Source organism: Streptomyces ferrugineus (genome assembly GCF_015160855.1).
In the GTDB taxonomy this organism is placed as follows: Bacteria; Actinomycetota; Actinomycetes; order Streptomycetales; family Streptomycetaceae; genus Streptomyces; species Streptomyces ferrugineus.
Map to the genome: position 1 here is coordinate 4956967 of NZ_CP063373.1, position 230686 is coordinate 5187652.

Consider the following 230686-nt stretch of genomic DNA (forward strand, 5'->3'; position numbering starts at 1 on the left):
CGGTGGCGGCTTCGAGCTGCTGCTTCAGGCGCTGGTTGTCCAGGGCGATCTGCTGGATGCGGGCGGCGGCCGGCGAGAGGTGGGCGGTCAGCTCCTTGTTCCGCCGCTTCAGCTTGGCATTGCGAGCAACAAGCTGGTCGTAGTGGCTGGTTGGAGTGTCGGCTTCGGGTGCGCTGGTGCGGGCGGCTTCGGCGATGTCCCGGGCAATGTCGGGGAAGGTGGCGGCGGAAGGTGGTGTTGCTCAGCCCGAACTCGCTGGCCAGGGCGAGGACAGTGGGGCGCTTGCCGGTGTCGGTGGCCGTTTGACGGAGCCGGGTCAGGGCCGCGCGGACCCGCGCTTTGGATGGGAGGTCGGTGCGGCGGGTCACGAGGGCTCCTGAGTGGTGGCGAGGAGGTCTTCGATCTGGTGCTTGCGCCGGAGCAGTCGGTTCTGCAGGAAAGGCGGCAGCGGTGGGCGTCGGGTCAGCTGCTGGTCGACCAGTTCGATCTCTCCTCGCCAGGCGTCGGTGTTCTCCCGGGTGAGGGCGACGTTGCGGCAGGCCAGTGGCTGGCACTGGGGGTGGTCGCCGAGTCCTTCGAAGGCTCCTTGGCGGGCCCGTTCACAAAGGGCCTTGGCCGGGTCGTGGACGCAGGAGATGTAGGTGCCGGGATAGACCGCGGGGTCGTCCCGGTTCATGATCCATCGGAGTCTGCGGTCGTCGAGGACGACGGTGCCCTGGAAGCGGGTCCGCTGTCCGAACTCCTCCAGGCGGCGGGCGACCTCGGCGGCTGCCGGTCCGGCCAGGCGGGTGTGTCCGTGGGCGTCGATCACGGTGAGAAGGTGTTCGCCGCGGGCCAGGGCTTGTTCGCTTTCGACCTCGGCCCGGAAGCCGGAGTCGCTGGTGCCGGCGTATCCCTCGAAGACCTGGATGCTGTGGTGGCGGTATTGGAGGGCTCCGGCGATGGTCCCGCCGGGGCGGCAGGCGATGAACCAGGCCAGGGTGCGGCGGAACCGGGCCGTGTGCAGCTTGAAGGGGCGGCCGTTGACCGCGGGGATGGCGTCGTGGCGTCCGTGGCTGTCGCAGTAGCGGTTCACCCAGGCGCCGAAGTGATTGAGGTTGTCGTTCGTCTGGCCGGTGGTCATGGCGGCATGGCGGCGTCCCTTGTGGCCGCCTGCGCCGTGGTGGAGACGGTTGAACAGGTGGTCGACGTCGGGTGGCTGGAGCATCTCGAGCACGGTGATCGCGCGGGCGACGGGTTCGCCGACGTTCCAGATCGCCGTCACTCCGCGGGGATCGGCCTCGCCCTTGAACGACAGGCTGGTCACCTTCCACCGGTAGGGGCTTCCGGCGCTGTCCGTCTCGGTGCGCAGGCAGCCCCTGGCGAGGGCTTTGACCTCGTTGTCGCGCATGCCGCTCAGGTAGGCGATGACGATGTAGGCCGCGGTCTGCAGCATCCGGGCGAGCATGGCCAGGCCGTGGTCGTGGAAGTGGCGGGTGACGATCTGGCCGATCCAGGGTGGATCGACAGCTCCTCCGTACGCGAGTCCCGGCGGATCGCCGCGAAAAGCTCGACCTTGGATCTCGGGCCGTCCATCCGGGCCCCCTGCCTGTCGGAAGCACATCAATGCTCCCACCGCAAGACTGCCCCTGGGGCCACTTCTGACGAACACTCATCTACCGATCAAGCTCCTGGGGCCACAGGATTCGTTCCGATGGGGCCAGAGAGGCCGTTCAGAGCCAATGTTGGTCGGCGTGTCGTCTTGGTCCTGGTGTGTCGTGGACAGCCTGCGTGCGGTTGAAGGTCGGCCTGTTCGGGGGCCTGGATGCTCACGCTGGAGGAGGAGGTGGACGCTCACGCTCTGCGTCGGCAGGGGTGGACGATCTCGGCGATCGGCCGGGCCGTGACCGCAAGACAATTCGCGCTTATCTGAACGGGGAGATCACTCCTGGGCAGCGGCGGCAGCCGCCGGATGCGTTCGCGCCGTTTGTGGAGTACTGCCGGCAGCGGCTGGCCGATGATCCGCATCTGTGGGCGACGACGCTGTTCGACGAGGTGCGGGAACTCGGCTATGAGGGTGCGTACTCGACGTTCACCCGGGCTATGCGCCGATATGAAGTGCGCCCACATTGCGACCCGTGCCACGGGGCGAAGGGCCGCGACACGGCCGTGATCGCCCACCCGCCGGGCGAGGAGATCCAGTTCGACTGGCTGGAACTGCCAACTCCACCGGGTGAGTGGGGTGTTGGAGAGCACGCGCATTTGCTGGTCGGGGCCCTGTCGCATTCGGGACGTTGGCGGGCTCAGCTGGCCGAGTGCGAGGACTTCCCGCACTTGGTCCAGGCCCTGGTTGCCGTGCTGCGCAAGCTGGGCGGGACAGCCCGGCGGTGGCGGTTCGACCGCATGTCGACGGTCTGTTACGCCTCCAGCGGGCAGCTCACCGCGGCATTCGCCGGTGTCGCGAAGTACTACGGCGTCGGCGTCGACATCTGCCCGCCACGACGCGGCAACCGCAAGGGGGTTGTGGAAAAGATGGACCATGCTGCCGCCCAGCGGTGATGGCGCACGGTCCCCGACCACCTCACCGTCGAGCAGGCCCAGTCCGGCGTCGACGAGCTCGCTGTGAGGATGGACGAGCGCCGCCGCACCGCCGGCGGAGGCCGGACGACGGTGGGTGAACTGGCCGCGGCGGAGCCGCTGCTGGAGGTTCCGGCCCTGCCGTTCCCGGCCGAGCTGGCGGTCGAGCGGACCGTGACTGCGCAGGGCCTGGTGCAGTTCGAGGGCAACTTCTACTCCGTCCCGCCCGGCCTGCCCGGGGCAAGGCTCCTTGTCGTCCACCGCTTGGGCGAAGACGTGGTCAGCATCGCCACCGCTGGCAGGGCGGTAATCGCCCGTCACCGGCGGGCGCCGCGCGGGGCCGGGCAGACCGTCCGCGACGCCGGGCATGTGATCGCGCTGGAGCGCAGGGTGCTGGAGTCCTTCTCGGATCGGGCGCCCTGCAAGAACAAGGTCCGGCGCCCGCCGTCGGAGGCCGCGCTAGTGCTGTGACCGCATGGGTTCACCGAGTTGAGTGCGCTCAGTCGAGCAGTGCCGCCTTCCACACCCACGACGTCCGGCGGGGCAGACCGTCCAGGTCCCCGCGTCCGGTGCACCACAGCAGCACTCGGACGGGCTCGCCGGGCGGGGCGTCGGGGAACAGTCGGTCGAGCACGGCCGCGCATAGCGGTGCCGGCGGCAGCCAGTCCACGCCCAATCCGCGGGTGATGTCGTTGGTGTGCAGCAGGATCTCGGCGACGCCCATCGCCGCGAACCCTGTAGGGTCGCACGGGCCCCAGTGCCAGGCACGCAGGGACCGGTCGGCGGTGGCCAGCGCGCTGCCGAGTAGCCCGCCGCAGGCGGCGGCCACCTGCAGCACCTCGGCAGGCGAGGCGGTGGGTCGCACGCGCAGGTCGAAGGGGAGGTAGGCGTCGGCCGGGCTCGCGGCGAGCTGGCCCGCGTAGGCCAGCAGGTCGTGGCCGATGTGTGCGGCCGTCTGCTGGCAGCTCCACTCCAGCGGGCCGGCCGGAACCGTCCAGTCCTCGCCCGTGCGAGGCCCCAGTACCTCCAGCATCTCCGCCACGGCGGCCTGAACGTCTTGGTGGTCCATGCGGTGCTCCTCGCAAGGCAGGTTGTGGTGCGGCTGTGCTGTTCGTTCGTTCAGGCCGCGGCGGTGATGGGTCTGCCGCCCCAGCGGATGCCCTTCTCGCTGCGGATCCGGGCACGTTCCTTGCGCTGGGCCGCGAGGAGGTCCGGGTGGCGGGCGTTGGTGTTGCGCCAGCGCAGGTAGGCATGCAGGGCCCGAGTCTGGATGGTGTGGTTGGGGTGGTGGGAGTTGGCGACGGTGAATTGCCGGAGCGGTCCGAAGTGGGCCTCGATCGGGTTGGCCCAGGACGCATAGGTCGGGGTGAAGCACAGCTCGACCCGGTTCTTCTTCGCCCAACGCCGGATCTGCTCGCCCTTGTGGGCGGACAGGTTGTCCAGGATGACGTAGATCGGGGCGCCGTCCGGGCGGGCCGCGCGGATTGATCTGAGCGCGGCCAGGGTGTTCGCAGCGCCCTTCTTGCGGCGGTTGACGCCCCACAGGGTGTCGTCACCGACCGAGTAGCAGCCGTGGAAATAGCGAACTCCGTGGGTGCGGTGGTAGGTCGCGGGGTGCCGCTCTGGCCGGCCCTGCTCAGCCCAGCACGACCCGGCGGTGGGCCGGATGCCGAGCGGGCCGAACTCATCAAATGCCAACACGCGGTCCGGGAAGCGCTCCAGCACCTCCTCGATGCGGTCGAGCTTGGCGTCACGCTCGGGGTCGGGCGACTCTTTCCACGTCTTGGTGCGCTGGAAGGTGACGCCGGTGCCGGGCGAGCATGCACCGTAACGCCTCCCGGCCGATCCGGATCACGCGGCCGTGCACCTTCCGCAGGTAAGCGGCGAGTTTGCGGATCGACCAGCGGGTAAAGGGCTGGCCGAGCTTGGTCGGGCGAGTGGTGGCCGTCTGGACGACGAAGTCCTCGTCGTCAGGACTGAGCAGGCGGGGACGGCCTCCCGCCCACCGAGGGTCCAGGCAGGCCAGGCCGATCTCGTTGAACCGGTGGATCACATCGCGGACGGTGTCCTCATCGGCCTGTACCAGCTTCGCGATCACCGGCACCCGGTTCCCGCCCGCAGAAGCCAGCAGCATCATCGCGCGCCGAAACCGCACCGAACTGGTGCTTCCCCGGCGCACGATCTGCTGCAGCTTCCGCCCCCTGGTCGGTCAACCTGCGCACACGGACAGGCTCAGCCACCACACCCCCAGCAGTCGGATCGAACTCACCGCACATCCAACCGCCCGGACCACCGACCCGGCGAACCTAATCCGTAGTTAAGGGCGTTCCGATGGAGCGGAAGCTTCTCGGCATGTTCGAGTAGGGGGCTGCGATGCCTGCGGCGAACCGGGTCTACTGAGGCCTCCGCATAGAGCGGCACGCGGTCCTGGTACGTGGTGGCAGTTGCGCGGGCGCCGGACGTATGCCTCGTTGCCTACAGGTCTCCGAGACCTTGGTAGAGATCGGCAGCGTCCGGCGCCTGCGAATCCGTCAACACTGCCGCTGTGACCACTCGTTGGTGTTGGTGGTGCGAGCCCTCCACACGGTGACCCCTTGCAATGCCCGAGCCGTTCGAGCTCCCGCAAAGACCGGGGCCCGTGGGACGAGCTGGTGCCACGAACGGCTACTGAGGTGGCGGACCGGCCACAGTGCTGAGTCCTGGGATTAGGTCGCTGCGTGGCCTGTATGAGCTCGTGACCAGCACGAACAGCAAGCTGGAGGGGAAAGACTTGATCTATTGCGGCATCGACTGGGCGGAACGCACGCACGACGTCGCCCTGGTCGACGACAGTGGCCAGTTACTGGCCAAGCGGCACATCACCGACGACGCGGCAGGCTACAAGATCCTGCTGGACCTCCTTGCCGAATACGGCGACACCGAGGAGACCCCGATCCCAGTCGCGATCGAGACCTCCCGAGGCCTGGTCGTCGCCGTGCTGCGGACAGGTAAGAGGCAGGTGTTCGCGATCAACCCGATGGCCGCTGCACGCTACCGCGATCGGCACTCCGTCTCCCGCAAGAAGTCCGACCCCGGAGACGCCCTCGTCCTGGCCAACATCCTGCGCACCGACATGCACGCCCACCGGCCGCTGTCTCAGGACAGCGACTTGGCCCGTGCCGTTGCGGTCCTTGCCAGGGCTCAGCAGGACGCGACGTGGAACCGGCAGCAGATCTCCAACCAGCTCCGGTCGCTGCTACGCGAGTACTACCCGTCCGCGCTGGCGGCCTTCGAGCCCTGGAAGAACGGTCTGTGCCGCCGGGAGGCGCACGAACTCCTCAAGGCGGCTCCGACACCAACGCGGGCCTCGCGGCTAACGCGCACCCAGTTGCAGGCCGCACTCAAGCGCGCCGGCCGACAACGGGGCATCGAGGCCGAGGCCGACCGGCTCCGGGAGATCTTCCGCGCCGACTGGGCACACCAGCCATCCCTGGTGGAGGACGCACTCGGCACACAGATGCTTGCGCTCGTGGTCCAGCTGGAGGCCGCCTGCACCGCCGCCGACAATCTGGCCAAGGCGGTGGAGGAGACTTTCCCTCAGCACCCGCACGCTGAGATCATCCTCAGCTTCCCCGGACTCGGCATCCAGCTCGGTGCCCGGCTGTTCGCCGAGATCGGAGACGACCGCACCAGGTTCGCCGACGCCCGCGGCCTGAAGGCGTAGGCCGGCGCCTCACCCATCACCCGGGCCTCCGGCAAGAAGTCGAGCATCACCCGCCGATGGGTGAAAAACGACCGTCTCAACCACGCCGGCTACCTCTGGGCCTTCTCCGCCATCACCGCCTCACCGGGCGCCAAAGCCCACTACCGCAGGCGCCGCGACGGCCACGGAGACTGGCACGCTGCCGCACAGAGGAACCTCTTCAACCGCATGCTTGGCCAGCTCTACCACTGCCTTCAGCACGGACGGCTTTTCGAGGAGGCCGTCGCCTTCCCCATCGCAACCGAGGCTCTCGCAGCATGAGATCCCTCAGCCACCGGTCGCGAGGGACCAGCGCTCTTGGATGACGGCCTGTTTCCGCTCAAGTTCCGCATCCATCACGCGATTGGTGAGGGTCCCCGGAATCGTGAGCGAGCGCCCATGGGCCCTGATGACACGAAGGTCCGACCAGGTTCCGCTCCGTGACACCCGCTGCCGCTTCTCGATGCGCGCGACCTCGCTCCAGGGAACCACTCGCCTGCTGACGAAGGTGCGGAATTCCAGCCCCGTCATGGTCAGGAGTACCTGGCCATAGATCGAGTTGATCGTGCTCAACAGCACAACTACGGAGAAGGCCCCTACGCCACCGATCCACCACCATTTGCCCGGTTCATGCGTGGTCAAGCTCATCGCCAACATCACACCAACGAGCGCCAGCGTCAGGATGCCGGTCCGCCACCAGTATCGCTGCCGATCACGAGAGTTGAAGCCGATCCACGCCTCGGGCATGTCCATAACACTACCGACGCACACTCGAACAACGACCATCCCGGCTTGACGAGTTACGTGCCTGAGGTGTCTATGCGGTCAGAGCACTAGCTGAAGCCGACAAGCTACGGAACCGGCAGGCCACCGGGTCGACCGGTCACGTCCGCTGGAGTGGTGTATCGACGGCCACTCGGTGATCTCGTTTTGAAGCTATGCGGTGAGTTCGGTCGGGAGGACGGTCTCGTCGGTTTCTGACTCGATCGGGTGGAGGCGGGCCTTGGCCAGCAGGTCAAGTCCCATGTAGCGGCGGGCTTCGGTCCACTCGTCGTTCTGCTCGGCCAGCACGGCGCCGACCAGGCGGATGACGGCGCTGCGGTCAGGGAAGATGCCGACCACGTCGGTGCGGCGGCGGATCTCCTTGTTCAGCCGTTCCTGCGGGTTGTTCGACCAGATCTGCCGCCAGATCTCCCGCGGGAACGCGGTGAAGGCCAGCAGGTCGTGCTGGGCGGTGTCCAAGTGGGCTGCGGTCTTGGGGAACTTGGCCTCCAGCGCATCCAGGACGTGCTGCATCTGGGCCTTCACGGCGTCGGTGTCGGGTTGTTCGAAGACGGTCCGCAGCAGCGTGGCCACCCAGGGCTGGGCCGATTTCGGGACCTGGCTGAGCAGGTTGCGGGCGTAATGCGTGCGGCATCGCTGCCACGATGAGCCGGGCAGGACCGCGCCGATGGCGTCGACCAGGCCGGCGTGGGCGTCGGAGATGACCAGCTGGACGCCGGACAGGCCGCGAGCGATCAGCGAGCGCAGGAAGGCCAGCCAGCCGGCGCCGTCCTCGGCGGTGGCGACATCGATGCCGAGGATCTCGCGGTGACCGTCCGCGTTGACGCCGACAGCGATCAGGGCGTGGACGCTGATGATCCGGCCGCCCTCGCGGACCTTCTGGGTCAGCGCATCGACCCAGACGAACGCGTAAGGGCCCTGGTCCAGGGTCCGGTTGCGGAAGGCGGCGACCTGCTCGTCGAGGTGCCGGGCCATCGCTGAGACCTGCGACTTGGACAGCTGGGTGACGCCGAGCGACTCGGCGAGCTTCTCGACACGGCGGGTGGACACCCCCAGCAGGTAGGCGGTGGCGACCACCGAGATGAGGGCCTGTTCGGCCCGGCGACGTCGTTCGAGAAGCCAGTGCGGGAAGTAACTCCCGCTCCTGAGCTTGGGGATGGCGAGTTCCACGGTGCCGGCCCTCGTGTCCCACTCACGCGAGCGATATCCGTTGCGGTGATTGACTCTCTCGTCGCTGACCTGCCCGTATTCGGCATTGCAGAGCGCGTCTGCCTCCGCGGACATGAGCGCGTCGGCGAATGTCTTGATCATCGCGCGCAGCAGATCGGGACTCGCCGCGGCGAGGTTGTCCTCGGCAAGGGCGTGCAGGGGCAGACTGTCAGGTGCGGTCATCGTGCTGATCTCCTTCGGGCTTCGACACCTCGAAGATCAGCCGGTGGCCGTTCATCTATGCGGGCATCATCCCGACGCCGGAGCAAACCCCCGGATCAGGTCGAACCCGTACACCATCTCCATGGACGCAACCGCCGCCGGAAGCACTCGACTTCGGTCGTCAGACCGTGACGCTGCTGGTCGGCCGGGAGGCCAGACCGCTGATGGGGTGGCGTGCCTGCCCTCGTGGCGTGAGCACTGGATCCATTAGGCCGCGCGCCGCCTTCCGCGGTCCCCGTGGCACGTTCGCCAGTAGTGGGCGCCACCGCTCTGGCCGGGACCGTCCCCGGCCAAGGCGTGATTCCCTGAGCGGGCGGCCGGAGCCCTATTACGGCGTAATAGCGTGCCGGGAGCCTGCCTCGACCTCGTCGAAGACGGCCGGGGAAGTCTGCTGCCGTCCAATCGAGGCGTTTGACCCTGAACCCAGTGAGCTGGAACGCAGTGAGGGGTGATGGGTGGCTGTACCGGCCTGGTGCAGAACCGCACAGTGAGGTCGCGTAGGTCGATGCTGTACGTGAGCGACGGAGGTGTCCGCTGCTGGGCTGCGTCACGATCCGATTCGAGGACATGCGCCGGTGCGGACATTCCGGTGATCGTGGAGTGAGCGTCACTTTTTGGCAGGACGATGGGTGGGAGCGTCGGCGCGTCTGGACTACTTCGTTCGCCGCGTGGACGGCTCGGTGAACTCCTCGACCGAAGCCGCCATCCGAACGTCCCGCGGGGACTCGGCAGGGTCTTGTCCATTCTCATCCAACCCAGTCCGATCCCCGGCTGTTGACCAGGGACGACTGACTTCGGTGAGACGCCTGCGCCCTGAGGAGGCCGCAGCCCCCGCCTCTCTGGGCCTGCGGCGACTGGATTCGATGAGACGAATACGCAGTCGACTCTGTTGGGTGAGACGGGACAGGACAACAACCAGGTGCCCGGCGCCACGCCCACCATCAGGCGATGAGACGGCTGGGGGGAACTTCGGCCGCCTACGCTGGAATCAGCGGCCGTGGTTGGGCCGTGTTCCCCTGGATGCTCTCGGCCCATTGAGTCTCCTGCCGTGGGGAGCGAAGGAGTCCAGCTTCACGCCGCGTCATTGCACGCTGCAGACACTCGGGAACGGCTCGATCGCCGTACCGGCGGGCCGAACGGTACGGGGAACAGGACCTCCCGATGCGTCGTGACCGGATCAGCCGCCTTGCCGACCGTCGCCGCCTCTACACGCACGAGACCTACGACCAAGCCCGCTCACAACTACGCGCCGACCAGCCACCGATCCCCGCGGCCACAGGAGAGCAGCTCCGCTTCGAGGCGGACCTCTTCCACGAGATCCTCAACTCCCGCAGCGACTTCACCGCCTACCCCTTCGGGATCTCCCGAGTACGCCCCAGCGTCGACAGCATCGAACTCGAGGTGGAGAGCGAGCGACGGGCGCACGAGATCCTCCGCACGATCCTTCCCTCGCACGAGCCCGGCTGCGACGTGCACGGCATGCCCGGCATCAGGATCCGGCAGCGCACGAAGAACGGCATCGAGATCCACCAGGCCGGCCGGGCGACATCGGCATGGCTGACCGGTCTGCCCGCCAGCGCATGGAAGAGGGCGGAGGTCGAAGGACTCGACACCATCCTCGCCGAACTCGCCTGGCAGCCGGTGTGGAAGGGCCCCGACCACTGGACCGAGGAAGAACTCGCCTTCGAGCAGCGCTGGAACACGGGGGAGTGGTCGCGCCACTTCCAGGCCGGAGCATGGTGCAGCAGCGGCTTGCTGCGCCGCCTCGCCCTCTTCCACACGGTCGTGCCCGCCGACCACGTCAGCGGCTACCGAGGCCTCGGGATTCGCGGATACGAAAAATCGGATCCGGTGCGCTGGTGCCTGGACCTCGATCACAGGACCGGCGTGCGCTATCGGAAGCAGGAGCTCGTCGACGCGCTGACCGACCCAGAGTTCGGCTTGCCCGTCGCACGGGCCCACCACCTCGATGCGATCTACCCGCCCCACGAGATGAAGAACTGGATCAGGCTGGACGACGAAGCCCGCACCGGCCTGATCGAGCTACGGTTCACCACCTTCAACTACCCCTCCCTACAGAAAAGACCGACCCCAGGTACCGGGCGATCGTGGAAACCATCCGAGCCCGCGTGGACGCGGTGCTGGCCGCCAGCTGACCGACGGGAGGCACAGTGGACAGCGGCTGAAGCGGGGAGCGTCGTCGGTGCAGCGGTACCCCGTGATCCAGGTGCAACCCCGAGCGGTCCCACCCCGGCGACCGCCCGCCCTCCACCGCGCGATGCGCGACGCGTTCGAGGTCTTGGAAGAGGAATCGGCGGCCGGGTACGGGGTCGCCACCTGGGCGGGCCTGGAAGAGGAGGCCTTCACTGTCGGGGAGCTGCTCGCCCTGGCCGCCGAAGCCGCCGGCGGACAGCACCACCTGGGCGCGGTCCAACTGCCCGTCAGCCTGGTGATGATGACGCCGATCGCGCAGGCACTGAGCGGCCAGGGCCCCGCTCCCGGCCGCCGCCGGTGCCGGGCTGCGGATGATGGCCTCCGCGCCGCTGCACGGCGGTGAACTCCCCGGCATCGTCGACCAGGAGCTCGCCGACCTCATCCAGCCGGGCCTGACCCCCGCACAGGCGTGCGTACTCGCGGTCGCGTCATGCCCAGGAGTGACGGACGTCCTTCGGCCGCCTCCGGTGCGCCACACTGGAGGGGAAGCGGCCGACGCCGTCGTCCAACCCTCCCTGACCGCCGCCAAGTTGCGGAGATCACCGGTGTACTCACCTCCCCCTGACCCGGAAACCGAGCGCCGCATGCGCGCCCACCACGCCGGCGCCGCCAAGGCCTTGGACGTGCAGACGGAGCCTGGCGGGGAGTTCTGGGGTTGGGCCGGGCGCACCCTGGGTGCGCCCGGCCCGCACCGCCACCGACGGCCGACCGGTCTGGCTGCGACTGGTGTCCGCCCCGGAGGACAAGGCGTCAGGGAAGCTCTGGGACGGTGCCCTGGACGCACAACACGCCTTCGGTGACCTCGACGGGCACGGCCCGCGCTCCTGGGCGTGCACGACATGTTCGACGACGGCACCGCCTACCGGGCAGAGCTGTCGGCCCGCGTCGACCAGCCGGTCCTGTCCGCCGACCCGATCCTCCAGCACGACCTCCAGCTGCCGGACTCCTGGTGGGCCGACCTGGCAGGGACGCTTGAGAAGGTGTCGGCCGCCGACACCGACCCCATCGCCGTACGCCAGCAGTACATGGACCGGGCGATCCCCGAGTTCGTCGGCATCCCGGCACCCGCCGTGACACGCTTGAGCACCGCCCACTCCGACGTGCACTGGGCGAACCTCACCGCGTCGCCTCTGCGGCTGCTCGACTGGGAGGGATGGGGCCTGGCTCGAGGGCTTCGACGCCGCCACGCTCTACGCCTACACGCTGCTCCAGCCGGACACCGCCGCCCGTCCGCGACACCTTCCCCATCCTGGGCAGTCCAGCCGGCCGCGCCGCCGAAGCGACCGTGTGCGCCATGCTCCTGCAGACCGTGGCCCGCGGAGACAACCTCACCCTCGAGGACCCGCTCCGGAACTGGTCCGAAGAACTCCGCCGCCGTTGCCGGCGCGTCAAAACCGGGGTTTTGAATACGCGCTGACGGCCGTGGAAGGGGGAAGCGGCCAGAACCCGGTTCTGAGGTGTCGGGGCGTTGGCCAAGCTGGATGTGGTGTTCTCGACAAGCAGTTGGTGCCAGGCACTCTGCTGCTGGTGGGGAAGTGGTCCGACGACGTGCGCTGGTTGACGCTGGTGTGGGTTGTGGTGGAGGCGTAGGTGTTCCTGGGCGCGGCACCACAAGCAGGTCCGCGCCCAGGAACACCCGCACCCGGTCCCGCCGCTGCCCCTCGAACGACGCCTCCCCTACGGCGAACCGCGCCTACTGGCGGTCCGTGACCTCCCGCCAACGCACCGGGGCCCGCTCCACGGACTCGCCTCCGCCGAGCAGGCACTCAGTCACCAGGTGCGCGCGTATTCCGGCGCGGCCGGCCGCGGTGCAGTCGAAGAGAGTGTCGTCGACGTCCCACACCACGGCCCGAATGCTCATGATCCGACGGTAACCCGGTGCCGGGCGGCCCGTACGGGGAACGCGTCAGCTGTGCGCGCCCCACCACCTGAAGCGGGTGGATTCAATCCCGTACTTGTCCACCACAGTGATCGGGCTGGTGTAGACGGCGTCACCGTTGGCGGAGGTGCGGAGCATCGGCCCGAGCCAGTTCGTGAGCCTGTTGCTGTCGCCGCTCCAGATCTGCCCCCAGCCGCCGTTGCCGCAGTTGCTCGTCCAGACGACGTTCGTCTCGGTCTTGTAGTCCGAGGTGAGGCAGTCTCCGTTGGCGCTGCTCACCAGCCGGCCCCACCGGTGCCCCCCGTACTCGAAGTCGTTCGTCCAGTACCACCTCCGGGTGGCGAGCGAATCGTTGCAGGTGGCCGACCAGACGTTGCCCGTCGTGGTCGACGAGGTGAGACAGGTGCCCTCGTGATCGTTTCTGAAGGTCCAGTAGGTCTCGGCCGACGCAGTGGAGAGGGAGCCCGCGACGGCCAGCAGCAAGGCGCTGAGGGCGGGGGGCAGAGTCAGCCTGAGTACCGTTCTCGGTGAGGTCATGAACGTGAGGATCGGGTGAAGAAGAGTTATCCATCTGAATTCGCCATGAACACTTCACGCTCGGTCGGCGGGCCGGAACGACTCGGGGCGGGGGCCGCAGCCTCCGCCCCGCACGTCTGGTCGGATCTCTGCGCCGCCAGCCTCGCCAGCGCCGCGTCGATCCTCGCCAGCGTCTTCTCCTTGCCCAGGATCTCCAGGGGTTCGAAGAGCGGGAGGCCGACCGTGCGGCCGGTGACGGCGACACGGATCGGGGCCTGGGCCTAGCCGAGCTTGAGGCCGTGGGTCTCGCCGGCGGCCAGGACGGCTTCCTTCAACGCCTCAGCCGTGTTCCAGTCCGCCCACTCCAGCTTCTCGCGGGCCGTACGCAGAAGGGCGTCGCTGCCCTCCTTCATCGCCTTGGTCCAGGACGCCTCGTCCTCGACCGGCTCCGCCAGGAACAGGAAGCCGACATTGTCCGTGATCTCCGACAGCACACCGGAGGCCAAGGCGTCGGGGAAGCTGTGGGACGGCGCCACGGACGCACAGCACGCCTTCGGCGACCTCGATGGGCACCGGCCCGAGCTCCTGGGCGTGCATGACGCCTTTGACGACGGCACTGCCTACCGGGTGGAGCTGTCGGCCCGCGTCGACCAGCCGGTCCTGTCCGCCGGCCCGATCCTCCAGCACGACCTCCAACTGCCGGACCCCTGGTTGTCCTGTGCCGACGAACCTTGATCGCGTGCCATCGAACTTTGATCGGCATAACCCGGCACGCACTCGTGACAGACAGGACACCTGTTCGCCTGACCTTGTCGTGGCGGCCCTCTCGCGGGGTGACCGGCGAGGGGGTCGCCTCCACTAAAGCGTGTTGCAGAACGCTGTGATCAGGGCATTTCCCTTGCATGGGTGGGGTGTTGAGGGCTGAGCCGGTCTGGGTGGAGACGTTCACCGGTCTGCGGGCTGAGCAGTTCGGGCGGCTGCTAAGGGCGGTTCGGGAACGTGGTGGTGAGGGGTGCGGGTGGGGTCGTCCGTGGCGGCTTCCGCTGGCCGAGCGGGTGCTGCTGGTGGCTGTCTACTACCGCACGAACCTCACGATGCGGCAGCTCGCCCCGCTGTTCGGCATCTCCCCGGCGACCGTGTGCCGGGTGATCCAGCGGCTGGGGCCGCTGCTCGCGCTCGAGCCGGTACGTGCCCCGCAGGAGGCAGTCGAGCGGTTGTGGATCGTGGACGGCACCCTCATCCCGGTCCGTGACCGAGGTGTGGGTGCCTCCTCGCGTAACTACCGTTTCTCAGCAAACGTGCAGGTCATCGTGGACGCAGACACCCGGCTCGTGGTGGCCGCGGCCCGTCCGCTGCCGGGCACCACCGCGGACGCGCACGCCTGGCGGCGCTCCGGACTGGCCGAGCACTGCGAAGGCGTGACGGTGCTCGGCGACGGCGCTTATCTCAACACCGGCCTGATCGTCCCGCACCGCAAACGCCCCGGACGGCCGCTACTCAAGGGCGAAGAGGAGGACAACGCGGAGCACCGCAAGGTCCGCGCCCGTGTGGAGCATGTGATCGGACGGATGAAGAATTACAAGATCCTGCGTGACTGCCGGCAGCGCGGCGACGGCCTCCATCACGCCGTTCAGGCCGTCGCCCGCATGCACAACCTCGCCCTCACCGCGTGACCAGACGCGACAAACGCCCAGTTCAGCCTGCCTGATCACAGCGTTCTGCAACACGCTTTAGGGTCCGTCTTCAAAGATCGTCAGATGGTGGATCATGGTGGGGTGGTATGTCGTCATGAACTCAGCGATCAGGAGTGGGAGTTACTCGCTCCGCTGATACCGCGGGCTGCCACAGGGCGGCCGCGTGTGGAAGACCGGCAGGTCGTCAACGGGATGGTCTACAAGATCCGGACGGGGATCTCCTGGCGTGACCTGCCGGAACGCTATGGGCCGTGGCAGACGGTGTACACCCGCTTCCGCCGCTACGCTCTGGACGGTGTGTTCACCCGGGCCCTGCAGCAGATCCAGGCCCGGGCTGACGCGGCCGGTGACATCGACTGGCTGGTGCAGATCGACTCGACCATCGTCCGTGCCCACCAGCACGCTGCCGCTACCGGCCGAAAAGGGGGCAGCACCGGCCGGACGAACCGGACGATCACGCCCTCGGCCGATCCCGAGGAGGCCTGACCACCAGAATCCACCTGGCCTGCGACGGCCAAGGCCGCCCTCTCGCCGTGCTGGTGACCCCGGGCCAGCGGCACGACAGCATCTGCGCACGCCCTCTTCTCGAACGGATCCGTGTCCCTCGCCACGGCCTGGGCCGACCGCGCTGTCGGCCCGACCATGTCATCGCGGACAAGGCCTACAGCTCCCGCGCCTTCCGCGTCTACCTGCGCAAGCGCGGCATCGCGCACACCATCCCGGAGAAGAACGACCAGCGAGGGCACCGGCACAATCGCGGTCACCGCGGCGGCAGGCCACCTGGGTTCGACCGGGAGATCTACCGCCAGCGCAACATCATCGAGCGCTGCTTCAACCGGCTCAAAGGCTTCCGCGGCATCGCCACCAGATACGAGAAGACCGCCACCTCCTACGAAGCGGCGGTCACACTTGCGTCGTTCCTGCTCTGGGCAAGATCCGTTTGAAGACGGACCCTAGTGTTGAGTGACGCGCCGTCAGCTGCCGAGCACAGGATGGGTCACGTCATGCAACGCGGGCGGCCTGGCTGAAGTGGGGGTTGTCAGTCGCCCCACGTGATATAGGCCTTGTCCGAGCACTTGTCCGGTCGGTTGTTGATCCGCTCGCAGACCCTGAACCAGTGTGCGGCGCTGATTGCATCGGTGGCGTCGCCGGAGCCGCAGACGCCGTCGGCCCCTCCCGAGTCCGTCCAGCTGCGCGTGTCGCCTTCTTCGTTCCTGTACTGGAGGTAGACGCCGTGCCCATCTGCTTCTTCGTCGCAGATCAGGAATTCGCCGTCGTCGTAGAACTGTCCCCAGTCAGCGCCCTGCTTGGTGACGATGTAGCTTCTGTCAGCAGCCGCACCCGGAGCGGCTGAAGCTCCTATGGCCAGCCCCGCGGCCATCGCCGCAGTCGCCGCAGTCCGGATCAGATTCCCGCGTCTCATTGGTCCCCCTCGCTATTGCGTCCTGACAGGAGTGGTCAGACTGCCTGACGGCCGTCTACAGCGGAACCTGAAACCTTATAGGAGCCCCCGCGCCACATGCTCGAGCTTCGATGGCACGAGCTCAAGGATCGCTGGCACAGGACGCTGGTGGGCCGACCTGACGAAGGCCCTGGAGAAAGTGTCGGCAACTGTCACTGACCGTGTCGCCGTACGTCAGCAGTACATGACCCGGGCCATCCCCGAGTTCGTGGGCATCCCGGCCCAGGCCCTGACCTCCGTGGCCACAGCCCACGCGGACCTGCACTGGGCGAACGTCACGTCGCCTCTCCGGGTGCTCGATTGGGAGGGATGGGGGCAAACCCTCAGGGCTTCGATGCCGCCACGCTCTACGCCTACTCGCCGCTCCAGCCGAACATGGCCGTCCGCCTCCGCGACGCCTTCCCCGTCTGGGGCAGCCCGGCCGGCCTTGCCGCTGAGGCCGCCGTGTGCGCCATGCTCCTGCAGACCGTGGCCCGCGGCGACAACCTCACCCTCGAGGACCCGCTCCGGAACTGGTCCGAGGAACTCCGCCGCCGTTGACCAGGCATGTCCCTGCACTGCGTCGTCTGCAGGGACCTGTTGTTCGTGCGTCCGGGGATCATCCGTGCCGGTCGACCCGGCCCGACTCAGGCGGCCATGCCGCCCAGGGCCACCTCTGCGATGGGCTCCCAGGTGATGTGCAGCCGGTCATGCTGCTGTGCGACCAGGTGCAGCCGCTCTGCTCGCAGGGTCACCGGCTGGCCGGGATGGTCGGAGAGCCAGACCTTCATATCGCGGCGGTCGGCACGCTGCGGGCCGGCGATCCCATAGGCGCCGGTCATGTGCGGGTAGTAGGCGGCGGGGATGAGAGGGAAAACGACCGCCGGCGACCTCGGCGTCGACGCGGGTGGTTATCTCCCACAGCCGACGCGCCGAAGCACCTGGGCGGGCGAGGAACTCCACGGCCACGGTGCCGATCGAGGGCCGGTCGACGACCAGGTCGAAGGGGGCGATGCCCGCGCACTTCGGATCGGAGGGCGACTTCTGTAGCCGCCTCAAGCCCAGACCGTAGCCGTTCTGGGTAGCCTGACTCTCTGCCAGCAGGCCGTAGGGGCTCACGGCCGCTTCTCGCTCAACATCGCCGACAGGCACCACGAGGTAGTCGAAGCCTCGACGTGCCATGCACTTCTGCACCTCTTGCTCTTCCGCGCGGTGCAACACAGCGGACTCGGCTGCCGTGAAGTGGAGCACGCCGTTCAAGGGCCGGGGGTCGGGCCGATTCTCCGCCGTGGCCTCACGGCCGGATGCCGTGGAGCACCCGGCCGCGAGAAGGGCTGCAGCGGCCAGCCACAGCATTCTGTGCATGGGGTCAGCAGACCCAGTAGTTGGATGCGATGTCGTCCGCCCAGGCGCCGCCCGACTCCCGATCGAGGTCGTGTATGGCGTACCCGCGTTTGAGGAGACCGACGGTGCCACCGTAGTTCTGTTGGTTGTAGATATGGACATCGCAGGAGTTGCCGTTGTTGTAGACCGATTCAGCGTTGTTGAACTTGTCGTACTGCTCCAGGTTGGTGTTGTTCCCGAACACCTGGCCGGGTGTCCCCACGCCGCTGTCGTAGAGGTACGCACACAGCGCGCCGGAATCGCACTGGCTATACGACGCACTTGCCGACGTGGCCGTGGCGGCGACGCCCAGCCCCGCGAGAACGGCGGCGCCGAAGGCTGCGGCGATCCTGGTTCTGATCATGTGAGGTCCTCCCCTGGTGGACGCCGCCTTCACTGGCGGCTCAGGTTTCACCCTGGCGGCGGAGACGGGGTTGGGGTACCTGAAAGGTTCGAGGTACCCCGTGGCGGCTCGGGCGTGGGCACGGTGTGCGGATCAGCTCGCTTAAGTTCAGAGAATGCACCGACCACGACCACCCGGGCCCGACGCCGGGACGCAGCTACGCCGAACTGGTGGGCGGGCCGCTGGACGGATTGCTGCTCGACATCACCGGCTGGAGGCCGGAGGAGATCGACGACGGTGTCTCCCTCCTCACCGAGCTCGGGCAGTTCGGGCCCGGGGGCCGGGCGCTGTACGACCCGCGCCCCGGCGACCCGACCCGCTGGGACTGGGGCGGCGACAGCCCCTGATCACCCACAACTGACAGCCCGGTGTCCTTTGGGGGGAGATGCGGTTACGCGGCCGTCGTATAGCCCGCAGAGGTGCCAGCGCTTCCGAGGCGGAATTCCTCCACGACGTCCCAGGTGTAGTAGCCGGCCACCGAGTCCTGGTACTCGTTGACGAGCGCGATCCGGTCGATGGTGAGGGTGACCCGGTCCGGCCGCAGCGCACGCAACTCACGGTTGAGGCGCCGGTCGTCGAAGTCGTCCAGCGCGTAGGCGAGGGTGCTGTGTCCCCAAAACCTCGGCTCGGGCGGGCGCAGGGTGATGCCGGGCACGCTTTCGGCAGCGGCGCGGGCACGGGCGTTGAGCGCGGCCAGCCCGTCCTCGGGATACACGGCAGCGGTTATGGCGGTGACGCCGGGCCACACCGGTCCCAGCTGGACCTCACACGGCCCAACCGCCGACAGCTCGGTGCGGGCGGCACGGCGCAGGATGCTCCAGGCTCAGGAACAGGGGGTGTTGGAGGAGTGGGATGCGCGGTGCGTGCCGTCGATTCCGACGCTGCACCGCGTGATCAAGCGGGACCTGGGGGCGGGCCGGGTACTGGAGGTGGCCCGCCCGGCAGGAGCCCGTGCTGGGGTGGAGCCGAGTCCGTATGACCGGGCGCTGGCGGAGTTGGGGCTCACAGACGGGGTGGGCGGACCGCTGGTGGTTGAGGAGCCGGCCGGCGATACGTCTGCGGCGCAGGGCCGGCCAGATGCCGCAGACGCCGCGGGTGCGGGGCGCGGGCCAGTGGTGTGCGGTTGTACGTGCCGAGGGCGCGGCTGGTGTCGACGCAGCAGGTGGCCGGGGTGGTGGAGGCGGTAGGGCATACGGTCGCGGCCCGCGGGATGTGCTGTGTGTTCCGGGATCCGGGCTTTGGCAAGTCGGTCGCGGTGGAGCAGGCGGTGCGGCTTCTGCCGGGCCGGGTGCCGGTGTGGCGGGCGGTGGCCGGGGTGGCGCCCGGGCTGCCGCAGCTGCGGGCTGTGCTGTGTGAGGCGCTCGGGTTGCCGTTGGGGGCGCTGACGCACCGGGCTGGGCCGGCCGGTCATGCGCTGGCGGGGGCGTTGGCGGAGCCGGGGGTGCTGGTGGTCGATGACGCCCAGCGGCTGACGCCGTCGTTGCTGGATTATCTGCGGCAGTTGTGGGATGCGCCGGGCTGTGCGGCGGCGCTGGTGCTGTGTGGGGCGGGAAGCGAACGTGCGGTGGCGCGGGCGTCGGCGTTGCGTTCGCGGGTGCTGACCTGGCATCAGGTCGGACGGCTCGAGCCGTCGCAACTGCAGCAGACGCTGAGCCTGTTTCATCCGGTGTGGGCGCAGGCTGACCCGGAGGACATGGCGCGGGTGGATGAGCAGATGGCGCGCGGCAATTTCCGTACCTGGGCGAAGATCACGTCGCATGTGTACGCGGCCTGCGAGCGCGACTCCGCGCGGCAGGTGGAGCGGGAACTCATTGAGGAGGCCTGCGCGCGTCTTGGCCCTTACCCGTGACTCCGGCTGCACGGAGCGCTCGTGGACGGGGCCTGCTCCTGTTGGTGACGAGGTGACGAGGCCGGGGTGGAAGAAGACGCGCCCCACGCAAGCGGATGAGGACGAAGGGGGCATGGGGTGGACGGGCAGCTGCTGGCGCCGCCGGGGGATCCTGCCGGTGTGCTGGGCAAGGAGTCGTTGAGGGCGTTGCGGGCGCCAGCGGTGCGACGGCTGCTGGCGCTGCGCGGCGAGCGGCGGTTGTCGCGGGAGCATGTGCGGCTGGCCGGGGAGTGTTTGGGGGTGTCGGAGCGGACAGTGTGGCGGTGGCTGGCGGAGGCTTCCCGCTCGCCGCGGGCTGCGCTGCGTCCCGGTGAGCGTGGCGGTGGCCGGTTCGAGATCACGGGGGAGATCCGGGTGCTGCTGGCGTACTGGCACGGCAACGCCTCCGCGTGCACCGCCAGTTGGTGGCCCGGGCCGAGAACAGCAGCCATGACGGGCCGGCAACACCACCTGGATCCGCGGCTCCTCCTGGGGGCGCGCCGCCGGCGGTGGTGCCATTGCTGGAGCCGGTGCCGTCGCTGTCGACGTTCTTGCGTGCGGTGCGCCGTGATCTCACCGCGGGGGAGCGGGCCGGTCTTGCCGCAGGGGCGGGCGCGGCCCGCGCGCACGACGTCTTCGCCAAAGGGCGCTTGCCTGGCGCAATCACGTGTGGGAGGCCGACCATGTGCAGGCGCCGCTGCTGGTGGATGCCGACGCCGACCTGGTGCGCCCGTGGGTGACCTGGTTCGTCGACACCGCCACCAAAGTCATCACCGGCACCGCCGTCACCCCCGGTACTCCGTCCCGCGCCTCGGTGCTGGCCGCGCTGCGCGCCGCCGTGCTGCGGGAAGACCCGTATGGGCCGGCGGGATGGACCCCGGTGCAGGTGCGGGTGGACCGGGGAAAAGACTTCCTGTCGGCCACCGTGACCGCGGCGTTCGGCACGATGGGCGTGACGGTGAAGGACCTTCCCGCCTACAGCCCTCATCTCAAGGGCACGGTGGAAAACCTCAACCGGGCCGTTGACCGGATGCTGTTCGCGGCCCTGCCCGGTTACACCCTCACCCCCGCCCAGCTCCGTACCAGCCGGCGACGTAAAGGCACAGGGCCCAGGCCGGAGACGTCCGGTGCCCTGTCGTTTGAGGACTTCACCGCGGAGGTGCTGGCCTGGACGTGCTGGTGGAACACCGAGCACCGGCCCCGGGCACTGTCCGGCCGTACGCCGCTCGAGGCGTGGCAGGCCGATCCGACCCCTGTCACGGACGTTCCCGCCGCCGATCTGTGGACGTTCACGCTGGAGGAAGACGGCCGGACGCGGAAGCTGTCGAGCCATGGTGTGCGGTGGCGCGGGCGCACCTACATCGCGCCCTGGATGACCGGCCAGGCCGGCCGTACCGTCACCGTGCGCTACATGCCGCACCACGACCACGAGATCGACGTCTGCGACGCCCAGGGCGCGTATCTCGGGCCCGCGCACCTCGCGGACGCGGCCACTCCCGAACAACTGGCGGCCGTGCGCACGGCCCGTGCGCAGCGGGCCCGACGCCTGCGCGCGGAGGTGAAGGCCGCCGAGACGCTGCGCCGACAACGGTTCGCCCCCGCCACCACAGCCGGACCGGCCCAGCGGCTGGGAGCGCTCACCTCCGTCCAGGCCGAGCACGAACTGGCCGCCGCCGAGCACATCGACGCCTCGAAGCTGGCCCTGCCGGACCTCATCCCGCACGCCGCACCCCCGGCCGACTGGCGCACCCCGCCCTCCCTCACCCCCCGGACCACACCCAGCCAGCCCCGGCCCTGTGCGAACCCGCCCCCGACAACACGTCCCCTCGGGTGCTGGCTCATGACGCACGCGACGACGGAGACGCCTTGTGTGTGACCTTGCGGCTTGGGGTCGGTAGTGGTGAGAGTCGGTGGTGCTGGTCTGGTGGTGTGCTGTGTCGGCGCTGGTCAGTGGGGTGTTGGGGCGGGATCGGCACTGTCATGAGGCGAGAGCCTGATGGGCGGGGTCGCTGTCGTGAGGCTTTATCTGATGGTGGGTGATGCTGTCTCAGGTTCGTGAGTTCTGATGCGGTGGGGCGGGCTGGGCAGGTGTGATCGGGGGGTGGATCAAGGTAGAGGGGCCGGCCGGGGGGCTGTGCTGCCGAGGGCGTTGGTGGTGCGTCGTCTGCTGGAGCGGCAGCAGGCTGGGGAGTTGTCGACGCGGCATGTGCGGGCGGTTGCTGAGACGGTGGGTGTTTCGGAGCGTACGGTCTGGCGCTGGCTGGAGCAGGCGAAGGCGACGGGGCGGGCGGAGGCGCCGGTCCGGCAGGGATACGTGGTGTCGGACGAGGTGTGGGAGCTGCTGGGTGAGGCGGGGGGCAATGTCTCGGAGCTGAGGCGTCGGCTGGTGGCTGCCGGCGGTGAGGTGCCAGTTCCGTCGATGTCGACGTTGAGCCGGGTGATCCGCAGGGACCGACGGGCGGGGCGGGCTTTGCTGACCGGGCGGGAGCCTGAGGTGGCCGGGCCGCGCCGGGCGGATCCCCTCAGCGAGCTGGGCCTGAACGTGGTGGCCGAGAAAGGCGTCGGTGGGCAGGTGTTTCTGCGGGAGCAGAAGCACCTGGCGCAGGTCCCGGTCCTGGTCCCGGATGCCCAGGTGGTGCACACGCCTGCTGTGCGGTCGGTGCTGCGGACGGTCGCGCACGCGGCCGCGGTCGGGGCGGTGGTGTGTCTGTACGGCGACGCTGGCCAGGGTAAGACCGTCGCGTTGCAGTACGCCCTTTCCCAGTTGCCGCACCCGGCCCGGGTCCGTCGGGTCCATGTCGGTGTGCACCCGACGGTTCCCGAACTGCGCCGGGTGCTCGCAGACGCCCTCGAGCTGGGCAGGCGTCTGCCGCGCGGGGCGGGGGAGGCCGACCTGATGCTGGTGAACGCGCTACGGCAGCCCCGCGTGCTGGTACTGGACGAGGCACAGCGCCTTCCGGGGCCGGCGCTGGAGTTTCTGCGCGGGCTATGGGACCACCCGGACACGGACACGGCACTCGTGCTGGCGGGCGCGGGCAGCGAACGGGCGCTGCGCCGGGTGCCCGCGCTGGCCTCTCGGGTGCTGACCTGGGAGTTGGTGCCGCGCCTCAGCGCGCGTTGCGCGGGAGTTGACGAAGTGACACCTCCCCGCTGCGCGGGGAGGTCCGGCTCTGCGCTGCGCTTCGAGCCGTGTGTCCCTTCCGCTGCGCTTCAGGGACTTGTGAGCCTGCTGACGCAGTCTCACGCGGCCCCGGGAACCGGGGCCTTGAAGGTCCATCCGCTGCGCTCCCGGACCTAGCCCGCTTTGCGGGCAGCTGGCTACGAGGGCCGGGGTGGGTGTTTCCTTCGCGGAGAACTTTCCGGGAATCCGGATTCTGGGGTGGTGCCTCCCAGGCTGGAGATCACGGTGGTTGTGGTGCGGGGTGTCCGGGCGGGTGTGGTGATGTCAGTTCCTCTTGGGTCGGGTGAGTTCCTTGCAGTTGGCGGTTGGTCGGTGGTGCTGGTGACCAGTGAGCCAGAGGCGGATTTCCGCCGGAGAGAGCGCTTCTCGGGGTTGTAAATGGTGGGCATGGTATGAGGAGCGCCGAGTCCGGCTGACCTGCAGGTGATCTGTGAACTCGCCGGGCGGGGCGTGGTGGTGACGGTGAGCCAGTTGGAGAGCTGGCGGCGGGGGCTCGGGCGGGGTCGGGGGTCGGTGGTGGTGGAGAGCGCGGCATCTTCGGCAGGGGCGGGATCGTCGGTTGGCGGTGCTGGAGTGGTTCGCCGAGGCCAGTATGCCCGTACAGCCGGGAGTGGTTGAGGTGCCGGAGCCCCCGATCGGCGCCGTGCGTCAGGCTCTTGTGTGGGTGCTGGAGAGGTCGGTGTCGCAGCGGCTGGTGGAGTGTGCTCGAAGCGTGGCTGGGTCGGGTGAGGAGGCTGGGGAAGGGTGTGGTGCACCTGGTGGCCGCGATCGGTCTGGGGGCGCAGGAGGTTGGGGCGGATGCGCTGGCCGAGGCGTTCGCCGCGTTCGGCATGTTCGGGCTGACGGTGGAGGGCTGGGCGCAGATGGCTGGGTGCGGCCGAACGCGGCGAGAGGCCACCGGTGGACTGGGGGCTGCTTGAGCGGCATGCGGACGTGGTGGGGCCGGTTGAGCGGGCCAGTGATGAGGAGTTGGTGCAGGCACGGACGGTGCTGGTCGGCCTGCGCGGCTTCTACGGGCTGTACGTGCTGCTCATGCCGGACACGCCAGCGCTGGCCGCGCTGCGGCAACGGATCGACGACTTCGGCATGTTCCTGTTCCTGGACCACCTCATCGCTGTGATCCCCTCCCCCACACAGTTCGCCGAGGCCCTGGCGGTCTGCCTGGAGCCGTTCTTCGGCAACCTGTACGAGGCGCTGATGGAGCAGCTCGCGGCCGACCCCAACCTCTTCCGTATTCCCGGCGACGACACCGGCGCCGCCGGCTTCGGAGAGACCTGGATCCGCACCGTACGCGAGCTGGCGAGCGCTGCGCGGCAGGAAGGCGGAGGGGCGTGGAACACCGTCTGATGCTGGTACGGCGCCAGATAGGACTCAACAGGCAGTGGCGGTAGTCAGCCCTGGACAACCGGCGCCGCAAGGCTCGTACCGCGGGCGATGGCGTTGAACAGGTCCGGGAACGGACGGAGCTCCTCCAGATGGGCCTTCCAGATCTCGTCCCGCGCCTCGCCAAGGTGCGCGGTGGTGAAATACAGCGCAACGAGGTAGCCGGGCATAGCACGGCCCCAGGTCTGGCCGTTTTCGTTGTCCCACCATGCTCTGAGGACTGCCTTCGTGTCCTCCAGGCTCATCAGGCTGGCGCTGGGGAGGATGGCGGTGCGGGCGACCAATTCGCCCTCGTCAAAGCTGCGCACCTCCGTGAGCAGGCCGGGCAGATAGGGGAGAAAGTAGGGGGCAGGTCGGGCGCCGATCACCCGGGACCGCTCGGCTACCGGAAGCACCGCGAATGTGCTCGTCAGGGCGGGCAGACTCGTGCGCACATCGGGGTAGGCCACCAGAGCGAGGGCCCTGGTCTCATCGGGCCGGAGATAGCCAATCGCTGGGACCTGGGTGGCAATGCTGGTGATCTTGGTGTTGTAGAGCGTACGCATGGGGTCGGGCAGGGCTTTCCAGAACGCAGGCAGGTCGCCGAGGCGACCGAGGGCCGCGAGCTGGACCGCAGGCTCAGCGTTTTCGAGCCTGGGCATGTGCCGGGCCAGGCACTCCTCGGCCAAGGGCTGGTCGCGATCGGCGAACAGGCGCAGGCACTGAGCCATCCGATCGGCGAACATCGGTGCTGCGAGAGGCATGTTGTCGTCCTCGATCTGCAGCAGGGCGAACTTGGCGGCGAAGTCGACCAGCTTCGCGCGGGAGGTGCGGCGAACACGGTCGAAGAAGGTGTGGCCGAGGTAGCCGGCCTCGAACGTGAACGCGGGATCTGCAACGTGGGCGATGAAGCTGTCCCGCACCTTGCGGCCCTGGCTCGGCTGGTGCACCAGAACTGCGTCGAGAGCCGCCGCGAGATGGGCGCGGGCGTACTCGGATGTCGGGACGTACAGCTCCCCCATGGGGCGCAGGGAGGGGTGGGCGCACAGGTGCCGGTCCTCGCGCAGCCGCTCAAGCTGTGTCTTTTGCGTGCTGTCGATCAGTTCCAGCTTCTCCGCAATGTCCAAGATGGTCTTCTCGACGTTGAGCATGAGGGGAACCGCGTCGGCCTGGCCGGGCTGCTGGGCGCGCTCGACGGTTTCGGCCAGTGGGCGGGCGTCGGGCTCGCCTTCCTCCTTGAGGACCTCGATCTTGTGAATCAGGTCCGCGCACACCGCTGTCCAGGTCAGCACGATGGCAGCCCGGGCGGCGCCGATGGCGTAGCAACGGTGTGCTTCCTTCACCAGCGGCCGTACGTCCGGGTTGACCACCCGGTTCACCAGGTCGTCCAAGTCGAGCATGTGTTCCCCGTCCCCTTCGTGCTGTACGGCGATCGGCAGCCTCTGCCTGTCGGGAAGAGACTACGAGGCGAGCTACGCAGTCAGGGCAGGCTTCTGCCCTGACTGCGTAGGGCCGGCGCTGACACGAGCCCCGCCGGATGAGGTATGGAAGGCTGCGCCGGTTCGTGTGGACCCGGCCGCCCAGCCGCTGCACGGAGCGGTACGGCTCGTCCTGCCACCCGCTGTTCACGACACAGCGAGCCCGCGCTTCGCTGTGCAGCCCGACGAGCTGCCTGCGCCGGGCTGAGCAACCGCCCCTGGCCGTTTTCCGGTGGGTGAGATAGGGCCCCGGGGCGGCGGCCTCGTCCGTCCAATCGCCGTCGAACAGGACGGCGACCAGGTTCACGTGCGTGTCGGGGAGTTGGCCGGCGGGGTGCTTGGTTCGGGCCTTGGCCAGCCATGCTCCGACGGCTCGTCCGGCTCCAGGCCGCGGGTGTTGGGCTGCGGGTCGGTCTCGGACATCGTCAGATTTTGGTCGAAGGCGAGGGTGGCGCAGTCGGGGCACAGCAGTTCTTCAGAGTCGGCCGGCACGCACCGCCCGCAGCCACCCCCGCACAGGGTCAAGGCGGTGCCGGCGAAGTCAGTCGCGCAGGAGAAGCACAGCTTGCGCGGGGTGTCCGGGGCGTCCGCGGTCACAGCAGTGACCAGTGCCTCGGCTTCGCAGGCGGGGCAGACCCAGAGGTCGCGCTCGTCATGGCCCGGCATGCCGTAGAGCTGGAAGGTGTACTCGTCGGCGACCGTTAATGTGCTGTCCCATGCCTTGAGACAGAAGCGGCACTTGGGTAGATCCCCTCCCAACACCAGGGTCATCTGCTCGCATTCGGGACACGTCACCGTGCGGTTGGCCACGTCCTTGAGTTCGGTGCGCAGCTCGTTGCGGCGTTTCTTGAGGTATGCCTCGATGCGCGCGAGCTTTCCGCGGACGGCCGCGAGCATCAGGTCGGCGTCGTCGCGCTGCTCTGTGTCGAGGCGGGGCAGCAGGTGGTCGGCGATGAAGGGCAGCAGGAAGTTCAGCACGTCGGCGGCGCGTGCCTCGACCGCACCAGCCGGGGCGGTGAAGGCGTAGTGCTGCAGGGCGTTGCGGTCGCGGGCAAGTTTCTTCACCGCGGCGAGGGCCTTGTCCGGCAGGTCGAGGCCGGTGATCTGCGTCAGCCGGGTGAAGGCCTCGTCGGTGGTGCAGCTCTCGAAGTCCGCGTTGTCGAAGGCGGTGCGGGTGGCGGTCTCCGGCTTCTTGAAGACCAGGGTCCAGTGCTCGTCCTGGAGGCGGGCCTTGAGCAGGACCTCGGTGGCGGCCTGAAGGTGCAGGACGGCGTACTTCAGGGCGCGGGCATCGGGCAGCCCGGCCGGGTCGGCGGTCAGCCGGTCGGCCACGTCAATGAGGTAGTCCAGGCCGTTGGTGATCAGCGGGTAGTGCACGTCCGGACGCTGGCTTGTGCCTTTCACCGGCTGAGACCAGCGGGCCATCGCCTCTCCCCCTTGCCCGGGCGTCGGATGCCCGATCCCTACGCGCGCGGGCTGTACACGCACCGCTTGTCGTTGTCCCGGTCGGTTCTGATTCCGGGTACGGAGAGCCTATTCGGCGCCTGGACCTCGCCGTACAGACATTTGCGGGTTGCGGGTCCTTCCCGCCTGGGGCGGTCAGCTCCGTGGGGTGTACCAGGGTCGGACCGTGCAGCGAGGCTGTGGGGGGGCCACCCGGCTTGGGAAAAGGCAGGTGTCTTTCCAACGTACGTGTCATCCTGGCCGGTTGGCTTGCGAGGTGAAGCGGAGAAGACGTGGCAGCACACAAGCACATGCCCTGGCCTGCGCCGGTCGTCACGGCGGTGTCCGGTGTCCTCGGCGACACCGACCAGGGACTGACCAGGACGGAGATCGGGCAGCTGCTGGCGGCCGTGCGGGTGCCGGAGGTTGAGGGCGGCAACAAGCGGGAGCGGCTGGCCGGGGCGCTGTTGGCGCAGCAGGCACGCCAGCAGGCGTCGAACTGTGTGATCGCGTTCATCACCGCGGCGATGGCTCCGGTGCGCTACGCGCGGCAGCCGCACACGTTCTCGCGCCGGCAGGACGACCTCAACGAGGTCCTCGTCCACGTCGGGCTGCGGGTCAACGACGAGGGCAAGCTCGCCAAGGGCCCGGCGGCGGCCACCCTGAGCGAGGCGGCGCGGCATGCCAGTTCGCTGCGGGCCGAGCTGCGCCGCCGCTGTACGCATCCGGAGGTCTTGCGCTACTGCACGCTGGAGATCCTCGCCAAGAACCCTTTCCACGCGAGCCTGGAGGCGGTCAAGTCGGTGGCCGACCGGCTGCGGACCCTCACCGGCGAGGGCCTGGACGGGGCTCGCCTGGTCGACACGGTGCTCATGCCCGGCCGGGGCACCGCCCGGGTGGCCATCAACGCGAACGCCACCGGGCCGGAACTGGATGAGCAGAAGGGGCTGGCGAACCTGGTCAAGGGCTTGTTCAGCATGTATCGCAACCCGGCCGCGCACGAGCCGCGGCTTCACCGCACGGTCACCGACGAGGAGTTGCTGGAGCTGCTGACCACGCTGTCGATGGTGCACCGGCGCCTTGATGGCGCGTACGTCACGCCCTGAGGTATTAGCTGCAGAGACCACCAGGCCCACCAGACCAGATGCGCCGTGTGCCCGCAGTCGTCCCGTCCCCCCTGGCTGAAGGCATGACCGGTGAACGGCTTGCGACACCGACCTGACCGGGCAGCCTGTGTCCGGGCCCGGCGGGGCACTACCCTCCGTCAGACCGGCTCGCTGACACCGCAGCCTGCACGGCGCCGCGGATTTCCATGTCGACGCTCCGCTCGTTCTCCAATTCCCAGAAGTGGCGCGCGCTGCCGGGGAACTCCCGCAGCACGGAGGCGACGACCTGCGCGCCGTGTCCGGACAGGGAGCGCAGCCACTTCTTGATGGAATCCTGCGGTTTCCACTGGTCGAAGCGGTAGTCCCAGGTGCACATGCCCCGCGCGGCCGCCTCCAGCAGATCCCACTGCTCTTCGCGAGCTGCGATGCGGCTTGCCCGCAGCAGCCAGTAGATGGCCCGGTCGGCCTCGGTGAAGGCTGGCCACTGGCCGCGGTCACCGTCGACCTGAGCCGCCATGGCCTCCACCAGGGTGATGGCCTGGGCCGGATTGGCCAGGAGCACAGATTCGGCGGCTTCCGGGTCGAGGCGGGCGACGGCATCGAGGTACAGCTCGTAGTTGTCGGGCTGGTCGACGGCGAGCTGGACCAGCTGCCTGGCTGCGTCCTCGTCCCCTTCGGTGCTGGCTTCGAGCAGCCGCTGGGCCCGGGTGATGGGCAGTTGGGTGTGCGGGCTGGTCTCGCGCTCGACGAGCGCGATGAAGGCTGCCATGTCCTGGGGACGGGCGGCCGGATCCGGGTAGGTGGCCTGGCGCACCACGCCGCGCCACGGCCCGGGCGGGGGCAGCAGCGGGATGTTCGGCTGAGGCCAGGTGCCGGTGAGGATCCATCCGATGACCTGCCCCAGACCATAGATGTCGCTCGCCGGGCAGGAGCCGTCGTGCGGATCGGTCGAGAACTCCGGTGCGGCCCAGCCCAGCGATCCGATCGGCGCGTTCGTCAACGGCTTGTCGATGCTCGTCTCGCCACGCGGGCGCCGCGCGATACCCCAGTCGGCCACGGTCCAGCGGCCGTTCAGGAGCAGGATGTTCGACGGCTTGATGTCCCGGTGGACCCACCCCTGTTCATGGGCCTCGGCCAGCGCGGCGGCCACGGCGTCGACGAGTTCGCGCAGTGCCTCGTCGCTTGCCAGCTCGGTTCGCATCTCCTCGACGGTCGCGTCCGCCATCGGCATGACGAACCAGTCGTAGGCGGGGCTGAAGTCGAGGACGGGCATCACATGGGGATGTCCCCCCAGCCGCTGGGCGACCGTCACCTCGCGCACCATCCGCCGCCGGGCCCCGGAGTCCTGCCGTCGCCGCCGCTTGAAGGCCACGGCCGTGCCCGTGGCCTTGTGCTCGGCCTGGAACACGTCGGCCTGGCCCTCGCGGGCCATCGGCAGCCGTTGCAGGGCGTAGTCCTTCTTCACGCCCCGAGCGGACTGCTGCACCAGGGCGTAACCGGTGGGCCGGGGTTCGGCGCCGGCGGGCAACTGGTCGGCCCCCGGGGAGGGGCGGTACCCGATGATGCGGGTGAGGACCGGCCTCAGGAGGACGGGGTCGTTGTCGGGCACTGACGCCAGGAGGTAGGCCGGTCCGTCTTGCGGGGCCTGTGTCAGGCCCATGACGCGATCGAGCCGGTACTCGACGAGCGGCTCGCTGGAACCATCGCTCACCGAGGTGCGGTGGAGGGTCATGCGGTTGCCGGACCCGTCGGGCGAGGCAGTCAGTACGGTGTCCGGGCCGGTGACGAGCAGGTGCCCGGGGTAGTGGCCGGGGGTGCGGATCCACTCCTGCTGCCGTCCCAGGCCCGTGGTGCGGCTGAGATCTGCGACAGCGCTGTGCCCGCTGGCGGCCAGGAAGAACCGGCGGCCGTCCAGCCAGGCCGCCGAGCGCACCGCGGCCTCGAACGAGACCGGGTAGCGCAGCTGAGCGCCCACAGTGTCGCCAAGGCGGGTCAGCGCCAACGTCCCCTCGCCCGCTCCGTAGGTGACTCCCGAGCCCGACAGCACCCACGGCTCGCCGCCAGGACCAGCTAGCAGCTCCGCGCCGGGCTCGAAGCCGCCCGCGACGGCCGTCAGGGTGCCCTCGTGCCAGCGGATCACCGCAGGCCCGGCCATGACCGTCACCGCGCCGTCGGGGCCGACGAGCGGCGCACCATGGCAGCCGTCAACGGTCAGGAACCACCGTGTGCGGCCCCGCACCGGGTCGAGGTCCACCAGGCCGTCCTCGTACGTGACCAGCAGCGAGTCACCGGCCCGCCAGGCCATGCCCGACGGCTGCACTGCGGTCGCCTCACCGACGAGAGCCACGTGCGAGGTGGCGCCGCACCAGGTCTGCGTCGGCACGTGGAGCGGTGTGGTCAGCCGGTCGGCCGCGGTCATCGTCAGCGGTAGTAGGTCCTGCGGCGTGCGGGAGACCACCAGTTCGGCTAGCGGCAGATGGGGCTCGCGTCGGCGGAAGACGTTCTGGATGAGATCGGCGAGCGACAGCAGGCCGGCCACCGCGGCATCCAGGTGCGTGCGGTCGAGGACCACGCCGAAGCCGCGTACGCCGCCGATCAGCTGGTCGAGCTGCCGTGCTTCGTGAGTCCAGGACAGCAGCGCCCACCGGGTATCACCGGGCCGGCCGCTCAGTCCGGCGTCCCTCACGATGCGCGAGATCGTCCCGTCCGCGACCGCGCTCTCGTCGACGGTGCAGCTGACGAGGTAGTCGCGGCCCTCGAAGTCGAAGAAGACTGCCGGTACTGCGCCGCTCTCCGACACGTGCACTGCCGCTGCAGGCACCGTGCGCCGCAGCAGGTCGGCAACCACGCCCGCGAGCTGCTGCGCCCGGTCCCGAACCGACGCCGTGTCGTCCGCGGCCCACTGGCCGTACTCGGCCAGCAGCTCTTGTACCTCGTCCACGCTGTGCCTTCTCCGCTCTCGACCTGGCGGTCATCTTCCGGCGCCGGCCGGGCACGATTGTGTCGCACCAACGGTGAGCCGGAAGGGCTTTACAGCAGATACGGCACCGGTCGAGTTGGGCGAACGTGCCTGCAGCATCGCCGGTGGCCAGCAGCGCGGGGCGGTGTCGGCGGCCGCGCGAGCGCGGCGCTCTGACGTGGGCAGCTCGGCGGTGTTCAGGCGGCGGGCGCGGGTCAGGGCGGTGTCCGGGTCGCCGAGTTCACGGTGCACACCGATGCGGAACAGCGTGCACTGCCAGACGGACAGCTCCCACGGGCTCTGCCCTGTCGGGGCATGGGCAAGGCGGGCGAGGCGGTGACGATGGCGCGGCGAGTCTGCCGGGGATTGGGGCCCCGCTGCGAGGTGGTGTTGCGCTTGCGGGCGGAGGCTGCCGGAATCTGCTGCCGCACAGCCCTTTCCTCTACTTGCAGTAGAGGGGCGGAGTAGAGTCGGGGTATGGCAGCAGACGAGACGAGCATCAAGGTGAGCACGGCTGCACGGGACCGGCTCGCCCAGCTGGCGGCCGAGCACGGCACGACCATCCGCAGCCTGGTGGAGGACCTCGCGCAGGGCACTCCGACCCAGGCCGAGTACGCCGAGCGGGCCGAGCTGGCCCGCGCCGAGCTCGCTTCCGCCCTCGGCCACGTGCCGAGTCCGGAGGCCGAGGCGAAGGCCCGAGCTCTGCTGGAGCGCCTGGGCGGTGCCGCGCACGGTCCGCAGGCGGCTGCGTAGTGGCGGCGATCTCGGTCGTCCTGGACCACACGACCGCCGCCGCGTTGTACGACCCGAAGGATCCGTTCAATGAAGCGGTCGCCGCGTTCTACGTCCAGACCTCCGGCGGACTCGGTGACCTGTATGCGCCGGTGCTGTCACTGACAGCTGGCGACGCCGAGCGGCCGGGGCTGCTGGGCTACATCAAGGGGCTGCGGTTCATCCGGATCGAGGCGTTCGACACCAACGCTGCGGTCACCGCCACCGAGCTGCTGCGCTTCGGTCACTCGTGGGCTGCCGTCCACGCCGTCCACGCCGCCCGTCCCTCCGCCGCCCACCCCAGCGGACGGTTTCTGCTCACCCTGACGCCGAAGGTGTACGCGGGCACCGGCGTTCAGGTTGTCCACCCGGCCCAGTAGCCGTCATCGGCTCTGGTCCTTCGCCGCCCGACACTGGCAGCGCCCGCTGCCGCTTCGGTGGAAGCAACGGCGCTCGCGCAGAGCGGCCTTCGTTGTCTGCTGTGACGTGCCCGGCCGCCGGCCGAGGTGTTCTTTCGGAGGAACCGTGCAGTTCACTGTCCTGCCCGTCCGCGGGCAGCCCGTCTCCCCCGTGCCGGGACAGGCATTCCTGGTTCGAGACAACTGGGATGACTACAGCTTCAAGACGACCTTCCAGCTGCTCTGCGTCGATCAAGACGGCGAGATCAGGGAGATCGGCGCGGTCAAGGTCGGCCGGTTCGGCATGGCTGCGCCAGCCAGGACGCCGCTGCCGGGCGACTTCGAAACCCTGGGCGGAGACTTCTTCTCGCTCGGGCTGAGGGACGCCTACTACGAACGGCTGCGCGAGCTGGGTGGCGAGCTGCAGCGCACCGTGCTGCAGGCTCTCAACGACGTCTCCTTCGATCTGGACCTCTTCGCCCGTGCCCGCACCGAGAACGTGACGGTCACCTCCCTGCTCCGTACCGTTTCCGCCCACACCGTCGCGGGCCGCTTTAGGGGCAGCGGCATACCTGCAGGTTCGTCGGCGGCCGTAACCGAGGTCACCCGGCGGCGTCTGTTCGACGCGCTGCGCCGCACCGGGGCGAGCTGGTCGGGCAGCCTGGACGAGGTCGCCTTCCTGCGCAGGCTGTACGACCTGGACGGTCTGAAGAGTCATGATCCGCGGTTTGCCACGGCCGAGGGCGACATCGTCCAGCACTGCTACAACAACCCCGGGGACTGGGACGACGATTGGGTCTTTGGGGACGACCGTTTCGGGCTCTGCGACGGCTCCGACGAGGTCCTGCTCCGCTTCCTGGCGGAAATGATCCACCCCGCCGTGCGGACGGACTCCGGCGAGGTCCAGCGGCTGCTGGCACTGGTCAACGACCACCTGGCCGCCGACGGCTACGAGCTCGCCGAGGCCCGCACAGTCAGCGGCTACCCGGTCTACGAGGCCCGCCGGATCCCGGCCGGCCGCCGCACCGCACACCCCGCTCCCCCGGTCGCCACTGCGCCCGTACCACCCGGTGGGGACGACTACGCAGCGGTCCGGCGCGCCGCCCGCGGCGAGCGCAAGGACTACGCCTGCCCTCGTGAGCCGGTCCCGGACGGGGGCCAGGCGGACGTGTTCGAGGCGATACACAAGCCCACCGGCACGAAGGTGGCGCTGAAGAAACTGCACAGCAAGTACCCGCCGGAGCGGCAAGTGGCCCGCATGCGGCGGGAGATCGAGATCGGCCAGCTGCTGAACGGCCATCCCCACGCCATGCCGATCCTCGACGTCGGCGCCAGCCACACCTGGTTCGTGATGCCCTGGGCCCAGGGGACCGCCGCACAACGCCAAGAACAGCTGCGGGAGCCGGCCGAACTGCGCGCCTTGGTCGACGCTCTGGCCTCGGTGCTGGCCACCGCACACGACCACGGCTGGCTGCACCGCGACATCAAACCGTCGAACATCCTCCACTTCGACGGCCGCTGGACCCTGGCCGACTGGGGCATCGTCCGCCGGCCGCGAGGCCAGACCACCAAAGCAGGCCGCACCGGCCTCTACATCGGCACCGAGGGCTTCGCCGCCCCGGAGCTGTCCGGAACACCACACGAGGCCACGGCCTCCAGCGACATCTACAGCATCGGCAGGGTCATCGCCTGGGCCCTCACCGGCAAGATGCCGGAGACCAACCTGCCGCTGCAGCCCCCTCCCGGACCCTGGCGCCCCGTCGTCCGCGCCGCCACCCACCAGGACCCGAAACGCCGCCCCCAGACCGTCCACGACCTGCTCGCCCTGATCGACCGCGAACACGCGGACGTCCCGGAAGACCCCTTCCCCAGGGCCCAGACACTGCTCGAAGCCGCCGGCACCGGCGACGCGGCCGCCGCGGACACCCTGCTGGCCCTGGTCGGCGACCACCCAGAGGACTACGAACTCCACATCGGCGTGCTCACCCGCCTGGACACCCAGCAGGCGGGAGCCGCCCTGGAACGAGAAGCCGCGCAGTCTCAGCGTCTCCTGCGTGCCCTGGCAGAGCACGTACACGGAGACGACACGCACATCGTGCAGTTCGGCGAGGCGGCAGCGGTCGTCATCTGGCTGCAGGGCATCTGCGCGCACGCCGCCGCCCACCGCGACTGGGACGTGCTGGAAGAGGCCGCCCGCACCATGTGTACCTGGGACGGCGCCTGGGACCAGTGGAACGCCCAGGACAAGATCACCCCCTGGCTGCGCACTCTGACCGATGAGGCCGCATCCGTCATCGCCGCCGTCCTGCGCGACCACCCGGAATCCGCCCAGCACTTCAGCCACATCGCCGACGACCGCACCGCCGCCCCCCGTATACGCCAGGCAGTACGCACCAGCGCGGTCACCTGAAGCGGCCGGTGAGGTGTCTCGCGAGTCGAGCGGGATCGGCGGCCGGTCTCAAGGTTCCGGCCGCCCGTCCGATGCCGTTGCGGACACCTGGGGTGTCAGGCGTGACGCGCCTGGGAACACGGAGGGCTGTGCCGAGGGCCTTCATACGGACGGCGGCGTGATGGCCAGCGTTGCTCTCCGGCGCTGCTCTCGGGCCGGCTCCGCTCGCCAGTACAGTCGTGAAGGGCGCCAAGCCACTGGGATTGGACGGGCGCCCCTCGCGATCGGTGAAGGACCTCAGCCCTCCGGCTCGCGCGGGACGACACGGGAGAAGAACTCCTTCGCGGCCTGCCCGTCGAGTTCCCCGTTCGTGGTCGCGGACCGCCGCAGCGCCTCGCCCGTCACCTGGGCAGGGATGCCGAGCTGCTTGTCTGCCTCGCCCATGATCTCGCCGACGTACCACTGGGCCGAGGTCGGGAAGTGCTGGATGAACCAGCTGAGCATCTTCGCCAGGGGCACGGACAGGATGAGGTCGAAGGCCTTGAGCTGGCCGCCCCGGCGTTCGCTGACGCCCAGCGAGGTGGCGAAGTCCTCCAGGACGGCGTGACGGATGGTGGGACCGAGGGCGTCGGTCGGGATGATCCGCCTGAGGCTGTCGGCGACCTCGAAGGCCAGTTGGTCGGCCACCTCCCGCACGGTCGGCTCGTTGCGATGGCGCAGGACCCAGCGCTTTCGTATGTCGGGCCGCTTCCACAGGAAGCTGAAGAAGGTCTCGCTGAAGCGGTCGCGGATCTGAGCCGCTCCCGGGGCGAGACGGTGCCGGTCGCCGGCCGACATGGCGTCCTTCAGTCCCTCGGAGGAGCGGCGCCGGGCTTCCGCCCAGTCCTCGGCGACCGGGCGTGACCACTGGGCCCGTCCGCCGACGGTCGCCTGGGGAAGCGGCACGTCGTTCTCGCCTCGGGAGATGTAACCCCGCAGTGTGGAGGCCGTGATGCCGCCCAGTTCGGCCATCTCGGGCACGCCGACCAGCCGGTCCCCGGCGAGTTCGGGGCTGGCCAGGTCGACGACGCACTTCTGCAGTGGCAGGGGGTCGTCCTGCTTCTGGTGGTGCTGCGCCCACAGGGTCAGGTGGTCGAGCCAGTTCTTTGGCTCCGCGGTGGCCGGGTCGAAGGTGGCGGCCTTGTGCACGTGTGCGCGGTCAGGGTGGGCGCGGCCGTCAAGCATGTCGTTGGCGTGGACGGTGGCCGTGGCGCGTGCCTTGTGGCGTGCGTAGTTCTCGGTGACAGGGTCCCAGATCTGGCCGGGCCGGTACCAGGCTTCGCCGTCCCACCAGTAGCCGCCGGCCCGGAACAGCAGCGGTGCCCCGGTCCAGTAGGTGTGCAGGCTGGCGGTGTTTTCGTCGCGCAGCAGGAGCACGGTGCGCCCGTGCTCGGGGTGGTAGCGGACGGCCCAGCCCAGGTGATGGGCGATCGGGTCGGTGGTGAAGGCCAGCCATCCTCCCTCGCGGGAGTTGTCGCAACGGCCCCACATGCCTTCGCCCTTGTTGCGGCCGACGGCCTCGATGGCGTCGGGGCCGTCGTCGAGCGGCAGGTGTGAGTCGTCGACGAACGGCAGACCGGGGACCGGGTGGTCCGTGCGCAGCCCGTTGGCGAGCGGACGTATGTGGTAGACCAACGTGCTCTCCTTCTCAACTCAAGTGCTGTGTTTGGCTACAACACTATTGATGCCCAGTAGTACACGACTGGAAAGCAGGTCGGTACAGCGTTTTCGAGACAAGGTGGCACGAGGCCACGCCAAGTCGCCGCTGTGGCTGCGGGCGCTGTGGCGTGCCATGGCTGTCGTACGGACCGAGGGCCCGAAGTCCCACGTCGCGGCCGTCGCCTGCAAGGCAGTGAACGCCAGCCCTCGGTCATCACTTGGCGGCAGGCCGGGCGCTCGCCGGTGAGTTGATCGTCCCTGCCGGGCCCCGGTGGGTCGGGGCCCGGCAGGGATGACGCCGACGTGGCCCCGCCCACGCTCCCGGCCCGGGTGATCGGCGAGAGGCTCAACTGGTCAGCCGCGGTTGGCGAGCTCGGTATGGCCGAGGCCGGGACACCCGGGGCCGATGTGGGGTTGGATGACCAACGCGGACCGCGACGGCGCGGTCCACGTCGCCGCGTCGTTCTGGAGCAGCGTGAACCGCCGCGACTTCCTCACCGGATCCGGCATCGCCGTGTCCGCCACCGCCCCGGTGGCCCGCCGGCTTGGCCGTCTCCGCCGATCATCGGGGCCGGCGGCAGGTCGGCCGCACCGACCTGGACGAGCTGCGGGAGGCTGCCGACGAGGCCCGCCGCTGGGACTCCCGGTACGGCGGCGGGACTACGAAGGCCAACGTGGTCACCGCCTGCCTGACCGGGCGTGCGGCCCCACTGCTGCGCGGCTCATTTCGCGGGGACGTCGGCCGTGAGCTGTTCTCTGTCACCGCGGAACTGTCCCGTCTCGCCGGGTGGACCGCGTTCGATGTCGGCCACCACGACGCCGCCCAGTGCCACTTCGTCCAGGCCCTGCGTCTTGCGCGGGCCGGGCGGGATGTCCAGCTCGGCTGCTACGTCCTGACCACCATGGCCATGCAGACGCTGCTGCGTGGCTTCGCTTCGGAGGCCGTCGGCATGACTCAGGGCGCCTTCGAACGTGCCAAGGGCCGGGCGGCACCGAGGGTGCTGGCGTTCGCCAAGCTCATCGAGGCCCGCGCGCACGCCCGCAACCACACCCCCCAGGCCGCCGCCCGGACGCTGGCCGCCTCGGAGAACCTGCTCGCACTGGCTGAGGCTCGGGGGCATGACGAGCCGTCGTGGATCGACTTCTACGACCACGCCCGCCTGTCCGCCGACGCCGTCGAGATCTTCCGCGACCTGAACAATCCCAAGGCCGCCCTCGCCTTCAACCAGCAGGCCGCCGCCATGGCGCCGGGGGTGTTCACGCGCTCCGTCGGCATGCGCCTGGCGATCGTCGGCACCGCGCACCTCCAGGCCCGCAACCTCGACCACGGCCTCGAACTCGGTCACCGCTGCGTCGACATCCTCGCCCGCGTCAAGTCCGCCCGAGCCAGGGACTATGTCTGCGAGTTCAACACCGCCCTCGCGCCATGGCGGCGCGAACCGGCCGTCCGCGATTTCCTCCACCGCACCCGCACCGAGCTGGGCATCACCGCCTGGCGCACTCTCCCGGCTTTCCGTCCCCGCGGGTTCTCGTGAGGCAGACGCAAGAGCCTGTGTTTCTTCCTCTGTGCGAAGGGCCTCGCCGCCAACGGCCTGCCTGCCACGGAGGTCTGCGTGCCCTGGGAGGAGCTCCGAGAAGCTCACGCAGCTGCACTCCCGGCCCTGGCCAGGCGGTTCAGGTGGTCGCGCCAGGCGGGATTTCAACCCTGGGCCCGCACATGGGCGCTGTACGTCAGCAGCCCGACCTAGACGGCCGAGACGGCGGCAGTCATGGTCGCCCCAGGGCGTGGTGGCGAGGGAGGGGCCGGTCAGCAGCTGGTAGGTCGTCATGCCGGCGAAGGCGATGGCCAGCAGGAAGGCTGCGGGGCGGGCCAACCGCAGCCACATCGGAAGGCGGACCGCGGACGACGAAGCGGGCATGGCGAACTTCTCCTTCAGGCAGGTGAGTTGGTGCAAGACCGGCGTTGCCGACCGGTGCTTGGACCGTATGCCGCGCGCTAGTGCGCCGACCATCTCCCATTTCGGCCCTAATTACCCAAGGATGGACATCGCAGGGAAGGAGGGACCCATGCGGGTGTCGGTGACCCGGTACGGCGAGGCGAGCGCTTCCGAGCAGCCGGGAGCGGAAGCCGGGCACGCAGAGATCAGCGGGCTGGGCAGAGCCCGCAAAGCCGTCTTCACCGTGGGGCTGCGCCGCACCGAGCACGGCATCCACCGGCCTGCAGCCGTGCGCCTGCACGTTCCTGGCGCCGGCCCGGGCACCGTCACGCCGAGGTCCCTGCGGGCCGTCGACTGGGAGCGCGTGCTGGCCATCGCCACCACCGCGGCAACCCTCTCCACACACGCCGCCGAGGAACTCGATGCCGGCTGGATGCGGCGCCCCCGGGGCGGCAGCCGCGACTTCTGCCTGCTCGTTGCCTCGGTCTACGCGCACGCGGTCGCACACCGTCTCCCGCCGCGCCACGTGATCGCCGCTGTCTGGGGCAGGGGCGTGGACACCGTGGACAACTGGCTGGCCCAGGCCCGCCGACGCCAGGTCCTGGGACACGATCCGCTCTCCAGCCGCCACAGCCCCCGTACCGCCCCGGACCGGCGTGGTGTGGCCCCGCCGCCGCGCTCGCCGCACCGACCGGCCTCCTCGCAGACCACCGTGGGGACCGACGGAGCCGCACTGCGCGACCTGCCCGGCTGTCCCGACTGGTCCTTCCTCGTCGAACCCGGCTTCCGCGAGGGCAGCCTGTTCGTCCGTGCGTGGTCGATCGAGCCCGACATCACGCATGCCGACGGCTGGAGAACTCATCTGACGGCGAAGGCCCTTGCCGCCGCGCCGTTCGACGACGTCTTCGCCCGCGCTCTCGCGGCCCTGCAGGGCAACCTCTACCTCACCACGGCCAGAGGCGTGGTGGGCGAACCTGTCCGGACCCGGGGGCCCACCCATCTGCGGCAGGTCACCGACACCTACCTCTTCGCCCTGGCGCAGGAACAGCCGCCGCTGCCGCTGATCTGCGCGCTGTGGAACGTCAGCTACAAGACGGCGGCGAGCTGGACCAGCAAAGCCCGCAGAGCGGGCGTACTGACGGCCCGGTACAAGCCCCTGCCCCGCAACCGCAGGGGCGGCGCGGGACCGGACCGGTCCCGGCGGCCATGAGGGGCTGCCGTGATGTCTGCAGGGCGGCGGTTACACAAGGACAGCCGGGGTGGCGGCCTCGTCCGTCCAGTCCCCGTCGAACAGGGCGGCGACCAGACGCACGTGCGCGTCGGGGAGTTGGCCGGCGCGGTGCTTGGTGCGGGCCTTGGCGAGCCAGGCTCCGATCCTGACCGTGTCGCCGTCGACGCGGACGTCTTCGCGCGCGGTAGGGGCGCGGCCTTGGCGGTGCAGGAAGAGTTCCAGGAGCTGGACGGTCTGCTCGAAGGTGCGGCGGGTGCGGCGGGCAGGGGCGAGCAGATTGGTCTCGGGGGTGAGGCCGAGGGCGGTCATCAGCTGCCGCTGGCCGGGGTCAAGGGCGGGCCAGGTGGTGAGCTGGCGGTGCAGCCAGGAGCCGATCTTCACCCCGGCCAGGAGGGTGCCCGGGGTGAGCGTGGCCGGGTCGGCGCCGTCGGCGAGGTGGGTGCGCAGCAGGTGGTACTTGCGGTGCCAGTCCGCGCCGTGGGGCAGGCGCCAGTCGGGGGCGAGCGCGGTGAGGGCGTCGGTGCGGGCCTGATCGAGCGTGTTCTTGGTTGCGAGGTGGCGTTGTTCGGCGAGCCAGGCGCCGACAGGGGTGGTGGCGGGGGCGGCGAGGTGGCCGTTGGTGCGCAGGTAGTCAGCGGCTGCGGCCAGGTGGGCGCGCCAGGCGGCGTCGTGCTTGTCCCAGATCATGCCCAGCGCGTCGAGTTCGGCGATCCAGTCGGCTTCCAGGCGGCTGGCCTTCGCGGCGTCGCGCATGGTGGTGATGAAGGTGCCCAGCGCGTAGCCGGTGGGGTCGGTGTAGTCGGCGGGGACGTCGAGGTGGCCCATTTCGTCGCGGTAGGACTGGGCGGCGGCGAGCCCCAGGCGGCGGGAGCGGGAGACGGCCGCCTCGCGGGGGTCGAAGGAGGCCAGGTCCATCGCTTGGGCGATCCGTTCGGGGTGGACGGTGAAGTCGAAGTGCCAGCGGCGTTCGATGACGTCGCTGGTCTCTTTCGGGAGGCGGTTGGCCTTGTCGGGCAGGCGCTCAAGGATGCGGTGGTCGTGGCTGGCCAGCGCACACGCGATCGCCCAGACGGGTTCGTAGGCGGTGCCGAGGATGTTCTCGCCGCTGGCGCCGGGAGGCACATAGACGGGGACGATCAGTGAGGCGGTCTTGCCGCTCACGTCGAGGCGCAGGGCGCGGCCGAGGGCCTGGACGCAGCGGATGACGCTGCGGGTGGGGTCGGCGAAGACGATGGCGTCGACGCTGGGGATGTCGACGCCTTCGGCGATCAGGCGGGAGTTGGCCATGATCGCGCAGTCGGCGGCCGCGAAGTCGGCGAAGATGTCGGCGCGTTGGGCCGGGGTGTGCTCGCCGTGGGCGAAGAACAGCCGCGGGGTGATGCCGGGGCACAGGCCGGGGTCGGTCTTGGCCAGCAGGCGCAGCGTGTGGGGCAGTTCGCGGGCGAAGCGGCGGGCGTCGGAGACGAGGTTGAAGTAGACCAGCACCTTCTTCAGGTTGTGCTCGGTCATGGCGCGCAGGACAGCCAGGTGCAGGGCGGTGGTGCGCAGAGCGCTGTCCGCCTCCTCGCCGCTGCCGTCGCCGGGGGTGGTGGCGGGTGCGGGGGCGGGCATGTTCAGGCGGCGGCGCAGGTCGGCGTCGGTGAGGGTGGGCACCACGATCCGGTAGTCCGCCGCCCGGCCGTCTTCCACCGCCTGCGCGAGCGGGTACTCGAAGACCTTCCTTCCGTACACCCGTTCGTTGTCCATGGAGTTGGCGAACGCCTCCGCCTCCGCACCTCCGCGGTGCCGGCGACGCGGGCGGGTGGTGTCGGCGGACTCCGCCAGCTCGGGGGCGCCGAAGATGCGGGGGGTGGCAGTCATGTAGAGGCGGCGGTCCGCGTGGATCCGCTTCGCGTCGTTGACGAGGGCCCACTTCTTGTCGGCGCGGCCCGCGATCCGGTGTGCCTCGTCCATGACCGCCAGGTCGAACGGCGGCACGGCATACCCCGTGCTCTGGGTCTGTTCGATCTTGTTCAGGGAGTCGTAGGTGCAGATCACCGTCAGCGCCGGGATCCGGTCCTCCCCCTCCCCCACCACCGACATCAGCCCGCCCAGCGCGTGCGGGTCGGTGGTTGACATGACACGCGCGGCGACCAGCTCGTCATGGCCAGCGGCATCCAAGGAGGAGACGATCACCATGTGCTCACCGTGTCCGTCCCGGCGCCACGCCAGTGCGGTCTGCACCGCCAGGTCCAGAGTGGGCACCACGAACAGCACCAGTCGCGCGCCGAGTTCGTCCGCCACCCGGATCGACACCAGCGTCTTTCCGGTCCCCGTCGCCGATACGTACAGCGCCCGTGTGCCCGCGCGCCGCAGGTGCAGCACCAGACGGGAGACGGCCTCGGCCTGGTCGGGGAACAGCGGCCGTTCCTCGGACCGGCCAGGTACAGGGGAAGCGGCCACAGTCATACAGCTCTTCCTCGGTCGGAAAGCGGACGGCCTCCGGCCGACCCAGGCCGGGCCGGGGAGGCGGTGAGCCACCCACCGAGCCCACCGATCCAGCACCCTACCACCCACGAACGATGCACGTACGCTATAGGGACGCGATCCGTACGCGAAATGTACGCTTCGTGGGGTAGAGTGAGAGCGGAGGTGTTCCATGTCCGAGTTGTTCGACGCGGTCGACGCACTGGTCGCGTCCCGGTCCCCGCTGCCGCCGCCGGCGGAGCGCAAGCGCCTGCGCCAGGCCCATGCCCTCACCCTGGACGAGGTGGCCGCCGCCCTGGATGTACGGCGGGCCACGGTCAGCGGCTGGGAGTCGGGCAAGGCCGAGCCGCGGCCGCCGGAGCGAGAGGCCTACGCCCGTCTGCTGACACAGCTCGCAACTCTCTACCCCGCCACCGAAAGCACCGCCGCACCACAGCAGGACGCCCCGGCACCAGCGACGACGTCCACCGGCACGCCATCCACGGCGCCCGCGGGTGCGACATCCGGCGCGGCGGCAGTGACCGCGTCCCATACCGCCCTGTCCGCTGCCCCCGCGGCCGCTCCGGTGGCCGCATCGCGTCCGGCGCGGGCCGCCCGGCCGTCGCCCGCCTCGCGCCGTCGGGGCACGCAGAAGGCCGCCCCGGCGAACACGCCCGCGCCCGGCGGGGTGTACGCGCACGGTCCGCTGCTCGTCCTCGACGCCGACGCCGAGCGCAACGTCACCGGCTACGGCACCGGCGGGCTGATCCTGGACGTGCCCGCCAAGTCACTACCCGCGCTGGTGGAGTGGACGCTCACCGAGGCACATCTGGGAGCGGAGAAGCTGCACGGCTCGGGCAAGGACGGCGACCCGCTGCTGGTGCTCACCGAGGCGGCGTGCGAGCGCTACGGCCTGCCCGCCGCACTGTCCGAGGCCGAGCGCCTCGCCGGGCGGCTGCCGGAGGGGCACAAGGCCATCAAGCAGCTCCAGCGCGCCGACTGGCAGCTGACCAAGCGGGGGCTGGGGCCGTGGGCGCGGATCTACCGCTCCGCCCAGGGCAGCCGACGGCAGTGCGTACAGCTGTGCATCCCCTCCTGGCGCGCCCTCGACGACCGCGCCTGGGGCCACGCCGCCCGGCTGGAGCCTGCGGAACTGGCCCGGGTGCTGGGCGTGTATGCGGCCCGGGTGATGACTCCGGTCGGCTCCACGGCCGTCACCGGTCTTGAGCTGATGACCGCGCTGAACCCGCCGACCCGCGCGAGCGAGCCCGACGCCACCGGCAAGCGGCATACCGAGCACCGGCCCGGCTCGCTGGGCACGCAGCCGATGGACCCGGCGCCCTGCGAGGCGACCGACGGGCACCCCGTCCTGGCCCACCTGCCCCGCTTCCACGTGCGCGGCCCCGACAAGCGGCTGTTCGAGGAGGCCTACGACTGGGCGCGAGACCTGACCGACGCCGAGTGCATGCAGCGGCACCTGGTCGGCATCGACGTCAACCTGGCGTTCGGTGCTGCCGCCAACGGCGCCGTCGTCGGTCTGGCGTCGCCGCCCGTGCACGTCACCAACCCGGTCTTCGATGCGGCGCTGCCCGGATCCTGGCTGGTCGACCTCTCCCACGTCGACCTGTCCCGGGTGAAGGTCGGCAAGCAGTGGCGCGAACTCCAAGGAAAGCTACTGCCGAGCCCGTTCACGCCGACCGGCGAACGCCCCGAGGGCCCGGCCTGGTACGCCACCCCGACGGTCGCCTACGCCGTCGAGCTCGGCTACGACGTCGCCCCCATCGAGGCCTGGGTGCGCCGCGATAGCGCCCGGTTCCTGGACGGCTGGTACAAGAGGCTGCGCAACGCCTACATCGACACCATGGCAGACCTCGGTGTGGGCGAGAAGCTGTCCCCGCAGGAGTTCCTGACCGCGATGGACGGCTACAAACAGCGTGATGCGGAACTGGCGATCGTCGTGGACGCCGTCAAGATGACCGTCAAGGGCGGCATCGGCAAGCTGCAGGAGAAGGCCCGCGGCGGCGGCTGGAAGCCGGGGCAGGCCTGGCCCGCCCTCGCCCGGCCGACCTGGCGCCCGGACATCCGCGCCACCGTCATCTCCCGGGCCCGCACCAACATGCACCGCAAGATGGTCGCCCTCGCCGCGGCCACCGGCCGCTATCCGGTCGCGGTCCTCTCCGACTGCGCCGTGTACACCGCCGACGGCCCCAGCCCGCTGGACGTCCTGCCCTACGACGCCAACGGCAAGACCGTGCCCGGCAGCTTCCGGCTCGGCGTCTCGCCGGGCATGGTCAAGCACGAGGGCACCCAGAGCCTGCTGTGGGGCGCGGACGTGCTCGAGCAGCTCGGCGCCGACGGCCATGTCGCCAACCTCGCCCGCTACATCAAGACCGGCGAGGTCACCGCCAAGGACACCGGAGAATAGGGGGCGTTACGGCGATGGTCACGGTCGGGGAGGAACTCGACAAGGTGGTGCAGGGGGCGTTCACGCGGCCCGTCCCCAAGTCGGCCGGGGCACAGATGCGTTACCTGGTCAAACAGCACCAGCGCAGCACCCGGCGCGTGGCCGAGTTGCTCGGCATCAGCCAGCGCACCGTCGAGCGGTACGTCAAGAACCAGCTCAAGCATCCCCGGCCGGAACTCGCCGACCGGCTGGAAAACGAGGTCCGCGCACGCTGGCAGCCACAGATCAGGGCCAGGGCCAGGCAGGCTGCCGCTACGACCGGCGGCATCATGATCGACACACGGGCCCGGTTCGGCTTCACCGCCGCCCCCGGCAGCACCGACGACGCACGGCTGCGCCACCTCACCCTCGCCCTGCCGCCCCACCACACCGCCCGACTCTTCGACGCGCAGGAACAGGGCGCGACCGAGGACGAGCTGAGGCAGATCGCTGCGGAAGCCCTGGGCGAGGTGTACTTCCGCGACAACGGCCGCCGCGCCCACGGCCTCGAAGTGGAACTCACCGACCTCGAACACCTTCAGTTCGAGCTGTAGCCGGTCAGTGCGCTGGACAGGAAGCAGGAAAGGGCGTCGGGGAGAGCTGTGGCAGCAGGAGCGTTACGGACCGTGCCCATGACGGGGGAGCTGACCGCGTCACTGATCAACCGGGTCGCAACACCGCTACGGTCTGGCGGACGCCAGCGTGCTGCGCCTGTGGACGTCCCGCAACTCTTCCACCCGCCACGACGGCGGCGTGCGAGCCGATGCAGAGATGTGTTCTCCCAGCTGCCGGCCGTGGCGTGGGCCTTGTCCACGGTCATGTCCCGCTGGGTGGTGTAGTCACGGCAGTTGTTTCGGTTCCGGTTGTGGGGTGATCTGCGGTTCGGGTTCGGTTCGTTTGGTGGCGAAGAGCTCGGCCATGGAGGCTTCGGAGAGGTAGCGGCGGTCGAAGACCTGCCATTCGTCGTGGAGTTCGGCCAGGACCGCGGCGGCGAGTCGGTCCAGGGCGGCGGGGTTGGGGAAGACCTGGACGACGTCGGCCCGTCGTTTGATCTCCCGGTTCAGCCGCTCCAGCGGGTTGGTCGACCAGATCTTCTTCCAGTGCGCCGGCGGGAAGTCCGCGAACGCGGTGATGTCCGTCGCCGCATCCAGCAGCATCTTCTTGACCTGCGGGAACTGCCGTCCGAGCATGTCGGCCACCACGTCCAGCTGGGTGCGCACCTGCTCGCCGGTGGTCTGCGCGAAGATGGTGCGGATGGTGGCAGCGACCATCTCCCCTGAGCCCTTCTCGATCACGCTGAAGACGTCGCGGACGAAGTGAACTCGGCACCTTTGCCAGGCCGCGCCGAGGAAGACCGTGCGGATCGCGGCCACCAGACCGCTGTGGCTGTCGGAGATCACCAGCTGGACGTTCTCCAGGCCACGGGCGCGTAAGGACCGCAGGAACTTCGTCCAGAACGGCTTCGACTCGCTGTCGCCGACCATCAGGCCGAGAATCTCGCGGTGCCCGGTGGCGGAGATCCCGGTCGCGATGACCACGGCCTGCGAGGCGATCCGATGGTTGACCCTCGCCTTGCAGTAGGTCGCGTCCAGGAAGACGTAGGGGAAGACGGTGTGATCCAGTGGCCGTTCCTTGAACGCGGTCAGTTCCTCGTCGAGTTCGCCGCAGATCCGGGAGACCTCGGACTTGGAGATCCCGCTGTCCGCACCGAGTGCTTTGACCAGGTCGTCGACCGAGCGGGTCGAGACCCCGTGCACGTATGCCTCCATCACCACGGCGAACAGCGCCCGGTCAATGCGCCGGCGCCGCTCCAGCAGCGAGGGGAAGAACGACCCGGTCCGCACCTTGGGAATCTTCAGATCCAGATCGCCGGCCTGCGTAGTCAGCAGCCTCTCGCGGTGTCCGTTGCGCCATGTAGTGCGCGTCTGCGAGTGCTCACGCGGGGCAGCCCCAATGGCCTCAGTCGCCTCGGCCTCGATGAGTTCCTGCAGGATGCGCTCACACACCACCCTGATTGCTTCAACTCCGTCGGCCCGACGTAGTGACTCCAGCAGCCGCATCAGCTCAGACTGGGACAAGGCCATCGCGTGCTCCTCCGGTTGAACTGCCCGTTCACCAGGGAGACTTGCGCGATGGCCTGCCCTTGCTCAGGGAGCATGCACGGTCGACGGATGCACGCCCCGGGCAGACACCCGCGCGTTCCGGGACCACACCCGGCTACACCACTTCATGGGACGCGATCTTGTCCACCACGAGCAGGTCGAAGACCGGCACGAGGAAAAGCGAGGAGTGCTGGACCTCCTCAATCCTGGTCGAGGCAACCTTGGCCTCGGCAAGCAACAGGTGGGTCTCAGCACGCGGCGGACAGACGGTGATCATCGGCTCGCGGCGCTGATCGGCGCGGGCGGCCGCCGCGCACTGTGCACCAGGTCCAGGCTCGGCACGGCCACAGCCAGGTGGCGCACGCCGAGTTTCCCGGCGCACGCAGCGCGATGAGGGTCTTGCCGGTGCCGCAGGTGGAAACGGTGTGCCGCGAGAGCGTGGAGGGGCGCAGGTGGCGTACTGCGCTGTCGACGCCCCTTTTGCTGGTCGTGGCGCAGGACCAGACGCGCGGTGTGCTCTGCGGTGGTGAGGCTGGAGGTCATCGCGCGGTTCCTCGGCATGCGTGAGGGGCCGACTGTGTTCAGTCTCGCCCATAGCTGGGGGTGCGGTGGATCCGTAGCGAGCGGAGCCCAGGGGTGTTGGCGTCATGCGTTCCGGCGAGCCGTGTTCGGGTCCTCATCTGTCCGGCAAGAGACCGCAGTTGCCGCAGCCCCGGGGGCCTGCAAGGGGCGTATGGTGATCACACAAGGGGGTTTTAGTGGGGAATGACAGCGCCTACTGGGACTGGCGGGACGAACAGCTGAAAGCCGAAACCCGTGCCACGGGCGGAGAACCCTGCCGGGTCTGCGGAGAGCCGGTTTCAGCCCGGGCGCACTGGAAACACCGTGACCGGCACGTGTGCTCGCCGCGCTGCAATCTGACCCTCAATCGGCGGCTCACCCGGCGCATCGAGCGCGGGGAGATCACCCGGCCGCCCGTCTTCTCCCCCGATCCTCAACCGCTGCGGCCCGCCAGGGCTTTCCGGACCCGGCCGGCCGGAGCTCCCTTCCCTTATGAGGTTCAGGGTTACTCCCCCAAGCCGGGCGACATGGTCGAGCGGCACGGTTTTGTGGTCACCGTCCACCGGGCCGTGGACTTGCCGGAGCACGTCATCCCCCGGCAGGTGAAGCCTCATTCGGGCGGCAGCTGGGAGCTGGAGCGGGTGGCGCTGTCGTTGCACATGCAGACCGGCTCGGCGTTCTACTACCTCACCGATGACACGTGGACCCCCACGTCCTTGGTGTTCGGGGCCTTTCTGGGGCTGAAGCAACTGCCGGACACCTTCGCCTCCTTCGAGGCCGAGGGCGAAACCTGGCGCTGGTACACGGAGATCGTCCGTGATGTGGACGAGACGGGCCACGAGTACACGTGGACGGCGTTCGTGTGCGGGAAGCAGTCCGTGCCGCGGATGTGGACACCGGCCTACGCGGCCCGTTCCGAGCGTCTGAAACGCGAATCGCGTGCCGCCGGCAGCTACGCCGCCAGGATGCGCAGGCTCGGGCTCGAGGCCGCCGTCGAGCGCATCGACCCCCTCGCCGTCTACGAACGGGACGGGTGGATCTGCCAGATCTGCACCAGCGCCGTCGACCGGGAACGCGACTGGCCCGACATGTGGTGCCCGACGCTGGATCACCGCGTCCCGCTGACTGCGGGCGGCGCACACACGGCGGACAACGTGCGGCTCGCGCACTGGATCTGCAACCTGCACAAGGGCGACTACTTCCCGGTCGAAGCGTGAAGACAACGGCCCGAGGGCGACTTCGGTCGCGGATCAGCATCCGGGTGCTCCTTGGCCGACCGTTGAGGTCCGCGGCGGTGCGGGTCAGGGCACCAGCGGATTGTCCCGGGTGAGCTCGATGGTGTGCATCTGGCGGCGCAGATGCGGAGGCAGGGAGGGCAGGTCGTTGTCGACGATGATGACCTGGTGCGGGCGTGCGTGCGGTGTGTGGCTGCGAGCACCGGCGATGTGATCGAGGAAGTGCGCGTAAAGGCGTGCGATCAGCTGCTGGTCCTCGTCGCCGTACCCGACGTTCTTGCGCGGCGAGTCGATGATCAGTAGGGAGGGAAGATCGGTGGCTCCGGTGACCAGCGCGTGGCTGAGGAACGTCATCCGGTAGGCCACGTTGATCGCGGTGCGGACGCCGTGGCCGACCTTGGTGAGTTTGCCCGCCCTGACCTTCGGCAGGAGCGAGTTGTGATCGATCCGTGCGCCGGGCTCGTTGGGCAGCGACAGCCCGTCGATGATGGCTGAGAACTGCTCCTCGATCTCGGCCAGGGTGGTCTGGCGTCCGGACAGGAGGTTCTTGCGCGTCTTGATGTCCTCGCGCACGCCGCGCAGTTCTTCTTCGGCCGTGCGCAGCGCCCGCTGCAGTTCGAGCAGCCGCCGATGCGGGTCGAGCTGCCGCTCAAGCATGCCGGTCCGGGTGCGGGCGCCGGCATGGGCGGCCGAGAGTTGTTCGATCTGTCCGGCCAGAGGCCCGATCTCCAGGCGGGTTCGCTCCTCCAGCTCCGCTCGTGCCTGGGCGAGAGCATCCTGGGCCTCACCGGCCGTCTTGGCCGCCTCGATTGCCCGCTGCTGGGCCGTGGCCAGCGCGGCTTCGGCTGCCTGCACCACTGCGTCCCGCACACCGGGATCCAGTTCAGACAGGCACAGAGCACAGGCCCCCTCGGGGACGACCCGGCCGGTCAGCGCCTGCCTGCAGGAGGGACAGTGCAGCACGGGGTCGGTGCCCGGCTGCTGCGCACGCTGGATGGCCCGCTGGGCCAAGGAGAGGGCGGCCTGGGCCGCTTTCTCCTCTTCCCGGGCCCGGGAGTGCGTTCCTTCCAGGGCGGCGACGCGCTGGCGCAGCGGATCGGCGAAGGTGGTCACGGCCCGCATGCGTCCCTTGAGTTCCTCCAGGGCCGTCAGCGTGTCCCGTTCTTCGCTCCGGGAGCGAGTCAGCTCCTCCTCCAGTTCCGCCGCGCTCCCGGTCAGGAATTCGCTGATCGTCTCGGTGCGGCGTTTGAACTGGCTCACGGTCTGGCCCAGGTCGTCGCGGCGGGCGGTGAGCACCCGCATCTCCGCGTCGATGAGCCCGAGCACGAGCTCGACGATCGTCTTGTAGGACTGTGCGGTGTTGGCCTGTCCGCGGACGGACTCCGTACCATCGACCATGTCCTGGGAAAGATAGTTCAAGGCGTAGAGCTGGGCGAAGGTAAGGCGGGCGCCGTTGCCGAGCAGTGCGACGGCGGTGGGTGGGGCAAACAGCTCGGACAGGCCCAGCAGGTCCAGCAGCGCCTCGCCCACGACGCGCCGGTCGCTGTCCGGCTGCGGAGTGACGTCGAGAAGTTCTTCGGCTTTTCCGTCGTAGGGGCTGATCAGTTCGACGGTTCCGGTGTCGGCGATCGTGGAGCGTCGCAAGGCGATGTCCATGCCTTCGATCCGCAGGTGCACCGTGACGGACGTCAGCCGCTCCGAGGGCACCTGCCGCCAGTCCACTGGAAGACCCAGCGGGTACTTGATGCAGTCGACCAGTGTGGTCTTGCCTGTGTCGATGGGGCCATAGACACACACCACCGGATGGGCGAAGTCGAGGGTGCGTACCCCGCCAGTGGAGTTGATGACCACTTGCTTGACGAACAGATCCCGCGACATGGGCTTCCTCCCACAGTTCACCGACACCGGAACAACGCAACGGCGCGCTGAAGGAACCGAGCACGACGGCCAGATCGCCAGAAGGGGTGAGCCAAGCCCGGCAGGCACCGGCCGGCGTTTCGCTCAGCCTCTCCCCTGCCACCTGAGCTCAGCCCCTGGGGTGCCGCAGACAGAGAGCCGTCTCAGGTGGGGCGGCCGGTGCGGGTGAACGGGCCGTAGGTGGGGCGTGCGGCGCGCTGTTCGGTGCTGGTCATCCAGGCTCGGCACAGGGCTGGGCCCGGGATGCGGCAGAAGTGGCTGGTGCTCGGTCCACCGCCGGGGTGGGGTGGGCATTCTGCTCGGTATGCACGGGCGTGCCGGGGGATCCATCGGGATGGTCGTGGATCCAGGACAGGCCGCCGATATCGAGTCGGTGGCGAGCGCGGGTGACGGCGACGTAGGCGAGGCGGGCCTCGCTGTCGTCGATGGGGCCGGGTACTGGGCGGCCGGTGTCGTCGCGCTGATCGCTGTCCTTGGGCGGGGTGAAGTCGTCGGCGATCTTCACATGGGCCCATTCCCGGCCCTTGGCCTTGTGGGCGGTCGAGACGGTCACCTCGGCCTGACGTTCGGGGGCGAGTCGAGCGACGGCGGCCAGGATGGCGTCCGTACCGTGGGTGTCGACCAGGTCGACGAAGGGCCGCAGGTCGCGCCCGGCCGGGTCGTGGGCGGCATAGTCCTGCAGTTCGCCCCAGGAGGGGAACAGGACCAGTTCGGGGTGGGTGGTGCGGCGTCCTTCCTTGAGGTCCTGGGCGGCCAAAGCCAGAGCGCGCAGGCTGTCTCCTCCCCCGACCAGCCCGACCCGGTGTCCGGCGGCCATCAGTTCCATGGCCTGGGCCATGGCGCCGACGTTGGTGCGGCACAGCACCGCGTCGGGCCGGAGGACCGGGCCGAGTTCGGTGGGTACCGCTGGGGTGCCGGTCAGCCGGATCGGGGCATCGGCGATGGCCAGCCAGCGGTTGGCCTCGTCGGCGAGCCGCGGGCCGAAGCGGAAGGACTGCGACAGGGCCAGCCGGGTGCCGTCGAAGCCCGTCATGACGTCTCTGGCACCGCGCCAGTGGTAGATGGCCTGGGCGGAGTCGCCCACCATCACCAGCTGGGCGTGGCCGCGCTGGGCGAGGAAGACCTGTTCGACGACGGGGTTGGTGTCCTGGGCCTCGTCCAGCAGGAGGAAGTCGGTATCGATCGTCGGCCTCGTGAGGGCCCAGAGCTTGAGGTAGTGGTCGTGGTCGAAGCGGACCGAGCCGTCGTCCGGGTGCTGCAAGTCGGCCCAGGCCTTGTGGGCGAACGGCACGATATGGGCGGCGAGTTGGGTGTGCAGGTCGCCGTCCTCCAGGCCGCGCAGGCGGGGGACGTGGTGGCGGGTGATGGCCTCGTCCGCGGTGTGGCAGAAGCGGGCCACGGTGCGCAGGGTCGCGTAGGAGAGGGCCTTCGGGGAGAGGTCGCGTTCGCCGATACGGACTGTTTTGGTGATGCCGAGGGCCTGTCCGGACTGCCAGGCCGGACGGCGCGGCGCATTCAGGCGGGCCGTGTAGCGGTGGCCGACGGCGGCGTAGGCCAGGGCATGGGCGGTCTTGCACCGGACGCTTTTCGGGAAACGGACGGTGGCGTCCTGCGCGATGGCCCGGTTGTAGGCGAGGTAGCGGCCCCGGCGTGTGGTGCTGTGAGCGAGCAGGGCCAGGGTGGTGGTCTTGCCGGTCCCGGCACCGGCCTGCAGGGATACATGGTCACCTGTGTGGAAGGCGTCGGCTGCGGCGGTCTGTTCGTCGGTCGCTTTCACGGCTGTGACGCTCCGGGGTGGCGGCTGAGGGCACGTCCGACGGCCGTCAGCAGGTGAACGGATGTGGTGTGGGCCAGGAGTTCGCGTACGGCCCGGTCGAGGCGGTCGGCCTCGTCGCTGGTGTGGCGGGCCAGGGCGCGGTGCACGGCCAGTTGCAGGAAGCGTTCCGGAGATTGTCCCGTCTGGCCGGCGGAGTGACGGATGACAGCATGGAGGGCGGGCGGGAAGGCGACATTGAGCAGGACCTGACCGTCCGCGTCCGGGTAATGCGTGGTGATCACGTCGACGGGGAGCCGCGCACTGAGCCGGTGGCGCAGGCGGTGAGCGGCCCGGTGGGAGGTTCGGGCACGCACGAGGGTCATCAGGCGGGTGGCGTCATGGTTGGCCGCGAGCGGCAGCACGCAGGCGGCGGTGTGGAGTTCGGCTGGGGTGAGGGGCCGGGTGAGGGTGATTTCCAGTGCGTGGTGGGGCATCGTCATGCCTCCCGCTGGCAGCTTGCCGCGGCGTGCGGGAGGCGGGTGTGGATGTGTTCTGCGTGCCGGAGGGGATCGAAGACCTGCCATCCGGCCAGTGCGAGATCGGCCGCACCGGGAGCCGTGGCATGGACGGGGCAGCGCTGAGTGCGCCAGCGCAATTGTTCGGGGTAGGGCAGGCGGCTGAGGTCGTAGACCGCCATCAGCATGCCGGGCAGGGCAAGCTGGCCGCGTTGCGGGCTGGCGGGCAGCAGCCTCCAGCGGCCTGCGGCGGTGCGGGAGGTGAGCAGGCGCTGGGAGCAGCGGCGGCGCTTGCGGGTCTGGGCCACGCACCGGATCTCCTCGAGCGGCCGGTCGGCGAGGTAGCGGCCCAGCAGCAACTGCACGACGGGCAGAGCGGGGTTTCCCTTCTCGGTGGAGCGTTCGCAGGTGGACACGGGCGGGGGCGGCGGGGTAAAGGCGCCGGTGTCGACAAGCCGGCGGGAGCGCACGGCGAGTTGGCGGCGCAGTTCCTCGATGTGCGAGCTCAGCTGGGCGGGGGCGGTGCGGTGCGGACACAGGACGGCGTGCGGGATGCGGCACCATGCGCTGCCGTCACTGTGTGGGTGGGCGATCCCGCAGCTCAGGTGCCAGCGGCAGGGGGCGGGGATGTGGGCGACGGGCAGTTCGGTGGGGTGCAGGGCGATGGGCCGCTGATCGGTGCGCTGGTAAAGGTCGATGCGGTTGCCGCACATGCGGCAGCGGCTGCAGTGGCCGGTGCGCAGCAGTCGGCTGGGGCTGGTTGCGGCCACTTGCAGCGGGCGGCGAATGTGTGGGGTGCGGGGGCTGCCGTCCCAGTGGTGGCCGGAAGCGGCGGAGTTGGGGCGCATGCCGGGACCGTGCCAGGCCGCGTGCCCTGAGGGTGGGTGGCGGCGGGTGGGGTCCCACGAGTGGCCGAACCGCGCCGAACACATGCGCGCACATTCGCTTGCGTGTTTGATGGCTGCTCGCCGGTTCGGGTGATTCGCGTGCGGCGTGCGCCCGAGTCAGGAGTCCTTCGACCCGGCCGGGGTGTGGTCCTCACAGAGAGTTCCCAGCAGGTCTTCGATCGGGACGTCGAAGATGTGGGCGAGAGTGTGCCAGGTGGTGATGGTGCCGGTGGTGCGGCCGTGTTCGAGGTCGATGAGGGTGCGCCGGGCCAGGCCGCTGCGCTCGGCGAGTTCATCGAAGGTCCACCCGCGCTCGCGCCTCAGCCGTGCGAGCGTGACGCGCAGCGCGGTGAGGTCGGGGTCGGGCGGCAAGATCGTCACCCCACCATCCGACGGTGCAGGACCCTGCCCTGTCAGTGCAGACTTCTGCACTATCTGCCGGAAGGTGAGTGACATTCGCGGTGCAGAAATCTGCACTACCGTGCGGGCGTCCCACACACCTGTGGCTGGGGCATGCGCACCGACAGACGGGAGGGCACGGGCCGATGAGGCTGGCCAGCGCGCACGCCGCGGTGCGGCGCATCTGGACGGTGGAACTGCGACCGCAGGCAGGCGGGCCGTCTCTGCTGTGTCCTCACTGCACCGCCCGAACGCCGTCCCTGCAGGCTTCTTCGGCTCGCTCGGCCGCCCTGACCCATCTGGCCCACCACGCCCGCACCGATGCACTGCCCCCGCACCTGCGCACCTGCCAGTGCCGGGAACGCGGCTGCTGCTGGCACCCACGCCACCGCGGCTGCGCCGGACCCGTCCTGCTCGCCCTCACCCGTGATCGCAGCGGCCGCACCTGGCGGCTGGCCGACACATGCGCGGCCTGCGCGGCGGCGACCAGCAACACCGCTGTCGTGCCGGACACCCTGCACAACCCGCACCCGGCAGACACGCCCGCCCGCACCCGCCGGCCGCAAGCCGACGACGAGCACAGGCAACGGGTCCGGGAGATGCTCACCTACCTGGCCTCCACCCTCCCCTGCATCACCTCTCCCGCTGCCCGGCTGCTTGCCGTGCAGTGCGTCCTGCGCGCCGACAGACACGGACACGTCCGGCTGCCTGCCGGCCTGCTGCGCGGCATGCGCCTGCACCGGCGCCCGGAGCTGTGGCGGGAACTCGCACACGGCGGCTGGCTCGACCTGCCCGACCTTCGGGCGACGGGCCTGCGGGTGCGGCTGCTCGACAACGCGGTGCTGGACCAGGCCCCGAGTCTGTGTGCCCGCAGGCGCGCTGCCCACTGGGCTCTGCAGCCCAGTCCGTTTGCCACGACTGCGGCGGAGCCAGCGGAACGGTTGGCCACCCTGGCGCTGGCGGTCTACACCGCCCGGGCCATTCCTGCTCCTGACCTGGCCACCATTGCCCGCTTGTGCGGGCACTCGCCCCAGCAGACCGGAGAACTTCTCGACCGGCTGGTGGCCCGAGGTTCTCTGTCAGCGTGGAGCCACCAGCGCGACACCGACGAGGTGCGCTGGCAGTTGGCCTCGTCTCCGCCTGGCATCCCCGGCGCTGCACACAGGTCTGCCCACTGACCGCGGCCGGGCTTCGTGTCTGCTGGATTCGGGTGCGGCTCTCCTGAAGGGACCTCGTGAACAATGAGTTCGGCATTTCTGTCGCCGTTGCCCTCGCGACAACACCGCGCCTTGAGCCGCCGGGTGTCTTCCTACTCCTGGACGGCAGTCAGCAGGTCCGCTGTCGTCACGACCTTCGCAAAGCCGCCCCCGTGCAGGGAGGTCGCGGACGCCGTGGCCAGTTCGTCGGCCGACTGCCGCCAGCCGAACGGGCCCGTCAGGTCGAAGGTGTGCGTGGCGTCGAGCGGGAACAGCACCTGGTAGCCGAGGTTGCCACCCATCCGGGCCGTGGTCTCCGCGCACATGTTGGTCTGGATCCCGGCCACCACGAACTGGGTGATCCCCGCCTCCTTGAACCAGGCGTCCAGGTCGGGAGTTCCATAGAACGCCGAGTTCACGGTCTTCGTGACGAGCAGTTCCGGCCCGCTGCCGAGGCCGCGCCGTGCCTGCACGTACTCCTTGAAGTCGTTGCCCTCGTAGCCGGGCCGCAGCGGTGATTCGAGCTTGAGTGAGTCATGGCGTACGAAGACGACGGGCCGGTCCGTCTCCTGCCAGGCGGCGATCAGCACAGCGATGTTCTCATCGGCGGCCAGGTTGTTGCGCGGCCCCCAGAACGCCTCCTCATCGAAGCCCTTCTGGACGTCGACGACGACCAGTGCCGCGTTCCGCGCAATGCCCGTCTGCATGTCCGTAGGCATGTCCAGGTCCCTTTCACCGGGCCTGCGGACCCGGCCCAACGGCTCCTCGCCGGCCTCCAACTCGTCCACGCCCTTGCGGACCGTCGTTTCGCTGACCTGGGCCGCCCGTGCGACCGCCCGAATACCACTGTGCCCCAGGATCCGGGCCTCGGCCCCCATCAACAGCCGCCGCTGCCGCTCGTCCAGATGCGGGAACAACACCCCGAACTTCACAGCGAGTTGCCCACGAACCTCATCGGAGACGCCCATAGCAGACCAACGAGCCGAAGCACGCGAAGCAACACCTTGATTCTCTGCGAGCCCTTAGGCGCAGCCCGCGGCTCGCGCCCGGTGCCTGCGGACGGCGTCGCGATTGGCGCAGCGTTGGGAGCAGTAGCGCTGCCGTCCGGTGCGTGAGGTGTCGGCGAGGGCCTTGTCGCACTCGATCACCTCGCAGCGGCGCAGTCGGTGCATGCCCCGGCCCGCCAGATGTAGTGCGGTACCGACCGCGAACAGCGTGAACAGGACGGAACCGAGCGGCTGTTCCGCGTCCCGGTAATGCAGATGCCAGCCGGTACCGGGGTGGGAGGTCAGCCGCGGGTAGGCGGCAGCCTCGGCCAGCATCCGGTTCAGCAGATCGGCGCGCTCCTGCTCCCCGGCGGCGTCGACGATCCTCTCCCAGGCGTCCAGTGCGGCCTCGGCGCGGCCGAGATCGTCCGCTGTCACCGGGCGCTCCAGCATGAGCCCGGCGGCGCGGCAGCGGTCTGCCAGCTCACCCGCGCTCTCAGGCCGGCGGTTGGCCAAGTCCGCGGCCAGGTTCACCGCATCCTCGCCGTAAGGGTTGAGATGCATAAGACCATTACAACAGTGTGGTCGGCATGACACAACAAACCGCCGGACGCACCGGAGCCCCGGCCCGCGACCCGTGGCGCTATCGCTGGATCGTGCTAGGCATTGCCACCTTCACCCAAGCCGCGTCCGGGTTCTTCGTCGGCGGCATCGGAGCGCTCGGCGTCCACCTGCAAAGCGCCCTGGACCTGAGCACGGCGCAGCTGGGTCTGCTGATCTCGGCGGCCCAGCTCATGCCACTGGCCGGGCTGCTGGTGGCCGGCGAGCTACTGGACCGCTACAGCGAGCGCTGGGTGGTCGGGGTCGGGGCCGGCGTGGTGGCGCTGGCTCTGGGCGCCGGGAGCCTGGCGTCGGGATACACCGCCCTGCTGGTCGCACTGCTGGTGGTCGGCACGGGATACAGCAGCGTCCAGCCGGGCGGGAGCAAGTCGGTGGCCTCCTGGTTCGACGCGTCACAGCGCGGTTTCGCGATGGGTATCCGGCAGGCCGGGCTGCCGCTGGGGGCGGCGCTCGCCTCGGCCGTGCTCCCGCTCGTCGCCGAGGAGTTCGGCTGGCGGGCGACACTGCTGACCGGCGCCCTGGTCGCGCTGCTGGGAGCCGGTCTCTTCACGGCCTGCTACCGTCGGCCGCCCGCACTGCCCGCCCCGCAGGACAAGGAACCGTCGGACCCACTCGCGGCACAGCTGCGCGCCCGGCTACGAATGCTCCGTGAACCGTCCACGGTGAAGATCATGCTGTCGGGGACCAGCCTGATCTCGGTGCAGTACGGCGTGGGCATCCTGACAGTGCTCCACCTCCACCGGGTGTCGTCGGTCGGCGCCGGGCAGGCGGCCCTGATCCTGGTGGCATCCCAGGGTGCGGGCGTTGCGGGCCGGATATGCCTGGCGGCCTGGAGCGACCGGAGCAGTTCGGGGCGCTATGCCATCGTGCTGGTCTGCATGGTCGCCGTGATCGCCGGGCTGGCCGTGCTGATGACACCGGCCGGGCGGGCACCGGTCGTCGCTTCCGGCGTCTTCGTCTGGCTCGGCTTCTTCGGATTCGGCTGGTACGGCCCGTGGGTCGCCTACGTCACCGAAGCGGCCCCACCGGGCAAGACCGGCTTCGCCCTGGGGCTGGCCATGTCCGTCAACCAGATCGCCATCGTCACGGTGCCGCCCGTGCTCGGCCTGCTGGTCGACCTCAACAGCAGCTTCACCCCAGCCTGGGCACTGCTGTTCCTGCTGACCGCCGTCGCCCTGGCGGTCACAGCCGTCGCGGAACGCCGCACATGCTGACGTCTGCACTTCCGTGCGCGGCACAACAGGCGTGGCACGGCCCTGGCCGAGGCGTTCGACTGCGGCTGCCACCGCGTGTCGGGCCTGTTCCATGCTCCCTGACTGGCTTCGTCAGATTGAAGCAGCTCAGCCTGGCGAGTCTGTCGTCGTAACCCGCCGCGGACGGCGACGCCGCGCGGGAGAGCGCGGTCAGGGCCATCAGCGCGTTCACCAGGTCAGGGGCGACTTCTTCGGCCGGCTTTCGCCCTCCGCCTTCGGCCCGGAGGCGGAGCAGCCGTTCGAGGGGAGGTTGTCTCACTCAGGGCTTCAACGCCGGAAACCTGCTCGCACCAGCCACCCACCGCCGCTGCGTGGCCCGGTGTGCAGTTCTCCGCCCAGTGCGGTGACCCGTTCTTTGAGACCAACGAGGCCGAAGCCGCCGCCGTGGGCGGCCGCCGGGAGTTGGGTGCCGCCGCGGCCGTCGTCGGCCACGGTCACCTCCAGGCGGCCGGCGTCGTCGCGCAGGGAGACCTCGATGCGGGTGGCGTCGGCCGCGTGCCGACGGACGTTGGTCAGGGCCTCCTGGACGACCCGGAAGGCCGCGGCCTGCACCTCGTGGGGGAGGTCGTCGGACACGGCGGGGTCCCGGCGCAGGACGACGTGCTGGCCCGGCAGCGCGAAGCCCTCGATCAGTTCGGCGATGCCCGCGAGGTCGCCGACCGGGCGGTGGCCGGCCGCCTCGGGGCCGGTGTTCCGCAGTACGCCGACCGTGCGGCGCATCGAGGCCAGCGCCTCGGTCGCGGCCCGCTCGATGCCGGCCAGGACGGGGTCCAGTTCCTGTGGCCGGGAGTCGGCCATCATGCGGGCCACCTGCGTCTGCACGAGGATGCCGGTCACGTGGTGGGCGACGAAGTCGTGCAGGTCGGCGGCGATGGCCAGACGTTCGCCGCGGCGGGTCTCGCTGACGGCGACGGTGCGCCGGTAGTCCATCGAGCGCAGATATCCCGCGAGCCCGGCGACGAGGCCGACCAGCAGCAGACCGATCAGCTCCAGGCCCATCACGTCACTGCTCAGCGTCACATCGCCGCGCACCGGCAGTGTGAGCAGCGCGCACGCGTCGAGGGCGCCGCATGCCAGGGCCCAGCGCGGCGGGCAGTGCCGTACGGCGATGAACAGCAGGCTCAGCAGGATCATGATCTCGCCCGGGCCGAACACGACCGGCCCTTGGACCAGCAGTGACGCGGCTGTGAGGAGGAGCGAGGCGAGAGCGGGCACGGTGGTGCGTGCCTGCGGTGTGAGCCACTCGGGCCGCCGCCCGGCCGGCCACAGCAATGCGGCCAGGCCGACGAGCACCACGGCCAGGGTCTGCCAGACGGGACTTGCCATCGGCAGCACGCGGGCTCCGTCGGAGCCCGCGTAGAGAACAACGTCGACGACGGCAGCGGCCAGCAGGAGGCCGAAGGCGACGCCACGGGCGCAGCCCCTGGCGGAAACAGACTTCATGCCGGTCACCGTAGGCGAGGCAGTGCACGGCCGGATCGGCCGATCGGCCGATGGGCCTGTGAGAAGGCCGACCTTACGGCCGAGGCGCGCGCCCGGGCCCGCAGGCGAGTGTGGAGCCGCATCCTCACCACGGACACCAGGAGAACGCGATGCAGCGCAACAAGTTCGCCGTCGGCGTCATCGGCGGGGCGACCGCCGTGGTCGCGCTCGGCGGCCTCGGCACCTATCTGCTCTCCGGCACCGAGTCGACCAGCCGCCTGGACGAGCACAGCACGGCGTCGGTGAACGGCCACAAGGCCCTCGCGTCGAGGATCGTCGAGGGCCGCACCGAGAGCAAGTACCACCCGCTGCCCTGGGTCGGCAGCAAGGTCACCGGCGTCACCTGCCCGACCGGTCTCAAGGCCGTGACCGGCGCGACCATCACCTGCACCGGCAAGAGGAACGACAGCGAGGTCGTCCGCATCCCCGTCCGGGTGACCAGGGCCGACGCCAAGAGCGTCACCTGGAAGTTCGAGCGCTGAGAGGGGCCACGCCACACCATGAGCACCGTCCTGGCCGGATACGGCTTGATCAAGAAGTACGGCTCCACCATGCCGGGGGTCGCGGAGCAGGCGTCCTTGCCGTCGTTCCCGGCGGCAGCCGTGTAGGCGAGGCCCTTCTGCGTCATGGCGTAGAGCTGCGCGTCGAGGATGGTGGCGAGCTTCCCCGAGAGGCCGAAGGCGACGACGGAGGGCTTCTCGGCGTGCGCGGTGATCCAGTCCACGGCGGTGGCGAGGCGCCAGGGTGGCCTCGCCCCTTCCCTGCTGCGACCGAGGCCGAATTCACCAACGATGTCCTTCATGGGACGCGATCCCCCAGTGAACCGCTCCCCCGCTCCGGCCGTCTTCCGGCACGGGCCCCGAGTCCCGCTCAACAAGTGATCATCCAGCACTCCTGCGATTCCGGACCGTGGCCTCATGCACCCCATACGTCCTCACGCCCCCCGCAGCGCACGCGCCCCGCAAGTCGATGTCATCGTCGTCGGTTACAACAACGCCGCCCATGTGACGACCGCCGTCCGCTCGGCGCTGGCGCAGGGCCCAGTCGTCCGTGAGGTCGTCGCCGTGGACGACTGCTCGACGGACGCCAGCGTGGACCTGCTCGCCCGCCTCGCCACGACCGAGCCGCGCCTGAAGGTGGTCCGGCGCCGGGTCAACAGCGGCGGCTGCGGCAGTCCGCGCAACACCGGGCTCGACCGGGTGACCGCGCCGTATGTGATGTTCCTCGACAGCGACGACGTACTGCCGCCGGGCGCGGTGGACGCGCTGCTCACGGCGGCGACGGGGGCGGACGCGCAGGTGGCGGGCGGGCTGTGCGTACGGCGGGAGCTGCCCGGTCGGCGCGAAGTGCCCTGGCAGGCGCCCCTCTACGCCACGCACGCCGTCTTCGAGCACCCCGCTCAGCGCCCGCGCCTGGTCCACGACACCCTCTGTGTGAACAAGCTCTACCGCACGGACTTCCTGCGCGAGCACGGCATCCGCTTCCCCGAAGGCCGCTTCCCCTACGAGGACTTCGTCTTCACCGCGCGCGTGCTCGCCGCCCGGCCGCGCATGGCCCTCGTCCCCGACCGGGTGTACGTCTGGCACGTGCGCCGCTCGGCCGACCGGCTGTCGATCTCCCTGGACCGCGCCGACATCGCCAACTGGCGGGCGCGCACGGAGGCGACCCGGCTGGCGTACGAGATCCTGTTGGGCGCGGGGCAGAAGGAGCTGGCGCGGGCGGCACGCGCCAAGTTCCTCGACCACGAGCTGCGGATATACGCCCGTGAGCTGGGGTTGCACGATCAGCGGTACCAGCGCGCGTGGTGGGCGCACACGCGGGCGTGTCTCGCGGAGTTCGACGCGTCCGACTGGGCCCACAACCCCACCGCGCCCGGCCGCCTCATCGGCCGCGTCGTCCTGGCCTCCCCCGAGCCCCGCGACCTCCCCCGCCTGCGGGACCTGGCCTCCCGCCCGGCCCGCCTCCTCCCGCCGTACGCCCACTCCCCAGACGGCACCCCCGTCTGGTCGGCCGACCTGCCCGAGGTCACCCTCGAGCCGCTCCTGACCCGCCCCGTCCACGTCCTCCCGCTCGCCGTCGACGCGGAACTGCGCCCACGCGCGCGTACCGCCCTGCTGCGGCTGCGCCTGCACGAGCTGTACGGCAGGGTCGCGCAGGCGGGGCCGGAGGCGCTGGAGGTGGTATGGCGGTGCCGGGAGACGGGAGTCGCGGCGGGGCCGAGCACGAGGGTGGCGCTCGGGCCGTGCCCTGCCAACGGGGGTGGTGTCTGGGCGGCCGAGGTGAGGGTGGAGTGGTCAGCGTTCGGGGGGTCCGGCAGGCGGAGTGTGCCGGGAGCGTCCATGTCCAGGGCATCGCGGGCGTTCACGAACGCATGGGATCTCCACCTGCGCGTGTGCTTCCGGGACGGCGCCTACCACGAGGTCACGGCGCATGCGGTGGCGGGCACCGGTCTGCTGCGCCGGCGCGCCGGGATCAGTGCCCGTCACGGCGTCGTACTCGTCCGGCCGTACGCCACACACTCCGGTGCGCTGGCCCTGCGCGTCGCCCTGGGTTTACGCGGAAGCATGTCCGTGGTCCGCGGCGGACTCCACCGCCTGCTTCGCTGACTCACTTGTCACGAGGGGACGGCCGTACATGACCTGGCTGATCACCGGTGACGCTGGGTGAAGTCGAAGCGCTGCGGGTGCAGTTGGCCGATCTGCAGCAGGACCACACCGTCCTGGTGGATATCCGACAGGCCCTCGGCTCCCGGCGGCCCCTCCCCCGGCTCGCTTCTGAGGCCGTCGCGGCAGTGCCTGCTCCCTGCATAAGGCTTCGGCCGTACCGGTTGTGGGCAAGCAGGCGCGGGCCAGGAGTCTGCTGTCTCGACGCCCGGAATCAACCCGTCAAGCAGAGCGCCGCTGCATCATCGGCAGTGCAGTCCGCCCTGCCCACGCTCGTCCACCTCGTCCGCGAGCCCCTGGCCGGCCGGCACGAGCCCGCTCCGCCGCTGAAGTCGCCGCCACACTGGAACAACAGCATCCCCAGCGCGAGATCAAGACCAAGATCACGCGACTCACACGCGAAGGACTCGTGGCCAAGAACCAAGCCCAGCGCACCAAGCAGGCCAGGTCCGTCTACTACACCTCCCCCGAGGCCTCCGAGTCTGCCTCCCAGGACGAGCCGACAGCCGAGCAGTCCGCCTGACAACCTCTCGGTGCCCTGGTGCCGTTGGGCCACGCCAGGTACAGTCCCGGCCGCGATCCTCGCGACCGTCTCCCTTGCGACCCGGCCAACCTCGCCTCGGCGCGGGGCGTCTGTGTCCAGCACCTCGCCCGACTGCATCCGCTGCCCGCCGGCCCTCCCGCCGAGCTCACGCCGAGGTCACCCTCGGTCTGCTGCCGGGCCGCCGTGGCCGCACTGCTGGCCGCTCGGCGGGAACAAGGGCCCCACGATCGGCGTACCCTGACAGGCCCACTCCCCGCAGGCCACGGGACACTCACAGGCGCCCGTCCGGCACGCGGTCCCCGTCGAAGTGATGAGAAGGATTCCGCTCATCCGGCCGAGGTACGCGGTGAGTTCACCGCCCTAGCATCGCGGAATGTCAAACTCACTTAGCATCAAGCGCGTTCCATCGCTTGATGTGTTACGCGGCATCGCGATCGTCGGAACGTTGCTGTCCAACATCTGGATCTTCACCAGTGCAGTGGGGGACGATTGGACCGGCAGGATCGGCGGGGCGTGGGACGAGGACGTCTCACTCGTTTCCTCTTTGCTGTCGAACGGCAAGTTCCTCGGGTTGCTGTCCATATTGTTCGGCGTGGGTATGGCCATCCAGTTCGAGTCGGCACTTCGGCACGGACACCGCTGGCCCTGGCGATACGAGTGGCGTTCGTTGCTGCTGATGGCGGACGGCTTCATCCACTTTGCGCTCGTTGTCGAGTTCGACATTCTCATGGGATACGCGTTGGTGGCGATCATCATCGCCCCCCTGCTCCGGCTGCGGACCAAGTGGCTGGTCGTGGCCACCGCACTCGCCGGCGCACTGCACTTGTACATGCAGTTCCGCACCATGATGTGGACAGCCCCCGCAGAAGAGCCACTGCCCGAGGATTACCGAGATGATCCGGCGAGCGCACAGGACACATCGAGCTATCCCACCCCCACATACTTCGAGGAGGTGGCCGGGCGAATAGAGTATTTCTGGGATGGCAGGCAAGAGGCCTTCATCATTGCTCCTCCCCTGTCGGCCTTCCTGTTCCTCTGCGGGGCTCTGCTGTGGCGGGCGGGGCTGTTCAGGGGGGATGAGAAGGCGCGGAGGTTGAGCCGTCGGCTCGCCATCGGAGGCCTGGGCCTCGGGGTGCCGTTGTCTGTGTGGGAGTACCTGCCCTTGCCGGGCAGCGACATCTCCGGTGGGCTTTCGCGGTACACCATCGCTCCGATCGTGGCCTTCGGCTACCTGGGGCTGATACTCATCCTGCTGCGGAGCCGTGGTGGCTCCGGGTTCCTCGCCCGGCGGTTCGCTGACGTCGGCAAGACCGCGCTGTCGTGCTACATGCTGCAGAACGTCGTCGCCCTGGTGATCTTCAGCTCATGGGGCCTTGGCCTGGGGCCGTTGGGCAGTGTCGGTACGATTCTCGCCTGGGCCGGGATCAGCGCTCTGCTGATGCTCGCCGCATACCTGTGGCTGCGGCGCTTTCGGCAGGGGCCGTTCGAGCTGGTTTGGCGGGCGGCCGTGGACGCGCCCTTCCGGCATGTTGACCGCGCGCGTGAACGCCAGCGGCGCGAGAAGGACGCCCCTGTGAGTGTCTCGTAGCGGAGATATAGCGGCCGGAATATGGGCGTTGGGTGTTCTGTCGTCAGCTGAGCGTGAGGCAGGACGGTATCCGGGCCGGTCAGCGGCCGTGGGCATGCAGGGCTGGTTGCTGTGAGCGAGCGCAAGCACTACAAGACCGCCCCTGTCCGACGAGCAGTGGTCGCTGGTCGGGCCGACGATTCAGGCTCTGGCCTCTGCTGCTGGCACCGTCCAGGCCGGTCGAGGACTTCCCGCGTACGCACCGGCCTCGGCGCAGGTTCGTCAAAGGCGTTACCGCCCACGGACACCTGACCGCAATCGCGGAACCACCGGCCTGGAGGGCCGAGTTCTACGTCACCGGCGCGTCAACGGTCTGCTCCTGTCCCGCGACGGTCAGGGCCTGTTCTGAGTTCCCGTCGTCCGCAGGAGGCGCGGGCTCAGGCAGCGGGCCCGGGGATCGCCGGCAAGGTCATCTTTCAACCTGGTCACGGCCCATGGGCGAAGTGTGCAGGGAGCAGAGAACGCGGTTGCCGCAGAGCGAACGAGGCGGCCGTCGCTTCCCGCCGCTCCGCCGAAGCAATACCGGGACTCCGCCTTCTCTGTGCGGCGCCCGCGAGCGACCGCACTCTCACCTGATCGGAAATCAAAGATGTCTAGAACCCATACCTCCCGCGTCGGGTCGCTGGACGTGTTACGCGGTATCGCCATCATCGGAACATTGCTGAGCAACATCTGGGCCTTCGTTCCCCTTGTGGCCGATTCATCCGGAAGCGGCTGGCCCGGGTGGCCGGGCGAGGGTTGGCAAAACAATATTGCCCAGATCGCCACCGCCGTGGCGAACGGCAAGTTCCTGGCGCTTCTTTCGATACTGTTCGGCGTCGGCATGGCCATTCAGTTCGACTCGGCCAAACGCCGTGGACACCGCTGGCCCTGGCGATACGGATGGCGTTCACTGCTCCTGATCGCGTACGGCTTCGTCCACTTCGCACTTGTCGTCGAATTCGACGTCCTCATGGGGTACGGGCTGGTCGCACTGTTGACAGCTCCCCTCCTGTTTCTTCGTACTCGGTGGCTGGCGCTGGTGACCGCGCTCCTGGGTGCGGTGCATCTCTACCGGCATCTCTCCGTCATCGAATGGCAGCCGTACCAGGTGGATGACTACGGAGCGGATTACGCCGAGGAGGACTGGAGCACCGAGAGCGCCGCTGACCTACCCCCTCTGCCGACACCTACCTATTTCGATGAAGTGGCTGGCCGAGTCGGCGAGTTCTGGGAGATCCGTGTGCCGATATTCGAGAACCTCCCAACATATTCAGGGTTTCTGTTCCTCTGCGGGGTTCTGCTGTGGCGGGCTGGGGTTTTCACAGCGGATGAGGAGGCGCGGAAGTTGAGCCGCCTGCTCGCCATGGGGGGTCTCGGCGTAGGGATTCTGATGACCGCGTGGGGGATTCTTCCGGTGCCGGGCGCTGAGGCCCTCGAGCAGATGTCCCGGTACATCAGCGCCCCGATTGTGGCGTTCGGCTACCTGGGTGTGGTGCTCCTTCTTCTGCGGCGCGGCGGTGGTACAGGGTTCGTTACCCGTCGCCTCGCCGAGGTGGGCCGTACCGCGCTGACGTGCTACGTGCTGCAGAACATCATCGGCGTGGTGGCCTTCAGTAAATGGGGCTTCCATATCGGACCGCTGGACTCCCTGGGAACGCTGATCGCCTGGGCAGCGATCAGCGCCCTGCTGATGCTCTTCGCGAACCTGTGGTTGCGACGCTTCAGGCAAGGACCATTCGAAATAGTGTGGAGGACGGGGGTCGACGCCCCCTTCCGCCGAGCCGACCGCAAACGCGACCAGAGGCACGAACCACAAGCGACGGAGACCGTCACCACCAGCCCCTCGCGGTGAACCCGATCGCCGGGGATGCCGACCAGGATTCCACCGCCGCCCACCAGCCCCTGGTGGGCGGCGGATCCCGGGCCGGAAGTCGCGCGGCGAGTGGGCTGCTCCGAACTTTTCGCACGCCGCCTGCGGGCAGGCCCGTCGGGGCAACGAAGCCGACGGACCTGGACGTGGCCCTTGTCGCCGTGGAGCTTGGCCGGCCGCCCTCGGCGCGGTCCACGGCGGGAGCGGATAGGTGAAATGCCGCGGATGAGCGGTGCGAAGGCGTGGCTGGTATGCAGGCTGACGCCGGAGCTCCGCAAGAGACTTCGCCGGCTGTAGTGCTACGACGCCTGCCTGGGGCCTTTCCTGGTCCTGCTGCGGTGGGGTACCGGCTCTGGGCCCTTCGGCACCATCGTTGCGTGGGAGGCGTCAGCTCTCTGCTGATGCTTGCGGCATCGTTGTGGCTGTGATGGTTCCGGCAGGCTCCCTTCGAACTCGTGTGGCGGGCGCGATGGATACTCCGTCCCGCCGGTTCGACCGCAAGTGCCAGAAGGAGACTCTTGTCAACGCCGCGTAGGAGAACTTCCGGGGCACACGGACCGTTGCGGCTGTCGCGTGCCCACGTCGTCACGGTGCTGGGCATGGCCGTGGTCACGGCAGTGATCGACCTGGGTGAGCTGCTGTGGTTCGGCTACTCCACGGGGTGGCTGCTGGTCACCCTGGTCACCGCCGTCGCGCTTGCAGCGTCATTGGCCCTGCGCCGCAGGCGCCCGGGGGCGGCGCTCGCCGTTGCCGCTCTGGGCTACGCCGTCGCGTGGGTCATCTCCTGGTCGGAGCCGCGGCCTCTGCCGGCCATGGCGCAGGCTGCCCTGTGGGTGGCCGTGTTCAGTGCGATCGCCGAGGGAACAAGCCGTCTGCGGCTCACCGCCATCGCCATGCTCGGGATGTGTGTCGCCATGGAAGCGTTCGAGGGAATCCGTATGAGCGATACATATGCTGCTGGGCGGCCCGAACTCCTGGTCTACGACACGGTAAGCGTCAGTTTCGTCCCGGTCGTGGTGGTGGCGATCGCCGAGACGGTCCGGGGTCGTATCCGGCTGGCCACCGAACAAGCCGATCAGGCCGAGCGACTGCGTCAGCTGGACGCCCGCGCCGCGGTCCGTGACGAGCGGCTGCGCCTGGCACGGGAGCTCCACGACGTCGTGGCCAACCGGCTCAGCGCGGTGACCATGCGGATCACTGCCGCCGGTCATGTCCGAGGGCGTGACAGCACGGCCGAGAGCGTCGCCCTTGCTGAGATCGGCCATGAGATCGGTACGGCTCTCGGTGAGCTGCGCAGTGTGCTCGGTACCCTGCGGGATGACGAAGACGGCATCGGCGCGGCCACTCCGCCCTCGCTGAGGGACGTCGGTCTGCTGGCCGAGGAGGCCCGCCGTGCCGGCGCACTGGTGGACATCGTCATCAGCGGCGACCCGTACCCGCTGCCCAGCATGGTCGATCTCGCGTCCTACCGCATCGTGCAGGAGGCCCTGACGAACGTGGCCCGTCACGCCTTCCCTCCGCAGGCGACGGTTCGCCTCGACTACGGCAGTGATCAGCTGCGTGTACGCATCGAAGACGAAGGTGTGCTGCAGCCCGGTTCGCCATCCGGCTCGTCAGGTCATGGAATCATCGGGATCCGTGAGCGCGCCGCGTTGTGCGGCGGCTGGGCCTCAGCAGGCCCTCGGCCCGGGGGCGGTTGGGGGGTCGAGGCGGCCCTGCCCGTGAAGAAGGATGGTTCGTGACGTTTTCCATACTGCTCGCCGACGACCAGGACATGGTGCGTACCAGCATGCGCATCATGATCGACGTCGAGCCCGACCTCGAAGTGGTCGGGGAGGCCGCGGACGGAGAAGCAGCCGTGGCCATGGCCGCCCGGCTTCGCCCCGATGTGGTGGTCATGGACATCCGGATGCCGAAGGTGGACGGGGTGGCGGCCACACGCAGGATCATGGCCGAGCCGGATCCGCCGGCTGTCCTCGCGCTCACGACCTTCGACATCGACGAGTACCTGTTCGGCACCCTCCAGGCGGGAGCCGCCGGATTCGTGCTGAAGAAGGACAGCGCATCCACCCTGCTCGACGGCATCCGGGCCGTCGCCCGCGGCAATGGCTTCGTCTCGCCCGGACCGACCAGGCGACTGATCGCCCGGGTTTCCGCAGTCGGCGGCGGCCCGTGCGCGCTGCCCACGGAGCTGACGCCGCGGGAACGTGACGTCCTGGCACTGCTCGGACACGCCCTCAGCAACACGCAGATCGCCCGCAGACTCCACATCGAGGAGAGCACCGTGAAGTCCCACGTCCAGAACGTGCTCACCAAGCTCAACGCCCGCACCCGCGTACAGGCGGCACTCATCGCGAGCCGGGCCGGGCTCCTCGACGAACCGACGCCGTAACCGGCCTGCCGGACCGGCCCCGGCAGGGTGTACGGGACGAGACGGCGCGCCTCGCAGCCGCCTCTGCTCTCCCGGTTTCCGCCGGCCTCGGATACCGACAACGGCCGAACGCATCGGATGCCCTCGTCGAGACTCAGCCGGCAGGCCAGGCACTCGCCAGGGGCCGTCACCCTTGCGACCACGCCGCGCCGGCCGCACCGTGCACGACTGCCCTGGCTGACGCGTCCGGCGAACAGAACTCCGCAGAACGGGGCTCCCGGCGCCGCCTGACAACCCGTCAGGCCTCGCAGCACACCCACGGCATCCTCACCGTCCGCGGCCTGCAGGCCGAAGGAGGAGACACTCCCTGCCGACACACCGGACACCCTCACGTCGCACGCACGTGCACAACTGGCGGCCTGATCATCCGTAGAGCCGAACCCATGGGACGGCAGATGACGTCCCGTCGTGATCCACGAGGCGGCAGGCCCCGCCGACACCGCGGGCGTACTCCGGCCGGCCGCCCTCTGCCACGCGCTGTCACCGCCGACGTGCAGGCAACCGCACTCACCCGCCTGCCAGTTCACACCCATCCATGCTCAGCACAGGCTCACCGGGCCGGGGCCTCCTCCACCAGAAGAGAGAGGTGTGCGGACCAACTCCTCATCAAAAAGGACGACTTCATGCCTCACAGCCCACGAACAGCGCCCAGTCCGCCTCTTCCTCCTCAGCAGGGGACAACCACACGGAACGAAGGGACCCATATGCACAGGAGAAACGCCGGCCAAGTGGTACTCGCCCTCACTGCGACGGCAGCGATGCTCACGCCCCCAGCCCTGGCATACGCGCAGGAGCCGCTCCGCGTCGACCTGAGGACGGACGTCAACCGCGACGGGCGGGTCGATGTCGCCGGTGGCACCGACACGGCAGGTGAGGACACCTGGTCCGCCGCCCGGGGAGCGGTCTTCCTGCCCAACATCGACGACGACAGCAGGCGCTGCCCGACCACCGGCCCGGGCGGCCGCCCGCTCCCCGACGCCCAACTGGCCTCCTGCAACGACGCCTCGGACACGAAAGTCAACGGCAGGGCCGACGCGGCCGACCTGGCCCGGGTGCGCTCGGTACCGGTACGGAACCTGCCCTCCGGCGCCAAGGGCAGCGTCAAGGTCACCAAGGGCGCCGCGCAGAGCAGGGTCTTCGTCAAGCGGAACGGCGCCTGGAAGCCGGTCACTTCGCAGACCCGGCTGACGCGGGCCGAGCTGCGCGCCGGCGTCGAGTTCGGCGTCGAGGGCAAGGACGTCATCCGGGACAGCGCGAAGTGGGACGGCCGCGTGGCGATCCGGCTGAAGGTGGCCTCGTCCGCGGGCACCGCCTCCGACACCGTCACCCTGCGCGCGGCTCCGCTGCTCACCCACCACGCCCTGCAGAACACCCAGCAGCTGATGGTCACCAAGGCCCGCGGCAACGACCCCTTTGCCAAGCGCCAGCGCGAGTTCGTCAGGGGCCTGGGCAAGGAGGCCCGGCAGGCCGGGATCACCAAGCCTCTGGTGACCTTCGAGAAGTACGACGACATCTGGGCCCAGGACTTCGTCGAGCCGGCCTACCTCAACATGACCGGCCCGGACGGACGGCAGCGGACGATGCGCGTGATGCTGCGCTCCGCCCAGAATCGGGAGGCGGGCCGCGAACTCTTCGAGAGACTGCGCGGCCCGGACGTCGGCGTCGTGCAGGCCAGGGGCCGGGTCATGCAGACCTGGGAGACCCTGAACTCCTTCGGCAACCTGGAGACCATCCCGCCCTACGCCCATGAGGGCCGCTCGTTCCCGGCCGGACGGATCATCATGGGCGAGCGCAAGGACGCCAGCGGGATCCGTCCCTCGAAGGAGATACGCACCCTGCTGAAGTCCCAGGGACTTCAGGACCCGCTCCTGCTGGACACCTCGTGGCTCGGAGTGGGGCACGTCGACGAGTTCGTGCAGTTCCTGCCGGCCGACACCCCGCGCGGCTGGCGGATCGGTCTCGCCGACCCGCGGGCCGGACTGCGCCTGCTGCGCGACGCGCAGCGCGACGGCCACGGCGCGAAGAAGATGTTCTCCGTCCCCGGCTTCAACGGCACTCGCCCACCCGCGGAGACCATCGACCAGACCCTCGCTTCCCCCCACCTCGTGTCCGACAACGAGATGGCGGCCCGGAAGATCGCGGCCAACCTGGAGATCCTCAAGCGGGCGACAGGCGTCACCGACGAGGAGACCGTCCGGGTGCCCGCCCTCTACAGCCGGGGCATCCGGGACGCCAGTGCCGACGTCCACATGCCGCTGCTGCGCCGTCTCGGCGGCAGCGCCGCCACGGAGGCCGCCCGGAAGTACGGCCAGCAGCAGTTCCCCGGCCGCGACGGCAAGCGGGCCCCCCAGGGCGCCGCCTCCGCCGCACCGGCTCCCAGCACTGTCGAGACCGTCGCGTACGTCCCAGGCGCCGTCAACGGCGTCCTGCTCTCCCGCGAGCGCTACCTCGCCCCGCGCCAGTGGGGTCCCGTCATCGGCGGCAAGGACATCTTCACCGAGGCCGTCACCGCCGCGTACACACGCGCCGGCATGAAGGTCTCGTACCTCGACGACTGGTACACGTATCACCTCGGCGAGGGTGAGATCCACTGCGGCACCAACACCCTGCGCGACGCCTCCGCCGCCTGGTGGAAGCCGTAGCCGCCCCGTTTGAGATCACTCGGTACGGGGTGGATGAGCAGTGCGTAGGCAAGCAGGTGGCAGAGACGCAAGCACATGGTGTCGGGCTCGGCGTCAGCCAGGTCGTCGATGTCGTGCAGGGGCAGCAGCCGTAGCCACGCACCCTGTGGGAACTCTGCCCCTGCCGCTGCCCGGCCAGGCGATGGCGGCGCGTTCTCCCGGGTACGCCATCGCCCCGAGCACGGCCTTCGGCTACCTGGGGCTCATTCTCGTCCTGCCGCAGTGGCGCGGCAGGGCGGGGTGCGTCGCCGGGTGCTTCGCCGCTGCCGGCTGTACCGCGCTGTCGTGCTGCACGCTCCCGAACGTCATAGCACTGGTGGTGTTCAGCGGACAGAGCTTCGTAGAGGAACCGGTGGACAGCGTCGGCACCGTAGTCGCGTGGGCAGCGATCAGCGCCGTGAGCACCCCTCTACGAACTGCCTGCCGAGCTGACACCGCGGGAGCGTGACGTCCTCGCTGTCCTCGGCCAGGCCCTGTGAGCAACACGCAGAGCGCGCAGCACCTTCACATCGAAGAGAGCACGTCAAGTCCCGCGTCCAGAAGCTGCTCACGAAGCTCAACGCCCGCGCCCGGGTCCAGGCGGCGCTGATCGCCAGCCGGGCGGGACTGGCCGACGGACAGCTGTGCTGACGGCTCTTGCCAGGGTGCGAGGCCACCCTCAGCGAGACGGCGGGGGATGAAGCCGTGCCGCCGCGCCGCTTCCTTTCCGGCGCTTCTCACGCCGGTCGTCCTGTCGACGAGGGGCAGTCCGGTCGCATCCCGCAGGAGGCGCATCGCGGAACCCGTCCCGCCCCCGCCCAGGGGGTTCGGACCTGTGTGTTCGCCCCTTTCTCAGCCCGGGCACGGGCGGCGCCCAGGACGAGGCGAGAGATATGGACCAGGCTCGCGTCGGCGCGTCTACGCAGAACCGCGCCGTGCAGCCGGCTCCACACCCCGGCTTTGGACCAGATCAGAAAACGGCGGTGGGCTGTCGACTTCGAGACACCGAAACACGGGGGCAGGGACCGCCAGGCGCAACCGCTGACGAGTACGTAGACGATGGCCGCGAACAAGGTCTCATCCGAGGTGTTCGCCGTACCACCCCCCTGTGGCCGCGTCTGTTGTTCCGGGATCAGTGGCTCGGCCAAGTCCCACAATCCGTCCGGAACGATCCAGCTCCACGTTCCCCATGCCGGGTCGACTTCCGCCTCACCAGGCGTGAGACGGTCCGCTGCAGTGAACATGACTTGCCCAACGCCTTTCGTGGTGGAAGGGGTTGGACAAAACTTATGGAGTGCTCGGTATCGAAACGCGGCGCAGACCGTAAGAACGTACTAAGTGCCTAGCGGATCGAGGAGCGACTCCTCCGAAATGAGGAGAACGGTACTCGCCGACTGGCAGCGCGACTCCGAGCCGGTGCGGGCCAGAGGCTTTCCACAATTCTGTTCGACTGACGAGCGCGCTGGCAGGCTATTCCGGCAAGACAGCGCCGTGGCCGCTCCGGTCTGGATCGAAGCGGCCACGGCGGTGGCGTGCCGTCTGCCGGTGGTTACCGGCCCACGGTCACTGATTCAGGGTGCAGGTGGCGAGGGCGTTGACCTGCTGCTGTGCGGGGTTGAGGTTGAGGGCGTCGGTGATGCGGTTGATCGTCGCGACGCGTTGGTCCTTGAGCGGGTTGAGGACGGCGTTCTGGACGAGGTTGGCTCCGCCCTGGCCGGCGGCGTTGGCGATGCGGTTGTTGGCCTCCTGGATCTGGGCGTTCAGGAGGGCAAGGTTGCGATTGACCTCAGCCTGCACGCCGGCGGGGATCGCCGGGAGCTGAGCGGCGACATCCGGACAGTTCACGGTGTTCGCGGCACCGGCATTGTTGTTGCCGTTGTTGTTGCCCTGACCGTTGCCGTTGCCGTTGCCGGCGTTGTTACCTCCGGCATTGTTGTTGCCCTGGCCGTTGTTGTTGGCACCATTGCCGCTGCCTCCCTGGCTGGCGGCGTTGGCGAGGCGGGTGTTCGCTTCCTGGATCTGGGCGTTCAGCTGGGCGAGGTTGCGGTTGACCTCGGCCTGCGCGGCAGCAGGGATCGCCGGGAGCTGAGCGGCGACATCCGGACAGTTCACGGTGTTCGCGGCACCGGCATTGTTGTTGCCGTTGTTGTTGCCCTGACCGTTGCCGTTGCCGTTGCCGGCGTTGTTACCTCCGGCATTGTTGTTGCCCTGGCCGTTGTTGTTGGCACCATTGCCGTTATTGAGCGTGCAGGTGGCGAGGGCGTTGACCTGCTGCTGTGCAAGGTTGAGGTTGAGGGCGCCGGCGATGCGGTTGATCGTCGCGACGCGTTGGTCCTTGAGCTGGTTGAGGACGGCATTCTGGACGGCATTTGCTCCGTTGTTGTTTCCCTGGCCATTGTTGCCGTTGCCGTTCCCGGCGTTGTTGTTGCCCTGGCCGTTGTTGTTGGCACCATTGCCGTTATTGAGCGTGCAGGTGGCGAGGGCGTTGACCTGCTGCTGTGCAAGGTTGAGGTTGAGGGCGCCGGCGATGCGGTTGATCGTCGCGACGCGTTGGTCCTTGAGCTGGTTGAGGACGGCATTCTGGGCGGCGTTGGCTCCGTTGTTGTTTCCCTGGCCGTTGTTGTTTCCCTGGCCGTTCCCCGCATTGTTGTTGCCCTGACCATTGTTGTTGGCACCATTGCCGCTGCCGCCCTGGCCGGCGGCGTTGGCGAGGCGGGTGTTCGCTTCCTGAATCTGCGCGTTCAGCTGGGCGAGGTTGCGGTTGACCTCGGCCTGCGCGGCAGCAGGGACCGCCGGGAGCTGAGCGGCGACATCCGGACAGTTCACCGTTGTGGCTGCCGACGTGGCTGCCGACTTCGGGGTGTTCTCGGACTGGTCGTTCGTTTTGGACGTCTGTCCAGCCAGGGCTGAGCCGGTGATCACCGCTCCGGACAACACCACGGCGGCCGTGCCGCCGATTATCGCCACGCGGCGCTTGCGGTACTTGGGAAGGGCCCGGTGCATGCACATACCTCACTCGGGTCGGGGTGGCACCGACCGGTGGTCGACCGGCCGGATCTTCTCGTTGTAAACGCGGCGCCTGCGTTCAGGGGTAGTTACGCGAAGCATGCGGTGTCGTGTTCAGCGGGTTCTCAGATTTCTGCAGACATTCCCTGGAAAAACTTCTCAACAGCGTGTCCTGTGTGGTATTCACGCGCCGTGTCCTATGTGGTGGCCGTGGAACTGGATCGTGCCCGGCCGCACAACTGAGAAGCCGTCCCTCAACCGACCTTGAAAGGTGCACGAGTTCCACACCGGGCTGCACGTCCGGATCCGTGAACGCGAGGCCCGTGAGGCCGAGCCGAGCGCGGGAATTGTCGACGCACAGAGGGGTGTGCGGGCCGCGGCTTCGGCGCCGCCGTCTCAAGCGACTACGACGGCGGGAAGCACCCCGCCGGGCCGCGGGCCGCAATCGTGACCGACTGCCTGGGCCTACTCATCGCGGTTGCCCCACCGACATCGGCACCCGGGCGCCGCACCAGGGCTGCGGGCCGCGCCGCAAACGCTGGGGCCCGCAACCGAGGGCTGAAGTCCGGCCACTCATGCAGCGATTGGCCACCGGGACGACGCTGACGTTCGCCGGGATCCCGTTCGTCGGCGCGATGGGCATCGCGGGGCCCTGACTGTCGGTGTGATGGTCGTCGCCGCAGTCACGCCGTTGCCCGGGCTGCTCGGACACCGTGTCAACTCCCTGCCGGTACCCACACTGCGCCGGACACCGGTCCGACCGGCCCCGACAACGAGAACACCCTGACCTGCCGCTGGGGCGGCCACACCCCAGCGGCATTGGGTGCTGCACGCCGTGGGCTCCGCCGCCCTGTTGCCGAGCGTTCCGGTGCTGGAAACACTCCCCTGGTGATCACGATGGAGTGCGCGGACAGGTCCATGCTGACGAAGCTGTACAAGGCCATCGGCCCCGTCAAGGAGGCGCAGACCGTCACTCAGCCGACCCCGGCACGGATGGCGAGGCAGCCGTAGTCACCGTCATCCCCAAGACGGCAAGGCTCTGGCCGGCGGGGCGACCGCCGTGGTCATCGACGTGGTCGGCAAGCGGCTGCCCTGGTGATCCGGGCCGTGGTCGGCGCCTGGGATGCCGCTGCTGTACGGCATGTTCCAGGCGCCGTTGTCGTGGCGCTGAAGGCGGCGCTGACGGCCGCTGTCGATCGGCGTGATCATCGCCACGTTCCAGTGGGGCTGGCCTGGACCTGCTCGGCCTGAACAAGACGGTACCTACCATGTCGGCCGTGTCCATGCTGCTGTTCGCGGTGATCCTCGGGCTCTCCTCTTCGTTGCGCGGAACGCCCACGACCATGATCGTGACGCGCAGTGCGCGGTGGTGCGCGGCAGCGAGTCGACGGTCCGCGTCATCATCACAGTCCGCGTGTTCCTCAGTTCCGTCTCCGTGCCGGAGACACTGATCCAGATGATCGGCATCGGCCTCGCCACGGCCGTGGTCCTGACGCGATGGTGATCTGGATGGTGCTCGTGCCCGACGTGATGAGTCTGCTCGGCGATCGCGCCTGGTGGCGGCAGAGCGGAAGGCTGAGCCGGCCACCGGGGGCCTGTGCCCGTGGACAGTGGTGAGGGCCGTGCCCGTCCCGGCACGGCCCTCACCACTGTCCACGGGTCAGCCGGTCACTCCGCGACGTACGTGCGGTACGTCCACTCGAAGACGCGGAGCCGCACGCCGTCGCGCTCCGCGGTCTCCGCGGTGGGTTCGAAGTGCTCGTAGGCGTTGCCGATCAGCAGCTTCAGCTTGTCCTGCACATCGGCCACGGACCGGGTGCGTTGCTCCTCGGGCAGCCAGGTGGGCCCACCCCGCAGGACGACGTTGGGCACGGCCGTGGGCATGGCGTCGAACTGGTCAGAACTCATACGGCATCACGCTCCGTCGGAGAGGTGGTGAGGGATGGTCAGGGATGGGTCGAAGTCGGCCGGCAGCTCGGGCCAGCACCCCGCCGCCCGGCCGAACGCCGTCAGACAGGCACGCACCATCTCGCCGACCGCCCACCACTGGGCGGCGAGGTAGAAGTGGCCTCCGGGGAAGACCTTCAGGTCGAAGGCCGCGGTGGTGTGCCGGGACCATGCATGTGCGTGGTCCATCTGGACGCGGGGGTCCACGTCACCGACGAAGGCCGTGACCGGGCAGGCCAGTTCGGCGCCCGGGCTGTGCCGGTACGTCTCGATCGCGGTGTAGTCGGCGCGCAACGTCGGAAGGATCATGTTCCGGATCCCGGCGTCGTCGAGCAGGCTGCTCGCCTTGCCGCTGAGCACGCGCACCTCCGCGATCAGGCCCGCGTCGTCGCGGCGGTGCAGAATCTCCTCGACGAGGACGCCGGGCGCTCGGCTTCCTGAGGCGATCAGGCCGAGCGGGGCGGTGCCGGACTCCTGCTCCAGTCTCCGGGCCACTTCGTAGGCGACGACCGCGCCCATGCCGTGCCCGAAGAAGACCAGAGGTCGGTCCGTCGATTCCTTCAGTTCGGCGCAGACCCCGTCGACCAGGGCCTCGATGCCGGTCGGCGCGGGCTCGGCGCTGCGCTCCTGCCGGCCGGGGTACTGCACGCCGAACACCTCGGCGGCATCGCCGACCGCGAGGCGCATCGGGTGGTAGAACGACGCCGATCCCCCGGCGTACGGGAAGCAGAGCAGCCGGATCCCGGCGGGGCGGTCGGACGTGGGCCCGAAGGCCCGTATCCACTGGTCAGTGCGTGTGTTCGGCGGCGGCATGAGCGGCTGTGTCTCCTTGTCGTGAGGGGGTCCGCCAGTGGCCAGGGCCGAGCATCTCGGCGACGAGTGATGCCTGCTGCACATCAGCGCCGCCCCCTGACCCAGGCCGTGAGCCCCGCCGCGCTCGGCCTGCCCTGCACCATGGACGGCCCCCACGCTGTCGGGGGGCATTGCGGCAGAAGTCGGCACTGCGCGGGTGCCCTATGAGGAACGAACGCCTCACCTCATTCGACGTATCGATCGCCCGTCAGAGCCCGTGGTAGTCGTGTCACGTGCCGGTTCCTCAGCCACCACATGAGACGACCTCGAGAATCTCCGCCATGAGACGCTCACGGGGCTTCCTTCTCGCGCCGCCGGCGTTCCCGCGCACGGTCGACATGGCGGAAGGGCGCGTCCACGGCCGCCCTCCATACCAGTTCGAACGGTCCCTGCCGGAAGCGCCGCAGCCACAGGTACGCGGCAAGCATCAGCAGGGCGCTGATCCCGGCCCAGGCGACAATCGTGCCGACACTGTTCAACGGCCCCAGGCGAAGAGCCCATTCGCCGTACCGGTGAAGAGCCAGATGTCGCTCAGCAACGTTCCGACGATGGCGACGCCGCGTAACACATCAAGCGATTGAACTCGCTTGATGCTATGTAAGTTGGACATTCCGCGATGCTAGGGCGGTGGGCGCACCGCGCACCTCGGCCGGATGAGCGGAATCGTTCTCATCACTTCGGCGGGGACTGCATGCCGGACGGGCGTCTTCGGGCGTACCAGGACCTGCGGAGAGCGGGCCTGTCCGGTGTGCAGACCCGAGACCTTGTCCCCGCCGAGCGGCCAGCCTGACCCCGTCCGCCGACGAGGCCCTCATCATTTCGGAGGAGCCGCTCATGACCTCCGGTGCACAAGTCACTCCAAGTCGTCAGTGATGTATTTCGCACCAAACCGTGCGGAGCCTATTCAGTCCCGGTGTCCCCGGAGAAGTCCATAATCGCCACTCACACGATCGCCATTCGGCCGGCATGCGCCCTCCAAGCTCACACTTCTTTCCATCCGTCGCCGAGGTGAAGGCCGGCGTCTTCGTGGTCCATGGTCCAGCAGGACCTCAATGTCCGGCCCAAGCACTTCGGCCAGTGGTGGAGCCCTCGCGAAGCACGGCGTAGAACGGAAGATCTGGCTCTCCCAGGCCGGCCACGTCCGCCCTTCGTTTCTCGCCGCGCCGAATGGGTCGACACCCTGCACCGCTGGTTCGACCACGGACTCCTCGTCTATGACCACGGCATCGACGACGAGCCCATGGCCGACATCGAACGGCATCCCGACGAATGGGTGACGGCGAGCGTGTGGCCGCACCGAGGAGACCTGGACCGGCGCCCAGGCCAAGGGGGATGCCCGCACCGCGACCGGGGCATCCGGCACAGGCCCGTTAGCGTGGCTGCACGAACCTGAAGGCCGCCGCCGATGCCCGCGCCTGAACGGTGGGCGCATGTGGGGGCGCGGCCGCTGTCTGCCAGGACCGCGCCCCCTGCGCTCAGGACCTCATCGAGTCAGGCCGCGTTCACACGGTTCACCGGTGCGCCCCGGTGCCCAGCAGGTCAGGCAGCGGGTTGAGGAGATTGCCGCTCGGCGACTGCCTCTGGGGGGAGGGGGCCGTGGGCCAGATCGCGGGGCAGCGGGCGCCCTTACGCGGAGTCTTCAGGGTGAGGAGGTAGGTGTCGGTCGCCTTGCGCATGCACGGGCTCTGCCAGTAGGTGCCGTGACCGGCGCCGTCGTAGGTGAGGAGCACGGCCTCCCGGCCGATCTGACGGGCGGCGTTGGAGGCCCAGGAGTACGGGGTGGCCGGGTCGTAGCGGCTGTTGGTGAGCAGGATCTTCGGGGTGCCGTCGACATCGAGCCGGTGCGGCGGGTTGGTCACCTCGGTCGGCCAGTTCTGGCAGCCGGTCAGCTCGGCCCAGGCCATGGAGCTGGACCGGGTGACGGGCGCGATACGGGCGAGTTCGCGTTCGTAGCGGGCGAGGGTGCGGTACGAGGAGACGTCGAACTCGTAGTCCTGGCACGTCACCAGGTCGACCACGAACGGGCCCTGCTCGCCGCGCGCCCGGAGGGACCGTGCCGGTGCGGGGTCGGTGGAGTCCAGGTCGGCGAGATCCTGGGCGAGCTCGAACCAGTAGCCCGGGCCGGCCACCTTGTGCAGGACGAGATCCTGGACGTCCTGCGGGGTGAGGGTCTCGGGCGGGTCGCCCGGCAGTTCGCCCGGCCGGACGATCTCTCCGGCGGCAGCGCGCTTGTACAGCGAGCCGAACACAGCGCGGGCGTCAACGCCGTGGAGCGCGCAGGACGGCGTACGGGCGCACCAGTCGGCGAACTGTCCGTACGACTCCTCCATCGCGACGGCCGAGGTCTTCTGGTACGCCCAGTTGTCCAGGCTGTGGTCGATGTTGGAGTCGAGGACCATCGCGCGGACGCGGTGCGGGTGGAGTTCGGCGTACTGCTGGCCGATGCCGGTGCCGTAGGAAATGCCGTAGTAGCTGATCCGCTTCTCGCCCAGGCCGGCGCGGATCGCATCCATGTCACGGGCGACGCTCTCGGTGTCCATGTTGTCGGCCAGCGGCCCGTTGGCGGCACGGCAGTTCTCGCCGAGTGCCTGGTTTGCCTTGCGGAGGGCGACGAAGGAGGTGGCGCTGTCCGGGTGGAGCAGCCTGCTCCGGGCGTCCACCAGATCCCCGTCACACGTCACGGGGTTGCTGCGGCTGACGCCGCGCGGGTCGAAGCCGACGATGTCGAAGCGTGCCAGTACTTCGGGCGAGAAGTATTGGGGAGCATTGAGCGTGAAGTCCACGCCGGGCACACCCGGACCACCCGGGTTGACCAGCAGCGAGCCGATCCGGCGCTTGGGGTCGGTGGCCCGGTGGCGGGCCAGGGCCAGGTCGATGGTGGTGCCGTGCGGTTGCTTCCAGCTGACGGGCACCTTGATCGTGGCGCACCCGAAAGTGCCCTGCCCGGAATCGCTTTCACAGGGTTTCCAGGCTATGCGCCCGGGTTGGGGGGCCTTCTGCGGGGCAGTGGCCCCGGACTCGGGAGCGGCCACGGCCGTCCCGGCGAGCAGCTGACCGATCAGCCCGGCGACCAGGGCTGCGACAGCCAGTCTTCTGCGTCCTTTGGAGGGCGGGGGGAGTGGGGGGTGGTTGATCGCCACAGATGTTCCTCCATGCATCAGGAGTTCACGGACCGGCCACAGCGTCGGTCGAACCCACCTGTGGGGCAAGGAATGTGACGACCAGTCACACAGAATCGGCCATTCCACGCTCCGGGGAACCGCGCCGGCGCTCATTCGCTGAGCTCAGCCGGGCCGTCTCTACCGTTCGGCACAGACGCACAGGCCTTTCGGCAGAGGGACACCCCGCCTCCGTCACCCCATGCTGCTTCGGACCCATGCGATCACACGCGATGACGTCGATCGCTCCCTGCGTTCCTTACGGAAGGGTGCTCGGATGCGCTTCAAACGCCCGGCCCTCGGCTCATCTCCCCAGGGGCCGGCCCCGAACGGACAAGTGCGGAGAAGATACGGAGCCGTCGCCGCTGCGGCGACCGCGGTGGCCCTGACGGCGGGCATGAGCGGTCCGGCAGCCTACGCCGGGCCCAAGGACGCGACGGACACCATCGCCCAAAGCGCGGAGCGACACGATACGACCGCTCGGCCCGGCTCCACGCGCCGCGTCACGCTGCTGACCGGTGATCGTGTCGTCGTCGGTGCGGGCGGCCGCGTCGTCGGTGTGGAGATGGCCAAGGGGCGTGAGAAGATCCCTGTCGAGGTGTCCAGACACAACAGCCGCACTCTGGCCGTGCCTGCGGACGCGCACCCTCTGATCGCCGACGGCACGCTTGAGCAGCGCCTCTTCGACGTCGGTGCCTTGGACGAAGCAGCCCGCCACGGGAGCCGGAAGGGCGCGTTGGGCGTCATCGTCGGCTACCGGGGCGGCGCCTTTGCGATGAAGGCGCGAGTCCGCTCCGCGGACGCCGCCCAGCGGCCTCGTTCGCTGAAAGTCCTGAACGCGGACGCGGTCAGGGTCGAGCCGCAGGACGCCACCAAGCTGTGGAACACCCTCACCCACGTCCAACGCTCCGGCACCCGCACCGCCGCCACCGGCATCACCCGTGTCTGGCTGGACGGGATCCGCAAGGCGACCCTGGACAAGAGCGTTCCCCAGATCGGCGCGCCGCGGGCGTGGGCCGGTGGTCACGACGGCAAGGGCGTGAAGATCGCGGTGCTGGACACCGGCGTCGATGCCACACACCCCGACCTCACCACCCAGGTCATCGCCCAGAAGAACTTCTCCACCTCTGCTGACAGCAAGGACCGCGACGGGCACGGCACTCATGTCGCGTCCACCCTGGCCGGTACCGGTGCCAAGTCGGGCGGCGCGTTCAAAGGCGTCGCCCCGGGCGCGAAGATCCTCAGCGGCAAGGTCCTCGATGACACCGGCTACGGCGAGGACGCCGGCGTCCTCGCCGGGTTGGAGTGGGCTGTCGGGCAGGGCGCGCAGGTGGTGAATTTCAGCCTCGGCGGTACGGACAGCCCCGAGCTGGACGTCCTGGAGGCCGCGGTCAACCGGTTGTCGGCCGAGAAGGACATCCTGTTCGTCGCCGGGTCGGGCAACGACGGGCCGAGGTCCGGCACGGTGCTCTCACCCGGCAGCGCGGACGCCGCGCTCACCGTCGGCGCGGTCGACGGCGATGACAAACTGGCCGACTTCTCCAGCATCGGCCCGCGGATCGGTGACGGTGCCATCAAGCCCGACGTGACCGCGCCGGGTGTCGACATCACCGCCGCCGCGGCCAAGGGCAGTGATTACGCCACGGGTGCGGGCGAGAAGCCGCCGGGCTACGTGACCATTTCGGGTACGTCGATGGCGACCCCACACGTCGCGGGCGCGGCGGCCATCCTGAAGCAGGCCCACCCGGGCTGGACGTACGCGCAGCTGAAAGCCGCCCTCATCGGTTCCGCCAAGGACGGCGGGTACTCGGCGTTCCAGCAGGGCGCGGGCCGTATCCAGGTCGACAAGGCCGTCAAGCAGACCGTCATCGCGGAGACCCCCTCGGTGAGCTTCGGCACGCAGTCATGGCCACACGGCGACGACACGCCGGTCACCCGGCAGCTGACGTACCGCAACCTCGGCAAGACGGACGTCACCCTGAAGCTCGCGGCGAACGCCATCGACCCCGGGGGTCGTCCCGCTCCGGCCGGCTTCTTCACTCTGCCCCACACCAGCGTCACCGTTCCGGCGGGCGGCAAGGCCTCCGTCGACCTCACCGTCAACACCAGGCTGGGCGGCACCACGGACGGCGGATACTCCTTGTACGTGACCGCCACCGGCGACGGCCAGACGGTCCGCACGGCCGCCGGTGTGGACCGCGAAGTCGAGTCGTACGACGTGACGGTGAAGTACATCGGCCGGGACGGCGAACCCGCTCCCGCCACCCGCACGAGCAGCAAGCTGACCGGCGTGAGCGGTCCCCGGAAGGGGTACTCCGCCTCCTTGACGCCCGACGCGTCCGGTACGGCCAGGATCCGCCTGGCCAAGGGAAGTTACCTGCTCGACACCAAGATCAACGAGGGCCCAGTGGCCCCCGGCTCAGGCGGCGACTGGATCGTGCAGCCGAAGCTGGACATCACCGGGGAGACGACGGTCACGATCGACGCCCGCACCACCAGACCCATTGACGTGACGATCCAGGACGCCACGGCCAAGCAGGCGGGCGTGCTGTCGTACTACAAGATCGGAAGCGGTTACAACGAGGTCGAGGCGGGCGTCTTCGCCCAGTCGATGAAGAATCTGCGTACCGCACATCTGGGACCGCGGGCCTCCCGGGACTTCGTGCAGCAGTGGGTCGCACGGTGGGAGAAGGGAGCCGGCTCCGAGTACGTCACGGTGTCCGGCGGCCTGGTACGAAAGTTCGCCACCGGCTACACCAAGCACTTCACAGCCGGCCAGTTCGCCACCGTGAAGGTCGGTTTCGGGGCCGCGGCCCCGGGCAGGGCGGGTGTGGTCCTGGCATCCGGCTTCCTGCCCTCGACCAAGGTGGCCATGTTCGCGGCGCGACCGGAAAGCCGCGGCCTTCCGCTCAAGCGCACGCTCCACCTGTCGACGGCCGAGAAGGCCCGGTGGGTCCTCGGCGCCGACCAGTTCGAGAGCGCCGAAGGGGTGCTGCCGCAAATCGAGTACAAACACGCCGTCCCGCAGATCTACCGGCCCGGCAGGACCTACCAGGAGACGTTCGGTACCGGAGTCATCGCGCCCGGCCCGCTCGGCCAGAACAACGGCGTTCTGAGGGACGGCAACGTCATGAAGTTCGACCAGCGGATCTTCACCGACGGCCAGGGTCACCCGGGCCTGTCGGTGTACTCGTCGACCAGGACGACACTCCATCGCAACGGCACCAAGATCGCCCAGACCGAGGACCCGATGGAGGGATCAGTCGCGTACGAGGTCCCGGCCGCGGCTGCCCGGTACAGGCTGACCACGTCCTTCAGGCGCGACGCCAGGATCAGCGCGGTCTCGACCCGTATCGACGCGAGCTGGACCTTCCGTTCGAAGAAGACCAGCCAAGAGACGGCGATGCCCCTGTCGTCGGTGCGCTTCCGGCCAGCGCTCGCTCTCGACAGCACCGCTCCCGCCGGCCGGATCCAGACGGTACCGGTCACCATCGAAGGCGCCGCCGCGGGCAACCTCAAGTCGCTGTCCGTCCACGCCTCCTACGACGACGGCAGGACCTGGAAGAAGCTGAAGGTCAGCGACGGCAAGGTGTCCCTGAAGAACCCCGCGAAGGGCAAGGGAATCGCGCTCCGCGCCGCGATCACGGACAAGCAGGGCAACAAGTCGACGGTGTCGGTCCACAACGCCTACCGCGGCAGGTGACACCTCTCTCGACACCTCGCTGACACAGGCGGTCTGCCGGAGCCACACGGCTCCGGCAGACCGTTCATCCATGTGGTGCGGGCACTTCGGGCGCGGAATGAACGCGACGCGGCAGGCAACCGTCCTCCAAGGCATGCGGGAGAATCGGAAGGAGCCGTTCCCCAGAGCGCGGGCCGCCGAGCGGGTCGCACGGGAGGCCGGACTGCTCGGCATGGTCGCCGTGGTTGCCTGGGAGTCCGCCAACCGGATCGATTCCCTGTGGACGTCGGTGGACTTCGTGGCCGAACCGCGTTGGACATGGGTGTCCGTGGGCGGCGCGGTCTTCGTCACGCTCCTTCGGCTGTGGTCGCCGGCCCTCGCAGTGGTCGCCGCGGCCGCGCTGTTCGGCTGGTTGCCCGCGTCGTGCATTGCCGTGACGGTGACGGCCTACACGGTCTGCGGGCGGTTCCGATCGAAGCGGCGGCGGTTCGCCGTGCTGGGCGTGGCCGCCGTGACCGGTTACGGAGCCGCGCTGGCCTCCAGCGGCATGCCGGACTCCGTGGTGACGAGCCTTCACCTGGTCACAGCACTGGTCTGCCTGGGACTGCCCGCCGGAGTGCGGGCCCTGCTCGGGACGGCCGACCACGTGGTCCGCACCCTGCGGGAGCGGGCGCACTTCCTCGAGGAGAACTACCGCCTGGCACAGTCGGCGGCACGTCTTCAGGAACGGTCCCGCATAGCCCAGGAGATGCACGACCAGCTGGGCCACCGGCTGAGTCTCATCTCCCTCTACGCGGGAGCCATGGAGATGGCGGCGAGCGGCGGGGCGCCGGCTTCGGGCGGTGGAGAGGCTCAGCTGATCCGCGGCACCGCACAGACCGCCATGCGCGAACTACGGGCGACTCTCGGCATACTGCGCTCGGCGGAGCCCGACGGCACGGCCCTGCAGCCGGTCGAGGAGACCGGCCTGCGCTCCGACATCACGAGGCTGGTCGAGCAGTCCCGGTCCGCGGGCGTGGAAGTCGGCCTCACGTGGTCCGGGGCGGACCTGCACGACGTCGCGCTCCCGGTGCGGCGGGCCGTACACCGCGTAGTCCGTGAGGGGCTGACCAACGTACACCGCCACGCGCCCGGCTCGACCGTCTCGGTCATGGTCGAGCGAGTTCCCGGTCGTGTGCGCCTGGAAGTCCGCGACAGACGGGGCCACATGGCGGCGCCAGGCAGGAACTCGCCGGCCGCCGGTGCCGGTATGGGACTGGTCGGCGTGCAGGAGCGTGTGGCCCTGCTGGGAGGCAGCCTCGTCGCCGGCCGCGCGGAGGACGGGGGCTTCCGGCTGGCAGCGGAGCTGCCCCTGCGTGTGGGCGAGGAGACTCGCCCAGTCCTCCGACGGACCAGACTGAACGAAGCGGTCACCGCGGCCGGGGCTGGGGCGAACGTTTTGTCCGTCGGCACCACCGAACCGCTGGCACTCTTCGGCCGCTGGGCAGGCCAGGGAACATCCGCTGTGCTCGGCGTCGGCCTGGTGGCCGTCGCGGCACTGGTCGCCGTGGCACTCGACACCCTGCCCTGGCATTCGCCGGAGTACCGGAACATGGTGCAGAATCCGGGCATCGAGGCTGTGTCCATCGGCATGACGCGTGAGCAAGTGGCCGGCATCGTCGGGTCCGACGACCCTGTGGCGCGGTTGGCCGCACGATCCGTGGAATCGTCCCGACCGTCCGCCGGCCCGTGCCTGTACACGCAGGGATGGCCAAGTGAGCGGCACGCCCGTGTCTGGCGCTTCTGTTTCCGGCGGGATGTCCTGATCAGCGTCGACCAGCTCGGAGGTGGTGGTGACGGTGGCCCGTAGGATGCGACGCGTATGAGTGAGTACCCGATCGGACCGATCAGGGTCCTACTGGCCGACGACGACGCACTGCTGCGGATGGCTTTGCGCCTCGTTCTCGCACATGCGGATGACATCGAGGTGGCCGCGGAGGCCGTCGACGGTGCGGAGGCGGTCGACCTCGCCGTCCGCCACCACATCGACGTGGTGCTGATGGACATCCGTATGCCGGGCACGGACGGTCTCACCGCCACCGAGGCCCTGTCCGACCTGGCCCCAGCGGTTCGCGTCGTCATGCTGACCACCTTCGGCGAGGACGAGTACGTCACCCGGGCACTGGCCGCCGGGGCCGCGGGCTTCGTTCTCAAGGACACCGGCCCGCAGGAACTCATCCAGGCGGTGCGCGTGGCTGCGAGTGGTGAGGCGATCCTCTCCCCGCGTATCACCCGCGGCCTCATCGAACAGCACGTGGTCACGAACGCGCGGCGGGCCGCCGAGGCGCGGCGGCAGGTGGAGACGCTGACCGCACGCGAACGGGACGTGCTGGCTCTGGTCGGACGGGGTCTTTCCAACGCCGACGTCGGCAGAAGGCTCCACCTGGGCGAGGGCACCGTCAAGACGCACGTGCGGAGCATCCTGGCCAAGCTGGGCTGCGCCAACCGAGTCCAGGCGGCGATCCTCGCGCACGAGGCCGGCCTGCCACAGGAAGCATGAGCCGCCAGGACGGATCTTCAAGGGTGTGGGTTACGTGGGGTCGTGACGGCTGTCGTGGGCCGCGCTATGCCGTAAGGATGAGGTATCCCGATGGCGGAGGGCTGACCGGCAGTTCAGGGCGACTCGGATGTCGGCGAACCGCCGGCGGCGGGCGTTGGCTTCAAGGGGGCGGCAGGAGAGGCAGACCTGATGCCCCGTCGAAAAAGACGGAAGAAGAAGGCTGGCTCGAGCCGCTGCCCCCGAGCCGTTCGAGACCGGCCGCTGGTCCGACCCGCGGGTGGACCACTACGGGCAGGTCGGTGTCCGCGCACCAACCGCTACCCGGTTCCGGTGCGGCTGGTCGGACGGTTGGTGCGCGTCCTGCCGCACGCCCGCGAAGCGGTCGCCTACGACGGCAGGACCGAGGTCGCCCGGCACGAGCGCCTGGTCACCAAGGGGCGGGGGCCGGCGCGAACTCGACCACTGCCTGGAGGCCCTGCTGCGCAAACCGGGCGCTCTGCCCGGAGCCAGACGGAAGCTGCTCGGTCGTCGTGAGGAAAGGTACCGGGATCCCGTGTGCCGCGGAGCAGCCCCCGTCGGTGTGTTCCGGTCAGACCGTCTTGATCGTGCCGCCGTCGATGACGTAGTTGGCGCCGGTGATGTTTCCGGCGACGTCGGAGAGGAGGAACGCGATGAGGGCGGCCACCTCTTCGGCTTCGGACATGCGGCCGGTCGTGATGTTCTGCGCCCTCGCGATCTGCTGGACCATTTCGGCAAGGCTCATGCCGGCTGCGGCGGCCAGCTTGCCCACGGGGCCGTCGGGGTCCTCATAGACGGGGGTGCGGACCAGGCCGGGGGAAACGGTGTTCACGCGTACGCCTCGGGGGCCGAACTCCTCGGCCAGGGACTTGCCGAGCGTGGCGAGCGCCGCCTTGGCCGAGCTGTACGTGGCCGGGTGGCCGACAGGCATCCGGGCAGTGATGGACGAGATGTTGACGATCGCTCCCCTGCGCTCGATCAGGCTGGGCAGGGCGGCACGAGTGGTACGTACGGTGCTGAGCACGTTGATGTCGAACATGTGAGTCCACTCGGTGTCGTCAGCATCGAGGAAGCCGAGGGATGCCTTGTCTCCGCCTCCCACGTTGTTCACCAGCAGGTCGATGCCGCCCAGCTCGGCGAGAGCGCTGTCGATGAGGGCGGAGACTCCTTCCGCGGTGCTCAGGTCGGCCGACACCGCGTGCGCGCCGGTTTCCTTCAGCTCGGTCGTAATAGTGCGGGCGGCGCCCACGACTCGGACGCCTTCACCGATCAGGGTCCGGACCGTGGCGAGCCCGATGCCCCGGCTGGCACCGGTGACGACTGCGGTCTTGTTGGTGAGGTTGAGGTTCATAGCATTCAGCCGTTCTTCACTCTGGCCGCCTGCGGCCGGCTTCCTCAAGCCGGGTAGGCGGGTGCTCTTCGACGACGGGTCCACGGCGAGGTCGTTCGGGGACTCGTCGACGACGACCGTTCTCAGGTGCCTTGGCCAGGGGGCCGCCACAACCCGGCGAAAGCCCCCTTACCGGGCCGTTGTCAGGCGTCGACGGGGTGCCAGGACGCCTGGTCGCCCTCGATCTGGACGCGGCCGAAGGGCATGTCGGCGAAGTGGACGCCGAAGCCGATCGTGTCGGGCTGGGCCAGCTCGACAACGAGGCGGTGGCGCAGGCTGGTGGCCTGCGGGTGGTCGTGGTCGAGGACGTTCTCCCACAGCGGGTGGGCGATCTGGACGGACGAGTGGAAGGCGTCGCCGAAGGCAATGACCCGCTGTCCGCCGGCGTCGATGACGTAGGAGGTGTGGCCGGGGCTGTGGCCGGGGGTGAGCATGACGTGGACGCCGGGGAAGATCTCCTCGCCGTCGGCCACGGTGCGCACATACGGCGCCAGGGCCTTGATCATGTCGCCCATGCCCTTCGCTTCGGCGTGCTGGCGCTGGGTCCACTCGGGCTCTGCGACCAGGCAGGCGGCGCCTGCGAAGGCGGGCTTGTCGCTGCCTGGGGCGGGGTGCCAGGCCCACCCGAAGTGGTCGGCGTGCAGGTGAGTGAGGGCGACGGCCTCGATGTCCGCGGGCTTGCAGCCGAGCGTGGCGAGGCTGTCCAGCAGCGCGCCGCCGGTGACGACGCCGTACGGGTTCAGTGGCGGCCCCAGCGTCAGCGGGCCGACCCCGGCATCGATGAGCAGGGCCCGGCCGTCGCGCTCCACCAGCAGTCCCCCGACGCCGGCCATCACGCACCCGTCCTCGTCGAGGTACTCGGCGTTCTGTGCCCAGTCCTCGTCGCTGGTTTCCGGCAGCAGCATCCGGGCGTTCATCGTGGCATGGCCGTCGGGGACGTAGCTCAGCTTGGTGTCGCCGAGGAGATCCGTGACGGAGCCGGTCCCTCCGCACGGATTCCGCTGTCCACCGTGCCGCACCCCGATAGGCAGGCCATCAGACAGACGCCGAGCGAGGCGCCCAGCGCGGAACGACCAAGAGCCATGCGAGTCTCCCCACGCGGTCCGCCAAATCGATTCAAAGGATGCGCGCGGCCGTGTCGGGGTTCAGCGTGTGCGCCCGTGATGTCCATAACAGTGACCTGACGCAACCTTGCGCAGGATTCGTGCATCGCGGGTACGGGGAGACCGGAAAAGCGAAAACGGCGTCCCGCAGGGCAGGGCCTGCGGAACGCCGTTTCTGTGAGGCAAGTGGCTACGGCTGGCCGATGTACCGGAAGGTGGAGTAGTGGTCGATCGAGACCCACACGTCACCGGTTCCCAGCGCCCGCACGATACGGAAGTTGCCGGTGGCGATACCGGAGCGGGCCGGGTTGCTCGCGTACACAGAGCCGTAGTACTCCTGGAACGACCCCTGGTAGTTCTGCGCGTGGGAGCCGGCCAGCCCGCGGTGCAGGAAGTCCATCAGCCGCCCGCCGTGGTCCTGGTACTGGCCGCCCGACTCGACCCAGCCCTCGTGATGACGGCCGCGCTGGTCGTGGAAGTTCTCGACCTCGAAGGCGGCGCCGCGCGGGGCGACGTTCCTGAAGTTGGGCCAGCCGAGCTGCCGCCAGTAGTTCAGGGCGGCCTGAATGCCACGGGGAACCGCCTGCGGCTGCCTGTCACTGCCGCTGATGCCGGGTACCGCCGGGCAGACCTGGGCCGGGTTGATGTTACAGCTGAGGGATGACGCGGCATGCGCGGTCGTCGCCGTGCCGAGCCCGCCGGCCGTGACGCCCAGCAGTACAGCCGAAACCGCGAGCTTGTGGAGGCGGCGGCCCTTCTGGCGGGTGGGGGCGGGACGCTCGGCCTGCGCGGCGTCTGACATGTCAATGGAAGACAACGTCGAGTCTCCTTGATCTCGTCTCGGATCCCTGTCCTGGATCCCCTCCGGGCCGTGCTGCCCGGCTGGTCACAGAAGACCCGAGGAATGTGGCAGTGGCCCGGCGGCCGGATCACAGGCACCGATCGGGAACGACGCACAGCTGTTACACAAACGCGCGGTCCAGGCATCGCGCCCAGGCGGGCATCGCATGGATGCGTGCGCGAGTGTGGCCTGCGCGCCTGCTGGTTCGGCGTGGACCGCTCCACCATCACGGCCGCCGTCGGTGAGGTGCGGCCTTACCCGCGGAACTCGGTGCCCCCCTCGCCTCCAGGCCGAAGTGATGCGGCTCGTCATGGCGTGCCGCCGGACCGCCCACACCGGCGGACCCGTCCGCCGTGGTGCTCACGAGGGCGTTCATGCGGTGCTGACGGCGGGCCGACGATGACCGGATGCGGGTCGTCCAGGCCGGCGTTCCCTCCGCGCAGTACCAGGTGGCCGTCGGTGACCTGAGCCGGCGCGGGTGTGGTGCGGAGGGCCAGCCGGCTGGAATCGTCGAGAGCGGTCTCGTCCTCGAACGAGAACACGACCTTCTTGATGCCCGCACCGGGAGCGAGTTCGACGGGAGCAAGGCCTGCGCTTCACCGACCGGACGCACGCTCAGCAGGGCCAACGCCCAGCCGCCATCAGGAGTTTCGACCAGATCGGCGCGCCCGGTTTTCTGCACCGCGCCGGGCAGCCCGGAAAAAACGTATGACTGCGGGTAGTCGCTCTGGTAGAAACGGCGGTACACATACGGCGACTTGGCCGTGTCTGCGACTCACGAGGATGGAGGTCCCGGCTCCGGACGGCTTGTCCGGTGTCGGGCGTTACCGATCAGGTCGATGCTGATCAACAGGAAATGGCACCTTGATGCCTTCCTGTTTCCTCGTGGAATCTCATGGCTACGTACGGCCGTTCTCCAGCGGATCCCGCTGTGGGCTCCCTCATCGACCTGAACCATTCGCGGCTTGCGCGCACAGCCACGTCCGAAGATGAAGGATCACACAGATGAACACGCTGGATCCGGCCATTACTCTCGAAACCGTTGAGGATGTCAGTGCGATCGAGGGACTGGCCGAGGCGCTCTACGACTGGCTCGGTAACACCGAGCAGACCGTAGGGTGCACGCTCGAAGAGTTCCGTGAGGGCATGAGCGCCTCCGAACACGCCGTGACCGTGATCGCCTGGAAGGCGGGCGCTGTCGTGGGCTGGGCCGACGTCTTTGACCCTGCTGAGGAGGAAGGAACCACCGCCAAGCACGTCGTGATCCCGACCGAGAGCGTGCACCTCGATGTCTGCCGGAGTCTGTTGCAGGCCGCGCGCGTGCTCGCCGGCCCGGCGGGGCTGCAGTGGGACACCGACAACGGTCCGGCACAGCGGCAGCTGGCAGCCGAACTCGGCGCCGTATCGACGGAGCTGGGGGATCACGTCTGGCAGGCATCCGTCCGCGACCGGCCCGCCCTGGCCGAGCTGACCGGGTTGCCGGAGCCGATGTCCGTCCGGGCGCTCTCGGACCCGCCGACGGACGAGGAACTGGCCCAGTACGCCAGGCTCTACACCGCGGCCGGGGAACCGCGCTGCGCCGACGGGTGTACGGCCGTCTGGGACTCCGCCGCGATCGCCGACATGCTCGCAGAACGGGACCCCGACCAGCTCAGCTTCCTGCTGGAGGATTCCGCGGGGATCCGAGCGGAAGTCACGGTCGACGTGGACGTAGTCGGCGGCTCCGCCGGTATCTGGCCGGTCCACGGCCAGGTGGCGGCCGATGAACTGGCGGTACTGATAGCCACGGCGCTGGAGGAGGTGCGCGTGCGACACCCGCATGTTCAATCGGTGAGGACGTACGTCCCGGACACCGCGGAGGTGATCTCGGCAGGGCTGGCCGGCGCTGGTTTCACCGCCGTCGGCCGCGACGTCTGCTACCGCTTCGACTGAGCGGTGCTTCCGGGACATCGAGCCGACTGCATCAGGCAGTCGAGGCGCTCCTCGACGGGGCGGAACACACGGTGATCAGCGAGGGCGGGAATGACCGCTCGGACACCGCGTCTGCGTAAGTGTCACCAGATCGAACGGAAGGAGGGCGTCAGGATCCGTCCCAAAAGTGGATCTTGGCCGTGGGTGATCACGTCCTGTGGAACGTGGTGATCTGACGAGCGGCCAGCGGGCCCGGCTTGACCGTTTTACGGCAGGGCGTCAAGCCGGGCCGTCCGCCGCCGGCGTGGACGCGGCGGCACTCATCGACGGCATACGGTGGCGGCCCCGGACCGGTGCTTCCTGGCGTGATGCGCCGGAACGCCACGGCCCCTGGGACCGGTCTCCGACCTGTTCCGGCGCTGCCTGCGCGACGGCATCTGAAGCCAGGGGTCACCCAGCTCCCGTCCAGGCCGACGTGAGGTGCCTGATCACCTGGGATGTGGACGAGGACTCGATGAGCGATGACCCCAGGGAGCCACCACTCCCACGGAATCACCGCCCCTGTCCCCGGCCGACGGAAACGCCTCGACCACGCACGGCAGCACAACAGTTTCGCAACCTTCCGCTGTGCCGCGGTGGATCTTGCGGGTGCTTTGCAGGCGGCCAGGAGTTCGCCCCCACGTCGGACACGGGCTGGCTCGTCCTTTCACAGGTCCCGGGAGTTCGGAGGCGTCCGTCCGGCACGCTCCCCTCCGCCGAAGTGAGGAGAGCGATAACGGTCATCCGGCCGAGGTGCGCGGTGAGTTCACCGTCCTAGCATCGCGGAATGCCCAACTCACATGGCATCAAGCGGGTTCAATCACTTGATGTGTTACGTGGCATCGCGATCATCGGAACGCTGCTGAGCAACATCTGGGTCTTCACCAACGATTACGATGTTGGTTCCAGTACGGGGGGTATCAGTCAGCTCGGAAAGCTCGGCGAGGTGCTGCAGGAATACGTCCCGATCGTGTCCACCATGCTGGCGAATGGTAAATTCCTCGGATTGCTGTCCATATTGTTCGGTGTGGGTATGGCCATCCAGTTCGAGTCGGCGCTTCGTCACGGACACCGCTGGCCCTGGCGATACGAGTGGCGTTCGCTGCTGCTGATGGCGGATGGCTTCATCCACTTCGCTCTCGTTGTCTCTATCGACATTCTCATGGGATACGCGTTGGTGGCGATCATCGTCGCCCCACTGCTTCGACTGCGGACCAAGTGGCTGGTCATGGCCACCGCACTCGCCGGCGCGATGCACTTGTTCATGGAGTTCCGCAGGATGACGGAGACGCCTTACGCCGAAGAGCCGCTGCCCGACGATTATTACCGTGATGATTCGGCGCCCACCGGGGAGTGGTCGAATGTGTCCGCCCCCACATACTTTGAGGAAGTGGTCTCACGGATAGACGATTTCTGGGTTCTGCGAGATGAGGCATTCATCGTTGCTCCTCCCCTGTCGGCCTTCCTGTTCCTCTGCGGGGTTCTGCTGTGGCGGGCAGGGCTGTTCAAGGGGGATGAGCGTGCGCGGACGTTGAGCCGCCGGCTCGCGATCGGGGGCCTGGGTCTGGGGATGCCGTTGGCTGTATGGGAGTTCCTGCCCTTGCCGGGCGCGGACGTCGCCTCTGATTTCTCGCGGTACACCATCGCCCCCATCGTGGCCTTCGGGTATCTGGGGCTGACGCTCATCCTGCTGCGGCGCCGTGGCGGCTCCGGGTTCCTCGCCCGGCGGTTCGCCGATGTCGGCAGGACCGCGCTGTCGTGCTACATGCTGCAGAACGTCATCGCCCTGGTGATCTTCAGCCAATGGGGTCATCTGGGACGGTTGGGCAGTCTCGGAACCTTTGCCGCCTGGGCCGGGATCAGCGCCCTGCTGATGCTCGCCGCACACCTGTGGCTGAAACGCTTCCGGCAGGGACCGTTCGAACTGGTATGGAAGGCGGCCGTGGACGCACCCTTCCGCCGTGCCGACCGCACAGGTGAACGCCAGCGGCGCGAGAAGGACACCACCGCGAGTGTCCCGTAGCAGAGATTTCAGGCACGTCTCGATCAGGGAGGCAGCAACTCGTCTGTTCCCGCTATCGGTTGGATCCGCTACGGCCTGGGGCTGCTCTTCGCCGCCGTACCGGCGCACAGCCTCTCTCCCGCACGACGCACCCAACTGTTCACCCAACAACTCAGCCGGCCCTGCCGCGCGGCCTCCTCCGTGCGCGGTAGTCGCCGAGTCGCTCAACGGGCTCACCAGTCGCATCTGCCTATCCGACTCTCGATGCGCACTGTTCCCGTGCCCAGCGATTGGGCTGAACGATCCCGCGTTCCCGTGGGAAGAATCAGTGCGGCCGGGCCCAGCTCTCCAGGAGGTCGATCAGCAGGTCGAGGGCCGCGGAGACGCGGGCCTCGTCTCCGTCGGCGAGCCGGTCGAGGACCAGCCCTCGGACCGCGGCGACCAGCAGGGCGGCCCGCGCCGCGGCTTCCTCGGGCGCCACGCCCGCTGTCACGAATTTCCGGGTGAGCGGATCGCTCCAGTCCCGTGCCACATGGTCGAGGAACGCTCGGTACCGATCGGGGTTGCGCAGCGCCAGCGCATAGAACTCGAAGAACGCGTGCCAGCTCTTGCGCACCGACGGGTCGGTCAGCTGTTCCCAGGCCCGGTGCACCTGGCTCGCCGCGTCGCCTTCGGCCTCGATCGTGGCCCGGATGCGCTCCGCGTGCCGGGCGAGGATGGCCGCCACCATGTCCTCGCGCGGACCGAAGTGGTACTGCAGGGCGTTCGGCGCAACGCCGACGGCGGCGGCGAGTTTGCGCAGCGACAGGTCGTCGACACCGTGCGTGATGACGTGGTCCAGCAACCGGTCGAGCAGCTCCTCGCGGCGCGGACTTTCGGCGTTCGGCGAAGTTCTCATCGAATCCCTCTTGTGCAGTCGTCCAACAGTCTTGCACATTGGTGACAGGTCACGTTGGACGACCGTCCAACGCACGTTTGATCGGGGTTCCCCTATGTCCCTGTCTTCCCGTCGCCTCCGTGGAACCGCGGGCGCCGCCGCGATCGGCGCCCTCGCCGTGTCCGGCATGGGCGCCACCGCCCCGGCGAGCGCCGCACCCCTCACCCCGGGCACCGTCGTGTCCGCGCAGCCGCTGGACAAGAGCCTCTGGATTCCCGGAACCACCGCCAAGGCATTCGAGCTGACCTACACCACCACGAACTCCTTCGGCCATCGCGCGGCCAGCACGGGCACAGTGTTCATCCCCAAGGGCACCGCACCCAAGGGCGGCTGGCCGGTGATCTCCTGGGCGCACGGCACCTCGGGGCTCGGTGACGCGTGCGCGCCGTCCCGGGTGGGCCCGGCCGAACCCGAGCGGGACCTGCCCTATCTGGCCACCTGGATGAAACAGGGATACGCCGTCGTGGCCAGCGACTACGTCGGACTCGGTACCCCCGGCCTGATGCCCTACCTGGACGGGCGTACGACCGCTCACAACGTGGTGGACATGGTGCTGGCCGGGCACAACTTCGCCGCCGAGCACCTCCCTCGCGGCCAGCGCCTGGCCCGCAAGTGGGTCACCATCGGCCAGTCGCAGGGCGCCGGAGCATCGATCTACACCGCGCGCTACGCCACCGAGTTCGGCGGGAAGGCGCTCGACTACCGCGGAGCGGTGGGCACCGGCACCCCCGCCTACATCGAGCTCTTGCTCGCCAAGCTCGGACCTCAGACGCCCACGGTGTCCTCCCACGCCACCGCCTACGCCTCCTACATCCTGGCAGCGCTGCGCCATGTACACCCCGAGCTGGGCATCGACAGCATCCTCACCCCCACCGGCCGTAAGTACGTGAAGCTGGCCGAAACCGCATGCGTCCTCCCCTTCATGGACAAGCTCGCGGGCGTCTCGCTCGGCGACTACTTCACCCGTCCGCTGGCGGCCCTGCCCGACTTCCTGCCGACCGCCCAGAAGTACATGGGCATGCCCGAGAACGGCTACGACAAGCCGTTCTTCATGGGCCACGGCGTCAACGACACCGACGTCCCCTTCGCCAGCACCGCCGCCTACGTAGCCAAGCTGGAGGCCAACCGCCAGCCGGTCACCTTCAAGACCTACCTCAGCGACCACAGCGGAACCATGGTCCAGTCGCAGGCCGACACCATCCCGTTCGTCCAGGCCCTCTTCGCTGACGGCTCCTGAACACTCCAGGCCCACGGCCCTCGACCTGCCACAGCACGGACCGATCGCGAGATGGCAGTGCCCATACAACGGAGATTCGCTCCGCTCAAGGCCCGTTCAACGCAACAGACGTACGGCCGTGAAAAGAAAGGCCATAGGCGAGATGACGTTCCGTAAGGTGCTGGCGAGCATGGGCTCGACTCTCATTGTCCTCGCAGTGATGACATCCGGCGCACCTGAGGCGGCCGCTGCGGCTGCATCACATTCCGGCACCTCACTCCTCGACCCGAGTCTGAAACTGGACTCGTCGTCATGCCTGCCGGAGGACACCGCCACGATGACGGGCCCACGCATCCGCCACATCACAGTCGATCGGACCCGCGTATCGGTTCTGCTGCCACCCGACTACGACGAGTCCAAGCGACGATACCCTGTGTTGTACCTGCTTCACGGAGGGACCAACAACGAGGACAGTTTCCTCACCAGCACAAATCTCGCCTCGGTCACCTCGGCCCTGCCTGATGACGAGCAGTACATCGTGGTCACCCCATTCGCGCAGTACGGCGGCTTCTACGTCGACTGGAAAGACAGCAGTCATCTGATCGAGTCGTTCATCACGAAGTCAGTGATCCCGGCCGTGGACAGCACTTTCCGAACCGAGAGCGATCCGGCTCATCGGGCCGTCGGCGGTATCTCCATGGGCGGGTGGGGGGCCATGCATCTCGGTGTCACCCACCCGGACCTTTTCGGGGCGGTCGGATCGATGTCCGGGCTCCTCAACTCTCAAGACCCGGACCAGCAGGCGGTCATGCTCGCGGTCACCAAAAACCAACGAGAATGTGCGGACGGCGTCAGTACCGGTGCGTACGATCCGTTCGGGATGCTCGGGAACCCGCTTACGGAGGCAGACCGCTGGGCCGCTGCCAATCCGGTGGCCAACTCAAGCCGTTTGGCCGGCAAGGACCTGTGGCTGTCCAGCGGTTCGGGATTGCCGTGCGATGCGGAGGATCTCTCGACGGTCAGCTCGGGAGCCGTCGAGGCCCTCCCCGCGCACACCACGCTTGAGATGTACCTCGCCCTGCAGAAGAACCGAATCGCAAGCACCTACCGGCCGAAGTTGTGCGGCCTGCACACCGTGAAGTACTTCGACATGCAACTGGCCGACTATCTGCCTCACGTGGGGGCCTACTTCGGATCCCTGCCCGAGGATCGTCCGAGCCACTGAAGTTTCTTCGAGTCGGCCACCGATCAGGTGGCCGTCCGCAACGGGCAACGAATGAAGCCCCCTTGTACTCACGCGTCTGAGGCGGGGGTGGACATCCGGTGCGTTCACCGGAGAACCCGGCCTTCGGATGGTCCGCCGCGAGCACACGATGGGGCTGCGCGGAATACCTGAAGGGCAGTTGGCCTTCTCAGCGTGTCGGGGCCGGCACCGTCACGATGAGGATCGCTGCCGAAGCCTTCGATCACGCAGTCGACCAGAGTCTGCTGGGAAAGCGCTGGTCACAGCCACTCGTTGAGGACTCCGACCAGCACGGTGACCTCGTAGCTTGTCGTACCTGGTGGCACAGCCCGGTGGCGCTTGAGGGGGTTGTTCCCACACTCGACCGCATGGCGTTCGCGGTAGTCGGTCTTGTCGAACTTCGGCGGCCGACCGCCCCGCGAGCCGAGTGCCCGGCGGTTGCGGACCCAGTCCGCGGGAACCGGGGATGGTGGCCTTGATCCCGCGTCTGCACAGGTAGGCCCGGTTACGGCGGGAGTCGTACGCCTTGTCGGCCCGCACTCTGTCACGTCGCCTGCGGGAAGTCACCTCGCTGACCGGCCGTGATCAGGACTGACAGCAGCTTCTGCCCCTGCTCGACAGCGAGGTGGATCTTTGTGGTTAGCCCGCCTGGTAACGTCCGAGCCCGTGGCTGTCCGGCTCGACGGCGATGCCACCGGGAGGCTCCTTTACAGGTCCCCTTTCTCGACGCCCCGGCTGCGTACTGGCGGGCCCGGCAGACGGTCGAGTCGACGTTCACGCCCCAGGTGATCAGCCCCTTCGCGCCGGCCTCGGCCTGGAGCCGGGTGACGATCCTGGCCCAGGTTCCGTCCCGCTGCCAGCGGCGGAACAGGTCGTGGACCCGATCCCAGGTGCCGTAGCGTTCCGGCACATCGCGCCACGGGGCGCCGGCCCTCGTCCGCCCCGCATGCCGTCCATCAACTGCCGGCGTGTCCACACCGGTGGACGGCCCGGCTTGATGCCCTGCGGCAATAACGGCTCCCGACGGGCCCCTGACCCACCGTTCGTCAGATCACCACGCCCCACAAGGCTTGATCACCTACGGCTAAGATCCACTTTCACAACAGACCCTAGGCGCATACGAGTGGGGCTCCTGCGATCACGTCCCATGAAGGACACCGTTGGCGAAATCGGCGGTGTCCTGGCGGGACATGCTCCCTCCTGCCTGAGCCGACACCGCGGAGCATCGCCGGGTCCGTGCGCGGGTCGAGCATGCGATCGGCCGGCTGAAGCACTACAAGATCCTTCGTGACTGCCGGCAGCGCTGCGACGGCCTGCACCACGCCGTCCAAGCCGTTGCTCACATGCACAACCTCGCGCCCTGGCCGCGTGATCAGAACAGCTGCGGCCAGGCCCTGACCTGCAAAATCACTGCATCCTTCAGCGCGCTTCAGTCAGCTTGAATGCCGTCGGGCCTGGCACGGAGATGCCGTTCGCGGCAGGGAACGCGGGGCCTCACGTCCGCGAAGGCGGGTGCGTCTCCGGTCTGTCCGGCTCCTCGACATCGGCACGGTGCACACCCGCTCCAGGGTGCCGTCGTCGGCCGTCGATGGAGTGGGCACGTCGTTCGAGTAGCTGGCTCTCGACGAGTTGGCTGATCACGACGATGGCGTTGGACGGTTCGCAAGCCGTCCGGACGGCCTTCTCCCTCAAGCCATCAAGCCGGTCAACTCATAGCGCGGAGACCTACCCGACGCTCAGCCCGAGGCTTGCTCGCCCGCCTGTGCTGCCGCACATGGCTCTGCGCGTCCAACTCGTGCACCAGCATCCGGCATCGCCGTCAGCCCGAGTGTGGCAATCTGCTTCGAGGCATGATAGTTATGATTTAAGCTTTTCAGGTCGCAACTAGATGGACGTCAGCTCATGACAGACACGAAACCGCACCTGGACGAGCCGCTACGCCGCCCCGTCGGCGCTGCGCTCGTCCTCGGCGACACCAAGCTGAGCTACCTCCCGGGCGGCATGGGCACACTCAAGGCCCGGCCCTGGCCGCCCAAGCCCACCGACGAGTTCTGGGCGCAGCACCCCGAGTACCTCATGGCGTGCGGGGCCCTGGTCACAGCGCCGGACACCGCACGTACGTCATCAACGCCGGGGGCAGCAAGCCATCGCCCGCCGCGACGCCTTCCACCCCCCCCCCATCCAGATCGCCCACCCGCTCCGAGAATGCGTCGCCGACCACAATCCACCACCCTGAACCACAGCCCCGTCCCCGCACTCGCCGAACCCGGCACCGCCGGATTCGGCATCCACTTCGCCGGAGTTGCTTCGGTCACGTCCCATCGAAGACCTACCGACCTGACAGCTTCTCGGTGCCTGAACCGAGCCCAGCAGCACACCTGCACGCGCGGGAGACGGTCCCGCCAGCAGTGTCCGATCAAGAATCATTACTGGAAGGAGTTGTTCCATGGATGTCAGTGAGGCTTTGGACCTGGCCTTGGAGCGGGGGGAGACAGGGATCCACGCGGCCGCCTACGTCGGCGGGGAGTTGATAGTGGATGTCCGGGCGGGAACGGTGGCCGACCGGGCTGGAGCGGCGGCCGTGGACGAAGCGACGCTGTTTCCCATCTTCTCGGTGACCAAGGCGGTGACGGCGACCGCGGTCCATTTGCAGGCCGAGCGAGGCCTGCTCGACTACGACGCGCCTGTCGCCGCCTACTGGCCGGAGTACGCGGCCAACGGCAAGGAGGCGGTGACCATTCGCCATGTCCTGACTCACCGGGCGGGCGTTCCGCAGATGCCGCTCGACATCACCCCCGACCGGCTGGGTGACTGGGACTGGATCGCCGGACGCCTCGCCGAGGTGAAGCCGTGGCAGGCGCCGGGGACGGCGAACGCGTACATGCCGTATTCCTTCGGCTGGATCCTGGGGGAGGTTGTGCGGCGGACGGACCCGGTCGACCGTTCCTTCGCCGAGTTCGTGCAGCAGGAGATCTGCCAGCCCCTCGGAGTCGAGAACTTCTGGCTGGGCATCCCGGAGGGGTTCGAGGCTCGCGTCGTCGAGCTCCACAGCTACGACGACTTGCCGATGCCCGAGAAGGGGACGCTGCGGTACGAGGCCGTCCCGCCGCTCGTGCCCTTCACCCCTGCCACCTACAACCGTCCCGAGGTACACCAAGCGGTCATCCCGGGAGCCGGCGGCATCACCGACGCCAGGTCTGTGGCACGCATCTTCTCGCTCCTCGCCAACCGGGGCGAGGTCGACGGCGTACGGCTGCTCTCCGAGAAGCGCGTCCTGGCCTGGCTGGAACCCTCTGACGACATGGGTGGCTACGACGCGACGAACGGGGGACCGGGCAACCCCACAGGGGTGGGCGGCTATGCGCTCAATGTGGACCCGTTCATGACACCCGGCGGCGGGGGCAAGCGAGTGCTCAGCCAGGCCGGCGCCGGCGGGTCGGTGGGCTGGGCCGATGTGGACACAGGCATCTCCATAGCGATCTGCCACAACCGCATGTTCGTCCCCTTCCCCACCGCCGACCCTCCGTTCGCACCCCTGGGCGACGCCCTCTATGAAGCCGCGATGGCAGCGCGCTAAGCACGCGTGACAGCCACGCCGGACGGCAAACGCGCCGAGAACCAAGAGCGCGAAGCCGCTGTCCGAGCCATGGATCGACCCGGCTCGCGGGTACACCGCCCAGGGGTCAGCGACGCCGGAACCCGCCCTGGGTTGGCCAGTGCGGCTCTGCCAGCCCGGCGGTAGCGAAAGAGACGCTCTCAAAAATCGCCCGAATTTTCCGGTCCGGTACATATCGGGCATCTCATAGGCGAATTCCGGAGCCGCTCTCTCGCGGTGCTCACGCAGCACACCACGGATTCACTAATTGAGAAAGGGAAGAAAGAAAATGACTGACAAACTGGAAGACACGGTCCGCCAGACAGCCGACCGCATGGCCATTACCGAACTGATCTACCGGTACGCCCACGGGCACAACCACAACGACGCCGAGGCTATGAACTCCTGTTTCACCGAGGACGCGGTCTTCGTGATGGACGGAGGAGAGCCTCGGCGAGTGAGCGAACTCGGACTGGGAACCCCCCAGGCTCCCGCGACCCTCAGGAAGGCGACCGGTCTCGACCACATCGACACGGCCACCACTTCCATGACCAATGTGAGTGTCGACCTGCAGGATGACACCGCCACCGTCGAGAGCATGGCACTGACCACCCTCGCCGGGCAGCGAGACGGAATGCCGGCAATCCGCTGCCGGGGAATCCGCCTCCATGACGACGTAGTCCGTCGCGACGGGGAATGGAAACTCGCCCGTCGCAGTCACGATCTGCTGTGGGCGTTCGAGCCGACACCGGCGGCCGCGGGCGAGTAGTCACGCCCCATCTTGCGGTCGCGGCAAGGAGTTACCAGCGGCGGGCCTACGGCCCGCCGCTGCGCGTTGAGCAAGGAGACTGCGTCGCTTGAAGTCACGGTGCCGTATCCGCCAACGGCATCCGCTGCCCGACGCCTCTACCTGTGGAGGCAGCGGCGGGCGAGGGCTCACCGCGACAGGGCCTGGAGTGCGCCCTGCCCCTGCTGAGGCAGGGCGGCCCAGCAGGATTGCCCCTTGTGGGCCGGAAGCTCCTCCCGGTGTTCGGCGCCTTCGGGGTGAGCATGCGCCGCCCCCTTCAAGATCATCAACTCGGCGCGCCTCGACTCGCACAGCACAGAGGCCGACTCGATCATGAGACAAGCTGGCACACCCTCGCGCCACTGCGCGCAGCTCCGCGCGCCCGGCTCACGCACCGGCTCACCCAGCCCCCAGCCCATTCCCCAGCCCTGTGAGCCCGACATCACCGGTCACGCCTGGCAATCTCCTTCAGGCTATGATAGTTATTAGATGAACCATTCGGGATCATAACTAGATCGGGCCGAGGGGCTCCGCCTCCTTCGGGCTTCCGCATCGACACCCTCGCGCTCGGCAACAGGCTCAGTTCATCCAGGACAGCGTGGGCCGACCTCTCGTCACCCGGTAAAGGAGTTCGCACATGAAACTGCTCAGGACTACGACCCATCGAGCAACGCCGGCACGTATCGGCAGGCCGGTCAGTTCGTCGGCCATGGAGGCTGTGATCGACCAGCCGGGGCCGATCGAGCTCAAGACGGTCGGTACGGACTGGGAGGCCAATCTTTCGGGACTGCTCAATCTGAAGGATCCCAAGGCCGTCAAGGCGGGGCTGAAGGAGCGCAAGGAGCCGATCAAGATCTACACCCATGTCGTACGGCATCCCACACAGGGTTTCTTCATGGTGGACACGGGTGTCTCACAGCAGCTTGTGGAGGATCCCGCCGGCGTGGGGGTCGAATGGGTACTGAGGAAGTACGGCGGCATCGACAAGATGCATGCCCGGCCGAGCACTGCGGAGATCATCGCAGCAGAAGGAGTTCCCCTGGACGGGGTCTTCATGACCCACCTCCACCTCGATCACGTCACCGGACTGCCGGACATCGCAAAGGATGTCCCGATCTACACGGGCGCCGATGAAGCGGAGGCATCGCTCTTTTTGAACCTGTTCGCCCAGGGGACGAACAACCACCTCCTGGAGGGAAGGCCCCCGCTCCAGGAACTCGAGTTCACGAAGGACCCGGACGGAAGGTTCGAAGGGGTGAACGACGTCTTCGGTGACGGCTCGCTCTTCGCGATCCTGACCCCGGGACACACCAAGGGACATCTCGCTTTCGTCGCCCGCACGACGACAGGTCCGGTACTCATGACCGGTGACGTGTCCCACACACGCTGGGGCTGGGAGAACGACGTCGAGCCGGGAACCTTCCTCGCCGACCGGCAGCCCAGCCGTGAGAGCCTGCTCAAGTTGAAGGCGCTGAGCAGGCGTCACCCGCGCATGACTGTGAAGTTGGGCCACCAGCCCTGAGCCCGGATTGCTGCGATATTCAGCGGGCGAGCGGGCCCGTAATACCAGACGCCCTTTGTGCGGCATGAGAGAAGCAGCAGTCTGAGGTCCGTCCTGTAACGGCTGGCCGGATGCCGTGATCTCGCTGTGTCCGTGTGATCACCGCGTCGGGGGTCGCCCTGGACCGCCCCGTCCGCTGGACCGAGCCCAGCAGTTCGGCAAGTCGGCCACCGCGTTACGACACGAAAGTACGGTTCCGAGTTGCAAAGGGCAGGCTATGGAGCCTGCCCTTGCAGCACCGGGTTCTGCTGCTCACCGCCTGCTGGCAGACGAACCTGACGCTGTGCCAGCTCGCCTCGCTGTTCAGGGTGTCCAAGTCTCTTCCGCCCGGATCCTCAACCCTTTCGGGCCGTTACCCGCCCTGCGGGAACGCACGCGGTTCCGCAAGAAGACCGTGCTGACTGCGGACGGCACCCTGATCCCCACCTGTGATCACACGGTTCGCCGAGCAGTCGAAGAACCATCGGTGCTCCGCGGGCCGCTGGGTCGTCATCGACGCCGACACTCACTCGTCGCCGCCGGCAAACAGTCCCCGGTGACCGCGACGACCGCAGGGAGAGGGAACAGTCCGGTGCCAGATCCGTCGTCCGCACGACGGTGACAGCCGCCGACGGCGGGTTGCCGAGGCGTCGGCCCAGTCATCCCGCACCGACGGAAACCAGACCAGAGCCGCCCCCGGTCCCGCAAGAGGAACAACGCCTCCGACTCCACTCCCTGGGCCCCTGACCGGTCTTCATGCGAATCGCACCAGGCCGGTCGGCGGCATCTCAAGCCCTACGAGAGTGCAACGAAACACAGAGGAGCATCATGGACAAGTCCTTCCGGCTCGCCGCGGCGATCGCCGCGACGGCGGCCGTCCTCGTCTCGGCACCCGCCGCGTCCGCGGGGACGCGAGGCGCGCACGACGGACCGGTCGTCAGCCACATCAAGACCACGGTCGCGTTCGACTACGCGGCCGGAGAGTCGGCCGAGAACATCACGGTCAACCCTGACGGCTCAACGACCATCTCCATGGTCGGCATCACCGCGGGCAAGCCCCCGAAGCTGGAGCGCATCAGCCCCACCGGGCACCGCACCGTACTCGTCACAGGCCAGGCGGGCGATACGATCCTCGGCAACACCCGAGGCCCCGACGGCACCGTCTACTACAACGTGATGTCCTCCGACGCCTCCCGGGCCGGCATATGGGCGCTGGCTCCCGGCGGCAAGCCCCACCGCATCGCGGCCCTGCCCACCAACAGTCTCCCCAACGGCCTGGCCATCGACCCGGCCGGGCGCACCGTGTACGCCGCCGACAGCAACAGCGGCACCATCTGGGCCGTTCCGTCCTCCGGTGGCACGGCCACCGCATGGCTGACGGACGCCGCCCTCGCCCCCGTGCCGTCGGCGCCTCAGCCGATCGGCGCGAACGGGCTCCGTTTCCACAACGCCGCCCTGTGGGTCTCCAACACCAACCACGGCACGCTGATGCGCGTCCCGGTCACCACCGCCGGCAAGCCCGGCCGGATCCACGTCGTCTCCAGCCACGTCGCCGGCATCGATGACTTCGCCTTCCTCAGTACTCGCTCCGATGTGGTCGTCGCCGCAGTGAACTTCCGGAACGAGGTCGTCGTGGTCTACCCGGACGGGACCGCTCGGACCGTGCTGACCAGCGCGGACGGCCTCAACAACCCCACCGCCACCGCGATACGCGGACGGTGCCTCTACATCACCGACGCCGGCTTCAGCGCCCCCAACGCCCCGAAGCTGCAGCAAGGGAAGATCAACATCTCGGCTCTGCTCAGCGCAGCACACTCCTGACACAGGCAGGCCGGTGAACGTCGTTCGGCCCGCCCGGTCCGGCCGCCCCTCGCCGCGGTGCTCAACTGCGTGACGGCCGTGTCATGCCGGCCGGGCGGCCCGAGTGGCTCGCCCTCCAGGTGCGCACCGCCGTGACGGCTCTCGCCTCGCAGCCCTTCCTCATCGCCGCTTCGCTGCCGGTTCGATGGCTGGAAGCCCGGCGGAATCATAGTTCTGCTGAGCCTGCTGTTCATCGCGATACGGGTCCTTGACGCGGGTGTGCTGCTCAAAGCCTCTGCTCGGCCGCCCAGCAGGCGGACAGACTCAGCGTGACCGCCCTCGGCAGTTCCGTTACCGAGGCGAACCGGGTGAGCCGCGTCACCGACCGCCTGGCCGGTCGCGCAGCCGCCGCATGTGGGGTGGCTGCCGGGTGCGGGGTCGGCCGTTCGGTCGAGGACGGTGTTCGTTCTCTGGCCGTTCGGCCGAGGCGGCGCCGGCCGGGGTGATCGGAGAGTGGGGCACGGCCCCGTCGCCCTTCCTGTCCGCAGCCGTCCATACCCGCGAAGGACGCTTCCATGCCCCGTACCGCCCGCGTAGTCGCTCTGGCCGCCGCAGGCCTGCTCGCCGCCCTCGCCGTACCCCTCGCCGAGGGCGCGACCACGTCCACCGCCCCGCCCGCGGCCGCCGACCACCCTGCCTCTCTCGACCGGTACTACCGCCAGCACCCGACCTGGCGCCGGTGCGACACCGACACCCCCGCCTCCTACCAGTGCGCCACCATCACCGTCCCCGTCGACTACGCGCACCCCGACGGCCAGACGCTCCACCTGCGGATCTCACGGATACGCACCAGCACCCCGGGCAAGCGGCACGGCGTCCTGCTGTCCAACCCCGGCGGCCCCGGGAGCACGGGCCTGGGAGACCCCGTGCAGCTCAAGGACACCCTGTCCAAGAGCGTCCTGCAGCGGTACGACCTGATCGGCTTCGACCCACGCGGCCTGGGCACCAGCAGCCCACTGCACTGCGGTATGACCGAGGACGAAGCGGACTCCTCAGAGCCCTACCGCCCCTACCGGGCCGCCACCTTCGCCAAGGAAACCGCGCGCGCCCGTGACATCGCCGCCAAGTGCACCACCCGCAACGGCAGCCGGCTGCTGCCGCACATCAACACCCGCAACGCCGCGCGGGACATGGACGTCATCCGTGGCGTGCTGGGCGAGCGGAAGCTCTCCTACCTCGGCTGGTCCTACGGCACCTATCTCGGCGCCGTCTACACCCAGCTCTTCCCCCGGCACAGCGACCGCATGGTCCTCGACAGCGCGGTCGACCCGAACCGGTTCGGCAGGGGCCTCGGCCTGGCCATGGCGGCCGGCGCCGAACCCGTGTTCAAGGACTGGAGCCGGCTGATCGCCCGCCGCGAGAGCACCTACCACCTCGGCGACACACCCGCGAAGGTCCGCGCCGCCTTCCGCCAGCTCGTCGCGCGCGCCGACCGCACCCCGCTGCTCTACCAGGGCGACGACCCCGAACACCAGGGCCGGGCCCTCACCGGTGCCGACATCCGTTCCTGGCTGCGCTGGTCCTTCGGCGCCGACCCCGACCAGGCCGCCCGCGACGTCGCCGCCCTCCGCAAGTCCCGCCCCGCCCCCCGCACGGCACGCCCGGACACCAGCGCCGCGGGCACGGCGGACGACAACAGCGTCGGCCTGTACTGGGCGATCACCTGCGGCGACAACACCGCGTCCTGGCCCCGTGATCCGGCCCGCTACCAGCGTGACGCCCAACGCGAGAGCGCCCGCCACCCCCTCTACGGAGACTTCGCCGCCAACATCACCCCGTGCGCCTTCTGGCCCCGCGGCGCGGAACCGGCCACCCACATCGACAACACGGTCGGCGCCCTCGTCGTACAGAACCAGTGGGACCCCCAGACCCCGCTGTCCGCGGGCCGTGCCATGCACCACGCCCTGCACGGCTCCCGAATGGTGCAGGTCCGCGGCGGCCGCGGCCACGCCGTCTACGCCCTCCCCGGCGCCCCCGCCTGCGTCACCCGCACCGTCGACGCCTACCTCACGGACGGGCGTCTGCCGGCGGGCGACGTCACGTGCGGTTCCTGAGACCGGCCTCCCACGGCGCGGCTCTCGGGACGATGTACAAGGCGCGCGGCGGAGGAAGGGCTGATCGGCTGCGGAACTCAGCGTTCGCTCCGTTCCCATGATGCGTCCGGCCGGGTGGTGTGCGCGTCGGCAGAGAGCCAGCACGTACACCACGTGTCCGGAGCCGGAGACGGCCCCGGGGTATTGGTGGTCAGTCAGGTGGTGCCGGGCGGGCGGGTTGAGCGGTGTGGCGGGGACGGTGGTGATGACTTGCACGGCGATGCCCGGTGCCGTCCTGGCGAGGGCCCGGCGAGGGCGTGATGGCGTGGCCGCCGTCCTGGCCTGGAGGCGTCATGGAAGCACTCTTCGCCACGGCTCGCGGCCCGTCCACGGCACGCCGTAGGAATATATAGCAGATGATACATAAGAGGCCATGCCGGATCGCCGGGTTCCCCAAGGCCGCAGCACCCGACCACTCCACCCCTTGACTCTACTCACTCGGGGCGTTCATATAGCAACTGCTACATGACGAGTGAGGGAGTTGCCGTGACCGACGACCTGACATGGCTCAGCGCACATGAACTCGGGCAGTTGTACCGGAGACGGAAACTGTCGCCGGTGGAGGTGGTCGACGCGGCGCTGGACCGCCTGGAGCAGGTGCACACCCGCCTGAACGTCATGGTGACGGTCACCGCGGACGCCGCCCGGGAGCAGGCGCTCAAGGCCGAGCGGTGTTTCGCTTCCAGGGAGGAGCTGCCTGCGCTGTACGGGGTTCCCATCACGGTGAAGGACCTCACCGACACGGCGGGCGTACGCACCACCTACGGCTGCGTCGCCTACGCCGACCACGTGCCCGACGAGGATGCCGCCGCCTGGTCCCGGCTCAAGGACGCCGGGACGATCCTGCTGGGCAAGACCACGACTCCCGAATTCGGGTTCCTCGGCGTCACCGAGAGCAAGTTGACCGGCACCACCGGCACTCCATGGGACCCGGCCCGCGCGGCCGGCGGCTCCAGCGGGGGAGCCGCGGCCTCGACCGTAGCCGGCGTCGCCCCGGTGGCCTGGGGTTCCGACGGCGGGGGCTCCATCCGGGTCCCCGCCTCGCTCTGCGGAGCCGTCGGGGTCAAGCCCTCGACCGGCCGCATTCCCCACATCGCCAACACGGAGCCCGACACCACCGAGGGCCCGATAACCCGCCGTGTCGTGGACGCCGCGCTCCTCCTCGACGCCACCGTCGGCCCGCACCCCCTCGACCGCCTCTCCCTGCCCGCCACCGGCGACCGGTACACGGAGGCCGCCCTGGAAGAGGGGGACCTGAGCGGGCTGCGCATCGCGGCCGACCACGGCCTGCTGCACGGGCCCGTGGACCGGGAGACCCAGCGCGTCTTCTCCGCCGCCCTCAAGGACCTGCGGGCCGCCGGGGCGGTCGTGGAGGAGACCCAGGTGGAGCTGCCGGACCCGTTCGAGTTCTTCCTGGCCTACTGGGGCCCCGAGTACATTCCGATCGTCGAGCTCATGCGTGCGTCGGAGCTCGACGTCTGGCCGCTGGCGGCGGACATCGCCGACCGGGCGGCGCGCCTTTCGCCCGTGGACGTCGGACGTGCCGGGCGAGAGACGAAGACCGAGATCTACCTCGCCTACGCGAAGGTGTTCGCCGACTTCGACCTGCTGGTCACCCCCACCACACCCTTCCCTGCCTTCCCTCATGCCGGGGACGTCGGCGGTCCCGCCACGGTCAACGGGCAGCCTCTCTCCGAGCCGGGAGGGCACCTGCACCGACTCACCGAGTCCCCCAGCCATGCCGGGCTCCCCGCCATCTCCGTGCCCTGCGGATTCACTTCCGAAGGTCTTCCCGTCGGCCTCCAGATCATCGGGCCCCAGCACGCCGACGCGGCCGTCCTCTCCACCGCCGCCCGCTACGAGCGCGCCACCGACTGGTGGACCCGGCACCCCACGCTGTGACTCCACCCTGCAGGCCACGTCCCGGCCGGAGGCGATGAGGGCAGGCAGGTCGCCCACCCTGCCGAAACCGACAGCGACAACTCCTGCGCCGACTCGGCTGCGGAGGCCGCCAGCCCCGGCACCGGCGAGGCCCGAGCGCCCGAAACACGCTGGCGCCAGCGCCGAATCCCCGCCTGCACCCCGCTCACGGCAACCGTCGACCCTCGACACAGTGCACCCTTGCGCACCCCTGCCAGGGGCACAAACGGGCCGACCCAGGGCCTGCCCTGCCGACCGGCCTCGCCCCCCCATACGCCAGGGCGCCTCATCACAGCGCCACCCGCGAGCCACTCCCAGCAGGACACCACATGCCACGAGTTGTGCGCTGCCGGCCGGAAGCGGAAGGCGCGGCAAGCGGGACAGTGCGCTCACCGCGGCGCTCACGGCCGGCGGCCCGACTCGACTCAGCCTGCCTGCCTGCCACACCCAGACAGATGCGAGGCGGGTGCCAGGACGCATGACGGTGACGGCGAGGCAGCGCTACGCGCTGGCGCTCGACCGGTTGCACTCCGACTCCTGAAAGCGACGCAGGGCAGCCGCCACACCAGCCATCGGCCGGGCCGCCACCAAGACGCACCCCGACGAAAGTTACGACCTGGAAAACCCGCGGATAGTGCATTGCCTGTTGTACATCACTCGCTATACATTCGCCGTCAACTTGGCTCGAAAGCGGCCACCGGCTGCCACGAAGGGGCGTCCCGATGCCTACACGACACATCACCAGGGCCGCGGTCCTCAGCCTCGTACTGGCCGCGTCCACGCTCACCGCGTGTTCCGGCGGCACGTCGGGCGGACAGAAGCCGGTCTCCGCCGACGATCTGGTCTCCTCACTCCCCGCCGCGAAGGGGGACGTCGACCAGGTCACCTGGAACCTCACCGGCGGCGAGCCGGACACGCTGGATCCGGCCAACGCGGCGACCACACAGAGCGGCCAGGTGGTCCGCAACCTCTGCGACTCGCTGCTGACCCTGGACGCGAAGTTCAACCTCAAGCCCAACCTGGCGAGTTACCGGCAGCAGTCGCCGACCGAGCTCGTGCTCACGATCCGCCGGAACACCAGGTTCTGGGACGGATCCACCGTCACCGCGGAAGACGTCGCCTACAGCCTGCGAAGGTCGGCGGATCCGTCGAAGATCAGCAGTTACCTCTTCGCCAATGTCGACTCCATCAGGGCGACAGCCGGCGACAGGGTAACCGTCACGTTCAAGCGGCCGGACGAGATGTTCACCTCCGAACTGGCCAACATGGTGGTCCTGAAGAAGGCGTTCGCCGAGAAGGCCGGTGCCAGGCTCGGCACGCCGGCCGGGGGCCTGATGTGCAGCGGGCCGTTCAAGCTCGACAGATGGACCAGCGGCGACAGCATCACGATGAGCCGCAACGACGCCTACTGGAACCACGACCGGCGCCCGTTCGCCAAGTCGGTGAAGTTCACGTTCGTCACCGACGCCACCGCCCTCGCCCAGTCACTGGACGCCGGAGAGATCGACGGCGCCTACGAACTGTCCGCCTCCTCGGTGCCGGCCCTGCAAAAGTCCAAGGAAGGGCGGCTGGTCTTCGGGCTGTCGCCCCAGTCGATGAACGTCTACGTCGCCCGCCCGGACGGCGTCATGGCCGACGGCGCCCTGCGTGCCGCCCTCCAGCGGATGATCGACCGCACGGCACTCGCGAAGGCGGTGTACCACGGGGCCGCCACCCCGCTGTACACCATGACGGCCCCCGCGACCTGGCCAAGCGGCCAGCGCACGACGTACGCGAAGGCGTACGAGTCCTTCGAGACCGCGCGGTCCTACGACATGGACGCGGCGAAGAAGCTGGTCAAGTCCTCCTCCTACAAGGGACAGCAGATCGTCCTGGCGATCTCCGCCGGCGACGACGCGCAGTCGCGCACCGCGCAGCTGCTCCAGCAGCAGGGCCGGGAAGCCGGCCTGAGCATCAAGATCCAGAGCATGCAGCCGCTGGTCTACGCACAGGCGGGCTACGACGCCTCCAAGCGCAAGGGCGTCGACCTGATGCTGTCGTCGAACTTCAGCGCCACGCCCGACCCGTTGGAGACCATCGGCTTCCTCTACCTGCCCAAGCAGACCTACAACTACGTCAACTACGACGACCCCCGGGTCACCAAGCTCTTCGACAAGGCACGCAGCACCTTCGACGGCACGCGCCGGGCCGAGACGATCGTCGAGATGCAGGCCCTGTACGAGAAGGCGAACACCGTGATCCCGCTGGTCTCCACGAACACCACGACCTTCCTCAACAGCCGGCTGACCGGGGCCATCACCTCGTTCGCCTACTGGTCCATGCCGCAGATGGCCTACGTCGGCGCCGCGAAGAAGTAGAGGCGACCACATGTCCGTGTCCACCTCCTCGGCCGGTGCCCCGGCCCGGGTCCGCGTCTCCTGGCGCCACCCCCTCCTGTCCCTCGCGATGACCTACGTCGTCGGCCCGGTCGCCACCGTCCTGTGCGCCTCCTTCCTGCTCTTCACCGTCCTCACCCTGGCTCCCGGAGACCCGGTGGCCCAGCTGCTGGGGCCGCATGCCTCGGACACCGCACGCGCCGCGATGCGGGTCAGGCTCGGCCTGGACGACCCACTGCCGGAGCGTTACTGGCACTGGCTGACCGGTGCCCTGCACGGAGACCTCGGCACATCCTTGACCTACCGGCAGCCGGTCTCCGATCTGCTCGCGCCCCGGCTGCTCACCACACTGCTGCTCGTCGGTATGTCAGCGGTCCTCATCCTCGTCGCGGGCCTGGTCCTCGGCGGGATCGGGGGGACGAGCCCGCGGTGGCGCCCGCTGGTCAACGCCCTGTCCGGGCTGGGCATCGCCGTTCCGGCCTTCGTCGCCACCACCCTCCTGATCAGTGTGTTCGCGGTGAGCCTCGGATGGTTCCCGACCAGCGGCGCGGGCAGCGGCTTCACCGACCGGCTGTGGCACCTCACCCTCCCGGCCATCGCCCTGTCGATCGGATACGCCGCCTATCTGACCCAGCTGACCTCCAGCGCGATCGGCGAGGAGGCGGAGGCCGAGCACGTGCTGACCGGGCGCGGACGGGGACTGCCCCGCTCCTGGATCTTCCGGCGGCACATCCTGCGCAACGCGGCACTGCCGATCCTGACCGCGTCCGGCCTGACCGTGGCCGGGCTGGTGGCCGGTTCGGTGGTGGTCGAGCCCGCATTCGGCATCGACGGCGTCGGCTCGCTGCTGATCAAGAGCGTCTCGGCCAAGGACTATCCCGTGGTGACCGCGGTGAGCGCGCTGATCGTCACTGTCTTCGTCGTCGTCACCACGTTGCTGGACGCCGGTCAGCACCTGCTGGATCCGCGGTTGAGGAAAGGACGCTGACCGATGACCACGCTCACAGTTCCGCTCCGCCTGAGGAGCACCTGGCAGCGGAGTTTCGGTGACCCGCTGCTCCTGGTCTCGGCGGCATTGGCCACCGGTCTGGTGGTCCTGGCGGTGATCGGCCCCTGGATCGCGCCCTACGACCCGGCGGCCACCGACGTCCTCGCCGCAAGCCAAGGCCCCAGCGGTACGCACCTGTTCGGTACCGACTCACTGGGCCGCGACATCTTCTCCCGGGCCCTGACGGGAGCCCGGCTGAGCTTCGCCGGACCGGGCATCATCGTGCTGGGCAGTGCCGGCCTCGGCACGCTGCTGGCGCTCGCGGCGGCCTGGCACGGCGGCTGGGTCGACCGGTTGCTGAACCGGGCGCTGACCCTGCTGTTCGCGATTCCCGGCGTCCTGGTGGCCGTCATCGCGGCGGCCGTGTTCGGCGCCGGTTTCTGGGCACCGGTCCTGGCCCTGACCCTGGTCTACACGCCGTACGTGGCCCGGGTGGTGCGCAGCGTCGCGGTACGGCAGCGGCAGTTGCCCTACATCGAGGCATTGCAGCTGGCCGGTCTTTCGACGTGGCGGATCTGCGCCCGGCACCTGCTGCCCAACGTCGCGCCGATCGTGCTGGCCCAGGCGACGATCGGCTTCGGGTCCGCGTTGGTCGACTTCGGCGCGGTGTCGTTCCTGGGCCTCGGCATCCAGCCGCCGGAGGCGGAGTGGGGACTGATGGTGGCCGACGGCCGGTCCGAGGTACTGGACGGCGCCGTGCAGCAGAGCCTGGCGGCGGGACTGTGCATCATCGTCACCGTGGTGGCGTTCAACGTGCTGGGCGAGCGGCTCACCCAGCGGTTCGGAGGGACCCGATGACCACGGCACCACTGCTGGAACTGCAGGACGTCGGCATCACGACCGGCGACCGCAGGAATCGGCGCACGCTGGTCCGCGGCGTGGATCTGACCGTGGCGGCCGGCGAGACCGTGGGGCTGGTCGGCGAGTCAGGATCGGGCAAGTCGATGCTGGTCAAGGCTGCGATGCGGCTGCTGCCCCGGCACGCCACGGCAACCGGGCGGATCGACTTCGAGGGACGTTCGGTGCTCGGTTTCTCGCACCGCGAGCTCACCGCCCACCGCTCCCGCGACGTCGCGCTCATCCACCAGGACCCGCGCGCCCACACCAACCCAATGCGCACCATCGGCGACTTCCTCGTCGAGGGCGTCGTGGCCGGCAGGCTGCTCGGCCCGCGGGAGGCCCGGCGACGCGCCTGCGAGCTCATGGCGGGCATCGGCATCACCGACCCCGAGCACCGTCTGGCCCAGTACCCGCACCAGCTCTCCGGCGGCCTGCTGCAGCGGATGATGATCGTGGCGGCTCTGCTCCACTCCCCCAAGCTGGTCTTCGCGGACGAGCCGACCACAGCGCTGGACGTGACCGTGCAGTCGGAGGTGATGGCGATCCTCCAGGAGCAGATCCGCGAGCGGAACCTCGGCCTGCTGTTCATCTCCCACGACCTGGACCTGGCGGCCGCCGTCACCGACTCCCTGGCCGTGATGTACGCCGGGACGGTCGTCGAACGGGGAGCCACGGCGGAGGTCCACTCCCGTCCCCTGCACCCGTACACGGCGGGCCTGCTCGCCTGTCGTCCCAGCGCTACGGCGGTGACCCGACTCCAGCCGATTCCCGGCCGCCCGGTTTCGGCGTACGAGGCGGGCTCGGGCTGCGCGTTCGCCGCGCGCTGCCGTTTCGCCACCGAGGAATGCCGGAAGGACCGGCCACAACTGCGCACCGTGGAGGACCGGTTGGTCGCCTGCCATCGAGTGGAACACATCGGCGCCGAGCTTCCCCAGGCGGTGCACTCATGACCCCGGCATCGATCCCGGTCCCGGTTCCGGTCGCGGAGACCGGCCCCGCGCTCGTCGTGGAGGGACTGCGCAAGGAGTTCCCCGCCCGCTCGCGTGGCGGCAAGGCAGTCGTCGCCGTCGACGACGTCGGCTTCACCCTGGAACGCGGGGGCTCACTGGCCGTCGTGGGCGAGTCCGGCTCGGGCAAGACCACCACCGCACGCATCGTCGCGGGACTGGAGCGGGCGACCAGTGGCACGGTCAGCGTCGCCGGAAGCAGCAGCGGCACTTCGCGCCCCGTGCAGATGGTCTTCCAGGATCCCTTCGCCTCTCTCGATCCACGCCAGCGCATCGGCGCCGGTCTGACGGAGCTGCTCCGCGTGCGCATCGGACTCTCGCGCGCCGCGGCCGGGGAACGGGCGGTGGGCCTGCTGGCCGAGGTCGGACTCGACGAGCAGCACGCGGCACGGCTCCCCCGCGACCTGTCCGGCGGTCAGCGGCAACGCGTCGCCATCGCCCGGGCCCTGGCCCTGGAACCGGAGATCCTGATCCTCGACGAGGCCGTCGCCGCCCTGGACGTCAGCGTGCAGGCACAGGTACTGAACCTGCTCTCCGACATCCGCGAACGCACCACCGTGGCCTTCCTGTTCGTCTCGCACGACCTGGCGGTGGTCCGCCAGGTCACCGACCACTGCCTGGTCATGCGGGGCGGACGCGTGGTCGAACAGGGGCGCACCGCCGACGTACTGGACCATCCCCAGGACCCGTACACCCAGGAGCTGCTGGACGCGGTCCCCCGGCCCGGCTGGCACCCCCGGCGGCGCAGAGCCTGACCCCGGTCCGCCCGCATCCGGGCGGACGCACACCCTCGTAGTAAAGCATTCGCTACACAAAGGAGCCGATCATGGGCATCCTCTCCACCGAGGGAGCCACAACCCTGACCGTCCCCCACCCCTCCCAGGCCCCGGCCCTGCTGGGCGGGACGTTCACGACCCCCTGGTTCGTCGTCGACGACGACCGCACGAAGGACTTCGAGAAGGCGTCGTACCACGACGAGTACCCGCACGCCTACGAGGGCGAGGACGGGTACGGTGAAGGCCTGGTGGAGGGCTTCCACCTGCTCAGCCTGCTCGACGTGCTGTGCAACCACTCCGTGTGGTCCGAGGGCCCGTGGATCGCCTGGAACTACGGACTCGACAACGTCCGCTTCGTCTCGGTCGTCCGCACCACCGACCCGTTCCGCGTCCACGGCCACGTCCGCGAGGTCGTCGACCGAGGCGAACAGGGCCACCTCGTCGTCACCGACCTGCGCGCCGAGGTCAGGGGCCGGGAGCGGCCCGGATTCGTCGCGACGCAGCGCGCCCTGTGGTCCACCGTCTGAACCGCCGTAGAGAGGCCGAAAGCATGGAACTGAACGCACACCAGCGGTATTTGATGGAGAAGACCATTCCCGAGGCACTGGACTACGCCGCCGAGCAGTGGCCGGACCACCTCGCGCTCACCCACATCGAGGGCGGCGGGCCCACGCTGACGTGGGCGGAACTGCGCGAGCGGATCAGCCGGGTGCGCACCGGCCTCGAACGCCTCGGTGTCACGCCCGGCGAGAAGGTCGGGATCATGCTGGGCAACCAGGTGGAGTTCCCGCTGACCTGGCTCGCGGTCATCGAAGCCGGCGCGGTCGCCGTGCCGATGAACCCCAAGTACACGCCGCGGGAGATCGAGTTCGTCCTGAGCGACGCGGGCGCCCGGTGGCTCGTCGCCGCCGACGACGTGGTCACCGGCACACTCGCCGATGACCGCATCGGTCCGGTACCGGGCGAACGGATCGTCGCCGTGGGCGAACCGGTCGCCGGCGTGCACGACTTCGCCGCACTGACCGCGCTCGCACCGACGCCGCGCACCCACCGGGCCGATCCTGGCGAAGTGGTCAACATCCAGTTCACGTCCGGCACGACCGGGCTGCCCAAGGGGTGCCTGCTCACCCACACCTACTGGATCCAGATCGGGGTCTATGGCGCGGCGCTCGGCGACGCGCAGCGGATCCTCGCGGACCACCCCTTCTACTACATGCAGAACCAGGCCTACCTGATGATGGCGCTGGCCGGCGGAGGGGGCCTGTACGTCACCGCGGGACTGAGCCGGCGCAAGTTCATGAACTGGCTCGTCGAGCACCGGATCGACATGGCGTGGATCGACGAGGGCATGCTCGACTTCCCCGAGAGCGACGCCGACCGGCAACTCGCCCTGAAGAAGGCACCGGTATCCGCCCTGCCGCCGTCCCTGCACAAGCCCCTGGAGCGGCGCTTCGGGCTGCGGGCGCGCGAGGTGTACGCCAGCACGGAGGTCGGCAACGGCACCTACGTCCCCTACGACCGCACCGACACCGTCGGCACCGGCTCCATGGGCTGGTGCTTCCCGCAGCGGGAGTCGAAGGTCATCGACCGCAGTGGCGCCGAGGTCGAGCCGGGCCGCTCCGGCGAGCTGTGCCTGCGGGGCCCCGGCATGATGCTCGGCTACCACAACCGCCCCGAGGCCAACGCCGAACTCTTCCTGCCCGGCGGCTGGTTCCGCACCGGCGACATCGTCCGCAAGGACGCCGACGGCCAGCACTACTACGAGGGCCGCGTCCGCGACGTCATCCGCCGCAGCGGCGAGAACATCGCCGCCGCCGAGGTCGAGCTGCAGATCATGGCCCTGCCGGAGGTGGACGAGGTCGGCGTCATACCGGTCCCCGACACCCAGCGCGACGAAGAGGTCAAGGCGGTCGTCGTACTCAAACCGGGGGCGAGCCTGACCGCCCAGGACATCGAGGCGTGGTGCCTTCAGGGGCTCGCACGCTTCAAGGTGCCCCGCTACGTCGAGTTCCGGGACAGCCTGCCGCACACCGCAAGCGGCAAGATCGCGAAGGCGGAGCTGCGCGCCGAACCGCACACTGACCGCGTCGTGGACCTGCGTGCTTCCTGAGGCGGAGCAGCGGATCGACCAGGCCCCGGCCGGTCCGCCCCTCGCGCCGTGCGGTCAGCGGGCCGGGAGTTCCGCGAACGACAGCACGGTGAGGAACCGCTTCAGCGCGGCGTGCTGGCGTTCGGGCGTCCAGATCTCCGGATGCTCCACCACGGACAGGGCAATGCCGGACACCCAGACCCGCACCATGTCGACCGTGCCGTCCAGTTCGTCGGCCGGGACCAGGTCCTCCACGGCCCGCACCAGGACCGCTCGCATCGCCGGCTCCATGCGCTGCAGATGGCGCCGGATGACGGGCTCCGCACCCTGGTGCGTCAGCAACGCCACCCGCGCTCGCTCCTGCCTCAGCGCCTCCTCGGTGTCCGGCAGGAACCACCCCAGCGCGACCCGCAGCCGTTCACGGGGATCGGCGATCTGCTCCAGTTCCTCGAGGATGGCGTCCACGTCGGCCAGCACATACTCCAGTACGGCGTTGAGCAGGACCTCACGGTTGGCGAAGTAATGCGTGATCAGCGTGATCGACCCGCCCATGCGCTGCGCGATCTTCCGCAGCGTCAGCTCGGCGAGTCCTCCCTCGCTCAACGCCTGCAAGGAGGCCCCGACGATGTCACGAACACGCTCCTCCGGATCCACATACCGCGGCACCGAGACCTCCCTGCCCTTCACGCCCGACCACTACCTGGCACGACTTCCAGAAACCGTTATATAACAAGCGAAATATATCTCGGAGGCAAGCCATGAGCTTCACCATCGTCGAGACCATGACGTCCGAGCCGCCGTCCGAACACGCCCGGGAACACATGGTCGCCATGCGCGACGGAGTCGAACTCGCCACGGACGTCTACCTGCCCGACGGCGCCACCGCCCACTCCGCCATCCTCGTGCGGACCTGCTACGACAAGTCCAGCCGCTACACCGCCCTGACCTTCGAGGCCGAGTACTACCGCTCCCGCGGCTTCGCGTTCGTCACCCAGGACGTGCGGGGCAAGTTCCGCTCCGGCGGCGAGACACTCCCCTACGCCCACGACGTCGCCGACGGCTACGACACGGTCGAGTGGATCATCCGGCAGCCCTGGTCCAACGGCCGCGTCGGTGTGACCGGCCAGTCGTACTACGGCTTCACGACCTGGGCCGCCGTGGCGAGCGGGCACCCCGCCATCCGGGCGGCCGTCCCGATGGTGACGGGCATCGACATGGGCGCCGGGCACGTGGGAGCACAGTGGAGCCAGCAGGTCCCCTACCTCGCAGGGCTCAACGACCTCCTGCAGATCTGGACCGACCACCACGGTTATCTCGCCGAGATCAACTGGGGCGCGGACTCCGTGGAGAACATCGTCGCCGCGGCCCGCGCGCGGATCGGCGAGTGCCGGGCAGCCTCTCGGATGCTGGAGCGTTCGGTGGACCAGGGCTGGTACAACCCGTACGGCGACCGGCATCCGTACCACACCACGGCCATCCCGATCCTGCACTGGCAGAACTGGTACGACCCCGGCCTCGCCCCTCTCGGACTGCGCGACTGGCGGCACTTCCGCTCCCTGGCCGGCGAGCGCGACCTGCACTTCCTGCGCGTCGGATCGGCCGACCACTCGGGTTATCTGCTCGAGGACGTGGGCGCCGGGGACGCACGCAACCCGTACCTCAGTGAGAGCGCGCTCGCCGAGAAGATCGAGACCGAGTGCGGCGAGGTGGCGGACTTCTTCGACGAGCATCTCAACGGGGTACGGCCGTCGACGCCCCGCCCGCGCGCCCGCTGGCACGTCGGGCACGTCGGCTGGCAGTCCTCACCGGAGTACCCGCCGCCGAGCGAACCGCTCACCTTCCACCTCTCCGCCGGCGGCACGGACGTACACGCCCTGAACCGCGACCCGGACGCGGACACGACGTCACTGACCTGGACGCATGACCCGGACCACCCCGTCCCGTCGAGCACCGACATCGAGGCGATCTGGTACCTCCTCGCGGCCTACCCCGACGAACGCGACCTCGCGGAACGGCCCGACGTACTGACCTTCCGGACCGAGCCGCTCACCGAGCACCTCGACTTCGCCGGGCAACCGGTCCTGACGGGGCACGTCTCGTTCTCGGCCCCGTCCACACATGTCTTCGCGAAGCTGCAGGACGTGCACCCCGACGGCACGACCCGCCCGATCTCATGGGGTCGCGCCGTCCTGTCCGCGCGGGCGGGGGACGCCCTGACCCTGGCCCTGGACGACAACGCCTACCGGCTCCGCCGTGGCCACCGCCTCCAGCTGCAGATCCAGTCGAGCGACTTCCCTCACTCCGTCGTCCACCCGGGCTCGGACGCCAACCCGTGGCTCACGACGCAGAGAACCCCGAGCACGCACAGCCTCGGCGTCGGGGGCATCGCCGGTGCCCGGCTCGTCCTGCCCACCATCACCGTCACAGAGGATCCGGATGAAGAGCATCAGTAGGTCACGCATCCGCCGCTGACATCACAGACCAGGCCGGTGCTCAAGCTGACGCGGTCCGAGCTGAAAGGGGGCACAGGCTCCGCCGCGTCGAACGTTCCGGGGCATGGCCGAAACCTGCGGGTTGATCCCGTCCAAAGACTCCCCGACGACCTGGATCAGCCGCGGTCCGCCGCCATGGAGCGCCGGCCGATACGTTCGACAGCTTCGTGACTCTTCGCACGGTAATAGAGCGAGAAGCGCACCAGACCGGGCAGGGTCTGGGTGGCGAATATGAAGCCGCCGTGTATCCGGGCTGGGTTGCCCGCGATCCTGATCCGGGTTCCGGCGGAGGTCTCGTCGCCGTTGAGTCTCCTTCGCGGGATGAGTGCGCCGTTCCTGATCACGAGTTCGTCCGCCTGCAGGAGGCCGACCGGTTGGCCACCCCGCGTGCGAGGCGCCACCGTGAAGTTGTGGCCGGCCGCGATGAACGTGTGCTCGTCGCTCTGCAGCAGGAGCCCGTAGCCGACGGTCTCGCCGTCGCTTCGTGCCGTGCTGGCTTTGACCACGAACTCATACGGGCCGAGGGTGAGCGTCTCCTCCTCGCGATCCGACACTCGGAAGCCGCGCACGCGGTCCTGGGTCTGGGCGGTGAGGATGTCCTTCTCGAGTGCCGCGAGTTGAGCGTAGGTGCGGCGCAGGTCGAGGGTGTCGTCGTCGTTGAGGGAGTCGAAGCCGAACGGTGAGACTCCGATGGCACCGTACTTTCCGATGGCGAGGAAGCTGTGCGAGACGCCGTGGCTGTCGGCACGCATCTCGGGCACGAACAAGGTGGTGTTGGTATCGGCGTAGCCCTTGAGAGGGACTTCGAAGTCGCCGAAGTACACGTCCGGCGCGAGGAAGGCGATCGAGGGGGCGGCCAGCTTCCAGGCCGCGCTGACGTGCGGCAGCGGTCCCCCGCTGGGGAACACGCCCGGTGTCTGGCCGCCGGCGAAGGCAGCGTCCTCGGACCGGAACTCGGCTGGCACGATCGAGTCCAGCCACGCGTTGACGAACAGCGGAATGTCGTAGCGCTCCTGGCCCGCGGCGGCAACGTGCTGGACATGGGCCGCGTAGTGCCAGGCCATGAACAGCTCGGCCGTGCGGTCGGCGTCGCCCGTCAGGCTGTCCCATGTCGGGGTGGACGGTGTGTCGGGGGTGCGGACGTGCGGGAAGGCTCCGGCGCGCAGGGCGTCCACAAGGGGGGCCGGTACGGAAGCCTCCCAGGCGGCGGCCGCGTCTGCCCCGTGGGAGCGTGAGGCGCCGAGAAGGCCGACCTCGTTCTCCACCTGCACCATGATCACGGTTTTGTCGTGGCTGTCGACGCGGGCGAGGTGTTCCATGAAGGCGGCGAACGCGGTGGCGTCGGCTTCGCGGTTGGCCGCGGAGAACGGGCTGAGGTTGTCCAGCGGGGTGCCGGTCTCGTCGGTCTGCAGCGGGAACCGGGACGGGTTGAGCTTGACCCAGGCAGGTGTGTAGCTCGAGGAGCCGTTCTTCCAGCTCCCGAACCAGAGGAGCACCAGCTTGAGCCGGTGTTCGCGGGCGCCGGAGAGCATGGCGTCGACCAGGGTGAAGTCGAACTGTCCTTCGTGCGGCTCTACGAGTTCCCAGCTCACCGGGGCGAGCACGGTGTTCACTCCGGCGTCGGCGATTCGCTCCCACAGCGGCTGGAGGTACTCCGCGCTGGACGATGTGGAGTTGTGGAGCTCGATACCGCGAATCAGGTAGGGCTCGCCGTTGACGACCAGTTGGCCCGTGGTGGTGTCGATGCGGTGGTCCTTCAAGGGGTTGTCCAATCGGTGATGCGTGGCGGCGGGCTGCGGTGTGATCTCCGCCGGCGGTGTCGTCGGGGAGGTTCGGGGTAAGTCGCTGGTGCCGTGCGGCGGCCTCAGCAGGGGCAGGTGCCGGCCTTCGGCATGCTCATTCGGCGTCGGGCACGGTTTCCCGGCCCGCGTAGCGGTAGTCGGCGAACCGCACCGCCCCCTCGCTCGCGTAGAGCCCGATGATCCGGCCGGTGAACGACGCGCAGGTTTCCGCGGTCCAGTACCGCCCGTCCAGCTCGGCGAGCAGTGTGCCGCCCGCCAGCAACCGGATCCGGTCCCCAACTCGGGCCGCCCCCAGCTCCGTTCCCAGCTCAAGTGCCAATTCGATCGGGCCGGAGGGGAACGTGTCGCGCCACTCCTGGCGCAGACCGGCAACGGCACCCCACGCGGTCACGACCGTGCTTCCGTCCTGTGTCCTCGCCTCCAGGCCGAAGTGATGCCGTTCGTCGTAGCGCGTGGCCAGACCGCCCACGCCGTCGGTCACATCCACCGTGGTGGTCACGACGGCGTTCAGATGGCGCTGGCGGCGACCGACGAAGACCGGCTGCGGGTCGTCGAGGCCGGTCTTCCGCCCGTGCAGTGCCAGGTGGCCGCCGGTCACACGGGCCACAGTTCGCGGAGTGGTGCGGACGGCCAGCCAGCCGGGATCGTCGAGGGCGGTTTCGTCCTCGAACGAGAACACGAGGTTCTCCGTGCCCGCACGTGGCGCGGGTTCGACAGGGGCGACGGCCGGCCAGCCGTCCTCGGTCCAGGTGACGTCGGTGATGAACGTCTCCCGTCCCAGCGGGGAGAAGGCCTGCGCTTCGCCGAGGGTACGTACGCCCAGCAGGACCATCGCCCAGCCGCCGTCAGGTGTTTCGACCAGATCGGCATGCCCGGTGTTCTGCACCGGTCGTGGAGTTCCGCTCGCCGTCAGCAGGGGGTTGCCCGGATGCCCGGTGAACGGACCGGCGGGCGACACGCCGCGCGCGACGCTCACCGCGTGTCCGCGTTCGGTGCCTCCCTCGGCGATCACCAGGTACCAGTGCTCGCCGCGCCGGTACAGGTGCGGGGCCTCGGGGAACCGCAGGCCGGTGCCGGACCACAGCGAGCGGGGATTTTCGAGGGCCAGGCCGGTGGTCAGGTCGACCCGGACCTGCTCGATGCCGTAGTGGCGCCCCGCTTCCTCGCCGGACAGCCGTAGCCCGGAGTAGGTGATGTACGCGGTGCCGTCGTCGTCCCAGGCTAGGTCCGGGTCGATACCGTCGACGCCGGAGACGGTCAGTCCGTCGCTCCACGGGCCTGCGGGATCGGCGGCGGTGAACACCACGCAGCCCCGGGGGCTGCCGACCACCGTGACGATGACGTGGAAGAGCCCGTCGTGGTGCCGGATGGTGGGTGCGAACACGCCGGCGCCGGTGACGACCGAGCCGACGGCGACCTGCTCCGGACGCTCGGCGACATTGCCGATGTGTTCCCAGTCGACGAGATCGGTGCTGCGGTACACCGGCAGGCCGGGAAGATACTCGAACGTCGAGGTCACCAGGTAGTACACGCCGTCGACGAGGACCACGCTCGGGTCGGGGTTGAAGCCTGGGATCAGCGGGTTGGGCCAGTTGGTCATGACGTCATCACTGCTCGACGGTGACGACGACATCCCACGGACCCAGCTCGACGATGTCTCCGGGACGGAACTTGCGGTCGCCGAGGACGTCTTCCAGGTCGACAGGCACGGTGACCGTCTGCGGTTCCCACGCCCAGTTGTGAAGGACGTGCACTTTCTCGCCGTCGTTGTTCGTCGCGCTGTTGACGGTGACGCTCTGCGGCAGATCACCCCAGAGCGCGGCTGCGGGGCGCGCCCACTCGAACAGGGCCTTGGCGAAGGAGGGGCCGGGCAGGGTGCCCACGCAGGTGATGCGTCCCTTGCCGTACGGCCGGGTCGTGGCAGCGGCGAACTGCTGGAAGTGCGGGTGCTCGTAGCCGGCCAGGACCTGGGCGTCGGTGACCACCAGCCCGTCGGCCCAGCGGGTCGCCGTGGCGTCGTCCGGCAGCAGCAGCCCGCCGTCCTGGCCTGCGGTCAGGGGGATGTCCGTGTCGAGGTTGCTGTACTCGCCGTAGCCGGCGCCCGCGGGTTCGCACAGGACCGGGGGCGCGGCCTCTTCCCGGGCACGGCCCTCCTCGTCGGTGTAACCCGTGCGCGGACCCAGGAGGAGATGTCCGCCGGCGGCGGCGTAGGCGGTGAGCCAGTCGAGCAGGCGCCGCTCGGCCACCTGCGTACCCGCGGCGACGAGCAGCGGGTGCTGTGCGGCGAACTGTGCGGGATCCGGGCTTTCCTGACCTGGGGCTCCGTCGAGGATCTGGTTGTCGTGGACGAGCCGGGCCTGCAGCCGGGCGTCGAAGGCCCCCTGGTAGAAGGCGTCGAATATCTCCCGGTAGGCACGCGGGTCGGGAGCGCCGTCCGCATCGGCCAGCGGCGGCTGTTTCTCCATCAGCCACTTGCTGGCAGCGGAGTACAGGAAGACGACGTCGCTGTGCGGTGTCAGGCCGGCCAGTGTCTCGCCGGCGGCGGCGAACTCGGCTCCCAGCCCGGCTATCTCGCGGTAGGCGCGGCCGGGGATATTGCTGTGCGGGAGGACGCCGCCCCAGTATGTCTCGGCACCGAAGGGCAGGGTGTTCCACTGCCAGTACTCGATCATCTGGGCGCCGCGCGCCACCAGTGCCCAGGCGGCCTGGCGCCACTGTCCGTCGTAGGCGGGCTTGATGTGTCCTGAGTCGTTGATCGACGAGGCGACCGTCTCGGTCACCAGGAAGGGCGCCTGGCGGGAGGCGTACATGCGGTCCGCTGTCAGGTGCAGGGCGGGCACGCCTGTGGTGAACCAGTGCCGCTGAGGGCGGTGCGGCTGCGGGAGCAGCAGTGCGTCCTGCATGCCGTAGTAGGCGTTGCCGGAGGTGATGTCGAGTTCGCGTGAGGCCAACTCGTCGTCCATGGCGGGGAGTTGGTAGGCGATGCAGGTCGTGACGAACTGGCCGGGCTGGGTGTAGCCGCGCACGATGTCGGCCTGCCAGCGGATGAACTCGGCCGTCTGCTCGGCCTGGAACCTGCGCCAGGCCAGGTCGTACTGCGGTTGCGCGTTGCCGTCCGGTCTCCACAGGTCGGACCAGTCGGACAGGCGGTGCGACCAGTAGACGAGGCCCCACTCCTCGTTGAGGGTCTCGACGTCCTTGTAGCGGTGGCGCAGGTGGTCGACGAAGCGCTGGAAGACACCGTGGTTGTGGAGCAGGTGGAACCCGGGTTCGTTGTCCACCTGGACGCCGATGACCGCGGGGTGGTCGGCGTAGCGGTCCATGATGACGCGGATGACGCGCTCGGCGTGGAAGCGGAAGGCGGCATGGGTGAAGTCGACCTCCTGGCGTGCACCCCAGCCGACGCGTTCGCGGCTGGAGGTCTCGCCGGCGATCTCGGGGTACTTGCGTGCGAGCCACGGCGGCACCGCGTAGGTGGGTGTTCCGAGGATGACCCGGATGCCGCGGGCGTGGGCGTGGTCGAGGACCGGCTGCAGCCAGTCGACGTCGAAGCGGCCGTCTTCGGGTTCCCAGGTCGACCACACGGATTCCCCGACGCGGATGACGCTGAATCCTGCTGCGGCCATCCGGTCGAAGTCCTCGGTGACGCGCGGGCCACGCTGGTACTCGGCGTAATAGGCCGCTCCGAAGAGGACCTGGCGGGGCAGGCGCGACGTGTTCGTCACGAAAACTCCTGAGTGTGTGGGGTTGCTCACCGGGGCGGTGCGGTCGACTCGCGGACGGCGAGCGTCGGTTCATCGAGGTGCATCCGGCGGCCGGTGGAGGTGGGTGCGGCGATTTCCTCGACCAGCAGCGCGACGCCTTCGGCCGCCATGGCGTCCAGGTCCTGGACGATGGTGGTGAGGGCGGGGTTGAGGAAGCGCGCCGCGGGGATGTCGTCCATGCCCACGACACTGACGTCGTCCGGCACGCGACGGCCGCTTTCGTGCAGGGCCCGGATCACTCCGATGGCCATCTCGTCGTTGGCGACGAAGACGGCGGTCATCGCCGTGTCCTCGGCGAGACGGAGCCCTGCGGCGAAGCCGCCCTCGCAGGTCCAGTCGCCCTCGATCGGGTCGGCCACCGGCAGGCCGGCGTCGGTCAGCGCGGAGCGCCAGCCGTCGGCACGATCGCGTGCGGCCCACCAGCGGTCGGGGCCGCAGACGTGGCGGATTTCCGTGTGACCGAGATCGATGAGGTGACGGGTCGCCACATAGCCACTGCGATCGGCGCGCTCCGCCGTCTCGACGCGGCGTAGGGCCGCGATGCCGTGGAACCGCCCCATGGTCAGCACCGGCACGTCGATGGTCACCGCGATGGGCCCCTCGTCGATGTCCTCGGGCAGGATGATGCCGTCGACGCCCTGCTCCAGCAGCCGCTCGATCGGACCGGCCAGACCGTGGCCGTCGTCCTCGCCGGTGTGCGCGACGATGGTCGCGTAGCCCAGCCGACGTGCCGCCGCTTCCGCCGCGACGAGGAGCGTCGAGGGGCCGTACAGGCGGGCACCGAGCGCGACGACGCCGATCCGGCCCGTGCGGCCGGACGTCAGGCTGCGGGCCGCCGCGTTGGGGCGGTAACGCAGCTGCTGGGCTGCGCGGAGCACCTTCTCCCGCAGCTCGGGACGGACATGCGGCTCGCCCCTCATCACGCGCGACACGGTCTTCTGCGACACGCCGGCCAGGCGTGCCACATCCGTGCTCGCAGGCCGGGGAACGACCCTGTCCCCGCCGGTGGATGCCACAGCTCACCGATCCCTTCACGTCTCGACGCGCCCGGCGGCAACTGTGCACGGGCAGCTGAACGCGCTCAGACTACGTAGTCAAGAGTGGAATGGGAAGGACTGAGATCGCCGCCAACTGGCGCCGCTGCCTGCTGATCGGCGCTGCGAAAATAGATGCGATTGCCCTCTTGACTCCATGCGTTCGAACGTTCAGGGTACCGCTTGACTTCGTAGTCAAAGCACGAAGCGGCTCACAGAGCGAGCAGCACGCCCGGTCTCACAACACCGGAAGACGGGCGAAATGACGTAGGCGCAGATGCCGTCCGGACCGCCCCACCCGCCGAACGCGAGGGCGCGAGTTCGGACTGATGTACGCGGTCGGCGATGTGCGCGCAGAAGGCAGTGCAGGGCAGTGGAGATTCGTTCCCGAGCGGGGAGGGTGTGGGCGTGCCTCGAAGGCAGGTGCAGCAGGTCACGCAGGGCTCCTGGACCGTCCAGCTTGGGTCATGTCCCGCTGGGTGGTGTAGTCACGGCAGTTGTTTCGGTTCCGGTTGTGGGGTGATCTGCGGTTCGGGTTCGGTTCGTTTGGTGGCGAAGAGCTCGGCCATGGAGGCTTCGGAGAGGTAGCGGCGGTCGAAGACCTGCCATTCGTCGTGGAGTTCGGCCAGGACCGCGGCGGCGAGTCGGTCCAGGGCGGCGGGGTTGGGGAAGACCTGGACGACGTCGGCCCGTCGTTTGATCTCCCGGTTCAGCCGCTCCAGCGGGTTGGTCGACCAGATCTTCTTCCAGTGCGCCGGCGGGAAGTCCGCGAACGCGGTGATGTCCGTCGCCGCATCCAGCAGCATCTTCTTGACCTGCGGGAACTGCCGTCCGAGCATGTCGGCCACCACGTCCAGCTGGGTGCGCACCTGCTCGCCGGTGGTCTGCGCGAAGATGGTGCGGATGGTGGCAGCGACCATCTCCCCTGAGCCCTTCTCGATCACGCTGAAGACGTCGCGGACGAAGTGAACTCGGCACCTTTGCCAGGCCGCGCCGAGGAAGACCGTGCGGATCGCGGCCACCAGACCGCTGTGGCTGTCGGAGATCACCAGCTGGACGTTCTCCAGGCCACGGGCGCGTAAGGACCGCAGGAACTTCGTCCAGAACGGCTTCGACTCGCTGTCGCCGACCATCAGGCCGAGAATCTCGCGGTGCCCGGTGGCGGAGATCCCGGTCGCGATGACCACGGCCTGCGAGGCGATCCGATGGTTGACCCTCGCCTTGCAGTAGGTCGCGTCCAGGAAGACGTAGGGGAAGACGGTGTGATCCAGTGGCCGTTCCTTGAACGCGGTCAGTTCCTCGTCGAGTTCGCCGCAGATCCGGGAGACCTCGGACTTGGAGATCCCGCTGTCCGCACCGAGTGCTTTGACCAGGTCGTCGACCGAGCGGGTCGAGACCCCGTGCACGTATGCCTCCATCACCACGGCGAACAGCGCCCGGTCAATGCGCCGGCGCCGCTCCAGCAGCGAGGGGAAGAACGACCCGGTCCGCACCTTGGGAATCTTCAGATCCAGATCGCCGGCCTGCGTAGTCAGCAGCCTCTCGCGGTGTCCGTTGCGCCATGTAGTGCGCGTCTGCGAGTGCTCACGCGGGGCAGCCCCAATGGCCTCAGTCGCCTCGGCCTCGATGAGTTCCTGCAGGATGCGCTCACACACCACCCTGATTGCTTCAACTCCGTCGGCCCGACGTAGTGACTCCAGCAGCCGCATCAGCTCAGACTGGGACAAGGCCATCGCGTGCTCCTCCGGTTGAACTGCCCGTTCACCAGGGAGACTTGCGCGATGGCCTGCCCTTGCTCAGGGAGCATGCACGGTCGACGGATGCACGCCCCGGGCAGACACCCGCGCGTTCCGGGACCACACCCGGCTACACCACTTCATGGGACGCGATCCCAGCTTGCGAGAATCCGCTGGTCGAAAGCTCCCATCGGCTTCAACTCCCACAGCAAGAGGGCGAGTTGGGTGCCGCTGGGGTTTTCAGCGACAGCGCGCAGGGATGTGTGCGCGCAACCCTGACTACGGCGGCCTTCAGCCCCGGTCAGGTCCTCCAACTCCGGCGCTGTGACCAGCACCCCGCAGTACCGCCACGTGGGCTGCGAACGCACCGGCCACAGATCTCCGGCCGGCGCGGCAGCCCCGTCACGAACTGATTCGTCCGCGCCCGCCCAGGTGCTCGCCTCCGCGGCCTTCGTCGGTTCGTCTCTGACGCGCGGCAGGCCGCGGGGACGCCTCCCCGCACAACCGCACTCGCGCTTGACGTCCCGGGCCGCCCGACCGGGTGGCTCCTCCCCTTCCATCGAAAGCAGCACCATGAGAACTCCGCGCAGCACCGCCTTGACCGTCGCAGTGGGCGCAGTGACGATCGCCCTGGCACTCACCGCATGCAGCCCCTCCGGCGGTGGGGGCTCCGGAGCCAAGTCGTCCAAGCCGGTTACTCAGGCAGAGATCGACAAGGCGATGAACACGCCGACGTCCCTCACCTTCTGGTCATGGGTGCCCGACATCCAGGACGAGATCGACCTGTTCGAGAAGAAGTATCCGAAGATCAAGGTCAACCTCGTCAACCAGGGAGACGCCAACGCCCAGTACGTGAAGCTGCGTGCGGCGGTCAAGGCTGGCAAGGGGGTTCCGGACGTCGCGCAGATCGGCTACGACTACCTGCCGTCCTTCACCCAGACCAAGAGCCTCCTGGACCTGACCCCCTACGGCGCGGACAAGGTCGCCTCCGAATTCGTTCCGGGCGTCTGGAGCCAGGTGACGCAGAACGGCAGCATCTGGGCCGTCCCGCAGGACTCCGGTCCCATGGGGACCCTGTACCGCACCGACATCTTCGGCAAGGCGGGCGTGAGCGCCCCCACCACCTGGGGCGAGTTCGCCACCGCCGCGCAGGCGGTCAAGAAGAAGACCGGCGCGTACATCACCAACATCCCGGGCAACGACATGCCGCAGACGCTCGGCTTCTTCTCCCAGGCCGGCGCCAGGCCCTTCGGCTACGACGGCAAGGAGACGGTCAGTATCGACGTCGACAACGCCACCACGCAGAGGGTCGTCGGCTACTGGCAGGATCTGATCCAGAAGGATCTCGTCGCCACTGACCCGGACTTCACCGACGCCTGGTACCAGGGCCTGTCACGCGGCAAGTACGCGACCTGGCTGACGGCCGCCTGGGGCCCGACCTTCCTGGCGGGCAGCGCGAAGAACACGAGCGGCAAGTGGCGGGCCGCGGTCCTGCCGCAGTGGAAGGCCGGGGAGAACGTCGCGGCGAACTGGGGCGGTTCGTCGGACGCGGTGATGGCCGCCACCTCACACCCGATCCAGGCTTACGAGCTGGCGAAGTTCATCAACAGCGACCCGTCTTCCACGATCAAGCTGGCCAACGAGCAGTCGCTGTACCCGACGACGACAGCCACCCTGTCCAACCCCGAGTTCACGGACGCGAAATCCGATTTCTACGGCGGCCAGCAGGTCAACAAGTTCTTCGCCGGCGTCTCCAAGACCGTCCCGCAGAACCAGAAGTACGTGCCGTTCCAGGATTACGTGAACTCCTCGTACAACGACACGCTGGGCAAGGCGATCGCCGAACACGGCGACCTGAAGTCGGCCCTGAGCGCCTGGCAGAAGAAGCTGGTCAGCTACGCCGAGCAGCAGGGATTCAGCGTCAAGTAAACCCCGGCCGGGCGGCCGGACGCCCGGCCGGCCGGCCCACCCCCATCAGAAGGCAGTCATGACCGCCGAAGCACCGCGCCGCATGGCGCCCTCCGCCCTGACCGCCCGTCGACGCCGGGGCATCCACGCCGGCCAGACCAGGACCGCGTGGCTCCTGACCCTGCCCTTCCTCCTGGTCTTCGCCGCGTTCTTCACTGTCCCGCTGGTCTACTCGGCCTACCTCAGCCTTTTCACCTCGCAGCTGGTGGGCGGTGAGGTCTTCAGCGGCCTGGACAACTACACCCGGGCACTGCACGATCCGAACTTCTGGGACGGCCTGCGCCGCGTGGCCCTGTTCCTGTGCGTCCAGATGCCGATCATGCTGGCCGCCTCCGTCTTCATCGCGCTCGCCCTGGACAGTCGGCGTGTGCGCGGCAGCAAGGTCGTGCGCATGCTGATCTTCGTGCCCTACGCCGTGCCCAGCGTGGTGGCCACCCTCATGTGGGGATACCTCTACGGCAAGGACTTCGGCCTGGTCACCCAGCTCTTCCACGCCGTCGGCCTGGACGCCCCGAACCTGCTGGCACCCGGCAAGATCCTCGGCTCGACGATGAACATCGTGTGCTGGGAGTTCATCGGCTACAACATGATCGTTCTCTACGCCGCCCTGCGCTCGGTGCCCGACGACCTCTACGAAGCAGCCGAGATCGACGGAGCCGGCCAATGGCGCATCGCCTGGAGCATCAAGCTGCCGGCCCTGCGTCCGGCGCTCCTGCTGACGATCATCTTCTCGATCATCGGCTCCTTCCAGCTCTTCAACGAACCCAACCTGCTGTTCAACATCGCCCCGAACGCGATCGGCAGCGACTTCACCCCGAACCTCTACGCGTACAACCTGGCCTTCCGTAACCAGGAGAACAACTACGCCGCCGCCATCGCCTTCCTGCTGGGCTTCGTCATCATGATCGTTTCCTTCGTCGTCCAGGGCATCATCAACCGGAAGGAGCGCCGAGCATGACCGCGCCTCCCTTGAGCAAAGAGGCGGCACGCGCCCCTGTGCACACCACCCGTGCAGTCGGCCGCAGACGCCGCCCCGTCGAGCGCGACAAGCGGCGCAGCAATGTACTGACCGTCATCATCTGGCTCACGGTGATCTACTTCATCGTCCCGCTGCTGTGGCTCGTGATATCCAGCACGAAGGACAACGCCAACCTCTTCACCAGTTTCGGCCTCTCGTTCGGCGACTCCTTCGAACTCTTCGACAATCTCGGCTCCCTGTTCACTTTCCAGGACGGCATCTTCAGCCGATGGCTGATCAACACAGCGGTGTACGCCGTCGTCGGATCGGTCGGGGCCGCTGCCCTCTCCACCATGGCGGGATACGCTCTGGCCAAGTACCGCTTCCCCGGTTCCAGAGCCGTGTTCAACATCGTCCTCGGCTCCATCATGGTGCCGCTGACCGCGCTGGCCCTGCCCACCTACCTGCTCTTCGCGGCGTCCGGCCTGACCGACACCGTCTGGGCGGTCATCCTGCCCTCACTGGTGAGCCCCTTCGGCGTGTATCTCATGCGCGTCTACGCGGCCGACGCCGTCGACGACAGCATCCTGGAGGCCGCCCGCATCGACGGCGCCAGTGAGTTCCGGATCTTCCGCACGATCTCGCTGAAGCTGCTGACTCCCGGCATCGTCACCGTTGTTCTTTTTCAGCTGGTGGCCACCTGGAACAACTACTTCCTGCCGCTGATCATGCTCAACTCTCCCAGGCTGTTCCCGGTCACCGTCGGCCTGGCGCAGTGGCAGAGCGCGGCCTCCGCCGGCGGCGGAGCCCAGGTGCTCTTCTCCACGGTCATCACCGGAGCATTCGTCTCCATCCTTCCCCTGATGATCGCCTTCCTTTTCCTGCAGCGCTACTGGCAATCCGGGCTCGCCACCGGAGGAGTCAAGGGATGAGCAGCGCATACCGCTGCACCCGAAACAGAACTGTGCCAACAGCCTGAAGAGATGACCCACCGCCACCAAACCAGAGAAGGCGAATGGCCATGCACGAAAAGAAGTTGACCCCTATTACGCGCCGCACGTTCGTCGGCGCCGCCGCAGTACTGGGCGGCCTGGCTGTCACACCCCTCGCGACCACGCCGGCCCAAGCGTCTGCTCCGGACGCGACTGCTGACCCGAGCCGGCCGCAGACCATTCCGGCCCTGCGTGAATGGCATGGCCAGAGCGGCTCGTACCGTCTCGGCCCCGCCGGCCAGATCATCGTGCGCAGCAAGGACGCGCGACGGCTTTCCGGTGTGGCGCAGACCTTCGCTGCCGACCTGCAAGCCGACTCCAAGGACGTGGGGCGCGTCTCCGTCACCGATCGCCCGGCGCACAAGTGCGACATCGTCCTGCAACTGGGCTCCACCGACCCGGAACTCGGAGCCGAAGGCTACCTGCTCGAGGTCGGCGACCACATCACCGTGACCGCCCGCACCGCGAAGGGCGCCTTCTACGGCACCCGCACGCTCCTGCAGCTGTTCCGGCAGGAGTCGGACATCCCGGCCGGTGTGGCGAGAGACTGGCCCCGCTATGCCGAACGCGGCCTCATGGTGGACATCGCTCGTATGCATTTCTCCTACGAGTGGCTGGCCGACCGGATTCGCGACATGGCCTACCTGAAGCTCAACCTCCTCCATCTGCACTTCACCGATGACGAAGGCTGGCGTATCGAGAGCCGCCTGGGCGTGCAGTCCACGCCCAGTCTCACCAAGCAGCAGGTCCGCGACCTGCTCGCCCTGGCCGCGCGGTACCACGTCACCGTGGTGCCCGAGATCGACATGCCTGCCCACACGGGCGCCCTGCTGGCGCACTATCCGCAGTACCAGCTCAGAGATGCCGCGGGCGTTGCCGCGCACGGCAAGATCGACTACTCCATTCCCGGCGCCCGCCGCCTCCTGCGCGAGGTCGTCAGCGAATACCTGGAGCTGTTCCCCGGCCCCTACTGGCACATGGGCGCGGACGAGTACATCGTCACCGCCGAATACGCCAACTACCCACAGCTTGTCGCGTACGCGCAGCAGAGATTCGGGCCGCAGGCGATCGGCAAGGACGGGGTACGCGGCCTGGTCAACGACATGCACGACCTCGTGCGCGAGCAGGGCCGGACCATGCGTGTCTGGAACGACCTCTTCAGCCAGGAGGGAGTTGTCACGCTGGACAAGGATCTCGTCGTCGACTGGTGGACGGACCTGTTCTACCCGCAACAGCCGATCTCGCCCGACCCGCCACAGACCCTGCTGGCCGCGGGATACCGCATCAACAACCGCGGGTTCTTCCCCACCTACGATTTCCCGCAGGGGCCGCCGGCACAGCCGTCCATGCCGTGGACCTACGAGAACTGGGCGGTGGACTCCTTCCACGGATACGCCTACGGCGGCGATCACCCGACCTCGGGCTTCCACACCGTGGATCCGAACGCGCCGGCGAACCGCGGTTCAGCCATCAACCTCTGGAACAGCGGCGGAAGCTGGACCGAGAGCGAGGCCGCCGAATCGATCTATCCGCGCCTGCGCGTCATGGCGCAGAAGACCTGGGAGTCACCCGTCCTCGTCACCGGCTACGACGGCTTCCAGAGCGTCATCGCCGCAGTCGGAGCGGCGCCCGGCAACTGACTCACCGACACGCCGACCACTCGCATCGATCGAAGGAGATTCATGCGCAAGCCTTGGAAACGTGGTGCCGGCAAGATCGCAGCAGGTGCACTCGTCACCGGCCTGCTGTGCGGTTCGATCGCTCCCGCACACGCAGCTGACCAGCCGTGGCGCGATGCCACGAAATCACCCGCCGAACGAGCAACAGCGCTGCTGAACGCGCTGACCTTCGAGGAAAAGGTGCAGGTCGCCCTCGACAACTTCGAACCACTGGTCAAGTACGGCCTGCCTCCGATCCTCGCCTCCCACGACGGCCCGAGCGGCGTGAGCGTCGAGGGTGCGACTGCCTTCCCGTCGGCCCAGTCCATGGCGGCCAGTTTCGACAGAAGGCTCGCCACCCAGTACGGGACGGCCGTCGCACAGGAGATCCGGGACAGCGGGAGATCGATCTGGCTCGGGCCGGCCATGGACGTCACCCGTCAGCCGCTCTCGGGGCGCCAGGCCGAGAACCTCGGAGAAGACCCGTTCCTGATCGGTGAGATGGCTCGCGCCGAAGTCGCCGCGGCCAAGTCGCAGAACATCATGACGACCGTGAAGCACTACGGAGCAGTCACCCAGGAATACGCACGCATGGGCTTCGAGAGCGACGACCCGGATGATTACGGCGGCCGCACGCCGGCGATCAACGAGAACATTCCGCAGCAGGCCCTTCATGAAATCTATGAAGCAGCCACAGTCGCGACGATCAAGGGCAACGGCGCCGACTCGGTCATGTGCGCCTACAACCAGGTCAACGGACTGCCGGCCTGCCACAACAAGGATCTGCTCGACGACGTCAAGAGCAAGTTCCAGGGCCTGGTGATCCCCGACTACCTCTTCGGGCAGCGCGACGCCGTGGCGGCCGCACTCGCGGGTGCGGACATCGCCGGGTTCGACGGGGGAAACCAGCAGCGGACGGCTGAGATGTACACCTCGGGCCGGATTCCCCTGAATGTACTCAACGAGAGCGACCACCGCATCTTCTTCGCCCTGTTCAACTCAGGGGTGTTCGACCACCCGCCCGTCAAGAAGGACGAGATCAGCACGGCCGCGCACAGAAGGTTCGCCGCCCAGGCCGCGGCGGAGGGAATGGTACTGCTGAAGAACGACGCAGACGCCCTGCCCTTGCACACCGCGAGGGACAAGTCGCTTGCCGTCATCGGCCCCTCCGGCATGGACGCGATGTACGTCGAGGGAGGTGGGCCGTCCGTACCGATCTCCGCCGACTCGACCGTGACCCCTCTCGACGGCATCAAGGATCGCGCCGGCACGTCGGCGACCATCGTCTCGTCACAGGGATCGGCCGGCGACACCCCCGCCACCGACCTCGTCTCCGGCTCCGCGCTGAAGCCCACGCGCGGCGAGGGAACCGGCTGGTCTGCCCAGTACTGGGACACGGCGACGCCGAGCGGCGAACCGGCCATCAGCCGCAACGAGGCGTCGATCGACGTACCGAAGGTTCCCACCGGCCTCAAGGCCCCCTACTCCGCGAAGTGGACGTCGACGTTCACTCCGACCGAGACCGGTCTGTACCGATTCACGTCGCTGGTGTCCGGCGACATGAAGTTCAGCGTGAACGGTGAGACCGTCATCAACGCCAAGAAGCCCACCTCGCACCTGTGGGCCGGTCCGCAGTACCCGGCGCAAGGAACGATCAGCCTCAAGGCGGGGAAGCCCGTACAGCTGAGCGTCAGCTACAGCAGCCTCAGCCAGGCCTTCGGCACCGACGGGCTCAACCTGGCCTGGCAGAAGCCTTCCCAGTCGAGGATTCCCGCCGCGGTCGCGGCCGCCAAGAAGGCGAAGGCGGCCATCGTGATGGCGAACTACGCCTCCGGCGAGGGATCCGACCGAGACGGGCTGGAACTGCCCGGCGACCAGAACCAGTTGATAGAAGCCGTGGCGAAGGCGAACCCCCGCACCATCGTCGTCCTCAATACCGCCGGCCCGGTGCTGATGCCCTGGCTGGACAAGGTCGAAGGAGTGGTCCAGGCGTGGTACCCGGGTCAGACGTTCGGTACGGCGTTGGCCAAGGTGCTCTACGGGGACGTCAGCCCATCGGCCAAACTGCCGGTGACGTTCCCCGCTTCTGAGACCCAGGGGCCCGTCCCGGCCACACCTGACGCGTTCACCGGCAAGAACGGCTCCCTCAACTTCGACGAGGGCATCCACGTCGGGTACCGCTGGTACGACAAGACAGGACAGACGCCGCTCTTCCCCTTCGGCTACGGCCTGTCGTACACGTCGTTCCGCTACACCGGACTGACGGTGAAGCCGGACAGTGCCGGGGCGACCGTCTCGGTACGGGTTCGGAACACGGGGGCGCGAGCCGGGACCGCGACACCTCAGTTCTACATAGGCGCTCCGACAGGCCGCTACGACGCTCAGTTCGCGAAGCACGCTTTGGGAGGCTTCGGCAAGATCTCTCTACAGCCCGGCCAGAGCGGAGTGGTGAAGGTCCACATAGACCGCGACCAACTCAACTACTGGGACACCAGCAGCAAGAGCTGGAAGTCGGCGCCGGACGGACGAACCGTCTCGGTCGGTGACTCGGTGCGGAACATCAAGGCCACTGCACCTCTGGTCTGCGGACACGGCTGACACGCGGCGTCAGTCAGCCGGCCGGTACTGGATCAGATCCAGCGCGAAGGGTACGGACCCGGCGGCGGCCCCCTCCGGGGAGAGCTCGCCGTCGGGTCCGTACTACCGGGCGAGCGCGGTGCACACGGTCACCACGGCCCGCGCCGCCTCGTGCGAAGGGCCTGTCGACCGGCAGAGACGGTCCATCACCGGCGTGGCCGACGGAACGCTCATCCGGGCGTCGGCCTCCGGAACCGTAGGGATCCCCGAGCTGTCCGGGCACCTCTACCGTGTCGATCCCGGCCTGAGCGTGCACATCATCGGAGACCCTGTCGGTGGTCACCACCGAGGGCCCCGCCCTTCCCGACAACACGACCGTCGACACGGAGGGCTACCTCTGGGTGGCCACACACGACGGTGGAGAGATGCCGGACGGCACTCTCAACCGATGCGTTCCCGTCCCCGCCGCCGGCCCGAGGAGCGTCGCCTTGCGCCGGCGCCGCCGCGCCCGAGAACAAGTTTCGGTTGATTCCACGGCAGTTGCCCCCCCTCCAGCGGATTCCCTGCAGTTCCGGAAGGTTTTGCCCATGCGGATTGGTCTGACAGGTCGGCCGACGACCACCGAGGAACTCGTCGAGCAGGCGAAGGCCGCCGAGGCGGACGGCTTCAGCTCCGTCTGGTACGACAGCACCGTCCTCGGCGACCCGCTCACCGCCATGGCGATCGCCGGGCGGGAGACCTCGACGATCGAGCTGGGCACCGCCGTCCTGCAGACCTACCCGTGCCACCCGCTGCTTCAGGCGAACCGCGCCGCCGCTGCGGCGGAGGCGATGGGCCGGCCCGGTCTGCTGCTGGGCCTCGACCCCTCGCACGAACCCGTGGCCAGCGGCATGTACGGCCTCTCCTACGACCACCCCGGCCGGAACAATGAGGAATACCTGCGCATCCTCACAGGTCTGTTGCGCAGCAAGAGCGTCACCTTCGAAGGGACTGACCGGACGGCTCGCGGCGCGCGCGTGCCGGCGCGGCAACCGGTCCCTGTGCTGCTGGCCGCGCCCGGTCCGCGACTTCTGCGCGTGGCCGGTGAACTGGCCGACGGGGCAGTCCTGTTCATGGCATCGGCGCGGGCCATCGAGACGCATGCCGCACCCCGGTTGCGGGCGGCGGCGTCTGCCGTGGGGCGGCCCGTGCCGCGCATCGTCGCCGGTGTGCCGGTCGCGGTGCACGACGACATCGCCGAGGCACGCGCGGCGACCGCCGAGACCGCCATGATCTGCGAAGGGCTCCCGAACTACCGGCGCATCATGGAGATCGGCGGCGCCCACAGCGAGGCTGACGCCGCGATCCTCGGCGACGAGAACAGCGTCACCCGCCAGCTCCAGAGCCTTCTCGACGCGGGCGCCACGGACATCCAGGTCTTCACCGTTCCGGTGGGTCCCGATCACCGCCAATCCCGCAGACGCACACGGGAGTTGCTGGCCTCACTCACAAGCTGAGCTTCGCGCGCGGCTCCCCCGGGTTCGCCCTCGATGACAATGAGCAGCAGCCAGCTGGACAGACGAACGCAGGTGTGCTCGATCCCTGGGCCACCGGCTGGCTGAAGCAGAATTCCCGGCAGATGCCCATGAAGGGCATCTGTCTCATGGCCCGCCCTGCGGAGTCCCGTTCCCGGTGACCCGTGAACCGCCCCACGTCGACTCTTGCATCGTCTGAGCGTCGCGGACGGGGGACGGTGTCGAGACGCCCGTCGCCGAATTCAACGGCGTTCCCGGTCGGTCGAGGCGGCGGTTCCCTTCGCCGGTCGCGTGCTCGGAGTGTTCGCTGAAGAGGGCACGGGCCGACTCGCAGACTTCCCCCACTGCAGGGCTAGGGGATGAGGCGGAGGGCGTGGGAGAGGACGATTCCGGCGGCGCCGAGCAGGGTGGCGTGGTCCTGGGGGTCAGCGAAGACGATGCGTGGCGTGTTGCCCGGGTGGCGCAGGACACGTGTGTGGACGTGGTGTTCGATGGCGCGGCGCAGGGTGTCGCCTCCGCCGGTGGTGTGGCCGTGCAGGATGTACAGGCCCGGGGCGAGGACCTGCTGCAGGTTGGCGATGCCGAGCGCGATGTTGCGCGCGTAGGTGTCGAGCAGGTCGGCGGCGCCGGGATGCCCGCGCTCGGCCAGGCGGGTGAGCGCGCCAGCGGTCATGGTCTGCGCGGCCGGCAGAGCGAGGCGCGCGGCCTGTTCGCGCAGCCAGCGGTCGGTGGCGATGGTTTCCCAGCAGCCGCGCTGCCCGCAGTGACAGGGCAGTCCGTCGAGTTGGACGGTCGTGTGGCCGACCTCGCCGCCGGCTCCGGCGCCGCCCCGCTGGACCGCGCCGTCGAGTACGAGTCCGACACCGAGGACGTCCGCGAGGTAGATCGAGGCGAAGGACGGTACGCCGCGGCCTTGCCCGAACCAGCGGTCGCCGAGTGCCTGGGCCCGGGGGTGGTGGTCGAGGTGCACCGGCAGGCCGATCTGTGCGGTGACGGCCGGGCCAAGGTCCAGTCCGGTGAGGACGGGAGCGAGGCTGGACTTCACGATGGTGCCGGTGTCGGTGTTGACCATGCCGCCGACGGCGATGCCGACCCCGAGCGGCGGTGCGCCGTCGGTGGGGAGTACGCGGCGCAGGCTGCTCACCACGTGGTCGACGACCATCTCCGGCCCGTCGGTGTGCGGGGCGTACTCGGCGCTCGCGGTGGCCCGGATGTCTCCCGCGGTGCCGATCAGGGCGGCGTCGATCCGGCCGGGCATGATGTGCACGGCGGCAATGGGCGGGCCCGACGGTGAGAACCACAGCGGGCGGGCGGGTTTTCCGCCGCTGGCCCCACTGGCGCGAGCCTTTCCTTCGGCGAGGATGCCGCTGTCGAGCATCGGCTGGACGATCGTGCCGATCATCACGCGGGTGGCACCAGTGAGTCGGGCCAGGTCCGAGCGCGACAGCGGACCGAGGTCGTACAGGGACTGCAATACCCTGGCACGGTTGACCTGACCGGCCAGACTCGGCGAGATCAACGCGGTACCGGTACGCGGCTCGGCCGACTCATCGTGGCGATCGTCAACGGACGTCAACGCTGCTCCTCATTTCCCTCGATCGCTCCGGGGCAGGCCCCGCTTAAGTACGAATCACATACTAACTTGCCCTCCGGTGGCGCTTGCCGTCTTGCGCATTTTTCCCGGCGGAACCTGTTGGCCGCCTGATCTCACAGCTGATCCGGCTACATGGCCAGCAGGGGAACTGGATCGCAACCCTTGACGCCGACGAAGGTTTATATCGATTCTGTACTAACACCGGGACCCAGTCATCTCCAGCGAGTGGGGGGCAGCCTGTCGCCATCGAGCCAGGGCCGCCGCGCAACGCGTGAACGAACCATTGCAAAGGGCGCATTGATGATGAATATCGGCATAGTCGGCGGAGGGATCCGCGGGCGGACGTACGCACAGTCGCTGGCCGGGTACCCCGGCGCACATGTGCGGGCCGTATGTGACCTGAACGAGAAGGTCGCCCAGGAACTCGCGGACGATTTCGGCCTGGCCGCGTACGTCGACCACCGGGTGATGCTGGAGCGGACCGACCTTGACGCGGTGATCGTGGCGACCCCGGACTTCGCGCACCGGGAGATCGCGGTCGACGCCGCCCGCGTCGGCGCGCATCTGCTGATCGAGAAGCCGTTGGCCACCTCGGCCGAGGACTGTGCCGCGATCGGCGCCGCGGTCCGGGATGCCGGCGTGCAGTGCATGGTCGGGTTCGAGAACCGGTGGAACCCGGCGATCCGCCGCGTCAGGGACCTGTCGGCGTCCGGTGTGCTGGGGGACGTGCTGACCCAGAACATCCTGCTCAGCAACACCTACTACGTGCCGATGACGATGATCCCGTGGGCGGCGAAGTCCTCTCCGGCGTGGTTCCTGATGAGCCACACGGTCGACGCCGCGCTGTGGGTCGCCGACAAGCAGGCCGTCTCGGTCGTCGCACGGGGGTCCCGTGGCCGTCTGGCCGAGCTGGGGGTCGACACCTGGGACGTCATCCACGCCCTGCTGACCTTCTCCGACGGCACCACCGCCAACCTGACCTCCACGTGGGTGCTTCCCGACTCCTCACCCTCGATCGTGGACTTCCAGTACAAGGCCGTCGGCAGCAAGTCCGCCGTCGACGTCGATCTGCAGCACCAGAGCGTCAGCCTCACCGGCGACAGCTACAGCTGGCCCGGACTCATGGGCGGCGAGATCGACGGCCGCCTGCAAGGGCCGCCGACCTGGATGGTCCAGTCCTTCGTGGACCGCATCAACGCCGGGGAGCCGGTCGGTCCCGGCCTCGATCAGGGAGTGCTGGTCTCCGACATCGTGCTGGCCGTCCTGCGCTCCCTGGAGACCGGCGAGCCCACCCCCATCCACGCGTCCCCGAGCCGGTGAGCATCACCGACCGCCGGCGGCCGAACCCACCACGCACCGCCCCGCCGGGGCTTCTCAATACCGAACCAACGCCCAACCGCTCCTGATTGAGGAGGCTCGACGATGGCCGCACCACCCGCGTCCGCGGACGCCACCGAGACGCCCACGTCATCGCCCGTCGCGACAAGCACCCAGGGCTGGGCGCGCCTGTCGCGCCTACGCCTGCGCAGCGGCGCCCTCATCGGGGTGCTCGCCGTCGAGATCTTGTTCTGGTCCCTGGCCAGTCCCGCGTTCCTCACCGAGAGCAACGTGATCAACATCCTGCGCGCCGCGTCCGTGGTGGGTGTGATCGCCGTCGGGATGCTCTTCGTGATCCTTACCGCGGGAATCGACCTCTCGGTCGGCAGCATGGTCAGTTTCGCCGGCATCGCGGTCGCGGCGGCGCTGGGTGTGGTCGACAGCTTCGGGATCGCCCTGCTCGTCACCCTCGCCGTCGGCGCGGTGTCGGGTCTGTTCGCCGGAACCCTCGTCGCCCGGCTCCGGGTACCGGCGCTGATCACCACGCTGGGCTTGCTGTACGTGCTGGCCGCGGGCGCCCAGATCTGGAACGGAGGCCGGCCGCTGCCCATCGTCAACGAGACGGTCATCCTCTTCGGCTCCGGATACGTCGGCCCCATCCCCTCCCCCGTCCTGGTGCTGTTCGGCACCTACGTCGTGGGCTGGTACGTGCTCACGCAGACCAAGTTCGGCCGACACGTCTACGCCATCGGGGGCAACCCCCGGGCCGCCCGCCTGGCCGGCGTCCCCGTCGAACGCACCATCACCTTTGTCTACGTCATCAGCGGTGTGCTCGCCGCGATGGGCGGGCTGCTCTACGCCGGCCGCCTCGCCACCGCGAGCCCGCTCACCGGCACCGCGCTCGAGCTGCAGGTCATCGCCGCCGCCGTCGTCGGCGGAGCCAGCCTGTTCGGCGGCCGGGGCACCCTGCGGGACACCTTCATCGGCGTCCTGATCCTCGCGATTCTGCAGAACGGCATGACCCTGGCCGGCGTACCCGGCTTCTGGCAGACCTTCGCCAACGGCGTGGCGCTGCTGATCGCCGTCCTGCTCTCCGGTGACTCCGCTCTGCTGTCCCTCATCACCCGCCGCAAGGAGACCTCGTCATGAACGCAACCCGAAGAATCCGCAGGGCCGCCGTAGCCGTCAGCACCATGGCCCTGGTCGTCTCGGCCGCGGCGTGCAGCGCGACCGGGCCGGGCACCGAGAAGACGGCGCAGACCGGTGGTCCGCTGGTGCTCGGGCACTCCTACCAGAACATCACCGACGAGTTCTTCGCCACCGAGCTGCAGACCGAACGCCAAAGCGCCAAAGCGAAGGGATGGCAGTTCATCAGCACCGACGCCCAAAGCAACCCGGCCCGCCAGCTGGACGACATCAACACACTGATCAGCCGCGGCGTCGACGTGCTGGTCGTCGACCCGATCGACCCCGACGCCGTGGTCCCCGGAATCACGGCCGCCCAGCAGGCCGGGATCCCGGTGCTGTCCCTCATCCGCAAGCCGTCGCGAGGCAAGATCGACGGGCTGATCTACCTGGACAGCGTCCGGGACGGACGCAACGGGTGCGACTACATAGCCAAGCAGCTGCACGGGAAGGGCACGGTCGTCAACATCACCGGCCCGATGCAGATCCAGGCCGCGCGGGAGCGCGCCGAAGGATGCAACCAGGCGCTGAAGAGGTATCCGGGAATCAAGGTGGTGGCGCAGCCCTCGACCGACTACACCCTGCGTGACGGTCAGCAGAAGATGACCGACGTCCTTCAGGCCCACCCCGATGTCGACGCGGTCTTCGGCGGCAACGACCAGGTCGCGCTCGGTGCGGTTCGAGCCCTGATCGCCGCCGGGCAGAATCCCAAGGACAAGGTCGTCGTCGGCATCGACGGCACACAGTCCGGGCTTCAGGCCGTGTGCGACGGGACGATGAAGATGTCGCTGGCCACCTTCAGCAACAAGGAAGCACGGCTGGTCATCGACGCCGCCGAGAAGCTCCGCGCCGGCAAGAAGGTGGGGCGCGTGCTCTTCCCGGCCGAACCGGTGACCGCCGGCAACGTCACGGCGCAGGCGAAGGTAGCCGGCTACCAACTCAAGAGCTGCAAGGCGGACGCGTCATGACCACCCCCGGCACCGTACCTGCCGCCCCGGTTCCCGAGGGCGTCACCCCGGCGCTCGACGTGCGCAACATCGTGAAGCGCTTCGGTGGAGTGACGGCGCTCAACCATGTGTCGATGACCGTGCTGCCGGGCGAGGTGACCGCCCTGGTCGGTGACAACGGCGCCGGCAAGTCGACCCTCGTGCGCTGCCTGTCCGGGGTACACCAACCCGACGAGGGCGAAATACTCGTCGACGGGAAACTCCAGACCTTCCACGACCCTTCAGCATCCCGCCACGCCGGCATCGAGACGGTGTTCCAGGAACTGGCGCTGTCGGACAACCTCGACGTCGCCTCGAACATGTTCCTGGGCCGCGAGCTCACCCACGGGCCCACCAGACTGTTCCGACTGCGGCACAAGGAAATGGAGACCGAGGCACAGACCGTGCTGGCACGCTACGGCATCCGCATGCCTTCCGTCCGGTCCACGGTGCGGGAGCTGTCCGGCGGGCAGCGCCAAGGTGTCGCCATCGCACGCGCCGTCGGCTGGGGCAGCCGCATCGTCCTGATGGACGAGCCGACAGCCGCCCTGGGCGTCCGGGAGACGGGCCGCATCCTCGACATCGTCCGCGGCCTGGCCGAACGAGGACTGGCGGTGCTGCTGATCAGCCACAACATGGAGCAGGTCCACAGCGTCTCCGACGCCGTCTGGATCCTGCGCGGCGGGAACATGGTGGCCGGCATGCGGACAGCCGACACCACGACGTCGGAGATCGTGCACTACATCACCACCGGGCAAGGTCTCACATGACGGCCCCGCACCACCGGCAGCCTTCCCCACCGCCGCCCTGATCCGACCGGACCCTCTTCCAGCAGTGAGCCACCGCAACGTCCCTGGCCTCTCAGGCTGGGGACATTGCCGTTCCCCCGAGAGCGATGCTCAGGACCGGTGGATCGACTCAGGGAGGACTTGTTTTCCCCGGTGACTGATCGATAGGTGACCAGTCGTCAGAACCCGCGCGTGCGTGGCGCCAGACCCGACTTCACGCACTCCGAGATGACCAGCACGTTTTCGCCGAGGCGCAGGACCCGGAGGGTGAGGCCGGACTGCCCGGCGCCAGCCGCCAGGGCGGCCGCGCAGAACGCAACAGCGGCCAGGCCTGCGACGTCGCCCGCCGGCAGGCCGAGGACGGCAAGCAGCGCGGGACGGCCAGGAAGAGCGGCGGCGGGATGAGCGAGGGCAGCAGCCCGTACGACGCCACGCTGTGAAGGTCAGTGACCGACGCGCTGCTCGCGGGCATAGGCGTCGAGGCGGGCGAGTTCCTTGCCGTAGACGCGGTGCAACCTGCGCGGCGCGATGATCCGCTCGACGAAGCCGGCGACGCCGCTCTCGCCGTCGAAACTGGAGTTGATGCTCACCAGCGCCTGCTCGCCTTGCGGGGTCACGGTGAACGTCCTGACGAGGCCGGAGCCGCCTGTGTCGGTCTGGACCAGGATTCGGCCCGGCTCCGGCTCGGTGACCTGCATCCGGAGCTCCCGGACACCCCCAGCAAAGTCGATCTTGAACCGGACGACGCTGCCCGCGCCCACACCTCCCGCCTCGACCTGGAAGTCGTAGAAGGGGGACGGCAGGAACCGGGCTTGAAGTTGCATGTCTGCCAGGTACCGGTAGACCTCGTCCGCGGGAGCGTCAACGGTGCGCTCGGCTGACGCGGCGACGACGTGAGCCATGAGTCTGGCCTCCATCTTTGTGGGTTGAAGTGCTGGATTGCGCCCGCCGCCGCGGCGGGCTTCACAACCGGGTGCAGTGACGGTGGTCGGCGGAGAAGGCCGTCTGCGGCAGAGGCCGCGACGGTGACGTACAAGGTGGGGAGTGCTTTCGAGGCCCGCGACGAGGACACCGCCGACCGCCTCGATCGAGCCGGTCGCGTGGGCGGGTGCTTCGCCCGAGCGGGGACACCGTGTCCTCGATGAGTTCGTCAAGGACGCCGTGCGGTCGAGCGTTCTCAAGCGTCGACGGGGTGCCAGGACGCGTGGTTGTCCTCGATGCGGACGCGACCGAAGGGCTCGGGGAAGTGGACGGCGAAGCCGATGGTGTCGGGCTTGTTGGCCATGTCCAGGACGAGGCGGTGGCGCAGGCTGGTGGCCTGCGGGTGGTCGTGGTCGAAGGTGTTCTCCCAGAGCGGGTGGGTGATCTGGAGGGGGGAGTGGAAGGCGTCGCCGAAGGCGATGACCCGCTGTCCGCCGGCGTTGATGACGTAGGAGGTGTGGCCGGGGCTGTGGCCGGGGGTGAGCATGACGTGGACGCCGGGGAAGATCTCCTCGCCGTCGGCCACAGTGCGCACCTGCGCCTCCATGGCCTTGATCATGTCGCCCATGCCCTGCGCTTCGGCGTGGTGGCGCTGGGCCCACTCGGGTTCGGCGACCAGGTAGTCGGCGCCTGTGAAGACGGGCTTGTCACTGTCGGGGGCGGGGTGCCAGGCCCAGCCGATGTGGTCGGTGTGCAGGTGGGTGAGGGCGACGGCCTCGATATCGGCGGGGCCGTGGCCAAGCATGGCGAGGCTGTCCAGCAGGGCGCCGCCGGTGATGGTGCCGAAGGGGTTCAGCGGCGGCCCCACGGTCAGCGGGCCGGCGCCGGCGTCGATGAGCAGGGCGCGGCCGTCGCGTTCCACGAGCAGTCCCCCGACACTGGCCATCAGGTGTGTGCCCTCGTTGAGGTACTCGGGGTGCTTGGCCCACTCCTCCTCGTTGGGCTCCGTCAGCAGCATCCGGGCGTTGAGCGTGGCCTGGCCGTCGGGGACGTAGCTCAGCCTGGTGTCCCCGAGCGTGAGAGTCCGGATGCCCGAGGGGCGCCGCAGCCGCTCGTCCAGGTGGGTTGTCGCGTCCGTCATGGGTCCGACCTCCATATACTTGTGCGCTGAAAAGCTATGATCAATAACTATCATAGATTGAAGGAGCTTGCTAGTCTGGAGGGCATGACGACAACATCGCAATCGCAGGCGGAAGCGCAGTGGCAGTTGATGAAGCTGGTGCACGAGCTGGACATGCAGAACAATGCGCGCGTCCGTGAGCGCGTGGCCAAGCTCGGTTTCACCGTCGCGCAGGCTTCGGCGCTGCGCGAACTGACCGGTCCGATGACCTTGAGTGAGCTGGCCGTGCGGATGGGCTGCGAACCCTCGAACGCCATCGTCCCGCTGGACAAGCTGGAGGAGCAGCGGCTGGTCGAGCGGCGTCCTCATCCCACGGACCGCCGGGCCAAGCAGCTGGTCCTCACCCCCGAGGGCGCCGAGCGCCGGGAAGAGCTGCTGAAGTTCCTGTGCGAGGAGCCTCTTTGGACGCTGCCCCAGCAGGAGCAGGACGCGCTCCAGGATCTGGTGCAGCGAGCCATGGCACGCGCCGAAACCCCCAGCCCTTAACTGGCCGACGGCAGACCGCACTGACGGATACGGCGCACTGACATCACGCAGGGGGACCGCGCGGTCGCCCACGGCCGGGCTCGCTGCCTGCTGTCACCGGAGACCGGCAGGATGATGGCCTCGCGCCCGATCGCCTCCGACTGACACGTGGAAGCAGCGCCGTACGGTATCCGGCTTCTTGTGCCGCCACTCGGCTTCGAGCATGGGCAGGCCGGTCCCGGCCTCACCGGCGTAGGTGAGGCCGGGGTGAGGGTAGGCGTGCAGGCCCCAGCCCGGCCCGCCGCCGCGCGTGGGGCGCGTCCAGGGCCGGCGCGCGGGACTGGCCGTACGGCAGCCGGACGATGCCGGCGACCAGCCAGATGGCACGCGGGCTGGCGATCTTCCGGGCCCCGGGCGACGGCAGGTGACGAGCACGGGCCCGCGCATACGGTCCTTGCCCAGCCTGGACAGCAAGCGGGCAGTGCCGGCGTCGAGCGCCCCTGTCGAAGAAGGCCCTCTCCAGCGCCCGGACATGGACGGCCGAACTCTCCACCCCGCAATCCGGTTGATCCGCTCCTACAAGGACCCGCTTCTTTCCGCGCGGCCCAGGCCCGCCTTCCCGCCCTCCCCACCGCACCGCACCGCTGCAGGAGACAGAACCCATGGCAGATACGACTGAGGCGAGAACCGCGCCCATAGGCCGCAGCCTCGCCATCCTCGGCCTGGCCGCGCTCGCCTTCTCCCTGGCACAGACCTCCGTCGCGCCGGCGTTGGGCGACATGGCCACCTCGCTGCACACCAGCGCCCAGAACATGGCCTGGGCCTTGACCGGCTACCTCGTGGCGGCGGCCGTGCTGACACCGGTGTTCGGGCGGCTGGGCGACATGTTCGGCAAGCGGCGGCTGCTGGTTGTCTCGCTGATGCTGTTCGCCCTCGGCGGCGCGGTGGCGGCGCTCGGCGACAGCCTGGCCATGGTGGTGACCGGACGGGTGGTGATGGGCGCGGGCGGCGGCATCTTCCCTCTCTGTTTCGGCATCGTCCGCGACGAGTTCTCGCAGGAACGGCGAGCCGGCGCGGTGGGACTCGTCTCCGCCACCGCCGGGGTAGGCGGTGGGCTGGGGCTGCTCCTGGGCGGTCTGCTGGTGGACCATGCCTCGTACCGCTGGATCTTCTGGACCGGCACCGTGATTGCGGTGGCCGCGGCGCTCGCGGCGCGATTCCTGCTGCCGGAGTCGCTGGTACGTACCCCCGGCAAGGTCGACTACGCCGGTACCGTCCTGCTGGGTGCGGGCATCACCGCCCCGCTCATCGCCATCAGCCAGGCCTCCTCGTGGGGCTGGACCGGGGGCCGCACCCTGGGCCTGATCGCCGCCGGAGTGGTGGTCCTGGCTGTCTTCGTCCTGGTCGAGCGGCGCACCGCCGAGCCGCTGGTCGACATGACGGTGCTGACGCGCCGGCCGGTACTGATGACCAACGTCGCCACCCTGCTGATCGGCTTCGGCATGTTCGGGGTGTTCCTGCTGGTACCCCAGCTCGTGCAGACGCCCGCGGCCAGTGGGTACGGCTTCGGCGGCGACGCCACCCGCGCCGGGCTGATCATGCTGCCCGGTTCCCTGATGATGCTGGTCGCCGGCCCGCTCTCCGGCGTGCTGACCGCACGTTTCGGCGGCAAGGTCCCGCTGGCGCTGGGTGGTGTCGTCACCGCGTCCGGCCTGGCCCTGCTCGCTGCCGAGCACGGCTCCCAAGGGGCCGTCCTGGGCTTCACCATGGTCGTCTTCACCGGCATCGGCCTGGCCTTCGCCGCCATGCCGAACCTGATCGTGGACGCCGTCGACGCGGCCAAGACCGGCGAGGCCACGGGCGTCAACGCCCTCATCCGGTCGGTGGGTGCCTCACTGGGAAGCCAGGTGGTCGCCGGCATCCTCGCCGGCAGCGTCACCGCGTCGAACCTCCTACCCACCGAGCACGCCTACACGATGTCCTTCCTCGTCGGCGGCGCCGGGGCCCTGATCGCCGCGATCGTCACCCTGCTCATCCCCCGCCCGCACAGCCACGCCCATGTGTCCGCCCTGGACGAGATCGGTGCCGCCGCCCCCCCTGCCCGAGCCGGCCTTCGCCGCCGACGACAACGGCAAACGGCACACGTGAGCCCCCGCACACCACGGGCCGCACTGTCCGTGACCGGGAACGCGCACGGTACGGACCCGGTCCGACCGAGGATCATCTGACCGAGGCCATCATCCGCATCTGATCAGGCAGGCAGTCGCCCTCTGCTGCGCATGGCGGCGCGGACGCGTTCCTCGGCCAGGGTGCGGCCAGCGATGTGCGGGGTGGTGGCGCGGTTTTGGGCTTCTTCGAGAACGGTGACGGCGTTGGCGCGCAGCCGCTCGGAGATCGTCTGGAAGATGGTGGAGGTCTCGGGCCGGAAGCCGGAGTGGCGGGCGTCCATGGCGAAAGCAGCGGCGACGACTCCGCCGGCGTTGGCGACGAAGTCGGGCAGCACGGCGATTCCTCGTTCCGCGAGGATGGACTGTGCCAGGGGTGAGGTGGGCAGGTTGGCGCCTTCCACCACCAGCCTGGCCTTGATCCGTTGTGCGGTGGCGTCGTCGATGACGTCCTGCAGCGCCGCCGGGACGAGGATGTCGCAGTCGACGGTGAGTTCCTGACCGGGCGGCATGAGAAGGCCCTGGTGGTGGCTGACGAAGTCGTCGCCGTGCTCTTCTCTTTCGGCCAGCAGGGCATGCACGTCCAGTCCGGTGGGGTCGTGCAGGGCGCCCCTGGCGGTGGACACGGCGACGACGGTGGCGCCGAGTTCGGCGAACCGCAGGGCGGCGGCGTGGCCGACGGCTCCGAATCCCTGGATGGCGACACGGGCGCCGCCGAGGGGCAGTTGGAGGAACCGGGCGGCCTCGTCGGCCGCCTCGGCGACGCCGTATCCGGTGACGCCGAGTTTGTCGTAGGCGACTCCGCCGAGGTGGTCCGGGGTACCGACGGCTGCGCCGCGGTCGCCGAGTTCGTCCTGGATGATCGCCGCGTCGTTCTCGGTCAGGCCCATGTCGAGGCCCATGACGTATTCCCGGGGGACCTCGTTGGACAGGGCGCGGGCGAAGGCGCGCAGGATCGCCTCTTTGTCGGGGGAGGCCGGGTCGGCGACGATGCCGGCCTTGGCGCCGCCGTAGAAGAGGTCGACGCCCGCCCACTTCCAGGTCATGACGCGGGCCAGGCGGGCGACTTCGCCGACGGAGACGGTGGGGCTCATCCGGGTGCCGCCCTTGCCGACACCCCGGGCGGTGTTGTCGATGACCAGCACGCCCTTCATGCCGGTGCGCCGATGAGAGACGACGACGATCTTCTCGGGCCCCCAGTCGTCGACGAGGGAGAGTGCGTCAGTCACGGTGAGGGTTCCTTGTCTGCTGGTGAATCCTGGGCAGTGCTCGGGCGATGAGCTCGGCGAGGTGGGTGCCGCCGCGGTCGGTCCGCTGGGCGATCTGGGTGCGGCAGCTGAACCCGTCCGCGAGGACGACCGTGTCCGGTGCGGCGGCGCGCACGGCGGGCAGCAGGGCCTGCTCGCCGGCCGCGACGGACACGTCGTAGTGGCCGCGTTCGAAGCCGAAGTTCCCCGCCAGCCCGCAGCAGCCGGAATCCAGCACGCTGTTGTCGACCCCCATCGCCGCCAGCAGCGCACTGTCGGCGGTGAAGCCGCTCGTGGCGTGCTGGTGGCAGTGGGTCTGGCTGAGGGAACGGGCGTCGATCCGCGGAGGCCGCCAGCCGGGCGTGCGGTGGACGAGGAGTTCGGCGAGGGTGAGGGTGGAGCGGGCGAGCCCACGCGCATCGGTGTCGCCGTCCAGGAGTTCCGGCAGATCGGATCTCAGCGCCGCGGTACAGCTCGGCTCCAGGCCCACGACCGGAATGCCGGCGCGGGTGGCCGGGGCGAGCGCCCTGGTGGTGCGATGGGCGATGCGCCGGGCGATGCCCAGTTGTCCGGTGGTGATCCAGGTGAGGCCGCAGCACTGGGTGCCGTCGGGCACCTGGACCCGGTATCCGGCATGTTCCAGAACCGCCACGCCGGCCTTGAGGACGTCGGGCGTGAAGTGGTTGTTGAAGGAGTCCACCCACAGCACGACCGGGCCGCGGCGCCCGTCACCTTCCGGGGTGCGCGCGCGGAACCAGGTCAGGAAGGTCCGGTCGGCGAAGCGGGGGACGTCGCGTTCGGCGGCGATACCGCCCAGCCGTTTGATCGCCGGCGCGAGGCGGGACGCCGTGAGCGCGTTGACCAGCCGGGGCATACGGGCGGCGAGCCGGGAGAGCAGGGGCAGCCAGCCCATGGAGTAGTGGGAGGCGGGCCTGAGGCGTCCCTTGTAATGGTGGTGCAGGAACTCCGACTTGTACGTGGCCACGTCCACGCCGACCGGGCAGTCGGCGCTGCACCCCTTGCACGACAGGCACAGATCGAGCGCGTCTCGCACCTCGGCCGAACGCCAGCCGTCGGTGACGACCTCGCCCTGGGTCATCTCGTACAGCACACGGGCGCGGCCCCGTGTGGAGTCCTTCTCGTCGAGGGTGACGCGGTAGCTGGGGCACATGACGCCGCCGCGCGGGGCGGCCGTACGGCATTTGCCGACGCCGACACAGCGGCGGGTGGCCTTGGCGAAGTCGCCGTCGTCGGCGTGGAAGGGGAAGACCGTGGCCAGAGGAAGGGGGGTGCGGTGGGCGCTGATCCGGAGGTTGCCGTCGAGGGGCAGCGGGTCGACGATCATGCCGGGGTTCAGGCCGTTGTCGGGGTCCCAGATGCCCTTGAACCGTTCGAACAGGGCGATGACTTCGGGGCCGTACATCAGGGGCAGCAGCTCGGAGCGGGCCTGGCCGTCGCCGTGTTCTCCCGAGAGGGAACCGCCGTGGGCGGCGACGAGTTCGGCCGCCTCGGTGATGAAGGTGCGGAAGACGGCGGTGCCGTGGTCGGTGGTGAAGTCGAAGTCGACGCGCACATGCAGACAGCCCTCGCCGAAGTGGCCGTAGACGGCGCCGTGAAGCCGGTGGCGGGCAAGCAGTTCGGTGAACTGCCGTAGGTAGGAGCCGAGTTGTTCCGGCGGGACGGCCGCGTCCTCCCAACCGGGCCATGCCTCGGATCCCTCGGGCGTGCGGGTGGCCAGGCCCGCCCCGTCCTCCCGGATCCGCCACAGCTGCCGGGCACGTACGGGGTCGGTGACGATCTCGTGGCCGGCGCACCCCGCCGCCGCCACGAGTTCCTCGGCCAGCCGGGACAGTTCGTCCTCCTGGCCGCCGAGTTCGGCGAACAGCCAGGCCTGGGTGCGGGGCAGGGTGTCGATCGTGCGCCGGGTCTCCGGGCGGGTGACGATGTCGGTCAGGGACCGGTCGAGCCCTTCCAGCGCCAGCAATGGGTGCTTGACAAGGGCGGGGACGGCGTCGGCCGCGGCGATGGCGTCGGGGTAGCCGAGCACGACCAGGGCCCGGGCGGAAGGAGGTGCCACGAGCCGGACGGTGGCGGAGAGGATGACGGCCAGAGTGCCCTCGCTGCCGACCAGGGCCCGGGCGAGGTTGAAGCGCCGCTCCGGCAGCAGGTGTTCGAGCGCGTAGCCCGAGACCTGCCGGGGAAACCGGCCCAGCTCCGTGCGCAGGGCCGCCAGGTTACGTTCGGCCAACTGATGCAGGGCGGCGATGAGTTCGCCGCGTTCGCCGCCCGCGGCGACGGCCTCGCCGATCTCCGCCTGGGTCATCTCGCCGAGCCGCAGAACGGTGCCGCGGTAGGTGACCACTTCGAGTTCGAGCACGTTCTCCGCGGTGCGTCCCCAGGCGATGGAGTGCGAGCCGCACGCGTTGTTGCCGATCATGCCGCCGAGGGTGCAGCGGCTGTGGGTGGAAGGGTCCGCGCCGAAGAGCAGGCCGTGTGCGGCGGCGGCCTTCTGCAGGTCGTCCAGGACGATGCCGGGCTGCACCGTCGCCGTGCGCGCGTCGGGGTCCAGCGCGAGCAGACGGTTGAAGTAGCGGGAGAAGTCCATGACCACGCCGGAGCCGACGGCCTGCCCCGAGGTGCTGGTGCCCGTGCCGCGCGAGGTGATCGGCACTCCCAGGCGCCTGCACACGTCGAGCGTGTTCAGGACGTGCCGGCGCTCGCGGGGGAAGACCACGGCCAGCGGGATCCTGCGGTAGTTGGAGGCATCGGCCGAGTACTGGGCCCGTCGTCCGGCGTCGCCGTGGACCTCGCCGCAGTCGCCCTGGGCCAGTGCGTCGGTCACCGCGGCCGCGTCGAGACGTTCCTGGTCCTGCGCTGTCGTCGTCACCGCGGTTCGGTCCCTCTCTCTCGCCTGCTGCGTCACCGCCACGATCAGTGCCTGCCCCCCGCTTCCACAAGACCCAGCAGCGCGATAGAAATCACTCGTGAGGGCAAGCAATGCTTATGCTGGGGCTCGCGTTCGGCGGGAGGAACACTGTGCTCAAACCGCAGCATCTGCTCACCTTGAGGGCCGTACTGCGCACCGGCTCGTTCGTCCTCGCGGCCCGCGATCTCGGCTACACCGCCTCCGCGATCTCCCAGCAGGTCTCGGCTCTGGAGAAGGAGACGGGACTGGTGCTGTTCGAGCGGGAGGCGCACGGCATCCGGGCGACCGCGGCGGCTCACCGGCTGGTCGACCTCAGCGTGCCGGTGCTGGCTGCCATGGACGACCTCGGTCATCAGGTACGCCAGCTCGTCACCGGCGTCACCGGCCGGTTGAGGCTGGGCAGCTTCCCCACGGCCGGTGTACGACTCGTACCGCCCGCGCTGTCGGCTCTGACGGCAACCCACCCACGGGCACAGATCCAGCTGGAGGAGGGGGAGCCGGAGGAACTCGTCGCCGCGGTGAACGACGGTGATCTGGATGTGGCGCTGGTGTACGAGTACGGGCTCGGCCCCCGGCAGTGGCCCGACGGCATGGCCCGCCACCACCTCGTACGCGAGGATCTCGTCCTTCTGAGGGCCCGGGACAGCGGTCTCGGCGCACGCCTGACCGGGCTGTCGCAGGCCCGCTGGATCACCAGCGGGGAGGGCACCGCCGGTGCCCTTTCCCTCACCCGGCTGTGCGCGGCGGCCGGTTTCGAGGCCGAGATCGCCTTCCGCAGCAACAACTACGACGTCGTACGGGAGTTGGTGTCCGCCGGTCTCGGCGTGGCCGTCGTGCCGGGGCTCGGGCATGTGCCCAGCGACGCGGTGGAGGCGGCACGGCTTCCGCAGCGCTCGGCGTTCCGCCGTGTGCTGGCCCTGCATCGCGGCGAGAACAGCAACCCACTGCTCGGCACGGCCATTCGCGCCCTGCGCGGTGCGGTGCCGGTCGGGGATCCGTTTGTGCACCCGGCGCAGGACGAACAGGAGGGGTAGGCGGCAGCGGTGGCGTCAGGACTCGGGCATGGCGAAGCGTGCCATGTTGCCCATGCGGCGCTGGCTGTTGGTGACCACGCGGGTGGCCTCCGCGAGGATCGCGCGGTCGACCGGTGGGAGCCGTTCGAGACGGACGACGTCGGTCGGGGTCCGGTCGGCCGTCGTCTGCTCCATCTGCCAGGCGAGTCTGATGCCCTGGACGGCGTCGAAGGCGTCGGCGAGTGCGACGGCGTCGGTCTCGTTGAGCATGGCGGATCCGCCGGCCGCCAGGAGCCGTTGGTCCGTCGGCAGCGCCGTCGAGCCCACGCTGAGCGCGGCCCAGCGCGCGATGTTGGCGATCGGGACGAGGAACTGGGCCTTCAGGTCGATCTTCTTCCTGCGCCACGGGGTCGGGCGGCTGCTCTGCGCGATCGAAGCCGCCAGCAGCATGGACATCGTGCGGGGATGCATCCGGAGGTCTCCGAAGACGCGGGCGACTTCGGGCAGTCCGCGATCGCCGTGGATCGGGCGGCCGTCGACGAGCAGGCAGGTCATGATGACGGCGTCGTCGGCTTCGGGTGCGGTGATCCAGTCCCGGCCCGCACGGGCCCAGTCCGCGTGGGTCCGTGCGAACTTCGGGTCCACCGGGCTGACCCCGTGCCGGTCGTGCGCGAGGCCGGCCTGCTCCAGTACTTCGGCGACCTTCGCGAACATGGGCTGGTACTCGGCGATCCCGGCGGCGTCGAGGGCGTTGTCGAAGGAGGCCGCCGCGTCGATGTCCGACGACAGCAGGGCCTCCCTGCGCCCGTTGCTGCCGAGCGAGAGCCAGGTGAACGCGTCGGTCCGCAGGTGCGGATACTGCTCCGCGACGAGCTCGATGGTCCGGCGTACCGCGGCGTCGATGATGGCCGAGTGGACGGTGATGACACGGCTCGGAGCCAGTCCCTTGGCCATGAGGCCGGTCAGCATGCCCGGCACCGACCGGTAGCGGTCCTTGAGGTCGTCGACCGTCTCGGCACGGTGGATCTGCTCGTGCAGGGAGGCTCCGGCGGTGGTCGACGAGACCACGAAGTCGCGTGCGGCGACAGCACCCTTGAGCTGGTCGGCGCGGTCGGTGACGAGCACGACGTCGCCGTGGGACTCCAGCACGGTGATGAGGGCCTCGGCGGCGGAAGCGCCCAGCCGGATCGACGGTGCGTCACCCTGCATCGCGGTGCTCACCGCTTGGGTGACCGGCAGCGCCGAGGCCACGGCCCGCCGGATCCCGGCATCGGTGAGGATGCCGTAGCCGCCGTTCTCCTGCCGGACGGCGACATAGGGCAGCCCCGTCTCCTCCATCCGGGCCGCGGCCTGCGCGATGGTCGTCGTCGGTTCGACCAGCAGGGGTGACGCGACGATCAGGTCGTCGACGAGGGTGTAGGTCGGGATGGCGCCGCTCACCATCATCCGACGGCTCATGTCGACTTCTCGCGCGAGCAGTCGGGCACCGTGACGCGTCGCGAACACCGGGTCGACCAGGTCGGGGTCGAGGCGTACGACGACAGTCTGACCGGACGCCTCGACGCGCGGGCCCACCGCTTCGCCGAGCAGGGTCGCCACGTACCCGAACATCTCGGTCGGGCCGAGGTGGTAGGCCGGCAGTTCCCGGATGCGGTCGGGGTTCGTCCAGACGGAGACCCGGCCGCGCCACACGACATGCAGGCCGCGCTCGGGCCGGGCGAAGGCGTCGAGGATCACCTCGCCCGTGCCGTAGGACGTCACCGTGGCACGCTCGGCCGCCCGGGCGAGGCGCTCCGCGTCGAGGGTGTCGAGCGGCGGGCAGAGTCTCAGGAACTCCACGAGCGAACGGACGTCGACCGGATCGGCGGAATTCATCGTGGGCTCCTTGGAACGGACAGGCGGCCGGAAATCGACGGCCGAGCGGCCCCGCGGGATCGATCGCGGGGCCGCCTCGGCGACGGAGAGTGCTGAGCGGGACCGGGCCGTCATGCCATGGCGGCGGCCTCTTTCTCCGTCTCCTGATGGGCCAGAACCTGGCTGAGTTCCTCTGTCGGGCCGCCCGACCGCACCGCCCAGACGAAGCTGCCGACGGCGATGAGTGCCATCACGATGAGGTCGGTCGGACCGTCGAGTGCTGGACTCTTCAGCGGGCCGTACTCGCCGAGGTACGAGACGAGCAGCATCGCGAGGAACGTGCCGACGATCCAGACGCCGCTGCGCACGTGTCGTCGGCCCTCGGCCGTGCTCACGGCGTAGAGCCCGGCCAGGAAAGCGGCGATGGCCACGGTCATCGCGGTGAAGTACACGGGGAAGCTCCACCCGTCGGCGGCCTGCTTCTGATCGCGGTTGAACAGCCAGCCACCGCCGACCGCGATGAGGATCCAGGCGACGCTGAACACCCCGGACACGACCCAGCTGCCCACGGCCTTGCTCCAGCCGTTCTGCACGCTGTTGTAAGCGCCGTAGACCGGCAGGGCGAGGAACACGATCGTGAACAGGTTGATCAAGGAGACCCAGCCCGCGAAGTAGATGAGCATCAGGCTCGCGACGAATCCCGCGAGCGCCCAGAAGTACGCCCACTTGACGCGGACCGGGCGGTGCATGTCGGGTGCGGTGCGTCTCAGAACGATCATCACCGGGCCGCCCATGACGTAGGACAGGGTGAGCGCGACCGACACCTGGGAGACGAACGAGTACCAGCTCGGCGCCGGGAAGAAAAAGAAGAAGCCGAGCAAGGTGCACACCAGGAGTCCGACGATCGGCGTGCCGTACTTGTTGATCTTCTGCGCACGCTTGGGGAGTTCACCGTTGACCGACATCGAGTACACCGAGCGGGCGCCGATGCCCAGCCACACCCAGCCGGTCGCCGCCGGGGACAGCGCCGCGTCGGTCAGCAGAATCGTCGCGAACCACGCGAAGCCGGCTGCCGTGACCGCGTTGAGCAGCGGGGAGGACGCCCAGCCGCTGGACATCAGGCCGGTCCAGTCGCCGGGGCTAACCCCCGCGTCGCTCCAGTTGATGGCGCCGAGGAAGCCGATCTGCAGCACGACGTAGATCACGAGCGGAATCAGCAGGCCGCCGACGATCATCGCGATCGGGATGTTGCGCTGCGGGTTGACCGCCTCACCGCCGAAGTCGAGGATCTGCCGCAGTCCGGAGTAGGCGAACACGATGCCGCCCCCCGCCAGGGCCCCGAAGACCGCGCCGGACCCTTGCGGCGCGAAGCCGCCGCCGATCGTGAAGTTGGCCGACGAGAAGGCCGTGAACATCAGCCCGGCGGTCACGACCGGGATGACGAGCTTCCACACCGTGACCCACTTGTTCGACTCGCTGAGCAGCTTGGCGCCCATCGAGTTGAGGAAGAAGAACACGAACAGCAGGCCGAACCCGACGAGGATGCCCCTCGGCCACGACAGCACCATCGTGCCGCCGCTCTCGGTGAGCCAGCCCAGTTGCGGCCAGTGGCCACCGACGTAGGTGATGACCGCCTGGGCCTCGATCACCGGCAGGGCCAGGGTGGCGATCAGATAGCCCCAGCCGTTGAAGAAGGAGAGGAAGGCCCCGTGGGTGAGGCGCGGGTAGCGGACCCCGGCGCCTGACCTCGGCAGCATCGTGCCGAGTTCCATCCAGGTGACGCCGATGACGGCGAAGAAGACCGCGCCGAGGACCCAGGTGATGATCGAGGCCGGCCCCGCGAGGCTGGCGGCGGCGAGCGTCGCCAGCAGCCAGCCGGACCCGATCTGGACGCTCACGGCCAGGGCGATCAGTCCGACGAGGTTGATCTGTTTCTTCAGGTGCGCGTCGCTGGCCTCATACGCGCCCTCGGCCGGTGCCGATGGCTGTGTGTCTCTCACGATGACTCCCTTGTCCATTGTGCGAGTCGATTGCCTCGTCGACGCCAGGGCAGCGGAGGTCGTCAGCACCCATCCACGGCGCGCAGATTGTCGGACAATCTGGCGGGAAAGTACGGCCCCGGGCAGGGCCGGGTCAACAGGTGCGGCAGAATCTGTTGCAGATTGTCAGACGATCAGAGGGTAGCTCTCAGCCAGCGGAGCTCGCTCCCGCGGAGGCACTCAAAACGTCGACGAAGGCGGCCACTGTCGGCCGCTGGGCGGCGAAGGCACGGAACACCACCACGATGTGCCGCTCCATGGTCTCGTGCAGAGCGAGAACATCGAGGCGGGACGGCCGCAGTCGCAGCATCAGATCCGTCACCACGCTGACCCCGACGCCGGCCTCGACCAGGGCGAGGGTGGCGGCGGTGTCCGTCACCTCGTGCAGGACCTGGGGCTCGAAGCCCGCCCGGCGGCAGGCGGTGAGCACCGCGCGGCCGTAGTAACTGGGGATCGACGGCATGATCCACCCCTGGTCGCCTGCGTCCGCGAGGGAGATGCTCCGCCGCCCCGGCATGGCCCCGACCGGAACCGCGAGCGAGAAACGCTCCCGGGACAGCTCCCGCACGCTCAAGGACGGATCGCGCGGGATGGGCACGTCCGGGTAGTCGAGGCCCAGCGCCAGATCCACGGTTCCGCCCGCGACCGCGTCGTACACCTCGTCCACGTCCATGTCCCGGCTGCGCACGGTGACGCCGGGATGCTTCTCGCGTACCTGCCGCAGGGCGGGCGGCAGGATCTCGGCGGCGGCCGTGGCGAAGAGCCCGACCCGCAGCGTCCCGGAGATCTCGTTGCGGGTGCGCTCCAGCGCCTCGACAGCCTCGGCCTCGGTGGTGAGGATGCGCTCGGCGTGCAGGGCCAGCGTCGAGCCGGCATCGGTGAGTTCCACGCGGCGCCCCACCCGCCGCAGCAGCTGCATTCCCGTGGCCTTCTCCAGCGCGGCGATCTGCTGGGACACCCCTCCAGGGGTGTATCCCAGGGCCTCCGCGACCGCGGTGACAGTGCCGCGCCTGGTCAGTTCCACCAGTGAACGCAACTGCGCACTCGTCCAGTCCATATAGGAACCCTAAAAGATCGGAAGCACTAACCGTTGATAGACGTCAACGGTTGGGTTGCTACACGATGACGCACAGACAGCTGATCGGCGCCGTAATGCACTGACTTCATGCAATGACAGCCCCTCCGCCCCTCAGAAGGGCGGCTCCTGGAAGGGAGTGGCCTGTTGTCCTCCTCCGCCTTCCGCACTGTTCCGCCCACCGCCGATGTCGTGATCATCGGTGGCGGCGTGATGGGTGCGAGCACCGCGTTCCACCTCGCCGAGGCCGGTGTGCGGAACATCGTCGTCATCGAGCGCGGAGAGCTCTGCTCCGGCAGCTCCGGCAAGCCGATCGGCGGCGTGCGCGCCCAGTTCTCCGACCCGCTCAACATCGAACTCGGCAGCCGAAGCCTGCGCGCCTACCGGGAATTTCCCTGCCGGCCCGGCGCCGACATCAGGCTCGACACCGTCGGCTATCTCTTCCTGCTCGACAGCGAACAGCAGGTGCGCGACTTCGAAGCCGGAGTCGAGCTCCAGAACAGCCTGGGCGTGGCCAACCGCATGATCGGCCCCGAGGACGCGCAGCGCCTGTGTCCCTACATCAGCACCGACGGCCTGGTGGCCGCCGCCTACTCCCCCGCCGACGGACACGCCCGCCCCGCACTCGTCGTGGAGGGATACGCGCGGGCCGCGGCCCAGGCCGGTGTCACCATCGTCACCCAGACCGCGGTCGCGGGCATCGACACGGCCGGGGACCGCGTCACCGGTGTGCACACCAGCCACGGCCGCATCGCCTGCGGCGCCGTCATCTGTACGGCGGGCGCCTGGTCGGGGCTGATCGGCGAGATGGCCGGTGTCCACCTGCCCATCCGGCCGGTGCGGCGGCAGCTGGCGTTCACCGCGCCGCTCACGCCGTCCGCGCCGCGCATCCCGTTCACCATCGACTTCTCGTCGTCCGCCTATTTCCACAACAGCGACGACGGGCTGCTGTTCGGGCTGGCCGACCCCGACGAGAAGGACGGCTTCGACACCACCTGGACCCCGCGGTGGCTGGAACTGTTCCGCACCGTCGCCCGGCACCGCGCCCCGGCCCTGGCCGACATGAAGACCGTCGGCGGATGGGCCGGCCTGTACGAGGTCACGCCCGACCACAACGCGCTGATCGGCCGCTGCGGCGAGCTGCCCAACTTCCTCTACGCCGCCGGGTTCTCCGGGCACGGTTTCCTGCAGGCGCCCGCCGTCGGCGAAGTGCTGCGCGATCTGTACCTGGAGCGCGAGCCGTTCACGGACATCTCCCCGCTCAGCGCCGACCGGTTCCGCCACGGCGCCGAGATCCGCCCCGAAGCCCACGTGGTCTGAACCCCGACCTCCCGACCGAAAGGCCGAACCATGTCGACGATCAGCCAGTGGCAGCTGCGGGCCGCGTTCGCGGCACGGCTGTCGCAGATGTACGGGCAGGAGGTCCCCGCCTACACCACACTCGTGGACGTCTCCCGCGAGGTCAACGAGGACGTCCTGCGCGCCCGCGGAGCCGACGCCGAACGCCTCGGCTCCATCGGCCGCGTGACCGCCGAACGGCACGGCGCCATCCGCGTCGGCACACCCCGCGAACTGGCCCAGGTCGCCCGCGTCTTCGGCGCCCTCGGCATGCACCCGGTCGGCTTCTACGACCTGCGGGAGGCCGCCGCCAGCGCCGTGCCCGTCGTCTCCACCGCCTTCCGGCCGGTCGACGGCGAGGAGCTGGCCCGCAATCCCTTCCGGGTGTTCACCTCCCTGCTCACCCCGGCCGACCCCCGCTTCTTCACCCCCGACCTGCACGCACGCCTGGAGACCTTCCTCGCCGCCCGCGTACTCTTCCCCCCGGAACTGCTCGCCCTGGCCGACCGGGCCGCCACGGAGCGGGAACTGCCCCGGCAGGACGCAGAGCGGTTCCTGCGACTCGGGGTGCAGGCGTTCGAACTGTCCGCGGAGCCGGTCGACCGGGCCTGGTACCAGGAGCTGGAGCGGGTCTCCGCTGTCGCCGCGGACATCGGCGGCGTCCGCAGCACCCACATCAACCACCTCACGCCGCGCGTCCTGGACATCGACGAGCTGTACCGCCGTATGACGGACCGCGGCATCGAGATGATCGACACCATCCAGGGCCCGCCGGCCTGGAAGGGCCCCGACGTCCTGCTGCGGCAGACCTCCTTCAAGGCCCTGGCCGAGCCGCGCACGATGCGTCTCGCGGACGGCAGCGTGGAAACCGGCGCCCTGCGGGTCCGCTTCGGCGAGGTGGAAGCGCGCGGCATCGCCCTCACCCGCGAGGGCCGCGCCCTCTACGACGGCCTCCTCGGCCGCATCGACGAGCAGGCGTTGCGGATGTCCGCCGAGGCCCGCGGCGACATCGCGCGCGGCGTGTGGGAGCAGCACATGCCGGACAGCGAAGAGGAACTGGCCGCCCGGGGACTGGCCTACTTCACCTACGTACCCGCGGAAGGCCGGCCCCGCGACGGCGGCAGGCCGCCCGCCGACCTCACCGAACTGGTGCGGCAGGGCTGGGTGCGCGCCGAGCCCATCGTCTACGAGGACTTCCTGCCCCGCTCCGCCGCAGGGATCTTCCAGTCCAACCTCAGCGGCGAGGGCACCCGCGACAACGACCAGGAAGGCACCGCCTACGACGCGGCCTGGCTGTCCGGCGCCATCGGCCTCGACGTACTGGACCCCTACGCGCTCTACGCCCGGCAGCAGACCGACTCCCTCGCCCAGGTCGCCCGCGCACTCGACCTCACCGACGCTCTCGGCTGACCCTCACACCCTCGAAGGACCACCATGACCAGCACCGCACTGCCCACCACCGACGACCTGCGCGCCCGCGCCCGCACGGCCCTGCAGCACATCGGAGTCGACGTCCCCGAGGGTGGCGACCTCCAGGCCCGCACGCCCATCACCGGAGAGAACCTCTTCGGGGTGAAGGCCGCCACCGACGCCGACACCGAAGAGGCCATCGCGGCCACCCGTGCGGCCTTCCTCACCTGGCGCACCACGCCCGCGCCGCGCCGCGGTGAACTCGTCCGCCGCCTCGGCGAGTTGCTGCGCGAGCACAAGAGCGACCTGGCGGACCTCGTCACCATCGAGGCGGGCAAGATCCGCTCCGAGGCGCTCGGCGAGATCCAGGAGATGATCGACATCTGCGACTTCGCGGTCGGTCTGTCCCGTCAGCTGTACGGCCGTACGATCGCCTCCGAACGGCCCGGCCACCGTCTGGCCGAGACCTGGCATCCGCTCGGCGTGGTCGGCGTCATCTCCGCCTTCAACTTCCCCGCCGCCGTGTGGTCGTGGAACACCGCCGTCGCCCTGGTCTGCGGCGACACCGTGGTCTGGAAGCCCTCGGAACTCACCCCGCTGATCTCCCTGGCCTGCGACCACCTGCTCGCCCGGGCCGCCGACGAGGTGGGCACGCCCCGCGACGTGCACCGCCTCCTGCTCGGCGGCCGCGCGGTCGGCGAGAAGCTCGTCGACGACCCCCGCGTCGCCCTCGTCAGCGCCACCGGCTCCACCCGCATGGGCCGTGAGGTCGGCCCCCGGGTCGCCGCGCGCTTCGGCCGCAGCCTGCTGGAACTCGGCGGCAACAACGCCGCGATCGTCGCCCCGTCCGCCGACCTGGACCTCGCCATCCAGGGCATCGTCTTCGCCGCGGCAGGCACCGCGGGCCAGCGCTGCACCACCCTGCGCCGCCTCATCGTCCACCGCGACATCGCCGACACGCTCGTCGAGCGGCTGACCGCCGCCTACCGCAAGCTCCCCATCGGCAGCCCCTTCGAGGACACCACCCTGGTCGGCCCGCTCATCTCCACCGAGGCCTTCGCCCGCATGCAGGACGCCCTGGCCCGCGTCCAGGCCGAGGGCGGCAAGATCCTGGCGGGCGGCAACCGGCGCCTGACCGAGGAGGCGTCCACGGCCGCCTACACCGAGCCGGTCCTCGTCCGCGTCGACGAGCAGACCGACGTCGTACGGGAGGAGACCTTCGCGCCGATCCTGTACGTCCTCACCTACGACACCCTCGACGAGGCGATCGCCCTGCACAACGACGTCCCCCAGGGCCTGTCCTCCAGCATTTTCACCCGCGATCAGCAGGAGGCTGAGATCTTCCTGTCCGCCGCCGGCTCCGACTGCGGTATCGCCAACGTCAACATCGGCACCTCCGGAGCCGAGATCGGCGGCGCGTTCGGCGGCGAGAAGGACACCGGCGGCGGCCGCGAGTCCGGCTCCGACGCCTGGAAGGCCTACATGCGCCCGGCCACCAACACCATCAACTACTCCGGCGAACTGGCTCTCGCCCAGGGAGTCAGCTTCCTCTGAGCAGGCCCTGATGCACGCAGCCGTTCAGGGGGATGCCGGTCACGGCATCCCCCTAGCCCTCGCTCGCGGAGCGCTGTCGCTCGGCGATCATCTCCAGCAGTTCGTCGGCGCTCGCCCGGGTGTGGCGCTCGACTTCGGCCGCGATGGTGTCGGGGTCGCCGCCGAGGATGGCGTCGATGAGGCGTTCGTGGACGTGCAGGGCGCGGTCGGGGTCGGAGCGGGTGCTCTCGTCGACGGTGATGGCGAGGTTGATCTGGGCCTCCACGGTGGGCCAGATCCGCTTCAGCATGGCGTTGTCGGAGGCGTCCCAAATGGTGCGGTGCAGCGCGATATGGGCCTGGTGGAGACGGCCGGGGTCCTGCGCGTGGTGGGCTGCCCGGTACTCCTCCCAGACACTCCGCAGCTGCCCCCGGCGGGACCCGTCCGGGTCGTCGGCGAGGGCGCGCGCGGCGAGGGTTTCCAGGGCGACCCGGACAGCGGCGGTGTCGGTGATGAACTTCTCGTCGATGGCGGTGACGATGACCCCGCGGTAGGGCTGCTGTTCGAGGAGCCCTTCGTGGATGAGCTGGTAGATGGCCTCGCGCAGGGTGGGCCGGCTGACGCCCAGTTGCGACGCGATATGGACCTCACGCAGTGGCTGTCCGGCCTTGAGCTCACCGGCCATGATCGCCCGGCGCAGCTCGTCCACCGCCGCGCCCCGGCGCGTCTGGGTGCTGACCGGCCTGGGGCCGGCGGCCTGGGCAGCGTGCTCGCTCATACGTCCTCCGCAGATTGTCAGACTGCATTCTAGAGGGAGGCCGGGCGGGGAGGCCCGAGTCCGGCTGGCGGCTGCCACTGCGGTGTTCAGGATCCGTACTCGGTGACGCGCTCGGCCCTGATGGTGACGACCACCCGGGGGGTCGTCGCGGTCTCCAGCCAGGACCGGCCCGCGTACTTGTGGGAGAGCTCGTCGATCAGCTCCGGCCCGCCGTCCCGGGTCATGGTGGCCGCACCGCGGACCACAGCATAGGCGTACGGGTTGTCGCGGTCGGCGATCAGGACACTGGCCCGGGGATCGCGCAGCAGGTTGAGGTGTTTGACGCGGCCCTCGACGGTGGAGAAGGCGATGCCGTCGTCGGTGGCCTTCACCCACACCACGCTCTGCTGGGGCAGACCGTCCTTGCCGATCGTGGCGATCGTCGCGTAGTTCGGTCCGGAGGCCAGCCTGCGTGCGAACTCGGTGAGCCGGGACATGTGCGAGAGCCTTTCAGGTGGAGGGATGGGAGTGAGGACACGGACGCAGCCCCGCTCGGACCGGTGCGGGGAGGTCCGGTCCGGTGCGGTGAGCGGGGCTGCCGTTCGTGGGATGTGTGTTCAGAAGCGGACGGCGTCGATGAACGCCTGCAGTCCTGGTGTCTGCGGGTCGTTGAAGGCTTGCTCCGGTGGCACGTCCTCCTTGATCAGGCCGTCCTCGAAGAAGCAGATGCGGTCGGCGGCCTTGGAGGCGAAGGCCATGTCGTGGGTGACGATGCCGCAGGCGATGCCGTCCTCTTCCTTGAGCTTGGTCAGCACGCCCAGCACCTCGGCGGCGACCGGCGGGTCGAGCGCGGAGGTGATCTCGTCGCAGAGGAGCAGACGGGGGCGCATCATCAACGCCCGGGCGATGGCGACCCGTTGGCGTTCGCCGCCGGAGAGCTGCGTGCAGCGGCTTCTCAGGTGGTGGGCCATGCCCACGTCTGTCAGGGCCTGTTCGGCCCGCTCCAGCAGCTGGCCCTTGGACTCACCGAGTGCCAGGCGGGGAGCGATGGTGAGGTTTTCGAGGACGTTCATGTGGGGCCACAGGGTGTAGCTCTGGAAGATCATCCCGACCTGGCCCCGGAGCTCGTTCCACGCCTCCTGGTACTCGCCGTCGCGCACCACGGCCTGTCCGGCGAGGTCGATGTCCCCGGCGTCCGGCTCCTCCAGGCCGGCGATCACCCGCAGCAGGGTGCTCTTGCCGGAGCCGCTCTTGCCGATGAGGACGGCGATCTCGCCGCTGCCGATCCGGAAGTCGGCCTCCTTGAGGACGGGGCGGCCGTGGAAGGACTTGCACACCCCGCGGGTGCGCACGAACGCGCCGTCGAGCCCGGCATCGGTGCAGGCGTCGGTGACCGTGTCCGAGGTCTTGTCGAGGGTCGGGTTGGTCTCTGTCATGGTGATCAGACACCTTCCGGCTTGAGCAGGGACTTCAGGGCGGGGTTGGCCAGGGCCGGCGGCCGCTGTCCGGGTCGCATCCGGGCGAGGGTGCCGCGCAGCCCCGAAGCGGGCGGCGGTGCGCCGCGCGAGCCGCTGGTGAGCAGACGCCGCTCGACGTAGCTGGTGAACAGCGTCGCGGGGAAGGCGATCGCGAAGTAGATGACGGCGACCAGCGTGAAGATCTCCATGGGCCGGTAGGTCTGGCTGGAGAGGATGTTGCCCTGGAAGGTGAGGTCGGCCAGGCCCAGGGCGGAGACCAGGGAGGTGTCCTTGAACATGCTCACGTTCAGGGACAGGATCGTGGGAATCTGCTGGCGAAAGGCCTGCGGCACGATGATGTGGCGCAGGATCTGCACCCGGTTCAGGCGCAGCATCCGGGCCGCCTCGATCTGCTCGACGGGCACCGACTGCATGCCGGCGCGGTAGGTCTCCGACATGAACGCGGTCAGGTGCGCGGTGAGCGCGATGATGATCGAGAGCTCACCGGGCAGGTCGATGCCGAGGAGCGCCGGAAGGGCGTAGAACACCCACAGCAACTGGATCAGCAGAGGAGTGCAGCGGAACACCTCGATGTAGAACTGGGCGGGCCAGCGGATGACCTCGATCTTCGACATGCGGGCCACGGCGAGCGGGAAACCGAGGACGGCGCTCGCGACGATGACGATCGTCGAGATCTTCAGAGTCAGCCACAGCCCGTCCAGCAGGGTGGGAAGCGCGGGGCCGATGACGCTCAGATCGAATTCGTAGGCGAGGTTCACGGAATTCATCACGGACTACCTCCGGGAGGACGGCGAGATCCGGTCAGGACTTGATCTCGAGGTCGCCCAGAGCGTCCGCGTCCCGGTAGCCGGCCTCGGCGAATGCGCGGTCGATCTCACCGCTGGCCACCGAGTTGTCGATCGCGACGTTGAGAATGTCCATGGAGCGGGCGTCGATGCCGGAGGGGACGCCGTAGGCGACGTGGTGCACGAAGATCGCCGGGTCGGGGACGACGATGCCCAGGGACTTGTCCTTGGTCGCCATGTCGACGGCGGTGCCCAGGTCGGCGAAGATGCCGATGGCCTTGCCCGCCTTCACGCCCGCGGCCGCGTTCTGGTAGGTGTCCACGCGCAGTTCTTTGGCCTCGGCCTTCTGCAGCGCCGCGTCCAGCGCGGAACCCTGCGTGGTGGCGATGGGCTTGTTCGCGTCGAGAATCTGCTTGCTGCTGGTGTAGTCGCTGTCCCGCTCCACCAGGAACACACCCGGGTAGGACCACGAGCCGTGGGTGAAGCGGATCGCGAGGCTGCGCTCGACGGTCTGGTCGAGGTCGGCGGCGACGTCGTACTTGTCGGCCTGGAGGCCGGCGACGATGTTCTGCCAGGTGGTCGCCACGGTCTTGATCTTCACGCCGATGCCGTCCGCGAAGTTCTCCAGCGGGATGAGGTCGGGGCCGCTGCAGGTGCCGTCCGCCTTGACGACGATGGTCGGCGGGGCGTCGGCGCAGCCGACCCGCAGCACACCCGCCTTCTTGATCTTGTCGACCCAGGCGGCCTTGCCGGAGTCACCGGAACTGGCGACGGTCTGGGTCGAGCCGCCGTCCGAGCCGGCCTTCCCCCCGAAGTAGCCGGCCAGCCAGGCCAGGATGAGAACGCCGACCACGTAGAAGGTGTATCTGCTCTGCTTGGTGAGGGCCATGGCTGGTTGCTCCAGTGCTAGGGGACGAGTGGTGCAGCGTGCGGCATGGGGGGATTCGTTCGATCCAGGGCCTACGGGCCTTTGGGCACTGCGGTGAATGAGCGGGCCTCGGGTGGCGCAGGAGCGCCGCCGTGGTCAATACCGCGTGAGACAGGGCGCTCCCGGAGAGAGACGCCCGAAGATTGTCTGACAAGCGACTGAGATGCCGGAAGGCTAGGGACGCACCCCTGCTGTGTCAATAGCCGAAATCGTGATGTTCCGACACGGCGCCCAGCCCGGGCGGAGTCGGCCGAATCCTTGACTTCCAGGCATTGACCGCGACGGGTGGTCCCGTCTAGCGTCCCCATCAAGCCGCCGATTGTTTGACAATCTGCGATCTCGAAAGGAAGGCCGGCCATGAGGTTCAGTCGCGCCTTGAACGTGGTGGACGCGCATGCCGAGGGCGAATCCGGCAAGGTCGTCGTCGGCGGGGTCGGGAAAGTCCCGGGCCAGAGCCTCTTCGAGAAGATGCGCTACTTCGAGGAGCACCACGACCAGCTGCGCAAGCTGCTGCTCCAGGAGCCGCGCGGCGCGATGTGGCACAACGCCAACATCGTCCTGCCGTCCAACGACCCGCGGGCCGACATGGGGTACGTCATCCTGGAGTCGACGGAGTATCCGGTGATGTCCGGCTCGAACACCATGTGCGTGGCCACGGTGTTGCTGGAGACCGGCATGCTCCCGATGACCGAGCCGGTCACGCACCTCACGCTGGAGTCCCCGGCCGGACTGATCCGGGTCGAGTGCGAGTGCGCCGACGGCAAGGTGCGGCAGGTGAAGCTGGTCAACCAGCCCGCGTTCGTCTACCACCACTTCGCCGACCTGGACGTGGACGGTCTCGGCCGGGTGACCGTGGACATCGCCTACGGCGGGATGACCTTCGTCTTCGCGGACGCCGAGTCACTCGGCTTCAAGCTCGACGTGAGCGAGGAGGCTGCACTGTGCGAACTCGGACAACGCCTCAAAAGGGCGGCCGTGCGCCAACTGGACGTGAGCCACCCGGAGAACCCGCTGATCCCCGGCATCACCAACACCGTCTTCACCGGCCCGCTCCACCACGAGAGGGACGAGGACGGCACCGAGCTGATCCGCTCCCGGAACGCCACCGTCGTCTCCCCCGGCAGGATCGACCGCTCCCCCTGCGGCACGGGCACCTCCGCCCGCCTCGCCGTCCTGCACGCCAAAGGGCTGCTGCAACCGGGGCAGCTCTTCCGGCACGAGTCGCTCATCGGCAGCCGGTTCGACGCCCGCATCGAGTCCACGACCACGGTCGGGCCGTACGACGCCGTCGTACCCAGCATCTCCGGACGGGCCTGGATCACCTCCTTCAACCAGCTGGTCCTCGATCCGACGGACCCGTTCCAGCACGGCTTCGTGGTGGGGCGGCCGTGGGAGCCGGAGCTCTGAGCTCCGGCGGCACCAAGTATTCGACGATCTTCCATTCTGCGCGGTTCAGCGACCCGAGAGGCGCCTGAAAGCGCCTGTCAGGAGGTACACGACGCCATGCGGACCATCGTTGTGGGGGCCGGAGCGGTCGGTCTGGCCGCCGCCTACCGGCTGGCCAAGGCCGGCTGTGAGGTGACCGTGCTCGACGCCCGGAGCGCGGGCTCCGCCGCCTCGCACGGCAACGCGGCCAAGATCGCCCTGGCGGAGAGCGGCCCGGTGCCCGCACCCGGTGTGATCCTGCAGTCCATCAAGTGGATGCTGAAGCCGGACAGCCCGCTCTACGTCAAGCCCTCGCTGAACCCGGCCTTCGTGAAGTTCATGCTGACCATGGCCCGCCACTGCACCACACGGGACTTCCGCGCCGGCCTGGAGACGACGCTGCGTCTCGCCGAGGGCACCATGGACCTCCTCGACGACTGGACCCGGGACGGCGTCGCCTTCGAGATGCACAAGGCGGGCGTCCTGCTCGCCTTCGAGACCCGCGAGCGCTACGAGGAGCAGCTCGCGTCCCTCGACATCTTCGAGCACTTCGGCATGGTCGCCGAACATCTGCACGGGGACGCCGTACAGGCCAAGGAACCGGTCCTGAACAGCCGTATCAGGCATGGCCTGTTCTTCCCCGACGACCGCCAGATCGAGCCCGACTCCCTCACCCAGGGCCTGCTCAAGCGGTGCACGGAGCTCGGCGTCGAGATCCACGAACACACCCCCGTACGCCGCTTCCTGCGCCGCGGCGACGCCGTCACCGGTGTCGTGACCGACAAGGGCGAATACACCGGCGACACCCTGCTGCTGACCGGCGGGGTGTGGACCGCCCGCATGGCGGCCCAGCTCGGCGTCCCGCTGCCGATCCGGCCCGGCAAGGGATACAGCGTCGACTACTCGCCGTCCCCAGTGCCGCTGCGCATACCCCTCACGCTGGAGGACGCCCGCGTCGCGGTGACCCCGCTGAACGGCTTCCTGCGACTGGCGGGGACGATGGAGTTCGGCGGCCTGGAGGAGAACATCAACCCCCGGCGCGTCGCCGCCATCAAGCAGGCCGCCGCCGACTCCCTCACCGGCTGGGACAACCCGCCGGGAGAGGCCCGCCCATGGGCCGGGCTGCGCCCCATGACCCCGGACGGACTGCCGATCATCGGCCGCCTCGACCCGCTGCCCAACGTCTACGTCGCCTCCGGCCACGGCATGCTCGGCCTCACTCTCGCCCCGGCCACCGCCGAGATCGTCACCGAGGCCATCACCACGCACCGCCTCCCGCCCGTCGCCGAAGCCGTCTCACCGCGCCGCTTCAGCCGACGCTGACCCCCACCGATCTCCCCATGCCACTCCGTTTCCTTCATGCTGATCCCAGGAGTTCCTTCATGAGCGTCCCCCAGTTCACCGGTATCCTCGCCGCCGTCGTCACCCCGCTGACCGCCGACGGCTCGGCCATCGACGCCGAGGGCGTCAAGCGCCAGGCCGACCACATCATCGGCGGCGGCATCCACGGCCTCGTGCCCGGCGGCAGCACCGGCGAGTTCACCACGCTGAGCCTCGACGAGCGCAAGCGGATCGCCGAGCTGTACGTCGAGGCCGCAGACGGACGCGTCCCGGTCATCGCCGGGACGGGAGCGCTCAGCACGGCGGACACCGTGGAGCTGAGCGTGCACGCCGAGAAGGCCGGAGCCGCGGCTGTCATGATCGTGCCGCCGTTCTACGACGCGCCCTCCTTCGAGGAGCTGCTCGCGTACTTCGGCGCGGTGTCCGAGGCGATCGACATCCCGATCATGTACTACAACATCCCCTCCGCGTCCGGCGTGCAGCTCACCCCCGGGCAGCTCGCGCAGCTGGCCCGCCAGACCGCGATCACCTCCTACAAGGACACCGGCGGCGACTTCGCGTGGCTCACCGCCGTCCAGCAGCAGCACGCGGGGGACATCACCGCCCTCAACGGCTGGGACACCCTCACCTTCGCCGCACTCGCCAGCGGGGCGAAGGCCGGCGTGTGGGGCACCGCCAGCGTGATCCCCCAGCTGTGCGCCGACCTGTACGACGCCCTGGCCGTGCGCGGCGACCTGGCTGCCGGACGCGAACTGTGGACGAAGATCTTCCCGATCTGCCAGTTCCTGGAGTCCCACAACTACGCCTGCGGCATCAAGACCGGCCTCGACCTGGTCGGCGTCGGCGCCGGCCCGACCCGGCGCCCGGTGCTTCCGCTGGCGCCGCAGTACCGTGAGGAGTTCCGGCAGCTGCTGATCGCCGCCGGCGTCTCCGTGACCGAGGACAGCGTGGCCGCCTGATGAGCACGTACAGCCGCATCCACGCGATCGACGTCCACGCCGAGGGCGAACCGGGGCGTGTGCTGATCGGCAGCCATCTGCACGTCAAGGGCGCCACGATGGCCGAGCGGCTGCAGTACTGCGAGAAACACCTAGACGACCTGCGCCGGCTCCTGCTCCGGGAGCCGCGCGGCTACCCGGCGCTGTGCGGCGCGCTCGTGCTGCCCCCGGCCGACCCGGCCGCCGACTTCGGCCTGGTGGTGCTGGAACAGGGCGGTTTCCGCCCCATGTCCGGCTCCAACCTCATCTGCGCGGTCACCGCGCTGGTGGAGACGGGTGCGGTGACGGTGAGCGAGCCGGTCACGGACCTCACCGTGGACACCGCGGTCGGGCTGGTCCGGGTCCGCGCCGAGGTGTCGGGGGGCAGGGCCAGGCGGGTCACCTTCGCCAACGTGCCCGCCTTCGCCGTAGCCCTCGACCATGTGCTGGACCTGCCCGAGTACGGGCGGGTGCCGGTCGACATCGTCTTCGGCGGACAGTTCTTCGTCCAGGCCAGGGCGGCCGATCTGGGCCTGGTCGTCGAGCCGGGGGCCGCAAAGCAACTCGCACGCGCCGGCGCGGTGCTGCGCACGGCGGCCCAGCAGCAGTTCCCGGTCGCCCACCCGCTCAACCCGGACATCAACGAGATCGCCCTGACGATGATCCACGGCCCCTCCCCCACGCCCGGGGTCTCCGGCCGCAACACGGTCGTCCTCCCCAACGGCCCGGTCGACCTCGCCGATCCGGCGACCTGGACCGGCTCGCTGGACCGATCCCCGTGCGGCACCGGCACGTGCGCCCGCATGGCCGCCCTGCACGCCCGCGGCGAGCTCCCCCTGAACACACCGTTCGTCCACGAGTCGGTCATCGGTACGACCTTCACCGGCACGCTGCTCGACACCGCCCAGGTCGGCCCGTACCAGGCCGTGTTGCCGACGATCAGCGGGCGCGGCTGGATCACCGGCTTCAACCAGTACGTCCTGGACGACACCGACCCCTTCCCGTACGGCTACACACTCGGCGACCTGTGGGGCGCCACGGAACAGGAGCGCTGATGGAGACCCCCGAGACCACCGGCACGCAGTTCATCGCCGGCAAGCGCCGACCCGGCACGTCCGGCGAGGAGTTCGCGGTGACCAATCCGGCCACCGGCGAGGTCCTGGCCATCGACTCCCTCGCCGGGGCGCAGGACGTGGACGAGGCGGTGGCCGCCGCACGCGCCGCGTTCGCCGAGTGGTCGCGCACCACACCGGTGGAGCGCTCCGAGGCGCTGCTGCGCTGGGCGGACCAACTCCAGGCGCGGGCCGATGAGTTCGCCCGCGTCGAGAGCCTCAACGCCGGAAAGCCGATCAAGCTCACGACCGGCTTCGACGTCCCCGGCACCATCGACAACGTGCGGTTCTTTGCGGGGGCGGCACGCAACCTGGAGGGCCGCGCGTCGGGCGAGTACTCCGGCGACCACACCTCCACCATCCGCCGGGAGCCCGTCGGCGTCATCGGCTCCATCGCCCCCTGGAACTACCCGCTCCAGATGGCCGCCTGGAAGATCCTCCCCGCGGTCGCCGCCGGCAACACGATCGTCCTCAAGCCCTCCGAACTCACCCCGCTGACCTCGGTGATGTTCGCCGAGGCGGCTCAGGCCGCAGGCATCCCGGACGGCGTCATCAACGTCGTCACCGGCACCGGGCCAGTGGCCGGGCAGGCACTGATCACCCACCCCGACGTCGCCATGGTGTCCTTCACCGGCTCCACCGCGGTGGGCCGCCAGGTCGCCGCCCAGGCCGCCGGGTCGGCCAAGCGCGTCCACCTCGAACTCGGCGGCAAGGCGCCCTTCGTGGTCTTCGACGACGCGGACGTGGAGGCCGCCGCCCGCGGTGCGGTGGCCGGGGCGCTGATCAACGCCGGCCAGGACTGCACGGCCGCCACCCGCGCCTATGTCCAACGGCCGCTGTACGAGGCGTTCGTGGCCCGGGTCGCCGAGCTGATGGACGGTGTACGCCTCGGCCCCCTCGACGACCCGGCCACCGACATGGGCTCCCTGATCTCGTTCCGCCAGCGCGACAAGGTCGCCGCCATGGTCGAGGACGCCCGCACAGCCGGGGCCACCGTCGTGCGCGGCGGCGGGATCCCCGAGGGCACGCTCGGCCGGGCCGCCTACTACGAGCCCACCCTCATCACCGACGCCGCCCAGGACTCGGCGATCGTCCAACAGGAGATCTTCGGCCCGGTCCTGGTCTGCCTGCCCTTCGACAGCGACGACGACGCGCTCCGGCTCGCCAACGACACCCCCTACGGGCTCGCCGCATCCGCCTGGACCACCAACGTCTACCGCGCCGGCCGCGCGAGCCGCGAGATCCAGGCCGGCTGCGTCTGGATCAACGACCACATCCCGATCATCAGCGAGATGCCGCACGGCGGCTACAAGGCCTCCGGCTTCGGCAAGGACATGTCGGCCTACTCATTCGACGAGTACACCAACGTCAAGCACGTCATGACCGACATCACCGGCGAGCAGCACAAGTCCTGGCACGACACCGTCTTCACCGGCCACTGAGCCACCCGATCGAGCCGTCCAGGAGGGACTTCATGACCACCGCTCACCGCTTCCCGGGGAAGGTGGGTGTCGTCACCGGCGCGGGAGGCGGGATCGGTTCGGCCATCGCACGGCGTCTGGCACGCGAAGGCGCCACCGTCGTGGTCTGCGACGTGGACGGCGCCGCGGCGGACAAGGTCGCCGGGGAGATCGCGGGAGAAGGTGGGAAGGCCGAGGCCCACCAGTTCGACCTTGCCGACACCATGGCGTGTGTCCAGGCCGTCGACGAGGTGGTCGCCCGCCACGGGCGCCTCGACGTGCTGGTGAACAACGCCGGCATCAACCGGCGCGGCGACCTCCTCGCGCTCTCTCCGCAGGACTGGGCGCTCAGCTTCGCCGTCAACGTGGACCCGCTGTTCCACCTGTGCCGGGCAGCGCTGCCACACATGGCGTCCCAGGGCGGCGGAGCCGTCGTCAACACCGCCTCGCAGTGGGGACTGCAGCCGGCGCCGGGACACATCGCGTACAACGTGACGAAGGCGGCCGTCGTCGCTTTCACCCGCAGCCTCGCCCGGGACCACGCCCACCAGGGCATCCGCGTCAACGCCGTGTGCCCGGGAGAGATCCGCACCCCGATGGTGGAGGCGAACCTCGCGCGGACCGGACGTACCGTCGCCGACCTCGACGCCCTGGTCCCGTTCGGCCGCATCGGGACGCCGGAGGAGGTCGCGGCGCTGGTCGCGTTCCTGGCCTCGGACGAGGCGCCGTACATGTGCGGGTCGGTCGTCGAGATCACCGGAGCGCAGGCAGTCGCGTGAGCAACGAACCGACCCCCGCGGGCAGCCTGCTCCTTGCCCGGCGGGACGGTCCTCGTCACCGGCGCCTCACGCGGCATCGGACGGGCGACGGCACTCGCCGCGCACTGTGGGGGCGCTCATGTCCTCGCGCACTGGGCGGGCAACCACCGGGCCGCCGGCGACCTGCAACGTCGACTCGGAGACCGAGGCTGTCTGGTCCGCGCCGATCTCCGCGACGCGGGCAGGACGCAGGCCATGTGGCAAGAGCCCCTGACCTGGCGCGGTCATGTCGACGTCCTGGTCACCAACACGGGCGCCTGGCTGGGATCACCGCTGGAAGACCTGACTGCCTGGCACCAGGGCTGGGCCGACAATCCCAACCTCACCGGGCCGGCCGACCTCAGCCGCAATGCGGTGCTGCACTTCCGTGCACGGGGCGGAGGCATCGTCATCAGCGTGTCCAGCCGTTCCGCGCACCGCGGGGGCGACGCGGAGCACCTGGCGTGCGGCGCCGCGAACGCGGACCTGCCAGCCCTGACGAAAGGCATCGCCCGGGGCTTCGCGGCCGGCGGTGTCCTCGCCTGCTCCGTTGCACCGGGTGGGTCGCGACAGACCCGGCCGAGGCAGGCGCGACGGACGCTGCGAGCATGCCCCTCAGGAGGTCACCCCACCGCAGGACATGACGGAGATGATCGTGTTCCTGGCCTCCGGCCGCTCACGTCACACGACGGACACCACGATCGACATCACCGGCGCGGACTACGTCCGCTGAGACACCGGTGCGGCGGCCAACATCCTTCTTGCCCCTCCCGGACGTTGAGCAGCATCGGCGTGGACAGCGAGCGGGGCAGCACTGCGCTGTCGAGACCGCTCTGTACGACGCCGTAGCCCTGCCCGACGTCGGGCAGGTTGGTGTTGTCCGGCATGCTGCCGCTGAGGTCGGCCAGCGAGGTGGAGACGGTGGTGTCGAGGGCGAAGCAGCCGGCGCACTGGTTGTGTCCGGCGTCGGTCGTGGTGGCCGGGTTCCCGTCGAAGTCGGCGGTGGCGAAGTAGCCGGTGATGACACCGCCCGGTGAGCGCCCGCCGCACAGCACCTTCCATTTCCGCACGCCCTGGCCGGGCAGCTCGGCGGAGAGCAGGTCGTACTGGTCCAGGGTGCCCGGCTGGGCGGCGAGGATCCGGTCCGCGTCGGCCGCGGCGTCCGGTCCGTCGGTGGCGCGGTAGGCAGATACGACAGCCATTCGCACGCTGCCGGACGGGGGCCGGACGGCGCCGGCAACAGCGTCTTCACCCGCGCCACGGACTTGCGCACCTCGCCGGCTTCAGACGTCGACGCCACCGGCGTCCAGGCCCGCGCGCCCTCGGCCCGGACACCGGCGGGCCGCCGCGGTGAGCGTTCCCGTGGTCAACAGCACCGCCGGCGCGGCGCTGCACTGATCGAATGGGGCCGGCCGGGCGCGAGGCGGGTGTCCTGCGCGCGGCCCAGACGGGCCATGAGAGGCAGATCACCCTGAACCGGTTGATTGGTCCCCTGAGCCGGACTGCCGAACAACTCCGCCGCTTGTGAGCATGGTGCCTGTCGTCGGCGCCCGGCCTGACCCGTGTGCCGGACGGAACCGGCAGACCAATGAGCAAGAAGCTCGTCGGCCCGGTCGGCCGGACCGTGCTCGTCTCCGCGGCCTCACCACTCCGATACAGAGCCGACAGCCGTGCTCGCGACTGTCCGAGCGGGCCGGTTCGTGCCTCACCCCCCATCCGTGCAGGAAGGAACCCCACCATGAGGAATCACGTTCTCCGTCGGCTCGGTGTCTCGATGGCGGTCCCCGCCGCTCTCGCCGGCGCGGTCTACCTGGCCGGCCCCAACACCACCTCGGCCAGCGACAGCCTTTCCCATGTCCAGCTGGCCGCCGCAGACCGAATCACCAGCAACATCACAGCCAACTTCAACAGCGGGAGCCGCTTCACCTGGGCGAACACCTACAACTCGGTGATCAGCCAGATCCGCGCCCGGGTCACCAACGGAAGCCTGCGAGACGGCATCCTGCGCCAGCGCCCCGCCAACGTGAACGACTACTTCGCCGTCCACTTTCAGGCCGGTGCCGGCAATCCTCAGCTCAGCCTCGTGTTCAACGCCGCCAACCTGTACGTCGTCGGCTACTACAACCACGCGACCAACACCTACGTCCGCATGGGCGCCGGTCCGGCCAACCCCGTGAACGCGGCCCACGTCAGGAGCGACTTCCTGCGACAGGGCGACTACGGGTATCTGGAACGCACCGGCCACTTCGACCGCTCCAACCAGATTCTCGGGATGGGTGCCTTCTTCTCGGCGATGAGCACGTTGGCCAACGGCAGGCCGCTCGGGTCCGTGGCCGCGACCCAGACGGCCGCGCAGGCAAACGCCATCACGACGATGATCCAGATGTTCGCCGAGGGCGCCCGGTTCGACTTCATCTCCTCGAACATCAGCCAGTACACCCGGGACGACAGGACCTTCACCGCCGGTACGTACGTCCCGGTGCGCCCGGACGGCGGCAACGCCAACGAGCTCGCCCGCACGGCCGTGGTGAACTCCGTCGACTGGGAGAACGTCTGGGCACAGCTGTCCCGCTATGTCCGGGACCGCCTCCATGACGGCCGCGCCTTCAGCTTCGCGGTCGGCAGCCACCTCATCCTGCGGAACATGCAGGCGGCGGCCAACCAGCTCGCCGTGGACTACTCCGGCTGACGGCAACCGGGAGCTCAAGGGGCGCCGTGCATCGTGACGGGGCGACCGATGCCCTGGCCGACTGGCAGCGGACGACGCTGCACGGCAGCCCCGAAGATGTCCGAGGGGATGCTTCGTGCTCTGCCGACGGTCGCTGAAGCCCTTCTCCCCCGTACTTGCCGCGGGTGAGACGCGCTGAGCCAGTCGGAAACCCTTGTCAGGGAGCACCGCCAGCGCGGCGCTGTGCCTGGGAACAGAGTCGCCTGTCCCACCAGCTCGCCCGGATGCGGCAACGCGGCTTGGTCGAACGGGAGGAGCACGGGATCTACCGGCGGCTCCACGTTCCGTCTCCCCCTCGCCGGCCGAGCCGCCATCGTGCAGGCCACCCCCGGCCGCGGCCACATCGAAGCATTGAGCAGACTCGTTTTCGATGCCCTCTCACGGAATCAGGTGATCCCGCTGGCCGATCTGACCGGAGGTCTCCTCCCCCGCCGGCACGGCAGTTCTCAGAGGGGCTGAGCGACCGCCACGGCTGGTTCCCTCGGTAGGGCGTCAGTCCGCCGTCTGTGCCGGGCCTGCCGTGACCTTCCGCAGCAGCGGCCTGCTGGCGGTGATGGCGGCGAGCATGGCCAGTGCTCCGACGGCCAGGCAGATCACCAGTTCCACGGCACCGGAGGTGTTGATCGTGGTGCCGGCCGCCTTGTTGAGCTGCATGGCGCCGAAGGCGCCCATCGCGGTGGTGCCGCCCGCCAGGACGGCCAGCGGGATGACGGTCTCGCGGACGCGGGCCCGGTCGAGGACCTTCAGCGGGGTGCCGGCCAGTCGCAGCAGCCCGTAGACGCGGCGCCGGTCGAGGACGTTCGCGGCGGCGGTGAGCCCGGCGGAGGCGGCGGCGACGAGGAAGCTCAGCACCAGGGTGGCGGTGCTGACGGTGGCGACCCGCGCGGTGACCGTGTCGTCCGGCGCGGACACGTACGCCTGGGTGAACGGGTACCTGCCCGATCCCAGTGGCGTCAGGGCGGTGACGGCGGTGTCGATACGCTCCTGCCCGCCGGAGACCTGGGCGGTCACGCCGCTGACACCGCCGAGCAGGCTGTCGTAGTCGTCCTCGCCCGTGACGGAGACGGTCGCCGTGACGCCCGCCCGGTGCAATGCGGTACGGGCCTCGGCGGCGGTGTGCCGGGCGTCGGCGGCGTTCGCGGTGATCACGGCCACCTGGCCCTGGTGGCTGGGGGCCTCGGAGCCCAGCGTGCTGACCGAGAAGAACCCGGCCACGAACCCGGCGAGCACCAGGCCGCTGACGGTGCGCCAGGCCCCGCGCGGGTCGTCGCTGAGCCGGCGCGCGGCCAGCAGCGTGGCCGGGCGCTTGGCGCGGCGGCCCACGATCCGGCCCAGCCGGTCCACGACCCAGGGACCGAACAGCCAGAACGCGCCGTAGAAGAGCGCCAGCAGTGCGAGGAGCTGCTGGGTCTTGAGCTGGCCGCCCTTGCCGGTGGTCGCCCAGATGCAGAACAGGACCGCGACGAACAGCAGCAGTCGGATCGCCCGGGTGCGATGCGGGTTCGCCTGCTGGGCCACGCCGAGGGGCGAGGTGGCCACCCGGCGCAGCATCGTCACCGCGCTGACCGTGATGAGGGCCGTCACCGCGGCCACGACCGCGGCCAGCCACGGCAGTCCCACCCACAGCTGGCCGGTGTACCAGCCGCCGACACCGTACGGGAGTGCGGCGAGTGCGGGCAACAGCGCCGTGTAGGCGAGCGCACCAGACAGGGCACCGGCCGCGCCGACTCCCGCCGACTCGGCGGCGGTCATGGCGAGGATCTGGCGCGGTGTCGCCCCGGCCAACCGCAGGGCGGCGAGCCGCTGTTCACGCCGGGCCGCGCCGAGCCGTCCGGCGGCCGAGGCCAGCACGACGACCGGCATGACGAGCAGCACCACACCCAGCAGCACGGTCCCCTGGTCGGTGCCGGTGAACACGCTCGCCTTGGTGCCGGCGAACCCGGCGACCGGCGCGCGCTTCGTCAGGTCCTCGTCGTAGTAGTTCTGGTTTCCGGCGGTCTTGGAGACGGCAGAGTCGCCGGGCGATCGTCCGACCACCGCGACCAGTTCGTCAGGGGAGGCGAGAGCGGCGGTGCCGAGCGTGCCGTACGCCTTCGTCTTCGGAAAACGGTCGGCGAGTTGGCCGACGGGAAGTTCGTGCAGGAGCTCGGCCAGGGCCGGGGATACGTACACCTCGCCCGGCTTCGGGAAGCCCGTCAGACCGGGTGGCGCAGGGGTCGCCGCGCGGCCGGGCAGCTGGGCCAGGTTCACGACGGTGACCGGTTCGTCACGGACGTACGTCGTGGTCGTGGCCTGGACGGCCGTCGCCCGCTTGGCCGGTACGGCGTCGGGGGTGCGCCATGTGGTGTGGTCGGCGCGTGCCCCGGCGCCGAGGGAGACGGCGACCATCACCAGCAGCAGGAACGAGCCGACGGCGGCGGCCCCGGCCGCGAGCAGCTGGGACTGCAGGCCACGGCGGCCGGAGGACCTGGCGAGGTGCCAGGTCAGAGGCAGGACGGGGGAACGCATCGGGACTCCGGGGGGCTTGGGGCAGAGGCGCGGCGGGGCAGGGCAGGGCAGGGCGGCTCAGGCGACGGTGTACTGGCTGTGGCCGCTGATGCGGCCGTCACGGACCTGGAGGACCCGGTCGCAGTGGGCGGCGACGTCGGCGTCGTGGGTGACCATCACCAGCGCGGCGCCGGTGTTGCGGGTGGCGAACGTCAGCAGCTGGACCACCTCCGTGCTGGTGCGCTGGTCCAGGGCGCCGGTGGGCTCGTCGGCGAAGACGACGTCCGGCTCGACGGCCAGGGCGCGGGCGATGGCGACGCGCTGCGCCTGGCCGCCGGAGAGCTGGCCGGGGCGACGGCCCTCCAGGCCCTCCAGTCCCAGCGGCGTGAACCAGCGGCGGGCGCGTTCGACGGCCTGCGCGCGCGGCACGCCCTCCAGCATCAGCGGCAGGGCGACGTTCTCCTCGGCCGGCAGCTCGGGCAGCAGCTGGCCGAACTGGAAGACGAACCCGAAGCGTTTGCGGCGCAGCGCGCTGAGCCGGTTCTCGCCGAGCCTGTCGATGCGCTCGCCGCGCAGCAGCACCTGGCCGCCGTCCGGGCGGATGATCCCGGCGAGCGTGTGCAGGAGTGTCGACTTGCCGGACCCCGAAGGGCCCATGATGGCCAGCGAGTCGCGCTCTCCGACCTCGACGTCCACACCGGCCAGGGCGGTGGTGGAGCCGTACTTCTTGACGAGGCCGTATCCGGCCAGAACGGTACTCATGGTGGGCCGCGACTCCTGGTGTCCGTGGTGAGGTTGCGGCCCCAGCCTCGCCCGCGTGCCCGGGCACGCGCCTCGGCCGAACGGCCGGGATCGCGGGCCGGGGCCCTCGGCCATTCGGCTGATCCCGTCGCCCGGGGCCCGGCCTACGGTGATCACCGTGGGGCGCCTGTTTCCGCCCGAGGCTGCGCGCCCGTGCCCTCGCCTTCGGACTCCTTGCTCGCCGCGGCCGTCGTCGACGTGCTCGGAGCGGACTGCGATGCGACGAGCGTCCTGCCGACGGCGATTTCCGGAACAGCTGGGTGGGCCGGTAGGTGAGCTCGCGACCCAGGAGCATGTTCGACGCGACGTCGAGGTTGTCCGACAGCGCCAGTTCCTGGAACGCCGTCTCGATACCGGCCCGGCGGGACGCCGAAGGGGCGTGGAACGTCTGAGGCTGCCCGTCGACCGCATCTCGCCCTCGTCGCCGCTCATTGGGGCGGTGTGCGGCCGAGTATCGCTTGTCGGGAGGCGCCATTCGCCCGCCCCGCCGAGGGGTGCCCGCAGACCGCAGTCTGCCGTGGCAGGCAGGTCATTTGGCGGGATTGCGGCGTTGCCGCTCGCGGTAGGCGGCCACGCCGACGCGGCTGCCACAGGTGGTGCTGCAGAACCTCCGCGAGTGATTCCGGCTGAGGTCAAGAACCAGCCGCTGGCAGTCCCCGGCGGCACAGATCCTCAACCTGTCGAGCTCGTTGCCGCGTACCACGTCTGCGACGGCCATCGCGGTCTCCACCAGCAGTCGCCGAGTCAGGGGAGCGTTGGGCTCGACGGCGTGAATGTGCCAGTCGAAGGAACCGTGACGGACCAGCTGCGGTACTGCCTTCGTTTCACGAAACACTCGGTTCGCGAGCCGGACCGTCTCATCTCGGGTGCTGGTCAGCAGGCCGCGCAGCCTCGGTCGCAGTTCGCGCACGGCGTTGAGTTCGTCGGTGGTTCGGTCGTAGCGGCCCGTGTAGCCGTAGTCGGCATGGAAGCGGTCCAGGTCCTCGAGGCTGAAGAGGGCTTCACGTGGTTCTGCCGTGTTCACCAGCGCGATCGCTGAGTGCAGGGACTGCACCGTGTCAGGGGCAAACGTCATATCGCACTTTACATGTTCTCCAGCTCTAGGCAGTAGAGGTGAGCACGAGCAGGCCCGAAGAACCTCTCTCATGTAAAGAGCAAAAGCGCATAACGCTGTTGACCTCGGTCAGGGTCGTCGCCTTACCGTTGGGCTCCGCCAGACCCATCGGTTGTATCGATGTGAGGTGACGAATGTTCGATGACCCCGCCTGCTCGCCGGTCGCACTGGACTCCGAACCGGGGCCGGGGGTCCGGCATCGCGAACCGGTCCGGCGCACCGCGCGACGGACTCAGTGACTTCTGGTCCTCCGCCAACCCTTCGGTGCTCCGGGCCTGTGCCTATGGCCTGAAGGCCATCGTGACACCACTCGCCTGGCCGGGTGCGGCCGCTGAATCGGCACATGTCCGGGTGGGCGACAACTCAGAAAGTGACGTGAGCGAGCAATGGCTGCCCAGCCCGACACCGCCGTGTTCGAGCTTCTGGAGTCGAACGTTCGGTCCTATTGCCGAAGTGCCCCGTTGGTCTTCACGCGGGCCAAGGGACCGCATCTCTTCACCGAGGACGGCCGGCGCATCCTGGACTTCTTCTCCGGAGCCGGAGCCCTCAACTACGGCCACAACGACGAGGCCATGACCGAGGCCCTGGTCAGCCACCTCCGGTCCGGCGGCGTCCTGCACGGCCTGGACCTGTACACGGCCACCAAACGGGATCTTCTGCACACCATCCAGGACTGCCTGCTCACTCCCCGTGGCTGGGACTACAAGGTGCAGTTCTGCGGGCCGACCGGGGCCGACGCCAGCGAGGCGGCCATCAAGCTCGCCCGAAAAGTCACCGGCCGCCGCGGCATTCTGGCCTTCAACGGCTCCTACCACGGCATGACCGCCGGCGCCCTGGCCGTCAGCGGCGCCAGGCGTCTGCGCGCCTACGGTTCACCCGGCGCCAACGCCGAAACCACCTTCGTGCCCTACGAGAACAGCATGTATGGCCCGTTCGACAGCCTCGCCCACCTCGACCGACTCGTCGAGGAGGCCGGCAGCGCCTTCGAGCTGCCCGCCGCTGTCATCGTGGAGTCGGTACAGATCCAGGCGGGCGTCTTCGCGGCCTCCGCCGAGTGGCTGCGCGGCGTCCGCGAGTGGACCGAGCGCCACGGCGTCCTGCTCATCTGTGATGAGGTGCAAAGCGGTTGCGGCCGGGCCGGCGACTTCTTCGCGTTCGACCATGCCGGCATCGTCCCCGACATCGTCACCACCGCGAAGTCGATCAGCGGCAACGGCTTGCCCATGGCTCTCCTGTTCATGAAACGCGAGCTCGACGTGTGGGAGCCGGGCGAACACACCGGCACGTTCCGCGGCAACCAGCTCGCCTTCATCACCGCCAAGATCGCCCTCGAATACTGGCAGAACGAAGAATTCCGCCAGCACCTGGCCGAGAACGCCTCCGCCCTCGACGGCTTCGCACGACAGGCCACGCAACTGGACGCCCCCGTCAAACTGCGGTGGACCGGCATGCTCGCCGGAATCGACTTCGGTCTGGGCAACCTCGACGCCGCGGCCAGGGCCCAAGCCCTCTGCTTGGACGCCGGCGTTCTCGTCGAACGCTGCGGCCCGAACGGCGAGGTCGTCAAGCTCATGCCGCCCATCAACACCCCCACCGACGTTCTCACCGAAGGATTCACCGCCGTCCTGGACGTCATCCCCAAGGCGATCTGAAGCCGCGCCCTGCATGACAGGGCCGGCGCCCGAACCCCGGCCGGAACGTCGCCGCCCAGCGCCGCAAACGTGGGCGGGACCAGATCACTCACGGCAGGCCGACCACGGAGAGGCAGACAGATGACCACATCCCGCCTGTGGCACGGATTCACCGACATGTCCACCGTCCGTCACCGCGCGCCCTTCACCATCACGCGGGGGCAGGGCGCGTACCTGTTCGACGCTGAGGGGCGCCGGTACCTTGACGCGTCCGCGGGGCTGTGGTTCTGCAACGTAGGCCATGGGCGGGCAGAGATCGCCGAGGCAGCACAGCGGCAGATGTCACGGATGGCCGCCTACTCCACGTTCGGGGACTACACGAACGAGCCGGCTGAGCAGCTGGCAGCCCGGCTCGCCGAGCTGTCACCGACCGACGGGGCGTCTGTCTTCTTCACCAGCGGCGGGTCGGACTCCATCGACTCCGCCATCAAGCTGGTCCGTCGGTTCTGGCTCGCCCTCGGCCTGCCCGACCGCCGCGTCATCCTGTCGCGGGAGAACGCCTACCACGGCGGGCACATCGGAAGTACCGGCATCGGCGGAATCGCCTTGGACCGCGAGGGTTTCGGCGAACTGATCACCGACACGGCACGGGTCGCCTGGGACTCCGCGGAAGACCTGGAGAAGACCATCACCAGCCTCGGCGCCGAACGGGTGGCGGCCTTCGTCATGGAGCCGGTCATCGCCGCCGGCGGTTGCCTGTTCCCGCCGCAGGGGTATCTGCAGGCGGTCGCCGAGATCTGCAGGAGGCACGGCATCGTGCTCATCGCCGACGAGGTGGTGACCGGCTTCGGCCGCTCCGGGGACTGGTTCGCCTCCCGCCGCTTCGGGGTCGTCCCCGACATCATCGTGTGCGCCAAAGGACTCACCTCCGGATACATGCCGCTCGGCGCCCTGATCGTCGGTGACCGCATCGCCCAGCCGTTCTACGACGGCACCGCCGGACCCTTCTTCCACGGATACACCTACTCCGGTCACGCTGGAGCAGCCGCCGTCGCTCTGGCGACGATGGACATCATCGAGCGGGAGGCTCTCGCCCAGAATGCGCTGTCCCTGGAGACCCGGCTTCCCGACCTCATGAGCCCGCTGACCGACCACCCGATGGTCCAGGAAGTCCGGACCGGGCAGGGTCTCATGGCTGCCGTGGAGCTGAACCCGCAGGCCCTTCGCGTCACCCCAGGGCTGCCCATGGCTGTCGTCGCATCGATGCGTGAAGCCGGTGTCCTCACCCGCTCCCTGGTCGGCGGACAGATCCAGTTCTCCCCACCCTTGATCATCGGCAACAGCCAGGCGACCGAGTTCGTCGACGCGGTCCTGACCGGCCTGAACACCATCCCACCGCAGAGGACTTGACGTCATGGGCACCGATCACAGCGCCGTCTCCGGCCAGTCCCCCCGCCCGGAGGATGTCGTCCTGTGCGATGCGGGCGGGCTGTTCAGGTTCACCGAGCAAACCCTGGCAGCGGTCGGGCTGCGCGACATCGACGCCCGCGACATGGCCGCCCAGATCGTCGGATCAGAACTCGCCGGACACGAGTCCCATGGGCTGCGGCGGCTGCCGGAGTACGTCCGCCGGGTCCGCGAAGGGTTCGCCGCACCCACAGCCACCGCCACCGTGGACCTGGACACCGGCGCCCTGGTCCGCCTCAACGGCCATGGCGCATTCGGCCACCTCGTCATGCGTGACGCCACGCGGCTGGCGATCCAGCGGGCCACAGACCACGGCATCGCCGCCGTGGCTGTCCACAACGCAGATTTCGCCGGCCGGCTCGCCGACTTCTGCGAACAGGCCGCCGCCGTCGGCATCGCCACCCTGGTCTACGTCAACGACGGTGGATCGAGCCAGGACGTCGCACCCCCCGGCGGGCTGGAGGGCCGACTGGCCACCAACCCCATCGCCGCCAGCATCCCTCGCGCACGCAGCCCCCACCTGGTCCTGGACATGGCGACCAGCTCCGTCGCCATGGGGCGCCTCTCGGAGTGGCGCGACCGCGGCCGGCCCATCCCCTCGGACTGGACAACCGACCAAGGCATCCTCCAACCATTCGGCGGCATCAAAGGATTCGGCCTGGCACTCGTCGCCGAGGCCCTCGCCGGAGCCCTCACCACCGCCGGAACCGTGTCCCCTCAACCTGCGCCAGAACGTCAAGGCGTATTCATGGTCGCCATCGACGTCAAACAACTACGACCACTGCCCGACTTCACCGCCGAGGTCGAACGATTCACCTCCCACGTCAAGAACACACCACTGGCCCAAGGACACCCACCCATCAAGATCCCCGGAGAGAACTCCGCCCAGAACGCACACCACCGACGAGACCACGGCGTACCGATCCAGGCATTCACCTGGCAGCAGATGCAGACCATCGCCCACGACTTCAGCCTCGCAATGCCACGACGAGTAGCCCGATGACACCGCCATCAACAACCGCGCGGTGGCTGTCATCGGGGTGGAGCCGTGGGCCTCCTCACCGCACACCATCCACGGCGGGACGCCCCCCTGCCGCCGGTTCCGCCGCACCGGCGACCGGGCCCGCGTCATCACCGAGCACGAGACCGCCCGGGCCGACGACGTCGTCATCGCCACCGGCGACTGACCGGAACGACGGAACTCGGCGGCCTCTGCGAAAGCCTCAACCCGGTCCGTATCGACGCCGTTCCCCTGCGCGCGCCGACGCCCCACCTCCGCGGCCGGCCCCTGGTCGGGGCTCCGAGACGGCCGATGGCGGGTGGTCCGTCGGGGGTCATGGGGCGAATGCCGGCCTTGGGGTGACGGTGCCGGGCCGCCAACCCGACGTTCTCGCGCCCTTGTTCCCCGCCCGGTTCAGCAACCGCCTCCACCCCGCGACCACCACCGGTTGAACCCGACCGCCTCCCGACCACTTGGCCTGCACCATGCACGTCGCACCCACGACCGGGCGTGCCTCGCCGGCTTCGGCACGGCCGCCCGCCGGCGCCGCAACAGCCCCGGCGTCACCGGTCACTGGCCACCGCACCGCAGAAACAACCAGAGCCCGAGTTCACTTCACTGAGGAGACACACGATGAGCACCACCGACGCCGCCGAAGCACAAGGACGCATAGCGCTGGTCACCGGAGCATCGCGCGGAATCGGCGCCGCCACCGTGCGTGCCCTGCACAGAGACGGGGCGAGCGTCATCATCCATGCGGGACGCAACCGCGCCGCCGCGGAGGCGTTGGCGGCAGAGCTCGGATCCGACACCCTGGTGGTGGTCGGCGATCTCACCGACCCCACAGCAAGAGCATCGATCTGGGAACAAGCCCTGGGATGGCGAGGGCGGCTCGACGTGCTCGTCAACAATGCCGGCGCATGGATCGCCTCCCCCCTCGATGACACCGACCAGTGGCAACAAGGATGGGAAGACAACCTCTCCCTGAACCTGACCGCCTGCGCCGACCTGTGCCGCTTCGCAATCCTGCACTGGTCCACAACCCCCTCCGGAGGCGTGATCGTCAACGTGGCAAGCCGCTCCTCACATCGAGGAGACGACGCCGAACATCTCGCCTACGGGGCCGCAAAGGGAGGCCTGTTGGCACTCACCAAAGGAATCGCGCGCGCCTTCGCCCGCCATCGAGTCCTCGCCTACGCTGTCGCACCCGGATGGGTCCAGACCGGCCTGTCCGGCGGAACCGACCTGGAAGCCGTGGTGAAAACACTGCCGATGCAGGAAATCACCCCACCAGAAGACGTCGCCGAAGTCATCGCCTTTCTCGCCTCCGGGCGCTCACCCCACACCACAGGCGCCACCATCGATATCACCGGGGAGGACTACGTGCGCTGATTCCATACATGTCGGCGTACGGTCTTCTCTCCCCGGCTACGTACAGACGAACGTCCCCGACTGCCAGGCCACTTCGCATGCGTAGCCCCGGGCTCACCGGGCGGGCGCGTCGCAGGTGACGTCTCCGGCCGGGAGGCGGCCGGTGGCGAGGTAGGTGTTGACCGTGGCGTCGACGCACGGGGTGCCGTAGACGCCGTACACCGCGTGCTGGTCGGCGCCTCGTAGGGTGACCAGACGGGAGGAGGGCCACGTCCGGCGCACCGCTGTGGCGCCGTCGTAGGTGGTGCGCGGGTCTCCGGTGGCGTTGACGAGCAGGGCGGGGAGGTCGTCCCTGATGGTGGTCGGGCGCTCGCGGGGCGGATCCCAGAAGGCGCAGGGGTTGAGGTTGTTCGTGACGGGGCTGAGCAACGGGTCCTGTGGGCGGGCGTGCTGGATGTCGCGCCAGTAGAGTTCTGGATCCCTCGGGGCGGCTTTGTCACCGCACAGGATCGCCGTCTGGACGCTGTGCCCGTCCGCCGCGCGCAGCATGTCCCGTACCCCTTGGCCAAGTTGTCCCAGCGTCCCAACGCTTCAGGGGGGAAGTCGCGGTCACCCGGCAGGTGTCCACGACGAGGGGGGTCGCTGACGCCGATCCTGGACGGGGGCGGTCCTTCCCGGAGGGGGCGGTCGAGAGATGCTCAAGGCGGCCCAGGTCGACGGCGACGGCGCGCTCATCACCACGGGCACGGTCATCACACCGCGGACTGGCCGCCTCGCTGACCTGCTTCATCGCTCAGCTGGAACGAAAAGCGAAGGCGAGCGGCCCGGCTCTCGACGTGGCCCCGGCGCATCCGACCGTCGCTTGAACGCACCAGGCGTGGGACCTGTGCATGGCGCTGGTGCGGTGGCCGGGCGCACGCACGGCGTCCACCATGACGCCACCGGCCATGCCACGGACCTTGATCCGCACCAGGCGATACTGTATATCGTTCGTTAGATAGGCGGTATCGGGTTCGGGTCTCATTCGCACCCGTGAGCGGTCCTGCCCGGCGCGACCCACGCGTTCCGGTGCCGCCGGAGACCGTGTTCATGAACCGAGTTGGCCCCGCTGGAGGGCATATGAACAAACGCATCCTCGTGTCTGCCGTCGCGCTGCTGGCTGTGCCGGGCCTCGGACTGGTCCAGGGCATCTCGCCCGCTGCCGCCGCTTCACCCGCCGGTGGGGCACGCACGACGGTGACCGACGCCGCGACCAGCTGTGCATCGATCGCGGGACTACACGTGAACGCTTCGACGATCGGCCTGCCCACCCGAGGTGCCGATGTCGAGTCCGCGACACTCACCGCCGCCGACCCGAAGACCGGCTACCCCGAGTTCTGCCTGGTCCGAGGCAAGGTGAACAGCTTCGACACCGCGGCGCCCGACATCAACTTCCAGCTGAACCTGCCGACTTCCTGGAACAGGAAGTCGGTGCAGTTCGGCGGCGGCGGCTTCAACGGCATCGTGATCAGCGGACTCGGCGTGATTCCCGGGTACGTCAACTCCTCCGCGGCACAGGGGCAGCCGCCGATCAAACGCGGCTACGTGACGTTCGGCAGTGACGGGGGCGTCGCCGTGGGCGCCGATCCCACCGGATCGTTCGCCTTGAACAAGGAGGCTCTCGCGAACTACGCGGGCGAGAGCGTCAAGCGCACCCGAGACGCCGCCATGAGCGTCGTGACGAGCTACTACGGCCGGCAGCCCGAGAAGCAGTACTACGCGGGCGGCTCCAAGGGAGGACACGAGGCACTGGTCGCCGCCCAGAGGTACGGCGACGACTACGACGGAATCATCGCCTACTACCCGGCCAACCAGAACCAGGCCCTGGCGCTCAGCTGGCACCACATGTGGCAGCAGGCGTACTCCCGCCCGGGCGGCTACCTGAACACGGCCAAGCAGCAGTTGGTGCACGACGCCGTCATGCGCGCATGTGACAAACTCGACGGTGCCGCCGACGGGGTCGTCTCCGATGTCAAGGGGTGCGACCGTGCGTTCTCCGTCGAGTCGCTCCGCTGCCCCGACGGCTCCGACAGCGGGAACGACTGCCTGTCCCAGCGGCAGATCGAAACGCTGAAGTCGGCGGCCTCCCCCTACAGGTTCGCCTTCCCTCTCGCCAACGGCGTCACCCGGATCGGCCCCTACCCCGTCCTGCGGGGCGCCGATCTCGGCGGCGCCTGGCTGGACAGCGCGGGCAAGGAAACAGCTTCGGGATACTACGCGTTCATCGATCCGGTGATCCGCTACTTCATCGAGCAGGACGCCGGCGGTTCCCTGAACAACTTCGACTACCGGCGCTACGAGGCGCGAGTCAGGGCTCTGTCCCGGCTGTACGACGCCACTGATCCCGACCTCGACCGTTTCGCGCGCCAGGGCGGGAAGCTCATCATCGTGCAGGGCACCGAGGACATGCTCGTCCCGCAGTCGGCCACCGACGCCTACTACGACCGACTGGCCGAGCGCTACGGCCCGTCGGTGCGTCGTTTCGTGCGGTACTACGTCCAGCCCGGCTACGGCCATGCCACCGGCCGCTTCGACCTGGCCTGGGACTCGCTCACGGCCTTGGACAAGTGGGCGGACGGGCAGACTCCGCCGGTCCGTCCGGTGGCGACCGACGCCAACCCTGCCACCGAGGGCCGCACCCGCCCGTTGTGCGAGTATCCGCTGTGGCCGCGGTACAAGGGGCACGGAGACGTGGACCAGGCGAAGAACTTCACGTGCGCCGGCCGGGGCCAGCACTGAAGATAGTCTCAACACGGTGAGCCAGGGTCCGCCTCCGCCCGAGGCGGGCCCATGGCCGAAGGGAGATGCACCGTGGTACGGCAGACGGCTCGGACGAAGCAGCCGAACAGGATGCGGCGCGCCGAGCCGGCGCCCGGGTTCGAGTCCGATCCGGGCGCGGACTGGCGGCACTACGAGGAACTGGAACTCCCGCCGCTCCTCGGAGCCGCCTTGGAGGAGTTCCGCGCCCACGGGTACCACGGGGGTTCGATCCGGGCCATCGCCGGCCGGGTCGGAGTGACCCTGCCGACGCTGTACTACCACCACGGCAACAAGCAAGGGCTGCTGGTGGCCCTGCTCATGGGATCGATGCACGATGTGCTGATCCGCGCCCGGCATGCCCTGGAGGAGGCGGGCGACCGGCCCGAGGACCAACTGGCCAACGTCGTCGAGGCCGTCACCCTTTACACGACCCACCGGCGCCACATCGCGTTTCTGGACGGAGAGATCCGCAATCTGGAACCCGACAACCGGGAACGCTACCGCGCGAAGCGCGAGGAACTCTCGGTGATGCTGCGCCGTATCGCGGCAGATGGCGTCGCGGACGGCGTGTTCACCACCGCCTATCCCACAGAGGCGGCTCGGGCCATCCTGACGATGTGCCAGGCGGTCGCCACGTGGTACCGGGCGGACGGCCCGCTGACCGAGGCAGAGGTCGCCCAGCGGTACGTCGCGATCGCCCTGGACGCAGTCGGCTGTCGCAGGCGTGGCTCCGGCAAGGACGGACGCAGCCAGGAGAAGTGAGGAATCGGGCGGGCAACGGGAGAACACCGATGCCCATCTCGAAATCGGGTCGCGGCGGGTGAGAACGTGCCTGCGGTAGGCGGCGATCACCTCGGACACCTCGTGCAGGTCCGTGAAGTCGATGTGGTTCAAGGTGGCTGCCGGCTCGGCAGATCACTCACGGAGCGTGATCCTTCGTGGGGATGCCTGCATTACGACGTCACCCCGGCCCAGGTCACGGCTTCAGCAGTTCCACGGCGCTGATGTTGCAGCGGGCCGTGGCCTCCCGTTTCTCCTGGCCGTACGGTGTGCTGAACAGGCGGGGCAGGGCGAGCAGGTGGCGCAGGATCGCGGCACGGCCCTCGCGGAAGGCGTCGCACAGGACGAAGGGGCACTCCTCACGGACGGCGGCCGTGTAGGCGGCGTACGCGGAGGGCGAGCAGCCGAGGACCGCGATGTCGGCGTCGCACAGGACCCGGCTGGCTTCGACAATGTGAGCCGGCCCCGTTCGACAGCCGCGGCTTGGTCAATGCAACACCCCTCAGGGTCAGCGTTGCGACCATCTCTAGAACCCAAGCTGGCAAGTGGGGCCGCGGACCGCTGTCAAAGCCACCTGGCCGTTGCGGTCGTCCGGCACCGGGGCATGGCTGGTGGTGAGGCGGGACCAGGCGGGCCACCTCGGCGGTGCGCTTCGCGGGGACATCGGCCTCCGGGAGGGCGCGTTCGGTGAGGCGGGCCGAGCGTTCCTCGTTCTCCGAGCGGTCGGGCAGATACACGGCGTCGTGGAACCAGACGGCCAGCCGTACGACGTCCGGGTCGTCGGCGTGCTCGGCCGGCACGTCGACGTGGTCCAGGACGCGGGGGCGTTGGCGCTGGGACACGGCTTCCGATTCGAGATCATTCCGATGCCCGGGGCTGCCTGCCCGGACATCCCCCAAGCGTGAGCAACTGCTGTCCAAGGCCAAGGGGGAACTCAACCCGACACGGGGTGCTCGCGGGATTGATTGCCCTGATGAGACGGGGTGCCAAACAACCCGCCAGGTGACACCTTCGGCCGCAGTTCCAGCTGCGTCAGCAGCGACAGCCGGTCGGAAGTGCGCTGGCGCCCAGACACATCAGGAGTGACCGTGCTCGTGCAACACCGCGCCTCAACAGAGGGCGAATCCTCTACGCGTCCGAAGCGGAACGTGTTCCGCAGGGGGCGGCCCTCGTCGTCGCCGTTCTGGCCCCTCTCGTGATCTTCGCGTCGGGCACAGCCTCGGCAGGGGACGGCAAGTTCTGCTTCGGCCCGGGCACTGCGGATGTCAGGAGGGCGGACCAGCACAAGGGCAGAGTGACCAAGGCCGTGCCGCGTCAGCAGGCCAACAAGACCTGGCAGGACTGGGTGTGGCGCGGGCCGGTCGAACAATGCCCGTGGAACGCCCCGCAGAACTGCACGTACAGCAAGGCCATCACCAAGACGACGTCGTACGAGTGGTCGGTCGGGCTGACCATGGGAGGCGAGGCCAAGAGGGAGCCGTTCAGTGCGATGGCCTCGCTCGTCGGGGGGTACGGCCGGAGCGGCTCCACGTCGATGACCTACACATCCGGGATCTGGTACAGGCCTGGCCAGTTCGCCCAGCCGATCAGCGTGGTCGAGCGCCGGTGGCGGAGCGGTGACTTCGTCGGCGGCTTTGTCCGCACACCGGAGTACGACAACGTCTGCCGGAACGGAAACAAGGGGTACCGCTGGGACGCCAACAAGAGGTGGGGCAGTTGGTCGGACAACGTCAAGGTTCGGGACTACGGGACCTTCAACATCCACAACTGACCCTGAAGCGTGCTGCCACAAGGCCCTGAGCTAGGCATCTCCTCTCCACGGTGTGCCGGGCCATCCAGCGTCTGGGGCCGCTGCTCGCACTCGATCACGCTCACCCCGGTCCGTGACCGCAGTGTCGCCGCATCCAGCCGCAACTACCAGCTCTCGGCGAACGTGCAGGTCATCGTGAATCCAGACATCCGTCTGGTGATCGCGGCAGCGCGTCCGGTGCCGGGCACCACCGCGGACGCGCACGCCTGGCGCACGCCCGGGCTGAGCCAGCCGGCGCTGCGAGGGCGGCTCGGCGACGGGGGCCTACCTCAACTGCCCGATGGCGGTACCGACCGCAAACGCCCCGGGCGGCCCCTGCTCCCGGGCGAGGAGGACGACAACGCCGAGCACCGCAAGGTCCGCACCCGCGTGGAACACGTCATCGGCCGGATGAACAACTACAAAATCCTTCGCGACTGCCCACAGCGCGGCGACAGCTTGCATCACGCCGTCCAGGCAGTCGCCCACATGCACAACCTCGCCCTCACATCATGAGCAGACCACCCCGTTCATGGGCTCTGACCTGCCCGAACACAGCCTTGCGCAACACGCCTTTAGACGAGCACGTCGGCGAGGCGGCCCGTGATGAGTGCGTGGGCCTCGGTGACGATGCGGTCGATCAGCTCCGCGACGGTCGGGATGTCGTGGATGAGTCCCTGGACCATGCCGGCGGTCCAGATCCCCAGATCGGGGTCGCCGGCCTCGTACACCTGTCGGCCACGGGCCCCGGCCACGAGTTCGCGGACGTCCTCGAACCTCCCGCCCGCGTTCAGGATCGACACGACCTGCTCGCTGACCGCGTTGCGGGCCACCCGTGCGGTGTTGCGCAGGGGCCGGAATATCAGGTCGGTGTCCTGCTCGCTCGCCTCCACCAGGTGACGCTTGACGTTGTCGTGCACGGGCGCCTCGGCGGTGGCCAGGAACCGGGTGCCCATGTTGATGCCGTCGGCGCCGAGGGCGAGTGCCGCGACCAGACCGCGGGCGTCGGCGAACCCGCCGGAGGCAATCATCGGGATCCTGATCTCCTTCGCGGCGGCGGGGATCAGGACCAGTCCGGGTATGTCGTCCTCGCCCGGGTGTCCGGCGCATTCGAAGCCGTCGATCGAGATGCCGTCCACGCCCAGTTCCTGCGCTTTCACGGCGTGGCGGACGCTGGTGCACTTGTGCAGCACTTTCACTCCGCCCTGGTGGAACGCCGGAAGGTGCTCGGCCGGGTTGGCGCCGGCCGTTTCCACCACGGGCACCCTTGATTCGACGATCACGTCCCGGTACTCGGCGTACGGCGGCGGGGTGATCGACGGAAGGATGGTCAGGTTCACCCCGAAGGGTTTGTCGGTCATGTCCCGGCAGCGGGCGATCTCCTTGGCCAGGTCTTCTGGTGTTGGCTGGGTCAGCGCCGTGATGAATCCCAGCCCGCCCGCATTGGCCACTGCCGAGGCCAGCTCGGCACGGCCCACCCACTGCATCCCGCCCTGGACGATCGGATACTCCACTCCGAACACGTCACAGAACCGTGTACGAACCATGCCGAGGTCCCCTTCCACTCTCCAAATCCTCCGGGCACACTAGCACCTCTATCGATCGATAGATAGTATCGACGCGACTCTGGAGCCACCCGCAGACCCTTCGCGACAGAGGGCCTATATCGATCGATAGATACTAACTCTTGGGCGGGCCGGAACCGCCGTCCTGGAAAGCCTGTGAGCGCCCATCGCCCACCCTGACACAGAGAGCAGATCGGATGAGTTTGCGTACCGCCAAGGAGTACCGCGAAGGCCTGCGCGACGGCAGGTCCGTCTTCTACCGCGGCCGCCGCGTTCCCGACGTCGTGAACGACCCCGAACTGTCCGGCGCGGTCGACCACTCGGCGCTCTGCTACAGAATCGTCGACACGCACCCAGAACTCTCCGTCGCCCAGGGACCCACCGGCGCCTACTCGGCCTTCTACCAGGTACCGCGGACGTCCGAGGACCTGCGTGCCCGGGGCGAGCTCATCGAGACCGTGTCCTCCCTCGGAGCCGGCACCATCGTCCTCAAGGAGGTCGGAAGCGACGCCCTGTTCGCTCTGCTCCGGGCCCTGGACGGGGTCGACTCGGAGAAGGCGCGGGCCTACCACCAGTACGTGTGCGACAACGACCTGGCGCTCGCGGTGGCGCAGACGGATGTCAAGGGCGACCGGTCCCTCCCCCCGCACCAGCAGGCCGATCCCGACCTCTACCTCCATGTCGTCGACGAGGACGCGGAGTCGATCACGGTGCGCGGGGCCAAGTGCCACACCTCCTTCTCCGCGAACGCCGACGAGCTGATCGTCCTGCCCACCCGCGCCATGGGGCCGGAGGACCGGGACTACGCGGTCTCGTTCGCGATTCCCGTCGACACCCCTGGCCTGCACCTGTACGTTTCGCCGTACTCGGCCGGGGAGCGCAACGACTTCGAGTTCCCGCTGTCGTCAAAGCACAAGCTGCTCGAAAGCCTGACGGTGTTCGACGACGTCCGCGTGCCCAAGGACCGGGTCTTCCTCAACCGCCGTCCCGAGCTGGCCGGGCCGCTGGCGATCGCGTTCGTCGACTACCACCGGTTCACGGCCATCAACTACAAGCTGCCGCTGCTGGACATCCTCGTAGGGGCGGCCTCGCTCATCGCCGAGTACAACGGCATCAGCCGGGCCGGACATGTCAGGGACAAGATCGCCCAGTTGATCGCCTACGCCGAGACCGTCCGCGGCCTCGCAGAGCTGGCGGCAGTCCGGTCGCGGCCTGGACAGCACGGCATTCAGCAGCCCGACCCGCTCGCGGTCAACACCGCCAAGTACACCTTCGCCCACGGCTTCCACGACGCCGTGGCCAAGCTGATGGACCTCTCCGGCGGCCTGCTCATCACCGGTCCGGGCGGCGAGGACTGGGCCGACCCCGGCATCCGCGCCGTGCTGGAGAAGTACTACGCCGGTGCCGTCCCCGCCGAACAGCGGCTGCGCATGCTCAACTTCATCGGCGATCTGACCGCTCGCGACTACGGCGGCTACCAGGCCGTCCTCGCGACCCATGCCGAAGGGTCGCTGGAGGCCGAGAAGATGCAGATCGCCCGCTCCTACGACCCCGCCAGGGCCCGCGAGTACGTCACGCGGCTCGCCGGCCTCGACCACGGCTGAGGGGTGCGCCATGACGGGACCCCTCGCAGGACTGCGCGTCGTCGAGCTCGCCGGGATCGGGCCGGCCCCCCATGCGGCGATGATCCTGGCCGACCTCGGCGCCGATGTCGTACGCGTCGAACGTCCACAGGGGACGCTCGACCTCACCGACGGCAAGCCTGATCACCTGCTGCGCGGGCGAAGGTCGGTGGCCGCCGACCTCAAAGCCCCGCAGGGCCGTGAGCTCGTGCTGCGACTGGTGGCCCGGGCCGACGTGCTCGTCGAGGGTTTCCGGCCAGGGGTCGCCGAACGCCTCGGTGTCGGCCCCGAGGACTGCCACCGGGTCAACTCCCGTCTGGTGTACGGGCGGATGACCGGGTGGGGTCAGGACGGGCCGATGGCGCAGCGGGCCGGCCACGACATCAACTACATCGGCCTGACCGGTGCCCTGCACGCCATCGGGCGGCCCGGCGAACGGCCGGTGCCTCCGCTGAACCTCGTCGGTGACTTCGGCGGCGGCTCGATGTTTCTGCTGGCCGGTGTCCTCGCCGCCCTGTGGGAACGGGACCGCTCGGGCGAGGGCCAGGTCGTGGACGCGGCGATGGTCGACGGCACCACCGTGCTGCTGCAGATGATGTGGGCGATGCGCGGCCAGGACACCTGGTCCGACGAACGCGGCACCAATCTCCTCGACGGCGGCGCTCCGTTCTACGACACCTACGTGTGTCAGGACGGCCGCCATGTCGCCGTCGGAGCCATCGAGCCCCAGTTCTACCGAGCCCTGCTCGCCGGGCTCGGACTCGACTCGGGCACACTGCCCGACCAGGGAGACCGATCCGGGTGGCCTCGATTGCGCGACCGGCTCACCGAAGTCTTCCTCACCCGTCCCCGTGACGAATGGGCCGAGGTCTTCGCCGCCACCGACGCGTGTGTCACCCCGGTCCTGGCTCCTGGGGAAGTGCCACACCACCCTCATCTGGCCGCCCGCGGCGCCCTCACGGAGATCGGCGGGGTGCTGCAGGCCTCACCGGCGCCGCGCTTCTCGCGGACCGTCCCCCGGGCGCCGTCAGCTCCGCCACTGCTCGCAAGCGACACCGAAGCCGTGCTCGCCGACTGGAAAGCCTGAAAGGCAGGCCCTCGATGACACGCTCGATACTCGTCGAGCACGACGGATCCGTTGTGCGGATCACCTTCAACCGGCCGTCGCGCCTCAACGCCCTCACCACCGAGATGCTGACCCTTACCGCCGACGCGGTGGAGGCTGCCGGGCATGACACCGGTGTCCGGGCCGTGGTGCTCGGCGGCGCGGGACGCGCGTTCAGCGCCGGCGCCGACCTCGCCGGGGGCAAGGCAGGGACCCTGCCCGGCACCGACACGATCGACGCGGCCAACCGGCTCACGCTGGCCCTACGGCGGATTCCCCAGCCCGTCCTGGCGGCCGTGGGCGGACCCGCGGTCGGTGTCGGCTGCTCCCTGGCTCTGGCCGCCGATGTCACCGTGGCCCGGGAGTCGGCGTACTTCCTCCTCGCCTTCGCCAAGGTCGGTCTCATGCCCGACGGCGGTGCCACCGTGCTCGTCCCAGCGGCGGTCGGCCGTGCGCGCGCCACGCGCATGGCCATGCTCGGCGAACGTGTCCCCGCGTCCCTCGCCGCTCAGTGGGGCCTGATCACGCACGCCATACCCGACGGCGCCTTCGACGGCGAGGTCGAACGGCTGACGCGGCAGCTCGCTGAGGGACCGACGGCGGCGTTCGCCCAGACCAAACGTGCCCTCAACGCCTCGTCACTGGCACAGCTGGAGGACGCTCTCGCCGTCGAACGCGAGGGCCAGGCGCAGTTGTTCACTACCGCGGACTTCGCGGAGGGCGTGGCCGCATTCCGCGAGAAGCGCCACCCCGAGTTCTCCGGAAAGTAGACCCGGCTCGCACGCCGGAGAGGGAGCTCCGCATGGAACGCAACCTGTACACCTCGGACCATGAGGCCTTCCGTGACAGCGTCCGGAAGTTCGTCGAGCGGGAGGTCGCGCCGCGTCTGAGGGAATGGGAGGAGCAACGGCTGGTCGACCGCCGGTTGTGGCAGGTGGCCGCCCGCCAGGGCATCATCGGGCTGGCCGTGCCCGAGGAGCACGGCGGAGGCGACGAGCGCGACATCCGCTTCCGCGCCGTGGTGATGGAGGAACTGGCGGCGATCGGCGCGGCCTCGGTGCAACTGGGCCTCAGCCTCACCGAGGACATCGCGATGCCGTACTTCCTCGACCTCACTACCGAGGAGCAGAAACGACGCTGGCTGCCAGGGCTCGCCGCCGGGGAGCTGATCTCCGCCATCGCCATGACCGAGCCCGAGGCGGGCAGCGACCTGCAGGGCATGCGCACCACCGCCGTGCGCGAGGGCGATCACTGGCTGCTCAACGGTGCCAAGACCTTCATCACCAACGGGATCCAGGCCGACCTGGTCGTCGTCGCCGTACGCACCGACCCGTCCGCCGGGTCGAAAGGGATCAGCCTCTTCGTGGTGGAACGGGACACTCCCGGATTCGCCCGTGGCCGGAAGCTGGAGAAGATCGGCCTGCACGGTCAGGACACCGCGGAGTTGTTCTTCCGCGACGCCCGGGTGCCCGCCGCGAACCTGCTCGGCGAACTGGGTGGCGGGCTTCGCAGTCTGATCCGGTGCCTGCCGCGGGAGCGCCTCGCCATCGCGATGAGCGCACAGGCCGCCGCGGAAGCCGCCTTCGGCTGGACCCTGGAGTACGTGCGGGAGCGCAAGGCCTTCGGCCAGCCGATCGCCTCCTTCCAGAACACCGCCTTCACCCTCGCCGAACTGCGCACCGCACTGGACGTCAGCCAGGCGTTCATCGACCGGGCGATGCTCGCCCTCAACGACGGTCGGCTCACCGTGGAGGACGCGGCCAAGGCGAAGTGGTGGGCCACCGAATTGCAGCAGCGGGTCACCGACCGCGGTCTGCAACTCCACGGCGGCTACGGCTACATGACGGAGTACCCGATCGCCCGCGCCTTCCTCGACGGCAGAGTGCAGTCCATCTACGGCGGCACCAACGAGATCATGAAGGAGATCATCGGCAGACAGCTGATCCGGCCGAGCTGAACCGGCCGGACGGATGACGAGGTTCCCTCCACCTCGCCCGCATTTATCGATCGTTGACCAATCTGACGCCTGGAAGGCACCATGACCGCACCACAGCCCAGCGACGACGCCCCCGCAGCGGTACTGGAGCGGCACGGCCACACCGCGCTGATCACCCTCAACCGCCCCAGGGCACTGAACGCGGTCAACGCGGAGCTTTCCGCAGCCGCAGGCGCCGCCCTGAAGGAGTTCGCCGCCGACTCCACCCTGCGGGTCGCCGTGCTGACCGGAGCGGGCCGCGCGTTCTGCGCCGGCATGGACCTCAAGGCGGCCGCCGCGGGCCTTCCGGTCATGGCGCCCGGCAACGAGGAGTGGGGATTCGGAGGTGTGGTGAGCCACTGGGTGGACAAACCTCTGATCGCGGCGGTCAACGGCCACGCGCTGGGCGGAGGCGCCGAGATCGTGCTGGCCTGTGATCTCGCTGTCGCTGACGAGAACGCGGTGATCGGGCTTCCGGAGGTGCGGCGGGGTCTCATCCCGGGGGCCGCCGGGGCCGTTCGGCTGCCGCGCCTCATCCCCCGGAACGCGGCACTGGAAATGCTCCTCACCGGCGAGCCGATCACCGCGGCGACCGCCGCCCGATGGGGCCTGGTCAACAGAGTGGCACCCGCCGGCAAGTCCGTGGAGGTCGCCCTGGAACTGGCCGAGGCCATCGCCGCTGGCGCACCACTGGCACTCGGCGCCGTCAAGCGCCTCGTCCACGCCTCCCCCGATCTTGGATCGGACTGGGAGTCGAAGGCCTGGGCGGAGAACGACCGCGAATGGCAGGGGGTCAGCGCCAGCGCGGACGCTCTGGAAGGCCCGCGGGCCTTCGTCGAGAAACGCCCGCCACGCTGGACCGGACGCTGAGTGCTGTGGCCGGCGGCTTCTCCGGCCCGGACCAGGCCGCCGACGACGAATCCCGCCGCCTTGTAGGCTCCGCTGTGAAGAAGACCGGCCGGCCTGCACGACGCCAGGCTACGAAGGAGAGGTACGTGGCACGGCAGACGTCCCGGACGAAGCAGTCGGACCGGGCGCGACGCGAGGACCTCGAACTCGGCTTCGAGCCGGATCCGGGAGCCGACTGGCGACACTTCGAAGAGCTGAAGCTCTCCCCCTTCCTCGAAGCGGCCCTTGAGGAGTTCGGAGCTCATGGCTACCACGGCGGCTCCGTACGTGCCATCGCCAACCGCGTCGGCGTGACCCTGCCCACCCTGTATTACCACCACGGCAGCAAGCAGGATCTGCTCGTCACCCTCCTCATGGGATCAATGCACGACATCCTGGTCCGTTGCCGACACGCCCTGACCGAGGCCGGCGACCGGCCGGAGGACCAGGTCGCGCACATCGTGGAGTGCTTCACCCTGTACATGGCGCATCGGCGGCGCCTGGCGTTCCTCGACGGGGAGGTCCGCAATCTCGAACCCGAGAACCGCGAGCGATACATCGCGCAGCGCAACGAGCTCTCCGTAATGGTGCGACGCATCGTCGACGACGGCATCAAGGACGGCGTGTTCCATACGCCCTACCCGGCGGAGGCTGTCCGCGCCGTCGTCTCGATGTGCCAGGCCGTCGCCGTCTGGTACCGGCCGCAGGGCCCGCTGAGCGAAGCCGAGGTCGCACAGCGCTACGTCACGCTCGCCCTGGACGCCCTCGTGCTCCGTACTCGCGGAACGTAGCGCCGGGAGCGGTAGACCGCCAAACGTGCTGCCACCTGGTACCCAGCGCCTACGCGTCCGTGTCGCCCCAGACGGCAGCAAGGTCGACACCGAGTTTCTGCACAGCCCTGATCGGCTGCTCCGCCCAGATGGTCTTTCCGTTCTGGTGGTAGCGACTGCCCCATCGCTTGGTGAGCTGAGCCACGAGGAACAGCCCCCGCCCTCCTTCGTCACCGGCTCGCGCGCGACGCAAGCGGGGCTGGGTGTTGCTCCGGTCCGTGACCTCACAGACCAACGTGCTGTCGTCATGGAAAAGGCGGACACCGACCGTTCCGCCTGCATAGCGAATCGCGTTAGTGACCAGTTCACTGACGATCAGTTCTGTGGTGAAAGCGATTTCGTCGAGCCCCCATGCCGAGAGTTGTCGGGCGATGTCCCTGCGTGCGTCGGACACGACGGCCGGATCATCGGGAAACTGCCATTCGGCCGCGTGGGACACCGGAAGCCGGTGGATACGGGCCAGGAGAAGCGCCATGTCGTCTCGGGACGCCGGCTCAGCAGCCCCGGCCATGATGGCGTGGCCGATGTCTTGCAGCGCCCGAGCATCGCGGCAGAGCGTAGAAAGGGTGTCCAGGAGTTCCCGGGCTCCTTGTACGGCATCTCGGTCACGCCGTTCCACCAGGCCGTCGGTGTACAGGGCGAGCAGGCTGCCGGGTTCCAGGGTGACCGTGGTGGTGTCGAAGGGCATGCCGCCTACGCCGAGAGGCGGCCCCGGGGAGACGTCGATCAGACGACCTGTGCCAGCGGGCTCGATCACCACGGGTGGCAGATGACCTGCGCTGGCCAGGGAGCAGCTGCCGGTGACGGGGTCGTAGAGCGCGTAGAGGCAGGTGCCGCCAACTGTGTCCTGATCCTGGGGGTCGGCCTCCTCAGCGAGTTGTTGGACAAGGTCGTCCATGCGCATGAGCAGCTCACCCGGCTCCAGCTCCAGGTCGGCCAGCGTCCGCATGGCGGCCCGGAGACGCCCCATGGTGGCCGCGGCGTGCAGACCGTGGCCGATGACATCCCCCACGACGAAAGCCACACGCAACGACGGCAACGGGATGACGTCGAACCAGTCGCCGCTGATGTCCGCGGCGCCGCCCGCGGGGGCGTAGCTGCCAGCCGACTCGGCCGCCGTATTGCTCACGGTGGGGCGGGGAAGCAGGCGCTGCTGCAGTGCGACCGCCGCCCGGTGCTCGCGTGTGAAGCGGCGGGCGTTGTCCACGCACAGTGCTGCCCGCGAGACGATCTCCGCCAGCAGGTCCGCGTCCTCCTGCTCGAAAGGCTCGGGCCGCTCAGTGCGCCACAGCGCGACCGAGCCGAGCAGGAAGCCGCGCGCGAACAGTGGGCCGGCAATCACCGAGTGCCCGTGTTCAGGGACGAACAGCGGGACCAGCGCCGGGTCCCCGAGCCGGCCGACCTTCTCCCGATCGGACAGCCTGAAGACCTTGCCTTGCTGCAGGGTCCGCATGAGGGGCAGGTCCGGGAAAGGAGGCACCGCCGCGCCCGGCTGAAGGAGCGCATGCGGCCAGGAGCCGGCTGCCGAGGCGACCGCAGCCCGGCGCAAGTGCAGTTGTCCCCCGCCGAAGATCTTGGGAGGCTCGTTCCCGTCGAGCACGGCCTCAGCCAGCTCCACCCACCCCACGTCCCCGAGTGCCGGGACGAGGACGTCCACGAGGTCCTGGGCGGTGCGCGTGACATCCAGAGAGTCACCGAGACGAGCCGACGCCTCGTGGCTGATCTCCATACGACGCCGCGCTCGCTGCTCCTCGGTGCGATCGGTATAGACCGCCGCGACCCCTGTCGGGCGTTCGCACTCGTCCTCCAGCCGGAAGGCAGACAGGGACAGGTGTCGCTTCCTCCCGGACGCGTCAGACGAACCCATCCGCAATTCTCCGGCCACAAGTGGCATCCCGGTGACGAGTACCGGACGCAGGTGGTCCGCGATCTCCTGAAGCAGCGCACGGCCATGCATTCCGGCGGTGGCATTGGTACGTACGACCTTCAGTTCCGTGTCGTAGAGGGCGACCCCGAAATGGGACTGGGCGAGCAGGGCGCACAAGAAGGACCAGCCCTGCCCGCGTTCGCCTCCATCACGCCCAGGACCCGCCACAAGCACGATCTCAGAGGAACCGTCCAGGCGCACCGCGTCCACCGTGAGCGCGACCGGTCGGCCTGACCGGTGCCGAAAGACGACGTGCTCCGACGAAGCGAGCATGGAATCACCCCATGCGTCCACACGGCTTCCCTGCGAGGGGTCAGCGAGCAGCTTCGCCATCGGCTGCCCACAGACCTCGCCGGCCGCGTGCCCCAGCAATTGCGCGGCTGCCTGAGACCATCCCTGCACGGTTCCCGCATGATCGAGCAGGATGACCACGATCTCGTCGGCCGAAACACTTGCCTCGTCGCGTTCGCTCGGGACTGTCATGAGCCACCTCACCAGTGGCCCCATGCTCTGGGCCACACTCCATTATGGTGAGCCTGGGCCAGAGAGCGCTTTTACGAGACCCCATCCCGCGGCATCGCTGCTCCACCGCCCCCTGCTGCACCACCTTGTGGCAACGATCATGAAATGCAGACCGGAGGGGGACGCCATCAGCGGCCGGTCGGACGGGGTCCCGTTCCGCGCCACTCCCAGATCGTGGGCTCAGCGATACGTACCGTCCGCGATGGAGAGGCGTCGACCACCTGACCGGTGCCGGACGGCTCGCGCTCTCGCATGCACCAAGGACGCGTATGCCCAGGTGGACAGAGCCGCGTCGAAGCCGCCGACGAGGTTGTGGGGGCGGCGGTGGGGCAGCGGGGCGATGGGTGGTCATCCACGCCGCAGATAACGCGGCGACGCACTCGGTAACCTTGCCGTTCGTGCCATGCGACGGTGCGTGAGCCAGGCGGTCGACTCGCCCGCGGGTGAGATCGCCGTAGGAGCTGTTGCCGCGCGGTTGTGCTCCCGATGAGAGGGCGAGCCGGCGCACGGATGTCGACCGGTGCTTCCTCGGCAACGTTCCCGGGGCCGGTCCGCACCTCGGCATGGTCCGCGTCGCAGCTGCCTGCTTCAGCCCTCCGATCGGCATGTCCCAAACCTCGGGGCGAGGTCGGGGTACGGCGACGAGACGGTTTACCGGGGGGCCATGCGGATGGCGCCGTCGAGGCGGATGGTCTCGCCGTTGAGCATGGGGTTGGCGACGATGTGGGCGGCCAGTGCCGCGTACTCGCTCGGGTCGCCCAGACGCGCAGGGTGCGGGACCTGGGCCCCCAGCGACGCGACGGCCTCTTTGGGAAGGGTGTCGAACAGGGGGGTGTGGAACAGGCCCGGGGCGATGGTCACCACGCGGATGGCGAGGCTCGCCAGGTCACGGGCGATCGGGAGGGTCATGCCGACGATGCCGCCCTTGGAGGCTGAGTAGGCGGCCTGGCCGATCTGGCCGTCGAAGGCGGCGACGGACGCGGTGTTGACGATGACGCCGCGCTCCTCGCCGAGCGGTTCGGCCCGCCCGATCCGCTCGGCGGCGAGCCGGATGACGTTGAACGTGCCGATCAGGTTGACCTGGACGATCTTGGTGAATGTGTCGAGCGGGTGCGCGCCCGTCTTGCCGACCGTCTTGGCGGCGGGTCCGATTCCCGCGCAGTTGACAGCGGCCCGGAGGGTTCCCAGTGACTGCGCGAGGTCGAGGGCGGCGGACACGTCCTCCTCGCTGGTGACGTCGGCCGGGGCGAAGGCCACCTGGTCGCCGAGTTCCTCGGCGACTGCCTTGCCCTTGGAAGACGGCAGGTCGACGATGACGACCGTGGCTCCCGCCTCGACAAGTTTCCGCACGGTCGCCAGACCGAGGCCGGAGGCCCCTCCGGTGACGAGGGCGACGCTGCCTGCGATGTCCATGTGTTCTCCTAACTTTTCGTTGGTGGGCCGTCAGATGCGTTCGATGAGCGTGGCGTTGGCCATACCGCCGCCCTCGCACATCGTCTGCAGGCCGTAGCGTCCGCCGGTTGCCTGCAGGTGGTGCACCAGCGTGGTGAGCAGCCGGGCGCCGGACGCGCCCAGTGGGTGGCCCAGCGCGATGGCGCCACCGCGGGGGTTGAGCCGCTCGGGGTCGGCGCCCAGTTCCCGCTGCCAGAGCAGGGGGACGGGCGCGAAGGCCTCGTTGACCTCGTACGCGTCGATGTCGTCGATGACCAGGCCCGCACGGGCCAGAACCTTCTGGCTGGCCGGGACGACACCTGTGAGCATCAGCAAAGGGTCGCTGCCCGTGACGGCGAAGGAATGGAAGCGGGCCAGAGGTCGCAGACCGAGCGCGGCGGCCCTTTCCTCGCTCATGATCAGGACGGCGGACGCGCCATCGGTCAGCGGCGAAGAGTTGCCCGGCGTGATCCGCCAGTCCTCGATCTCCGCAAAGCGCCGGGCGATCATCTCGTCCGCGAACGACGGCCGCAGCGCGGCCAAGCCGGCCGCGTCCGTCCCCGGCCGGACCGTCTCGTCCACGGTGAGGGCGCTCCCCTCCGGACCGGTGACCGGCACGATCTCCTTCTCGAAGGCCCCGGACTCCGCTGCCGCCGTCGCTCGCGCGTGCGATCGCGCGGCATACGCGTCAAGAGCGTCGCGGTCGAACTTCCAGCGTGCGGCGATGAGTTCGGCTGCCACGCCCTGGTTGACCAGCCCGTCGGGGTAGCGTGCGGCGAGTCCGGGGCCGAATGGCTCCCGGCCCTGGAGCGCGGAGCCCATCGGCACCCGGCTCATGGACTCCACCCCGCACGCGATCACCACGTCGTAGGCACCGGCGATCACGCCCTGTGCGGCGAAACTCGCGGCCTGCTGGCTCGATCCGCACTGCCGGTCGATGGTCGTCGCCGGGACCGACTCGGGAAATCCCGCGCCAAGGACCGCGCTGCGCGCGATGTTCATCGCCTGCTCGCCGGCCTGCCCGACACAGCCGGCGATCACGTCGTCGACCAGGACGGGGTCGAGATCGTTGCGTGCGACCAGAGCGCGCAGAACTCCCGACAGCAACTCGGTCGGGTGGATCCCGGACAGCTGCCCGCCCGGCTTGCCCCTGCCGGACGGGGTGCGTACGGCGTCCACGATGACGGCGTCGGTCATGTTCTGCCCCTCCACTGCTGTGCAACCCAGATCGAATATATCGATCGATAGATATTGCATCCTAGGAGCGCCGCGCTTCCCCCATCAAGACTCTTGACGCGATACCGCCCGGGACCTAGGGTCCCGATCTATCGATCGATAGATTTCATGGGAGCCGCCATGAAAATCCGAGCCCGCCGCCCTCAGGGGCGCTACTCCGTCTCCAGCGTGCCGGGCATCATCCACACCTCCGCGCCACTCCCCGTCAACGCCAAACAGGCGCTGAGGCGCAGCTGAAGCCGATCCTGTAACGGCTGGTCCTGCGCGAAGCAGAGCGGCCTTGGTCGGCCCGGAAGAGTCAGAGTTCACCGACCCTGCCGCGGCGGTCCCCGCCGCGCTCTCCCCCTCCTGGAGATGACAGTGCCGTCAAATCCCCGTACGGCGGCCCCCGAGGCCGTTCCACTCCACCGTTCAGCCCGCGCGTCTTTTGCCGCGGCCATCGCGACCTCTCTCGAGTGGTACGACTTCTTCATCTACTCCACCGCTGCCGCGCTGGTCTTCAACACGACGTTCTTCGCGACCGACAACGCTGTTGTCTCCGCTCTCAATTCCTTCGCCACCGTGGCGGTGGGCTTCATCGCCCGGCCCATCGGTGGCGTCGTGGCGGGCGCGCTGGGCGACAAGCACGGACGTAAGCCCGTGCTTGTCGGCGCCATGATCCTCATGGCGGTGGCTACCACGTTGATCGGCTTCGTGCCGAACTCCGAGGTGGTATGGCTTGCGCCGACACTGCTGATCGCCCTGCGCCTGTGCCAGGGGCTGGCCGTCGGGGCGCAGTGGAGCAGCGCGGTCCTGGTGGCAACGGAGAACGCGCCCGCGCACCTACGCGGCTTCTTCGGCAGTTTCGCCCAGCTCGGCGTCCCGATCGGAGCGGTGCTCGGCAATGTGGTGTTTCTGATCGCCACCGCGGCCTCCTCGCCGGAAGCCTTCGTCGACTGGGTGTGGCGTATCCCCTTCTGGATCAGTCTGATCATGCTCCCGATCGCCTTCGCCATCCACCGCTTCCTCGAGGAGACCCCCGAGTTCAAGGCGGTCGCGGCGAGAGCCGCCGAACAGCCCCAGGTCCAGCGCTCCGGGTTCCTTGAGGTCGTCCGTCACAACCCGGGCGCGATCCTGGCCGCGGCCGGCGCCAACACCGTAGGCGTAGTGCTTTTCCAGGTGACGGTCGCCGGCTCGGTGCAGTTCGTGACCACCTACCTTGAGGTCACTCGTACCGCGGCTCTGACCTGGGTTCTGATCACGTGCACCCTCATGATGCCGTTGGTGCCGTTCTTCGGCTGGCTGTCGGACCGCTTCGGCCGCAAGCTGGTCTTCGGGCTGGGGGCCGCCGCGATGCTGGTCTGGGGAGTACCGATGTGGCTACTCATCCCCGCGTCGGGGCCCGACCAGATCTGGCCGTTCGCCTTGGCCATCGTAGGCGCCGGTATCGCCATGTCACTGCAGACCGGTACTCAGGGCACGCTCATCGCCGAACTCTTCCCACCGGAGGTCCGTTCCTCGGGCGCCTCGCTCGGCTATCAGATCGCCGGGATCATCGGTGGCTTCGGGCCCTTCGTCACCGTTGCGCTGATCAACGGCAACACCGCGAACGCCTGGCGGGTCGGCGTACTCATCGCCGCTCTCGCCGCGGTCTCCCTGATCTGCCTGCAGCTGATCATTCGTCGCCGCTATCACTCGACACCCGGCCCCGCCGTGTCCGGCGAGGCTGAGGCCCTCTCGGCCCGCTGACCCTGGGAGCATCCATGCACACCGCTACGCTCTCGCCCGGGACCCCCTTCCCCGACGCCATGGCGCACACCGATCCCGCACGGCCGGCGTTCGTCATGGCCGACACCGGGCAGGTGGTGACCTACGGCGAGCTGGTCGAGTCGTCCCGGGCCATCGCGGCCCTGCTGTGGTCCCGCGGGCTTCGGCACGGCGACTGTGTCGCCATCCTGATGGAGAACACCGCCGATTACCTCCCGGTGGCATGGGCGGCACAACGATGCGGCCTGCGCTACGTCGGCCTGCCGACCCGGCTCGAACCCGCAGAGGCCGCCTACATTCTGCGCGACTCCCGCGCCCGTGCCCTCGTCACCAGCCCGGCCCACATCGAGCGGGCCACAGCCGCGCTGCAGGAAGCGCCCGGGGTCGAACTCCGGTTCAGCACCGGGCCCGCGGCTGACGGTTTCGAGGAACTGGCCGAGGCCAGGACGGCCGCCCCGCGAGTCGTGCCCGAGGAGCGGGAGGGCATCGACCTGCTCTATTCCTCGGGCACGACCGGCCGGCCCAAGGGCGTCGCGGCGAGCCTGCCACTGGCCCCGTTGGGCACCCCGCCCGGCGTCGCCACCCTGCTGCACGAGCGCTGGGGCCTCGACGAGAAGGCGGTCTACCTTTCGCCAGCGCCGCTGTACCACGCTGCTCCGCTGCGCTTCTGCATGACGGTGCACCGCTACGGCGGCACCGTCGTGATCATGGAGCGCTTCGACGCCGAGGCCGCACTCGAGCTCATCGAGCGCCATCGCGTGACCCACACCCAGATGGTGCCGACGATGCTCACCCGGATCCTCAAGCTGCCTGCGCAGGCACGCGCGCGACGGGACATGTCGTCCTTGCGGGTCCTCGTGCACGCGGCGGCACCGTGCCCGCCCGAAGCCAAGCGGTCCCTGATCGACTGGCTCGGGCCGATCGTGCACGAGTACTACTCGTCCACGGAGAACTACCTGTTCACCGCGATCGATTCCAAGGAGTGGCTCGCGCACCCGGGCTCGGTCGGGCGGGCGCTGGTCGGGCGGCCGCACATCCTCGACGAGATCGGCCAGGAGCTGCCCGCGGGTGAGACCGGGACGATCTGGTCCGAGGGCGGGTTGCCGTTCGAGTACCTCAACGACCCTGCCAAGACCGCCGAATCCCGCAACGACCGCGGCTGGACCACGGTCGGCGACCTCGGCCACCTCGACGCCGACGGCTACCTCTACCTCGCTGACCGCCGCGCCGACCTCGTCCTCTCCGGCGGGGTGAACATCTACCCCCAGGAAGCCGAGAACGTCCTGGTCGGGCACCCGGACGTGGCCGACGCCGCGGTCTTCGGCATTCCGCACGACGAGCTGGGCGAGGTCGTCCACGCCGTGGTCCAGCTCCGCCCGGGGTGCGAGCCGGGCCCGGAGGTGGCCGAGCAGCTCATCGGCTGGTGCCGGCAGCGCCTCTCGACGTACAAGTGCCCACGCGGCCTCGACTTCGCCGACCAGCTCCCGCGTTCACCCACGGGCAAGCTGTTCAAGCGCGAACTCAAGGAGCGATACCGATGAGTCCGGTGAGTGCGGAGTCGAGCTGCCCCGAGGCCGGGGCCAGGGTAGCTGTGGAACGGCACGGTCACGTCCTTGTCATCCGGATGCGGCGCCCGGCCAAGCGCAACGCCATCGACCCGGGCATGACCACGTCGCTGGATACGGCACTGAACGAACTCGACGACGATCCGGATCTCCGGTGCGGGATCCTCACCGGTGGCGAGCAGGTGTTCTCGGCCGGGACCGACCTTGCGGTGGGGGCCGGGGACCCGACGCCCCGTGGAGGGCCGTACGGAGTCGTCCGCAGGCAGCGCACCACTCCGCTGATCGCCGCGGTCGAGGGCGTCGCCTTCGGAGGCGGATTCGAGCTGGTCCTGGCCTGTGACATGGTCGTGGCGGGCCGGTCGGCCCGGTTCGCTCTGCCCGAGGTCTCCCGGGGCGTGGTGGCCACCTGCGGAGCATTGTTCCGGGCCTGGCGGCCACTGCCGCTGAATGTGGCCAAGCAGATGCTGCTGACCGGCCTGCCCCTGTCGGCCTCGCGAGCCCACCAACTCGGGCTGGTCAACGAGCTGGTGGACGACGGGCAGGCGGAGGCTGCGGCCCTCACGCTGGCGGAGCAGGTCTGTGCGAATTCCCCACTGTCGGTGACTGCGACCCTCACCGCGGTGGACCGGGTCGCCGGCGAGACGGACGAGTTCGGATGGGAGGTCACCCGGCATGCCATCGACACCGTCCTCGGCTCCGAGGACCAACGCGAGGGTGTGTCCGCCTTCCTGGAGAAACGAAGACCCCGCTGGCGAGGCCGCTAACCCTCGGAGACCTCCCAGGCCCCTCTCCCCCGCGCCCAACACCTGGACCCGAGCCCCCGCCCAAGGCCGGGCCCCGGACTCGCCCCTCGACATCGGAGGAACCTATGCGCCGCGTGATCTGCTCGGAATTCGGCGATCCGCCGGCCCTGCAGGTCCTGGAGGAGCCGACGCCGCAGCCGCGGCCCGGCGAGGTGCTCATCGAGGTGACGGCCGTCGGTGTCAGCTTCGTCGATGGACTCATCGTCCGCGGTGCCTACCAGGTCCGGCCGCCACTGCCGTTCACTCCGGGAACTTGCGTGGCGGGCCGCGTGGTCGCGGCCGGTGAGGGCGTCGGGAGCCCTCACGTCGGAACCGAGGTGGCGACGGTGCTGACCGATTTCGGCGGCTATGCCTCACACGTCACCGTGCCGGCCGGTGTCGTTGTCCCGCTGCCCGCCGGCGTGAGCGCCGACATCGCCGCGGCGGCCATGGAGAGCTACCTGACCGTGGTGTTCGCCACCACTCATCGCGTCACGATCGAGCCCGGAGAGCAGGTAGTCGTCCTCGGCGCCGGCGGCGGCATCGGCCAGGCCGCGATCGACGTGGCCCGCAGCCATGGTGCCCGTGTCGTCGCGGTGGCTTCCACGGAGGACAAGCGCACCGCAGCCAAGGCGGCCGGAGCCGAAGTGACAATCGGCTACGACCACCTCAAGGACGGCATCCGTGCCGCCACCGGCGGCGGCGCGGACATCGTCATCGACCCGGTCGGAGGGCCCGCGGCCGAAAGCGCGCTGCGGGCACTGGCGACCGGTGGGCGCCTGTGCGTACTCGGCTTCGCCTCCGGCGACATCCCCCGGCTCCCGGCGAACATCGTGCTGCTGCGCAACCGCTCGATCATCGGCGTCGACTGGGGCGACTGGTCACGTGCAGCCGGCGGAGCCCGCGGCAACGCGGCCCTCCTCGCCGACGTCCTGGCCAGGATCAGTCGTGGCGAGTTGCACCCTGCGCGGCCTTCGACCGCACCACTGGCCGACGCCGGCCGAGTGCTCCAGATGTTCGGCGAACGCCGAGCGGTAGGCAAGTACGTCCTGCACCCGTGATTACGGAAAGGCGTTGCATTTGAGTACCGCAGAGATCCGCGACACGTCCGGGGCGAACGGGCCCGCCGAGGCCAGCGAGTTCAAGGGGCTGCTCACGCGGCGATGGAGCTGTCGCGCCTACCTGCCGGACCAGGTCCCGGACGACGTCATCACCGAGATGTTCGCCATGGCGCAGCGCACAGCGTCCTGGTGCAACACCCAGCCCTGGCACGTCTATCTGACCAAGGGAGAGGCGACCCGGCGTCTGGCCCAGAGCCTGACCGAGCACGCCCGCACCCACCAGCAGGTCTCCGATCTCGAGGCACCGGCTCAGTACCGCGGTGTGTACCGGGAGCGCCGCCGGGAGGCGGGATACGCGCTCTACACCAGCCTCAGGATCGAGAAGACCGACCTGGCGGCGCGCGAGGCACAACTGCTGAAGAACTTCGAGTTCTTCGGCGCCCCCCATGTCGCGGTCATCACCACCGACCGCGACCAGGGCGTGTACGGAGCAATCGACTGCGGCGGCTACGTCGCGAACCTGCTCAACGCCGCCACCTCACTCGGCATCGCGACCCTCCCGCAGGCCGCGATCGCCATGCACTCCGACCACGTCCGAAACCACTTCCGGATCCCGGAAGACCAACTGATCGTCTGCGCGGTCTCCTTCGGCTACCCCGACACCGACGATCCGGTCAACGGCTTCCGCACAACCCGCGCCGATATCGGCGAAACCGTCGTCGTGATCAACAACTGATCATCGGGCGGCCACCCTGCAGATTGGCCTGTTGCTCCGAACTGCTCGTATGCCCGCTCACCCCCGGGGCTCGGCATCTGACGGGAACGCCACAGCCGTCGCCCTGGGTAAGGGCCAGCGCGCCGCATCGGCGACCTGACAAACACTGCCGCGCACAGTCGAGTTCGTCGCCGAGCTGCCCGCGGCCCGACTCCTGAAAACTCCGCACCGACACCACCGTCCGACCGCATCACAGGAACGAGCAGAGCTGATGAAGCGCACCGTCTTCAACGAGGAGCACGAGGCCTTCCGGGCCGTGATCCGGGACTTCGTCGCAGGCGAGGTCGTGCCCCACTTCGCCGACTGGGAAGAGGCCGGTCTCCCGCCGCGCGAGTTGTTCCGCAGGCTGGGCGCGCTGGGCGTGACGGGGTTCGGGATCCCCGAGGAGTACGGCGGCCCCGGTGACCCCGGATACAAGTACCAGGCCGTCCTGAGCGAGGAGTGCGCCTACGCCGGCGTCATGCTCGGCCACTACGTGCTCAACACCGGCATCGTCCTGCCCTACCTGCTCAACTTGGCCGACGAGGAGCAGAAGAAGCGCTGGCTGCCCGGCATCGCCACCGGCGACATCATGCTGTGCATCGCCATGACCGAACCCGGCACCGGCTCCGACCTCGCCGGCATCCGCACCACCGCCACTCCGTCCGAGGACGGCACCCACTACATCCTGAACGGCTCCAAGACCTTCATCACCGGCGCCCGCAACTCCGAACTGTGCGTGGTCGTCGCCCGCACCTCGCCGGCCTCCGCGGACAGCCGCCGGGCCGGCCTGAGCCTGCTGGTCGTCCCCACTGACAGCGAGGGCTTCGCCTTCGGCCGCAAGCTGCAGAAGATCGGCCTGCGCTCGTCCGACACCAGCGAACTGTCCTTCACCGACGTCAAGGTGCCCGTGGAGAACCTGCTCGGCGAGGAGGGCCGGGGTTTTGAGTACCTGGGGCAGAACCTGGCACGCGAACGGCTGGCCATCGGCGCCGAAGCGATCGCCCGCGCCCGCGCCGCGATCACGTTCACCAAGGACTATGTGCGTGAACGCCAGGTCTTCGACCGACCGGTCGCCCACTTCCAGAACACCAAGTTCGTCCTCGCCGAGTGCGACACCGACGTGGCCGCCGCCGAGGCGCTGTGCGACCGGGCACTCGACCTGGAGGAGGCCGGCGAGCTCACCGCCGCCGATGCCGCCCGGGTCAAGCTGTGCGGCACCGAGGTCGCCGGCCGGGTCATCGACAAGTGCCTCCAACTCCACGGCGGCTACGGCTACATCCTGGAGTACCCGATCGCCCGGATGTACGCCGACACCCGCATCAACCGGATCTACGGCGGCACCAGCGAAGTCATGAAGTCGATCATCGCCAAGGACATGGGGTTGTAGCGGCAAGAACTGCTCCGCCTCCATGCCGTTCGGCATTCCCCTCGTCGCCCCGTCGTCACCCCAGACAGGGCGTCCTGGGCGAGCGGTCCGAGGTAGCCGCGTGAAGGACGTGGTCCTGCACTCGAAGCCCTGGCCTCCGCGAATCGGACCGGCGGGAAGCCGTCTCGATGCTCGGCGCGGTACCGTCTGGTCGCCGATTCGGCCGGCCTCGTCGGGTGTCTGGTCAGCCTGACCGTCGACGAGCCCGCCATCAGGGTCCGGGAATCCGCTCTGATCTGACCGGGCATGCCTGGCTTCGGTGCGCGGCCGCCGGAAGTGATGCGGCACGCGGGCGACGGCCGGACCAGGCCTACGCGTGGTCCCGCACAATGATCTTTCCGGTGTTCTTGCCGTGCAACATGCCCAGGAATGCGTCCACGATGTGCTCGAACCCGTCCACCACCGTCTGATCCAGCGCTAGTCGGCCGCTCTGCAGATGAGGGACCGCGAACTCATACAGCTCGTCCTGCAGGTCGCGGTAGTTGCTGACCAGGAAGCCCTCCATGCGCAGGCTCTTCTCCACGATGTCCGAGTAGTTGAAGTGCGGCGGAGGCGCGTCCGGGGTGTTGTAGCGGCTGATGGTGCCGATCCGGACGATGCGCCCGAACTCGCGCAGTGCGCCCACCGCGGCGGCCAGTTGTTCGCCGCCGACGTTGTCGACGAAGACGTCGATGCCGTCCGGTGCAGCCTTGGCGAGCAGGTCAGCGGCGAGGCCGTCGTGGTAGTCGAACGCCGCGTCGTAGCCCACCTCTCGGATCAGGTGGTCGGCCTTGGCCGCCGAGCCCGCGCTGCCGACGAGTCGCCCGGCGCCCAACAGCCGGGCGAACCGGCCGGTGGCGGTGCCGACGCCGCCGGCTGCGGCGGAGACGAAGAGGTCGTCGCCCTCGCGGAGCCGGGCGATGCGGGTGAGGCCCACGTAGGCGGTCAGTCCGGTGCCACCGAGGACGCTCAGGTAGGCCGTCAGGGGGACCCCGTCGAAGCGGGGGAGTTTGCGGATCTCCTCGGGTCGGACCACGGAGTGCGTGCGCCAGCCCTGCCGGTGGAACACGATCTCGCCCTCGGTCAGTTCCGGCGTCCGCGAGGCGACGACGCGCCCGAGAGTCCGGCCCTCGAGCGGTGTGTGGAGCGCGAAGCCGCCGGGCACGTCGTCCATCATCTCGCGGTGGTACGGGTCGACGGACCAGTAGAGGTTCTCCACGAGCGCGGTGCCGACCGCGGGATCGGGAATCGCGGACTCGACGAAGGCGAAGTCCTTGGTGGTGGGGAAGCCGTGGGGACGGGCGGTCTGCTGGACGGTGATCGCGTTCTCGGTCATGACGGGACCGTAGGACGGGAATGGCGCCCTCGGGCAGGCGGTTGGGCTCATGTGCCCCCCCGTTCCATGAACAGTTCTCATACCCTGAGGTGAGCACCCTGTGGCCCGCACGACCGACACCGATCTGGCTCCGCACGAACTGCGCATCCTAGTGGCGGTTGCGGACGCCGGCGGCTTCTCGGCCGGGGCCGAAGCACTCGGCCTGACACAGTCCGCGGTCTCCCACTCGGTCCGCGGCAGCGAGCGCAAGATCGGCGCCGTTCTGTTCGAACGCGGCCGCAGCGGTGCGAGACCCACTCCGGCGGGGGACAAGGCTGTGGCGCATGCGCGCCGTATCCTGCGGCTGCTGGACGTGCTCGTCGCCGAAGTGCGGGGAGCCGCCCGGTCCGAAGCAACGCAGTGGCCGGAGGGCCCGCTGCGGATCGCGGCCTTCCGCAGCACCGCGCTGCACCTGCTGCCGCCGGTCCTGCAGCGGCTGCGCGCGCGGTATCCCGAGATCGAGCCGCAGGTACGGATCGTCCGCGAGGTCGGGCGCGGCACGGCGGGCGAGGTGGCCGACGGGCGGGCGGATCTCGCCATTGCCACCCTGGACGGAACACACCTGCCAGCGGGGCTGGTGGCGAGCGGACTCTTCGAAGAGAGCTACTCCCTGGTCCATCCGGCCGGACACCCGGCTCCGCGCTCGCTGCCGCTGGTCGACTGGGCCGAGAACTGCGGCTCGTACACCCGCGCCTGGTGGGGCGCGCAGGACTGGATCCCGAGGGCCACGATCGAGGCCGAGGATGACGGAGCAGTGCTCTCGCTCGTGAGCGGGGGGCACGGAATGGCGATCATGCCCACGCTCTCCCTGGTCGGAGCACCGGATGCGATCGAGATCACTGATCTCGGTCCGGAGCGTCCGACGCGCCGTGTCGGCTATGTGACCACCCCGGAGCTCGCCGGCTCCGCCGTCGTGCGCGCTCTGGTGCGGGAGCTGCGGGCCGCCGGCTCCGCCATCTGACGAGCAGCGGGCAGCCAGTGCCCAAGGCCCTGCTGTCAGATCTGAACCCGTTCGATGAGAACACGGCCTTCCCCACCGAACTCGCGGTCGCCGCTTGACGTGTCAACAGCCTGAGGTGTCTATGCGGTCACAGCACGAGCGAGGGACAGCGCGCCCGGGAAGCACCCGCCGCTACGCGTGCTTCCCATCCTCGCGGCGGTGCCGCCCGCGGTGCTGTCCGGCACCGACACGGCGAACGTTGTCGAACTCGCCGACCCCCTGGAGCCGCAGGCCGTCTTGACCCGCCTGCGCGCCGCCGCGACGGCCCCCGGGCCGCTCACCATCTTCATCGCGGGCCAGGTGCAGCTGGACCGCCGCCAGCACCTGCCCCACCTCGCGCTGGCCCGCTCGCCCCCGGCCACCGTCCGTTTACACCGGGTTCCCCTGGCACTGGTTCCGCGAGGAACTGCGCCTGCGCGCCCCGGGTTCGACGTCCCTCCTCGTCGACCTGCACGCCGACGCGGAGACCTGGGACTGGCTGCGGTGGCGGGTCCGACGTATATGAAGGCGGTCGCGACGCTGCTGCGGGGGGGGGCACCGGCCGCCGCTGGAGCAGTTGCATCAGCAGGAGCTGTCCCGGATCGCCCCGGAGGGCGGGGTGGGCAGGGGCATCGTCCTTACGGCAGGGCAGGTTCCGATGCAGGCGTCTGTCCCTACGGCGGTCCCGGCCCCGCCTGCGGCAGCGGCACCGATGCCGAAGCCGATGCCCATGCCGAGCCCGGCGTCGGCGCCCGCGCCAAGTCCGACGTCGGCTCCCATGCCGAGCCTGGCGCCGACTTCTGCGCCGGGCGCCCTTCCAAGCCCCGCACCCGTCCCCGTACCCGCCAACCCCCAACCCTCGTCCTGCCCCCTCCCGAACACCCCACCGCCCCTCCCCCAACCCCCACGACGCCATCACCACAGCCGTCCAATCCGGCCGTCACGAAGACGCCGACGAGCTCGCCGCCATGGAGGAGCACGGCGCCGTACAAGCGCACGGCCCCGGCTCCCAGCAGGCCCCCCACTGGAGTGAGGTCCGGGCCGATCTGGCGATGCTCGCAGGGGACCCGGTGCGCAGTTGCCGTACCTGGCTGGCGATCGCCTCGGCGCGGCTCATCGCAGGACAGGCCCCGGACGCGGTCGATCGCGCCCACCACAAGTGGGGCCAGATCCGTGACGCGATGCTCGCTCGCGAGCTCGGCCCCGAGCTCGCCGAGCTGAGGAGCAAGGTGCCGGGGCGTCGGCGTGGCGCCCTGGAGAACGTCCGTCAGCGGCTGGAGCAGTTGCAGCTCAGCGGGTAAATGTGAGTACCGTCGGCCGCCGTACCGGAAGCCCCCCGGCGGGACAGGGGGGAGTGTCCCCGCCGGGGGCGGCTCAGGTGCGGCGGGCGTCAGAACGCCGGGACCGCCGACGGCCGGGCCTTGTTGATGTTGCTCTGGAGGTTGCCGGCCAGCGGGAAGTTGGCCCTGCCCCATGTGGAGTTCCACAGGGCGTTGCGCGGCGCGTCGGCCATCTGCGTCAGGTCGGCCAGGGACATGCGGTCCCACTGGCCGTACGCCTCCGGGCGCTCGCCCCACTTGGCGAAGCGGAAGGCGTGGGTGCTCGCGCCGTCCTTGTGGTAGACGATCTGGACGTGGTTGCCGTCCATCGGCACCTCGCTGATCGGGTGGGTGCTGTAGCCGCCGTGGCGGGAGGCGGCCAGGTAGCGGGGCTTCTCCTCGCCCTGCTTCTGGAAGACCACGACGGACTCCCAGTCGTGGCGGTGGCCGAAGGCGTCGGTGCCGCTGACCGCCTGGTCCTTCTCGAAGTAGAGCCCGTAGACGTAGGCGCACCAGCCGTTCTTGCACATGGACTGCGTGTACAGGTTGGCCACGTGGGGGTGCCGGCAGGCGCCGGTGATCGACCCGCTGTTCTTGAGGCCGCCGTTGAGGTGCCCGCTCGGGTCGACAGCCGCAACGGGGAAGCAGCTGTCCGAGTCGTAGTCGAATTCCGGCATGTACTTGAGTTGGAAGGCGGTGGCCTTCTGCGGCACCAGAGTCAGGACGCCGGCGTTGGCGCTGCCGCCCAGTCCGGCGGTCAGCGCGGCGACGCTGCCCAGGACCAGCGCGGCCTTGGCGATACGGGACGTGGCTGTCTTCGGCATACGTGAGTTCTCCAGTTCGGTCTGCCGGGGAATGCCGGGGAATCCGGCGACGGGACCGAGCCTGGAGAACGCACGGTTGATCGGCAGCTACCCCTGCCAGATCAATCAATTACGGCGGAATGTCCGGTCTTGCATTTACTCGGATGTCATCAACCACACACCTTGCGTTGGTTCACGGGGGATCAGAGGGAAACGTAGGTTGAACGCCTCTGGTCGTGATGTCCGGACATATTCACCGGGCGCAGAGGGCCATACGGAAGTGGGTGACTCGTGGGCCGTCCCGAAAGACCGCTTGGCCCTCGGTCGGGTCCCGTCCAACGCCTCGCCGGCGAGCTGCGCGACCTCCGCAAGGCCGCCGGCACCCCGTCGTACCGCCGTATGGCCGAGACGGCCGGCTTCTCCGCGACCACGCTGTCCCAGGCGGCGGCCGGCGAGAAGCTGCCGACCCTCGCCGTGGTGAAGGGGTACGCGCGCGCGTGCGGGGCCGAGCCCGAGGAGTGGGAGCGGCGCTGGAAGGAGGCGGAGGCCGAGGCCGCCAGGGAGTCCGCCGGCGACCCGGAGGCCGAGACCGAGGCGCCCTATCGCGGCCTCGCCCGCTTCGAGCCCGACGACCGGGCGCTGTTCTTCGGCCGCGACCGGGTCACAGACCAACTGAACCGGCTGGTGTGCGACCGCAGCCTCGCGGTGCTGTTCGGTGCGTCCGGCAGCGGCAAGTCCTCGCTGCTCCGGGCCGGGCTGATACCCCGGCTGCGGGAGGAGATCGCCCGCCGCGACGCCCCGGCCGTCCTGCGCTTCCTCACCCCGGGCTCCCGGCCCGCCGCCACCTACGGCCACCTCTTCACGCCCGCGCCGGACGAGCCGGAGGCCTGGGTGGTGGTGGACCAGTTCGAGGAGGTCTTCACCCTCTGCCGGGACCGCGCCGAGCGCGCCCGCTTCATCGACCTGCTGCTCTCCGCCCGCGAACCGGACAGCCGGCTGCGGGTCCTGGTCGCCGTACGGGCCGACTTCTACGCCCGCTGCGCCGAGCACCGCGGCCTCGCCGACGCCCTGTCCGACGCCGGACTGCTGCTCGGCCCGATGAGCGCCGACGAACTGCGCGAGGCGGTGACCAGACCGGCGCAGGCCGTCGGGCACCTGGTGGAGCGGGAGCTGACCGCGCGCATCGTGGACGAGGTCCTCAACGAGCCCGGCGGCCTGCCGATGCTCTCGCACGCCCTGCTGGAGACCTGGCGCCGCCGCAAGGGCCGCATGCTCACCCTGGCCGCGTACGAGGCGTCCGGCGGAGTGCGCGGCGCGATCGCGGCCAGCGCCGAGGAGGTGTACGGCGAGCTGTCCCCGACGCAGGCGGCAGCGGCCCGGCGCCTGCTGCTGCGCATGGTCGAGCCCGGCCAGGGCACCCCCGACACCCGCCGCCCGCTGCCCCGGGCCGACCTCGAAGAGTGGACCGACCCGGACGTCCCCGAGGTCGTGGACCGGCTGGCCCGCGCCCGCCTCCTCACCGCCGACGAGGACGGCGTCCACCTCGCCCACGAGGCCCTGATCAGTGCCTGGCCCCGGCTGCACGGCTGGATCGACAAGGAGCGCGAACGGCTCCGCCACCACCGCGCCCTCACCGACGCCGCCCGGGTCTGGCTGGAGCACGACCGCGACCCCGGCGCGCTGTACCGGGGCACCCGCCTGGACCGCGCGGAGGAACTCCTGGCGGGCAGCGACCTCCTCACCACGTCGGAGAACGCCTTCCTCACCGCCGCGCTCGACGCCCGTACGGCCGAGCAGCGGGCCGCCGCCCGCTCCACCCGCCGGGCCCGTACCGCGGCGGGCGTCCTGTCGGCCGTCCTCGCGGTGGCCCTGATCGCGGGCCTCACCGCCTGGACGCAGAGCCGGGACAACGAACGCCGCCGCACCGACGAGGCGGCCCGCCGCATCGCCGCCATCGCGGACGCCCTGCGCACCACCGACCCACGCACCGCCCAGCTCCTCGGCGCCGCCGCCTGGCGCGTCGCCGAACTCCCAGAGACCCGCCGCGCCCTCCTCGGCTCCCTCGACCAGCCCGAACTGGACGCCTTCAGCGACCCGGCCCCCGGCGACGGCCCCGGCCGCTTCCTGATCGACTCGGGCCGTACGCTGCTCAGCGTCGAGGGCCGGGTGTGGCGCACGTGGGACGTGGCGAGGCACCGGCGGATCGCGTCGGGGCGGCTGCCGGTGAAGGCCGGGACAGTGCTGGGGGCGAGCCCCAACGGGCGGCTGCTGGCGCTGAGCGGCGAGGACGGCGTACGACTGTGGGACACGGTCGCCGGGCGCTGGAGCGGGGAGAGGATGCCGACGTCGTCGTACGTGGACTTCTCAGGTCGTACCTACGAGGTCAGCGCCGTGGACGACTTCGACGTACGGCTGCGCTCGGCGACCGACCACCGCCCGCTGTTCGAGACACACGCGGAGAGCCCGGCGGTGGTGGCGCCGAGTACGGACGCGAAGCTGGTCGCGTACTGCCCGGCAGGGGAGGGACCGGTGCAGGTCAGGGACCTGACGGGCCGCCGTCGGATGGTGCACGGCCGCTGGGAGCGCGTCGGTGACATCTGCGGCCAGGAGCGCGCGCAGCTGGTGCTCGACGGCGGGCAGCGGCTGGCCGCGGTCACGGGGAGCGAGGTGCGGGTGTGGGACGTCCGCTCGGGCGAGCAGCTGAGCGCCCTACCGGACGTGGGCGTGCGCTACGCCTCCTTCAGCGCCGACGGCCGCTTCTTGGCGACCGCCGACGATGAGGAGGTCAGGGTGTGGCGCCTGGAGCAGGGCCTCACGGCCCCGGTCTTCCGCCGCTCCCTCAACAACCAGCACATGTACGGCGGCCTGGCCTGGGACCCCGACCGCCCCGCCCTGCGTTACCTCGAGGGCGGCACGGTCCACACCCTGGACGTCAGCCGGTCCGTGCCCAAGGCCTGGCGGGCGCAACCGCTGGACAAGGTGCTGCTGAGCCCCGACGGCGGCACGCTGGCCACGGCGACCCGGACCGATGCGGGCTACCACGTCGAGCTGCGAGCGACCGGGGACGGCCGCCTGCTCCGCACACTCCCCCTGGCCCCGTTCCCCGTCTCCGCCGACCCGTCCGCACCGGTGATCCCGGAGGACACAACCTCGCTGCTGGCCTTCGCCCCCGACGGCAGGACACTCGCGTACGGCGTCTCGGCCCCCGGCAGCGGGGCGACGAAGCAGACCGTCAAGATCTGGGACATAACAGACGAACGCCCCCGGGTAACGCTGGACCTGACCGCCCCGGTGATCGCTCTCGCCCTCGACACCGACGACACCCTCTACGCCACCCGCACCCAGCCGGTCGGCGCCCCCGTCACGGACGCCTGGAACACCCGAACCCACCGCAGAACGTCATCCATGTCCACGTTGAACGGCACCCACCTCGCCGTCAGCCCCAACGGCCGGCTCCTGGTCGGCGGCAACCGTACGGCCGTGCTGCCGGGCGGCACCGTCACCGCGCGGGACCTGGTGCAGGGCGACGAGATCGGCGCCCTGGCGTTCGCCCCGGACGGTTCACGGCTGGTGGCCGGGGACCAGACGGGCCGGGTGGGCCTGTGGGACGGCAAGGCCGGTGACCGCGCGGGCATCCTCCGCAACGTCTTCCCCGCCCCCGCGCACGGCGACCCCGCGGACGACCCCCTGGAGGACACATCGGAGGCGGTGAGCGCCCTCGCCGTCAGCCCCGACGGCAGCACCCTCGCGGTGGCCGGGGAGTCCGGCTCGCTCCAGCTCTGGGACCTCGCGACCCAGCAACCGCTCGGCGACCCGCTGACGACACCGGGCGAACCGATCGACACGCTCGCCTTTAGCGCCGACAGCACGACCCTGATCGCGGGCAGCGTGCATGTCCCGCTCCAGCGGTACCCGATCGCCCCCGCGATGGCGATCAAGTCGGTGTGCGAGCGGGCGGGGGTGGAGCTGACGCGGGCGCAGTGGCGGACGTACGGGCAGGGGGAGCCGTATCGGAAGGTGTGCGGGGGCTGATGGCCGGGGGATGGCCTGAGGGGGCCGGAGGGTGGAGCCCGATTGCCGGGGGTTGCCGGAAGGTGAAGCCTGATCGCCGGGATTGATTACCCCGGCGATCGGCTGGCCGATCAACTCCCGGTCCTCTGAGCATCATCCCGTCGCTGCATGATCGGACGGGAGACCAGACCCCCCTGCCAGCAAGGCCGTCGAGCGGCCCATCAAAGCTGCCGCGTCGGCCGAGCATGGGACGGGATCCTGCCCGATTGCTGGCTGCTGATCGAATGGCCCACCGGCGCCGAGACCCCCACCGGCGACTGGCTGTCCAGCCTGCCCGCGGGCGCCTCAATCGTCGACCTGGTCCGTCTGGCCAAGATCCGCTGGCGCATCGAGCACGACTACCGAGAACTCAAACACGGCCTGGGCCTGGACCACTTCGAGGGCCGCTCCTGGCCGAGCTGGCATCACCATGTCATCCTCGTGACGGCCGCCCACGCCTTCCTCCGCGAAACGCGCCTGGCCCCAAAAAGCGCCCGGACCCGTCTCACCCTCTACCAGGTCCTCGACGCCCTCCAGGACATCCTGAGGTGCTGGACCGGCACCTGCACTACCTGCCAACAGCCCCTGCCCAGCGGGACACACACGACGCCAAGATCAAGACAGACCTAACGGAGTCCTACTGGATCCTCGGGGCCACGCACGCCCCAAAAACTTCCCGGCGATCAAGTCTTCGTCACCCTCCGACCAAGTCGCGCGCGAGGAAGCATGCCTTGCCGCAGCTGAGATCACCGCATCAAACAGGGAAGACGCCTCAAAGGCGTCACCGCTCGCCGGATACAGCAGGCATTCACCAACCGGATCAACCGCCCCATCATGCACGGACACTGTGGTCGCCCTCCTGCTTCTCCGCGTCGTGCGGCGGGGCGCCGTTGGCGATCGTCATCGAGCAGCAGAAACGTCCGCTCTAAAGTGCACGTCATGGCTTGGGGTAGTGGCCGGATTCGGAGACAGGCTTGCCCAACTGGCACATCCGTTGGGCGACATGGCTTGGTCACCAATTGCGGAGCTGCCTCTAGGAAGAGACCACCTGGCTGGACCGAACCACCAGCGCTGTTTGTCCGTACCATCAGTACGCCGAGACATCCTGCGGCACGTGAAACACCCCTGCCGGGCCGCCGACACCTCGCCGAAGAGGGGCAGTCACGCGCAGGTGGCACAGCCCCGCAGGACGTTCAATTCGCCGATGAAGGGTCAGCCCCATGCCCGAGACGACAGCTCCCGCCACTGAACTGACATCGCAGTACGTCGCCCAAGTGGCCAACGACCTCGAACGCAATATGAAAGAGCAGCAACGTATCAGTGCGGAGATCGCGTCCTTGCAGGAACAGCTTGCCGCGGTGCAGCACGATCACACAGTGCTGGTGAACGTGCAGCAGGCTCTCGGTGTCACCACGGCTCCGACTCAGCCCGCCGCAGAGGCCGAGAGCGCCGCGGTGCCCTCCCCCCGCCGGAAGAGCAGCGCCGCACGCGGCGGGAAGCAAAAGGCCCGGAAGTCCACAGCCGCACCGCAGAAGGCGGCGCCCAAGAAGCCCGTGGCCAAGTCGGCCGATGCCGCAAAGGCGGCCCAGCCCACCCTGGTCGAGCTCATCCGCCGCCACCTCCTTGAGGTGAAGGAGCCGCGCTCGGCTGCGGAGATCTCTTCAGCGCTCGGCCAGGCTCACCCCGAGCGCCAGATCGCGGCCAAGGTCGTGCGGGTCACGCTCGAGGGACTCGTAGCCACGAGCCAGGCAGAGCGCACCAAGCAAGGAAGGTCCGTCTTCTACACCGCTCCCGCCCCCAGGCCCGTGGACGCGGCCGAAGCCGAGGCACAGCTGGAAGAGGCTGACCGCTGACAGTCCTGCGTGGAGTGACGGTTGCCCCAGGTGCGGCCGACGGGGGCGCCAGGTAGGGCCTCAAGGCGCTGAGCGCCCTCGACATCACCTTCGACGGCCGACTCTCAACAACCCCACTTGCACCGCTCGTTCAACCGACCGCACTGACGTGGTCAGTTGGTACAGGGGTGGCTCGCGTGGTCCCGGTTGGCGTGCTCGTGCCTGGTCTGAGCGCCGCCACTGATGCACGGGCGGGTGCCTCGCCTTCGACGATTCCAGTGGGGGCCGGCAAGCGTATGTTACTGGGCTTCGCCCCGATAGAGACCCGCGGCTCAGTCGAGCCAGTCGTTCGGGATCAGGGCCCTGCGCTGTCCGTCGGCCGGCCGCCAGTTCTCCACGATGGCTTCTTCCTGGAACCAGGATTCCTCCGTGAGGTTGGCGTGGTCGCACACGATGATCTGCAGTGCGCCTTCGTTGAGGTCGGTCACGTCCCTGAGAAGTTCGAAGTAGGCGGTCACCGTGGCCCAGTCGGCGTCCTGGATGGTGCTGGCGTCTTTGATTTTCACGGGGAAGAATGCCTGAGTCGGCTGGTCGAGCATGAGGAAGCCGGGACACATTCCCCTTCACCCGTCCAGCCCCTACACGGCAGGCACCCACGTAGAGAGATCTTGGGCGCGTGGACAATCCGGAGCGCGGTCGAAGCCTTTCAGTCGCTGATCGACAGACGCATACGGGCCGGACGCGCTCCACTCCCGCTGCCTACCCGCCCTATGTATCCGGCAGCGGCGTCGACGGGGTGATCAGCGAGCCGGCCCGGGCGCCGATGCCCGCCTGCCGGACCGGCGGGTGATCGCCCTGACCGGCGGCTTGAGGGCCGGACGCGTGGCTGCTGGTCGAGGCGGCGGCCGGCGGCCCTCTGGCGCAACTCGGTGTCAACGTCGGCGCAAAGGCGCCGTACGCACAGCCCGACTCGGCCGAGCGGGTGCGCAGTCTGACCGGCGGCACGGCCATCAACGTGGCGTTCGACGCGTGGGCGGCGAGATCAGAGCGGCGGCGACGCCACTGGCCGAGTCCGGCGGACGGTTCGTGCTGACCGGCGCGGCAAGCGGCGGCTACACCGGCCCCTCGGCGCTCGTGGCTCGGGGTATCACCGTGCTCGCATGCAACAGGTGGTGGAGACGGGTCTGAATCTGCGCGAGACGGCGACCACCGCACTTGAGGAGGCCGCTGCCGGTCGGCCCCGCGGCCGGTAATCGGACGGACGTCCCCGCTGGAGCTTATGGCCGACGCCCATGCCGCCATGGAAGTCAGGACGACGGTCGGCAACACGCTCTTGATGGTGTGAGCGACGAACGGGCGGGCGGGCGGCTGACGAATGTTCTCGCTGTCGGCTGTCCGCCGAACTCAGCGGCTGTCGGCGGGTGGGTGGACTGGCGTCGCGCACCACTGGCGAGGAGCGCTGCCACGCCCTCGCCAGTGGTGCGTCACGTTCCTGCGACGAGTGTCAGGTGAGAGTCCATTTCTGGTTGTTCTGGCCGTTGCAGGCCCACAGGAGCAGCTTGGTGCCGTTGGCTGTCGCCGCGCCCGAGGCGTCCAGGCAAAGGCCCGAGAGGTTGTTGGTGATAGTGCCGTTCGCGTTGGCGGTCCACTTCTGGTTGGTGCCGCCTGTGCAGTCCCAGATGATCACCTTGGTGCCGTTGGTGGTGCCGTTGTTGTCGGCGTCCAGGCACTTGTTGCCGTAGACCACCAGCTCGCCGCGCGAGGTCCGCTGGAGGGTCTGGTTGCGTCCGCCGGAGCAGTCCCAGAGCTGTGCCTGGGTGGCGTTGACGTAGGTGTTCTTCTCGATGTCCGCACAGCGGCCCGAGGCGGAGCCGACGAGGGCGGTGCCGTCGGTGCCGGGGATGCCCTGGACGCGCAGGGCGTCGATTTCGGGGGCGGCGCCGGAGACCGCGGCGAACTTCACGGTGTTCGTGCCCTTGGCCAGGTGCGCGAGCACCGAGACGGTCCGGTACGTGGTGGCCGAGCCGGTCGGCGGGAAGGAGACGACGTACGCGTACTGGCCGCCCACCTTGATCGTGGCCTTGCGTGCCGTGGTGCCGCCGTTGGCGTAGGTGATGTCCACCAGCTTGGTGCCCGCCGACGAGGCGGTGACGCCGCTGAACGTCGGGGTGGTGGCGGTCGTGGTGTCCTCGTACGTCGAGCCGGACGCCTCGGTGCCGGAGACGGTCAGCAGGACCGCGTCGTTCGCCGGGACGGAGGTGGTGTAGCCGGTGGCGAACGATCCGGCGGCGGTACGGGTCCAGGTGTTGCGGACGCTCGCGGTGGCTGACGCCAGTCCGAGGTCGGCCCAGCGGACGGTGATGTTCGCGGCGGAGCTCGTGCGGTTGAACAGCATCACGGCTCGCTTGCCGGTGCCGGCGAGCACCTTGCCGTACACCTGCAGGCCTCGGGTGTCCTCGGCGACCTTGACGCCCTGCAGGCCGCGCGGGTCCTGGTTGACGGCGAGGACCTCTGGGTTGGTGAGTATGTCGCGGGTCTCGGTGGTCATCGTGGCCACGTTGTTGCCGGCCAGCAGCGGGGCGCCGGCAATCGACCACAGGCTCATGTGCAGGCGGTTGCGCTGGGCGGTCATGCCGTTCAGGCCGACCATCAGCATGTCGGGGTCGTTGTAGTAGCCGGTGTGCTGGGCGGCGGGCTGGAGGGCCTCGTCGAAGTTGCGGTACATCTTGGTCAGGCCCGGGGTCTCCTTGTGCAGGAGGACATCGTGGCTGGTGCGCCACAGGTCACCGTGACCGGTGGCCCAGTTCCAGGGCAGTCCGGTGCCCCACTCGCAGAAGGACAGCACCAGCTTGCGGCCGGTCACCGCCGAGGCAGCCTCATTGGCTGCGGCGATCTGCTTGTACTGGGTCTCCTGGTCCAGGCCCTCCTCCCGGCCGCCGCACCAGTCGATCTTGACGTAGTCGAAGCCCCAGCGCTGAAAGGTCTCCAGGTCCTGCTGGTAATGGCCCTCCATACCCGTGCTGGGTGCCGCAGGACGGGTGGTGGGGAAGTAGTAGCCGCAGCCCTGCTTGCCCGCGTCGGTGTAGATGCCGGCCTTCAGGCCCTTGCTGTGGATGTAGTCGGCGATGGCCTTCATGCCGCCGGGCCACAGGTTCTCGTCGACGGTGATGTTGCCATTCGCGTCCCGGCCGCCCTGCCACCAGCCGTCGTCGAGGTTGACGTACTTGTAGCCGGCCGCGGCCATGCCGGAGGAGACCAGGGCGTCGGCCTGCTGCTTGATGACGTTGTGGTCGATGCTGCTGAAGAAGGTGTTCCAGGACGCCCACCCCATGGGCGGCGGTGTGACACCTATCTGGTTGGTGCTCACCGCGGCCGGTTCCGCGGGCAGAAGCGCCGACGGCTCCTGCCGGTCGAGGGCCGCCAGGCCGGCGACGGCGAGTCCGGCGGTGAGGACCTGGGCGGTGATGCGCCTGGTCCATCTTCGTGCAGGGCTGTGGGACATGCGGCTCTCCAAGAGGCAGCGGGGGAAGGAATGCACCGGAATCCAGGCACGTGATCAGCGGTGGGGCGCCAGAAGATGAGGGGGGAGGCGGCGTCAGTCGGGCCCGTCACGTCGTGGACGCGACGGCCGGGAGCCCGGCCGGGGACTTGTGTCCATCTGCTCTCCAAGGGCGACACACGGGAGGAGGGGGCTCTCAGCGCTCGAGAACCCGCTGACGCTGCTTCTACGCGATCATCATCATCACGTCCGAGATATCGGACTAAGTTCGGTCAACCGGTCAGAAAGTAGAGGCGGCGCAACGTCAGGTCAATGGTTGTGTCGCTTTCTTGTTGGTTTTTGTGCGACTCGCGAGACGGCGGCCAGGTGCGGACCCAGAAGCGGCGCTGCTCCAGATAACCGAGGACCTCCGCCAACGCGCAGGCGGCGGAGCGTATTTGAGGCCGGGCGCGACAGGTACCAGAGCATCGACGGGGACGCCGCGGTCGACGTCGTTGAGCGCACCATGCACTCCCCCAAGCTCTCGCTTCAAGGCCGTGAAAAGATCTCGGGACGGCTCGTGGGGATCTGACAGACGGCCAGTGGCTGCGCCTGGAGGCGGTGTTGTTGTCGTTGCCGAAGATGGGGCGCAAGCCGCGGGACCAGCGGCAGACCCGCATCCCGCGGCGAACAACAAACACCAGCAGCTCATGGAAATCCGCCCGGAGCTCGGGCCCGTCGATGAGCGCGATGAGGCAGAGGCACGCAGGGCGTAGGCACCCACGGCGGTGCCGGACAGTCTGCTCGACGACCTCCTGCACATGCTGGGACGGGCCGACTCCCGCGCGAGGCACATCCACGCGTACGTCACCCACGGCGACCATCACGTGCTCACCCACCAGATCCACTTCGAGGGCGATCCGCTCGTCGACACGGTCAGCGAGGGCGCCATCGCCCGGGACTTGATCCACAGGGCCGAGCTGCACGACGACCCCGCCGCACGCCTGGCGCTGCCGGGCCAGGGGACGGCGCAGGCGCGGCCAGGTCCGCGTCGGATGCGATCCGGAAGCGTCGTCACACGGCGGAGCCCTTGGGTGAGCGCTCGCGTGGCGGTCGGCCGGGGAACGGGCGGGGGCTGACCACGTTCTTCATGACGATGGTCGAGTTGAGACCGCGCACGCCGGGGAGGCGGATGAGCACGGTCTCGTAGAGGTGCTGGTAGGACGGCAGGTCGGCGCTGACCACGCGGATCAGGTAGTCGGGTTCGCCGAACAGCCGCTGGGCCTCGATGACCTCGGGTACCGCCGCCAGCGCCTCGTCGAATTCGTCCACCGCGTCGGGGCGGCTGAGCGTGGCGAAGAGCAGGACCTCGAAGCCGTACCCGAGGGTCGCGCCGTCGATGAGTGCGCTGTATCCGCGAATGACGCCTTCCGCCTCCAGCTCCCTGACACGGCGTTGGCACCTGGACACGCTGAGCCGGACCCGGTCGGCCAGATCTGTGAGTGTGATTCGTCCCTCCGCCTGCAGGATGGCAATAATCTGGCGGTCTACGGCGTCCATGGCTCAGATGTTAGCTGCGCAAGCGCGATTTCAGGCAAAGTTCGCGAACTTTTCGCCACGCGTTGTGGCTAGCATCCCGCCATGGCATGCGAAATCACCCTTCTCAGCACGAATCAAGCAGGCTCCGCCGACAGCGGCCCGCAGGGTTCGATCTTCGACGAGGCCGTTGACCGGACGGGCTCGAACTCCATGAAGTGGTCCTTCGCCAAGGACTTCCTCACCCCGGACGAGATCGCGGCCGATCCGCTGCCGATGTGGGTCGCCGACACCGACTTCAAGGCGCCGCAGGCCGTGATCGACGCCCTCCACGAGGCCGTGGACCACGGTGTCTTCGGATATCCCGGAGGCGCGACCGACAGCTATCTCAACGCCGTGACCGGCTGGCAGGCCCGCCGGTTCGGCTGGGAGATACCGCAGGAGTGGGTACTGCAGACCGCCGGCATCATCACCTCGCTCAAGACCGCGGTCCAGGCGTTCTCCGCACCGGGTGACTCGGTCCTGATCCAGCCGCCTGTGTACGCGCACTTCCACAACGACGTGCTGCTCAATGGCCGCCATCTCGCCTTCGCTCCCCTGGAGCGCACCGAGGACGGCTACCGGTTCGACGCCCGGACCTTCGAGGCGGCCATCCGGCCGGACACCAAGCTGTTCATCCTGAGCCATCCCCACAACCCGACCGGGAACGTCTGGTCCGAGGACGAGCTGAGGACCATGGGCGAGATCTGCGCCCGGCACGGCGTCCTGGTCATCTCCGACGAGATCCACCAGGACCTGATCATCAACCCGGGCAAGAAGCACGTCCCCTTCGCCTCCCTCGGTGAGGAGTTCGCGCGGAACAGCATCACCTGCACGGCCCCGAGCAAGACATTCAATCTCCCCGGGCTCCAGAGCGCGAATCTCTTCGTGCCCGACCGCAGGCTGCGCGAGGAACTGGCCCGGCAGTACGAGCGCAACGTGTTCCCCCTGGTCAACGTGCTGGGCATGGTCGCGGCCGAGGCGGCGTACACCCACGGCGAGCCCTGGCTCGAAGAGCAGCTCGCCTATCTGCGCGGCAACCACGCCCACTTCGCGCAGGCGGTGGGCAGCGCCACCTCGAAGGTGCGCGTGCTGCCCGCGGATTCCCTCTACCTGGCGTGGATGGACTGCACGGGTCTCGGCATGGACGCGGCGTCCCTCGACAAGTTCATGCTCACCAAGGCCCGTCTGTGGCTGGACAAGGGCCAGAAGTTCGGGATCGAGGGTCACGGCTACATGCGCGTGAACCTGGGCTGCCCGCGCTCCACGGTCGACGAGGCGATCCGGCGGCTGACCACGGCCGTCGAGGGCCTGTGAGCGGCAGAAAGCTGATGAAACCCACTGATCCGACCCGCCGAGGGGACACCGTCATGACATCCGCCGTTGAAGCACGCCTGCTCGACCTCGGCGTGCCTCTCCCCGAACCTGCCGTGCCCGTGGCCAACTACCTGCCGTGCGTGGAGGCGGGCAACATGCTCTACACCTCCGGGCAACTGCCCTTGCGTAACGGGGCGCTCGTCTCCGCGGGGCTGCTCGGCCGCGAGGTGGACATCACCACCGGACAACTCGCCGCACGGTGGTGTGCGGTCAACGTCCTCGCTCAAGCGGGAGCCGCCCTCGGTGATCTCGACCGGATCAAGCGACTGCTCAAGATCACCGTGTTCGTCGCCGGTGCGCCCGGCTTCGCCGATCAGCCACTGGTGGCCAACGGAGCCTCCGACCTGTTCGTGGACGCACTCGGCGACGACGGCAGGCACACCCGCTCGGCCGTCGGCGTGGCCGCGCTGCCCATGAACGCACCGGTCGAGGTCGAGGCCGTCTTCGAAATCCGCTGAGCCGGTTCGCGTTCCGAGTCCCCACGCCCCACGGGCGACCACCCTGACGGTGCCTGACCCACCGCCGCGCCCGAGGAGAAGAGCCTCAGGGATCAACCACCGAGCCTCAGTGATCCGCTACTGACGAGTGCCACCGAGGCTCTTCTCACCCACCGCAGGTCACCGCCGAAGCCCACGGGCCGCGCCACACCTGCACATACCCGCCGCCGGGCCTGACGTCCCACAGGGTCCGGCAGCCGATCGAGCCGGTCCACCACACCAGCAAGGGCCGGCTTCTTGTGGCAGCCCCCACCTGCCATCCATGCGCCGGCGACGCCATCCGCGTCCCCGCGCGTCCTCCCACCCCAGCCGTGATCCGGCTCGACCACGCCTTCTTCAACTGGTCGACGAGCCCCGACGACCAGTCACCAGCGAGTGAACTGATCCGTCCCCAGGAGGCATTGCGATGGCAAGCGTCAACCCCGAGGCGTACGAGAAGGAAAGCCTCAAACGCGATCTCAAGAGCCGGCACATCCAGATGATCGCCATCGGCGGCGCGATCGGAACCGGCCTATTCTACGGCTCCGGTTGGGCAGTCAAGACGGCAGGCCCGGCGATCATCCTGACCTACGTCGTCGCATCGGTGGCGATCTACTTCATCATGCGGGCGCTGGGCGAGATGTCTGTGGAGGAGCCGGTCTCCGGGGCCTACATCTCCTACGCGAACCGCTACATCCACCGCTTCGCCGGCTTCCTGAACGGCTGGAACGCGTTCGTCTTCCTCCTCGCCACCAGCGCCGCCGAACTCAACGCTCTGGGCCGCTACGCGCAGTACTGGTTCCCCGGTCTGCCGATCTGGGTGACCGCGGCGGTCGCCGTCACCGTGATGTTCGTGGTCAACATGATCGGCGTGAAGTTCTACGGCGAGGCCGAGTTCTGGTTCGCCGTGATCAAGGTCGTGGCGATCGTCGCGATGATCCTCTTCGGCGTGGCCATGGTCGTCTTCGGGGTCGGCAACCACGGCGAGCCGATCGGCCTGGGCCACCTGGTCGACCACGGCGGCTTCTTCCCCAACGGACTCAGCGGAGTGGTCCTGGCCATGGTGATGGTCGCCTTCTCCTTCGGCGGTGTGGAGAACCTCGGGCTCGCCGCCGGTGAGGCGAAGGACATCGACAAGACCATGCCGAAGGCCGTCAACGCGACCTTCTGGCGGCTGCTGATCTTCTACGTCGGCGCCATCGCCATTCTCGTCACCG

At 69.2% G+C, this 230686-nt stretch carries 175 protein-coding genes and 15 pseudogenes (1 of these 190 cut by a window edge); 113 read left to right on the forward strand and 77 right to left on the reverse strand.

Annotation, left to right across the window (positions count from 1 at the left end):
- Window positions 1-364: 364 nt before the first annotated feature.
- Entirely contained in the window at window positions 365-1435 is a 1071-nt protein-coding gene (locus IM697_RS22625; protein ID WP_194049505.1) for a hypothetical protein, read from the reverse strand.
- Window positions 1436-1854: 419 nt separating this feature from the next.
- Here IM697_RS22625 and IM697_RS44805 point away from each other — a divergent pair, with 419 nt between their 5' ends.
- Window positions 1855-2538 (forward strand): transcriptional regulator, encoded by a 684-nt coding sequence (locus IM697_RS44805; protein ID WP_228044863.1) that lies wholly within the window; start codon window positions 1855-1857, stop codon window positions 2536-2538.
- A gap of 69 nt (window positions 2539-2607) precedes the next feature.
- A complete protein-coding gene (locus IM697_RS44810; protein WP_228044864.1) occupies window positions 2608-3027 on the forward strand; it encodes a Mu transposase domain-containing protein in 420 nt (139 codons plus the stop codon).
- 28 nt (window positions 3028-3055) lie between these two features.
- On the opposite strand, the gene IM697_RS22635 is transcribed toward IM697_RS44810, so the two are convergent.
- Both IM697_RS22635 and IM697_RS22640 read right to left on the reverse strand, forming a co-directional pair.
- The gene (locus tag IM697_RS22635) at window positions 3056-3625 is read right to left on the reverse strand and encodes a maleylpyruvate isomerase N-terminal domain-containing protein (RefSeq protein ID WP_194049506.1); all 570 of its coding nucleotides are present in this window, start codon (window positions 3623-3625) and stop codon (window positions 3056-3058) included.
- Window positions 3626-3675: 50 nt separating this feature from the next.
- Window positions 3676-4796: pseudogene (locus IM697_RS22640) on the reverse strand (IS630 family transposase).
- Window positions 4797-5326: 530 nt separating this feature from the next.
- On the opposite strand from IM697_RS22640, the pseudogene IM697_RS22645 reads away from it, so the two are divergent.
- A pseudogene (locus IM697_RS22645) lies at window positions 5327-6559 on the forward strand (IS110 family RNA-guided transposase).
- A 6-nt stretch (window positions 6560-6565) separates the two neighbouring features.
- On the opposite strand, the gene IM697_RS22650 reads toward IM697_RS22645, so the two are convergent.
- From IM697_RS22650 to IM697_RS22660, 3 genes are all read right to left on the reverse strand, one after another.
- A complete protein-coding gene (locus tag IM697_RS22650; RefSeq protein ID WP_194049507.1) occupies window positions 6566-7024 on the reverse strand; it encodes a hypothetical protein in 459 nt (152 codons plus the stop codon).
- Between the two features lie 189 nt (window positions 7025-7213).
- On the reverse strand, window positions 7214-8452 hold the full coding sequence (locus IM697_RS22655) for an IS256 family transposase (protein ID WP_194049508.1): 1239 nt from the start codon (window positions 8450-8452) through the stop codon (window positions 7214-7216).
- Between the two features lie 1281 nt (window positions 8453-9733).
- Window positions 9734-10369: a hypothetical protein gene (locus IM697_RS22660; RefSeq protein ID WP_194049509.1), complete on the reverse strand. Its 636-nt coding sequence runs from the start codon at window positions 10367-10369 to the stop codon at window positions 9734-9736.
- Between the two features lie 400 nt (window positions 10370-10769).
- Between IM697_RS22660 and IM697_RS22665 the strand changes: the two genes are divergently transcribed.
- On the forward strand, window positions 10770-11048 hold the full coding sequence (locus IM697_RS22665) for a hypothetical protein (RefSeq protein WP_194049510.1): 279 nt from the start codon (window positions 10770-10772) through the stop codon (window positions 11046-11048).
- 1272 nt (window positions 11049-12320) lie between these two features.
- Here IM697_RS22665 and IM697_RS22670 read toward each other — a convergent pair.
- The 3 genes and pseudogenes from IM697_RS22670 to IM697_RS22680 all read right to left on the reverse strand — a co-directional run.
- Window positions 12321-12566: pseudogene (locus IM697_RS22670) on the reverse strand (HAD family hydrolase); the annotation flags it as partial.
- 45 nt (window positions 12567-12611) lie between these two features.
- Window positions 12612-13121 carry an RICIN domain-containing protein gene (locus IM697_RS22675; protein ID WP_194049511.1) on the reverse strand — a complete coding sequence of 170 codons (510 nt, stop codon included), beginning with the start codon at window positions 13119-13121 and terminating at the stop codon, window positions 12612-12614.
- Between the two features lie 131 nt (window positions 13122-13252).
- A pseudogene (locus IM697_RS22680) lies at window positions 13253-13594 on the reverse strand (glutamate--tRNA ligase); the annotation flags it as partial.
- Between IM697_RS22680 and IM697_RS22685 the strand changes: the two are divergent.
- The 3 genes from IM697_RS22685 to IM697_RS22695 all read left to right on the forward strand — a co-directional run bounded on the left by IM697_RS22685 (window position 13578) and on the right by IM697_RS22695 (window position 15738).
- Entirely contained in the window at window positions 13578-13835 is a 258-nt protein-coding gene (locus tag IM697_RS22685; protein ID WP_228044866.1) for a hypothetical protein, read from the forward strand. The pseudogene IM697_RS22680 and the gene IM697_RS22685 sit on opposite strands and share 17 nt — an antisense overlap.
- Before the next feature lie 167 nt (window positions 13836-14002).
- On the forward strand, window positions 14003-14773 hold the full coding sequence (locus IM697_RS22690) for a transposase family protein (RefSeq protein ID WP_194038123.1): 771 nt from the start codon (window positions 14003-14005) through the stop codon (window positions 14771-14773).
- A gap of 84 nt (window positions 14774-14857) precedes the next feature.
- A protein-coding gene (locus IM697_RS22695) for an IS5 family transposase (protein WP_228044136.1) occupies window positions 14858-15738 on the forward strand; the annotation gives its coding sequence in 2 pieces (ribosomal slippage) (window positions 14858-15232 and window positions 15235-15738; 879 coding nt in all).
- 95 nt (window positions 15739-15833) lie between these two features.
- Here IM697_RS22695 and IM697_RS22700 read toward each other — a convergent pair.
- Window positions 15834-16217: a hypothetical protein gene (locus IM697_RS22700; protein WP_194049512.1), complete on the reverse strand. Its 384-nt coding sequence runs from the start codon at window positions 16215-16217 to the stop codon at window positions 15834-15836.
- A gap of 348 nt (window positions 16218-16565) precedes the next feature.
- Here IM697_RS22700 and IM697_RS44815 point away from each other — a divergent pair, with 348 nt between their 5' ends.
- A complete protein-coding gene (locus IM697_RS44815) occupies window positions 16566-16796 on the forward strand; it encodes a hypothetical protein (RefSeq protein ID WP_228044868.1) in 231 nt (76 codons plus the stop codon).
- 86 nt (window positions 16797-16882) lie between these two features.
- Here IM697_RS44815 and IM697_RS22710 read toward each other — a convergent pair whose 3' ends face one another.
- Both IM697_RS22710 and IM697_RS22715 read right to left on the reverse strand, forming a co-directional pair.
- Window positions 16883-17077, reverse strand: coding sequence for a hypothetical protein (locus tag IM697_RS22710; protein ID WP_194049513.1), 195 nt, complete (start codon window positions 17075-17077; stop codon window positions 16883-16885).
- Window positions 17078-17604: 527 nt separating this feature from the next.
- Window positions 17605-17982, reverse strand: a complete 378-nt coding sequence (locus tag IM697_RS22715; protein ID WP_194049514.1) for a peptidase inhibitor family I36 protein — start codon at window positions 17980-17982, stop codon at window positions 17605-17607.
- 125 nt (window positions 17983-18107) lie between these two features.
- Between IM697_RS22715 and IM697_RS22720 the strand changes: the two genes are divergently transcribed.
- A complete protein-coding gene (locus IM697_RS22720; RefSeq protein ID WP_194049515.1) occupies window positions 18108-18368 on the forward strand; it encodes a hypothetical protein in 261 nt (86 codons plus the stop codon).
- A gap of 44 nt (window positions 18369-18412) precedes the next feature.
- On the opposite strand, the gene IM697_RS22725 is transcribed toward IM697_RS22720, so the two are convergent.
- Window positions 18413-18736, reverse strand: coding sequence for a hypothetical protein (locus IM697_RS22725; RefSeq protein ID WP_194049516.1), 324 nt, complete (start codon window positions 18734-18736; stop codon window positions 18413-18415).
- Window positions 18737-19168: 432 nt separating this feature from the next.
- On the opposite strand from IM697_RS22725, the gene IM697_RS22730 reads away from it, so the two are divergent.
- The 5 genes from IM697_RS22730 to IM697_RS22750 all read left to right on the forward strand — a co-directional run bounded on the left by IM697_RS22730 (window position 19169) and on the right by IM697_RS22750 (window position 24416).
- The gene (locus IM697_RS22730) at window positions 19169-19870 is read left to right on the forward strand and encodes an AAA family ATPase (protein ID WP_194049517.1); all 702 of its coding nucleotides are present in this window, start codon (window positions 19169-19171) and stop codon (window positions 19868-19870) included.
- A 685-nt stretch (window positions 19871-20555) separates the two neighbouring features.
- Window positions 20556-21764, forward strand: coding sequence for a Mu transposase C-terminal domain-containing protein (locus tag IM697_RS22735; RefSeq protein WP_228044870.1), 1209 nt, complete (start codon window positions 20556-20558; stop codon window positions 21762-21764).
- A 351-nt stretch (window positions 21765-22115) separates the two neighbouring features.
- A complete protein-coding gene (locus tag IM697_RS22740; protein ID WP_194049518.1) occupies window positions 22116-23186 on the forward strand; it encodes an AAA family ATPase in 1071 nt (356 codons plus the stop codon).
- Window positions 23187-23815: 629 nt separating this feature from the next.
- Window positions 23816-23989: a hypothetical protein gene (locus tag IM697_RS22745; protein WP_194037708.1), complete on the forward strand. Its 174-nt coding sequence runs from the start codon at window positions 23816-23818 to the stop codon at window positions 23987-23989.
- A 52-nt stretch (window positions 23990-24041) separates the two neighbouring features.
- On the forward strand, window positions 24042-24416 hold the full coding sequence (locus IM697_RS22750) for a hypothetical protein (RefSeq protein WP_194037709.1): 375 nt from the start codon (window positions 24042-24044) through the stop codon (window positions 24414-24416).
- Window positions 24417-24460: 44 nt separating this feature from the next.
- Here IM697_RS22750 and IM697_RS22755 read toward each other — a convergent pair whose 3' ends face one another.
- Window positions 24461-25831 (reverse strand): hypothetical protein, encoded by a 1371-nt coding sequence (locus IM697_RS22755; protein ID WP_194037710.1) that lies wholly within the window; start codon window positions 25829-25831, stop codon window positions 24461-24463.
- Window positions 25832-26212: 381 nt separating this feature from the next.
- The gene (locus IM697_RS22760) at window positions 26213-27286 is read right to left on the reverse strand and encodes a hypothetical protein (RefSeq protein WP_194037711.1); all 1074 of its coding nucleotides are present in this window, start codon (window positions 27284-27286) and stop codon (window positions 26213-26215) included.
- 359 nt (window positions 27287-27645) lie between these two features.
- Between IM697_RS22760 and IM697_RS22765 the strand changes: the two genes are divergently transcribed.
- Window positions 27646-28458 (forward strand): TIGR02391 family protein, encoded by an 813-nt coding sequence (locus IM697_RS22765; RefSeq protein ID WP_228044101.1) that lies wholly within the window; start codon window positions 27646-27648, stop codon window positions 28456-28458.
- A 148-nt stretch (window positions 28459-28606) separates the two neighbouring features.
- Here IM697_RS22765 and IM697_RS22770 read toward each other — a convergent pair whose 3' ends face one another.
- Window positions 28607-31399 (reverse strand): protein kinase domain-containing protein, encoded by a 2793-nt coding sequence (locus tag IM697_RS22770; RefSeq protein ID WP_194037712.1) that lies wholly within the window; start codon window positions 31397-31399, stop codon window positions 28607-28609.
- A 495-nt stretch (window positions 31400-31894) separates the two neighbouring features.
- Here IM697_RS22770 and IM697_RS22775 point away from each other — a divergent pair, with 495 nt between their 5' ends.
- The 3 genes from IM697_RS22775 to IM697_RS22785 all read left to right on the forward strand — a co-directional run bounded on the left by IM697_RS22775 (window position 31895) and on the right by IM697_RS22785 (window position 34996).
- Window positions 31895-32170, forward strand: coding sequence for a hypothetical protein (locus IM697_RS22775; RefSeq protein WP_194037713.1), 276 nt, complete (start codon window positions 31895-31897; stop codon window positions 32168-32170).
- A complete protein-coding gene (locus tag IM697_RS22780; protein ID WP_194037722.1) occupies window positions 32170-32568 on the forward strand; it encodes a PIN domain-containing protein in 399 nt (132 codons plus the stop codon). Before IM697_RS22775 ends, IM697_RS22780 begins: the two co-directional genes overlap by 1 nt.
- A gap of 145 nt (window positions 32569-32713) precedes the next feature.
- Window positions 32714-34996: an AbiJ-related protein gene (locus IM697_RS22785; protein WP_194037724.1), complete on the forward strand. Its 2283-nt coding sequence runs from the start codon at window positions 32714-32716 to the stop codon at window positions 34994-34996.
- Window positions 34997-35272: 276 nt separating this feature from the next.
- On the opposite strand, the gene IM697_RS22790 is transcribed toward IM697_RS22785, so the two are convergent.
- Window positions 35273-36649, reverse strand: a complete 1377-nt coding sequence (locus tag IM697_RS22790; protein ID WP_194037726.1) for a helix-turn-helix transcriptional regulator — start codon at window positions 36647-36649, stop codon at window positions 35273-35275.
- A 569-nt stretch (window positions 36650-37218) separates the two neighbouring features.
- Between IM697_RS22790 and IM697_RS22795 the strand changes: the two genes are divergently transcribed.
- Together IM697_RS22795 and IM697_RS22800 are read left to right on the forward strand one after the other, a co-directional pair.
- On the forward strand, window positions 37219-38208 hold the full coding sequence (locus IM697_RS22795) for an NsdA family TPR-like regulatory protein (RefSeq protein ID WP_228044102.1): 990 nt from the start codon (window positions 37219-37221) through the stop codon (window positions 38206-38208).
- Window positions 38209-38740: 532 nt separating this feature from the next.
- Window positions 38741-39820 (forward strand): hypothetical protein, encoded by a 1080-nt coding sequence (locus tag IM697_RS22800; RefSeq protein WP_194037728.1) that lies wholly within the window; start codon window positions 38741-38743, stop codon window positions 39818-39820.
- A gap of 30 nt (window positions 39821-39850) precedes the next feature.
- On the opposite strand, the gene IM697_RS22805 is transcribed toward IM697_RS22800, so the two are convergent.
- Entirely contained in the window at window positions 39851-42289 is a 2439-nt protein-coding gene (locus tag IM697_RS22805) for a DEAD/DEAH box helicase (RefSeq protein WP_194037730.1), read from the reverse strand.
- 190 nt (window positions 42290-42479) lie between these two features.
- Here IM697_RS22805 and tap point away from each other — a divergent pair, with 190 nt between their 5' ends.
- Window positions 42480-44711 carry a telomere-associated protein Tap gene (gene tap / locus IM697_RS22810; RefSeq protein WP_194037733.1) on the forward strand — a complete coding sequence of 744 codons (2232 nt, stop codon included), beginning with the start codon at window positions 42480-42482 and terminating at the stop codon, window positions 44709-44711.
- A gap of 14 nt (window positions 44712-44725) precedes the next feature.
- Window positions 44726-45283: a telomere-protecting terminal protein Tpg gene (gene tpg, locus IM697_RS22815; protein ID WP_194037735.1), complete on the forward strand. Its 558-nt coding sequence runs from the start codon at window positions 44726-44728 to the stop codon at window positions 45281-45283.
- Window positions 45284-45568: 285 nt separating this feature from the next.
- On the opposite strand, the gene IM697_RS22820 is transcribed toward tpg, so the two are convergent.
- Both IM697_RS22820 and IM697_RS22825 read right to left on the reverse strand, forming a co-directional pair.
- Window positions 45569-46813, reverse strand: coding sequence for an IS256 family transposase (locus tag IM697_RS22820; protein WP_194037738.1), 1245 nt, complete (start codon window positions 46811-46813; stop codon window positions 45569-45571).
- A 133-nt stretch (window positions 46814-46946) separates the two neighbouring features.
- Complete coding sequence (locus IM697_RS22825) at window positions 46947-47108, reverse strand: hypothetical protein (protein ID WP_194037740.1); 162 nt, start codon at window positions 47106-47108, stop codon at window positions 46947-46949.
- 811 nt (window positions 47109-47919) lie between these two features.
- Here IM697_RS22825 and IM697_RS22830 point away from each other — a divergent pair.
- Window positions 47920-48609: an HNH endonuclease gene (locus IM697_RS22830; RefSeq protein WP_194037742.1), complete on the forward strand. Its 690-nt coding sequence runs from the start codon at window positions 47920-47922 to the stop codon at window positions 48607-48609.
- Window positions 48610-48693: 84 nt separating this feature from the next.
- Here the strand turns inward: IM697_RS22830 and IM697_RS22835 are convergent, their stop codons facing one another.
- The 5 genes from IM697_RS22835 to IM697_RS22855 form a co-directional block, all read right to left on the reverse strand.
- Window positions 48694-50478: an ATP-binding protein gene (locus tag IM697_RS22835; protein WP_228044103.1), complete on the reverse strand. Its 1785-nt coding sequence runs from the start codon at window positions 50476-50478 to the stop codon at window positions 48694-48696.
- A gap of 277 nt (window positions 50479-50755) precedes the next feature.
- Window positions 50756-52321: a UvrD-helicase domain-containing protein gene (locus IM697_RS22840; RefSeq protein ID WP_194037744.1), complete on the reverse strand. Its 1566-nt coding sequence runs from the start codon at window positions 52319-52321 to the stop codon at window positions 50756-50758.
- The gene (locus IM697_RS22845) at window positions 52318-52800 is read right to left on the reverse strand and encodes a hypothetical protein (RefSeq protein ID WP_194037746.1); all 483 of its coding nucleotides are present in this window, start codon (window positions 52798-52800) and stop codon (window positions 52318-52320) included. The genes IM697_RS22840 and IM697_RS22845 overlap by 4 nt, the downstream gene beginning before the upstream one ends.
- Window positions 52797-53663, reverse strand: coding sequence for a DUF6083 domain-containing protein (locus IM697_RS22850; protein ID WP_194037748.1), 867 nt, complete (start codon window positions 53661-53663; stop codon window positions 52797-52799). The genes IM697_RS22845 and IM697_RS22850 overlap by 4 nt, the downstream gene beginning before the upstream one ends.
- A gap of 156 nt (window positions 53664-53819) precedes the next feature.
- Entirely contained in the window at window positions 53820-54083 is a 264-nt protein-coding gene (locus IM697_RS22855) for a helix-turn-helix transcriptional regulator (protein WP_194037751.1), read from the reverse strand.
- A 164-nt stretch (window positions 54084-54247) separates the two neighbouring features.
- Here IM697_RS22855 and IM697_RS22860 point away from each other — a divergent pair, with 164 nt between their 5' ends.
- Window positions 54248-55279: a hypothetical protein gene (locus IM697_RS22860; protein WP_194037753.1), complete on the forward strand. Its 1032-nt coding sequence runs from the start codon at window positions 54248-54250 to the stop codon at window positions 55277-55279.
- Between the two features lie 131 nt (window positions 55280-55410).
- Here IM697_RS22860 and IM697_RS22865 read toward each other — a convergent pair whose 3' ends face one another.
- The 3 genes and pseudogenes from IM697_RS22865 to IM697_RS22875 all read right to left on the reverse strand — a co-directional run bounded on the left by IM697_RS22865 (window position 55411) and on the right by IM697_RS22875 (window position 56847).
- Window positions 55411-56004, reverse strand: coding sequence for a cysteine hydrolase family protein (locus IM697_RS22865; protein ID WP_194049821.1), 594 nt, complete (start codon window positions 56002-56004; stop codon window positions 55411-55413).
- Window positions 56005-56031: 27 nt separating this feature from the next.
- A pseudogene (locus IM697_RS45470) lies at window positions 56032-56265 on the reverse strand (ISAzo13 family transposase); the annotation flags it as partial.
- Window positions 56266-56319: 54 nt separating this feature from the next.
- Complete coding sequence (locus IM697_RS22875) at window positions 56320-56847, reverse strand: CGNR zinc finger domain-containing protein (RefSeq protein WP_194037755.1); 528 nt, start codon at window positions 56845-56847, stop codon at window positions 56320-56322.
- 26 nt (window positions 56848-56873) lie between these two features.
- On the opposite strand from IM697_RS22875, the gene IM697_RS22880 reads away from it, so the two are divergent.
- Window positions 56874-58118, forward strand: a complete 1245-nt coding sequence (locus IM697_RS22880) for an MFS transporter (protein WP_194037757.1) — start codon at window positions 56874-56876, stop codon at window positions 58116-58118.
- 306 nt (window positions 58119-58424) lie between these two features.
- Here the strand turns inward: IM697_RS22880 and IM697_RS22885 are convergent, their stop codons facing one another.
- The gene (locus IM697_RS22885) at window positions 58425-59600 is read right to left on the reverse strand and encodes a sensor histidine kinase (RefSeq protein WP_194037759.1); all 1176 of its coding nucleotides are present in this window, start codon (window positions 59598-59600) and stop codon (window positions 58425-58427) included.
- A 149-nt stretch (window positions 59601-59749) separates the two neighbouring features.
- Here IM697_RS22885 and IM697_RS22890 point away from each other — a divergent pair, with 149 nt between their 5' ends.
- The 7 genes from IM697_RS22890 (at window position 59750) to IM697_RS22925 (ending at window position 71398) form a co-directional block, all read left to right on the forward strand.
- Window positions 59750-60121 (forward strand): DUF4333 domain-containing protein, encoded by a 372-nt coding sequence (locus IM697_RS22890; protein ID WP_194037761.1) that lies wholly within the window; start codon window positions 59750-59752, stop codon window positions 60119-60121.
- Between the two features lie 435 nt (window positions 60122-60556).
- A complete protein-coding gene (locus IM697_RS22895; protein WP_194037763.1) occupies window positions 60557-62245 on the forward strand; it encodes a glycosyltransferase family 2 protein in 1689 nt (562 codons plus the stop codon).
- A gap of 974 nt (window positions 62246-63219) precedes the next feature.
- Complete coding sequence (locus IM697_RS22900) at window positions 63220-64434, forward strand: DUF418 domain-containing protein (protein ID WP_194037766.1); 1215 nt, start codon at window positions 63220-63222, stop codon at window positions 64432-64434.
- Between the two features lie 697 nt (window positions 64435-65131).
- Entirely contained in the window at window positions 65132-66307 is a 1176-nt protein-coding gene (locus IM697_RS22905; RefSeq protein ID WP_194037768.1) for a DUF418 domain-containing protein, read from the forward strand.
- 473 nt (window positions 66308-66780) lie between these two features.
- Complete coding sequence (locus IM697_RS22915; protein WP_456114980.1) at window positions 66781-68067, forward strand: sensor histidine kinase; 1287 nt, start codon at window positions 66781-66783, stop codon at window positions 68065-68067.
- Complete coding sequence (locus IM697_RS22920; RefSeq protein ID WP_194037772.1) at window positions 68064-68717, forward strand: response regulator; 654 nt, start codon at window positions 68064-68066, stop codon at window positions 68715-68717. Before IM697_RS22915 ends, IM697_RS22920 begins: the two co-directional genes overlap by 4 nt.
- 743 nt (window positions 68718-69460) lie before the next feature.
- Window positions 69461-71398, forward strand: a complete 1938-nt coding sequence (locus IM697_RS22925; protein WP_194037774.1) for a protein-arginine deiminase domain-containing protein — start codon at window positions 69461-69463, stop codon at window positions 71396-71398.
- Between the two features lie 774 nt (window positions 71399-72172).
- On the opposite strand, the pseudogene IM697_RS22935 reads toward IM697_RS22925, so the two are convergent.
- Both IM697_RS22935 and IM697_RS45735 read right to left on the reverse strand, forming a co-directional pair.
- A pseudogene (locus IM697_RS22935) lies at window positions 72173-72660 on the reverse strand (transposase); the annotation flags it as partial.
- Window positions 72661-72979: 319 nt separating this feature from the next.
- Entirely contained in the window at window positions 72980-74419 is a 1440-nt protein-coding gene (locus IM697_RS45735) for a hypothetical protein (protein ID WP_194037778.1), read from the reverse strand.
- Between the two features lie 891 nt (window positions 74420-75310).
- Here IM697_RS45735 and IM697_RS45475 point away from each other — a divergent pair.
- Window positions 75311-75433: a hypothetical protein gene (locus tag IM697_RS45475; RefSeq protein WP_265582657.1), complete on the forward strand. Its 123-nt coding sequence runs from the start codon at window positions 75311-75313 to the stop codon at window positions 75431-75433.
- 6 nt (window positions 75434-75439) lie between these two features.
- On the opposite strand, the gene IM697_RS22945 is transcribed toward IM697_RS45475, so the two are convergent.
- The 4 genes from IM697_RS22945 to IM697_RS22960 all read right to left on the reverse strand — a co-directional run bounded on the left by IM697_RS22945 (window position 75440) and on the right by IM697_RS22960 (window position 77700).
- The gene (locus IM697_RS22945) at window positions 75440-75631 is read right to left on the reverse strand and encodes a hypothetical protein (protein ID WP_194037780.1); all 192 of its coding nucleotides are present in this window, start codon (window positions 75629-75631) and stop codon (window positions 75440-75442) included.
- Between the two features lie 459 nt (window positions 75632-76090).
- Window positions 76091-76330: a DUF5988 family protein gene (locus tag IM697_RS22950; RefSeq protein WP_194037782.1), complete on the reverse strand. Its 240-nt coding sequence runs from the start codon at window positions 76328-76330 to the stop codon at window positions 76091-76093.
- Window positions 76331-76336: 6 nt separating this feature from the next.
- Entirely contained in the window at window positions 76337-77182 is an 846-nt protein-coding gene (locus IM697_RS22955; protein ID WP_194037785.1) for a thioesterase II family protein, read from the reverse strand.
- Window positions 77183-77511: 329 nt separating this feature from the next.
- Window positions 77512-77700, reverse strand: a complete 189-nt coding sequence (locus tag IM697_RS22960; protein ID WP_265582658.1) for a DUF418 domain-containing protein — start codon at window positions 77698-77700, stop codon at window positions 77512-77514.
- Window positions 77701-78226: 526 nt separating this feature from the next.
- On the opposite strand from IM697_RS22960, the pseudogene IM697_RS44835 reads away from it, so the two are divergent.
- Window positions 78227-78560 (forward strand): annotated as a pseudogene (locus IM697_RS44835) (prolyl oligopeptidase family serine peptidase); the annotation flags it as partial.
- 172 nt (window positions 78561-78732) lie between these two features.
- Here IM697_RS44835 and IM697_RS22965 read toward each other — a convergent pair.
- Window positions 78733-80133, reverse strand: a complete 1401-nt coding sequence (locus IM697_RS22965; RefSeq protein ID WP_228044106.1) for an alpha/beta hydrolase — start codon at window positions 80131-80133, stop codon at window positions 78733-78735.
- 643 nt (window positions 80134-80776) lie between these two features.
- Between IM697_RS22965 and IM697_RS22970 the strand changes: the two genes are divergently transcribed.
- The 4 genes from IM697_RS22970 to IM697_RS45950 all read left to right on the forward strand — a co-directional run bounded on the left by IM697_RS22970 (window position 80777) and on the right by IM697_RS45950 (window position 87134).
- On the forward strand, window positions 80777-84082 hold the full coding sequence (locus tag IM697_RS22970) for a S8 family peptidase (protein ID WP_228044107.1): 3306 nt from the start codon (window positions 80777-80779) through the stop codon (window positions 84080-84082).
- A gap of 133 nt (window positions 84083-84215) precedes the next feature.
- Complete coding sequence (locus IM697_RS22975; protein WP_194037791.1) at window positions 84216-85910, forward strand: sensor histidine kinase; 1695 nt, start codon at window positions 84216-84218, stop codon at window positions 85908-85910.
- Window positions 85911-85922: 12 nt separating this feature from the next.
- Complete coding sequence (locus tag IM697_RS22980) at window positions 85923-86600, forward strand: response regulator (RefSeq protein WP_194037793.1); 678 nt, start codon at window positions 85923-85925, stop codon at window positions 86598-86600.
- 189 nt (window positions 86601-86789) lie between these two features.
- Window positions 86790-87134, forward strand: coding sequence for a Mu transposase domain-containing protein (locus IM697_RS45950; protein ID WP_407699545.1), 345 nt, complete (start codon window positions 86790-86792; stop codon window positions 87132-87134).
- A gap of 55 nt (window positions 87135-87189) precedes the next feature.
- Here IM697_RS45950 and IM697_RS22985 read toward each other — a convergent pair whose 3' ends face one another.
- The 4 genes from IM697_RS22985 to IM697_RS44840 form a co-directional block, all read right to left on the reverse strand.
- Complete coding sequence (locus IM697_RS22985; RefSeq protein WP_194037795.1) at window positions 87190-87969, reverse strand: oxidoreductase; 780 nt, start codon at window positions 87967-87969, stop codon at window positions 87190-87192.
- Window positions 87970-88151: 182 nt separating this feature from the next.
- Complete coding sequence (locus IM697_RS22990) at window positions 88152-89027, reverse strand: MBL fold metallo-hydrolase (RefSeq protein WP_228044108.1); 876 nt, start codon at window positions 89025-89027, stop codon at window positions 88152-88154.
- A 274-nt stretch (window positions 89028-89301) separates the two neighbouring features.
- Entirely contained in the window at window positions 89302-89928 is a 627-nt protein-coding gene (locus tag IM697_RS22995) for a hypothetical protein (RefSeq protein WP_194037797.1), read from the reverse strand.
- A gap of 332 nt (window positions 89929-90260) precedes the next feature.
- Window positions 90261-90494: a hypothetical protein gene (locus IM697_RS44840; RefSeq protein ID WP_228044109.1), complete on the reverse strand. Its 234-nt coding sequence runs from the start codon at window positions 90492-90494 to the stop codon at window positions 90261-90263.
- A 463-nt stretch (window positions 90495-90957) separates the two neighbouring features.
- Between IM697_RS44840 and IM697_RS23000 the strand changes: the two genes are divergently transcribed.
- Both IM697_RS23000 and IM697_RS23005 read left to right on the forward strand, forming a co-directional pair.
- Window positions 90958-91884: a thioredoxin domain-containing protein gene (locus IM697_RS23000; RefSeq protein WP_194037799.1), complete on the forward strand. Its 927-nt coding sequence runs from the start codon at window positions 90958-90960 to the stop codon at window positions 91882-91884.
- 805 nt (window positions 91885-92689) lie between these two features.
- Window positions 92690-93925, forward strand: coding sequence for a DUF418 domain-containing protein (locus IM697_RS23005; RefSeq protein ID WP_194037801.1), 1236 nt, complete (start codon window positions 92690-92692; stop codon window positions 93923-93925).
- Between the two features lie 304 nt (window positions 93926-94229).
- Here IM697_RS23005 and IM697_RS23010 read toward each other — a convergent pair whose 3' ends face one another.
- Window positions 94230-94802, reverse strand: a complete 573-nt coding sequence (locus IM697_RS23010) for a TetR/AcrR family transcriptional regulator (RefSeq protein ID WP_194037803.1) — start codon at window positions 94800-94802, stop codon at window positions 94230-94232.
- A 94-nt stretch (window positions 94803-94896) separates the two neighbouring features.
- Here IM697_RS23010 and IM697_RS23015 point away from each other — a divergent pair, with 94 nt between their 5' ends.
- Window positions 94897-96078 carry a lipase family protein gene (locus IM697_RS23015; protein WP_194037805.1) on the forward strand — a complete coding sequence of 394 codons (1182 nt, stop codon included), beginning with the start codon at window positions 94897-94899 and terminating at the stop codon, window positions 96076-96078.
- Window positions 96079-96220: 142 nt separating this feature from the next.
- Window positions 96221-97282 (forward strand): alpha/beta hydrolase, encoded by a 1062-nt coding sequence (locus IM697_RS23020; protein ID WP_194037807.1) that lies wholly within the window; start codon window positions 96221-96223, stop codon window positions 97280-97282.
- Window positions 97283-97844: 562 nt separating this feature from the next.
- On the opposite strand, the gene IM697_RS45955 is transcribed toward IM697_RS23020, so the two are convergent.
- Window positions 97845-98276: a transposase gene (locus tag IM697_RS45955; RefSeq protein ID WP_228044110.1), complete on the reverse strand. Its 432-nt coding sequence runs from the start codon at window positions 98274-98276 to the stop codon at window positions 97845-97847.
- Between the two features lie 235 nt (window positions 98277-98511).
- Here IM697_RS45955 and IM697_RS44850 point away from each other — a divergent pair.
- The 14 genes and pseudogenes from IM697_RS44850 to IM697_RS23090 all read left to right on the forward strand — a co-directional run.
- Window positions 98512-98658 (forward strand): annotated as a pseudogene (locus tag IM697_RS44850) (IS5/IS1182 family transposase); the annotation flags it as partial.
- A gap of 1088 nt (window positions 98659-99746) precedes the next feature.
- Window positions 99747-100877 carry a serine hydrolase domain-containing protein gene (locus IM697_RS23030; protein WP_194037809.1) on the forward strand — a complete coding sequence of 377 codons (1131 nt, stop codon included), beginning with the start codon at window positions 99747-99749 and terminating at the stop codon, window positions 100875-100877.
- Between the two features lie 307 nt (window positions 100878-101184).
- Complete coding sequence (locus IM697_RS23035) at window positions 101185-101664, forward strand: nuclear transport factor 2 family protein (protein ID WP_194037812.1); 480 nt, start codon at window positions 101185-101187, stop codon at window positions 101662-101664.
- Between the two features lie 655 nt (window positions 101665-102319).
- Window positions 102320-103204, forward strand: coding sequence for an MBL fold metallo-hydrolase (locus IM697_RS23040; protein WP_228044111.1), 885 nt, complete (start codon window positions 102320-102322; stop codon window positions 103202-103204).
- Window positions 103205-104050: 846 nt separating this feature from the next.
- Complete coding sequence (locus IM697_RS23045; protein ID WP_194037814.1) at window positions 104051-105043, forward strand: SMP-30/gluconolactonase/LRE family protein; 993 nt, start codon at window positions 104051-104053, stop codon at window positions 105041-105043.
- 554 nt (window positions 105044-105597) lie between these two features.
- Window positions 105598-107136, forward strand: coding sequence for an alpha/beta hydrolase (locus IM697_RS23050; protein ID WP_194037817.1), 1539 nt, complete (start codon window positions 105598-105600; stop codon window positions 107134-107136).
- A gap of 525 nt (window positions 107137-107661) precedes the next feature.
- Window positions 107662-109077 carry an amidase gene (locus IM697_RS23055; RefSeq protein ID WP_228044112.1) on the forward strand — a complete coding sequence of 472 codons (1416 nt, stop codon included), beginning with the start codon at window positions 107662-107664 and terminating at the stop codon, window positions 109075-109077.
- 740 nt (window positions 109078-109817) lie between these two features.
- Window positions 109818-111452, forward strand: coding sequence for an ABC transporter substrate-binding protein (locus IM697_RS23060; protein ID WP_194037820.1), 1635 nt, complete (start codon window positions 109818-109820; stop codon window positions 111450-111452).
- A 10-nt stretch (window positions 111453-111462) separates the two neighbouring features.
- Window positions 111463-112458, forward strand: coding sequence for an ABC transporter permease (locus IM697_RS23065; RefSeq protein ID WP_194037822.1), 996 nt, complete (start codon window positions 111463-111465; stop codon window positions 112456-112458).
- A gap of 3 nt (window positions 112459-112461) precedes the next feature.
- Window positions 112462-113316: an ABC transporter permease gene (locus IM697_RS23070; RefSeq protein WP_228044113.1), complete on the forward strand. Its 855-nt coding sequence runs from the start codon at window positions 112462-112464 to the stop codon at window positions 113314-113316.
- Window positions 113313-114308: an ABC transporter ATP-binding protein gene (locus tag IM697_RS23075; RefSeq protein ID WP_194037823.1), complete on the forward strand. Its 996-nt coding sequence runs from the start codon at window positions 113313-113315 to the stop codon at window positions 114306-114308. Before IM697_RS23070 ends, IM697_RS23075 begins: the two co-directional genes overlap by 4 nt.
- Window positions 114305-115120, forward strand: a complete 816-nt coding sequence (locus IM697_RS23080; protein ID WP_194037824.1) for an ABC transporter ATP-binding protein — start codon at window positions 114305-114307, stop codon at window positions 115118-115120. Before IM697_RS23075 ends, IM697_RS23080 begins: the two co-directional genes overlap by 4 nt.
- 71 nt (window positions 115121-115191) lie before the next feature.
- Window positions 115192-115668, forward strand: a complete 477-nt coding sequence (locus IM697_RS23085) for a hotdog family protein (protein ID WP_194037825.1) — start codon at window positions 115192-115194, stop codon at window positions 115666-115668.
- Window positions 115669-115691: 23 nt separating this feature from the next.
- The gene (locus tag IM697_RS23090; protein ID WP_194037826.1) at window positions 115692-117251 is read left to right on the forward strand and encodes a class I adenylate-forming enzyme family protein; all 1560 of its coding nucleotides are present in this window, start codon (window positions 115692-115694) and stop codon (window positions 117249-117251) included.
- Between the two features lie 54 nt (window positions 117252-117305).
- Here IM697_RS23090 and IM697_RS23095 read toward each other — a convergent pair whose 3' ends face one another.
- Window positions 117306-117896, reverse strand: coding sequence for a TetR/AcrR family transcriptional regulator (locus IM697_RS23095; protein WP_228044114.1), 591 nt, complete (start codon window positions 117894-117896; stop codon window positions 117306-117308).
- 92 nt (window positions 117897-117988) lie between these two features.
- On the opposite strand from IM697_RS23095, the gene IM697_RS23100 reads away from it, so the two are divergent.
- Window positions 117989-119683, forward strand: coding sequence for a CocE/NonD family hydrolase (locus IM697_RS23100; RefSeq protein WP_194037827.1), 1695 nt, complete (start codon window positions 117989-117991; stop codon window positions 119681-119683).
- A gap of 155 nt (window positions 119684-119838) precedes the next feature.
- Here IM697_RS23100 and IM697_RS23105 read toward each other — a convergent pair whose 3' ends face one another.
- The 5 genes from IM697_RS23105 to IM697_RS23125 form a co-directional block, all read right to left on the reverse strand.
- Window positions 119839-121494 (reverse strand): GH35 family beta-galactosidase, encoded by a 1656-nt coding sequence (locus tag IM697_RS23105; RefSeq protein WP_228044115.1) that lies wholly within the window; start codon window positions 121492-121494, stop codon window positions 119839-119841.
- 124 nt (window positions 121495-121618) lie between these two features.
- Window positions 121619-123124: a glycoside hydrolase family 43 protein gene (locus IM697_RS23110; protein ID WP_194037828.1), complete on the reverse strand. Its 1506-nt coding sequence runs from the start codon at window positions 123122-123124 to the stop codon at window positions 121619-121621.
- A 7-nt stretch (window positions 123125-123131) separates the two neighbouring features.
- Window positions 123132-125249, reverse strand: coding sequence for a beta-galactosidase (locus IM697_RS23115; protein WP_228044116.1), 2118 nt, complete (start codon window positions 125247-125249; stop codon window positions 123132-123134).
- A gap of 26 nt (window positions 125250-125275) precedes the next feature.
- A complete protein-coding gene (locus IM697_RS23120; protein WP_265582659.1) occupies window positions 125276-126235 on the reverse strand; it encodes a LacI family DNA-binding transcriptional regulator in 960 nt (319 codons plus the stop codon).
- 575 nt (window positions 126236-126810) lie between these two features.
- Window positions 126811-128055 carry an IS256 family transposase gene (locus IM697_RS23125; RefSeq protein WP_194037738.1) on the reverse strand — a complete coding sequence of 415 codons (1245 nt, stop codon included), beginning with the start codon at window positions 128053-128055 and terminating at the stop codon, window positions 126811-126813.
- 621 nt (window positions 128056-128676) lie between these two features.
- Between IM697_RS23125 and IM697_RS23130 the strand changes: the two genes are divergently transcribed.
- The 6 genes from IM697_RS23130 (at window position 128677) to IM697_RS23155 (ending at window position 137707) form a co-directional block, all read left to right on the forward strand.
- Complete coding sequence (locus tag IM697_RS23130) at window positions 128677-129987, forward strand: ABC transporter substrate-binding protein (RefSeq protein WP_228044118.1); 1311 nt, start codon at window positions 128677-128679, stop codon at window positions 129985-129987.
- A 58-nt stretch (window positions 129988-130045) separates the two neighbouring features.
- On the forward strand, window positions 130046-130984 hold the full coding sequence (locus IM697_RS23135) for a carbohydrate ABC transporter permease (protein ID WP_228044119.1): 939 nt from the start codon (window positions 130046-130048) through the stop codon (window positions 130982-130984).
- Window positions 130981-131916 carry a carbohydrate ABC transporter permease gene (locus tag IM697_RS23140; RefSeq protein ID WP_194037831.1) on the forward strand — a complete coding sequence of 312 codons (936 nt, stop codon included), beginning with the start codon at window positions 130981-130983 and terminating at the stop codon, window positions 131914-131916. Before IM697_RS23135 ends, IM697_RS23140 begins: the two co-directional genes overlap by 4 nt.
- Before the next feature lie 89 nt (window positions 131917-132005).
- Window positions 132006-133616, forward strand: coding sequence for a beta-N-acetylhexosaminidase (locus IM697_RS23145; RefSeq protein WP_194037833.1), 1611 nt, complete (start codon window positions 132006-132008; stop codon window positions 133614-133616).
- Between the two features lie 42 nt (window positions 133617-133658).
- Window positions 133659-136232: a glycoside hydrolase family 3 protein gene (locus IM697_RS23150; protein WP_194037835.1), complete on the forward strand. Its 2574-nt coding sequence runs from the start codon at window positions 133659-133661 to the stop codon at window positions 136230-136232.
- Window positions 136233-136798: 566 nt separating this feature from the next.
- Entirely contained in the window at window positions 136799-137707 is a 909-nt protein-coding gene (locus IM697_RS23155) for a TIGR03564 family F420-dependent LLM class oxidoreductase (protein WP_194037837.1), read from the forward strand.
- Between the two features lie 370 nt (window positions 137708-138077).
- On the opposite strand, the gene IM697_RS23160 is transcribed toward IM697_RS23155, so the two are convergent.
- Entirely contained in the window at window positions 138078-139301 is a 1224-nt protein-coding gene (locus IM697_RS23160) for an ROK family protein (protein ID WP_194037839.1), read from the reverse strand.
- Window positions 139302-139619: 318 nt separating this feature from the next.
- On the opposite strand from IM697_RS23160, the gene IM697_RS23165 reads away from it, so the two are divergent.
- The 4 genes from IM697_RS23165 (at window position 139620) to IM697_RS23180 (ending at window position 143577) form a co-directional block, all read left to right on the forward strand.
- A complete protein-coding gene (locus IM697_RS23165; RefSeq protein ID WP_228044120.1) occupies window positions 139620-140639 on the forward strand; it encodes a Gfo/Idh/MocA family protein in 1020 nt (339 codons plus the stop codon).
- 102 nt (window positions 140640-140741) lie between these two features.
- On the forward strand, window positions 140742-141785 hold the full coding sequence (locus IM697_RS23170) for an ABC transporter permease (RefSeq protein ID WP_194037841.1): 1044 nt from the start codon (window positions 140742-140744) through the stop codon (window positions 141783-141785).
- A complete protein-coding gene (locus tag IM697_RS23175) occupies window positions 141782-142789 on the forward strand; it encodes a sugar ABC transporter substrate-binding protein (protein WP_228044121.1) in 1008 nt (335 codons plus the stop codon). Before IM697_RS23170 ends, IM697_RS23175 begins: the two co-directional genes overlap by 4 nt.
- Window positions 142786-143577, forward strand: a complete 792-nt coding sequence (locus tag IM697_RS23180; RefSeq protein ID WP_194037842.1) for an ATP-binding cassette domain-containing protein — start codon at window positions 142786-142788, stop codon at window positions 143575-143577. The genes IM697_RS23175 and IM697_RS23180 overlap by 4 nt, the downstream gene beginning before the upstream one ends.
- 461 nt (window positions 143578-144038) lie before the next feature.
- Here the strand turns inward: IM697_RS23180 and IM697_RS23185 are convergent, their stop codons facing one another.
- Entirely contained in the window at window positions 144039-144497 is a 459-nt protein-coding gene (locus tag IM697_RS23185; RefSeq protein ID WP_194037844.1) for an SRPBCC family protein, read from the reverse strand.
- A gap of 275 nt (window positions 144498-144772) precedes the next feature.
- Window positions 144773-145657 (reverse strand): MBL fold metallo-hydrolase, encoded by an 885-nt coding sequence (locus IM697_RS23190; RefSeq protein WP_194037847.1) that lies wholly within the window; start codon window positions 145655-145657, stop codon window positions 144773-144775.
- 84 nt (window positions 145658-145741) lie between these two features.
- Here IM697_RS23190 and IM697_RS23195 point away from each other — a divergent pair, with 84 nt between their 5' ends.
- Window positions 145742-146182, forward strand: coding sequence for a MarR family winged helix-turn-helix transcriptional regulator (locus IM697_RS23195; protein WP_194037850.1), 441 nt, complete (start codon window positions 145742-145744; stop codon window positions 146180-146182).
- Between the two features lie 641 nt (window positions 146183-146823).
- Complete coding sequence (locus tag IM697_RS23200; protein WP_228044122.1) at window positions 146824-148389, forward strand: MFS transporter; 1566 nt, start codon at window positions 146824-146826, stop codon at window positions 148387-148389.
- 23 nt (window positions 148390-148412) lie between these two features.
- On the opposite strand, the gene IM697_RS23205 is transcribed toward IM697_RS23200, so the two are convergent.
- Window positions 148413-149555, reverse strand: a complete 1143-nt coding sequence (locus tag IM697_RS23205; protein ID WP_194037851.1) for a Glu/Leu/Phe/Val family dehydrogenase — start codon at window positions 149553-149555, stop codon at window positions 148413-148415.
- A complete protein-coding gene (locus IM697_RS23210; RefSeq protein ID WP_194037853.1) occupies window positions 149548-152460 on the reverse strand; it encodes an FAD-binding and (Fe-S)-binding domain-containing protein in 2913 nt (970 codons plus the stop codon). The genes IM697_RS23205 and IM697_RS23210 overlap by 8 nt, the downstream gene beginning before the upstream one ends.
- Before the next feature lie 149 nt (window positions 152461-152609).
- Here IM697_RS23210 and IM697_RS23215 point away from each other — a divergent pair, with 149 nt between their 5' ends.
- On the forward strand, window positions 152610-153533 hold the full coding sequence (locus tag IM697_RS23215; protein WP_194037855.1) for a LysR substrate-binding domain-containing protein: 924 nt from the start codon (window positions 152610-152612) through the stop codon (window positions 153531-153533).
- 15 nt (window positions 153534-153548) lie between these two features.
- Here the strand turns inward: IM697_RS23215 and IM697_RS23220 are convergent, their stop codons facing one another.
- The 3 genes from IM697_RS23220 to IM697_RS23230 all read right to left on the reverse strand — a co-directional run bounded on the left by IM697_RS23220 (window position 153549) and on the right by IM697_RS23230 (window position 158462).
- Complete coding sequence (locus tag IM697_RS23220; RefSeq protein WP_194037857.1) at window positions 153549-155387, reverse strand: putative nucleotidyltransferase substrate binding domain-containing protein; 1839 nt, start codon at window positions 155385-155387, stop codon at window positions 153549-153551.
- A gap of 110 nt (window positions 155388-155497) precedes the next feature.
- The gene (locus IM697_RS23225; RefSeq protein ID WP_194037859.1) at window positions 155498-157366 is read right to left on the reverse strand and encodes an APC family permease; all 1869 of its coding nucleotides are present in this window, start codon (window positions 157364-157366) and stop codon (window positions 155498-155500) included.
- 187 nt (window positions 157367-157553) lie between these two features.
- Window positions 157554-158462, reverse strand: coding sequence for a LysR family transcriptional regulator (locus IM697_RS23230; protein ID WP_194037861.1), 909 nt, complete (start codon window positions 158460-158462; stop codon window positions 157554-157556).
- A 165-nt stretch (window positions 158463-158627) separates the two neighbouring features.
- Between IM697_RS23230 and IM697_RS23235 the strand changes: the two genes are divergently transcribed.
- From IM697_RS23235 to amaB, 3 genes are read left to right on the forward strand one after another with little or no spacing between them, the layout of a single operon-like run.
- Window positions 158628-159800 carry an NAD(P)/FAD-dependent oxidoreductase gene (locus tag IM697_RS23235; protein ID WP_194037863.1) on the forward strand — a complete coding sequence of 391 codons (1173 nt, stop codon included), beginning with the start codon at window positions 158628-158630 and terminating at the stop codon, window positions 159798-159800.
- A 30-nt stretch (window positions 159801-159830) separates the two neighbouring features.
- Window positions 159831-161228 carry a 2-oxoadipate dioxygenase/decarboxylase gene (hglS, locus tag IM697_RS23240; protein WP_194037865.1) on the forward strand — a complete coding sequence of 466 codons (1398 nt, stop codon included), beginning with the start codon at window positions 159831-159833 and terminating at the stop codon, window positions 161226-161228.
- Between the two features lie 24 nt (window positions 161229-161252).
- Window positions 161253-162782 carry an L-piperidine-6-carboxylate dehydrogenase gene (amaB, locus tag IM697_RS23245; protein ID WP_194037867.1) on the forward strand — a complete coding sequence of 510 codons (1530 nt, stop codon included), beginning with the start codon at window positions 161253-161255 and terminating at the stop codon, window positions 162780-162782.
- Between the two features lie 52 nt (window positions 162783-162834).
- Here amaB and IM697_RS23250 read toward each other — a convergent pair whose 3' ends face one another.
- From IM697_RS23250 to IM697_RS23270, 5 genes are all read right to left on the reverse strand, one after another.
- The gene (locus tag IM697_RS23250; protein ID WP_194037869.1) at window positions 162835-163539 is read right to left on the reverse strand and encodes a GntR family transcriptional regulator; all 705 of its coding nucleotides are present in this window, start codon (window positions 163537-163539) and stop codon (window positions 162835-162837) included.
- 86 nt (window positions 163540-163625) lie between these two features.
- Window positions 163626-164015, reverse strand: a complete 390-nt coding sequence (locus tag IM697_RS23255) for a PPOX class F420-dependent oxidoreductase (RefSeq protein WP_194037871.1) — start codon at window positions 164013-164015, stop codon at window positions 163626-163628.
- 120 nt (window positions 164016-164135) lie between these two features.
- The gene (locus IM697_RS23260; RefSeq protein ID WP_194037873.1) at window positions 164136-164954 is read right to left on the reverse strand and encodes an amino acid ABC transporter ATP-binding protein; all 819 of its coding nucleotides are present in this window, start codon (window positions 164952-164954) and stop codon (window positions 164136-164138) included.
- Between the two features lie 5 nt (window positions 164955-164959).
- On the reverse strand, window positions 164960-165763 hold the full coding sequence (locus IM697_RS23265; protein WP_194037876.1) for an amino acid ABC transporter permease: 804 nt from the start codon (window positions 165761-165763) through the stop codon (window positions 164960-164962).
- A gap of 34 nt (window positions 165764-165797) precedes the next feature.
- Complete coding sequence (locus IM697_RS23270; protein ID WP_194037879.1) at window positions 165798-166670, reverse strand: transporter substrate-binding domain-containing protein; 873 nt, start codon at window positions 166668-166670, stop codon at window positions 165798-165800.
- A 396-nt stretch (window positions 166671-167066) separates the two neighbouring features.
- Here IM697_RS23270 and IM697_RS23275 point away from each other — a divergent pair, with 396 nt between their 5' ends.
- The 7 genes and pseudogenes from IM697_RS23275 to IM697_RS45960 all read left to right on the forward strand — a co-directional run.
- Window positions 167067-168116, forward strand: coding sequence for a proline racemase family protein (locus IM697_RS23275; protein ID WP_194037882.1), 1050 nt, complete (start codon window positions 167067-167069; stop codon window positions 168114-168116).
- A 96-nt stretch (window positions 168117-168212) separates the two neighbouring features.
- The gene (locus tag IM697_RS23280; protein ID WP_194037884.1) at window positions 168213-169457 is read left to right on the forward strand and encodes an NAD(P)/FAD-dependent oxidoreductase; all 1245 of its coding nucleotides are present in this window, start codon (window positions 168213-168215) and stop codon (window positions 169455-169457) included.
- A gap of 59 nt (window positions 169458-169516) precedes the next feature.
- Window positions 169517-170434, forward strand: a complete 918-nt coding sequence (locus tag IM697_RS23285) for a dihydrodipicolinate synthase family protein (protein ID WP_194037886.1) — start codon at window positions 169517-169519, stop codon at window positions 170432-170434.
- On the forward strand, window positions 170434-171507 hold the full coding sequence (locus IM697_RS23290; RefSeq protein ID WP_194037889.1) for a proline racemase family protein: 1074 nt from the start codon (window positions 170434-170436) through the stop codon (window positions 171505-171507). The genes IM697_RS23285 and IM697_RS23290 overlap by 1 nt, the downstream gene beginning before the upstream one ends.
- A complete protein-coding gene (locus IM697_RS23295) occupies window positions 171507-173006 on the forward strand; it encodes a gamma-aminobutyraldehyde dehydrogenase (protein WP_194037891.1) in 1500 nt (499 codons plus the stop codon). Before IM697_RS23290 ends, IM697_RS23295 begins: the two co-directional genes overlap by 1 nt.
- A 32-nt stretch (window positions 173007-173038) precedes the next feature.
- The gene (locus IM697_RS23300; RefSeq protein WP_194037893.1) at window positions 173039-173803 is read left to right on the forward strand and encodes an SDR family NAD(P)-dependent oxidoreductase; all 765 of its coding nucleotides are present in this window, start codon (window positions 173039-173041) and stop codon (window positions 173801-173803) included.
- Between the two features lie 33 nt (window positions 173804-173836).
- Window positions 173837-174343, forward strand: a pseudogene (locus IM697_RS45960) (SDR family NAD(P)-dependent oxidoreductase); the annotation flags it as partial.
- Between the two features lie 185 nt (window positions 174344-174528).
- On the opposite strand, the gene IM697_RS23310 reads toward IM697_RS45960, so the two are convergent.
- Complete coding sequence (locus IM697_RS23310) at window positions 174529-175023, reverse strand: hypothetical protein (protein WP_228044123.1); 495 nt, start codon at window positions 175021-175023, stop codon at window positions 174529-174531.
- Between the two features lie 536 nt (window positions 175024-175559).
- Between IM697_RS23310 and IM697_RS23315 the strand changes: the two genes are divergently transcribed.
- Window positions 175560-176510 (forward strand): ribosome-inactivating family protein, encoded by a 951-nt coding sequence (locus IM697_RS23315; RefSeq protein WP_194037896.1) that lies wholly within the window; start codon window positions 175560-175562, stop codon window positions 176508-176510.
- Window positions 176511-177041: 531 nt separating this feature from the next.
- On the opposite strand, the gene IM697_RS23320 is transcribed toward IM697_RS23315, so the two are convergent.
- The 3 genes from IM697_RS23320 to IM697_RS23330 form a co-directional block, all read right to left on the reverse strand.
- Window positions 177042-179057 (reverse strand): ABC transporter permease, encoded by a 2016-nt coding sequence (locus IM697_RS23320; RefSeq protein WP_194037899.1) that lies wholly within the window; start codon window positions 179055-179057, stop codon window positions 177042-177044.
- Window positions 179058-179114: 57 nt separating this feature from the next.
- Window positions 179115-179798 (reverse strand): ABC transporter ATP-binding protein, encoded by a 684-nt coding sequence (locus tag IM697_RS23325; protein ID WP_194037901.1) that lies wholly within the window; start codon window positions 179796-179798, stop codon window positions 179115-179117.
- Between the two features lie 568 nt (window positions 179799-180366).
- The gene (locus tag IM697_RS23330) at window positions 180367-180912 is read right to left on the reverse strand and encodes a CGNR zinc finger domain-containing protein (RefSeq protein WP_194037904.1); all 546 of its coding nucleotides are present in this window, start codon (window positions 180910-180912) and stop codon (window positions 180367-180369) included.
- A gap of 500 nt (window positions 180913-181412) precedes the next feature.
- Between IM697_RS23330 and IM697_RS23335 the strand changes: the two genes are divergently transcribed.
- From IM697_RS23335 to IM697_RS23355, 5 genes are all read left to right on the forward strand, one after another.
- Window positions 181413-182603: a diaminobutyrate--2-oxoglutarate transaminase gene (locus tag IM697_RS23335; protein WP_265582660.1), complete on the forward strand. Its 1191-nt coding sequence runs from the start codon at window positions 181413-181415 to the stop codon at window positions 182601-182603.
- Between the two features lie 120 nt (window positions 182604-182723).
- Window positions 182724-183992 carry an aminotransferase family protein gene (locus IM697_RS23340; protein WP_194037908.1) on the forward strand — a complete coding sequence of 423 codons (1269 nt, stop codon included), beginning with the start codon at window positions 182724-182726 and terminating at the stop codon, window positions 183990-183992.
- A 4-nt stretch (window positions 183993-183996) separates the two neighbouring features.
- Complete coding sequence (locus tag IM697_RS23345) at window positions 183997-185052, forward strand: Ldh family oxidoreductase (RefSeq protein WP_194037910.1); 1056 nt, start codon at window positions 183997-183999, stop codon at window positions 185050-185052.
- Between the two features lie 22 nt (window positions 185053-185074).
- Entirely contained in the window at window positions 185075-185236 is a 162-nt protein-coding gene (locus IM697_RS23350) for a hypothetical protein (protein ID WP_194037912.1), read from the forward strand.
- Between the two features lie 446 nt (window positions 185237-185682).
- Window positions 185683-186441, forward strand: a complete 759-nt coding sequence (locus IM697_RS23355; protein ID WP_194037914.1) for an SDR family NAD(P)-dependent oxidoreductase — start codon at window positions 185683-185685, stop codon at window positions 186439-186441.
- A 93-nt stretch (window positions 186442-186534) separates the two neighbouring features.
- On the opposite strand, the pseudogene IM697_RS23360 reads toward IM697_RS23355, so the two are convergent.
- Window positions 186535-186996: pseudogene (locus IM697_RS23360) on the reverse strand (alpha/beta hydrolase); the annotation flags it as partial.
- A gap of 543 nt (window positions 186997-187539) precedes the next feature.
- Between IM697_RS23360 and IM697_RS23365 the strand changes: the two are divergent.
- A complete protein-coding gene (locus IM697_RS23365; RefSeq protein ID WP_194037916.1) occupies window positions 187540-189198 on the forward strand; it encodes a tannase/feruloyl esterase family alpha/beta hydrolase in 1659 nt (552 codons plus the stop codon).
- Window positions 189199-189249: 51 nt separating this feature from the next.
- Complete coding sequence (locus tag IM697_RS23370) at window positions 189250-189981, forward strand: TetR/AcrR family transcriptional regulator (protein WP_228044124.1); 732 nt, start codon at window positions 189250-189252, stop codon at window positions 189979-189981.
- Window positions 189982-190195: 214 nt separating this feature from the next.
- Here the strand turns inward: IM697_RS23370 and IM697_RS44855 are convergent.
- Both IM697_RS44855 and IM697_RS44860 read right to left on the reverse strand, forming a co-directional pair.
- Window positions 190196-190435 (reverse strand): annotated as a pseudogene (locus IM697_RS44855) (hypothetical protein); the annotation flags it as partial.
- Window positions 190436-190573: 138 nt separating this feature from the next.
- Window positions 190574-190817: pseudogene (locus IM697_RS44860) on the reverse strand (HD domain-containing protein); the annotation flags it as partial.
- On the opposite strand from IM697_RS44860, the gene IM697_RS23375 reads away from it, so the two are divergent.
- The 3 genes from IM697_RS23375 to IM697_RS23385 all read left to right on the forward strand — a co-directional run bounded on the left by IM697_RS23375 (window position 190743) and on the right by IM697_RS23385 (window position 192304).
- The gene (locus tag IM697_RS23375; RefSeq protein WP_194037918.1) at window positions 190743-190904 is read left to right on the forward strand and encodes a hypothetical protein; all 162 of its coding nucleotides are present in this window, start codon (window positions 190743-190745) and stop codon (window positions 190902-190904) included. The pseudogene IM697_RS44860 and the gene IM697_RS23375 sit on opposite strands and share 75 nt — an antisense overlap.
- A 389-nt stretch (window positions 190905-191293) precedes the next feature.
- Window positions 191294-191770 carry a hypothetical protein gene (locus IM697_RS23380; RefSeq protein ID WP_194037919.1) on the forward strand — a complete coding sequence of 159 codons (477 nt, stop codon included), beginning with the start codon at window positions 191294-191296 and terminating at the stop codon, window positions 191768-191770.
- A gap of 174 nt (window positions 191771-191944) precedes the next feature.
- Window positions 191945-192304 (forward strand): transposase family protein, encoded by a 360-nt coding sequence (locus IM697_RS23385; protein ID WP_407699546.1) that lies wholly within the window; start codon window positions 191945-191947, stop codon window positions 192302-192304.
- 59 nt (window positions 192305-192363) lie between these two features.
- Here the strand turns inward: IM697_RS23385 and IM697_RS23390 are convergent, their stop codons facing one another.
- Complete coding sequence (locus tag IM697_RS23390; protein WP_194037921.1) at window positions 192364-193335, reverse strand: NAD(P)H-dependent flavin oxidoreductase; 972 nt, start codon at window positions 193333-193335, stop codon at window positions 192364-192366.
- Window positions 193336-193550: 215 nt separating this feature from the next.
- Between IM697_RS23390 and IM697_RS23395 the strand changes: the two genes are divergently transcribed.
- From IM697_RS23395 to IM697_RS23420, 6 genes are all read left to right on the forward strand, one after another.
- Window positions 193551-194957, forward strand: coding sequence for a 4-hydroxyphenylacetate 3-hydroxylase N-terminal domain-containing protein (locus IM697_RS23395; RefSeq protein WP_194037923.1), 1407 nt, complete (start codon window positions 193551-193553; stop codon window positions 194955-194957).
- Window positions 194958-194967: 10 nt separating this feature from the next.
- Entirely contained in the window at window positions 194968-196062 is a 1095-nt protein-coding gene (locus IM697_RS23400) for a CaiB/BaiF CoA transferase family protein (RefSeq protein ID WP_194037925.1), read from the forward strand.
- 14 nt (window positions 196063-196076) lie between these two features.
- Complete coding sequence (locus IM697_RS23405; protein ID WP_194037927.1) at window positions 196077-196850, forward strand: enoyl-CoA hydratase; 774 nt, start codon at window positions 196077-196079, stop codon at window positions 196848-196850.
- Window positions 196851-196882: 32 nt separating this feature from the next.
- Window positions 196883-198037, forward strand: coding sequence for an acyl-CoA dehydrogenase family protein (locus IM697_RS23410; protein WP_194037929.1), 1155 nt, complete (start codon window positions 196883-196885; stop codon window positions 198035-198037).
- A gap of 81 nt (window positions 198038-198118) precedes the next feature.
- A complete protein-coding gene (locus IM697_RS23415; RefSeq protein WP_194037931.1) occupies window positions 198119-198925 on the forward strand; it encodes a crotonase/enoyl-CoA hydratase family protein in 807 nt (268 codons plus the stop codon).
- 125 nt (window positions 198926-199050) lie between these two features.
- Window positions 199051-199734, forward strand: coding sequence for a TetR/AcrR family transcriptional regulator (locus tag IM697_RS23420; protein WP_228044125.1), 684 nt, complete (start codon window positions 199051-199053; stop codon window positions 199732-199734).
- A gap of 49 nt (window positions 199735-199783) precedes the next feature.
- Here the strand turns inward: IM697_RS23420 and IM697_RS23425 are convergent, their stop codons facing one another.
- From IM697_RS23425 to IM697_RS23435, 3 genes are all read right to left on the reverse strand, one after another.
- A complete protein-coding gene (locus IM697_RS23425) occupies window positions 199784-202183 on the reverse strand; it encodes a SpoIIE family protein phosphatase (RefSeq protein ID WP_194037935.1) in 2400 nt (799 codons plus the stop codon).
- 690 nt (window positions 202184-202873) lie between these two features.
- Entirely contained in the window at window positions 202874-203635 is a 762-nt protein-coding gene (locus tag IM697_RS23430) for a 3-hydroxyacyl-CoA dehydrogenase (RefSeq protein WP_194037937.1), read from the reverse strand.
- Between the two features lie 30 nt (window positions 203636-203665).
- A complete protein-coding gene (locus IM697_RS23435) occupies window positions 203666-204850 on the reverse strand; it encodes a thiolase family protein (protein ID WP_194037939.1) in 1185 nt (394 codons plus the stop codon).
- 399 nt (window positions 204851-205249) lie between these two features.
- Between IM697_RS23435 and IM697_RS23440 the strand changes: the two genes are divergently transcribed.
- The 6 genes from IM697_RS23440 (at window position 205250) to IM697_RS23465 (ending at window position 212187) form a co-directional block, all read left to right on the forward strand.
- Window positions 205250-206617 (forward strand): MFS transporter, encoded by a 1368-nt coding sequence (locus IM697_RS23440; protein WP_228044126.1) that lies wholly within the window; start codon window positions 205250-205252, stop codon window positions 206615-206617.
- Window positions 206618-206631: 14 nt separating this feature from the next.
- Window positions 206632-208176: an AMP-binding protein gene (locus tag IM697_RS23445; RefSeq protein ID WP_194037942.1), complete on the forward strand. Its 1545-nt coding sequence runs from the start codon at window positions 206632-206634 to the stop codon at window positions 208174-208176.
- Window positions 208173-208964 carry an enoyl-CoA hydratase-related protein gene (locus IM697_RS23450; protein WP_194037945.1) on the forward strand — a complete coding sequence of 264 codons (792 nt, stop codon included), beginning with the start codon at window positions 208173-208175 and terminating at the stop codon, window positions 208962-208964. The genes IM697_RS23445 and IM697_RS23450 overlap by 4 nt, the downstream gene beginning before the upstream one ends.
- Window positions 208965-209077: 113 nt before the next feature.
- A complete protein-coding gene (locus IM697_RS23455) occupies window positions 209078-210043 on the forward strand; it encodes an NADPH:quinone oxidoreductase family protein (RefSeq protein WP_228044127.1) in 966 nt (321 codons plus the stop codon).
- A 19-nt stretch (window positions 210044-210062) separates the two neighbouring features.
- Window positions 210063-210779, forward strand: coding sequence for a nitroreductase (locus IM697_RS23460; RefSeq protein WP_228044128.1), 717 nt, complete (start codon window positions 210063-210065; stop codon window positions 210777-210779).
- A gap of 250 nt (window positions 210780-211029) precedes the next feature.
- Window positions 211030-212187: an acyl-CoA dehydrogenase family protein gene (locus IM697_RS23465; protein WP_194037949.1), complete on the forward strand. Its 1158-nt coding sequence runs from the start codon at window positions 211030-211032 to the stop codon at window positions 212185-212187.
- A gap of 349 nt (window positions 212188-212536) precedes the next feature.
- Here the strand turns inward: IM697_RS23465 and IM697_RS23470 are convergent, their stop codons facing one another.
- Window positions 212537-213541 (reverse strand): NADP-dependent oxidoreductase, encoded by a 1005-nt coding sequence (locus IM697_RS23470; RefSeq protein ID WP_194037952.1) that lies wholly within the window; start codon window positions 213539-213541, stop codon window positions 212537-212539.
- A gap of 100 nt (window positions 213542-213641) precedes the next feature.
- Between IM697_RS23470 and IM697_RS23475 the strand changes: the two genes are divergently transcribed.
- Both IM697_RS23475 and IM697_RS44865 read left to right on the forward strand, forming a co-directional pair.
- Window positions 213642-214541 carry a LysR family transcriptional regulator gene (locus tag IM697_RS23475; protein ID WP_194037954.1) on the forward strand — a complete coding sequence of 300 codons (900 nt, stop codon included), beginning with the start codon at window positions 213642-213644 and terminating at the stop codon, window positions 214539-214541.
- Window positions 214542-214718: 177 nt separating this feature from the next.
- A pseudogene (locus tag IM697_RS44865) lies at window positions 214719-215860 on the forward strand (hypothetical protein).
- 89 nt (window positions 215861-215949) lie between these two features.
- Here IM697_RS44865 and IM697_RS23485 read toward each other — a convergent pair.
- The gene (locus tag IM697_RS23485; RefSeq protein ID WP_194037958.1) at window positions 215950-216702 is read right to left on the reverse strand and encodes an NPP1 family protein; all 753 of its coding nucleotides are present in this window, start codon (window positions 216700-216702) and stop codon (window positions 215950-215952) included.
- A gap of 270 nt (window positions 216703-216972) precedes the next feature.
- On the opposite strand from IM697_RS23485, the gene IM697_RS23490 reads away from it, so the two are divergent.
- From IM697_RS23490 to IM697_RS23500, 4 genes and pseudogenes are all read left to right on the forward strand, one after another.
- Entirely contained in the window at window positions 216973-220713 is a 3741-nt protein-coding gene (locus tag IM697_RS23490) for an nSTAND1 domain-containing NTPase (RefSeq protein WP_194037960.1), read from the forward strand.
- A 222-nt stretch (window positions 220714-220935) separates the two neighbouring features.
- Window positions 220936-221278, forward strand: a pseudogene (locus IM697_RS23495) (transposase); the annotation flags it as partial.
- 224 nt (window positions 221279-221502) lie between these two features.
- A pseudogene (locus IM697_RS46105) lies at window positions 221503-221660 on the forward strand (transposase); the annotation flags it as partial.
- 291 nt (window positions 221661-221951) lie between these two features.
- Window positions 221952-222584 carry a hypothetical protein gene (locus tag IM697_RS23500; protein ID WP_194037962.1) on the forward strand — a complete coding sequence of 211 codons (633 nt, stop codon included), beginning with the start codon at window positions 221952-221954 and terminating at the stop codon, window positions 222582-222584.
- Window positions 222585-222895: 311 nt separating this feature from the next.
- Here IM697_RS23500 and IM697_RS23505 read toward each other — a convergent pair whose 3' ends face one another.
- Together IM697_RS23505 and IM697_RS23510 are read right to left on the reverse strand one after the other, a co-directional pair.
- Window positions 222896-223162, reverse strand: a complete 267-nt coding sequence (locus IM697_RS23505) for a DUF3732 domain-containing protein (RefSeq protein WP_265582661.1) — start codon at window positions 223160-223162, stop codon at window positions 222896-222898.
- Window positions 223163-224067: 905 nt separating this feature from the next.
- Entirely contained in the window at window positions 224068-226065 is a 1998-nt protein-coding gene (locus IM697_RS23510) for a ricin-type beta-trefoil lectin domain protein (RefSeq protein ID WP_194037964.1), read from the reverse strand.
- Between the two features lie 764 nt (window positions 226066-226829).
- Between IM697_RS23510 and IM697_RS23515 the strand changes: the two genes are divergently transcribed.
- Window positions 226830-227180 (forward strand): peptidase associated/transthyretin-like domain-containing protein, encoded by a 351-nt coding sequence (locus tag IM697_RS23515; protein WP_194037966.1) that lies wholly within the window; start codon window positions 226830-226832, stop codon window positions 227178-227180.
- Here IM697_RS23515 and IM697_RS23520 read toward each other — a convergent pair.
- Window positions 227116-227601 (reverse strand): Lrp/AsnC family transcriptional regulator, encoded by a 486-nt coding sequence (locus tag IM697_RS23520; RefSeq protein WP_194037968.1) that lies wholly within the window; start codon window positions 227599-227601, stop codon window positions 227116-227118. The genes IM697_RS23515 and IM697_RS23520 overlap by 65 nt on opposite strands.
- An 81-nt stretch (window positions 227602-227682) precedes the next feature.
- Here IM697_RS23520 and IM697_RS23525 point away from each other — a divergent pair, with 81 nt between their 5' ends.
- From IM697_RS23525 to IM697_RS23535, 3 genes are all read left to right on the forward strand, one after another.
- Window positions 227683-228933, forward strand: coding sequence for a MalY/PatB family protein (locus IM697_RS23525; RefSeq protein WP_194037970.1), 1251 nt, complete (start codon window positions 227683-227685; stop codon window positions 228931-228933).
- A 53-nt stretch (window positions 228934-228986) separates the two neighbouring features.
- The gene (locus tag IM697_RS23530; protein WP_194037972.1) at window positions 228987-229451 is read left to right on the forward strand and encodes a RidA family protein; all 465 of its coding nucleotides are present in this window, start codon (window positions 228987-228989) and stop codon (window positions 229449-229451) included.
- 445 nt (window positions 229452-229896) lie between these two features.
- Window positions 229897-230686, forward strand: partial view of an amino acid permease gene (locus IM697_RS23535; RefSeq protein WP_194037974.1) — the 5' portion only. The gene runs 641 nt beyond the window's last position; the window shows 790 of its 1431 coding nt (coding positions 1-790); its start codon is at window positions 229897-229899; its stop codon lies beyond the right edge, outside the window.

Excerpts from the sequence above, each read along its gene's own strand:
- IM697_RS23410 (WP_194037929.1), top strand. The coding sequence starts at position 196,883 with ATGGAACGCAACCTGTACACCTCGGACCATGAGGCCTTCCGTGACAGC.
- IM697_RS23500 (WP_194037962.1), top strand. The coding sequence starts at position 221,952 with ATGCCCGAGACGACAGCTCCCGCCACTGAACTGACATCGCAGTACGTC.
- IM697_RS44810 (WP_228044864.1), top strand. The coding sequence starts at position 2,608 with ATGGACGAGCGCCGCCGCACCGCCGGCGGAGGCCGGACGACGGTGGGT.
- IM697_RS22955 (WP_194037785.1), bottom strand. The coding sequence starts at position 77,182 with ATGCCGCCGCCGAACACACGCACTGACCAGTGGATACGGGCCTTCGGG.
- IM697_RS23510 (WP_194037964.1), bottom strand. The coding sequence starts at position 226,065 with ATGTCCCACAGCCCTGCACGAAGATGGACCAGGCGCATCACCGCCCAG.
- IM697_RS23035 (WP_194037812.1), top strand. The coding sequence starts at position 101,185 with ATGACTGACAAACTGGAAGACACGGTCCGCCAGACAGCCGACCGCATG.
- IM697_RS23135 (WP_228044119.1), top strand. The coding sequence starts at position 130,046 with ATGACCGCCGAAGCACCGCGCCGCATGGCGCCCTCCGCCCTGACCGCC.
- IM697_RS22945 (WP_194037780.1), bottom strand. The coding sequence starts at position 75,631 with ATGATCACGCCGATCGACAGCGGCCGTCAGCGCCGCCTTCAGCGCCAC.
- IM697_RS22880 (WP_194037757.1), top strand. The coding sequence starts at position 56,874 with ATGACACAACAAACCGCCGGACGCACCGGAGCCCCGGCCCGCGACCCG.
- IM697_RS23110 (WP_194037828.1), bottom strand. The coding sequence starts at position 123,124 with ATGACCAACTGGCCCAACCCGCTGATCCCAGGCTTCAACCCCGACCCG.
- IM697_RS22675 (WP_194049511.1), bottom strand. The coding sequence starts at position 13,121 with ATGACCTCACCGAGAACGGTACTCAGGCTGACTCTGCCCCCCGCCCTC.
- IM697_RS44815 (WP_228044868.1), top strand. The coding sequence starts at position 16,566 with ATGGGGGCAAACCCTCAGGGCTTCGATGCCGCCACGCTCTACGCCTAC.
- IM697_RS22825 (WP_194037740.1), bottom strand. The coding sequence starts at position 47,108 with ATGATCACCGTCTGTCCGCCGCGTGCTGAGACCCACCTGTTGCTTGCC.
- IM697_RS23190 (WP_194037847.1), bottom strand. The coding sequence starts at position 145,657 with ATGACGGACGCGACAACCCACCTGGACGAGCGGCTGCGGCGCCCCTCG.
- IM697_RS23020 (WP_194037807.1), top strand. The coding sequence starts at position 96,221 with ATGACGTTCCGTAAGGTGCTGGCGAGCATGGGCTCGACTCTCATTGTC.
- IM697_RS23415 (WP_194037931.1), top strand. The coding sequence starts at position 198,119 with ATGACCGCACCACAGCCCAGCGACGACGCCCCCGCAGCGGTACTGGAG.
- IM697_RS23450 (WP_194037945.1), top strand. The coding sequence starts at position 208,173 with ATGAGTCCGGTGAGTGCGGAGTCGAGCTGCCCCGAGGCCGGGGCCAGG.
- IM697_RS23145 (WP_194037833.1), top strand. The coding sequence starts at position 132,006 with ATGCACGAAAAGAAGTTGACCCCTATTACGCGCCGCACGTTCGTCGGC.
- IM697_RS23390 (WP_194037921.1), bottom strand. The coding sequence starts at position 193,335 with ATGGTTCGTACACGGTTCTGTGACGTGTTCGGAGTGGAGTATCCGATC.
- IM697_RS23530 (WP_194037972.1), top strand. The coding sequence starts at position 228,987 with ATGACATCCGCCGTTGAAGCACGCCTGCTCGACCTCGGCGTGCCTCTC.
- IM697_RS22885 (WP_194037759.1), bottom strand. The coding sequence starts at position 59,600 with ATGAAGTCTGTTTCCGCCAGGGGCTGCGCCCGTGGCGTCGCCTTCGGC.
- IM697_RS23075 (WP_194037823.1), top strand. The coding sequence starts at position 113,313 with ATGACCACGGCACCACTGCTGGAACTGCAGGACGTCGGCATCACGACC.
- IM697_RS23045 (WP_194037814.1), top strand. The coding sequence starts at position 104,051 with ATGGACAAGTCCTTCCGGCTCGCCGCGGCGATCGCCGCGACGGCGGCC.
- IM697_RS23470 (WP_194037952.1), bottom strand. The coding sequence starts at position 213,541 with ATGACCGAGAACGCGATCACCGTCCAGCAGACCGCCCGTCCCCACGGC.
- IM697_RS23175 (WP_228044121.1), top strand. The coding sequence starts at position 141,782 with ATGAACGCAACCCGAAGAATCCGCAGGGCCGCCGTAGCCGTCAGCACC.
- IM697_RS22845 (WP_194037746.1), bottom strand. The coding sequence starts at position 52,800 with ATGACGATGCCCCACCACGCACTGGAAATCACCCTCACCCGGCCCCTC.
- IM697_RS23465 (WP_194037949.1), top strand. The coding sequence starts at position 211,030 with ATGAAGCGCACCGTCTTCAACGAGGAGCACGAGGCCTTCCGGGCCGTG.
- IM697_RS22860 (WP_194037753.1), top strand. The coding sequence starts at position 54,248 with ATGAGGCTGGCCAGCGCGCACGCCGCGGTGCGGCGCATCTGGACGGTG.
- IM697_RS23265 (WP_194037876.1), bottom strand. The coding sequence starts at position 165,763 with ATGAATTCCGTGAACCTCGCCTACGAATTCGATCTGAGCGTCATCGGC.
- IM697_RS23355 (WP_194037914.1), top strand. The coding sequence starts at position 185,683 with ATGAGCACCACCGACGCCGCCGAAGCACAAGGACGCATAGCGCTGGTC.
- IM697_RS23030 (WP_194037809.1), top strand. The coding sequence starts at position 99,747 with ATGGATGTCAGTGAGGCTTTGGACCTGGCCTTGGAGCGGGGGGAGACA.
- IM697_RS45950 (WP_407699545.1), top strand. The coding sequence starts at position 86,790 with ATGCCCCGTCGAAAAAGACGGAAGAAGAAGGCTGGCTCGAGCCGCTGC.
- IM697_RS23155 (WP_194037837.1), top strand. The coding sequence starts at position 136,799 with ATGCGGATTGGTCTGACAGGTCGGCCGACGACCACCGAGGAACTCGTC.
- IM697_RS23070 (WP_228044113.1), top strand. The coding sequence starts at position 112,462 with ATGACCACGCTCACAGTTCCGCTCCGCCTGAGGAGCACCTGGCAGCGG.
- IM697_RS23220 (WP_194037857.1), bottom strand. The coding sequence starts at position 155,387 with ATGAATTCCGCCGATCCGGTCGACGTCCGTTCGCTCGTGGAGTTCCTG.
- IM697_RS23100 (WP_194037827.1), top strand. The coding sequence starts at position 117,989 with ATGAGCTTCACCATCGTCGAGACCATGACGTCCGAGCCGCCGTCCGAA.
- IM697_RS23425 (WP_194037935.1), bottom strand. The coding sequence starts at position 202,183 with ATGACAGTCCCGAGCGAACGCGACGAGGCAAGTGTTTCGGCCGACGAG.
- IM697_RS22895 (WP_194037763.1), top strand. The coding sequence starts at position 60,557 with ATGCACCCCATACGTCCTCACGCCCCCCGCAGCGCACGCGCCCCGCAA.
- IM697_RS23195 (WP_194037850.1), top strand. The coding sequence starts at position 145,742 with ATGACGACAACATCGCAATCGCAGGCGGAAGCGCAGTGGCAGTTGATG.
- IM697_RS23430 (WP_194037937.1), bottom strand. The coding sequence starts at position 203,635 with ATGGACATCGCAGGCAGCGTCGCCCTCGTCACCGGAGGGGCCTCCGGC.
- IM697_RS23255 (WP_194037871.1), bottom strand. The coding sequence starts at position 164,015 with ATGTCCCGGCTCACCGAGTTCGCACGCAGGCTGGCCTCCGGACCGAAC.
- IM697_RS23005 (WP_194037801.1), top strand. The coding sequence starts at position 92,690 with ATGCCCAACTCACATGGCATCAAGCGGGTTCAATCACTTGATGTGTTA.
- IM697_RS23435 (WP_194037939.1), bottom strand. The coding sequence starts at position 204,850 with ATGACCGACGCCGTCATCGTGGACGCCGTACGCACCCCGTCCGGCAGG.
- IM697_RS23065 (WP_194037822.1), top strand. The coding sequence starts at position 111,463 with ATGTCCGTGTCCACCTCCTCGGCCGGTGCCCCGGCCCGGGTCCGCGTC.
- IM697_RS22975 (WP_194037791.1), top strand. The coding sequence starts at position 84,216 with ATGCGGGAGAATCGGAAGGAGCCGTTCCCCAGAGCGCGGGCCGCCGAG.
- IM697_RS23280 (WP_194037884.1), top strand. The coding sequence starts at position 168,213 with ATGCGGACCATCGTTGTGGGGGCCGGAGCGGTCGGTCTGGCCGCCGCC.
- IM697_RS23445 (WP_194037942.1), top strand. The coding sequence starts at position 206,632 with ATGCACACCGCTACGCTCTCGCCCGGGACCCCCTTCCCCGACGCCATG.
- IM697_RS23315 (WP_194037896.1), top strand. The coding sequence starts at position 175,560 with ATGAGGAATCACGTTCTCCGTCGGCTCGGTGTCTCGATGGCGGTCCCC.
- IM697_RS23395 (WP_194037923.1), top strand. The coding sequence starts at position 193,551 with ATGAGTTTGCGTACCGCCAAGGAGTACCGCGAAGGCCTGCGCGACGGC.
- IM697_RS22800 (WP_194037728.1), top strand. The coding sequence starts at position 38,741 with ATGCGGGTGTCGGTGACCCGGTACGGCGAGGCGAGCGCTTCCGAGCAG.
- IM697_RS23300 (WP_194037893.1), top strand. The coding sequence starts at position 173,039 with ATGACCACCGCTCACCGCTTCCCGGGGAAGGTGGGTGTCGTCACCGGC.
- IM697_RS23260 (WP_194037873.1), bottom strand. The coding sequence starts at position 164,954 with ATGACAGAGACCAACCCGACCCTCGACAAGACCTCGGACACGGTCACC.
- hglS (WP_194037865.1), top strand. The coding sequence starts at position 159,831 with ATGTCGACGATCAGCCAGTGGCAGCTGCGGGCCGCGTTCGCGGCACGG.
- IM697_RS23200 (WP_228044122.1), top strand. The coding sequence starts at position 146,824 with ATGGCAGATACGACTGAGGCGAGAACCGCGCCCATAGGCCGCAGCCTC.
- IM697_RS23010 (WP_194037803.1), bottom strand. The coding sequence starts at position 94,802 with ATGAGAACTTCGCCGAACGCCGAAAGTCCGCGCCGCGAGGAGCTGCTC.
- IM697_RS23520 (WP_194037968.1), bottom strand. The coding sequence starts at position 227,601 with ATGGACGCCGTAGACCGCCAGATTATTGCCATCCTGCAGGCGGAGGGA.
- IM697_RS23050 (WP_194037817.1), top strand. The coding sequence starts at position 105,598 with ATGCCCCGTACCGCCCGCGTAGTCGCTCTGGCCGCCGCAGGCCTGCTC.
- IM697_RS23295 (WP_194037891.1), top strand. The coding sequence starts at position 171,507 with ATGGAGACCCCCGAGACCACCGGCACGCAGTTCATCGCCGGCAAGCGC.
- IM697_RS23400 (WP_194037925.1), top strand. The coding sequence starts at position 194,968 with ATGACGGGACCCCTCGCAGGACTGCGCGTCGTCGAGCTCGCCGGGATC.
- IM697_RS22985 (WP_194037795.1), bottom strand. The coding sequence starts at position 87,969 with ATGAACCTCAACCTCACCAACAAGACCGCAGTCGTCACCGGTGCCAGC.
- IM697_RS23290 (WP_194037889.1), top strand. The coding sequence starts at position 170,434 with ATGAGCACGTACAGCCGCATCCACGCGATCGACGTCCACGCCGAGGGC.
- IM697_RS22875 (WP_194037755.1), bottom strand. The coding sequence starts at position 56,847 with ATGCATCTCAACCCTTACGGCGAGGATGCGGTGAACCTGGCCGCGGAC.
- IM697_RS23170 (WP_194037841.1), top strand. The coding sequence starts at position 140,742 with ATGGCCGCACCACCCGCGTCCGCGGACGCCACCGAGACGCCCACGTCA.
- IM697_RS23485 (WP_194037958.1), bottom strand. The coding sequence starts at position 216,702 with ATGCCGAAGACAGCCACGTCCCGTATCGCCAAGGCCGCGCTGGTCCTG.
- IM697_RS22710 (WP_194049513.1), bottom strand. The coding sequence starts at position 17,077 with ATGACCGGCGCCTATGGGATCGCCGGCCCGCAGCGTGCCGACCGCCGC.
- IM697_RS23125 (WP_194037738.1), bottom strand. The coding sequence starts at position 128,055 with ATGGCCTTGTCCCAGTCTGAGCTGATGCGGCTGCTGGAGTCACTACGT.
- IM697_RS23140 (WP_194037831.1), top strand. The coding sequence starts at position 130,981 with ATGACCGCGCCTCCCTTGAGCAAAGAGGCGGCACGCGCCCCTGTGCAC.
- tpg (WP_194037735.1), top strand. The coding sequence starts at position 44,726 with ATGGTCACGGTCGGGGAGGAACTCGACAAGGTGGTGCAGGGGGCGTTC.
- IM697_RS23505 (WP_265582661.1), bottom strand. The coding sequence starts at position 223,162 with ATGCTCGACCAGCCGACTCAGGCATTCTTCCCCGTGAAAATCAAAGAC.
- amaB (WP_194037867.1), top strand. The coding sequence starts at position 161,253 with ATGACCAGCACCGCACTGCCCACCACCGACGACCTGCGCGCCCGCGCC.
- IM697_RS23285 (WP_194037886.1), top strand. The coding sequence starts at position 169,517 with ATGAGCGTCCCCCAGTTCACCGGTATCCTCGCCGCCGTCGTCACCCCG.
- IM697_RS22655 (WP_194049508.1), bottom strand. The coding sequence starts at position 8,452 with ATGACCGCACCTGACAGTCTGCCCCTGCACGCCCTTGCCGAGGACAAC.
- IM697_RS22690 (WP_194038123.1), top strand. The coding sequence starts at position 14,003 with ATGGGTGGGGTGTTGAGGGCTGAGCCGGTCTGGGTGGAGACGTTCACC.
- IM697_RS23370 (WP_228044124.1), top strand. The coding sequence starts at position 189,250 with ATGGCCGAAGGGAGATGCACCGTGGTACGGCAGACGGCTCGGACGAAG.
- IM697_RS23090 (WP_194037826.1), top strand. The coding sequence starts at position 115,692 with ATGGAACTGAACGCACACCAGCGGTATTTGATGGAGAAGACCATTCCC.
- IM697_RS22980 (WP_194037793.1), top strand. The coding sequence starts at position 85,923 with ATGAGTGAGTACCCGATCGGACCGATCAGGGTCCTACTGGCCGACGAC.
- IM697_RS23000 (WP_194037799.1), top strand. The coding sequence starts at position 90,958 with ATGAACACGCTGGATCCGGCCATTACTCTCGAAACCGTTGAGGATGTC.
- IM697_RS23330 (WP_194037904.1), bottom strand. The coding sequence starts at position 180,912 with ATGACGTTTGCCCCTGACACGGTGCAGTCCCTGCACTCAGCGATCGCG.
- IM697_RS22890 (WP_194037761.1), top strand. The coding sequence starts at position 59,750 with ATGCAGCGCAACAAGTTCGCCGTCGGCGTCATCGGCGGGGCGACCGCC.
- IM697_RS22900 (WP_194037766.1), top strand. The coding sequence starts at position 63,220 with ATGTCAAACTCACTTAGCATCAAGCGCGTTCCATCGCTTGATGTGTTA.
- IM697_RS22755 (WP_194037710.1), bottom strand. The coding sequence starts at position 25,831 with ATGCTCGACTTGGACGACCTGGTGAACCGGGTGGTCAACCCGGACGTA.
- IM697_RS23165 (WP_228044120.1), top strand. The coding sequence starts at position 139,620 with ATGATGAATATCGGCATAGTCGGCGGAGGGATCCGCGGGCGGACGTAC.
- IM697_RS23015 (WP_194037805.1), top strand. The coding sequence starts at position 94,897 with ATGTCCCTGTCTTCCCGTCGCCTCCGTGGAACCGCGGGCGCCGCCGCG.
- IM697_RS23250 (WP_194037869.1), bottom strand. The coding sequence starts at position 163,539 with ATGAGCGAGCACGCTGCCCAGGCCGCCGGCCCCAGGCCGGTCAGCACC.
- IM697_RS22625 (WP_194049505.1), bottom strand. The coding sequence starts at position 1,435 with ATGCTGCAGACCGCGGCCTACATCGTCATCGCCTACCTGAGCGGCATG.
- IM697_RS23320 (WP_194037899.1), bottom strand. The coding sequence starts at position 179,057 with ATGCGTTCCCCCGTCCTGCCTCTGACCTGGCACCTCGCCAGGTCCTCC.
- IM697_RS22650 (WP_194049507.1), bottom strand. The coding sequence starts at position 7,024 with ATGCCCGAGGCGTGGATCGGCTTCAACTCTCGTGATCGGCAGCGATAC.
- IM697_RS22850 (WP_194037748.1), bottom strand. The coding sequence starts at position 53,663 with ATGCGCCCCAACTCCGCCGCTTCCGGCCACCACTGGGACGGCAGCCCC.
- IM697_RS22700 (WP_194049512.1), bottom strand. The coding sequence starts at position 16,217 with ATGAGACGCGGGAATCTGATCCGGACTGCGGCGACTGCGGCGATGGCC.
- IM697_RS23275 (WP_194037882.1), top strand. The coding sequence starts at position 167,067 with ATGAGGTTCAGTCGCGCCTTGAACGTGGTGGACGCGCATGCCGAGGGC.
- IM697_RS22865 (WP_194049821.1), bottom strand. The coding sequence starts at position 56,004 with ATGCAGACGGGCATTGCGCGGAACGCGGCACTGGTCGTCGTCGACGTC.
- IM697_RS22775 (WP_194037713.1), top strand. The coding sequence starts at position 31,895 with ATGGCAGCAGACGAGACGAGCATCAAGGTGAGCACGGCTGCACGGGAC.
- IM697_RS23405 (WP_194037927.1), top strand. The coding sequence starts at position 196,077 with ATGACACGCTCGATACTCGTCGAGCACGACGGATCCGTTGTGCGGATC.
- IM697_RS22925 (WP_194037774.1), top strand. The coding sequence starts at position 69,461 with ATGCACAGGAGAAACGCCGGCCAAGTGGTACTCGCCCTCACTGCGACG.
- IM697_RS22635 (WP_194049506.1), bottom strand. The coding sequence starts at position 3,625 with ATGGACCACCAAGACGTTCAGGCCGCCGTGGCGGAGATGCTGGAGGTA.
- IM697_RS23180 (WP_194037842.1), top strand. The coding sequence starts at position 142,786 with ATGACCACCCCCGGCACCGTACCTGCCGCCCCGGTTCCCGAGGGCGTC.
- tap (WP_194037733.1), top strand. The coding sequence starts at position 42,480 with ATGTCCGAGTTGTTCGACGCGGTCGACGCACTGGTCGCGTCCCGGTCC.
- IM697_RS23040 (WP_228044111.1), top strand. The coding sequence starts at position 102,320 with ATGAAACTGCTCAGGACTACGACCCATCGAGCAACGCCGGCACGTATC.
- IM697_RS45735 (WP_194037778.1), bottom strand. The coding sequence starts at position 74,419 with ATGCACCGGGCCCTTCCCAAGTACCGCAAGCGCCGCGTGGCGATAATC.
- IM697_RS23345 (WP_194037910.1), top strand. The coding sequence starts at position 183,997 with ATGGGCACCGATCACAGCGCCGTCTCCGGCCAGTCCCCCCGCCCGGAG.
- IM697_RS23310 (WP_228044123.1), bottom strand. The coding sequence starts at position 175,023 with ATGGCTGTCGTATCTGCCTACCGCGCCACCGACGGACCGGACGCCGCG.
- IM697_RS23185 (WP_194037844.1), bottom strand. The coding sequence starts at position 144,497 with ATGGCTCACGTCGTCGCCGCGTCAGCCGAGCGCACCGTTGACGCTCCC.
- IM697_RS23325 (WP_194037901.1), bottom strand. The coding sequence starts at position 179,798 with ATGAGTACCGTTCTGGCCGGATACGGCCTCGTCAAGAAGTACGGCTCC.
- IM697_RS22715 (WP_194049514.1), bottom strand. The coding sequence starts at position 17,982 with ATGATCAGAACCAGGATCGCCGCAGCCTTCGGCGCCGCCGTTCTCGCG.
- IM697_RS23085 (WP_194037825.1), top strand. The coding sequence starts at position 115,192 with ATGGGCATCCTCTCCACCGAGGGAGCCACAACCCTGACCGTCCCCCAC.
- IM697_RS22970 (WP_228044107.1), top strand. The coding sequence starts at position 80,777 with ATGAGCGGTCCGGCAGCCTACGCCGGGCCCAAGGACGCGACGGACACC.
- IM697_RS22830 (WP_194037742.1), top strand. The coding sequence starts at position 47,920 with ATGGTCGAGCGGCACGGTTTTGTGGTCACCGTCCACCGGGCCGTGGAC.
- IM697_RS22665 (WP_194049510.1), top strand. The coding sequence starts at position 10,770 with ATGCGCGACGCGTTCGAGGTCTTGGAAGAGGAATCGGCGGCCGGGTAC.
- IM697_RS23340 (WP_194037908.1), top strand. The coding sequence starts at position 182,724 with ATGACCACATCCCGCCTGTGGCACGGATTCACCGACATGTCCACCGTC.
- IM697_RS22805 (WP_194037730.1), bottom strand. The coding sequence starts at position 42,289 with ATGACTGTGGCCGCTTCCCCTGTACCTGGCCGGTCCGAGGAACGGCCG.
- IM697_RS22950 (WP_194037782.1), bottom strand. The coding sequence starts at position 76,330 with ATGAGTTCTGACCAGTTCGACGCCATGCCCACGGCCGTGCCCAACGTC.
- IM697_RS22820 (WP_194037738.1), bottom strand. The coding sequence starts at position 46,813 with ATGGCCTTGTCCCAGTCTGAGCTGATGCGGCTGCTGGAGTCACTACGT.
- IM697_RS23150 (WP_194037835.1), top strand. The coding sequence starts at position 133,659 with ATGCGCAAGCCTTGGAAACGTGGTGCCGGCAAGATCGCAGCAGGTGCA.
- IM697_RS23270 (WP_194037879.1), bottom strand. The coding sequence starts at position 166,670 with ATGGCCCTCACCAAGCAGAGCAGATACACCTTCTACGTGGTCGGCGTT.
- IM697_RS23230 (WP_194037861.1), bottom strand. The coding sequence starts at position 158,462 with ATGGACTGGACGAGTGCGCAGTTGCGTTCACTGGTGGAACTGACCAGG.
- IM697_RS23525 (WP_194037970.1), top strand. The coding sequence starts at position 227,683 with ATGGCATGCGAAATCACCCTTCTCAGCACGAATCAAGCAGGCTCCGCC.
- IM697_RS23080 (WP_194037824.1), top strand. The coding sequence starts at position 114,305 with ATGACCCCGGCATCGATCCCGGTCCCGGTTCCGGTCGCGGAGACCGGC.
- IM697_RS23060 (WP_194037820.1), top strand. The coding sequence starts at position 109,818 with ATGCCTACACGACACATCACCAGGGCCGCGGTCCTCAGCCTCGTACTG.
- IM697_RS23365 (WP_194037916.1), top strand. The coding sequence starts at position 187,540 with ATGAACAAACGCATCCTCGTGTCTGCCGTCGCGCTGCTGGCTGTGCCG.